Source organism: Gemmatimonadales bacterium (assembly GCA_019637315.1).
Taxonomy (GTDB): Bacteria; Gemmatimonadota; Gemmatimonadetes; order Gemmatimonadales; family GWC2-71-9; genus SHZU01.
On the sequence record JAHBVU010000003.1, the window covers coordinates 115,343 to 304,352 of the forward strand.

The following is a 189,010-nucleotide window of genomic DNA, read 5'->3' on the forward strand; positions in this document are numbered from 1 at the left end:
CCGCCAGCGTTGGCCGCAGCCGACGTCAGGTGCGTGATGCTGCGGTTGAAGATCTCGGTCGTTGTCAGCGGGTTGCTCAGTTCGAGCGGGTCCCGGGTCGAGATCGGCGTACCTGAGCACCACAACTCACCGAGCATGATGTAGCTCAGGCCAGCCAGCGCGTACAGTTCCCCGGTGCGCGGGTCGTTCGCGGGCAGCGCGGCGGCCCCCTTCTCGAGCGCACTTCGCGCCCGTTGCAATCCCAGAAACGGGCCGCCCTGCGGCGCTGCGGCCGTGCCGACCTGTACCACCACGCTGTTGGTGTTGAGCACGCCACGAAGATCCCACTCCCGAACCGCCGGGGGTGTGCTCGCGTGCATCAACTCGTCAGTGAAGAGGCCGGAGAAAATCACAACACCGCTCGCCCCAGTCGTTGCTACGACCAGATCCGAGACTGCACCAGCGTAGACCGCGGCCAGGCCTTCTGGCGTCGTGAGCCGGTCCGGCGTGATCACGTCCGGAGTGTCCGGCTGCAAGATATCGTCCTTCGAGCAGCCGGTTGCCCCAACGGCGAGCACCATGGCGCAAGCCGTTGCGTGGTACCACCCGGCTGACTTTCTGATTCTCAACATATGTATGGTTTCCTTATGAGCCGGTGTCGGTCAGAACGTCAGGTTGACGCGCAGGATGCCGATGAGCGGCTGCGCCTGGGCGGAGAAGTTGTAATTGGCCGCATCGTTCGACTGCGTCACGTTCTCCGGATCCCAGCTGGTGAATCCGTACTTCTTGAGCCAGAGGTTGCGGCCCGTCAGCGTCACGTTGGCCGTCTTGGCGCCGATGGTGCGAGCCAGCGTGTTGGAAACGGTGTAGGTGACCGACGCCTCGCGGAGCCGGATGTGCTCGGCGTTCTGGGCGTAGGCGCCGAAGGCACGGGCGCCAGCCACAGCTGCAGCCTGCTCGGCCAGCGTGGCGTTCGGATCGTGCAGCTCGCGGCAGTTCACCTGGAAGGCGCACTGGAACAGACCGTTGACGTTGTGGCTGACAAAGCCGCCGCGGTAGTCGAGCTGCGCACCAATGCGCAGCCGGTTATTGAACAGCGCCACGCTGGTGTTGGCGGAAAGCGTCCGGGTCGGAACGGTCGAACCGTGGAACGTATCCGGACCGATGACGACCTCGGTCGGGTCAATGGCGCCGTCGTTGTTAGCGTCGCTCCAGCTCTCGAGTGAAGGCCACCAGAGACCAAACATCGGATACCCCGGCGTGTTCTTGAAGCCGAAGCCCGCGATCGGCGGAACGCCGTCGGCAAGTTCCACCAGCCGATTCTTGTTGCCGGCCGCCTCGAGCTGGAGATCCCAGGCAACGCTGCGCGAGTCGATCAAACGGGTGTTGACGGATACCTCGAGGCCCTTGTTGCTCACGATACCGACGTTCTCGAGCCGGACACCCACGTCGCCGAAGGAGAACGGCTGCGTGCGCAACACCATCGCGTCCGTGGTCTTCTTGTCGTAGAACGTGATCTCGAGGTTGAGGCGGCTGTCGAGCAAGCCGATATCGACACCCGTTTCGATTTCCCGTGAGCGCTCCGGCTTGAGAGCCGGATCGCCCAGGCCGCCCAGCGTGACGCCAGGCAGCGATGCCGCGCCAAAGATGCTGGCGGCAATCGGGCTCTGGTAGGTCAGGGCGTCGAGCGGACGCGGTGACTGGCCCGTCGCGCCGTAGGCGCCGCGGAAACGGACGCTGTTCAGGAATCCGCTGAGGCCCTCAAGAGCAACGAACGACGCGGAGACCTTGGGATAGGCCGCCGAACGGAACTCCGCGCCGAAGGCGCTGTTCTCGTCGACTCGCAGCGCACCGGTCAGAAAGAGACGGTCGTTCAGACCGAACTGCTGCTCGACGTAGGTTCCCAGCGTGATGACATCGTTGGTAGCCTCGGTCAGAGTCTTCTGCGCGCCGGCAGACAGCGAGATGATGCCGGGCGGCAGGATGTCGGCCTGCGCCAGCACGCCAAAGAGCTTATCGCGGTTGAACTGCGCGCCAACCGACGTCTTCGAGGCGATGCTGTTGGTCAGACGGAACTGGGCCGTCGCGTTCAGGTCGAGTGTGTAGCGGGTATCGATGTAGCGGTTGAACATCCGCTTGCCCTGGTTCTCAGTACCGCAAGTGAGACAGCCCTGTCCATTCAGGACGTTCTGCTCATCGACGTAGTTGAGGTAGTCGATGCCGAAGGTGCCCCGGGTCGAGAGCCAGGAGAGCGGCCGCCAGTTGACGGTCGCGGAGTTGATGAAGTGGTCGTTCTTCCGATACGACACTTCGCCGATCGAGTAGGCCGGGCGCGAGAACCCGTACCCGCCGGTGTTGGCAACGATGGCCGGGTTCGCGGAACCGAACAGCGCCGAGCCGATCATCGACTGGAAGTTGTCGCCGGTCTGGGGCAACCGGATGTTGTTGATGATCACACCGGACGAGAGCGAGACATCGAGATTGCTGCGAGGGCTCGCGTTCAAGTTGATCCGGAAGCTGTGCTTGTCGAAGGCGTTGGGGCGAAGCTGTTCGTTCGGAATATCGCTCCGGCTCGACAACTTACGAAGATTGACCACAAAGTCCTGCTCCACACCACCGAGCTTGAGTACGCCGGTTTCGCTTTCCCGCTCGGCCGAGACAAAGTAGCGCACTGCCTCGGACCCGCCGGATACGCTGGCACCCATCTGGTAGCGAGAGCCGGTTCCGAACGGCGTCGTCGCCGGGTCGTTGAGCAGGTCGAGCTCATGACGCTGCGCGACTGTGCAGAGGCCCTGCCGCTCCTGCCAGGTCAGGCAGTTGGCATTCGGGTTCGAGGCCGAGGCGTTGAAATAGACCTTGGGATAGGTATAGGTATCCTTCATGGCCCCGCCCTCGATCCAGGCGTTCCACTGCGGCGCCCCCGCGCGACCACGCTTGGTCGTGACACGAATCACGCCATTGGCGGCCTGAGTGCCGTACAACGTGGCCGCCGACGGGCCCTTCACGATCTCGATGCTCTCGATTTCTTCGGGATTGAGATCGTTGAGCTTGGACACCGTGGTGCCGCCGACGAAGGAACCGGCCGGCGCGTCGGCCGCGACCCGGATTCCGTCGATGTACAGCAGCGGATCGTTGGACAACGACACCGAGCTCAAACCGCGCACCCGGATACGGGCACCTGCGCCGCTGGTGCCGCTGCTCTGCAGCACGTTGACACCCGCGACGCGACCGCTCAGCACCTGAGACAGGTTCGTCGTCGGCGCCGTCTCGACCAGCTGGGCTGTTTGAATCTTGGAAACCGAGTTCCCGAGTTCGCGCGACTGCTGATCACCCGTGGCCGTGGTGACGATGTCTTCGAGCTGGAACGGAACGGCACGAAGGCCCCAGTCGAGGGTCTGCGCGTCGCCGCTGATCGTGACCGACCGAGTCTGTGAGGCATAGCCGACCAGGAAGACGCGCAAGGTGTGCGCACCAGCCGTCAGGCCGCGCAAGGTGTACTGACCCTGCTGGTTCGTGATAGCGAAGACCTGCTGGGTCGTCGCCTGGATCCGGGCACCAGACAGGGGCTGTCCGGTTGCCTCATCCGTTACCGTACCCGTAACGGATGACTGCTGCGCGAGGGCCGCGGATGGACCGGCGGCTCCTGCAAGCAGCAGCAAGAAGGTGCGGACCCATGAACGGACGGGAGCGCGCATAGACTTGCCTCGATGTTATGGGACTCTGTTGTCGTGGAACACTGGCCTGGCCTGCTGCGTACCGCCGACAGGGACATCGCTGATCCGAATCGTCCCTGCCGTTACATACCAAGACCCCCGGGGCGCGAACGCAACCGCGCCAGCAACACTGGAAGCCAACCCGTTGGGACGCCCAGCACCCCGAAAGAGCATGTTTTCTGAGTTCGGTTGTTGACCGCTGAAGTCAGCGCACGCCACAGCAACGAACGTACCGCGTTCGTCGCTCCCCCTATACTCAGGTACAATCAGTGCAATCCGAAAACAAATCGACGCCGTTCGTGTCAATAACACACAGTCCGAACGACACACGACGGGCGGCACAGCGAGGCCACCACGGCCAGAGTAGTTGACTGTTTTTGGATACAGTAATGGGATACAATTTTATAGATTATGGGATCCGTGCCTGATTCGCAAGGTCAAGTCGAAACGAGCTCGACCGAGCGACCGCAGGGAACCACGACCGTACCTCAACCCCGTTGCGCAATGGAACTTCTCGGAAAACGCGCGCTGGTCGCAGGCGCCAGTCAGGGCATCGGCCTCGCCTCCGCCGAGGCCCTTGCCGCCCACGGAGCCAGCGTCCTGCTCGTCGCCCGCGACCCGGCTCGGCTGAGCCAGGCTGCCGCCAGCCTGGCCCGCCCCAGCGCGGAACAGGGGCATGGCACGCTCGCCGCGGACTTTTTTGATCCCGAGGCCACACATGGGTCGGTCGTGGCGTGGATCGAGCAGCACGGGCCGATCGACATTCTGGTCAACAATGGAGGCGGCCCGCCCGGGGGGCCAATCGTGGATGCCACGCCCCAGGCCTTCCTGGCAGCGTTTCACAGCCACCTGCTGGTGAGCCATCGCCTGGTGCAGGCGGTGCTGCCCGGCATGAAGCGATCGGGATGGGGACGGATCGTCAACATCGTGTCCACCTCGGTGCGCCAGCCGATCAAAGGACTGGGCGTTTCGAACACGACGCGGGGCGCAGTCGCCAGCTGGGCAAAAACACTCGCTGGCGAAGTCGGACCGTTCGGGATCACCGTCAACAACGTGCTGCCGGGGGCCACCCGCACCGGACGGCTCGAGGCCATCGTGAAGGCCAAGGCCAGCGCCACCGGGCTGAGTGCCGAGGCCATCGAGGCCGAGATGGTGCAGGAGATTCCGCTCGGACGGGTCGGCACGCCAGCCGAGATCGCGGCCGCGGTCGCATTCCTGGCAAGTCCAGCCGCCAGCTACATTACCGGCGTGAGCCTGGCCGTCGACGGCGGGCGCACCACAGCGCTCTAGCCGGTCACGAAAGGCTGCCGAACGTGCGGACCCTGCAGAACTACATCGGCGGCGAGCTGGTCGCGCCGAACGCCGAACTATATGTCCCTAACGTCGATCCTGCGGCCGGCCACGCCATCGGGCGCGTACCGGACAGCGATGCCAGCGACATTGCCCATGCCGCGGCCGCTGCGAAGGCCGCGTTTCCCGGCTGGTCTCGCACCCCGGCGGCGGAGCGGGCCCGGTTGCTGCTCGCCATCGCGAATGGCATCGACGCTCGGCTCGAGGAGTTGGCGCAGGCCGAATCGATCGACACCGGCAAGCCGATCACGCTGGCGCGCGGGCTCGATATCCCGCGTGCGGCAGCCAACTTCCGCTTCTTTGCCACGGCCATTCTGCACCAGGCGTCCGAGAGCCATACGACCGACTACAGTGCCCTCAACTACACCTTGCGGCGCCCGCGCGGAGTGGCCGGGCTGATCTCGCCGTGGAACCTGCCGCTCTACCTGCTGTCATGGAAGATCGCTCCGGCCATCGCCACCGGTAACACGGCAGTGGCCAAACCTTCGGAGCTGACGCCGACGACGGCCACGATCCTGGCTGAGATCTGCTGTGAGGTCGGCCTGCCACCCGGTGTACTCAACATCGTACACGGGCTGGGCGCCAGCGCCGGCGCTGCGCTGGTGAGTCACCCCGACATCCGAACCATCTCGTTTACGGGCGGCACCACCACCGGAGCGGCAATTGCCCGAACGGCTGCCCCGATGTTCAAGAAATTGACCCTCGAGCTCGGTGGCAAAAACCCGACGCTCATCTTCGCCGACACCGACCTCGATCGTCACCTGCCTGCGATCGTCCGATCCGCGTTCGCGAATCAGGGAGAGATCTGCCTCTGCGGCTCGCGACTCCTGGTCGAGGCATCGATCTACCCGCAGTTCGTCGAGCGGTTCGCCGCTGCAGCCGCGGCGCTCCGGATCGGAGACCCGCTCGATCCGGCCACCGAGTTCGGGGCGCTGGTGAGCGCTGGTCATCGCGACAAAGTGGCGGGGTATATCGCGCTGGCCCGGGACGAGGGGGGCACGGTTGTCACGGGCGGCGCGGCGCCGACCGGCCTGCCCAGCCGCTGCCGCGACGGCTACTTCATCGCACCAACCGTCATTACGGGCCTCGGCATGGGCTGCCGCACCAATCAGGAAGAGATCTTCGGCCCGGTGGTGAGCATCACACCGTTCGGCAGCGACGACGAAGCGATCACGCTGGCCAATCAGTCGAGCTACGGCCTCGCGGCATCGGTCTGGACCGACAATCTCACCCGTGCGCACCGACTGGCCGAGGAGGTGCAATGCGGCACGATCTGGGTCAACACCTGGTTGCTGCGCGACCTGCGCGTCCCCTTCGGGGGCATGCGCCAGAGCGGCGTCGGGCGCGAGGGGGGCGACGAAGCGATCCGGTTCTTTACCGAACCCAAGAACGTCTGCATCAAACTGTAACACCTAACGCTGATCACAGGCCGACTCGCGATGACCTCGTCTCAATCCGTTTCCAGCTCACGGGCCCCCGTTCCGGTCGGTCCGTACCCTCATGCCCGACGAGTCGGGTCCCTGCTCTTCGTTTCCGGCACCGGCCCCCGGGTTCCCGGATCGAATGAAGTGCCCGGCAACGTCGTGGATTCGAACGGGCGCGTCGTCGAACACGACATCGAGCGTCAGGCCAGGCAGTGCTTCGCCAATATCCGCGCGATTCTCGAAGACGCCGGATCGAGCTGGGACAAGATCGTCGACGTTACCGTGTTCCTGACCGATATGGCTGGAGACTTTGCCCGGTTCAACCGAGTCTACGGCGAGCACTTTACCGCCAACCAGCCCACGCGCACGACGGTCGAGGTCGGTGCCTTGCCGACCCCGATCCACGTCGAGCTCAAGGTGATTGCAACGATCGATTGAGGGCGGTCAGTCGAGGGTGCGCAGAACGGCGCGCACCGGGCTGGCATCGAAGCCTTCGAGTTTGAGCGGCAGCGCTATCAGCTCATACCGTCCCGACGGCACCCCGTCGAGCACGATGCCTTCCAGAATGGCCATGTCGTAGCTCAGAAACCGATTGTGCGCCGGCAGCGTCTTGGAATCGAAGCTATCGACGCTCGGCGTATCGACGCCGACCAGCCGTACCCCCTCCGACGCGAAGCGGTCGATCAGCTCCGGTTCCAGCCCGGAGAAATCAGCCCGCCAGCTGTCGGGGTCGGGATAGGTACCCGTCGCGATCAGCACCCGCGCTTCGGTCACCGGTTCTTCCAGCTGCGCAAATGAGACGCGTACCCCCGGCTCCGCCCGAGCCCGGACGACCTGGCAGCGGCCCAGATAGTAGTCGAGCGGCTGCGACGCGATGTCCCGCCCCGTCCGGCCATAATGGCTGGGCGCATCGGCATGCGCTCCGACATGGACGGTGGTGCGCAAGGTCGACAGTGTCACCGAGTCGCCGGCGGCAAGATCGGCGAGCACCGTACGCTCGGGGCTGGTGTCGCCCGGCCAGATTGCCAGCCGGGGCGAGACGACTGGCGTGATGTCATAGAGCATGGTTCACATCCGGTGGCGAACGGCCCAAAGGTCCGGAAAGAGCGGCTTGAAGAGCGACTGCTTCAGGAAGTCCATACCCGCGGATCCTCCCGTTCCCGATTTCGCTCCGATGGTCCGCTCGACCAGCTTGACGTGGCGATAGCGCCACTCCTGCACGCCCTCATCGAAGTCGGTCATCAACTCGAACAGAATCACCAGTTCCGGCTGCTCGTTATACATCCTGAGCACCGCGTCCTGCACCGCCTCGTCCGGCTGCGTTGCGGCTCGCACGTCCCGAGCCAGCGAAGCCTCGGGGAGCCGGGCTCCACGCGCTACGAGGAACCGAACGAATGCGTCGACCACGCTGGGCTGATCGAGTCGGGCCTCGGCCTTGGCACGCCCGGCCTCCGTACTGGGGATCGGATGGGTCACCCCTGGCCGCTTATAACCGAACAAAAACTCGAATTCCCGAAACTGGTAGGACTGAAACCCGGACGCGGTGTCGAGACGATTCCGAAACGACGAGAATGACAGGGGCGTCATCGTCTCGAGAATATCGATTTGCCCAACCAGGGTTTTGACGATCGTCCGCATCCGTTTGAAGGTGGCAATCGCACCGAACAGATCGTTCGTGCCGAAGTCGCGAACGATCTTGTCGGTTTCATGCAGCAACTGCTTGAACCACAGCTCGTAGGTCTGATGGATGATGATAAAGAGCAACTCGTCATGCTCGGCCGGGTGCGATTGCGGCTCCTGGAGAGCCAGCAGACTGTCGAGCTTGAGATACGAGGCATAGGTCAGCGGCATGCGCACCACCTGCAAAGGACAGGGACAGAACAGGAACCTACGAGATCACCAGCCAGAGCACCGCCAGCAATGCGCCTCCGGCAAGCCCGATGCCCAGACGGCGAATCGACCGAGCCTGGCGCTCGGCACGGGCGCGCGCTTCCGCGTACGGCACCAGCGAAAAGGCAATCATCGGATACAGCGGCACGAACCACCTCGGAAACCAGGCGTACAGCAGCGTTTCGAATCGCTTCTTGAGCCGGAACAGCGGCGACGCCACGTGGTCCCGCATCTCGACGAAGTTAGCCAGCGCAAGGTCCGCAATTGCCTCCGTGTTCGGCTTGCGCCGCTCGGCGTACCTGGCAAAAGCCCCCTCCAGATCGTCCGGGCTGCGCTTGACCTGCTCCACGAACTCGAGGCAGTCCTCGAACCCCGCGTTGGCGCCCTGGCCGTAGAACGGCACGATGGCATGGGCGGCATCCCCAATCAGGACGGCCGTGCTGCCAACATGCCACGGGTAGGTCCGAACCGTCACCATCGCGCCGGTGCGATTGGCAAAGAAGTCATCCACCAGCGTGGGCATGATGGGCAGCGCGTCGGGAAACTCCCGCCGAAAGAAGGCCTCGACATCGGCCGGGGTCTTGAGGCGATCGAAACCGTTCGGCCCGGTCATCGGCAGGTAGAGCGTTACTGTGAAGGAGGCATCCAGATTGGCCATGGCCATCATCATGAACGGACCGCGGGGCCAAATGTGCATCGCGTTACGCTCGAGCGCCGCCGTGCCGTCGGGGCGCGCCGGGATGTGCAGCTCCTTGTAGCCCTGCTCCAGAAAACTCTGCGAATAATCCTGGTACTCGCGCTTCTGAAGTACGCCGCGAACAACCGAGAACGCTCCATCCGCTCCGACGACGACCCCACGCTCAGTGCGTACGTCGCCGCCGCTCGCGCCGTCGACGTGACTGACGCTCCCGGCGGTCAGGTCGACGTCGACCACCCGCCGCTCGAAGTACAGCTCGACGTTCGGTGTCGCGCCCGCCGCCTGGACCAGGCCGCGATTGAGATCACCCCGGGAAAACGAGTTGATTGCCTGGGTACCCACACCATAGGGCTGATAGCTGACGTCGCCAGCCGGTGAGTGAATGGCACGGCGATAGAGCGGCACCCCGAGCGACAAGATGTCGTCGTCGAGTTCCAGGCGGCCGAGCGCGTCGAGACCGCGGGCCGAGATCGCGAGGTTGATGCTGCGGCCGCTCTCCATCCGATCGGCTCGAGGATCGCCTCGGCGCTCGACGACGACGACCCGAAAACCAGCCCGGCCCAGCAGGGCAGCCAGCATCGAGCCGACCAATCCGGCCCCGACGATGATGAAGGGCGGGCGCCCGGTCTCAGGCACGAAGCACCTCGGCCAGGGCGGCGGCCGTTCGCCAGACGTCGTGGAAGCTGTTGTAGAGCGGAACCGGCGCCATTCGAATCACATCCGGCTGTCGGAAGTCGGGCACCACTCCGCGGGCCCTAATGGCATCGAACGCTTGCCGCGCGCCTTCCCGCACGAGGAGCGACAGCTGAGCGCCCCGGGCGGCCGGGTCGCGTGGGGTGATCCGCTCGATCCGGCCGCCCGGGATCCGGTCGATGAGATACTCGAGGTACGCCGTCAGCTCCAGCGACTTGGTCCGCAGCGCCTGAGTGCCGACCCGATCGAACAGCTCAAGCGAGGCCACGAGGGGCGTCATCGAGAAAATCTGAGGATTGCTGATCTGCCATCCCTCGGCTCCGGCCTGTGGAACGAAGTCGCTGTTCAAATGCATTCGGAAGCGGGTTGCCGGGTCATTACCCCACCACCCGGCGTAGCGTTGAATCGTGAGATTCTGTCCGTGTCGATCGTGAACGTAGCAGGCACCAACCGCCCCCGGACCGGCGTTCAGATACTTGTACGAGCACCAAGCGGCAAAGTCGACGTTCCAGTCATGCAAGGCCAGCGGGACATTACCGGCCGTATGGGCAAGATCAAAGCCCGCAACTGCACCCGCGCGATGGGCCGCCGCCGTAATGCGTTCGATGTCGAAGAGCTGTCCGGTGTAGTACTGCACCCCGGGCCAGAGGACCAGGGCAATCTCATCGCCTTGTTCCCGGAGCATGCGCTCGATGGCTTCGGTAGCGATGAGTTGCTCGCCCGGCTCCGGGCCCAGCACGACCATACCTTCCCTGGGATCGATGCCACGCGTCGCCAGGTGCGTCGCGACCGCATAGGTGTCGGAGGGAAAGGCCGACTCCTCGATCAGGATCTTGCGACGACGTCCCTCCGGGCGATAGAAGCTGACCATCATGAGATGGAGGTTGACGGTCAGCGAGTTCATGAACACGACCTCACCGGGGCGCGCCCCGACGAGACGTGCGCCTGTCTCCCTGAAATTCTCGTGGTAGCTGAGCCAGGGCCGCACCGCATCGTGATGGCCTTCGACGCCGAGCCTGGCCCAGGCGTCAAACTCCTCGGCCATCAGGGCTGGGACCTGCTTGGGCATCAGGCCGAGCGAATTGCCGCAGAGGTACACGAGGGGACGGCCGTCCGGACCGACCGGCATGGCAAACTCGTCGCGGTACCCGGCAAGCGGATCTGCGGCGTCTCGAGCCAGTGCCCAGGCCTCGGTCGGCTCAAAGGAATAGGTCATAGAAAGGCGCCCAACGGCCGATCGAGAAACTCGAGCGCCGTCTTGTAGAGAAGCCAATCCCGCGTTTCCGCGGAGAGGTCGTTCATCGACTCGATCATCTGGCCGGGGACCGTCTCACCGAGCGGGAACGGATAGTCGGTTCCCAAGGCAACCCGATTCGCTCCCATCAGCCGAATCAGCCAGCGAAGCAGTTCCGGGTCGTGCGTCAGCGAGTCGACATAAAAGCGGTCGAGATACCGGGTGGGCGGGTAGGGGTTGTCGATCGCCACGAGATCGGGGCGCGCCTCGAAACCATGGGTCAGGCGGCCCAGAATTCCGACGAAGCTGCCGCCACCGTGCGCAAAGCAGATGCGCAGCTTCGGCAGCCGCTCGAGCACACCGCCAAAGATGATCGACGCGATGGCCAGCGCCGACTCCGTTGGCATCCCGACGAGCCACGGCAACCAGTACCTGCGCATCCGCTCGGGGGCGAGCATTTCCCACGGGTGCACGAAGACCGCGGCACCGAGGTCTGCCGCTGCTTCGAAGAACGGAAACAGCTCCGGGGCGTCGAAGTTCCACGCATTGACGTGGGTGCCGATCTGCACCCCGGCCAGACGCAGATCCTTGACGCAGCGCTCGAGCTCCCGGATGGCCAGGTCGGGGTCCTGCATCGGCACGGTACCCAGGCCCACGAACCGCCTCGGATTGGTGGCCACGACCCAGGCGAGATGATCGTTGAGCAGCTTGGACAGATCGTCGGCATGCGCCGGCGCCGCCCAGTAGCTGAACATGACCGGGACGGTGGACAGAACTTGCACGTGCACGCCGTCGCGATCGCAGTCCTCGAGTCGCCGACGAGGGTCCCAGCAGCTGTCGTCGATTTCCCGAAACATCTTGCCATCGACGAACAGTTGCGCCCGACACGGCGCAACGTGCTGCATCTCGAGAAAGCCGCCGTACCCGTACCGATCGCGCAGGTTCGGCCAGGACTCGGGAAGGATGTGGGTGTGAAGGTCGATCTTGAGCAAGCGGCGCCGCGACCCTACTTCTTGGCGATCGGCGGCGGCATTACCGTGCCGCACTTCTTGCACGTCCGCTTCGCCTCGTCGGCCGAAAAGGCCTCGATCAGCGGCTTGAGTTGCTTGCCCAGGTCGACCAGTTCGAAGCTGGCATCGTAGAGCATCTCTCCGCAGTTGTCACAGAACCAACGGAGGTGGTCGACTTCACCGTCCGCGCGCTTTCGCTCGATGACCAAACCGACGGTGTTGGCAGGTCGCTGCGGAGAATGCGGGATCCCGGCCGGAAGGAGAAACATCTCGCCCTCGCGGATCGGAATGTCCCTCACCTCGCCATCCTGAATCGTGCGGACGACGATGTCGCCTTCGATCTGGTAGAAGAACTCCTCGCCGTCCTCGACGTGGAAGTCCTTGCGCTGGTTCGGACCGCCCACCACCATGACAAGGAACTCCGCATCCTGCCATACCATCTTGTTGCCGACCGGCGGCTTGAGCAGTTCGCGGTGCTCGTCAATCCAGCGCTTGAGGTTGATCGGGGGCAAGACCGGCATGATCGACTCCGTCGGTTTCCAGGGCGTAATACTATGGTCGATTTTTATTATATCGCATCACCGTTCCGCGAGGTAGCGGCCCGCCGCCGAGAAGAACGCTACCTGCCCTGGCTCACGAAGACACCCCGAATGTAACGGCTCATCCGGAGCCGACGACCCTCCGGAAGTGCGCCTGGTCGATGGCGCCCTGGGTGCAAACGACCAGTACCGTCCGATCCGGCCCGAGCCCAAGGCGCTCCCGAAGGGCGGGGTCGACTCCTCCGGCAGCGAGTCCGGCCAACGCCCCTGTCGTCGACGCGCCTGAGCTGCCGGCTTCGAGCGAGATCTCGCCGCGGGCAGCGGCGAACAGCAACCGCATTCCCTGCTCAGCAACCGCATCGTCGACTCCGACCATGGCATCGATCCCGTCACGAATCGCCGGCCACGACGAAAGAGATACCTCGGCGCAATTGAGATACGACATCGTCGTCTTGCCGTTGCCTGCCGACACAGCCGGGGCGCCATCGTCCGATTGCAGCGACGCCGAAAGGCAGTCGCCGGCCACCGGCTCGACGCCGATGATGCGCGGCGGACGGGCCCGTCGGCGGTAGTGCTCGACGCCGGCATGGAGAATGCCACCGACACCCGCCGGAATCAGAACCGCATCGGGCTCGCGCCACCCGGCCTGCGCGAGTTGCTCGTCGATCTCGGCGAAGACGGTGCTGTAACCCTCGACAACCAACGGGGGAATCTCGAGGTAGCCGGGATATCCGACGTCGCTGATGACCTGCCATCCCTGCGCCTGACTGACCCGGGCACAATGCTGAACGGCGTCCTCGTAGCTCCCTTCGACCAGCTCCACCCGGGCGCCCTCACCCCGAATGGCGTCGACCTGAGCCGGCGTCGCTCCACTGGGCAGAAAGATCACACAGGGCAGACCCGCGAGCCGGGCCGCCCATGCGACTGCGCGACCGTGATTGCCGGCGCTGGCAGCCGAAACGGTACCGAGTGGCGCACTCCGCTCCGTCTGCAGCCGGTGGAGCGCCCAAGACGCGCCGAGCCCCTTGAAGGCGCCAAGCCCGAACCGAGGCGCCTCGTACTTGACATAGAGACCACCGAGCCCGAGCGCCACTGCAAGCGCAGGTCGCGACACCAGCGGGGTTGCTGCGTAGCCCGGCAGGGTCCGGTGAAAAGCCCGAACCGGCGCCCGGGATGGTGCCTCGATGACGCCCGGCCGACGGAACCGATTGAAGACCACCCTGACTTGTGCGTCAGTCATGCCGGAGGCCACCGATCTCGAGCACCACCCCGACACCCCGCTCTGCCGCCCGCCGGTTGACGAAATGCGCCGCCGCAAGGTCTTCGATCGCGAGGCCAAGCGACTTGAAGAGCGTGATGTCGCCGGGGGCGGTGCGCCCCGGCACGAGCCCCTCGAGCACCTCGCCAACTTCGCCGATCAGATGCTCGTCGCCATAGCGACCCTCGCCGCGAGGAATCAGGAAATCGCCGCTCTCCGCAAAGAGCGACTCGCGTCGATCGGCGTAGACCCGCGCCGCCGCTACCGTGTCGCTGTCGATTTCGCGCGCCGCCGCGACGGATGCGCCAACGGCATTGAGATGGGCGCCATCGGCAACCCAGGAACGTTGGATGACCGGTTCACGCGCCGACGTGACCGTACAGATGATGTCGGCGCCCCGGAGCGCCCCCTCCGCACTGTTGGCGACTTCGATCGGAAAGGGATAGCGACCCTGAACCGCCGCGACACACTTGGCCGCGTTGGCGGGGTTGCGGCTCCAGATCCGCACCCTCCGTAGCTTGCGTACTGCCGCAACGGCATCGAGATGGGTTCGCGCCTGTACCCCGCTGCCAAGAATGGCCAGATCGCCGGCGTCCGGGTTGGCCAACGCCCCGGTTGCCACCCCGGACACGGCAGCCGTGCGGATGGCCGTGACCGAGGCCGCGTCGAGGATAGCCTCGAGCGAACCATGCTGCGCCTCGAACAGCAACACGACGCCCTGATGGGAGTCGAAACGGGTTCCCTCGTTACCAGGGAATACCGTGATGGCCTTGAGACCGATGGCCTTGGGCGGATCGAGGTATGACGGCATCGAACCGAAGATCCCCTTCCCCTCCGGCAGGCGCAGGATCGTGCGCAGTGGCAGCAGGGCCCCACCTCGCGTCATGGTGCGGAGCGTTCCCTCCATCAAGGGGACGCAGTCGACCATCGGGAGCAACTCAGTCACCTGCTGTTGAGTAAGGATCCGTACTGACATGGGGAGCCCGGGAAGCGTGGAACACGAGCGGCATCACGCCGCAGAACGATCCCCAACTTGAGGCCCCTCAACACGTGACGCAACTGCCCTCCTCGATGCAGGCGGGCAATGGTGGCAATCGCTGTCGGTACGCTACTGCGAAATGGCGGGGGCGTTCCCACTTCGGTGCCAGCGAACCCCGGGCTGATTGACCAGGCGGATCTGTGGCGTGGGCTGAGCAAGGTAGGCAACCGACATGGCGACCGACTGCCCTTCCTGCTTGTAGTCGATGGTCAGGAATAGGGTGTCGGCAACCTCGCTCCGTTGAATCCGGGTAATCGGGTGCACCGAGAACTGCGTGTTGGCGGTACCGTTCTGAAAGGCAACCGACGTTTGATTGAGCCAGAAACTTCGACCGGCGTACCGGCCGTCAGAGGTGGACCACGTGCCAGCGATTTCGGCCGGCAACGGAATGCTCCGGACGAACTGCCGGTAACCCGTCAACGCGACCGCGCCGATGGCGACGGCAGCAAGAACCCGAACAATGAGACCGACCGGCAGCACAAAACGCCGTGCTTCGCGCTCCGCCTCGGCCTTCGCTGCTGCCTTCTCTTTCTTTCGGTTGCGCTTGGGAAGCCGGAAGACGACGCCGACACCCGTGAGATAGTCGCGAAGGCGAACGGGCGTTGCCAGGTTGCCGTCGGCAATACCTGTGACGTACCCCTGGTCCTCGGTTTCAGACGATGATTTCCCGGCAGTCGGATTGGTCATCGCTCAATACCTCGAGGCGCGGCCGATGAAGCCGCCGTCGTTGCCGAGCACGATATCGTCCAGACCAGGTCCCGAAGTAATCGACGTCGCGGTGGACCCGTCCTTCCCAACGCTGTAGATGTCGTACAGCGTGTTCAGTTCGACACCGAACACATCAGTCCGCGGCGTACCACCCAATGTCAGATTCACATAGACGTAGGGGCGACCCCAGGGGTCGAGCATTCCGGCCCGGTCGATCGCGGCGAGTGAGGGGGGCGGGCTGTTGTTGCTCGATGCGGCCACGTAGCCCTGGGCGTCGATTGCCAGCGCCCGGATATCACCGATGGCGCGCGCGATCTTGGCCTGGTCGACGGTGTACTGCGTCCGAACCACCGCAAAGGAGGCCAGCGCACCGAGAACGACGGTAACGGTAAGAAGTTCGATCAGCGTGAAGCCTCGGTTTCCTTCCGTACAGGCAAGCAAACCGGGCAGCCGATCGGTGCCCAGACTCGACTCGTCCCTTCGCATGCCCGCGACCCTACGCAAGCTATGAGCCCATTGCCTCAACAGCAGCAATTTCAACAACTTAGCTCTCAAGCCGGAGACCGCCTACCGTCGCGTTCTGCGACGGTAGACTGAAATCGGGCCCACCCGGCCGTGACCCGCCAGTCTTAGTTCATCGACAAGAGACGCCGGGCGTCCGCCACTTTGGTTTTGAGCTGAGCGGCGGCAGACATAGCCTGGGCAAGGTTGCCCGCGTCGAAGTCCTGTTTGGCCGCGGCCCAGGCCCCGGGCCAGGTTGGGGCCTCGGCTTTCAGCGCGTCGAATCGGGCCTGATCGATTCCTGGGGGGAGTCGGCGCATCGCACCGAGCTGGGTGACTCGGGCCACCACGGCTTCCAGCTGTGGTGGCAACTCATTCGCGGTGGCGGTGAACCCGGTGGTCAGTTGCTGGCGGCGGTTTCCGAGATTGGCACGGAGGTCCCGAACGGAGAGCCCCAGGTTGCGGGCGCCTCTCGACGCAGCGGAGTACTCGCCCGCGGCAACGTGGGCCTTCATGGCCGCCACACTGTCGACCAGCACCGCCAGCTCCACCGGGGCGACCTTCTCTGCCTCCGGACGCACAGCCGCAATGTCCTGTTCAGCCCTGGCGATGGCCTTTTCGGCGGATTGCTTGGCGCAGCCGACGAGACCGCTGCTCAGCAGCAGCACCAGCCCAATGGTCCGTGTTCGCATGATTCCTCCGGCGTGTGATACGGATCGCTCGTGAACACCCTCCTGCCGCCTGGCCAAAGGCCGGGCGCGCAACATAGACCTCATGCGGCGGCGCGCCGTCACGAGGAAACCGAGGCAATATCGAAACCTGCCAGGCGCATGCGAGCCACCACGCCCGAATGGCCCGAACCGGGATGTCGCAATCTACACCCGCACCGGCGAATCGCCGAGATTTGTCGAGCCGCAGTGTACGCGCGGGAGCGGACCCGCGCGGGGAGCGCGATTGACAAGAGAAAGCCCGGGACAGTAACCTTCCCCGATCCAGCGCACGGGTCGCGCTGCGCGGGGCCTTAGCTCAGTTGGGAGAGCGATTGCTTTGCAAGCAATAGGTCGCCGGTTCGATCCCGGCAGGCTCCATTCACCGCATCAGGCCGTCCTCAACGTCTGCGCCCCAGCCCTCAGGCTGGGGCGTCGTGCGTTCCGGGACTTGCGCCGGACTCCCCGTCAAACAGGTCGGGGGTTTCGCTCGACGAAGCCGCGCTGATGGAAGTACGGATAAGCCATCGGCGTGGCGCTGGCCGCATCGAGGCGGGCGATCTGTTCGGACGTCAGGTTCCACCCGATGGCACCGAGATTGTGCTCCAACTGTGCCTCGGTACGAGCACCGACAATCACTGTTGCCACAGTCGGGCGCTGGAGCAGCCAGTTGATGGCGATCTGGGGAACGGTCTTGCCGGTCTCCGCCGCCACCTGGTCGATGGCATCGACGACGCGATAGAGGTACTCGTCATCGACCGGAGGCGCGGCCGCCATGGTCGCCCGCGACCGCATTCTGGTGGTCTCGGGCTGAGGCTGGCCCCTGCGCAGCTTCCCGGTCAATCGGGCCCAGCCGAGCGGACTCCAGACCATCCCCCCGACCTTTTGATCCAGGGCCAGGGGCATCAGTTCCCACTCGTAGCTCCGCCCGACCAGCGAGTAGTATACCTGGTGCGCGACGTATCGCGCCCAACCGTACCGTTCGGACACCGCCAGCGACTTCATCAGGTGCCAGCCCGAGAAGTTCGAACAGGCGATATAGCGCACCTTGCCGCTGCGCACCAAATCGTCCAGGGCGCGCAGCGTTTCCTCCACGGGCGTCAGGGCGTCGAATCCGTGAAGATGGTAGATATCGATGTAGTCCGTGCCGAGCCGTCGCAAGCTCGCCTCGCAAGAGGCAATCAGGTGCATCCGAGACGATCCGACGTCGTTCGGCCCGTCTCCCATGCGAAAGGAGCATTTGGTGGAGATCAGCGCGCGATTCCGACGGCCGGCGAGGGCTCGCCCGAGCATCTCTTCGGATCGGCCGGCAGAATAGGTGTTGGCCGTGTCGAATAGAGTGATGCCGGCGCCGAGGCAGACATCGACCATCCGGATCGCCTCATCGACCTCGGTTTCCCCAAACCCGCGGAAGTAGTCTCCCTGTCCACCAAACGTGGCCGTTCCGAGACTGAGGGCTGGTACCTTGAGTCCCGAGCTTCCCAGCAGTCTGTATTCCATATCTGGCGCATCCTCGGATTGGCGCAGGGTGGACTCGATTGTATGGGAGGCGGCAGACCCTGGCAATCCCCCGTGCGGACGCCGGCGAGGGCTCGAGCACCCGTAGTCCCGTGATGCCGCTCCGGTGTACATTCCGACCCGTCTTGTCCGGATACTCACCCTCCCCGGGAGCCATCGTGTGGGAGGGGGCACGCGCCCCACCGGCCCTGCGTTTCGAAAGGTTTGACCTGACATGAGCTGGGATCAACTCGCCGACCGTGTTCTCGACGGCTCCGAAGCTAGCGCTGATGACGCGCGAGCCATTCTGACCTCGTCCGATGAGCAACTCGACGATCTGCTGCAAGCCGCCTTTCGCATCCGCGAGCGGTACCACGGGCGCACGGTTCGGATTCATGTGCTGCGCAACGCCAAGAGCGGTCTCTGCCCGGAGGACTGTGCCTTCTGCAGCCAGTCCGTCACCAATGCGTCGCCCGTCGAACGGTATAAGCTGCAGACCGTCGACGACCTGGTAGCGGGCGCGCGCGAGGCCCACCGGCGCGGTGCCGTCAAGTACTGCATGGTGACCAGTACCCGGGGGCCAGCCGAGCGCGAGCTGGACGTGATTTGCGAAGCAACGCGCCAGATCAAGGCGGAGCTCAACATCAAGGTGTGCGCCTCGCTCGGTTTGCTCGAGCAGCACCAGGCCGATCGCCTGGCGGCCGCCGGGGTCGACCGTTTCAATCACAACCTCGAATCGTCGCGGCGCTTTTACCCCGAGATCTGCTCGACCCATGACTTCGAGGACCGCGTCACGACCGTCAAGCGCGCCAGGCAAGCCGGTATGGAAGCCTGTTGTGGCGGCATCATGGGCATGGGAGAAACCATCGATGACCGCGTCGCTCTCGCGCTCGAACTGCGGGCCCTTCAGGTCGAGTCCATTCCGGTCAACTTCCTCAACCCGCGACCCGGCACACCGCTCGCCGACGTCGAACGCCTGGCCCCGGAGGATTGCCTCCGCGCACTGGCCATGATGCGCTTCGTCAACCCGACGCGGGATATTCGCGTCGCCGGCGGACGCGAGGTCAACCTGCGGGAGCAGCAGCACCGCGCGCTGCTGCCAGCCAACTCGATGTTCATCGACGGCTACCTGACGACGCCTGGCGCCGGATGGGAAGCCGACCTCAAGATGATCCAGGACGCCGGCTTCACGGTTGCCGCGCTGTCGGTGACCTGACGGCCGCGATGCCGCAATTTGTCGTCATCACGGGGTCCGACACGGGTGTCGGCAAGACCGTGGTGACGACCGCCTTGGGTCGAAGCCTCGCCGCCGCCGGCCGGCGCGTGGTCGCGATCAAGCCGATCGAAAGCGGCTGCCCTGCCGAGGTGCCCGTCGCCACCGAGGATGGCGTCCGGATTGCACGCGCCACTGGGCAGCAGCGTCCAACCGCCGCGCTCCGGCGCTATCGCGCCGCGGTAACACCAGCGGTCGCAGCCGACCTCGAGGGGCGCCCGGTCCCCCTGGCGGACCTGCTCGACGAAATCCATCATCAGAGTCGCGACGCCGACATCGTGCTCCTCGAGGGGGCGGGCGGTTTGCTGTCGCCGCCAGCCTGGGACTGGAGCTATCTCGACCTGGCCCGAGAGCTTGGCGCCGCTGTCCTGGTCGTCGTCGCCAACCGGCTGGGCTGCCTGAGCCACACCCTGCTCACGGTGTCTGCGCTGACGGCGGCCGGCGTGCCCGTAATCGGTCTCGTGATGTCCGAGGTGTCCGAAGTGTCCGCAGCCGACGAATCGACCAGCTCGAATCAGGCCGCCTTGGCGCGCCTGCTGCCGGCTGCCCGGATCGCAGCACTCGATTACCTCACACCCGACCGGATTGATACCGCGAGACTCGACGCCCTGCTGCCTTGGTTCGACAGATGACGAGCAGGCGCTTCGCACAATCCCTCCGCAGCGAATTGGACGCCTTGGCACAACACGCCATGCTGCGACAGCTCCGGACCGTCGAACACCGTAAGGGTGCCTCAATCGAGCTGGAGGGGCGAGCCGTACTGGACTTCTCGTCGAACGATTACCTCGGGCTGGCCACCGATCCTCGACTCGCCGCTCGGGCGCGGGCCGCCTTCGCGACGCCCCATGTTGGCGCCACGGCATCTCGCAGTCTCGGCGGCAACCACGCCCCGCACGACCAGCTCGAGGCCGCGCTCGCTGCGCTCAAGGGCACCGAGGCCGCCCTCCTCTTTTCCACGGGCTTCGCTGCCAACACCGGCATCCTGCCGGCACTGGCGGGGCGCGATGACGTGATCTACTCGGATGCGCTCAATCATGCCTCCATCGTCGACGGCTGCCGGCTCGCCAGGGCAACGACGCGGATCGTGGCCCACTGCGACCTGAGCGCGCTCGAGCAGCAGCTCTCGGCCGATGAGGGCAAGTACCGGCGCAGTCTGATCGTAGTCGAGGGCGTCTTCTCGATGGACGGCGATCTCTATCCCCTGGCCGAGCTGGTACCACTCGCCGAGCGGTTCGACGCCGCGATCCTCCTCGACGACGCCCACGCGACCGGAGTGCTCGGCCCGAATGGACGCGGCTCCGCCGAGCACTGGGGTGTCGAAGGGGCGATCGACGTGACGGTCGGCACGCTCGGCAAGGCATTCGGCACCTCCGGCGCATTCGTCGCCGGCTCCGAGACCCTTCGGACCCATCTGCTCAACCGGGCGCGGTCGTTCATCTTCTCGACCGGCACACCCCCCAGTCTCTGCTCGGTGACCCTCGAAGCGCTCGCCATCGCCGCCAGCGAACCGGATCGGCGGACTCGACTGTTCGAGGCTGCTCGTCACCTGCGCAACGGCCTGGCGCGCCTCGGGTTGATGCCCGCAACGGATGGACCGGGCCATATCGTCCCGATCGTCCTCGGCGATCCGGCCCGAACCATGGCGATCGGCCGCGCCCTGTTCGAGCGGGGGTATCTGGTCGGCGCGATTCGCCCGCCCAGCGTACCGACCGGAGGTTCACGCCTCCGTATCACCGTCTCGGCTGCACACACGGAGGGCGACATCGACGGCCTGCTCGCCGCGCTGGCCGAGACCCTTCGGAGTTCCGGATGACGCCTTCACCAGCCTGGCTCACGCTCGACGACCTTCACGTCTGGCATCCGTACACTCAGCACGGGCTGGGCGCCCCGGTCCGACCGATCGTACGCGCGTCGGGAGCCTATCTCCACGACGCCAATGGCCAGCGTTACCTCGACGCCATCTCGTCATGGTGGGTCACCTTGCACGGTCATGCCCACCCTGCAATTGCCGATGCCGTTGCTGAGCAGGCCCACACCCTCGAGCAGGTCATCTTTGCCGGATTTGCGCATGAACCTGCCAGCCGCCTTGCGGCAGAGCTCGTTGCGCACCTTCCCGAGGGCCTTTCGCGCGTCTTCTACTCCGATAATGGATCGACCGCCGTCGAGGTCGCCCTCAAGATGGTGCTGCAACTCTGGTGGAACCGGGGCGAGCCGAGGCGGCTGATCGTTGCGCTGGACAACGCCTACCATGGAGACACCTTCGGCGCCATGAGTACGAGTGGCACCGGTCTGTTCACGTCGCCCTTTGCCGACCACCTGTTCGAGACCGTCCGCCTCCCCGATCCGACCGAGGGCGACACCGCCGGCGCGCTCGAACGATTGCTGGAGGAACGGGGACGTGAGGTTGCGGGAGTCATCGTCGAACCGCTGCTGATGGGAGCAAGCGGGATGCGGATCTGGTCGATCGATACCCTGCGCGCGATCCGTGTCGCAACCCGAGCCCACGGCATTCCACTGATTGCGGACGAGGTTCTGACGGGATTCGGCCGAACCGGGCCCCTCTTTGCCTCGTCGGACGTCGGTCCGGACCTGATCTGTCTCTCCAAGGGGCTGACCGGCGGCTTTCTTCCGCTCGGCGTAACCGCGGTGCGCGAAGAGATCTTCGAGGTGTTCCGGAGCACCGACCGGCACAAGACCTTCTTTCACGGACACTCCTTCACCGCGAATCCGATATCCTGCGCAGCAGCTCGGGCCAGCCTTGCCCTGCTGGACGACGCCTGCGCCGAACGTCGCAGGGTCATCGAGGCAGCCCATCGAGCCGGGCTCGAACGGATCGCCTCCGCTCCAGGGGTCAGCCACCCGCGGGTCCTCGGCACGGCAGCCGCCTTCGACCTTGCCGGGGGTGGGAACTATCTCGACCCGATCGGGGCGCGGCTCACCGCCTTCGCCTTCGAGGCAGGCGTATTTCTGCGCCCACTCGGCAATGTGGTCTACCTGCTGCCTCCGTACTGCGTAACCCGGGCTGAGCTGGAGCACGCCTACGATACGATCGCGCAGTTCCTCGCCACGACGGGCTGATGCCGCGGTTATCTTCATCCTCCCATGCGCGCGCCTGACCCCAACCGACCGTCCGCCGACACCTCGCCTTCTCCCCGCCGCGAGCAGCAGCGCGCATTCGCGCGGTACGTGGCAATCGGCGACAGTTCGACCGAGGGTCTCGACGACCCCGATACCAATGGCGGCTACCGCGGCTGGGCCAATCGGCTGGCGGAGCGGCTCGCCGCCGCTCAGGGCGGCATCCTCTACGCCAACCTGGCCGTTCGCGGTCGGCGAACCCGGCAGATTCGCGAGCAGCAGCTCGACGCCGCGCTGGCTATGCAGCCGGACCTTGCCACCCTGTTCACGGGCACCAATGACGTCGTGGCGCGCGGGTTCGACGCCGACCGGGTTGGTGAGGACGTCGAGTTCATGCAGCGCGCACTGATCAGGCAGGGCGCCAAGGTGCTGACGTTTACCCTTCCCGACCTTGGCCCCGTGATGCCGATTGCGCGCTTCATTACCGCTCGGGTCGAGGTGCTCAATCAGACCCTTCGGACGGCATCGGCTAACAGCGGAGCCCGCCTGGTCGATCTGGCGGTTCATCCCGTCGCCTCCGATCCGCGACTTTGGAGTGAGGACCGGCTCCATGCCAACGCACTGGGCCACGAACGGATCGCAGCGGCGTTGGCGCAGGCAATCGACCTCCCCGGTAGCTGCGGCAGCTGGGCTCTGCCGTTGCCGCAGCTGAGTCCACCCGGATTCCGAGCACGTCTCGCCGGCGAGGTGACTTGGATCCGCCGCTACCTGCTGCCCTGGATCTGGCGGCATGCACGAGGCAGGTCATCGGGTGACGGTATTCGCGCCAAGCGGCCGGAACTCAGCCCGCTTCCCGCCGAGCTTGTGCACACCCCCCGCGCTCCCGCGTCACCACCTACATAGCAGGCGCTCTTCGAGCCGCCGGACCAGAAGTACTCCACGCCTGATCGAGGGGCTGCAGGCGAGCCCCCAGGTAGAAGGCGCGAATCCGTCCGCATCGGACGCGTTCGCGCCTTTGTCGTCTTCACCCTTCCTACGGAGGATCAGATGAACAAGGATCGCATCGAAGGCCGTTGGACCCAGGTCAAGGGCCGCATCAAAGAGAAGTGGGGCAAGCTGACCGATGATCAGCTCGACCAGGCCGAAGGCAAGTGGGATCAGATTGCTGGCTTGGTGCAGGAACAGTACGGCATCGCCCGTGACGAGGCGCGGCGTCAGCTCAAAGAGTTCGAGGACATGGACGACTCGGTGACCCGGCGTACCTGAGCGGATCGGGCAGACCGCTACCTTTCCACTGCTGTAAGGAGGAAGTATGTCATTGACCAAAGCTGCTGCGCTACTTGCAGTCGGCGTCATGGGCACTGGCTGCATGCGAAGCGACGATCGCGCCGTCATCAGCCACATGGACAACGATTCGATCATCACGCCATCGAGCGACGCGGCACGCCAGAACGACCGTACCCTGGTTCGGGTGATTCATGCCGTACCGGGGGCGCCGACGGTCGATGTCCAAGCCGGCGATGGGGCCGTGTTCAACGCGGTCGCCTTCAAGGCGGTAACACCGTATCAGGCGATTGCCGACAACCGCCCGCATATCAAGCTGCGTTCGTCAGCGGAGCCGGCAGGAGAACCGCTCGCCGAAAGCCGGGAACTCGTGATGGACGGGGCTCACTACACCGTCGTCGCCATTCCGAACGAGAACGGTGGCTCGGTCGAACTCGAGGCCGTCCGGGATGACCTGACCCCATCGGACCCCAACAAAGCCCGCATTCGGGTCATCAATGCGGCTCCTCGGGCCAGCGAGGTCAAAGTGACAGCGCAGGCCAATCCGCTGTTCGACGATATCGCGTTCAAGGAAGCGGCCGGGTTCAAAGAAGTCGAGGCAGGTACCGTCACCCTGGTCGTAACGCGCGAAGATGGCGGACAGGTACTGCTCCGTCTGCCCAACATCGAGCTGCATCCGGGACAGAGTCTGACGGTCGTGCTCACCCACCCTTCGGCGACCAGCAACCGGGTCGAGGCGATTCAGGTGATCGACGAGTTGAGCACGGTAGCGGCTGCGCTCCCGGTCGACCCACCACCGCCGTAAGGCTGGGTAGTCCAGCCCAAATGAACGAAGGCCCGCAGGGATGTCCCTGCGGGCCTTCGTCATTCGGCGCTGTCTCCAGCGCTAGAGCCAGAGCTACAGCCCAACGCCCAACAGGATCATGAAGGTCCGGTTCTTGAAGCTCTGATTGTCCGTCAGCGTCGTCAGGTTGAGGTCCTTGAGACCATAGACGTACCGCCCTTCAACCGAGAGACCCAGGGAGCCACCCAGGCGGACGCCGCCGCCGATGACGCCGGCATAGTCGGTCTTGCTGTCGCCGTCACGATTGCCACACCCGGTGCCATTGCCGCGCTGGCACTTGACCTCGAAGGAGAACTGCGGCCCCGCGAACAGGTACGGACGTACGCCGGGGGTCGGAAGGTTGACCTTCAGGAACACCGGGATGTCGAGGTAGTCGAGCCTGGTCTTCGCGGTAGCCAGCGTCTGAGATGATTTCGCGCCACGCTGCGCATAGAGCGCCTCCGCACCGAAACCGACCACGCCCGAGTTGACGCCCAGGTAAAGACCGACTGCCCCGCCATTTCGCGTATCGAGCGATCCGGGCAAGACGCCCTTGTTCGAGATATCGCCGAACGTGATACCGGCCTTGAGGCCGACTTCCGGTCGTGATTGGGCTTGTGCGTGGGCCGCGAGACCGATACCCGCCACTGCAGCGAAAAGAAGAGCCGAGCGCGAAATCATAGTGCCTCCATGTGGGATGTTCCGAACAGCTGTGGAGTCGGACGGCCGACCTGCGCAGCTCTTGCACACCCCACAATCGTCCATCCCACCAGCCGTCGGCAATGCGGCACGTCGATTCAGACCGTGCTGAGCAGCACCTCCAGCTGCCGTCGCAACGTCGCGAGTGTCTTGGAGCGGAATGCGCCCTTGGTTTCCTCCAGCACCTGCACAGTTTCGCGCACTGCCTCCTGGAGTTGCAACCCCCTCGGACAGTTGACCAGCTGACAGGCGTGCGGCCCTTGCTGGGTCTGCGCCAGCGCGCGACTCAGTTCACCGAGATCCGTCAGCGAGCCCATCACGTTGCGAAGCGTCAGGGTCAGGAACGCATCGATCGACTCCGGACCGCCGGATGCGCTCGGAGCAGCGACCGCTGCCACCTCACGGTTCCAGTCCCGCAGACGCTCTTCCGTCCGCCGCATGGCGAGGTACGATCGAAAGCGGGCCACGGCCGCGTCCACCTTGCCCAGCAACTGATCGAAACCGACCGGCTTGACGAGGTATGCCACGACGGGCAGCTCGATACAGGCAATGGCCGACCGGGTCGAGGGAAAACCGGTCAGGATGATGATCGGCAAGCCACCGACCCGCTGAGACACCTGCCGGACCAGGGCCAGGTCCTCGTTACCCGGCATCTCGAGGTCGCTGATCAGGAGATCGTAGCTGCCCTGCCCCACCCTGGCCAGCGCCGTCTCGCCGTCCGGCACGACGTCACAGCTGTACCCCTGCCGGCGCAGCAGATCCGCTGTCGACGCTCCGAAGACCTCTTCGTCGTCCGCGAGAAGAATCTGACCTCGCTCGCTCATACCGACTCCTCTTCGTTGATCGGGAGGCGCACCACAAACTCCGCGCCGCCTCCTTTGGGTTCAGTCACTTCGATCTCTCCGCCTAACGCGCGTACCGAGCTCCGAACGATCGAGAGCCCGAGCCCCATCCCCCCGGTCCGGAGCCCGCTCTTGGTGCTGTAGAAGTCCTGGAATACCTGCTCCTTGAGCGCGTCCGGAACTCCGCTGCCCTGGTCTCGAACAGCGAGCCGAAAGGCGCGCTGCGCGCCATGATCCGCGACGTCAGCGGTCACAAACACCACACCGCGTGGTGGCGAAGCCTCAACGGCGTTCTGGACCAGGTTGAAGACGACCTGACGGATCAGCGCATCCGGAAACGGCAGGATGGTCGGCGCCCCGGCGAGGTCGGCCCTGATTTCGACATCGGCGGCCCGGTTGACCTGCTTGAGCAGTTCGACCGCATCCGTGATGGCAGTCGCTACCGACGTCTGCTCCTTGTGGGCATGCTCAGCCCGGTAGAGCCCGTACAGCTCACGCGTGACGCTCGCGATCCGGTCGATCTCACGACCGATGGCGCCGACGTACCGATGGTAGGGGTGGTCGGGCGATACGGCGTCCTTGATCAGCATGAATGAGTTCTGGATTCCAGCCAGCGGATTGTTGATCTCGTGGGCAACCCGAGCCGCAAGCCGACCCATCGTGCTCAGCGTGTCGAGTTCCTTCAGCGCGTCCTCGGCGCGCTTTCGCTCGGTCACGTCGCGCCCCTCTGCCAACAACTGCCCCACCGGGCCGTCGGAGGTCCGGATCGGCTTGACCGAGAACTCGATCGTCGCGCGACGCCCTCCGACGCCCGTGACCTCGTCCTGATACTGGATCGTCTTACCGTTTGCTGCGCTCTGACAGGCATCGGCCAGCCGGGCCCTGCCCTCTTCGTTTGCCTCAGCCCACCACGCTGTCTCCCAGAGCCTGCTGCCGCGAACGGCGTCCAGGGGCACACCGGCAAACTCGAGGGCGGTGCGGTTGGCCAGCAGCAGGCGCCCATCGAGGTCGAGCAAGGCCTGAAACTGAAAGGCACTGTCGAAGATGGTACGAAAGCGCTCTTCGCTGGTGCGCACCTGATCGACCGCGCGGCGGCGTTCGGTCACGTCGCCATGGATACCGAGCATCCGTTGGGGCGACCCCCAGCCGCTTCGCTCGGTGATCCGCGCGCGATCGATGATCCAGTGCCACTGGCCCCAGGCATCGCGAATCCGGTACTCGAGACTCAACCCCTCCGCTCCACCGCGGAGGTAGTCGTCGACGGCGCGGCGGACCCCGTCGACGTCCTCGGGATGGATCAGGGCTTCCCACCCGGAACGGTCGGTTTCCGAGAACGGGTAGCCGAGCCCGCGCCACATCGCCCGACGAGCCATCGGTCCATCGGGCAGCTCCCATTCCCAAAGACCATCGGTTGCCGTTTCGAGCGCGCGGGTAACCTGCCGCCGCTCGACTTCACGGGCCAACCCCCATGATCGCTGCGCCAGCCGCAAGCTGACCGTCAACAACGCACTCACCACGACCCCCAGGCTCAACACGACCGCCGAAAGCGCCGATCCGGCAGAGGCCAGCATCGCACTGGTTGGAGCCGCGGTAATCGTCCACGACATCGACCCGACCGCCAGGTACGCTGCCACGCCGCGTGCCGTGACACACTCCGGTCTGGGGTCCGTCAACAGGTCGACCCCGCCGGTCGAGATCGAGAGACAGATCTCCCGGCGCGGCGCCGACAACCCGGATCGAAGCGTGGCCGCAAGATCAAAGAACCCCACCATGTCGCCCGCGCACCGGGCGTCGTCGCACGACGCGACTCTGAGCGCGAGGAACCGTCCACCCTGGAGCAACCCGGCGGACGCTGTCTGGGCTGGATACCGGAGCAAGCGTACGGTATCGGCGACCGGCGTGATCCCCTCTTCGATGATCTGTGCGATCACCGGCGCGGCGGTCGTCGGCGCCGCCCGCCGCACCGACCCGTCCTCGCCGACCCACCCGACCGCAGCGTACACACTGCCCTCGCGAAGCGCCGCCTGTGCGTCCGCATCCCAGAGCGCCGGCACTCGGACGGCACGCCGAGCCAGGCGGTCGAGATCCTTGACCAGGCCGTCGATCTCCACCGCGATTCGCTGGCGTACCACGGTTGCCTCGACGCCGAGACGGTCCTCCAGCCGATCGGCCTCGAGACTCGTCAACGCCTTCCAGACCAACAGCGCAGTCGTCAGCCCGCCGACGCCCACTGCCGGCGCCAGCCAGGACGGTAGCGAGCGAACCGGACGATCGTGCTCCCACGCGTACCCGACCATGCCCCAGCCGAGCAGCAGGAACGCAATCGCCTCATACGCCGACATGCCGGCAACGACGCCGTGCCGCAGATCCGTCAGGGCGCCCGTCGCGTACCCGACCACGACCGTGCCGCCTAACGTTCCGATCGTAGCCCCGGCAACGCCCGCAAGAATCGCCAGGGTGCTGCTACGCACCTCGGCCAGCAGTGCCAGCAGCCCGACCCCCGCCAGCGTCAGCGACAGCGCAGAGACCGCAGCCATCCGGCCCGGGATGCGCCCCGCCACCAGAGTCGGCGCTTCGCGCGGGAGGAAGATGCCATCGATCCCGAGCCCGAGACCCACGAGATGATCGGCGAACGTCAGGAGCCCGATCAGCAGCGCAAGGCTCGCCCCGACCCTGGCGACCTCGCCGCGATCTCGCTCGAGGCCGGTCAGACCCAAACCCGCGCCAACCAGCGCTATTGCTGCATTGGGCACCAGTGGCGGATACCCGTCCAGCATGCGTACCAGACCGGGTGAGTCGATGGCCCAACCCGTCAGGACAAGAGCTCCGAGCGCGCTCACGACCCGACCCACGATGCCCGCGACGCGGCGAGGATCGTAGCGAGAGGGCAGCGTCACGCGAAAGGATCCCAGCGACAACCTCCCAGTTTGCGCGGTCGAGTCTGACCGATTCCGGACACCACGCCGCACCTTGCGCTCGCTCAGCATCAGGGCGCGTCACGGCAACCCCATGTGATCGAAGTGGCGACGGTTTGCGGCCGGAAATCTTGCACCGATTGGCGCTCGCTCCGCGCGACCGAAATCCGGCTATTGACGTACGCTGCGCGGCTGCCTACTGTGTGAGTGGCAGGACAATTCGGCGGCTCGACATCAGGTCGAGCCGGCCTCATGGGCGGATCATCAGGATTCGTCTTTGGCAGGCGCGAAGTCGAGCTCTTCGGGGCTCGAATCGCGCCTTTTCCGTTTTCTGGATGTAATCGGGTTGCAGCAGGTTTTGGAGTGAAGTTTCGCCAGATTCCTCAGGAGGAGCACATGCGTATTCGAAACGTAACTGCCGTCTTCAGCGCCGCCGGCTTGCTCATCGCGGCCTCATTCGGGGCCGCCTCATGGAGCGCCACCCTCGCCGCCGTCGACGGCTCGTCGATCGCCGGCCGAGCCACGGTTCAGAGCGCGGCCGGACCGAGCATGCCGACCGACACGACGGCCACGCCGTCGGCTGCGCAGAGTTACACCGCGACGATTTCGGTCACGGGTGGACCGGCCAACACCTCGCTCGCGTGGCAGATCCACCAGGGCCGCTGTGGCTCCGGCGGGCAGACGGTCGGTTCGGCATCGGCCTACTCGGCCTTGCGCACCGATGCGCAGGGCGCGGCCACCTCGACGGCCACCATTGCCGGTCCGCTCAGCGAAGGCAGCGAGTACGCGGTGAGCGTCCACAGCGGCAGCGCGGGCTCCCCGGCGATCGCGTGTGGCGATCTGCGAGCCAGCGCGGGCGGAACGGGCCAGTAATCGTCCGGCCCCTCGCACTGCGATGAACACCGCCCCTCGGCTTCAGTCGAGGGGCGGTGTCGTTTCAGCCAGCCTGGTGTCGGGTCGGTGCGAAGGTGTGGCGCAGACGGTTGACGAGGGTCACCGCTCCGGTTCGACGGCGGTCGGGTCCGACAGTCCGGCCAGGGCGGCGCGAACATGCTCCAGGAGCACGAAGGGCGTAAAGGGCTTCCGCAGGAACCGCTGATTGTCGCGCAGCTCACCCGACAGATCGTCACCGGGGTAACCGGACATCAGTAGAACACGAAGGTTGGGGCGCTTCGTGCGAAGGCTGCGGGCCAGCTCGACACCGCTCATCCCCGGCATGACGACGTCAGTCAGCAGCAGGTCGATCGGAAACGGCGCAGTACCCGCGAGGGTGACTCCTTCCTCGGCGTCGGCGGCCACCAGCACGCGATAGCCCTCCCGCGCCAGCACCTTGTGGGCAATCTCCCTGAGCGCGGCCTCATCTTCGACGAGCAGGATCGTCGCCGCAAAGCGAGGCGGACCTGCCGCATCGTGGCCTGCGGCAGCCCCGGCGGGCACGGGCGCTTCAGGCTCCGGCGCGACCCAGGCAAAGAAGACGGAAAACGTGCTACCCTTCCCTGGGGCACTTCGAACCACAAGGCCGGCGCCGCTCTGTTTGACGATTCCGTACACGCTGGCGAGCCCGAGCCCGGTGCCCCGACCGATCGGCTTGGTGGTAAAGAACGGCTCGAAAATGCGCGCCTGTGTCGCGGGGTCCATGCCCATTCCGGTATCGATGACCTCGACGACGATACACCGGCCCTGCGGCGGCGGAATCACCGCGTCGGCGAGAGGACCCGGCACGATCGTGGTACGTGCCTGGATGGTCAGCTTGCCGCCATCGGGCATGGCGTCGCGCGCGTTGACGGCAAGATTGAGCACGACCTGCTCCAGCTGGGAGGGATCGACCCGCACCTGGCCCAAGTCGCGAGGCACCTCGAGCGCGATCTCGACATGCTCTTTGATCAGTCGGCGCAGCAAGCGGGCTACCTGGTCGAGCGACACGCTGACATCGACGAGGCGCGGCTCGACCACCTGCTTCCGGCTGAAGGCAAGGAGCTGACGGGTCAACGAGGCCGCGAGCTCGCTGGCCCGGCGGATCTGGGTCAGATCCTCGCGAACCGGATGACCCTCTTCGAGCTCTTCCAGGCCCACCTCGGTATGACCCAGGATAGTCGTAAGCAGGTTATTGAAATCGTGGGCGACTCCGCCCGCCAACTGACCCACCGCCTCCATCTTCTGCGCCTGCGCCAGCTGTTCCTCGAGCTGAATCCGCTCGGTCTGGTCGCGCATGGTGATCACGATGCCGTGAACCGATGGCTCGTGCAACAGGCTGACGGCTACGGCCTCGATCCGGCGTGAGCTGCCATCCGGACCCGGGACGCGAACCCGGGCCAGATCGGTTTGACCAGGGCGAGCCAGCCGCTCGGACAGGAGGCGGGTGACCTCGCGCCGGCTGGTGGCCTCGACCAGGGTGGTCAGGTCCTGCCCGACCAGGGCGCTGGCCGCTCGGCCCCAGAGCGCCTCCGAGGAGGGAGATGCGTACCTGACGATGAGCTGCTCGTCGACCACCATGATGACGTCCGACGTGTGGCGCACCAAGGCGGCGATCTTGGCATCGGCCAGCAGGTTGGCCCGTTCGGCCTGGAGTTCGACGTTGTGGCGCATCGTCATCGCCTGGCGAACCACGAGCAGCAGCATCGTCAGAACCGCTCCGATGACGATGACGCCAACCCCGGTCGAGAGCTGCTCGATTCCGATCTTGAGGACGAATAACCCAATGGCCAGAACCGCAATCCACGGGATCGGGTTGCCCCCTTCCGTCGGCCGCGCAGCCGTCAAACCGTTAAATCGAAGGCGCAGGGACTCTGCGGCAAGTACCGGAAGGACGAAGCTGGCCAGCCCGAGCAAGACCGCCCATCTTTGCAGCGATTGATTGGATAGTGGGAACAATGCCAAGCCAAAGTTCACAACGAACCCAACTGCTGTCCAAACAACCACAAGCATGAAAGACAAAGCGTACTCTGGCGCAGGACGCCGGAGTGAATCGCCCCGGGTTTGCAGGAGACTCCAAAATGTGAGAGGTTGGAGTCATGAGCAAACGACCGCGGTTTTCGCCCGAAGTCCGAGATCGGGCCGTCCGGATGGTGTACGAGCATACCAAGGATCATACCTCGCAGTGGGCGGCCATCACCTCGATCGCGTCCAAGATCGGCTGTGCGGCGCAGACCCTGAGCCTCTGGATCAAGCGGCGTGAGACGGACGCGGGCCAGCGGCCCGGGCTGACGACGGCCGAGCACGCCCGGATCACGACCCTGGAGCGGGAGGTGAAGGAGCTGCGCCGCGCGAATGAGATTCTCCGCAAGGCTTCGGCCTATTTCGCCCAGGCGGAGCTCGACCGCCGGGGGCCGTGAGGGTGGCGTTCATCGACGCGCACCGGGCGACGTACGGAGTCGAGCCGATCTGTCGCGAACTGCAGATCGCTCCGTCGTGGTACTACGAGCAGAAGGCCCGGGCGGCTCAGCCCAGCCGGGTGCCGGCGCGGGTCCAGCGCGATGCAGGACTGCAACCGGCGATTGACCGCGTTTGGCGCGCGAATCGCCGCGTGTACGGCGCGAAGAAGGTCTGGAAGGCGCTGCAGCGGGAAGGGCGCGTGGTGGCCCGGTGCACCGTGGCGCGCCTCATGCGGGCGATGGGCCTGCGCGGCGTCGTGCGCGGGCGGCGGGTCCGCACGACGCTCCCCGACGTGCCGGCCGTGCCGCCCCCGGATCTGGTGCAGCGCGACTTCACGGCCACGCGTCCGAATCAGTTGTGGGTGGCGGACCTCACCTACGTCAGCACGTGGCGGGGCTATGTGTACGTCGCGTTCGTGATCGATGTCTTTGCGCGGCACATCGTCGGCTGGCGGGCGAGCACCTCGCTGCGCACGGACCTCGCCTTGGACGCCTTGGAGCAAGCGCTGTACGATCGGGACACGGATGCCGGTGTGATTCATCACAGCGACCGCGGCGCGCAATATCTCTCGATTCGCTACACCGAACGGCTGGCCGAGGCAGGCCTCGAGCCCTCGGTTGGGCGCCGCGGGGATTCGTACGATAACGCGCTGGCGGAGACCATCATCGGTCTCTATAAAACGGAAGTGATTTATCATGAAGGCCCGTGGCGTGGGCTGGAGCACGTCGAGCTGGCGACGCTGGCCTGGGTCAGCTGGTACAATACCGTGCGCCTGATGGAACCGCTCGGCTACGTATCACCGGTCGAGTTTGAAGCGACATATTCGGGCACCAGTGCGGACTTCGCCGGGCTGGTACTTAAATAACCCAGTCTCCTGCAAACCCGGGGCGATTCAGAGTACAGCAAGGCTCAATCCAGCGAGAAGTACGGCCGACGTTGTCAAGACACCGAGTTCGTCCGTCGACGCAGCCCCATGGGCGGAAGGGCCGAAACGGACATACCAGACGAAGAGGACAACTGCGATTGAGATAATTCCGACATCAATTGCCAGATACTGACGACGCAAATGACTGCCAAGTGCACGTGGCCATAGAAGCAGGGCGGTCACGAGCAGCGGGCAGGCCGCCCACGCGAGCACTCCGATAACCTGGACCAAACTTCCACGAACGCCCCCCACCACGACCAAGGCGCTACTGACCAGCCACACTAACCCTGCTGCAAAAACCACAAAGGCGGGGCGCCGGATGGGAGAACCGGGCCTCAGCGTGCGAATAGCTCGCCACCAAAAGGCGGCAATCAGTAAGTTGAACGAAACCGTTAAGGGACCGTAAGCAGTGGGCGGCAACAGGTGTGGCTGGAGGGATGCGACTGAATGGAACGCTATACCCGCGACGACCGCGAGAAAAGGAACGAGACCTCCGTTGGCTATCCAAGCCACGAAGGACTTCCACACGGTCGCGGGCGTCATCGGGCCAGAAGGCATTGCGCGGGTGCAGTTGGGGTCACCCTAGCAATCTACAATCAGCACCCGTCATTTGAATAGGATGCGCCTAGAGCCCCGCTCCGAACCCATTCTAGTCCGGGAGCGGGGCTTCAGGAGCACGCGTTCTCAGTTCGCGGCGCGCAGCGAAAACATTTCCATGATCTCAGCCTTGAAGCCACCCTCGGTCTTCTCGGTCACGGAACCCATCTTGGTCACCGACGGCTTGACATACGTAAGCTTGGACATTGCTACAACTCCTCAGAAAAGTTAGGTACAGGTTGATTTGGAACCACTTTGGGCAGTTGGGCTACCTGACGCGCCCACCGCCCTGAACGCACTGCAAACCACATTTCCAGCGAGAGCGTGAAGAAGAGCGTCGTGACAAATTCCGTCGCACCGCGACGGGCCTGATCCAGCGCCTGTTTGAGCTTCTCGCGACAGACATATCCCAGCTCAGCCAGGTGCGATCCCTCCACCAGGCGCTCGAGCATCCCGTGGTGCTGCTGCAAGGACCAGATGAGCCGCCCGTCGATCGCTCCCTTGCCCGGCCGGTTCCGCACCACATCGGGCAAGGCGTCTCCCATTGCTTCGCGCAGAATCCACTTGGCGCGGCCAGGCCGGAAACGGAGCTCGAGCGGCAGCCGGAGGCAGAACTCGACCAGCGGTCGATGCAGGAACGGATAGCGGACCTCGACCCCCTCCTCGAACACGCCTCGCTCGAGAGCCATGTCGATGCTGCCGATCTCCTCGGCTTGAAGCCGAGCATAGATCTCCCCGGGGGCGCCGTCGGCGTTGCCGGTCAGGATCCGCTCATCGAGGCGCTGCTCCCGGACCAGATCCGGAGCAAACCAGCTCGGCAGCTCGCGACCCCGAATGGCGCGGCGGCGCTTGAGCCACATCGGGCCGAGCGGCACCAGGATATGGTCGATCCCGAGTCCCCAGAACGACCGTCGTGAGGCCACCGCGAGATTGACCAGATCGCCCAACGCATCCTTGATCCTGCCGCGGACGATCCAGTCTGCGAGGTAGTCGTAGGTTCCCGCCAGATAGTTGTCGGCTCCGTAGCCGCTGAGCAGCACCTGCCCCCCGGCGTTGCGCACGACATCGCGCAGGGCCCGGTCGCGGGCATAGAAGGGCAGGAAGAGGCGGGGATCGGAAAAGTCGGGCGGCGGCTGGCCATCGTCCTGCCAGGCGGCGTAGTCGGCGATCCGTTCGTTCCGAAGGCCGTACTGCCGAACCACCGCATCGGAATAACGGGTCTCGTCGCCTTCGGCGAGCGAATCGACGACCGTCTGAGTGCCTGCGAGTGGCGCGACGAGCCCTTCACGCGCCAGGCCCTGGGCCATGGCCACAACCGACGAGGAATCGAGGCCGCCCGACAACTGCGCCCAAGTCGAGACCCCATCATCCAGCTGAGCCAGCACGGCCTCACGAAAGAGCCGCCGGAACTCGGCAATCGCTTCACGCTCGCTGGGCACTGCGTCGGCCGCAACGAACTCCGCCGGATCCCAGTACCGTCGAGTCCGAACCCCCAACGCGTCCGCCGTAAGCGAGGTCCCCGGAAGCAACCGGGTGACGTCGGCAAAGACGGTCCGTTCGGTCCCCCGACGCAGCCCGAGGAGCATGTCGCCCAGGAACGACCGGTCGTAGCGTGCCGACTCGAAGCATTCGAGATGCGAACCAACCACGAGGCGATTGCCGGTGCGCTGATAGAAGAGCGTCTTGACGCCCAGCGCATCGCGAACCGCAACCAGACGATGCGCCCGGGTGTCCCACAGCACGACCGCAAAGTCGCCCACCACGTCGCGGAAGCCGGCCGTATCATGTTCGAGATAGCGCTCGATGATCAGCTCGAGATCGCCACCCCCGGTCCGAGAGCCGCCCGGACGCAACGCCGCCCGATTGGTGATGCGCGCGCTGCCCAGCGCCAGGATACCGTCCCGATGCGCGATGGCTGGACGACCAAAGCTCTCGGCGGGAACCCAGGCGGCGCCCCAGGCGCCGTGCAGCATCACCTCGGTCTGCTCCCCGGCACGCCCCACCGCGGGAAGCGCCGCAACCAGGGCATCGATGCCGACCGTGTCGCCGCTCAAGTCGACCACGCACATGAACGGATTCATGCGAACGCCTCGGGAAACGCCACGAACTTCACCAGCTCGTCGTCGTTCTCGAGCAGGGGCCGACCGTCGAGTTCAACCCAGGCGTGGGCTCGAAACGGGTAGGGCTGCACCCCGACCCGCAGGGCCACATCATGACCCCAGCGGCGGAGCAACAGATAGCCTGCGACCGACTGTTCCAGACAGATGGCTCGCCCGGGAAAGAACGCCGCCGCAACGGCCACGCTGCGGACGATGTCCTCAGCAGTACCTCGGGGCGAACGACGGGCCAGCCGGGGTGCCACGCGAGTAACCCAAGCCAGCGTGCGACTGAACCCGGCGAGGCGGAGCGACAGGCGCGCCACCGACACGGTGAAGAAAGCGCTCACGAAACCCGGACGTGCGCTCATCGGCCAGCCAGCACCAGGCCGCCACGGGTCAAGTCGTCGAGACAGGCGGTTACATCCCGGCGCGCCACCTCGACGGGCACCTCGAACTCGGCCACTACGAGACCTGACAGGCGCTCGGCGGTGGTCGGTTGAGCCAGGTGATCCCAGATCCGAACGGCAACACCATCCAGCGAATAGAACTGCTCGCCCCGGAGGTCCATCAGCACGAGCTTGTCGCCGTGCGCCACCGATTTCACATGCGGCGACCGACGGAAGCGGTCAGACGGCGTGCGGCGGAAAATGGACAGCAGTCCCATTGCGATCGAACCCACCCGGTGGAAGACTGGCGCGGCTCGTGCACTCTGGAGGCGGCCGCAATCGACAGGGCACAATCTTCCCGATCGGGGGCGCACCAACAAGGCGACCCCGGGCAAGTAGTTGCCAGGATCCTGTATTACGGACCTAGCGATATGCTCGAGCGGCGAGACGGCAGCGCAATCTGCCGTGGCGGATATCCATCAACCTGTTGGACCGGCTCCAGAGAACCACCCGGCCACAATTGCCGATGGTGAAGAAAGTGTGAATCGAGAATGAGGGCTTCGTTCAACCGGCAGCGCAAGACACCCTGCACCACCGGTTGAACGATGGGGAACGACTAGCGACGCGCCGGTCGCGCCAGCGCACGCCCGGCCAGCGTACCGTTGGGCTTGCCGCCGTCGACGGCAACGCGACCATTCACGAGCACGAAAACAACTCCTTCCGCAAGCTCCTCTGGCGCCTCGTAGGTCGATCGATCCGTCAGACGCGTCGAGTCGAGCACCACGACGTCGGCGTACTTGCCGGCCGCAAGAACGCCCCGATCAGCGATACCGACGATCTCCGCCGTTTGACGGCTGCTCGCCTCGACGGCCCGGGCAAAGGAGATAACGCCTCGATCGAGCACGTAACGCCGGAGTTTGCGCGGAAAGGTCCCGAACTTCCGAGGATGGCCACCGGACCCGTCCGATCCCGTGACCACGAAGTCCTGACGCATGAAATTGTCGATGTCGGCCTCCTGCATATTGAAGGACGCCACACCCGCGTCACCGGCCGCGACAATCGTGATCGCGGCGTCGATCGGATCGACCCCCGTCTCTCGGGCTACCTCAGACAGGCGGCGACCCTTCCACTGCCCGGCGGTGATCAACAAAGCATCTGCCCCGCCGCGGCGGCGCAGGTTGTTGCGCATCTCGGCCACCAGGGTATCGCGAATGGTGCGGTCCGCGAGGCGCCGACGGAGTGAATCACGCCCACCGGCTTCGGCCCAGCGGGGCAGCAACGATGCGCCGATGCTGCTGCCCGATGCCGTATAGGGGTACTGATCCGCCGTAACTCGCTGCCCCGCCTTGCGAGCGGCCTGGATCGCCGCAATCACGTCTCCGCTCTTGCCCCAGACATCGACACCCAATGCCTTGATGTGGGCAATATGGGTGGGAAGCCCGGCCTCCCGGCCGATCCGAAGCACCTCCTCGACAGCGGCAAGCAACCCGATCGAATAGCTCGACTCATCCCGAATGTGCGAGTCGTAGTATCCACCTGCCTCGGCGGCCACCTTCGACAGGGCGATCACTTCCTCGGTCGATGCATAGCTTGCCGGCGCATAGTACAAGCCGGTCGAGATGCCGAAGGCGCCTTCGCGCATCCCTTTGGCAATCAGGGCCCGCATGCTGTCGAGCTGCGCCGCAGTGGGGGCCGCCGCCGACCCGCCGAGTACCCGCTGACGCGCCGTGGTGTGCCCGACCAGAAACGCGACGTTCGTACCCGCACCGTCCCGATCAACCGCGGCCCGTGCGTCGGTAACCTCGATGGGACCGCGCCCGTCACTTCCGACGATGACCGTGGTAACACCCTGCAGCAGAAACCCCGGCAGGCCGCGTCGCTCGCTGGAGCGGAGGTCTCCATCCACATGAGTGTGCGGATCGATGAACCCCGGCGCCACGACCAGCCCCTTGGCGTCGATGGTTCGCCCCGCCGTCAGACCGGCAGGCGCCCGGCCCACGAACACGATCCGGTCGCCGCGCACTCCAAGGTCGGCCAGGCGCGGAGCGGCTCCTGTACCGTCATAGACGCTGCCGTTGCGAATCCAGACATCGACGCGATCCTGTGCCGCGGCCGTATCCGCACCGGCCGCGACAGAGAAGGCGAGGAACCACGCAAGCCTCATCCGCATAGGTTGTCCTCTCCGAACTCGAGACGCATCGCGCTAGGGAACCAGCGCAGCAGGCGCCGGCTCGACTCCGAGAACATGCTTCGCAAAGAAGTTGTACTCCCGTCGGATCTTGTCGAGCGCGTGACGGGGCTCGTTGAGACCGTGCCCTTCTCTCGGATAGAACACCAGCTCGACCGGAATGCCGTTCTTGCGGAGCCCCATGTACAGCTCCTGCGCCTGTCCGACCGGCACCCGCAGGTCCTGCTGCCCATGCAGAATCAGGGTCGGGGTCTTGGCCTGCTTGATGTGCACCATGGCCGACGCCCGGCGATAGGCTTCCTCATCATTCCAGGGCTCGTCACCGAAATAGTCCTCGAGCACCATCTGCAGATCGTTGGTCGAATACATGGAGTACATGTTGGTCAGGCCGGCGCCGACCATGATGGCCTTGAACCGATCGGTCTGGGTCAGGGTCCAGGCACTCATATAGCCGCCGTAGCTCCAGCCACCCTGCGCCATCCGAGCGGGGTCCGCAATACCGCGTCGGACCAGCTCGTCGAGTCCGGTCTGAATATCCTGATAGTCGCCGCCGCCCCAATCGCGGAGGTTTGCGGCCAGGAATATCTCGCCGTAGCCGCTCGATCCGCGGGGATTGGGCAGGAATGCCACCCAGCCCTGCGAAGCATAGACCTGGGCCGGATTGTACCAGCTCGACCCGAAGCCCTGATCCCAGACCCCGGAGGGCCCGCCATGGATCAGCGCCACCGTTGGATAGCGGCGACCCGCCTGATACCCGGCCGGATAGATCAGGACCCCCTCGATCTCCATGCCGTCCTTGCTCTTCCAACGAACCACCTCGCCCTTCCCCAGCGTGGCGTCGGCGAGCTCCGGGTTGACCGTCGTAAGCTTGGTCATGGCCCATGGCGCATCGGTGCGCGCAACGTAGACATCCTCCGGGGTGTCCATCGCCGAGCGGCCAAAGGCAACCATGCGGCGATCACTCGAGAGCGACGGCGTCGAACCACCGAACCAGCCACGCGCGCCCCGGAAGTCGGAGAGCTGCCTGGCAGGGCCGCCATCGATCGGTGCGTGAAAGAGCTCGGTGCTGGTTCGCACCGAGGCCCAGAAGTAGACGCTTTTCCCGTCCGCTGCCCAGGTAACGGTCCCCGGCTGATAGAGAAAGTCCCGCGCCAGCGGGCGGGGCGTACCACCTGCTGCCGGAATAACCATCAGGCGCGACTGCGAAATGGCGACGGCTTTGCTGGAGGTCGAGGAGAACGCAATCGAAGCACCGTCCGGCGACCAGCGCGGGCCAACATCAGGCCCCGGATTCTCGTACAGCTTCCTCGTCGCGCCGGTTGCGACATCGGCGATCAGGATATCGGCAAACCGGTTGTCATCCGCCCGAGGCGTCGGGACCGACACGAACGCAATCTCCCGACCACTGGGCGACCAGTCGAGCGAGGAGATCTGGTAGTCACCCTTGACCACCTCGCTGCTCTTGCGTGTGGCAACGTCGATCAAGTGGAGGCGGGCCGGAATGAAGTTCTGATCCACGACAATCGCGTCGTCTTTTTCCTTCTGACGCTTCTCTTCCTCCGGAGTCGGCTCTCGCTGCGCAACGTAGGCAATGCGATTGCCGTCCGGTGCCCACGCGAAAGATTGAATTCCGGTCTTCGAGTCCGTCAGCTTCTCCGCTTCGCCGCCGAAGGGGGAGATCAGAAAAATCTGCGGCTTGCCCTCCCGCGCCGAGACAAATGCGATCCGTCTGCCATCCGGCGACCACGCCGGTTGATCATCCATTGCCTTGGAACTGGTGAGGCGGATCGACTCCCCGCCCGCCGATGGCACCAGCCAGATATCGGAGTTGGTCGTGCTCTCCGTCAGGTTGGGCACCGTAACGCTGTAAACGACATGCCGACCATCCGGCGAGATCGCAACGGGACCGAGGGTCCGCATGGCGGCCGCCCGCTCCGGTGTCAGCGCCTTCTGCGCATCGACCGAGCCCACCACGAGGCCAAGGAGGACGACACCAGCCAGCCACCCAACAGACTTTGCGCGCATAGATGGATTCCGTTCAGGATGCATAGGGATAGCTAGCGTCATGGGATCAGCGCGGGCTTGTCGGACACATCGACCCCAAGCACGCGCTTCGAGAAGAAGGCATACTCGCGCCGCATCCGGTCGAGCTGATGCCGCGGCTCGGACAACCCGTGCCCCGCTCGGGGGTAGAAGACGAGCTCGACCGGCACGCCGTTCTTCTTGAGCCCCATGTAGAGCTCCTGCGCCTGCCCGATCGGCACCCGGAGGTCCTGCTGCCCGTGCAGAATCAGGGTCGGCGTCTTGGCCTGCTTGATGTAGACCATCGCCGAGGCCCGCCGATAGGCTTCCTCGTCGTCCCACGGCTCGGCACCGAAATAGTTCTCGAGGGTCGTCTGGAGATCGTTGGTCGAGTACATCGAATACATGTTGGTAAGCCCGGCGCCGACCATCAGCGCCTTGAAGCGATCGGTCTGCGTCAGGGTCCACGCCGTCATGTATCCGCCGTAGCTCCAGCCACTCTGGCCCAGCCGATCAGGGTCGGCCACGCCACGACGCACCAGTTCGTCCAAACCCGTCTGAATGTCCTGGTAGTCGCCGCCGCCCCAATCCCGCACGTTGGCCTTCATGAAGGCGTCGCCGTAGCCGCTCGACCCCCGCACATTCGGATAGAAGCTGACCCAACCGCGTCCGGCCCAGATATGGCCATAGTTACCGGACGAGCCCGGGAAACCCTGGGTCCACACCCCGGACGGCCCGCCGTGAATGAACGCCATGGTCGGATACCGCTTGGACGGATCATAGTCCGGCGGGTAGATCAGGACGCCTTCGATTTCCATCCCGTCCTTGCTCTTCCAGCGGTACAGCTCTCCCCGACCGAGCGCAATCTCGGCCAGCTGCGGATTGTGGTCGGTGAGCTTGACCGGAGCGAACCGTGCCGGATCGCGGACCACATAGACGTCGTTCGGCCGGGTGACGTCCGAGACGGTAAAGGCGATGGTCCGGCCGTCGTCGGACATCGTGGCGCCGCTCATCGTCCCGTTGTGCGAGGTCAGCTGCTTCGGTTCGCCGCCGGCCACCGGCACCGAGAAGAGCTGGTTGGTGGTGCGCACCGACGCCGTGAAGAACAGGGTCCGACCATCCGCCGACCAGGTTGCCGCTCCGGGCTGATAGAGGAAACGTGTGGCAACGGTCCGCGGCGTGCCGCCGGCGGCGGGAATCACCTTGAGTTCGGTCTGACCGAAGCCGTCGGGCCGGCTCGAGAAGGCGATCCACCGGCCATCGGGTGACCAGCGCGGATTGTTGTCGATACCGGGGTTCTCGAAGAGCTTCCGCTTCTCTTTACTCGCCAGCGTGATGATGTACACGTCCGACCGGGCGCCGTCGTCAGCCGCAGGCGTGGGGCGGACCTCGTAGGCCAGCTGCGTGCCGTCCGGCGACCATTGCGGGTTCGAGGGATGGAAATCGCCCGCGACGACCTCGGCGGCCTTCTTGGTCGCGACATCGATGGTCCAGATCCGGCCGAATCGGTGATCCTGATCGACCACGATCGCGTCATCGCGGTCCTTCTGCTTCTTCTCTTCCTCCGCCGTCCACTCGCGAAGAGCCGTGTAAGCAATCGTCTTGCCATCCGGCGACCAGACGAGACTCTGGACCCCGCTCTTCGACGAGGTCAGCTTCTCCGCTTCACCTCCGTTAGGCCGGATCAACCAGATCTGCGGCCGTTCTTCACGCGCCGAGATGAAGGCAATCCACTTGCTGTCCGGTGACCAGCGCGGGGACCCATCGGCCCGGGGACTGGTGGTCAAGCGAACCGGCTCCCCCCCGGCAGTGGCCACGAGCCAGACGTCGGTGTTAATGGTGTTCTGCTCGAGTTCGGTCTGACTGACGACATACGCGACCCAGCGCCCGTCAGGCGAGACCTGCGGATCGGACACCTGCTTGAGAGCCAGAATGTCCTCGGGCGTCATCGGACGTTGTGCCACGGCCGACCCGACCCCAAGCACGACCAGGAACGTGAGGACGGCGATCAACTGCTTCAGTCGGTTCATCATGTACCCGCTTCCCCGCGACTTCGAAAAGGTGAAACCGATAACGCATCCGGCCGAGAGTGACCGAATGCCCTGCTAATCTCGCGGCGTGGCGGCCGGGAGGCCGAGCACGAGCCGAGCCAGCGCAGCGCCCAAACCAGAGGCCTGACCGTTGGCGGTGTTGGTCAGCACGACCACCGTGAGCCGGTCGTCCGGATAATTGGCGAGCCACGCACTAAAACCGTTGATTCCGCCACTGTGGGCCACCTGCCGATGCCCCTGGAGTGCGCCGATGCTGACACCGTAGCCATACTCACCGCTTGCTCCGGACTTGAGGTGCCCCGTGCGCATGGCGGTCAGCCATTGCGGCCCCAGAACTCGACCCCCATCGAGCGCCCGTTGCCAGGCGAGCAGATCGAGGACGTTCGAGCAGAGCGATCCGGCGCCGGCAGGAATGTTCATACTGATCGGGCGGTCGTTGACAACCGCGCCCTGGTCGATTGCGTAGCCGTGCGCTCGCTTGGGGATCAGTCTGGAGTTATGGCAATAGGATGACGACCCGAGACCCTGCGGAGCAATCAAGGCCTGCTCGACTAGGGTCGGGTACGGCGTGCCCGTCACCTTGCCGGCAATCACACCAAGCAGGAAGTACCCCGAGTTGTTGTAGCGATACTGCGCGCCTGGCTCGAAGTCGAACGGCTGATTGGCAAACTCGGCAATCAGCTGATCTTCGGTCAGGTCGAGTCGCGAAAGGGTGGCATAGCGCGGCCCGAGTGCGGTGTAGCTCCGGATCCCCGAGCTATGGGTCAGCAAGTGGCGGATGGTCATCCGCCGGCCCTGGGTCGGATAGTCGGGAAGAAAGCGGGTGATCTCATCATCGAGACGGATCTTACCCTGCTCCACCAGTTGCAGAATCAGCGCCGCGGTAAACTGCTTGGTAACCGATCCGATGCGATACACCGTCTCAGCCGTTGCCGGGGCCGAGCTTTCCAGGTCGGCCGCGCCGTACCCCCTGGCGACCAGCAATTCGCCCCGATACTCGATCCCGATCGAGACGCCGACGTTCTGATGCCGTGCCATGTGGGCCGAGACGACCGAGTCGACCCGACCGAGCAAGGCGCTACGAGACTGAGCCTCGACGCCGCCAGCCAAGACAATCAGGCATCCCAGGAAAAGTTGCGTCTTCATGGGCTCACTCCACCCGCTGGCCGCGCATAGGACCGTCGACCGGATGCTCGAGTTCAATGACCGATGGGCGGCCGGCCCCGCCTGTGAACCGAAGCAGCGGGCTGAGACCGTAGAACCCGAACGCCTGCCCACCGAGCGCCAGATAACGATCATCGCCCTGCCAGGCCAGACGGCTCCAACCGGCTCCGCCGCGCCCGATGACCAGACGCCCCTCCTCCTCCTTCACCTCGAATACGGTCCCGGCCAGACGGTAACGGCCCACCAGCGAGGATCGACGATCGGCCGGGAGCACTTGCTCCCCGGCCGGAGGCAGATCCACACCAAGTATCCCTGCGACGATTCCGTCGGAGAGTCCGACCGGATCTGAACCCATCGTGTTTGCCAGCACGCTGACGACAAGATCGCGCTCAGGAACGTACAGCAGATTGGCCTGGAATCCCGTGATCGTACCCCCATGCCGGATGACCCGGTACGGCCCGATGTGATAGAGCGCGACCCCGTAGCCGTAATTCGTCTTCCAGCCATCGGCCAGCCGAGCCGGTGTGATCATCCGCTGGTATGTCGCGGTAGAAAGGAGCCGGCCCTTGGCCAAGGCATCCCGGAATCGAACCAGGTCGATTGGGGTTGAGCACAATGCCCCGGCTCCACGGGGAATCGACATGCTCTCCCCGACCGCCCGCTCGAAACCCGCCGCCGCCCGGCGGTATCCCTTGGCACGATTCGGCACCACGGCGTGTTCGTCGCACCATGACGTCCTGGTCAGGCCGAGCGGCTCCGTGATCCCGCGGGCCAGCACCTCCGCAAGCGAGCTTCCGGTGATCCGCTCGACCAGCATGCCCGCGAGCAGATACCCGGTGTTGTTGTACTGCCAGGAGGTCCCCGGCTCGAAATCGGGAGGCACGTTGCGCAGCAGGCCGATCAGACGATCCGTCGTCAGATCGAGTCGGAAGCTGTCGCGGGAAACGGCCTGCCCCAGGTTGGTAAAGCTCCGGATGCCCGAGGTGTGGTCGAGCAGTTGGGCCACCGTGACGCTGCGACCGCTGGTCGGCGCATCGGGCAGATAGGTCCGGATATCGGCGTCGAGATCGACTTTACCCTGATCGACCAGCTGGCCGAGCAGCACAGTCGTGACCTGCTTGGTGACGGAGCCGACTTTGAAAATCGTCTCGACGTTGATCGCCGCCGGATTCTCGAGGTCCGCCTGCCCGTACCCGCGCGCAAAGAGCACCACGCCGCCCTGCATGACGGCGACAGAGACACCCGCCGTCGGACCCGCGCGGAGTTCTCGCGCGGCCAGACTGTCGACCAGCACCGGCAGTCGAGCGGGATCGACGGCGGATGCCGCAACGGGCGCTGCCGCCTGGATCAGGGCGGTAAACAAGACCAGAAGCATGAATGATAGTTCCAATAGTGCGGTCGGAAGCGAATCCAGGCAACCTTCGCCGCGGTCGATCCCACTGCATCCCATTACGCACGACGCCCGACGTTCGCTGAAGCCGAGAAGTTTCGCGACATTGGGGGGCCCTAAGCCCTGGAGCGGGCGGGCGTTACGTTTCCGAAATGACAAAACTTGCCTCGGCCCGATCACAGTTCGACCTGCCAGACGACGTGACCTACCTCAACTGCGCCTACATGTCACCGCTATCCCGGCGGGTCGCCCAGGCTGGCCGGGCGGGGATCGACGCCAAACAACGGCCGTGGGAGGTCACACCGGCCGACTTCTTTGTGACGGCCGATCGCGGCCGGGCCGCTTTTGCCCGGCTGCTCGGTACCCCCGCGACAGCGGACGACCTCGCCATCGTTCCGGCCGCAAGCTACGGCATGGCGACAGCCGCGGCCAACCTGCCGCTCCGCCCGACGCAACGAGTCCTGGTGCTGGCCGAGGAGTTTCCCTCGACGATTCTCACCTGGCGAACCCGGGCAGAGCAGGTCGGCGCAGACCTGGTCACCATTCCGCGGCCGTCTGACGACGACTGGACCGCCGCCGTGCTCTCCGCAATCGACTCCCGTACCGCGGTTGCTGCGTTGCCGGCGTGCCACTGGATCGATGGGGTCCGACTCGACCTCGCGGTGATCCGGTCCCGCCTGCGTGAGGTCGGCGCCGCCCTGGTGCTCGACCTGACACAGTCGCTCGGCGTGATGCCCTTCGACCTTGCCGCGGTCGATCCCGACTACCTCGTGGCGGCCTGCTACAAATGGCTGCTTGGGCCCTACAGCATCGGCCTGCTCTACGTCGCGCCCCGGCATCAGAACGGCACGCCGCTGGAGCACCACTGGTTCGGTCGCGCCGGCTCAGAGAACTTCAGCGCCCTGCTCGGCTACCCGGAGCAGTTCCAGCCCGGCGCGCGCCGCTTCGACATGGGAGAACCGGCCAACTTTGCCCTGATTCCCCCTGCGGTGGCGGCGATCGAGGGGATCCTGGAGTGGGGCGTCGAGAACCTCTCGGAGACGATCGGCGCCTTCAACGCTGCAATTCTCGCACGCGCGGAGTCGATCGGCGCGACGGCCGTTGCAGCGCGCCTGCGGGCGCCGCACTACCTCTCACTGCGAGTGCCCGGCAGCACACCCTCGCTTGCCGAGCAGCTGGCGGCCGAGCGCGTATACGTCAGCGTGCGGGGAGGCGGAACTCTGCGAATCACCCCGCACCTCTACAACGAACCGCGTGACATCGAGCGGCTCTTTGCCGTCCTGGAACCAGCGATGCGCCGTTCCGGCCGCCCTTGACCGGGCACGGACTCGGGGTCTATACTCCCGCCATGCAACATCTCGTGACGCTCAACCTCTGGTGGTGGCCCTGGCGCAATTCCGCGGTAGGGCGAGCATCCGTTTGAGCTGATCGAGACCTGAACGATCGCAACCGACGAGCCCACCGCGATTCGCGGTGGGCTTTCGTGCGTTTGCAGCCTGCCGCAGGTATCGGGGTCAACCTGAAAGGCAGGCTATGATCATCGTACTCAAGCCAGGCGCCTCGGCCGACCATGCCGACGAGCTGATCCGACAGATCGCGTCGCTTGGCCTCCGCCCCCTCCACATGCCTGGCAGCGAACGGGTCGTGCTGGGCGCTCTCGGCGACGAGCGGGAGCTCGAACGGCTGCAGCTCGACAGCCACCCCATGGTGGAGAGCATCAAACCGATCCTCGCCCCCTACAAACTCGTCGGACGCGACATGCACCCCGCCGATACCGTTGTCGACCTCGGTGGGGTGGCAATCGGCGGCGACCGGATCGTGGTCATTGCCGGCCCGTGTTCGATCGAGGGTCGGGAGCTGTTTCGCCAGAGCGCCGCAGCTGCCACTTCGGCTGGTGCGCACGCCCTCCGCGGCGGCGCCTTCAAGCCGAGGACCAGCCCCTACTCGTTTCAGGGCATGGGACGCCAGGGCCTCGAGATCCTGCAAGCCGTGTCGCGCGAACTCGGGGCGCCCACCCTGACCGAGGTCGTCGACCTGGCCGACCTCGATCTGGTCGATCAGTACGCAGACGGCTTCCAGGTCGGCGCCCGGAACATGCAGAACTTCCGGCTGCTCCAGGCACTCGGCCAGCGTCGCAAGCCCGTTGTTCTCAAGCGCGGAATGGCCGCGCGAATCGACGATCTGCTGCTCGCCGCGGAGTACATCCTGGCCGAGGGGAATCCCAATGTGATTCTCTGCGAACGGGGTATCCAGGGATTCGACAGCACCACCCGCAACACGCTGGACCTTGCCGCCATCCCCGCGATCAAAGCACGCAGCCACCTCCCTGTACTGGTCGACCCGTCGCATGGCACCGGAGTGCGAGACCTGGTCGCTCCGATGGCCAAGGCCGCCATTGCCTGCGGTGCGGACGGCCTGCTGATCGAGGTGCATCACGATCCGCAGGTCGCGCTTTCCGACGGCAAGCAATCGCTCTACCCCGACCAGTTCGCCGCCCTGATGCGCGAGCTCGGCCCGTTTGCCCGCGCAGCCGGACGGTCATTGTGACTCCGCAAGCTCCGGCCGCCGGGACGGTACTCCCTCTGGTACGAAGGCTCGCCGCCACGGTCGATCCGCTGGCTCTTTATCGCACGCTCGCGGACGGCGGCGAGCGACCCCATACCTTCCTGCTCGAGTCGGCCGATGGCAGCGAGCGTCAAGGGCAGCGCAGTCTCATCGGCGTCCGCGCGGCCGCTCGGATCGCGGCCGACCTCGAATCGGTTCGGATCGAGCCACTCTCGCCCAACGGCGCGGCGATTGCCGCACTGGTTGCCGCGCATCACCCCACCGCCTCCACCGATGGCAACGTCCTCGTTGTTCCGATCGCGCCAGTGCCCGCCCGAATCGACGAGCGCGAGCGCTTTCGGCACGGCACCGCATTCGACGTTCTCCGCACCCTGACATTCGGAATCGCGCTGGCGGCAACCCCCAATCCCTGGGGTCACTTGCTCGTCGGGGCTTTCGGGTATGACGCGATCGACTACTTCGAACGGTTACCGCTCGGCTATGCCGACCCGCTGGCCCAGCCGGTGCTCGAGTTCTGGATCCCCGATCGACTGATCGTGGTCGACCATCCGACGGCCTCCGTAACGGTGGTCGCAACCGCGTGGGGCGGAACCGGCTTCGATGCCAGATACCACGACGCCAGCCGGGCCGTCGAACAACTGGTAGCTGCCCTGACCAGCGTCGGCACAGCCCAGCACCGCGACGAGAGGGGTTCCCCGGACGCCGCCTTGGCAGACGTTTCCGTCGACCAGAGCGATGACGAGTTTGCGCGTACAGTTGCAGGTCTGCAGCAGCATATTCTGGCCGGCGACGTCTATCAGATCGTGCCGTCCCGGACCTTCTCGCTACCCTGCCCCGACCCGCTGGCCGCGTACGGCGAGCTGCGCGCTCGCAACCCGAGTCCGTACCTCTTCTACCTCCGGGGTCCGGAACGAGCCCTGTTCGGCGCCTCGCCCGAGACCTGCCTTCGCATTGATGCGGCGACCCGCACCGCAACCATCACGCCGATTGCAGGCACCGTCGGCCGCGGACGGGACGCGCGCGGCGCCCTCGACCTCGAGGCCGACGCCCGCGCCGAGGTGATGCTTCGCCTCGACGGGAAAGAGCTGGCCGAGCACCTCATGCTGGTCGATCTGGCCCGCAACGACATCGCCCGAATCAGTACCCCCGGAACTCGCGCCGTTACCCGGCTGCTCGAGGTCGAACGATACACCCATGTGATGCATCTCGTGTCCGAAGTGTCAGGTAGGCTCGCTCCGCATACGGACGCACTGGAAGCGTACGCCGCCACCATGAACATGGGCACGCTGGTTGGCGCCCCCAAGGTTCGTGCCGCCGAACTCCTGCGACACTCCGAGGTCTCCCGTCGGGGCAGTTACGGCGGGAGCGTCGGGTACCTGCGCAGCGATGGCACCCTGGAAACGGCGATTGTGATTCGCTCTGCCGTCGTGGTCGACGGCATTGCCCACGTCCGCGCGGGCGCTGGTGTCGTGATGGACTCGGATCCGGCCGCGGAGGCCCTCGAAACCCGGCGCAAGGCGCGCGCCGTCGTCGAGGCGATCCGCCATGCGGAGGCCCCCGCCCATGTCTGAAGGTCTCCAGGTAGTTCTGCTCGACAACTTCGACTCGTTCTCCTACAACCTGGTCGACGAGTTTGCCCGGCGCGGCCCGAAGGTGACCGTCTTTCGCAACGACGTGCCCGCCGATCGGATCCTCGAGCGGGCCGCCGGTACCCGGGCACTGGTCGTCATCTCTCCCGGCCCCGGCCATCCGCGAGACGCCGGCTCCTCGCTCGAGGTGATTCGCCGGGCACTCGGCCGCATTCCGCTCCTCGGCGTCTGTCTCGGTCACCAGGCGCTGATCGAGGCCACCGGCGGAACCGTCGTTGCGGCCGCGCTGCCTGTGCACGGCAAGGCGAGTCGCCTCACCCACGATGGTTCGGGCCTGTTCGAGGGTCTTCCCTCGCCGACCGCTGTGGGCCGCTACCACTCGCTGGCGGCCGGGACCCTTCCAGCCGAGCTGGTGCCGACAGCTTCGGCGGACGGCGTGGTGATGGCCGTCCGCCATCGCACCGCTCCGGCGTTAGGCGTTCAGTTTCATCCCGAGTCGGTTCTGACACCCGCGGGCGGACAAATGATCGACAACGTGATTCGGTGGGCTGCCGATGCTCGCCGCTAGCGTGCTCGATACGTTGAGTCGGCGGAGCCTCGACCAGACCGAGAGCTTTGCCGCCTTTACCGGACTGATTGCCGGCGACCTGACCGACATCGAGATCGCCGCCCTGCTCGGTGCGCTCAAGGCGCGCGGCGAAACGCCCGCCGAGATTGCGGGGGCGGCGCTGGCGCTTCGTCGGGCGGCTCTGCCATTTCCGAAGCCAGACTATCCGGTCGCGGACACCTGCGGCACCGGCGGCGACGGAGCCGGCACTGTCAACATCTCAACCGCATCGGCGTTTGTTGCGGCGGCCGCCGGCGTTCGGGTCGCCAAGCATGGCAACCGGGCCAGCTCCTCCCGCTGCGGCTCGGCCGATCTGCTGGAAGCCCTCGGCGTCAGGCTGGAAACGGCGCCAGACACCGCCCGACGCTGCCTCGATCAGGCGGGCATTTGTTTCCTGTTTGCGCCGGCCTATCACCCGGGCGTACGCCGCGCCACCGGCGTTCGTCAGACGCTTCGAACCCGCACCGTGTTCAACCTGCTGGGTCCCCTGGCCAACCCGGCGCAGCCCGAGTGCCAGGTGATGGGAGTGTATGCGGAGCGGCTGGTGGTTCCGCTGGCCGAGACGCTGGGGATGCTCGGCTGCCGCGACGCCCTCGTCGTGCACGGGTCGGGCATGGATGAAATCGCCCTGCATGGCCCGACGGCAGCCGCCCGGCTGCATCGCGGCTCGGTGCAGCGTCTCACACTGACACCTGCCATGGCCGGGTGTGCGGTTGCTCCGGTTGAAGCACTGGCCGGTACCGGTCCCGAGGAGGGAGCCCGCTGGCTACGACGCCTGCTTGCCGGGCACGCACCGGCGGCTCACTTGGACGCCGTCGCGCTCAACAGCGGGGCGATGCTCTGGATTGCCGGGCTGGCCACCGATCTCCGCCAGGGCGCCGACGCGGCCCGGGACATCCTGGCCGATGGGCGGGCACTGCGCCACCTCGACGCACTGATCGAGTACTCCCATGGCGCTTGACGCGATTCTGGCCGCGAAGCGGCGGGACCTCGCGCGTCGCCAGGCGGCGCGCCCACTCAGTGATCTTCTCGAAGGTCTCCTGCCGTCCGATCGCGGCTTCGAAGCAGCACTCCGGTCCCGAACCCCGGCGTTCATCTTCGAGATCAAACCCGCCTCGCCATCGGAGGGCAAGCTGCGCGCGGTCGACGAGATGGCTCCGGCCATCGACGCCTACGCTCGCCATGCCGATGCCGTCAGCGTGCTGACCGACGGTCCTTTTTTCGGCGGCTCGCACGCCCTGCTGGCTCGAGTACGCGCCGCGGTGTCGCAACCGGTACTCTGCAAAGACTTCGTGCTCGACCCGTATCAGGTCTATGAAGCGCGTCGCGCGGGGGCCGATGCAGTTCTGCTGATGTTGTCGATCCTGGACGATCGCACCTATCGAGCCTGTGCCGACGCGGCCGGTTCGGTCGGTATGGGCGTGCTGACCGAGGCGCACACGGCCGGGGAGGTCATCCGGGCCAGGAACCTGGGGGCCAGAGTCATCGGCATCAACAACCGCGACCTCAGCACCCTCGAAGTCAAGCTCGAAACGACGGCGGCGTTGGCTGGTCTTGCCGGCCCCGATGCTCTGCTGATCGCAGAGTCCGGCATTCGTACCCGCCGCGACGTTCGCTCGCTGGCCGATACCGTCGACGGGTACCTGATCGGCACCGCGACCATGCGCTCGACGAACATCGACGCGACCGTCAAGGAGCTGGTCTACGGATCGACCAAAGTCTGCGGACTGACCCGAGCCCGCGACATCCTCGCAGCATCCGCCGCTGGCGCGACCCATGGAGGCTTCATCTTGGCGCCGGAATCGCCGCGGTGCCTCAGTCTTCGCCTCGCACGCGAGTTGCGCCATGCCGCTCCGCTCGCATGGGTCGGCGTGTTCGTCAACGACGCGCCTCAGCGAATCGCAGAGGCAGCCGACCTGCTCGGCCTGGCGGCCGTGCAGCTCCATGGCGAAGAGACCGACGCGGAGCTCGAGACCCTCAGACCGCTGCTGCCATCCCAATGCGAAATCTGGAAGGCCATCCGGATTCGTGACCGGCTGCCCCCGTTCCCCGCACGAGCAGATCGCCTGCTGCTGGACAGCTACCACCCCGCTCGTCGCGGCGGAACGGGACAGGCGTTCGACTGGACCCTGCTCGGGCCGGAGGCCGGGTCGGGCCGGCTGGTGCTGTCCGGCGGAATCGCCGCCGACAATCTCGACCGGGCCCACGCAACCGGGATCGACTTTCTCGACATCAACTCGGGCGTCGAACTCTCACCCGGCATCAAGTCCCTCGCCGCACTCGACCACTTCTTTTCCATCCGGCGCAGCTGCCCGGATCGCCGGAGAACTGCTCAATGAAACTTGCCACGCGTTTCGGCAGCTACGGAGGAACCTTCGTGCCCGAAATTCTGATGCCGGCGCTCGAGGATCTCGAGCAAGCCTATCTCGATCTTCGGAGCGACCCTGCCTTTCAGACGGAGCTGGCCGATCTGCTGGCCACCTATGCGGGACGACCAACCCCTCTCTACCGCTGCCGCCGTTTCGGCGCCGATGCTGGAGCAGCCATCTGGCTCAAGCGTGAGGATCTGCTGCACGGCGGCGCCCACAAGACCAACCAGGCCCTTGGCCAGGGCTTGCTGGCCCGGAGGCTCGGCAAGCGACGGCTGATTGCCGAGACCGGGGCCGGGCAGCATGGGGTGGCCACTGCATTTACCGGCGCACGCCTGGGCCTCGAAACCGTGATCTACATGGGTGCCAAGGACGTGGAGCGGCAGCAATCCAACGTCGAACGGATGCGCCTCTTCGGGGCGAGCGTCATACCCGTCAGCGCAGGAAGCGGCACCCTCAAGGATGCCATCAATGAAGCCTTACGGGACTGGTCGGCCTCGTATGATACGACGCACTATCTGCTCGGAACCGTGGCTGGCCCCCATCCGTTCCCGACCATGGTGCGCGACTTTCAGCGTGTCATCGGTGACGAGGCGCGACAGCAGTTCCTGGCCGCCGAGGGAGAGCTGCCCGACATCGTGATTGCTGCGGTCGGTGGTGGCTCCAATGCGATCGGCATCTTCACCGCGTTCCTGGACGACCCGATCGAACTGCTCGGGGTCGAACCCGCCGGACGCGGCCTGCACACCGGCGCTCACGGGGCCACCTTGCAGCGGGGCACGGTGGGCGTTCTCCACGGCGCCCTGACACTCGCGCTCCAGGATGACGATGGACAGATCCAGGAATCGCATTCGATCTCCGCAGGCCTCGACTATCCCGCGGTCGGTCCCGAGCATGCGTACCTGCAGGAGCGGGGCCGGGTCCGCTACACCGGCTGCGACGACGCTCAGGCAGTTGCCGCCTACCAGGATCTCGCTCGGGAGGAAGGCATCCTGCCCGCACTCGAAAGCGCTCACGCTCTCGCCGCCGCCCGTCTGCTCGGCCCCGACGGGCGCCGCCGACGCATCCTGGTCAACCTGTCGGGGCGAGGCGACAAGGACCTCGCCACGGTCCAACGCTGGCTCTCGGAGCAATCCGCATGAATACCCGGTACGATCGCATGTTTGCGCGGCTTTCGGCTCGCGGCGAAGGCGCGTTCATTCCCTTTCTCACCCTCGGCGACCCCGATCTGGCAACCTCGGCGCGGCTGCTCGCCGCATTGCTTGCTGCGCGGGCAGATGCGCTCGAGCTTGGCCTCCCGTTTTCCGATCCGGTGGCCGACGGCCCGGTCATCCAGGCCTCAGCCCGCCGTGCGCTCGCCTCGGGCACCCGGGTGGCAGATTGCCTGGCGCTGATCGCGACGGTTCGGCGCGCGGCGCCCGAACTGCCGATCGGCCTCCTCGTTTATGCCAACCTGGTGGTCCGCCGCGGTGTCGGGACCTTCTATCGAGAAGCCGCGCAGGCGGGCGTCGACTCAGTACTGATTGCCGACGTCCCGCTCGCCGAGGCCGATCGGTTCGGAGAAGCGGCCGCAGCAGCGGGCGTTGCCGCCGTCCTGATTGCCCCGCCCAACGCCTCCCCATCGCAGCTGGCAAGGATTGGACGGCAAAGCCGAGGCTACACCTATGTCACCGCTCGGGACGGGGTGACCGGAGACGATCGAGCACCGGCCGCCGACCTCCGCGCGCGGCTGGCCACGCTGCGGCAGGCGCGTGCCGCACCGTCCGTCGTCGGGTTTGGTATTTCGACTGCTGACCAGGTTCGCTCCGCGCTCGCAGCAGGCGCTCGGGGCGTCATCGCGGGCTCGGCGCTGATCCGGCGGATCGAGGCCCAGCTCGACCAGCCTGACAGGCTGGTCGCTGACGTCGAGGCCTTCGCAACGGAACTCAAGGCGGCGACCCGCGGGGGGCACTCGACCAGCGAACGCGACGCGTATCTCGAGCACGTCGGGATTGTCTCGGGGAGCCGATCGGCCGACTATTAAATGGAGCGGGGCGCAACCGGCGCCCCGCCCGACAATCCACTCCAGACTGTCCCATGGCCTCGATTTCTCCGATCCAGGTGCCCGGTACGGCCCGTCCCGGCGGTCACTACTCTCAGGCAATCGTTCACAACGGGCTCGTCTATGTCGCCGGACAGCTGCCGGTCGACTTGGCCACCGGCAAGCCCTTGCTCGGCACGGTCGAGGAGCAAACCCGCCGGGTGCTGGACAACATGGATCAGATTCTCCGCACCGCCGGCAGCGGCCTCCAGCATATCGTGCAGGTCACAGCCTATATCACGAAACTCGACGACTGGGATGCGATCAACGCCACCTACGCCTCGATCATGGGAGCACACCGGCCGGCGCGCGCGATCGTACCGGTGCCGGAGCTTCACTACGGCGTGGCGCTCGAGGTAACCTGCATCGCATCGGTGGCACCCGCGCGCCGCCGCCGCACCCGAGGCAAGACTAGGGCCCCAGCCCGTCGGTCCGCGCCCCCGACCAAGGCGGCTCGGAAGTCGGGCAAGTCGGGTAGGGGTGCCAAATCCACTTCCAGCCGGCGACCGAGGGCCCGGTGAAGCGGCTGGCGCTGGGCATCGGCCTGGTCGCGGCAGCGCCACTCGGCGTGGCTGCCCAGCTACCGGACAATCCGGCTCTTCGCAACGCGCTCTCGATCCTCCAGCGCGACAATGCCTGGACCCTCGAGCAACAGGTGTCGATCTGCGAGATTCCGGCCCCGCCCTTCAAGGAAGAGCGTCGTGCGGCCGAATATGCGCGACGTTTCCGGACCCTGGGGTACCAGCCAACGGTCGACTCCATCGGCAACGTGATTGCAATTCGGAAGGGCAGCGGACGGGGTCGGCGGATCATGATCTCAGCGCACCTCGATACGGTCTTCCCGGAAGAAACGGACGTGACGGTCAAACGGCAGGGCAACCGGTACCTGGGACCCGGAATCGGCGACGACTGCCGCGGGCTTGCCGTCGTGCTCGCCGTGGCGCGCGCCGTCGCCCTCGCCGATGTCACCACCGAGGGAGACATCCTCTTCGTCGGTACGGTTGGCGAGGAGGGGCCCGGCAACCTGCGCGGGGTGCGCCACCTCTTCGAACGCAAGCCCGTCGGAACGGTCGATGCGTTCATTTCGGTCGACGGCATCGGCCTGGGACTGGTGTCCGGTGGAGTTGGCAGCAACCGGTATCGGGTCGACTTCACGGGACCTGGTGGGCACAGCTACGGCCACTTCGGCATGCCGAATCCAATCCACGCGATGGGTCGAGCGATTGCCGCAATTGCCGACCTCGAGGTACCGGGCGCCCCCCGCACCACGTTCAACGTGGGCATCGTCGAGGGCGGCACCTCGATCAACTCGATTGCCTTCCGCGGATCGATGCAGGTGGATCTCCGGTCGGTGTCGGCGCCAGTGCTCGCCCGACTGGACAGCGCGTTTCGGCGGGCGGTTCATCAGGCGGTCGACGCCGAGCGGCGGCGGTGGCCGCAATCGAGCGCGGGCCTGGTCGTCGAGATCGTCGACATGGGCCGGCGTCCGGCCGGTACCCAACCTGATTCCCTCTGGCTGGTACGGGGTGCCCGGCAAGCGGCGTCCGCGCTCGGATTCGCGGCCCCGGCCCCGGGGGTGGGCAGCACGGATGCCAACCTACCGATCAGTCTGGGCATCCCCGCCATCACGATCGACGGGGGCGGGACCGGCGGCGGGACGCATTCGCTGGCAGAATGGTACGAAGACGGCCCGAGGGGCTACCTCGGGCCGCAGTGGGCACTCCTGACGGTGTGGAACGCCGCTCGGGCTCGTTGAGCGGCAGCAGTCCGTCCGACTAGAGGGGCCAACCGTCCGGCACTCCGGCGTCGGTCAGCAGGACGATCGGCGCCCGCAGGTCTCCGGCAAAAACGGTCGACTCGAGCGCCATGGTGCGGTCGAGGTCTTCGACCGTTGTTCCGATTCTGCACGTCAGCATCAAGTGTAAAACAGGCTGATCCAGCAACGCCGGCGGAGGAACCGATCGGCGAGGTCCAAAGGCCATTCCGTCGCGAATAATGGCCGGAACCCGGCCGCTGACCGCCACCGGAATCTCCATCAGCGCCTGAAGCATTCGGTAGGTCAGCGTTGTGGACTCCCCGCCACAGGTGACGACTCCAAACACCGGCGCGTCGAACCGACCCGTCCGCGGGAAGATGGCCACCCCCCAGTTGTAGCGGGGCTCCCGCTCGTTGGCGTACGCCATGGTCTCAGCGAGCAGGTCGTGGACCGCGACGATGTTCTGCGGGATCGGATCGACGTTCACAGGGTAAACTCCGGCCTGGGTTGGGGTTCGGTACCCTGACGAGGCACAACCTGGGCCGAGCCGTCTGGGGTTCCCCAATCGCGCCACCGACGCTATCGCCCGAAACGCCAACCCGCTACCCCCCGCAAGACTTTGCAGTTCGGATCCGCGGGCGTCACATAATCGGACAATCCGGACCCTCCACCCCGCCCCCTGTCCTCAAGTCGGACACTCCGAGGCCGATACTCCTGGTTCCAAGGGAGCCGATCACGCAAATGCAAGTCAGCATCGAACAGCTTCGTCCCGACCTCGTGCTGGGTGCCGATCTTTCCGACGCCTCCGGGCGCCTGCTGCTGCCGAGTGGGACCGTGCTGACGGACAAGCACATCCGGTACTGTCAGATGTGGGGCATTGCGGCGGTCGAGATTCAAGTCGATGACCCCACCGCCGTGACCGACGAACAGCCGATCGATCCGGCAGCATGGGCTGCTGCCGAGGAGGCTCTGGCTCCGCGCTTTGCCCATGTGGATCGCGAGCACCCGGCGATCGCCGCGCTCTTTGCCCACTGTGTGGCCGCGAGGCTCGGGTACGGCCAGGTATGACGCCACGCCACCCCGAGGATCTGATCCGCGGTGCCGTCGAAGTCGGCACGATCCAAAGCATGTATGAGCGGCTGGTCCAGGTGATCGACCACCCGCTCAGCTCGGCCTCCGATGTCGGGCGGGTGATTGCCGAGGACCCCGGACTGACGGCCCGCTTGCTGCGACTGGTCAACAGCCCGATCTACGGGTTCCCGACTCGGATTGCCACTGTCACCCAGGCAATCAGCATCGTCGGGATGGCGCAGCTGCGGGACCTGGCAATCGGCACCTCCTTCATGCGGCTCTTTTCCAAGGTTCCGGCCGATCTGGCCGACATGAACTCGTTCTGGCGGCACAGTATTACCTGTGGACTGGTGGCGCGCCAGCTGGCCGCGGGGCGCCGCGAGGCCAATCTCGAACGCTTCTTCATTGCCGGCCTGCTGCACGATATCGGTCGCCTGATTCTCTATACGCGAGCGCCGATGGAGGCGGCGACGGCCCTGCTCGATGCCGGACGGACCAACGAGCCCCTCTTTCAGGTCGAGCGCCGGGTGTTCGGGTTCCATCACGGCGCCGTTGGCGCCGCCCTGCTCGAGCAGTGGCGGCTGCCCAGCGTCCTCGTCGAAACTGCCGCCTGGCACCACGCCCCCGCGATGGCCAGCCACTTCCCCGTCGAAGCAGCCATCATTCACGTCGCGGATGTCTTTGCCAATGCCCTGGCTTTCGGTTCGAGCGGAGAACACCTGGTGCCGACCTTCGAGGTTGCGGCCTGGGAGCTGATCCAGTTCTCGCCTGACGCCATTGCACCGATGCTTCGCCAGGTCGAGGTCCAGTTCGAGCACGCGGTCAAGGCCATCATGGACACCGACGCATGAGTCCGGCGATGCCCGCGGTGCCCGGAGTCGACCGTGTCACCGCAGCCGCCGCTGCCGAGGCGGCTCGGAGCATGAATCGATGGCTGCTCGACGCCCTCGATCATGTGGCATCAGTTGGGGTGACCCAGCCCGGTGAGGATGAGAAGTCGGGCCGCACAGCGGTTCTCCGCCAGGCGGGGTCGGTCATCCGGCGGATCTGCCCGGTCGACGGAGGGGCGTTCTTCCTGCTGGATCCTTCGGCGGTCGACTTCCCCATCGCCTGGTGCGATCCCCCCGAACTCGCTGACGCCCTTCAAGCGGAGTTGAACGGACAGATTGCCGACGGCGTCTTTGCCTGGGCCCTGCAGACCAGTCATCCGATCCTGGTGCCCAGAAAGGACGGCAGCGGCACCGCGATGCTACACGCACTAGCCACGCGGAACGGACCGCTGGGCATGTACCTCGGCACCATTCCGGAGCGCGCGCCGTTCATTCCGCATGGCTGCCAGAAGCTCGTCACTATCGTCCTGACCACGTGCGCAACTCACCTCCGCTCCGAGGACTTGCGCGCCGAGCTTCTCGAAACCAACCGCGGACTGGAAGCCGCCATCGAAGAGCGGACGACGGAACTTCGCCTGGCCCGCGATGCCGCCTTCAAGGCCGCGCAAGTCAAATCCGAGTTTCTGGCCAACATGAGCCACGAGATTCGCACCCCGATGAACGCGGTGCTCGGAACGGCAGCCATGCTGATGGACACGGAGCTCGAGCCCGAGCAACGCAGCCTGGCAGAGACGATCGAGCGATCGGGCCGCGATCTGCTCACCATCATCAACGACATCCTCGACTTCTCGAAACTCGAGGCCGGCAAGCTGCGGGTCGAATCGATTCCCTTCGACCTGCACGACACCGTCGAGAACGTGATCTCCCTCCTCAACGCCAAGGCGGAAGCCAAGCACGTTCGCTTGCGGATGAAGATTGCGGACGGCACGCCCCGCGAGGTGATCGGCGATGCCGGGCGTTTGCGACAGGTCCTGACCAACCTGATCGACAACGCGATCAAGTTTACGCTCGAAGGGTTTGTGATGGTGCAGGTCTCGCCGAAACCGGGGCCTCCAGGGATCCACCCTGTCGCGATCACCGTCAGAGACTCCGGTATCGGGATGACGCCGGCGCAGCTCGACAATGTGTTCGAGAAATTCACCCAAGCCGACGCCTCGACCACCCGACGCTTCGGCGGCACCGGGCTCGGTCTGACGATCTGCCGTCAGCTGACGGAGTTGATGGGAGGAAACATTTCGGCAAGCAGCGAGCCGGGCGTCGGCAGCACCTTCACCCTGACCTTCCCCTTCAAGACGCCGGACCCGGTCGCAGCCGCCGCAGCGACCACCGCAACTCTGCCGACCAAGCTGAACGGCCGGGTCCTCCTCGCGGAAGACTACCCGGCCAACCAGAAGATTGCCCGCTGGATGCTGGAGCGACTCGGTCTTCAAGTCAGCATCGCCCAGGATGGGAAAGAGGTGCTTGCCAAGCTCGTGTCGGAGGGTCCCTTCGACGCCGTCCTGATGGATTGCCAGATGCCGGAGATGGACGGCTACGAAGCGACCAAGGCGATCCGCACGGGCGACGACTCGACAGCCAAGCTGCCGATCATTGCGATGACCGCCGCGGCTCTCGCGTCGGACCGCGATCGCTGCCTGGCAAGCGGCATGAACGACTATATCAGCAAGCCCGTCCAGCAAGGCGAACTGGCCCGGGTCCTGGCGCGCTGGCTGCCCTCACCCGTCGCGGGGTAATGGCGTTGCCTCGCGGAAGCGGATCGTGATGGTGGTGCCGCGATCCAATTCACTCTCCACCCCGATCACAGCACCCCACCCTTCGACCAACCGCTTGACGATGGCCAGCCCGAGCCCGGAACCGCTGGTCGTGGTCGAGAACCGCGGCTCGAAGATCCGTTCGAGTTCTTCCGGAGCGATCCCACACCCGTCGTCGACGACTCTGAGCACCGGCCCGTCGAGCAGGACGGTCACGGTTCGGGCATCCGCGTTGCGCGAGTTCTCGAGCAGGTTGACCAGAGTCTCTTTGACCTCGTCGCGATGGGCCAGCACGAGCGCATCGCGCTCGATGGACAGGCTGACGCCGCCCGCATCCGGCGCCAGACCGTAGAGGGCCACGACCTCGCGGCAGACCTCACCGAGCGGCGTGGGCTCGGGAGCCGGACGCCCCTCGGCCGGCGCGGCGAAGCGGCTGAAGGCACGGGCAATCGTATCGAGCCGATCGATCTCACCGAGAATCCGGCGAGAGGTGTCTTCGAGACTCGGACCAAGCGGCCGCCCGTCCCGATACACCCGCTGCAAATGCTGGATGCCGAGCCGCATCGGCGTCAGCGGGTTCTTGATTTCGTGGGCGATCTGATTGGCCATCTCACCCCAGGCCAGCACGCGGGCCGCCCGCTCCTGCGCTTCCTGGGTAGCGCGGACATCGTCCGCCATCTTTTCCAGGGCTGCGAAGACCGGTGTGAACTCGGCGGGCGGATCGCTGGCCGGCGGCGGCATGGCCTGCCCCTGCCCGAAGGCCAGCGCGGCGTCACGCAGCTCCCGTACCGGGCGGGACAGGGCACGGGCAGATAGCTGCGCACCGACGATCGCGGCAAAGAGACCGAGGACGATCGCGAGCACCAGCACGTAGGCCAGATCGAGCTGACGTCGAATGATGTCGGGATCACCGGTACTCTGTGGCGAAGCCAGCATGGCCGCATCGCCGGTGGGTAAACGGATGGCCCGAACCCCGAGACGGGTCCGGGCCGTCGCGGACGGGCCGTCGGTCACCGCGGTCTGCTCGCCCTCGATCTGGACTCGACGGAATACGTCCGGGTGGACCAGCGTATTGACGACGCCAAAATCCTCGAGGACGCCGCCCCCATTGGCCGCGATCAGCCGCCCGTCACGGTACAGCACGAGATTGGCGTCGACGCGCTCGCTCAGCACCTCCAGGGTGCTGTCGACTGTCATCGGGCCGGCCAGTGGCAGCATGCTTCCCGGCGCGGCGTCGCGAAGCGTCTGCGCAATCATCAGATCACGACGGTTTCGGCCGCCGTCGGCCAGCTCGAAGATGTTGATCAGCGCAAACCCGGCGGCCGGGACCAGGAAGAACGCACCGAGTGCCATGGCAATCCGAGTGCGGAAGGCCCGCCATTCGGGCCACCAGCCTGGGCGCTCGACTCGACCGTTTGCCAGCCAGCTCGCCAGCCCGGCCAGACAGAAGACGATCAGCAGATTGAGCACCACGAGCAGAGTGCCGCGCACCAGCAGCGCACCGGGGCGCCCCAACTCGGCCACCCCAGACACGTCGCGAGCGCCGTCGCCCATCGCGACGGTCCGGGAGCCACGGGCCGTCCAACCCTCGCGCCGCCACAGGGCTACGCCATCGCGCGGCTGCTCGAGCGAACCGGTCGGGGAGAGGATCAGACGATAGAGCGGTTGATGCGGCGGTGTCGGCACCAGCAGGCGTCCCAGCCGTGCTCGTGGTATCAGGTTGGAGCGCGGGCCGAGCCCGACCGTCAGCACCGTTCCCGCATCGACCCGAACCACGCCGAGATAATGCACTGAGGGAATTCGCTGGAGCGGAACGATGGTTCGCGACACGCCCTCCGGCAGCTCGCCGATGACCCGACGCACCAGCGTATCAGGCAGGTCGAGTTCGTCGAGACGAAGCTGCGCTCTCGGCTGACCGTCGACCGTCCAGAGCCCGAGTACCGCGGGAAACGACTGCCGAGCCAGCGGCGACGACTGCCAGATCTGGAACAATTCGGAGGTGGTGCGCGGCGCCGCCCCCTCGTCCACCTGGTCGATGAAGATCTCCAGGAGCGGCACCACGATCGGATCGGCCCGGCTGCCAAGCGCTCCCAAGTCGGCCCGGGCCGCCGCCACCCGCCCTTCGACCTCGGCACCCCAGACCATCAATGACGCGGCGCTCCCGACCGCCACACCGATCCCGGCCAGGCCGACGATCCGTCGCGCCGGCCAGACGACCAGCGTGATCGCCACCGCCCAAAGCACAGGATACCAGTCCGGCCATCCGTACCTGGCGTTCCAGATCCCGAGCCCGATCACGGTGGCGGCGATCGCGATGGCGGCCCCGAGCGCGACCGGCGTACGGCGACCCGAAGCCCGCCGCGGCAACAGGGCCGCCGCAACCATCACGATGGCAAACGCCACGAGAAACACGACCAGTTGCCAGACGACCCAGAGCTCGGCGGACACACCGTCGAGCGGCACCTGGATGCCGCGACCCAGGCGACTGACGAGATACGGAGCCGCCAGGAGCAACACACCCGCCACCGGCATGCCGAGCCATCGTGGCACATCGAGACGAGGCCGGATCGCCAGCGCCAGGAGCGCCACCACCACACTCACCGCAGCAAGCGGAGCTGCCGACTCCGACAACGGGCCGAGCAACGGGTGATGAAACGCATAGGAGGAGAAGAGCGCGGGCACGTCCAGCGCCCCGTCAAGCGGAGCGCGGGTCAGGATGGCAACCGGAAGGCCCAGCAGCGCAAAACGGGCCCAGCCCGGCGCCGCAACCACCAGCGCAACCAACAGGGCCAGTACCGCCGCCAGCAGGAGGCGCGGCACCGCCGAACGATAGGTCCGCTCATGCGCCTCGGTCTGACTGGGCGGCGCCAGCTGCACACTGAAGAGAAGCCGGCTGCCGCCATCGGCCGTCGGCTCCAGGTAATCGAAAACGTCCGAGGTGTCTGGCGCGATGCCGGTCAGCAGGACTTCGACGCCGACGCCAGCCCGCCGCTCGAACCGGCGCGCCAGACTCCGCCCTTGATCCGGCACGGTCGAGTCCGCCGCCAGCAGCAGGGAGACGATGGCGGTCCGCTGATTGGGAAGTTCGCGGCGGCCCTCGAGGACCGCGTAGTATGGAGCCCGGCGAAAATCGATCGAGCCGCCCTGCGATTCGGGAGGAAGACGGTGCCGTCCCGCCCAGGCAAACGGGGTCCCATCGGCTTCGACAATGACGACGCCCGTTTCGACAGGAGCATCCGCGACGGCCCGCGCCAGCCGGCCCAGCGCCCGGTCGCGCGGCAGCATTTCCGCCTGAGCCGCCTCCTCCAGCACCCGGCCGATCGAAGCTCGAGAGGCCTTGATCTCCCGTAGCCACTCCGCCGCCGCCCGCGTAATTTGGCTCTCGCGGACCGCAGGCCAAGACCGCCTGATACGTTCGATGCTGACGTGGCTGAAGCCGAGCAGAAGGGTCTGACCGACCAGTACGGCTGCGAGCAGCAGACTGGCCCCGCGACGTCGCGGCAGCGCCAGCGCGGCACCTAGCCAGGCAACGACCGCGGCCAGCGCCAGGCCAAAGCCAGGCGCGCGGATCCATTCGGCCAGCAACAGATACCCGGCAAGCAGGAGCAACAGCCAGCGATGACGCCAGACCAGGTCGATCACCCGAAGCCGGTGCTTCTCGCCTGCATGACCGCCCTCGCGGTCCGCCGCATTCTCAGCTCGAATCCCCGCCTCCTGATCCCCGCAGGAACCCTGATTGCCAGGGGTCCGGAATTACCGCTTGGTGCGGATACGCTGATCGTCGAACGGCTGGCGCACGACCTCTCCGCCCGCCTTCAGATTGCCTGCAGTCCGGTCATTCCGTTCGGAGTCCATGCCGACCGCGACCCGGAGGCCCCCGGCAGCGCATCCCTGACCCGCAAGACCCTGCACCGCATGCTCAACGAACTTATTGCCGCCTGGGAGACGGAAGCAAAGGTCGACGACGTCGTCATCCTGACGGCCCATGCAGCCGACGCCCACCTCGAAGCCCTGAGCACCATCCGCGCCCTCGGACGGGTTACCCTGATCGACATCTTTGCCGCCCCGCTCCCCGAGGTGAGCCCCGCCCTGATCACGACCAGCATCCTGCTCGCCATTGCCCCGGATACCGTCGACACCACCCTACTGCCGCCCGGCCTGGCCGAGACCCGCGCCACCGGCGACCACTACTACGAGATCATCATGCAGTACCTGCTCGAACGGGTCGAACGATCCGCCGAAGCGTCCTGATGCCGGGACACCCGTCCCAAGAGCGGTCACCCCAGCGCACCAGGTCCGCCAGGCGAAGATAACCTAAGCAACCTGATGACAACGGTTTAGATTCCAAGACATCAAGGCACGAACCCTTCATCGGTGGTCCAGGTTACCGGCCCGATCCGGGCTTCGTCCAACCTGCGTTTGATGAATGGACAAACCGATGCGATTGAACGACTTGCTCCGCATTCGTCCCAAGTTGAAACCGCGAACCAGTGGTGTCCGTACGAGTGCCCGTCGACTGTTCGGTTCAACGAAAGGAATGAACGCGATGACGCCCAGGGCCCTCGCCCTTGCGCTGCTACTGCTGGCACCCGCTTCCGGTCTCGGACAGGCCCCACCGTCCTCGCTGACGCTCGAGCAGGCGCTGAGTCAGGCCTCCCGTCACAGCCCGACCTACCGTCAGACGCTGAATGACGCCACCGCGGCGCGCTGGAGTGTGCGCAATGCCTACGCCACGACGATGCTGCCGTCGCTGTCCGTCTCCGGCAGCATGTCGTACACGGGGCCTGGCTCGGCCACCTTCGCGGGCTCCGTCTTCAACCAGTCGTCGCCCACCCTCTCGTCGGGATACGGCATCGACCTGAACTGGCAGTTGTCCGGCAGCACGCTCTCGGCGCCGGGTCAGCAGCGAGCCAACCAGACCGCCATTTCGGAGGACATCGTCGGGGCAGAAGTGTCCCTCCGCTTCGACGTCACCTTCCAGTATCTCACCGCGCTGCAAGCCTCGGCGCAGACCGAGGTGGCGCGCCAGCAAGTGGCCCGGAACGCCGAGTTCCTGACCCTGGCCGAGGCCCGGTTCCAGGTCGGCCAGGCCACCATACTCGACGTCAAGCAGGCGCAGGTTCAGAAGGGCCAGGCCGACATTGCGCTCTTGCGCGCCGAGCAGACCGAGGCCGAGGCCAAGCTCGAACTCTTCCGCCGGATCGGGCTCAACGCGCCGGTGGCGGTCCGCGAGGTGTCGCTCCCCGACTCGTTCCCGGTGACCGCCCCCGCCTGGCAGCTCGACGGCCTGCTGGGCGTGGCAGGTGAGCAGAACCCCCAGATCCGGGCGGCGCGCGCGCGTGAAGGGGCGGCGGCACACGCGGTCCGTGCGCAGCGATCGCGCTATCTGCCCACCTTGAGCTTCCAGGCGGGCTGGCAAGGGTACACCCAGCAGTTCACCAACGACAACGTGCTGCTGACGCAGGCGCTCAGTGGTGCCACCAGTCAGTTCAACAACTGCCAGTTCCAGAACAGCCTGATCACCAGCCTGCCGGGCGGCGGCATCGGCGGTCAGCCGGGCAACGGCACCATCGCCGACTGCCGCGGCTTTGCCGGGCTCGACGCAACCGGCGAGGCCCTGCTCCCCGAAGTCCGCAACGCCATCATCTCGCGCAACAGCGCCTTCCCGTTCAGCTTCACGAGCCAGCCGTTCAGCGCCGGCGTCCGGATTTCGCTGCCGATTTTCGACGGGTTCCAGCGCGACCTCAACATTGCCCAGGCGCGTGCGCAGCGGGACGACCTGCGGGAAGCCGCACGGGCCCGTGAGCTGCAGGTGCGCACCGAGGTGCAGGGGCGCCACCTGGCGGTGGAGACGGCCTTTCGCGCCATCGCCGTCCAGGAAGCCAACCGGGAAGCTGCCCGCGATCAGCGCCAGCTGGCGCAGGATCGCTACCGGCTGGGCGCCGGCAGCGCACTTGACGTCACCGACGCCGAGAACAACGTCCAGCGGGCCGAGGGCGACTACGTCAACGCAGTGTACGACTATCACAAGGCCGTGGCGGCGCTCGAGCTTGCCGTCGGCCGACCACTCCGCTGAGCGCGGGAATCGGAAGCCATGTCGAAGCGCACGAAATGGGGTTTGGCCGCGGTGGTTGTCGTTGCCGCAGCAGCGGTGTTCGCCTTCCAGGCGTCCAAGCGGGATGGGAAAGCCACCGAAGTCCGGCTGGAATCGGTCGAACCTCGCCGTCTGGTGTCGATCGTAACGGCCAGTGGCAAGATCGAGGCGGAAGCCCAGGTGGACATTTCCGCCGACATTACCGGCCGCATCGTGCAGCTCGGCGTCAAGGAAGGCGACCTCGTCAAGAAGGGCCAGTTTCTGGTTCTGATCGATCCGGCCCAGTATGAATCCGCCGTGCGACGGCTCGAGGGCCTGCTGGCCTCGAACCAGGCGGGACTGGTGCAGGCGCAGACCAATCGCGATCAGGCCAAGCGGCAGCTCGACCGCTGGATCGAGATGCGAAAGCTCAACGCCGCCCTGGTTTCGACCGAGCAGGTCGAGCAGGCGCAGCAGCAGTACGACGTGGCCGTCGCGTCGTACAATGCCTCGTCGGCCAACGTCGACCAGGCCCGCGGCTCACTCTCGGAAGCTCGCGATCAGCTGAGCAAGACCCGGATCGTTTCGCCGATCAACGGCCGAGTCGTCCGCCTGCCGGTCGAGGTCGGCGAAGTGGCGGTCCCGGGCACGTTCTCTCGTGAAACCGGCCGACTGATGACGATCGCCGACTTGGGCACCATCCTCGCCAAGGTCCGGGTCGACGAAACCGACATGGTCCGGGTCAGCCTCGGCGACTCGGTCGAGGTGTCGATCGACGCCTTTCCCGACAGCGCGTTCGTCGGGCGCGTCACCAAGATCTCCCACAGCGCCACGGTTGCTGCACAGTCGACGAGCTCTGCTGCGCAGTCGGTCGACTTCGATGTCGAAGTCACCCTCGAAAGCCCCCCGGCCGCCGTCCGACCGGACCTGTCGGCCACCGCGCGGATCGTCACGGATACCCGGGAGGAGGCGCTGTCGATTCCGATCATTGCGTTGACCGTCAGGCAGCACGAAGAGGTGCCCAGCGAGCTCAAGCCGGCGGGGTCCGGCGCCGGCCGATTGCGCGGCCGCGACCGGGAGGGCGTCTTCGTCGTCCGCAACGGGATCGCGATGTTCAAGCCGGTCCGGATCGGCATTACCGGCGAAGAACACTTCGAAGTGCTCGACGGACTGGCTCGGGGCGACTCGATCGTTGCCGGCCCGTTCCAGGCGGTCCGCGACCTCAAGGACTCGACCAGAGTTCGGCCACCGAAGTCAGGGACTCCAGCGGCACCTGTCCCGGCCCGATCGTGAGCGAGAACGTGATTCGGATCGACTCGCTGGTCCGGGAGTACCGGATGGGCGAGGAGCTGGTCCAGGCGCTGCGCGGCGTGACCCTCGAGATTCGTCGCAACGAATACGTGGCCATCATGGGGCCGTCCGGCTCAGGCAAGTCGACCATGATGAACATGCTCGGCTGCCTCGATACGCCCACCTCGGGCGAGTACTGGCTCAACGGCCAGGAAGTGTCGCGAATGACGGACGATGAGCTGGCGCGGGTCCGCAACCGCGAGATCGGCTTCGTCTTTCAGACTTTCAACCTGCTGCCCCGCGCCACCGCACTCGAGAACGTCGAGCTGCCGCTCGTCTATGCCGGGTTGTCGGGCAAGGTCCGTCGCGATCGCGCCCGGGCGGCGCTCGAACGCGTCGGGCTGGGTAACCGGATGGATCATCGCCCCAATGAGATGTCGGGCGGACAGCGGCAGCGGGTCGCGATTGCCCGCGCCCTGGTCAATGAGCCGTCGATCCTGCTGGCCGACGAGCCGACCGGCAACCTCGACAGCGCCACCAGCACAGACGTCATGCGAGTCTTCGGCCTGCTGCACGGGCAGGGCCAGACCATCATCGTGGTGACCCACGAGGCCGACATCGCGGCCCACGCCGAGCGCATCGTCACCCTGCGCGACGGTCGGGTTGCCAGCGATGTCCGCCCCGAGCGAACCGAGGCCGCCTGAGCCATGCCGTTCCTTGAAGCGGTTCGGATGGCGCTGACCACCCTGTGGACTCAGAAGCTGAAGAGCTTCTTCAGTCTGATCGGGGTGCTGATCGGCGTCACCTTCCTGATCGCGGTGGTGTCGATCGTCCAGGGGATGAACGTGTACATGGAGGACGAGTTCGCCAACCGACTGGTCGGACTCAACACCTTCAAGCTGCGCCGGACACCCGACATCAACATGGGCAACATCTCGGACGAGACCTGGCGCGAGTGGTCCCGCCGGCCGCGCATCGACTACGGTGATGCCGACTGGGTCATGGCCAAGCTCAAGACGCCCGCAATCTTTGCCCGCGCCTGCGATGGCGGCACCAACGTGATCGCGGGCGGACGAACCGCCTCCGGCGTGCGCGTGGTTGCTGCGGATCCGCCGATATTCACGATTCGCAACTACGACCTGGCGTCCGGGCGTCCCTTCTCGACCCACGAGGCGAAGCAAGGCTCCCTGGTTGCGGTGATTGGCTTCGAACTCGCCGAGCGCCTCTTTCCCGGCGTCGACCCGCTCGGTCGCTCCGTCACCGTGGGCGGGCTGCCCTATCGCATCATTGGGGTGGTCGAGAAGCAGGGAACGCTGTTCGGCTTCTCGATGGACAACTTCGTGATCACGCCCTTCGAGTCGCCCGCCAACCGGCTGACCTGCCGACTGGGATACATGGACGAGCTGAACGTCCAGACCCCCTCGATCGACCACCTGGTATCAGCCGTGGCCGAAGCCGAAGAGCTGATGCGCATCCGCCGGCGGCTCCGGCCCAACCAGGAGAACAACTTTGCCCTGGAAACCGCCGAGGGCGCCCTCGAAGGATGGCGTCGGATCTCGGCGGTGCTGTTCACCGCTCTTCCGGGCCTGGTGGCGATCTCGCTGGTCGTCGGCGGGATTGTGATCATGAACATCATGCTGATGGCAGTGAGCGAACGCACTCGGGAAATCGGCATCCGCAAGGCGCTGGGGGCCAAGCGGCGCGACATCCTGGCGCAGTTCATCATCGAATCGGCCACGATTTCCACCGTCGGAGCTTCGATCGGCATCGGGCTCGGCATTCTGTTGGCCTATGTGGTCAAGGCAACGACCCCGCTTCCAGCCAGCGTGGCACCGTGGTCGATCGGGGTGGGCGTCTTCGTCGGCGTGTTCGTTGGCATGGTGGCCGGCGTGTACCCCGCCAGCCGCGCGTCGAAGCTGGACCCGATTCAGGCACTGAGGTCTGAATGAGTAACGCCGCCTTGCCCCCCCGCTGGCCGCCGATCCCGGGCGCGTTGCCGCCGGCCGCGCGCCGCAAGCTCGCCAAGGTCAGCCTGCTCGACCCGGCGCGCCTCTTCGAAGGCGTGCTGATTGCGCTCGAGTCGATCCGGGTCAACAAGGCCAGGGCCGCCTTGACCATCCTCGGCGTGGCCATCGGCGTGATGGTCGTGATCGCGATGGCGTCGATGATCACCGGCATCAACCGGTCCGTCAGCGGGATGCTCGAGCAGGCCGGGCCGACCACCTTCATGGTGATGCGACATTTCCAGGGTGGCGTCAACGTCTCGGACGGCACCGAGCGTCCCTGGGAACGAAATCCGTTCGTCACCGCCGACGAAGGGCGAATGATTCGCCGCTTGCCGGGCATTGCGCAGGTGGCCTGGCGTGAGGAAACCAGCGGTCCGGTCAGTGTCGGCCCGGTCAGCCTCAGTTCCGTCTTCGTGATCGGCGCCACCCCCAACATGCTGGACGCTGCGGGCGGCACCCTGGTCCAGGGCCGCAACTTCACCGAGGTGGAAGCGGCCGCCGGCAGTCACGTGGCCATCATCAACGATCGACTGGCCGAACGGGTCTTTCCCGGACTGGACCCGCTGCAGCGACGGGTCAAGATCTTCGGGGTTCCCTTCACCGTCGTCGGGATCTATGCCGAGGCCGCCAGCTTGTTCGGCGGCGCCGCTCAAAACCCGATCGCGGTCATGCCTCACGGCACCTTCACCAAGGTGGCCCAGTATCGCCGGGGCGGGATGTGGATCATGATCAAGCCGGCCGATACGGTCACCGTGGCTGAGGCTCAGGATCGGGTCATCTCGGCGCTGCGGATGTCTCGCGGCCTGCGCCCCAAAGAGGAGAACAACTTCGCCATCGTGACGCAGGACAAGATGCTCGAGGTCTACAACAAGGTCACGGGCGGCTTCTTCCTGGTCATGCTGGCGCTGTCGAGCGTCGGCCTTCTGGTCGGCGGTGTTGGTGTTGTCGCCATCATGATGATCTCGGTCACCGAGCGGACCAAGGAAATCGGGGTTCGCAAAGCGCTCGGTGCCACCCGACGGGAAATCATGTTCCAGTTCCTGGTCGAGGCCGCGACGCTGACGGTGCTGGGTGGCATCATTGGTATGGCCATGGGCGGATCGATCGCCTGGCTGGTCAGCAACTACACGCCGATTCCAGCCGCGGTGCCCCTCTGGTCGGTCGTCGCCGCTCTGGGCGCCAGTATCGTGACCGGCATCTTTTTCGGCCTCTACCCGGCCAGCAAGGCCGCCAAGCTCGACCCGGTCGACGCCCTCCGCTACGAGTAGCAGGTCCAGGCTGCGCCCGTGCCGGACGCAGCCTCCCCGCAGTACCTTTCCATCGTACCACAGCTGACTCGCCGGTTCTACGACTTGCCAAGTGGAGCGTCCCATGCTGCGTACCTCTCGCCCTCGCGCCGGATCGCCCTTCCTGCTGGCCATGGCCGCAGTGTTCTTTCTCAAGTCCTGCGGCACCACCTCGATCCAGAGCCTGCTCGACGAGCCCGGTAAGTACGAAGGGCAGACGGTGCGAGTGGCCGGCTCGGTGACCGGCTCGGTGGGGATTCTGGGCGTCGGTGCTTACCAGATCGACGACGGGACGGGCAAAGTCACCATCGTGACTCAGAGCGGCGTTCCGCGGGAAGGATCCAAAGCAGGCGTCGAGGGCAAGTTCCATTCCGCGTTCACACTCGGTACGCAGACGGCGGCCGTGATCGTGGAAGAGCGCCGGAAGACCCAGTGACCCAGTCGGTTCATGTTCTGGCGGTTGCCGCTCATCGGGATGACGTCGAGCTGACCTGTGCCGGCACCCTGATCAAAGCGGCTGATCAGGGATACCGAACCGGAATTCTCGATCTCACGGCCGGCGAAACCGGCACCCGCGGATCCGCCGCACTCCGCGCCAGTGAAGCAGAGGCCGCCGCCCGGATCATGGGGGTGGCTGAACGGCGCAATGCAGGGTTGCCCGACGCCGGACTGCACAACTCCGACGAGGCGCGCCGGATCGTGGTCGAAGCGATCCGCCATTTCGCGCCCAGGGTCGTGATCCTGCCCTTTCCCGTCGGACGACACCCCGACCACCGAATCGCCTCGGAACTGGCCCGGGATGCCTGTTTCCTGGCCGGTCTGGCCAAGTATCCGGCCGGTGGAATGCCCCATCGCCCGTTCAAGATCCTCTACGCCCTGGCGTATCGGGAAGACCCGGTCAAGCCGACGTTCGTGGTGGATATTACACCACAGTTCGACCGAAAAATGGCCGCGATCCGCTGCTACGCGAGCCAGTTTGATGGGGCAACCAACGCTGGAGAGATCTTTCCCACCGGCCAGGACCTCTACAGCCTGGTGGGAACCCAGAACGCCCACTACGGCTCGCTGATCCGGGCCCGGTTCGGGGAACCGTATTTCACCCACGAGACGGTCGAGATCGACGACATCGTCCAGCTGGGGGTTCAGAGCATGTAGGGGGCTCATCGGCCTCCCGATCCGGGGTTATAATCCCTGTCTATGCCGGTACGACCCGTCTACCTCGACCATGCGGCCACCACCCCGGTGCGCCCTGAGGTGCTCGAAGCAATGCTCCCCTATCTGGGCAGCGGCGCCTTCGGCAATCCGTCCAGCGCCCACCATTTCGGGCGGACCGCCCGCGCCGGGATCGAGCAGGCCCGGCGCCAGGTCGCCACCGCGGTCGGTGCCGAGCCGAACCAGGTTGTTTTCACGTCGGGGGGCACCGAGGCCGACAATCTGGCCATCATCGGCAGCGCGCTCGCTGCGCGCAACCGGGGCCGCCCGATGCGGGTGGTCACCTCGGCCATCGAGCACAAGGCCGTGCTGGCAGCTGCGCACCATGTGGTCACGCTTGGCGGCGAAGAAGACATTCTCCCGGTCGACGGCAGCGGACTGATCGACCAGGCGGCGTTTGCGACCTCCCTGACGCGCGCGCCGGCTATTGCCTCGTTCATGTGGGTCAACAACGAAACGGGGGTCCGCCAGCCGATCGAGGCAATGAGTCGAGCCGCCCGCGAGGCGGGCGTGCCGTTCCACTCCGACGCGGTCCAGGCCTTCGGCAAGCTGCCGATCAATCTCGCCGACGCCTGCTGCACCCTGCTCACGTTGTCCGGGCACAAGATCGGCGCGCCCAAGGGCATCGGCGCGCTGATCGTGTGCGACCGCGGGGTAGTCGACGCCCTGATCCATGGCGGAGGCCAGCAGTTCGGCATCCGTCCGGGCACCGAGAATGTGGCTGGCGCGGTGGCGCTCGGCAAAGCAGCGATCCTGGCAGCGGCGGAGGTTGCGGAGGAAGCAGACCGTCTCGGTCGGCTGCGCGACAAGCTCCTGGCGGAGTTGCGCGCCGTCGTGCCGGACCTGGTCGTCAACGGCGAAGGAGCGCCCCGGGCGCCGCACGTGCTCAGCCTCGCCGTCCCTGGCGCGGAGGCCGAGGCCCTGCTCATGCATCTGGATCTCGCCGGGATTGCGGTCTCGGGCGGGTCGGCCTGCTCGACCGGATCGGTCGAGCCATCGCACGTTCTGGTGGCCATGGGCGTGCCGCGTCCCCTCGCGCTCAGTGCGATCCGCCTGAGCCTGGGCCACGAGACCCGGGACGCCGACATTGCGCAGGTCGTCTCGGTGTTCCCCGGCATCGTCGACAAGGTCCGCAAACTCGCGACGGTACTCGGACGTGCCTGAGAAGATTCTGGTCGCCATGTCCGGCGGGGTCGACAGCTCACTCGCCGCCGCCGTGCTGGTCCAGCAGGGCTATGATGTCGTCGGCGCCACGATGAAGCTTTTCTGCTACGGCGACGAGGTGCCTGATCGTCCCTGCTGTTCGCTCGACTCGATCAACGATGCTCGCGACGTGGCCCACGCCCTCGGGATTCCACACTACGTCCTGAATCTGGAAGATCGCTTCGGCGAGCAGGTCATCACCAACTTCGTTGATGAGTACAGCCGAGGTCGGACCCCGATTCCCTGCGTCCGCTGCAACTCGTTCACCAAGTTCCGAGACCTCCTGGCTCACGCCGACGCGCTTGGCTGCGATGCCATTGCCACCGGGCACTATGCGATTGCCAAAGAGGGCAAGCTGTTCCGCGGCGCCGACCGAAACAAGGACCAGAGTTATTTCCTCTGGGGCATTCCACCTGAGGTGGTGGCCCGGATGCGAACCCCGGTCGGTGCGCTGACCAAGGCCGAGACGCGCGCTGCGGCCCGGACCCTCGGGTTGACCACGGCGGACAAGCCGGAGTCGGTCGAGATCTGCTTCGTGCCGAACGACGACTACGTCAGCGTACTCGAAGCGCGCCTGCCTGCCGATGCACCGGCGCTGGCGCCGGGCCCCGTCGTCACGACTGCGGGAACGCAGATCGGGGAGCATCGCGGCTTCGCCCGATACACCATCGGACAGCGACGCGGCCTGCCCGGCGGCGCGCCGCTGCCCCTCTACGTTGTCGGGATTCGGCCCGCCGACCGCGCCGTCGTGGTCGGCACCGAGGCGGAACTCGCCGGTACCGTCGTGGAGCTCGAAGAGCTCAACTGGCTTGCCGCTCCGCTTGACGCCGGCGATCACTGCGAGGTGCAGATCCGCTATCGCAGTCGGAGCGTGCCCGCCACGGTGCGCACCGTCGGCCCGACCGGTCTGGTCCTCGACCTCCACGAGCCCGCTCGCGCCATCACGCCGGGCCAGTCTGGTGTGCTCTACACGGCCGAGGGCCAGGTCCTGGGCGGAGGAGTGATCAAGTGACCGACCTGCGGCGACTCGCCGCCTGCATCCTCGGGACGTTCGCGCTGTTCGCTGCGCTCGCGGCAAGCCGGCTAGCTGCGCAGAACGGCGGCCGCGCCATGACTGTCGAAGACTTCCTGGCGCTCCAGATCGTCGGCGACCCGCAGCTCTCGCCCGATGGTTCGCTAATCGCGTTCACGGTCACCACGCCTTCGCTCAGCGACGATCGCAACGTGTCCCGGCTCTGGCTCCACAATCTGACCAACGGGTCTACCCGGGAACTGACCCGCGGCGCCGGGTCCGACCTGGCGCCGCGCTGGGCGCGCGACGGTCGGACTCTGGCGTTCCTCTCGACCCGGAGCGGCAGCCCGCAAGTCTGGCGGATCCGGACCGATGGCGGCGAGCCGGTGCAGCTCACCTCACTGCCGAGCGGTGTCAACGAGTACTGGTGGTCTCCCGATACGACCGCATTGTTCGTTGCGGCTGATATCAGCTGGCCTGATACGACCGAGCTGCAGCGCCGGCACGGGGAGTTTCCGACCAATGCCCGGATGTGGACCGGGCTGATGTACCGGCACTGGAACAGTTGGCGGGCCGGCCTCCGCCAGCACCTCTTCCGGATCGACCTGCCGACCGGGCTCGCGACCGACATCACACCGTTCGACCACGATGTCCCGACGCTGGCGCTGGGTGGCCGTGACGTAGCGATCTCGCCGCTCGGTACGGAGCTGGCAATCGTCTTCAACGCCGACTCCGTCGTGGCCACCAGCACCAACAACGACATCTACCTGATCGGGCCGGATGGCACCGGTCTGGTTCCGATGACGCGGAACCCCGGCAACGACCATAGCCCATCCTATGCGCCCAACGCGCGCTGGATCGCCTACCTGTCGATGCGCACACCCGGCTTCGAGGCCGACCGACAGGAGCTGATGCTGTACGACCGGGCCAGCGGCGATCATCGGTCGCTCACCGGCGACTGGGACGCGAGCATCCTGGCCTTCAACTGGGCGCCCGACTCGCGCTCGATCGTTGCCGAGGTCGAGATGCGCGGCGAACGGCAGCTGCATCGCATCGACCTCGCCAGCAGCCGCCGCACCCTGATGGTCTCGGGCGGATCGAGTTCGGCTCCGCAGCTGGCTCCGTCCGGCAACGCCATGATCTACCTGCACCAGACCGCGGCCGCGCCTCCCGAGATCTATCTGCTGCCGTTGGTGGGCCGCGGACCGCTGACGGCACGCAAGCTGACCTCGCTCAACGCCACACTGCTGGCCGATATCGAGTTGACGCCGGTGGAAACCTTCGGTTTTGTCGGCGCCAATCGCGACAGCGTCTTCGGCCTGCTGGTCAAGCCGCCCGGCTTCGATCCGGCCCGCAAGTATCCGGTCGCCTACCTGATCCATGGCGGGCCTCAGAGCGCCTGGACCGACACCTGGCACCTGCGCTGGAACTACGCGCTCTTTGCCTCGCGTGGTTACGTCGTCGCCGGCGTGAATTTTCATGGTTCCACCGGGTACGGCCAGGCCTTCACCAACAGCATTTCCCGCCGCTGGGGCGACCTGCCCTACCAGGATCTGATGCGCGGGGTCGAGTATCTCGAACGGCTGCCCTACGTCGACGGCACCCGGATCGGCGCGGCCGGCGCCTCGTACGGCGGCTACATGATTTACTGGATGGCCGGTCGGACCACCCGCTTCAAGACGCTGGTGGCCCACAGCGGCATCTTCAACACCGAGAGCATGGCAAGCACGACCGAGGAGCTCTGGTTTCCGATCTGGGAGTTTGGCGGATCGCCGATTTCGCCGGAAGCGCGAACCCTGCTGGCGCAGTGGTCGCCGGCCAACTTCGTGACGCAGTGGCAAACCCCGATGCTGATCAGTCACGGTCAGCAGGATTTCCGGGTCGACGTGTCGGAAGGGTTTCAGGCCTTCACCGCGCTGCAGCTCCGCGGCATCGCGTCCAAGTTTCTCTATTTCCCAGACGAGGGGCACTTCGTTCAGAAGCCGCGGAACCGGCGGCTCTGGTGGAACGTGGTGCTCGACTGGCTCGACCAGTATCTGACCCCGGCATCCGGCGACCCGTGACCGAGTCGTTACGCGCAGAGGGCCACACCGGCCCTATGTTCGCCCCTATGCCGATTCCCGCCGACACCCCCTCGGTCGACCTGCGCCACCCGGCGCTCTACATCAATCGCGAACTCTCCTGGCTCGAGTTCAACCGGCGGGTACTCCACGAAGCCGAGGATCCGCGAACGCCGTTGCTCGAACGGCTCAAGTTTCTGGCGATCTTCGCGTCGAATCTGGACGAGTTCTTTCAGGTCCGCGTCGCCGGTCTTCGCAAGCAGGTCGCGGCGCGATACCAGGACCCCGCTGCCGACGGTTTGACAGCGGAGGAGCAGCTGACCGCGATCTCGACCGTGGTTCGTGAGCTGCAGCGCCACCACGACCGCTGCCTGATGCAGGACGTGCTGCCGGCCCTCGCCGCCGCCGGGATCGAGCTGATCGTCGACTGGAATGCGCTGACGGAGGCGGATCGTGCGCACCTGGCTCGCTATTTCACCGACCAGGTGTTTCCGGTGCTGACGCCGCTCGCCGTCGATCCGGGCCATCCCTTTCCGACCATCTCGAACCTGAGCATCTCGCTGGCCGTCACGCTCCGAGGCCCCGAGGGCGACGAGCACTTTGCCCGCGTCAAGGTGCCCAAGATTCTGCCGCGCTGGGTCCCGCTCCCGGGCGGCACCAGGTTCGTGCCGCTCGAGACCCTGATTTCGGCGCATCTCGAGGCCCTCTTCCCCGGCATCGAGATCCTCGGCGCCTACGCCTTCAGGATTACCCGCAATACCGATCTGGAAATCGATCCTGAAGAGGCCGAGGATCTGCTGTCGCTGATTCAGGAGGAGGTGCGGAACCGGCGCTTTGCCGAGGTGGTTCGGCTCGAAGTGCAGCCGGCCACGCCGCCGTCGCTGCGCAACCTGCTCACTGCCGAGCTGACAGCCGACCAGGACCCCGCCGAACTACCGCTTGGTGAGCATGAGACGTACGAAGTGGCCGGACTGCTCGACGCCGGCGACCTGATGTCGCTGGCCTCGATCGAACGGCCCGAGCTGCGCGACCCGCCCTTCGTACCGGTGACTCAGGCCCGACTCTCAGGCACGCCAAACTTGTTCGACGTGATCCGAGAGGGGGAGGTCTTCGTCCACCATCCCTACGACAGCTTTACCACCTCGGTCGAGCGCTTCCTGCAGCTCGCCACCGAGGACCCCGACGTTCTCGCCATCAAGATGACGCTCTATCGCACCGGGGGCGACTCGCACATCGCGCGAATGCTCGCCAACGCGGCCGAGCGCGGCAAGCAGGTGGCGGTCCTGATCGAGCTGCAGGCACGCTTCGACGAAGAGAACAACATTCAGTGGGCCCAGCGGTTCGAGGACGTCGGCGTTCACGTCAGCTATGGGATTCCGGGCCTCAAAACCCACGCCAAGGTGATCCTGGTGGTCCGGCGCGAGGGCGAGACGATCCGGCGTTACGTTCACATCGGCACCGGCAACTACCAGCCGAAGACGGCGCGCCTGTACACGGATTTCGGCCTGTTCACCGCCGACGCGGCGCTTGGCGCCGATCTGTCGGATCTCTTCAACGTGCTCACCGGATTTGCCGCGCCCGCGGGCTATCGAAAGCTGCTCGTGGCCCCGGGCGGAATGCGCCCGCGACTGATTCAGCTGATCGAACGGGAGGCGCAGCACGCCCGCGCGGGCCGGCCGGCGCGGCTCCTTGCCAAGATGAATGCCCTCAATCACGTCGACGTGATGCGGGCCTTGTACGAGGCGTCACGCGCCGGAGTCCAGATCGACCTGATCATTCGCGGTATCTGTGCGCTCAGGCCCGGCGTACCCGGCGTGAGTGACAACATCCGGGTCATCAGTGTCATCGGTCGATTCCTGGAGCACTCACGGGCCTGGTACTTCGAGAACGGCGGCGAGCCGGACGTCTATATCTCGTCCGCCGACTGGATGCCGAGGAATCTCGATCGCCGGATCGAATCGGCCGCGCCGCTGGGCACAGCGGCGCATCGCGAGACCGTGCGCGAACTGCTCGAATTGATGTGGCGGGACAACCGCCAGGCCTGGGAACTCGCGGCCGATGGCAGCTGGACTCAGCGTCGACCCGATGCCGAGGGGTTAGTTGCTACGCAACAGACGTTGATCGACCGCCATCGCTGATCCCAGGCCAGCGGGCCCTTGTGTCGATCGATCGACCGTGCGGATCCGGCGGACCCACGCACCCAGCACGCCATGCCCTCCGTGGACATTTTGTTTCGGCTGGACGGTAAACGGCCCGCCGACCCCCGTCGTGAAGTATTCGAACAGCTCCCGATTGACCGCAATGACGGCCACCTCGACCGCGCGGGTCCGGTCCGCCGGAATCGCTGCCGCTGGCACGATGGTGTCGATCCTCGCCTCACCAGTAACACCGGCCCACGGCGAGCCAAAGCCCTCGCAGATCGGCGGGTTGGTCAGGCAGTCCGGGCTGGCCCGCACGTTGACGATGTAGCGGAACGCCCCCGCGCTGGGCGACCAGACTGCAGTCAAACCCGTCGAGCCAGGCGGATCTCCGCGAGCATCGAGCGCCGTGATCTCAAAATCGGAAGGTACCGTGGTCGACGCAGTCGCCGTGGGGCGCCCTGGAGCCGTCACCGTGACCCGATACCGCCGACCCGGTTCAACCCTGGCCTCGAACACCATTGCATACGAGGTACCCTGACCCTCGACCGGCGCCGCCGTCGCCACCGTCGTGAGTCCACCATCGGGGCCAACCTCGCTGAGCACAGCGTCGAGCCGCGTAATCGGCAGGCCGTCGGTCTGGTCGACATACACGACCTGATACGACGAGTCGGCCACCAGGACCCCGAAGAGGTGCAGCGAACCGTCGGTCAGGTCCGGAATGTCCGGCGCCGCTGGGTCACCGCAGCCAAGCAGGCATGCGCCCGCCGCCAGCGACGCGGTCAGGCGCGAGAGGAAGCTCATGGCGATGCACCCTTCGAACTCGCAACGGTAATATCGATGCCGAGGACCGGAATCCTGGGCAGCTGACGCCGCGGGAGGTACTCGAGCGTGTTGGCCAGCCCGCCCGGCTGGACCCGATATCCGGTTACGTTGCGGCGACCGGTCAGGTTGATCAGCCCGGCAAACGGCGACACCTGCACGCTGCCGATCCGCCACGATCCCGACACCGTCAGGTCCGCACGGACGTACACCGGGAGCTGCCCCTGGGTGGTCGACCAGATCGGGAAATCCGCATCGGTCCGTCGCCGCACCGTGCCCGTCACCGGATCGAACTCGCTGCCGGTGAACATCCCCTGCTCGGCCCAGAACGGCTGTCCGGTCGCCGCCGCAATCCGGTGCGAGACGGTTCCCCAGCTGCCCAGCCGGAGCTGGAACACCCCGTCGAGGGTGTGGCGCCGGTCCCAGAGCGGTCGGTACTCATCACCCCGATCATCGATGACCGACGAGACGAGCGGTGCATAGGTAACCCACCCGGTGAGCCGACCCGATGGTTTGGCCAGCGACAGCTCGAGACCGGTGACCGTCCCGGCATCGAACCCGAGTCCCTCGAGATCCCGCGTGCCCGAAGGACGCCAGCGAGGCAGCCCGGTCAGCCGGCGATGCACGACCGCGGCTTCGATCTTCCATCCCCGTCCCAGGTTCCTTGCTGCCGCGAGCTCGAAGGCCGTCGCGCGCGCGCGAGGCTCCGCCGAATCAGGCAGCAGCCAGAACGGAACGCCGAGAATCGGTAGCCGGTCGTCGCGAAGCGCAAAAAGCGCCTGCTCGGTACGCGTGACCGACGCGGTCACCTGGCCACCGTCAGGCAATCCCAATCGCATCGCGAGGCGCGGCTCGACACTCCACCGCCTCCCGGTGCTCCACCGGGTCAGTCGCACGCCAGGCGCCACGACCATCGGGCCGATCCGCTGCTCCAGTTCGAGCGAAGAGGACAACTCCACCAGGCGACGGTCGGCCCGGTCATCCAGATACCCGGGCGACGCAGAATCGCCCGCAAGCTTGGCAGACGTCGCGGTCGCCGAGGCATCGAACCGGACCTTGCCGCGTCCGATCGGTCCTCCGACGGCGACGGACGCGCCCCGCATCCGGGTCCGTCCCGCCGTGACCGCGCCGTCGACCCGCAAGGCAGTATCGCCCAAGGCAAGGAGGCTGCGATAGCTGCTGCGCCAGAGGCTCGCCGACGCCTCGACGCCTCGCGGCGGCGTCAGACGCCAGGTCAGCGACGCGACCCGATTGCCCCAGCTCGAGAAGAGCGGCGCTGATCCCTGATCGATGAAGAAAAGATCCTCGACGAACTTGTCGCCCGACCCGTACCCAGTGACGGTGATCTCCTGATGGCGACCGGGCTTGACGCGCACCGTCCCCTGGATGTCCCAGAACCAGTAGGGCATGTCGATGTCGAACGGACCGCTCTCGCCAAACCCGAGATTGGTGCGGCGCCCTGCCAGGAGCCACGACCCGCCCTGACCGATCGGTCCCGAGCCAGCCAGCCGGGACGTCAGCACCGTTGCCCCGCCGGTCAGGCGAGTCCGGTCCGGCCGCGCCGAGCGAACGCTGATCACCGAGCCGAGCGCACCACCGATGCGGGCCGGCAGGGAGCCGCGCAGCACCTGGACTTCATCGACCGCATCCGGGCTGAACGCGCCGAAGAGTCCGAACATATGGTACGGAGCAAGCACCGGCGCGCCGTCGAGCAGAAACAGGGTGTGTTCGGGGGCGCCACCGCGTATCGCCGGGTGGGCGTTGATGTCATTGGCCGCGCCGACACCGGCGGTGGCCTGGAGGGCACGAAGCACGTCCGGCTCGAAGGCCGGCGGCACCGAGCGGAGTTCTTCGCGCGACATCCGGGTAAACCCGGTGGCCAGCGCCCCGGCGAGGTCGCCGGGAGGAGCGAGCGTCGAAACCCGCGGTGACCGTGGTGCAACGACCACGTCCAGGGTCGGTAGATCCCGCGGGCGTGGCACCAACCGGACGGAGATCCTCTGGACCCCGCTGCCGCGCGAGATCACAGTATCGAGTGAGACATAGCCGAGTCGCTGGACCTGAAGCCGATAGGGGCCAGGATCGAGCCCGCGAAAGGTGACCCGCCCGCCGGCCGAGGTGCGGACCTGCCCGCCAAGCGTCAGCGTCGCCAGATCGAGCGGACCGCCGTCGTCACCCAGGACCGTGACCTCGAGGCGGGCGCGGTCAGCCTCCCCGCGCGGCGTCAGGCCGATCTCGATTCGCGTCGTAGCGCCGGCTGCCACGTCCACCCGCAGGGTCACTACCGAGTAGCCGTCCGCAGCAATCGACACCTGCCAGCGGCCGGCCGGGATCTCCCGGAAAGAGAACCGCCCGGCCGGGTCCGTCTCGACCCGGCGTTGGAGGGAGTCGACCGTGACGACCGCGCCGGCAATCGGGAGTCCGGCGTCGCTGCGCACCGTGCCGTCGATACCCCCGGTGGCAAGCTGGACCAGCCCGAGGAGCGCGAGCATGAGCACCGCCTAACGGCCCAGCTCGAGCACGAGGCGACTCCCGGTCGTCCCGGTTGCCTCGGCGCGAAGCCGCGCGCCATCGGATACGATGACGGTGACCCCGCCCAGCGAGATCCGCCCCACCATCCCTTTGGGAACCCCAACTTCGACGACACCGCCGGCCAGGTCCGTCACACTGACGCCGTCACCCGCCACCCGAAAGCGGGCCTGAGCTGCCGCGCCGCGTCCTCGCACCGCCAGCTCGACCCCGTCAGTGATCGAGACGTCGAGCCGGAAGGGGCCCCCTGCCGTCAGGCGGACCTCGGCCAGCCCGGACGCCGGTACCACAGCCACCCCGACCGGCGGAGGCTCGCGCTGAACCGCGGACGGCGACGGCTCGCCTCCATCAGCCGATCGGCCCTCGCGGAGCACAACCTGCGCAGCAAGAGCAGCGACGAGTAGCACCGACCCGGCCAGCAGGATGGGCCGCAGCCGCCACGAACGCGCAGGCCGGGGAAAGGGCTCGACCGGAAGAATGACTCGTTCGCCCGCGTCGCGACGGGCGCGGATCGCTGCGAAGCCAGCCATCGGAAGCTCGCATGCCGTGACCTCGGTCACGACCATGCGGAGCTTCCGGACGTGCAGCAGCTCATCACGGCACTGCTGGCATCCCTCGAGATGGCGGCGCACCCGCCGCCGACGCCCGGGATCCAGGGCGTCGAGACCCGCCAGCTCGCCCGCTGATCGATGCAGCCTCATGCGCCCTCCTCCGGACCGAGCAGGGCCCGAACCGCGCGCCAGGCACGATGCAGCCGGACCCCCGACGCCCCGGGACTGATTCCGAGCATCTCGGCGATCTCGTCATGCGTGAAGCCGTCGACTTCCTTGAGGAGCAGGACCTGGCGGAGGGTGTCGGGAAGCCGGTCCAGGGCGTCCGCGACGGCCAGGCGATCGAGTACGCCGGAGTCGCCCCCGCCGGACGCCGGTCGATCAAACGCGGCCGCAAAGGCCGTCTCACGCCGACCCCGCCGCAGCCGCATCAGGGCCGCCCGCGCCGTCAGCCGGCGGAGCCAGGCGCCGAGTTTGCCTTCCTCGCGGTAGCGGCCAAGCGCTTCGGGCAAGCCGACGAACACGTCCTGCAGCGTGTCCTCGGCGTCGGCCCGATTCCCGAGAATTCGGTAGGCGGTGCCGAGGACCTCGGCCCCATGCGCCGCGTACAGCACCGCAAGCGCCTCCATCGAGCCCTTTCGGGCCTGGGCCACGGCATCCGCCATTGGTGGTGTATGATCTGGAGGGGATCGTTCCGGCACCCGGGCTCAACTCGTCGATGGTCGGAGAACCAATGCACGGCGAACCCGGAATCTTACTTCAGGCGGGACACCTCAGTGCGGGAGACCGGCCGAGTCGGCAAACTGCTTGAAGAGTTCCTCCTGCTCCGGCGTCAGCGCCTCCGGCATGTTGACGGCAATCTCGACCAGCTGGTCGCCCCGGCGGTCCGCCTTGGCGATGCCCATTCCCTTGATCCGGAAGCGCTTGCCCGGAGGCGTGCCGGGCGGCACCTTGAGCACAACCTTCTTGCCATCGATCGTCTTGACCCGAATCCTGGTTCCGAGAACGGCCTGTGCCAGGTTGATAGGAACTTCGCAGATCACATCGAGCCCGTCCCGCGAGAAGAACCGATCGCTCTGCACCTCGAACGTGACCAGCAGGTCGCCTGCCTGCGCACCGTCGGCGCCCGGCTCGCCCTGACCCTTGAGGCGAACCTTGGTTCCCGACTCGGTACCGGGCGGCACCGTGATCATCACAGTCTTGTCGGATCGCAGCTCGCCTGCGCCCTGGCAGGTCGGGCATTTCTGCGACGGCACCTTGCCCCGGCCCCGACAGAGGGGACACGGCCGATTGACCGCAAAGCCACCTTGCCCAAAGGAAATGCTGCCTCGGCCCTTGCACTCGGGACACTGGGAGATCGTGGCGCCCGGCGCACCACCGCTACCTCCGCACGAGGTGCAGGGACCGGTCACGGGCAGCGTCACCGGCACCTTGCCGCCCAGCGCCGCGGTCCGGAAAGGAATCTCGAGCACCGTCTCGAGCGTTTCGCCACGAGTCGGGCCCTTCTTGCCGCCGCGTCCGAAGATCGATGAGAAGATGTCGCCCAACCCCATCGACCCGAACTCACCGAAATCGAAGGTCTCGGTTGGCCCCGAGGCCGGACGCCCGGCGCCGCCGGGACGAGCCGCCCGCCCGGTATCGAAGGCCCCCAGCCGGCGCATCTGATCGTACTGCTTCCGCTTGTCCGCATCCGACAGCACGCTGTGCGCCTCGGCGACCTGCTTGAAGGTCTCCGCAGCTGCCGGGTTGTTCGGATTGGCGTCCGGGTGATACTGCTTGGCAAGCCGGCGGTAGGCTTTCTTGATCTCGTCGGCCGAGGCGGCTTCGGAGACGCCGAGAATCTGATAGAAATCCTTCGAGGCCACGGTCAGGCGGTTCCTTCGCCCAGGTACACCTGGACCCGGGCCGGGCGGATCAGAATGCCCTTGTACCGGTAGCCGACCTGAAAGGTCGCACTGACGGTGTTGTCCTGGTCGGCCGCCGGCGAGGGCACCGTCGACACCGCCTCCGCCACCGTGGGATCGAATGCCGCCCCGGTGGGATCGATGGTCTCGAGGCCCGCCGCTTCCAGCCGCTTATGGAACTTCTGACCGATCAGATCGACGCCTTCACGATACGGAGCGGCCGGTCCGTTCCAGTCGCTGTCGGTCAGCCGATCGAGGTCGTCCATGACCTCGAGAACCTTGCCGATCATTTTTCCTTCGGCCCGATCGGACAGCTCGATCCGCTCGCGCGCCACCCGCTTCCGGAAGTTGTCGAACTCCGCAGCAAGACGCAGGTAACGATCGTTGGCGTCCTCGAGCTGCTCGGCCAACCGCCTGACAGCACTGTCCGTCGGTTCCTGAGGCAGCCCTCCGTGACCGGAACCCGGCTCGGGGGCCGCCGTCTCGGGCACGGCAGGATCAGGGAGCTCGTTTTCTTCAAAAGGCCGTTCGGTCATTACTACGCATCCCGTTCGTTTCGTTCGGTCGTTTTGGCTAGATCAAAGCGGCAGTAGCGCCACTGATCGCGAAGACCCGTGCCGCAGCGCATGATGCACCTCACTTACGGCAACTGGCGTTCCGAGTTTCTCTGTCAATTTGGCACAAAGGTGGGCCCTGGCATAGGGCAAGCGCTGGTACCAAAGCCCGTCCGTCAGACCTCCTCCACCAGCCGCCACAGGCCGTACAAGGCGTACTGAGCGGCCCGCGCGCGCACCTCGGTTCTCGAGCCCGGAAAGACGATTCGCGCGGTCTCAACCCGATTCCCGACCAGGAAACCGAACCAGACCGTTCCGACCGGTTTCTCGTCCGTCCCGCCCTCGGGGCCGGCGATTCCGGACACGGAAACGGCCGCCTCGGCGCCAGCGACTCGGGCAGCGCCGACAGCCATGGCTCGAACCACCGGTTCACTCACCGCACCATGGGCCTCGAGGATCGGCTCCGGTACCCCCAGCAGGCTCGCCTTGAGGGCGTTGTGATAGGCGATCACGCCGCCACGAAAGACGGACGAGCTGCCCGGCACGTCCGTCAGCCGCTGGCCGATCAGGCCACCGGTGCAGCTTTCGGCGACGGCGACGGACACCCGCCGCCGCCGGCAACTGTCCAGCAGGACGGCTGCGAGGTCCGCCTCACCCGTGCCGTAGCAGTGCGCACCTGCCGCAGCCCGGATCTGGGCTTCGGCTCGATCGAGCGACGCCGCAGCGGCCTCCGGTTCGCCGCCCCACGAGGTGAGCCGCAGGTCGACACCTTCGACGCCCGGTGCGTACCCCAGCGTGAGCTCGCGGAGTCCGTTTTCCACGCCGTCGAGCCGCTCCGCCAGGGTGGACTCGGGAATGGCCGTGGTCCGCACGATCCGCGTCGTTACCGCCCCACGGCCGCCGGTTCGTTCCCGCAGCCGCGGCAAAACCCCGGTCGCCATCAAGCCGCGCATTTCGGATGGCACACCGGGCAGCATGATGACCTCACCCGGCCCGCCCGAGAGCCAGAGTCCTGGTGCCGTACCGCGAGCGTTCGGCAGCACCTGAGCGCCCTCCGGCACTTCGGCCTGCGACCGGTTCGAGGCCGCCGGAACTCGGCCGAGCCTGGCAAAGCGCGCCACCAGCCCGTCCCAGATGCCCTGGTCGAATCGGAGCGGGGCCCCGAAGAGGTCAGCCACGACCCGCTTGGTCAGATCGTCGCGAGTCGGTCCGAGTCCACCCACCGTCATCACCAGCGGCGCGCGCGACAACGCCTCGGCCACCGCAGCGCCGATGGCGCCTCCGTCATCCGGCACCGAGGTCCGGCGAGTGACCCGGACCCCAACCGAGGCCAGAGCCTGCCCGATAAAGGCGGCGTTGGTGTCGACCGTGAAGCCGAGCAGCAACTCGGTGCCGATGGTGACGAGTTCGAGGTCGAGCGAGGCCGGCGGGAGCGGCATGAGTCCTACTTGAGCAGCTGGCGGTAGCGATAGAGGTAGACGACGAACGAATAGACGGTCAGCACCGTGGCAATGGCCAGCGAGATGGAGACGAAATGGCCATGAAAGCTCTTCCATCCCTGCCAGAAGGCGCTTTCATGCAGGGCCAGCGGATTCCAGGCGTCACGAAAGGCAAACCAGAGTATGGTGCCGCCGACGAAGATGTTCTGAAACACCGCCTTGAGCTTGCCCGGCCCCTGCGCGGCAACCACGACGCCGCGGCGTTTGGCCCACCACCGGAAGGCGGTCATGGCAAACTCGCGGCCGATCAGGATGACGCAGACCCAGAGCGGAATGCTGCGCCAGAGCGGAATGTCATAGAGATCGCGGCGATCCTGCGCCACGAAGTAGATCGGCACGATGGTGGCAATCAGCAGCAGTTTGTCGGCAATCGGATCGAGCAGCTTTCCCAGATCGGACACCATGTTGCGCGATCGGGCCAGCCGCCCGTCGATCACATCGCTCACGGCGGCGGCGAGAAAGACCACGAAGGTAAGCAGTTTGGTCCAGTACCCGCCCATGAACGGCAGGTACGCAATCACCGGTGTGATTGCGATCCTGCCAACCGTGAGCATGTTGGGCAGCGTCCAGATCTGCTTGGCGGTACTCACCCCAGCGTCTTCAGGACGAGTTTGCTGATCGAGCGGAGGGTATCGAACACCCCGTCGCCGCGAACTGCGACCGCCTCGAAGTACGGCGCCCGTTCGACCCAGGTGCCGTCGAGCTGCTCGACCAGGAACTCGCCACCGCGATCGGGATTGGCGACGGTCCGTTGTTTCGCAGCGTCCTCGACCGGCCAGCCCGGATTGAGGTTTTCCTGCAGCTCGTCGAGGGGTGCGGCGTTCGGCAGGTCGCGCTTGTTGTACTGGATCACGAACGGGATCTTGGTCAGGTCGTAGCCGTGCTGCATCAGGTTGTCATACAGATTCTGCATCGACTCGACGTTGGCCTCCATCCGCTCGATCTGGCTGTCGGCCACGAACACCACCCCGTCGACCCCCTTGAGGATCAGCTTGCGCGACGCGTTGTAGTAGACCTGTCCCGGCACGGTGTAGAGATGGAACCGGGTCTTGAAGCCACGAATGGTGCCGAGATCGACCGGGAGAAAATCGAAGAAGAGGGTCCGCTCCGTCTCCGTCGCCAGGGAAATCATCTTCCCTTTCGAGGACGGTGACACCTTTTCGTAGATGTACTCGAGGTTGGTGGTCTTGCCCCCAAGCCCCGGCCCGTAGTAGACCAGCTTGCAGTTGATTTCCCGCGATGCGTAGTTGATGAGCGACATCCGCCCTGCCTCACGACCCGAAAAGTTTGTCGATCTCGTCTTCCGCTTCGCCGAGGAATGCCGCTTCCACCCGAGGCGACTCGGCGTCCTGCCGTTCGAACATCTCGGTAAACAGCGCCGACAGCCTGGTCACCACGCTGCGCACCCGCAGCTTGACCAGGCCCAGCGTGGTCCGGTTGTCGAACCGGATCACCAGAATCACCCGGCGCGCAATATCCGCGAGATACAGGGATTCTTTTTCGCCCTGGTGAAACAGCGCCCCGAACTCGGGCTCGCCAAGCATGCGAGCCAGCTGATCGTTGGCGCTGAAGTCGGCCGCGGTGAGCGACGCGAACGCGACCGGATCGAACGTCGGCTGCTCACCTGCCGTGGCAAGCATCTGCCCGGTGCGATCGACCAGGAGCGCGGTCCGCGCGTTGGCCTCCGACAGGAGCCCCTCCAAGATGGCGCGGATCCTGGCCGCGTCGTCTTCGCGCAGGGACCAACTGGCGCTCGTCACCAAGCCATTCTCCCGTCAGACCAGTTCGCGTTCGAGGCGGCGGCGGACCCGGGCAGCCCGTTTCCTGAGGGCAGGAACCGGTTCCCACGCCATGTAGTCGGCCAGCAGGCGCAGCGTTTCCACGCTCGGCTGCCCCGCCAGGTAGCTCAACGCCGCCATTCGCTGCATCCGATTGCGACTGAAGAGCGCCGCCTTGTGATGCTGCAGATGGCGCCCCGCGAGGTACCATCCCCCCGCGAAACCCGCCACCAGTGCGGCGCCAAACGTCAATGCTGGTGCTGGCCTCACGACACCTCCTGCCGGGCCTCCAACGCATGACTCAGCGTGATGCCGTCGATATACTCGAGATCTCCGCCAACCGGCAAACCCCGGGCCAGCCGACTGACCCGAACCCCCGCCCCGGAAAGCACTTGCTGGATGAATGTAGCGGTGGCCTCTCCTTCGAGCGACGGGTTGGTCGCCAGAATCACCTCGCGCACCTCGCCATCGGCCACCCGCCGCTTGAGCAACGTGATGCGAAGCTGGTCCGGCCCGACCCCTTCGAGCGGCGACAGCCGCCCACCGAGCACGAGGTACCGCCCCCGATAGCCGGTGGCCCGCTCGACCTGACTCACCGCCGCCGGTTCTTCCACCACGCAGAGGATGGCGGCATCCCGGCGGGGATCAGCGCAGATCGCACACTGAGGCCCCTCGCAGTAGTTGCCACAATCCTGGCAACTGCCGATCCGGTCGACCACCGCGTGAAGCGCGCCGGCCAGCCGAGTCAGGCGATCCTTGGGCTGCTGCAGGAGATGAAATACGAGGCGTTGCGCCGTCTTGCGGCCGATGCCAGGCAGCTTGGCCAGTTCGACGACCAGGTCTTCGATTGCGGCCACCGGATCACAGCCCGGGAATCGACGGGAACCCCTGCGCCTTCCGCATTTCGGCCTGGGCCGTCTCGGCTGCCCGGCGCTGCGCCTCCGCCACGGCGGAAAGCACGAGATCGGACAGCAGCTCTGCGTCCCGTCCCTCGAACGCCGCCGGCTCGATCGACAGCTGCCGAATCATGCCGCGCCCGTCTGCAGTGACGCGAACCATGCCGCCCCCGGCTGACGCCTCGACGACGCGATCCGCCAGGTCCGCCTGGAGCTGCTGAAGACGGCCCTGCATCTGCTGACTCAATTGCAATAACTGCTGAAAATCGGCCATAGTACCTAGTCCACGATCTCCAAATCTAACGCGTCAGCCGCCGCATCCAACGCCGAATCCTTGGCCCGGAGCTCACGCAACCTCGCGCCGCGCAAATCCTTTTCTGACAATCGCTTACGAGGCTGGGCCGGAGCGGGGTCAGGGGCAGGAGCCGCGGCCGGCACTCCGGCGGCAACAATCGCTTTGAGCTGAACCGGCCGACCCAACACCTCGGTCAACGCCGCCTCGAGCTGAGGCCGCTGCCGCTCGGCACCTTCGAGCAGGTGCACCTGATCCTCCGCCAGGATCAGGGTAAGCGAGTCACCGGCGATCTCCCCGGGCGTCAGGTGCTCCGCCACCATTGCGGCAAGTGAGCCCCGCTGGCGCGCTGCGACGACGACCTCGGGCCAGACCCCGATCAGCCCAGCGGGGGTCAGCGGCCCGGAGAGCACCGGCCCGGGTGCCGGTCGAGCGACCGGCGCCGACGCCGCTGATGCTTCACGAGTCGCGGCCGGGCGAGCCGCTGCACTCCGCGCCGCCGACGGGGCCGCAGGGCGCGCAGCAGGCCCCGACTCGGGCGGTCCGCCGGACCCCGACTGGCCCTGCAGCACTGCCTCCAGGTCGACGGTTCGGTCCATCAGGGCCCAGCGCAGCAAGAGCGTTTCGACCACGAGCCGGGGATTGGCGCTCCGGCGGATCGAGATCTCGGCCTGGGTCAGCAAGCCCAGCATGCGCAGCACATCCCCGGCGGCGAGCCGCTCCCTGGCAGCGGCAATGACCTCCCGCTGCGCGGCGGTGAGCCCCTCCGGCTCCGCCCCGGTGGCCATCATCAGCACCGCCCGCAGCAGCTCGGCCATCCCGTTGACGAACTCGACGAGATCGGCGCCCGCGGCCAGCAGCGCATCGACGACCGGAAAGATGGCCGCCGCGTCTTTGCGGGCCACCGCGTCGAGCACCTCGGCGTACAACTCATCGCTGATCAGCCCCAGTGCCTGACGAACCCGCGCTGCGGTGAGGGGGCCTTCGGCGAGCGACAGTGCCTGATCCAGCACCGACAGCGCGTCCCGCATGCCGCCATCGGCGTAGCGGGCAATGACCGTCACGGCGTCATCATCGGTCGCCACGCCTTCCGCAGCAAGCACCTGACCGACCCGCTCACGAATGGCCGCGACGCCGATCCGCTTGAAGTCGAAGCGCTGCAATCGGGAGAGGACCGGTGCTGCGGTATTGGCAATCTTCTGCGGCTCGGTGGTGGCAAAGACGAAGACAACCCGCGGCGGCGGCTCCTCCAGAATCTTGAGGAGGGCGTTCCACGCCTCGCGAGTCAGCATGTGCGCTTCGTCGACGATGTACACCTTGTAGCGGTTCTCCTGCGACGCGGCATACATGGCGCGCTCGCGGAGGTCTCGGGCGTCGTCGACGCTGCGATTGCTGGCCGCGTCGATCTCGACCACGTCCAGATTGGCGGCGCCACCCCAGATCCGCTCGCAGGTCGGACACTCGCCACAGGGCTCGCCGGTGAGCGCGCCAGGATCCTGTCGCTCACAGTTGAGGGCCATGGCGAGAATCCGGGCAGCCGTCGTCTTCCCGACCCCACGCGGGCCGGTCAGGAGGTAGCCGTGGCCAACCCGATTGCGGGCGACTGCGCCGCTCAGGGCGGCGGCGACATGATCCTGGACGAGCAGATCGGCGAATCGGCGCGGGCGATACTTGCGGGCAAGAGCGATCACGGGGTCAATCTAGACGATTTCGGCTCCCCCCGCATCCCGGACGTGCGAGGGCTGCGCCCTTCCCCTGGCCGGGCCGCGCCCCTACTTTACCTGCGCCCCAGGTCCGAAGGGTGCAGGTGCGCGAACCGCGTCAGGACCTTGCCGGTAGCAGCGCTAAGCGATTTCCGGCATCGCTTCGGGGTGCCTGGGGCACTTCCTCCCTTCTTCCAGCCGTTCTCTCTCGCTCGACTCGATCCGCCCCGGCAGACTCGCGTTTCGTCCGTTCTTGCGGACCTCTCCCGGTCAGTGGCGACTTCCGCTTCTCACACACGCAGCTTCCATATGGCCAAGCTGCGCAGTGACGATGACGGTCAGGCTCGTTGCTTCCGCTGCAGGTGCCGAAGTTCCCAGGTTTCCGCAACCACCCCACCCAGCAGGAAGACCAGGGCGGAGTAGTACATCCAGAGCACGAACAGAATGGCGGCCCCGACGTTGACGTCCACCGACATCTGGGCATACATGGTGTTGCGCAGGTACAGCCCGAAGCCGCGCTTGGCCGCTTCGAACAGCACGGCCGAGAAGAGCGATGCGATCAGGGTCGCCCGGAGGGGTGGCCGCCGCATCGAGGCGAAGTGGTAGACCAGAAAGAAAAGCGTGACCAGGAAGAGAAAGGCGAGCAGTTCGCTGGAAATCCGTCCCACGGTCGTGAAGAAGAACGCGAACCCTGGCGCCCACTCCTGGCCGCGTGCCTGCAGCAGCGTGAATCCGGCCGTCAGAAACGTATTGACGAGCACCAGCAGCACCGTGATCACCACCATCCGCAAGTCTCGCAGCTTGCCGAGCAGGAACTGAAGCAGAAAGTGGCGGCGCACGGGTCGAACCGAAAGATCGTAGATCTCGTTGAGCGCGGTGCGCACCGAGGCAAAGAGGCGGGTACTGAACCACAGAAAGGCCGGCACCGCCACGATCGACAGCTGGCGGGCCGCGACCACCAGTTTGGCCAGGAGTGCCTCGACCGCCGCGAAGGGGTCGTAGCCTGGCTCCGTGTCGTGGGGCGGCAGAAACCGCTCGATGAAATGGCTGATCTGCTCGGGGTCGCCCCCGGTCTTGCCGACCGCCCAGGACAGGCCGGCAAGCACGAGCACGAACAGCGGGATGGCGGCGAGAATGGCGTCGAAGGTCAGCGCACTCGCCAGAAAGGGGATTCGATTTTCGTCGGCGGCCTGGACCACTCGGCGGGCAAAGCCGCCGAGCGACCGATACCACCCGGGAACACGCCCGTTGCTCAGGCGACGGGCTCCTCGTCCTCCGAGTCATCCGGCACCGCGCGGCGGCGCCGGGCCCGGGCCGCCTCGAGCCGGCGCTCGAGCTCGTCGCGCGCCGACGATGCCCCGACTGCCGGCTCGTCCTCCTCCACCGCCTCATCTCCCTCGATCTCGTCCTCGACGTCGAGTTCGTCGAGATCGGGATCGTCCTCGTAGTACCCCTCGTCCTCATCGTAGACGCCGGCCCCGTCGACCATCGAACGAAGATCACTCTCCTCGTCACGCGCACCGCTGCGCAACTCGTCGAGCGTCTCATCGGCCAGGTCCCGCAAGCCGCGCAAACCACGGCGCAGCTCCTTGCGCGTCTCGCGGCCCGTGCGCGGCGCAAACAGCAGCGCCAGTCCGGCACCGAGTGCCGCGCCAAAGAGCGCCCATCCCAGCGCCCCGCCCCGCTCCTGCTCGACGATCAGCACCTCACGCTCATCCCGTCCCATCCTGGACCTCCTTCCAGAGCCTATTCGCCCGCGTCAGCGTCGTCGACCGCCCGAACCGTCGGACGAGTCAGATCCGAGTGACGGAGCGGCGCAGCCTCAACATGCCGCCGGACCAGCTCAGCCGTCCCGTTGACCTTGAGCTGTTCGAAAAGGAAGGTAAACGTCTTCTCCAGATCCGCTGCAATCGCCAACCGGGTTGCCTCGGGCAGCGACCAGAAATCCTTCTTGAAGGGCCCGATGGCCCGCTTCCGAGCCCGATAGTAGAACTGTTCGGGCGTGTCGCCATCCTTCCGTTCACTCGTCGCGTTCTCGTCGAGCCAGGCATAGGCCCGGTTCCGCAGCTCGGCGGGCAGGGCGGGATGCTCGAACACGATGGTCTGGAAATTGGTGGCGAGGTGGATCTCAGCCGTCTCGACCCGCGGGAAATTGCCGAAGGCATCGGCCGGCAGCGTACTGGCCCCGTGCTGCACCGCACCCGCCATCCCATAGGAATCCCGTGCCACGCGGGACAAGGCTTCCAGCGCGGCGAGATCGAGTTTGACATCGGCAATCCGGCCATCAGGCAGCACGACACCGCCATGCGAGGTGCCGGTCTGCACCGAAATCTTGCTGATGCCGGCGAGCGAGGCGCCCCGGGCCGCCAGCGCCCGGTTGAAACCGGCCATGAAGGCGTCGAGCTCTTCGACCGTGCTGTTCTTGTGACCGACCTCGCCGATTTCCGCACCAACCGAGACCGTCACGCCGCGCGGCTCGAGCCCGCGAATGAAAGCCGTGATTTCCGCCGCCCGCTCATAGTTGTCGCGCTGCTGCGCATCGAGGGTCGGGTGCGAGAGGTCGACCAGGGTCGAGGTGTCGACGTCGATGTTGAAGAACCCGGCCCCGATCTCCTCCGCGATCAGCTTCTTGACCTCGGATACTTCGGCCTCGGCGTCGGCCTGGTATTTCTTGGCGTTGACCTGGCAGTGGTCGCCCTGGATGAAGATCGGAAGCCGATAGCCCTCGCGGAGGGCGGCGGCAATCATCACGGCGACATACTCCGCGGGCCGCTGATCAGTGTAGGCAATTTCCGACCGGGCAATCTCCAGCAGAATGGCGCCCGCCTGACCGCGCTGAGCCGCTCTGAACACCGCCCGCGCGGTGTCGTACGCGAGCATCCGGACATTGATGGCCGGCACGGTGAACCCACCGCATTCCCCCCGGCCACGCGCCAGGTACAAGTCGTGGATCGACGCCGGACGGACCCCAACCGCCTGCCCGATTTCCCAAAGCAACCAGCGGGCAGCCTCCTGCTCGGCGGCGCTTCCGAAAACCGCCTGCCAGACCACCCGATCAGTGGCGGGCGACGCCAGGACGGCCTCATCGGTGATCCGGACCCCGTCGTCGTGCACGGTCACGGCGCTTCCGTACGGAGCGGCAGCCTGCTGTCGGTCGGCCAACGTCATCGCCTATGCCTCCATCCTGGTGTATCTGAGGGGATTATCTGCGCGGCAATTTAGGCCGCGGCCACAAGACCGTCAAAGGCCTATTCGGGCCGTTCGAGCCCCGGAAAAGTCAAGTCCCCAGGTTCTTTTCCACATAACGTCGTTATGTGTACGCATTGTGGAGTGCCTGCACAAATTCTGCCGAGCTTGTTGAAACCGGCGTCGATGCAGAGACCCTTGCCACCAGAGGCTTTAGGCCGGGTGGAGGGGCAAGGTCGGGAAAGGTCGTTGTGGAAAGACCTGAGATTCCACATAGCTGGAAAGTCCCTTTTTCCCAGTGACCCGAGCCGGTTCAGCCGCCCCCCCGGATGTGGACAGAGCCGTGACAGTGTCGTGCTATGTCATTCCGATACAATGGATTACCTTCAACACTGCTGTCGATTCCGCTTCTCCACAAGGCGTCGATTACGGACACGGCCGAGACAATCCGAACCCGAAGCCCAGGCCGTTTTCCGAACCATCTTTAGCGAGGCTATCCGTGGCAAGAGAAAGTCGCCGGACGAAAATCGTGGCTACCTTGGGCCCCGCCTGGGACCAACCCGAGCGAATGCGCGCGATGCTCGACGCCGGCGTCGACGTGGTACGGGTCAATGCATCACACGGCACGCTGGAAACGCGCCACCGCTGGATCACCGAGCTCAAGGACATTCTCGGATCGCGGGAAAAGGCCGCGGCGATTCTCGTCGACCTGCAAGGCCCCAGAATACGGGTCGGCGACCTGCCTGAGCCGGTCCTGCTCACGCAAGGTGAGCAGGTGGTGCTTGCTCCGGAGGATCAGGCCCAGGCCGGCGACATCCCGACCTCCTATCGCGAGCTGGCGGAAGACGTTCGCCCCGGCACTCGGATCCTGCTCGACGACGGCCTGATTGCGTTGGACGTCGTAAGCGTTTCGGGCACCAAGGTCCACGCCTCGGTACGCTACGGCGGCCTGCTCAAGTCCAACAAGGGCATCAATCTGCCCGGCGTCGAGGTCTCGACTCCCGCGCTGACCGCCAAGGATCGCGAAGACGCCATGATGGCCGTCGAGCTCGGCGTCAACTACCTGGGCATGAGTTTCGTCCGCCGGCCGCAGGATGTCGAAGGACTGCGGCGCCTGGTGCCCAAGCATGTCCGTCTGATTGCCAAGATCGAGAAGGACACCGCCCTGGGCCACCTGCCGGCCATCCTCGACGCCGCCGATGGCATCATGGTGGCCCGCGGCGATCTGGGCGTCGAGCTGCCCTTCGAGCGGGTTCCGCTGGTACAGAAGCGGCTGATCCGCGAAGCCAACCGTCACGGCAAGCCGGTCATCACCGCGACGCAGATGCTCGAGTCGATGATCAAGGCGCCCCGACCCACTCGGGCCGAAGCGTCGGACGTGGCCAACGCAATTCTCGACGGCACCGACGCGGTGATGCTCTCGGCCGAAACCGCGATCGGATCCTACTCGCTCGAAGCGGTCCTCGCGATGGATCAGATTGCCCGTGAGGTCGAGGGACACCGCCACAGCAACACCGATCACTCGCATGAGTGGCAACTGTCGGCGTCACAGCTCAAGCAACCGCACGTGACCGCCAGCACCGAAGACGCCATTTCTGTTGCCGTGTGCGCCGCCGCCGACCTGCTCAACGTACCGCTGATCGTCTGTTTGACGAGCAGTGGGTTTACGGCGCGGACCGTCTCGTCCTACCGGCCATCCGTTCCGATTCTGGCCGTGACACCCGAAGCGACCACGTTCCAGCACCTCGCCCTGGTCTGGGGTGTCATTCCCGTCCTGGTCGAGCGCCGCCCTGACTACGACTCGATGCTCGCCCTGACCCGCGAGGTCATCGTCAGGAAAGGACTGGCCTGGCCGGGCGACCGATTCGTGGTAACGGCCGGGGTTCCCTTCGACCTGGCGGGAACCACGAACCTGCTCAGGATCGAGAGCGTGTGACCGGATCGACCCCGGACGCCAGATGCGTCTGACGCTGCTGGGCACCGGAACGTCGTTCGGCGTGCCGCAGATCGGCTGCGGCTGCGGCGTCTGTCTCTCCACCGACCCGCGTGACCGACGGTATCGCGCGGCCGCCGCAATCGACACGGGCGCCGGCACGATCCTGATCGATACACCCCCCGAGCTCCGGCTGCAGCTGCTCGCCGCGGGCGTTGCCGCAGCCGACGCCGTCCTGTTCACGCACAAACATGCGGATCATGTGGCCGGGATCGACGACCTGCGGGCATTCTCGGTGCGCAAGCGGGAAGCACTGCCGCTCTACGCCAACGAGATGACACGGGATTTCCTGCTTCAATCCTATCAGTACATCTTCGACCCAGGCGTCACGGCCGTGCCCGGAACCTCGAAGCCGCGACTCGAGATGCATGTGGTGGAGCCCTGGCGCCCGTTCACGGTGGCCGGGGTCGAGGTGCTGCCGCTCCCGTTCCTGCACGGCCCGGTCGACGTGCTCGGTTTCCGGATCGGGCGCCTGGCCTACATCACCGACGTGAAGGCCGTTCCTCAGGATGCCCGGGAAGCCTTGACGGGGCTCGACGTCCTGGTCATCAACGCCCTCTGGTGGCGGCAGCACCCGACCCATCAGAGCATTCCCGAAGCCATCGAGGCCGCCCAGGCCATCGGGGCCCGGCGCACCTACCTGACGCATCTCTCCCACGAAACCGGGCATGCGAAGCTGGCCGAGTCGCTCCCGGACGGCATCGAACCGGGGTACGACGGACTCACGCTGGAGATTGCCCCATGAAGCTGCATTACGGACGGATGGTGACCGACAAGCTCGACGGCCAGCACGGCTTGGGCCGGGCCCGGCTCCAGGAGCTGAGCCAGCGCTTTGCGTCGGTCCGGGCCGAGGTCGAGAGCCGGCGGGAGCAGGGCGAGTATGGCTTTATGGCGCTTGGCGCGCAAACGGACGTGATCCGCGGCATTCGCCGCTTTGCCGACGGGGTCGGTCAAGCCTACGACCACGTCCTGGTACTCGGCATCGGCGGCTCGGCGCTCGGCACCAAGGCGCTGCTCAACGCGCTCAGGCCGCCGGCGTGGAACGAACTGAGTGATGAAGAACGGGAGTACTACCCGCGACTCACAGTGCTCGAGAATGTCGACCCGACCTCGATCGCGGCGGCGCTCCGGCGGATCGACCCGCGCCGAGTCCTCGTCAATGTGATTTCCAAGTCGGGCGGCACGGCGGAGACCCTGGCCCAGTACCTCGTGGTGCGCGCCTGGCTCGACCAGGCGCTTGGTCCGGATGCCGCGGCGCGACACCTGGCCTTCACGACCGACCCGACCAAAGGCCCGCTGCGTGAGCTCGCCACCCGCGAGGGGATCGCCGCTCTGGAAATTCCGCCCGACGTCGGTGGCCGCTTCAGCGTCCTGACCCCGGTCGGCCTCCTGCCCGCTGCCCTGATCGGAATCGACATCGAAGCGCTGCTGGGCGGGGCGGAGCGCGCCGTGCGCGAGGCGGAGCGCCCCGACCTGCTCAAGAACCCGGCCGCCCTTTACGCGGCCCTGCTCTGGGCCGCGGACGCCTGGCTGGGCGCGCGAATTCATGTGCTGATGCCCTACAGCGATCGGCTCCGCGAGTTTGCCGCCTGGTTCGTACAGCTCTGGGCCGAGAGCCTCGGCAAGCAGGTCGATCGTCGCGGCCAGCCGATCTTCACCGGCCCGACCCCGGTCGGTGCGGTCGGCGCGACCGACCAGCACAGTCAGGTGCAACTCTTCATGGAAGGGCCGTTCGACAAGGTCGTCACCTTCGTTCGGGTCGAAGACCCGGGCGAGGACGTGGAAATTCCCCATCGCCCGAACCTGCCGGAAGAACTGGCCTACCTCCAGGGCCACACGCTTGGTTCGCTGCTGCGCGCCGAGCAGGATGCCACCTCGGCGGCGCTGGCCCGAATGGGGCGAATGAATGCCAGCCTGGTGCTGCCACGACTGGATGCGGATGTGCTCGGTGAGCTGATCATGTTCATGCAGCTCGCCACCGGTTTCGCAGGGGCATGGTACGGGGTCAATCCCTTCGATCAGCCGGGTGTGGAACTGGGTAAGCGCCTGACCTTTGCCGCCATGGGGCGGCCCGGCTTCCAGAAGGAAGGCTCAGTCACCCTGGACCCAGGCCTGCCGGCCGACGTCGTCGGATAGGCGCGCCCGACGTTCGACTACTGCCAGAGCTGCCGCCGGTTCGACTCCCATCCCTCCGGGCGGAGATGCTCGAGAAAGTACCCGACAGTCGTCTTGAGGCCGTGGACCGCGTCCCGGCCCTGCAAGACATGCACGCCATCCGGGTAGATCATCATGTCGACCGGTCGCCCGGCATCAATGGCCCTGCGCACGAACTGCATCGTGTTGCCGAGCACCACGTTGCGATCATTGGTGCCGTGGTGGATCAACAGCCTGCCCCGAAGCGCCCCCGCCCGCGGCAGCAGATCCGCCTGGGCGTATCCTTCCGGGTTCGCCTCAGGCGTTCGCATGATCCGTCCGATGTACTGGCGCGGGCCCGTGCGCACATCGGTCAATGGCGCGCCGGCGACCCCGACCCCATACAGCTCAGGATATCGCACCATCAGCATGATCGTCATGAAGCCGCCGTGCGAAATCCCAGTCACACCAACCCGAGTCGAGTCGACGTACTGCAAGGTCCGGAGCTGACGAACCCCGGCGGCCTGATCATCGACATCCTCCTGCCCGAGCCTCAGGTACGCACCCGCCTGCCACGCCTTGCCCCGGTCGAGGGTGCCCCGGCCGTCGAACTCGACCACCAGAAATCCGAGCTGCGCCAGCGCCGCGTTGAAATCGAAGGTCCGGTAGCTGTTGCGCACCGCCTTGGTATGAGGCCCCCCATAGACTGATACAATCAACGGATATCGCCTGGCCGGGTCGAAATCGGCAGGCTTGTACAGCAAGCCGTGCATCGGCCTGACGCCATCCGCGGCCACGAGGGTGAGCAACTCGGGCGCGGCAAGGCCCAGCGGAGGAGCCATCGAGGTCGCGAGCGTATCAACAAGTTGACCATCTGCCCGTCGCAGGATCGTCGTCGGCGCACGACCGAGCGACGACGACCGGTCGGTGAAGAACGCAGCACTCGGATCCATCGATACCTGATGAACGCCAGACTCCTCTGTCAGGCGGACCAGCCCCGTGCCATCAAGTCTGACGCGGAACAGGTGGCGTTCGAGCCCCAGATCCGTTGCGCCCTCGAAGTAGATCCACCCGCGAGCGTGATCGATAGCCACGATCGATCCGGTGACCCACTCCCCCGACGTCAGCTGGACGAGCTGGCGCCCGTCGCGATCGTACAGGTAGAGGTGGCGCCACCCGCTTCGCTCGGAGCTCCAGATGAATCGCCTGCCCCCGTCGAGCTGACGGAAGTTGTCGATCGGATCCAGAAAGGTCGAGTCCTGGTCGACCAGAAGTGTGCGCACCTTTCCGGTGGTTGGATCGGCGGCCCGCAGCTCGCGTCGGCTCTCCCAGCGATCGACCACCCGAAAGGCCACCTCCCTGCCATCGTCGAACCACTCCACGCCGCGCAGATACGGCTGGTCAGCCGTTCCCTCTGCCACCGTCGTACGAACACCCGTTGCCAGATGGATCACGTGCAGAGAAAGCGGCGGATCCGGATCAGTCGTGAAGGGGTAGCGAAAGTAGTCTACCGTCGCATGATGTTTGAGGTCCCGCAGGATCGGATAGCGATAGTGCACCCTTGGATCGGCGCTGAGGTATGCCAGCCACTGCCCGTCCGGCGACCAGACAAATCGTGCACCCGCCCCTAGAAAACCCGTGAGGTTGTTTTCCGACGACCCCGCCGCCAGCTGCCGTTCGACTCCAGTTCTGGTATCGACAACGAACAGGTTGTCATAGTCTCGTACGAAGGCATACGCATCATAGTTCGGCGAGAATACGCCCGGCTCATCCATCGACTCGTCGAGCGGCCCGACCCGAACGGGCATGCGGAGTTCCCGCAGCGTGCCGGCTCGGATGTCGAAGAGAAACCGCCGCGTCCCGACCGGAAACATGAGCAGCCGCCCGGTCGGATCGAGGGTGAAGGTTTCGAACGGCAGCTTCGCTGAGGGCTGCTGACCTGACAGGCGCGCATACTCGCTGATCAGGCTAGCCTCCGTGCGGGGCGCCAACAGAGGCACCCGCCTCCCGCTAGCTGGGTCGACTCGATAGAACCGTCGACCGAGCGAGGAATCGACCTCCTGCGCCAGGTACCCCAGCCCGGCCGGGAGCCAGCGCACCTGCGCCACACCGGTGGTCCGAACCACTCCCCTGCCGATCATGGCCTGAAACCGATGGAACCCCTCCGACTGAGCCAGCCCGCTGGCAGGGTATCCGAGCATGGCAACCAGCACCGGAAGACCATATCGAACAGGGAGCCTCATCGCGGCCTCGGCAGAATGGGCAGCAGGATATGGGACGGCCTGGCCGCATCGTGGTGAATGGTCTGAACGGCAACCCGCATCGTCGTGTCCGTGGCAACCGGATTGCCCGTGTTCGTATTGGCATCGATGTAGGGAAACGCACTGCTCGACACCTCGACCTGGATCCGATGCCCGGGCAGAAAGGTATGACCGACGTCGAAGAGCTCGATCGTGTACAACTCCGTCCGCCCCGGCTCCAGGGGCTCCTCCCGGTCATACCCGTTCCGATATCGCGCCCGCTGCACCCCAACGTCCGTCGGGCCCAGCTTGATCGAGCGACCATCAGGATAGACATCCAGCAGCTTGGCGGTAAAGTCGGTATCAAGCGCATCGCTTGCCGCATACAGCTTGACGAACACCCGACCGACCACGTCGACCGGGTCTTTGAGGACTTCGCTGGTATAGACGAGCACGTCCTGACGATTCTGCCCGGAACGATGGTCGGTCGTGATTCCGCGCGAGGGAACCGGGTTGCGCGGATCGTACCGGTACTGATCCGGCGACTGCGCACCTGGAGCATTCCACGACAGTCGGCCATCGCCGGCCGCGGTGTTGGCCCTGCCACCGCTGTGGAGATACAGCGGCGTCGCCGCCACCCCGGGCAGCGGATAGCGATCCGCCTCGAGCCATCGATTGGACCCCGTCAGGAAGAGGCGAACCCGCGGCGCGACGTACCGCTCGGTCCCCTTGAGACAGCTGTCGAAGAAATCGAGCCGAACCTGCTGGATCGGGAGCGTCGACGTCTCGGGAAAGGTGAACGCGCCGACCCGCTCAGCCCCGCCGAGGTAGGTCTGACCGTGGGTCCACGGACCGATGATCAGATGACGATTGTCCCTGACCGGCCCGTGCGCCTCCATCCCATCCCAGTAGTAGAGCGCACCAAGCTGATCGCCGTCGTACCAGCCGGTAACATGGAGCACCGGAATCGAGATCCGGGCAAAGTCCTGAGCGGTGAAGTGCAGCGGGCGCCAGTAGCTGTCCAGCGTCGAATGATTCAGGAACTCCCGATAGAGCGGCATCGAGCGCCCGAAGGCTTCGTCCATCGTGAGCAGCGGTCGGTGCGTTGCCAGACGCCCGGGATTGCCCAGCTGCCAGGTTTCGTTCTGATCGCTCCGGCCCGAGACGCCGTTGAGCCACGAGAGCGCCCATTCGAGGCGAAAGGCGCCCCCCTGATAGGGAAGCTCATCGAAGAGCCGGCCGGACGGCGCAGTCGGGATGATGCAGGCAAGCGCAGCCGGTTGCTCGCGCGCAGCAAGCCACTGCACCGTGGCCAGGTACGAGCCGCCGTCCATGCCAACCTTGCCATTGGACCACGGCTGCTGCGCGATCCACTCGATCGTGTCGTAGCCATCGTCCGCCTCGGGAAAGTAGAAGCGGAACCGCCCGTCAGAGTCGCCTCGACCACGGACGTCCTGAAGCACCACGGCGTAGCCCCGCTCGAGGTAGGCTTTGAGTCCGTAGCGGCGGAATTGGGCCGTCCGCACGTAGGGCGTGCGAATCAGGATCGTGGGGTGACGACCCGCCGTATCAGGAGTCCAGACATCCGCTACCAGCGTCACGCCATCCCGCATCGGTACCGGTACCCCGAATCGGGGGCGGATGGTCCCCTGGGCAGCGAGCGCCCCGTATCCCGCTACGAGCAGAAGAGCTACCAGCAGCAACGCACGGCGCATCGAAACGCTCCCATTCAGTGAAGTACAGGGGCCGAGAAGGCCCGGCACAGCAGCTTCCACCCCGGACGCAGCCGGAGTTCCGCCCCGACCGATGAATTCGGCCCCACGCTTGCACCCAAGGGTGCCGGGATTCCAACCAGCGCCCGGGGACCTGCCTCGGCGCCGAACCGCCAAGTTGTTGGGAGACAACGACATGGATGTGATGAGAAAGCTGCACTCGCTGCTGACCCCGGTCAATGAGCCGGCAAATCGTTCCTATTCGGGAACTGCTCGACCGGCAAGTCAGAACCAGGGCACCTTTGCAGAGACGCTGCGCGAGGCGGCTGGATGGACCGGGCACTCACCTGAGGTTCAGCTGCCAACGATCGTTTCCAGGCTGGCGCCTGGGGTCCCTGCTGCCACTGAGCAGGCCGAACTGCCCGGAGACGACCTCCCGGTAGCCGAGATTCATATCGACGCCAGAGATACCCTGGAAGAGGTCATTGCCGCCGAGCAGGAGAAGCTCGCCCCGGAGTCGGTAATCGACCCCCTCGACATCCCGGTGGCCCCCGTGCCGGACGAGGCAGGTCATGTGGTCGATGGTCCGAAGGCGGGCAAGAGCGGCGCGGACGAGGTCGCCGCCGAGCGCGAGACGACCGGCACGACCGCCCCGGCGGCGGCTCCAGAGCCTCCGCCCGCCCGCCAGGCCCTGCCGCCGATTGGCGTCAACTGGATGTCCCTGACCATCCAGGGCACCGGTGTCGCAAGCAATCACGGCGTCAACGGCTCGGACAGCGCCTGGCTCAAGCAGCTCGAGTTCAAGCATGATCAGTACACCAACCCCGGCAAATACAACGCAACCCTGAACACCGAGGCCAAGCTGTTCCTGGACGCCGTCGATCGGGGCTACGTCCCTAATACCCCGGCAGGTCTGGGCACCCTGCTCGGTTACCTGAGCAAGGGGTCGATGGGCCCGGACGCCAAGCCTCCGGCCATTGCCGCCTACTTCAATCAGTTCTTCGCGAATCTGAACAGTATGAACGCCTGAGCCGGTCCTCCTCCGAGATCGGCTCGTCCAAAGCCCGGCGCGGCGTCCCGCGTCGGGCTTTTTTCCTTCCGGACCCACGGGGTCGGTGCAGCATGCAACGACAATGCATTGACATCACAATAGAATACATGTACGATATACATGTAACACACAGGAGATGTCATGTCAGACACGCGCGACACCAAGAGGGTCCGGGAGCCGGTCCAGGTCTACCTCGATCCGCCCGACGTTTCGTTGCTCGAGGCCCTGGTCACGACCACTGGGCTGTCGAAGGCGGAACTCCTGCGCCGCGGCTTGCGTCGGCTGTCGGCCGAATCGCTGGGCGACCAGGCACCCGGGTGGTCCCTGGAACGTCTGATCGGATCGGTCGATGACCCCAAGGGTCCGAAGGACATGGCCGCCCGACACGACGAGTACCTCTACGGAAGCTCCGGACGTGCCCGCCGACCGCGTCTTCGCTGACACGAGCGGCCTCCTGGCCCTGGCACATCGCCAGGATCAGTATCACGGGCGCGCCGTACCGTTCGTCCGGACCTTCGTGCAGAGCGGCGGCCGCTTCGTGGTCACCCCGCTCGTGCTCGCGGAGCTGCAGGGGCTCCTGCTCTATCGGCGTGGGCCCGACACGGCGCGTGCCGTGCTCGAGGCCCTCCTGGGCGACCCGCTCTACAGCTGCCTCCCGGTCGATGCGGAGCTGATGGCAGCAGCTGCGGGCGGCTGGCTCGGCAAGCTCCGCGACAAGCCACTGACGCTCTGTGACGGCGTCAGCTTCGAAGTGATGCAACGCGAGGGGATCAAGGCAGCCTTCGGTTACGACCGCCACTTCATCGACGCCGGCTTCCGTTTGGCCGGCTGAGCCGCCGCTCCGGAAACCATAGCCGCCACGGCGCTCGAACTCGCGAAAAACAAAAGGCCCCGTCTTTCGACGGGGCCCCTGTTTTCACGATGGAACCGTGAAGATTAGAAGCTCGGCGTGAACAGACCAGCGCCGCTCTTCGTACCCATCACGCGCCACACGCCACCGCCCGCCTCGGCGCAAGCGCCGGTGGTCGGAACCGGGGTGGTGTAGGTCCAGAACCGGTGCGCACCGTTGTCGGTAAGCGCCGGAGCCGGGAACTGACCGCAACGGACCCACTCGGTTCCGTAGAGGCGCCAGAGCGAAGCGTGGTCGAAGAACGGAACCACGATCGAGGTCGAGGCAACGTGCACCGCAACCACGTTCGTGGTGACCACACTGGCACTCCAGGCGAGCAGGTCGGCAGTTGCCCACGTGGTGGTCGTGAGACCAGCCTGCGGGTTGAACTGCGTGGCCAGCATCGGAGCCGAGATCGGCGCGGCGGCCGACTGACCGGCCACGTCGTTCACGTTGGCCGAGACAGCGGTCGGGAGCTTGGTAGCACCCAGACCATACTGCGTCGTATCGGCCAGAACGCTGGTCCCGTTCGCCACGTCACCCAAGATCGACGTGGTGATGTACGGCACCGGCGGCGTGACACCGATAGTAGCCGGGTCCACGCAGGCAGCGTACGGCGTCGCCGCCGCGGAGCATGCCTCGTCAACCCGGAACAGGAAGTACGGGATCGACGAGTTGACGCCGTTGATCACGTTAGTGATTTGATCGTCCCACCGCACGCCGAGCGGCGTGAGCGAGCCGTACGGATACCGCAGAGCCGTACCAGCGCCCGACGGAATCGCCATGGTCACAGCCAGCGTCGCATCGATGATCTCGAGGTCGTCGTTGGCCGAGAACCCGAACGGCGCCATGGTGCCCGGAGTGTAGAAGGCACTGGCGAAGCCCAAGCCGGTGATGTTCGGCGGGAGCAGATCGTCAGACGCAAAGTTCGCGCTGAGGGTGGTGCTCTCGTTACCGGCGCGGTCAGTGACCTTGCCGCTCCAGAAGTAGTAGCCCACGCCACCCAGGCCGGAGGCCGGAGCAGCAGTGCCCTGGATCGGAAGCTCGAGACCACGGACGTACGTGTCGCTGAGGAGCGTCGGCAAGCCGAACGCACCAGCCGCGAACGTCGCGTTGACCGTCTGCGGCGTGCCGCCACGGAACCGGTTCAGGACGTACGACGCCGGGTAGTTCGACAGCGGCGCACCCTGATGGAAGCCAGACCGGCCATCCAGCGCTTCGACACCGAAGAACTCGGCCGGGGTCGGGTTGGCGATGGAGTAGATCGTGGTGTTAGCAGCCGAATCACCAACCGCGGCCGGGGTACCAGCCGTGGGCGGGGTCGCCGCAGTCGAGCCGAGGAACCGGATCGACGGAGCAACCTTGTCGACGCCGAAGTAGTTCGACGCGCCGGACGTGCCAGCATTGCCGAGGAGGTCCTCAGCGTAGGTGCAGATACGGCGACCACCGTTCGGGGTCGGAATCGACCCGTCGCTGACCGTCGTCTCCGGGAAGACATCACCCGTCTGCGGGTCGAGGTTGGTCGCACCGCAGGTGCCGTTGAACTCACGGGCACGCGGCCAGACCGAGTAATCGATACCAACGCCGACCGAGTCGCCACCGATCAAGGTGCCGTCATCGGCCAGGAGGTCCTGCGCGAAGGCGTAGGCCGCGTTGATCCAGGGCTGGTCGAAGCTGTCGTTGAACGCGACCTGATCGATGGCAACCGTCGGACCCTTGTTATCAACCCAGACCGGACCCGGGTTCGGGCCAACGGTCGGCGGAACCACGTTCCAGCGCTGCTCACCCGCAAGGGTGAACGCCGTGGCCGTGGTCGAGATGCCAGCCGCAGCAACCAGCGCCGTACCGTCCGGGCCAACCGCGCCCGCCGGGTACGCCACGCCGGACACGCCGTTGATGGTGTTGCCACCCTCAACGCCGGCGCAGGCGAAGGTGCCGGTCAGCGCAATGCCGCCCGCCGCCGTCGCACCCGCATCAACCAGGTTGCTCGAGCCACCGCAGAGGTTGCCGCTCAGCGACACCGACGCCGGAGCCACCGTGCCGAAGGCAAGGTAGTCGAAGCCGTCGACGTCCTGGGTGCCCTTGTAGTACGTGTTGCCGTCGATGAGCGACACCGCGCTGGGGTTGCCAGCGGTCGGGGCCAAGCTCGCCGGACGCTCGGTCTCAGCATACGACCGGCGGACCAGGAGGTCCGGGTTGTTCATCACGACCGGCACCGCGTTGGACGCGATCGGCGTGCTGGAACCGGAGACGTACAGGTTGGCCGTGATCTCCGAGTTGCCGTTGAAGATCACCGGGACCAGCGCGCCCGTGCTGCCACCAGCTTTACGCGCCTGCTGCGTGTTGGTGCTCAGGACGACGACCGTCGGAGCGGCCTCGGCCAGCACCAGCGGCGCTGCGGACGTGAAGTTCTGGGTCGCCACCACGCGGCCGCCGATGAGGGCGTCGACGCGGGTGATCTGCCGGGCACCGGGCTCGACGTTGAGCGCGATTTCGATCTGACCGAAGACGTTGGTCAGGACGACCGGCACGTTCGGAATGCCACCGACCGTCGCCGTGACCGACTGGATCTGCACCGAGGCCGGATCCGGAACGACGACGACGAGCGCCAGCGTGCCGCACTTCGACGTATCAACCGTCGAGCAGGCGCGGATGACGACGTTGCCCGGCTTGGCCGTGTTGTTCGCCGTGATCACGCCGTCGGCGTTGACCGTGGCGATGGTCGGGTCAAGCGAGGTCCAGGTCACGGTCTGGGCCGGGTTGTTGGTCCCGGTGACAGACGCAACCGCCTGGGTGCTCTGCGGCGGCGAAACCGTGGTGCCAGCGTTGAGCGTAGCGGTCGGCGGGGTCACCGTAACTGCCGTGACCGAGGTGCCGACAACCGTGAGGGTTGCCTGCCCCTGCACCGAGGCGCCACCACCCGTCGCCGTCGCACGGACGACAACCGGGCCGCTGGTCGCATTCGCGAGCACCGTAAGCAAACCGGCCGCGCTGATCGTGGCCCGGCCAGCTTCGCTCACCTGCCAGGTGACGGTCGCCGTGACACCGGCGTCGGCCGAAACGGCCGCCGTCATCTGCACGGTCTGGCCCGGGTTGACCGAGATACCATCCGGTGCAACCGTGACCGACCGAACCACTGCCGGCGGCGGCGGCGGCGGCGGCGGCGGATCGATGACAGTGACGTCATCACCGCATGCAGCCAGTCCCGCGGCCAATGCGCCGGAGAACAGCATGGAACGGTAGAACTTGTTCATTAACTCCCCCTATGAACGTTTGGACCTGCGCTATCAACTGATCTTGAACTCGACTTCAACATCACTACCTGTCCGGCAGCTTCTTGTCCTGCGTGTTCCCTGCTGTGACCTCGGCTTACGCCAGCCTCGATCGTACCCCGCACCCGGACTGATCCAACTCCGGAGTGCGAGTCTCGGAACGCGGCTGGGCCGCGAGCCGAACATCCCGCCTGCTTGTCCTACAGCCGAACACAGCTTCAGTCTGATTATCCTGTATCAGACTCATGATAGCGATACCGCAGATCGCGCGCTGTGAGCCAGCGCACAAAACGCTGACCGAAAGTCGCCCGATCTCCCGCTATCGCCCTCCTACTCCCACCCCACAGCCCGAACGCATGAACACACGGCGGTACCAACCCACCACGGCTCACGCAAAGACCTCAGACTGACGAGCAGGGACTGCCGGACCGAATACAACACGCTAAGATAACCCTCGGCTCGGAGGGGGTCAATATCCTAACCCCAACCAGCGTCGCATCTTGGCGATCGATTGCCCGTCCGTTCGGCCCCAAGGCGCAATTTCTTACACCTTCCGCCCCCGAGCGCTCACTTCTTGGTCACTCAGGTCCCTAACGGCAGCAACGCCCGTGCCGGAACTCGAACGGGCGTCGCAAGTTACTGAATCTTGCACGGTTGCGAGAACCAACCCCGAAACGGAGCGGTTCTCGACCGGTCCTCAAGGCGTCGAACTGCACGAGTCCATGGCTGCCTCGACCCGAACAAATACCGACAAGGATCGATCAGGGCGCCGTACGACCCTTGCGGACCCCCGCCTCGACCCCCGCCCGCCAGGCCGCCCGTGTCGGCTCTCCTCGCACGATGGCGGCGATCCGTCCGTCGTCCGCAATCACAAAGGTGGTCCATCCCCGATCCCTGGTCCCCATTCCATAGGCTCGGTGGATCCCTCCGTCGGCGTCGGCCAGGAGTTTGGTTGGCAGCGGCCCGCCCGGCTCCAGCTCGACCGCTCGAAGGCCCCGAGCCAGCTCGGCCACATCGGTTGAGCTGCCCCGAACCGCACCGACCAGGATGACCCGGGGGGACATGAGGTCGGTCAGCCCGTCTTCGACCTGACGCCATGCCGGCCCCGACGCGGAATCCACCCCACCGGCGATAACGAGTATGACCACCCGACCGAGCTCGGCTGCCAGCCGAAACGGCTGGTCGGCAGGACCCGGGCCCGACGGCGTCAGATACGGAGCGACCACAGCAGGCGCGGGACGCCCCTCCCGCGGACTGCCCATCACCCCAAGCCGGGGACGCTGCTCCTGACCCTCGAGACTGACAACCCACGCCAACGCCAGCGCACCCGCAACCACCCAGTTCCGGATCATCGGACCGCCTTTCGGACCGCGGCAACCAGATCCTGGTCCCCACCGGTTCCCGTGTACACGACCGTGCCGCTCGCATCGACGACGACGACGTGCGAGGTTCCCGGCACGTCATAGGCCCGGGTGCTCGCCCCTGTTTCGTCATACAGGACGAGAAACCCCGGGTCGACGGCCTGGAGGTAGCGGCGGACCCGCTCTCGCGACTCATTGACCGTCACATTGATACCGATCAGCGTGACCTTGTCGCCGAAGGTCTTGCGGACCCGAGCCAGCTCCGGCAAGAGCGCCTTGCAGGACGAGCACCAGGTGGCCCAGAACTCGATCAGCACCGGCGTCTTCCCCAGCCAGGCGCCGAGGTCGACCGGCTTGCCGTCGAGGTCATTGATGACGAGCACCGGCGCCTTGCTGCCGACCGGAAGCCCCGAATCGAATTGCGCAGCAAGCGGAGAGATCCCCGCGCCCGCGCCGACCAGCACCGCGAATGCCGCGGACCGAACCCATCGCATCAGAACCATACTGTCCCCATCTTCACGAAATAGTACTGCGCCATGGCCAGCATCAGGATGCCGGCGCCCCGCTTGACCCACACGGTCCAACGCCCCGGCTTCGGCAGCGCGGCAAGCGTCCCGGAAAAGATCCCGATCGCCACCAGCAGCGCCGTCATGCCGAGGCTGAAGACAAAGAGGTAGACGAAGCCGAGCCCGGCGCTCTGGGTCGCCCCGACGAAGGTCAGCACGGCCGCAAAGGCCGGCGCTCCGCAGGGCGCGGCCACCAGCCCCGAGGTCGCCCCCATCAGAAAGACCGAGCCCAGCGAGCGCGAGCCGAACCGGCCGGCCCACGACAGCACCCGCTCGGGCACCAGGATCGGAATGGCATCCAGCATGGCAAGCCCCGCCAGCAGCAGCAGGTTGCCCATCACGAAGTAGGCCCAGGGATTCGAACTGATGCTCCCGAACAGGCTGCCCGTGACCGCCGCGACCACGCCGAGCGTGGCGTAGACCGAGGCCAGCCCGATGGCGTAGACGAGGCTGAGCAGCACCGTCCGCCCGCGTGAACGACCGACCGCCCCCGCCCCACCCAGCACCCCCGCCGTAATGGGAATCATGGGATAGACGCAGGGGGTCAGGCTGGTCACGAGCCCCGCCCCGAACAAGAGCGGCAGCGCTGCCAGCGGGCGTTCGAAAATCGAGCCGTCGATAGGTCAGGACTCCACCGGGGCAACCGCCGGATAGCGGGTTGCGACATACTGATCGAGAATCTCGAGAAACTCCGCCACGATCCGGTCGCCTTTGAGCGTGGTCAGCAAGCGCCCATCGACATAGACCGGAGCCTTGGGCTCTTCGAAGGTACCGGGAAGCGAGATGCCCAGGTTGGCATGCTTCGATTCACCCGGCCCGTTCACGACGCAGCCCATCACCGCGACCTTCATGGTCTCCACACCGGGATGCACCCCGCGCCAGTCGGGCATCCGGTCGCGCAGGTAGCCCTGGATCTCTTCTGCCATGGCCTGGAAGAAGGTGCTGGTCGTCCGCCCGCACCCCGGGCAGCTGGTGACCTGAGGCTGAAAGCTGCGCAACTCGAGCGACTGCAGGATCTGCTGCGCCACCCGCACTTCCTCCGCACGATCGCCACCCGGCGATGGGGTCAGCGAAACGCGGATGGTGTCGCCGATGCCTTCCTGCAACAGCACGGCAAGCCCCGCCGTGCTCGACACGATGCCCTTCATGCCCAGCCCGGCTTCGGTCAGGCCAAGGTGAAGCGGATAGTCACCCCGCGCCGCCAGTTTGCGATAGACGGCCACCAGGTCCTGGACGCCCGAGACCTTGGCCGACAGCACGATCCGATCGTGCGACATTCCGATCGCCTCGGCCTGCCGCGCCGAGCCGACGGCACTCTCGACCATTGCCTCGAGCATGACCTCACGCGCATCGAGCGGCTCCGCACGCGAGGCGTTCTCGTCCATCATGCGCGTCAGCAGCGCCTGATCGAGCGAACCCCAGTTGACCCCGATCCGCACCGGCTTGTCATTCGCGAGCGCGACTTCGATGATGGCCCGGAAGTGCTCGTCGTGCCGCTTGCCGCCGACGTTACCCGGATTGATGCGGTACTTCGCCAGCGCACGCGCACACTCGGGATGCCGAGTCAACAGCAGGTGGCCGTTGTAGTGAAAGTCGCCCACGATCGGAACGGCCAGTCCGCGACGATCCAGCGCCTCGACGATGGCCGGCACCCCCGCAGCGGCTTCATCGGTGTTGACGGTGACCCGGACGATTTCACTGCCAGCCCGGGCCAGCGCCGCAACCTGTCGAGCCGTGCCTTCGACATCCGCCGTATCGGTATTGGTCATCGACTGCACGACGACCGGATGGCACGACCCGACCAGGACGGAGCCGATCGCAACAGTCGGAGTCTGACGACGGGGGTTCATGGCCATCCCTGAAGAATAACCGGGTCCCCAAACGCCAAGAGGCAGGCCTCATTGGGCCCGCCTCTTGAAAACGCCGATGATCGACGGGGTCAGCCGAGACCGAGCTGCTTGATCAGGCGGTCCCAATCCTGCGCCGACACGGTTCCATCGACCTGGAGCGGCGTCAGCGCCGCCATAATCTCGGCCCGGGTCCCGGAAATCCGGCGATCGCGCAACTCACCGATCATGCGTGAGAACCGGTGTTCGTACTCGTCCTTATCGTACTTACCCGACTGGCGGCCGTCCGACAACGCTTTGAGTTCCTGCGCCACGCGTCCAGGGGCGATCGGGGTCAACTGCTCATCAGCCATCGTTGGTCCACTCCATCAGGTCGAAGGGGTAAGGCAGCACCTCCTGCAGCGGATACTACGCTCGCCCCGTCGGGCCCATTACACAAGGGGCACGGAACGCGAATCCGGCACGACCGGGGGTTGCCCCGCATCGACCACGACGCGCTGCACCAGGGCCTCGAGGATCATGTCGCTGAAGGCCGTCACCATATCCGGATCGAGCTCGCGCCCGGACTGCTCCTGCAGGTACGCAAGGGCCTCGGCGGGTTCCCATGCCTGCCGGTAGGGGCGCTCGGTACAGAGCGCATCATAAATGTCGCAGACGTGGACGATGCGGCTGGCATAATGGGCCGCTCGAGGAAACCGCAGCTCCGGGTATCCCTCGCCGTTGAGATAGATGTGGTGCTCATAGGCCACCACGGCGGCGAGCCCGATGCCGCGCTCCTTCTTGAGGATCAGCTTGGCGCCTTCGACCGGGTGGCTCTGGATGATGGCCCGCTCCGCCTCGGTGTAGCGACCGGGCTTGACCAGCAGATCATGAGGAATCGCCACTTTGCCGATGTCATGCAGCAGCCCGGCAATGCCGACGGCCCGGACCTCGGACGGACCCAGCCCGAGCCGTTCGGCCAGTCCCATCGACAGCACCGACACATTGCAGGCATGGGTCGTGGTGTACTGATCGTACTCCTTGAGGGTGAGGAGCGGCATCAGCATCCGGTCTTCCTGGTGCATGGTGGCCGCCAGCGAGCAGACCACACTTTCGACTTCCGCCATCGGAACGACGCCGGTGCGTCCAACGGCCTCGTGGATCCAGCTCGTTGCGGCAACTTCTTCGGCCAGGTTGACCACGACGGCATCGGCCGCCTGAGCAGCTTTCGCCTGTGCTGCAGAGCTATCGCCACTGTCGCGTACCTTGAGCCGACCGAAACGAATCGGTGAGCGAACCACCTGGCGCATCAGGGCAGTGTCGACGCAGCGCCCGGACATCTGGTCGAACAGCTCTTCGACGAAGCCGACGAAGGCTTCTCGGGTCACGTCCGAGTCGATTTCGATCCGCTCGATCCGCGCCTCCGCGAGCTTGGCAGCCCAGTCCCATCGAGACAATTCATCCAGGACCCGGTTCCCGACCAGCGTCTCGCTGCCCAGAAACGAGTACTCCACGCAGGAGTGGTGGCGGGCAACCTCGAGCAAACGGTCGAACGATTTGTCGAGGGCCCGAACCCGAGCGGGATGGCCGTCCTGATAGAGGGCCATGGACGCCAGCGCCTGCCCGAGCGAAACGAGGAAGCCCGACTCCGCACTCATGGCGACGTGCCGCTTTCCGCTGCGGCAATCAGCTCGGGGTCGCCCGAACGACGCGCCAGACGGAGCACGCGGGCCACCGCGGGGTCGGCGCCTCCGAGGCGGGCCAGGACCTGTACCTGCGCCACGACCACCGGGGTTTTGGGTGCCAGGCGGAGCAGCCGAAACCAGCCGCGCCGGGACGCCACGCTACTCAGCAACCATTCGCGCACCGGCGCAACATCGAACTGCGCCAGAATGGCTACCGCCGAGGCGCGCAGTTCCTCGCTGCGCGTAGTACTGTTGAGCAAGACGAAGAGGCGCGTCAGCGAGGCGCGCGGAAAGCGCTCCTGGCCGGCCTCAACGGCAGCGGCCACGATCCGTTCGTCCAGGTCGGCCAGGGCCGCATGGATTCCGTCGTCTCGCTCGCTCGGCAGCCGGAAGATCAGGCGGTACGCATCGAGGCGAAGCGCCGGATCGGCCGCTTCGGTCAAGCTGCGCACCGAGAGACCCTGCGGCAGTTCCGGTAGTTCCAGCAATGCCGCCAGGAGTTGCCGCCGCTCGGCGTCCGTGGACGACGCGAGCCGGCGGACAATGTCGCGTCCCAGGTCACCGCCGACGGCCAGCATCCGGTCGCTGACCAGGCGGCGGACCGCCGGCGAGAAGGTCGCGATCCGGTCGACGATCCCGGCCAGCGCGGCAGACGAGGCGTGGCTCAGGACCCGGCGGATACCGTCGCTCTCGTGATCCGGCAGGGCCAGCAGGCGAGGCAAGGCTTCGGCACTCGCCAGGGTCTCCCACAGCCGCGCCGCGAGGGCGCCAGGCGCCGCATCCGCCAGGCCGATGACCGGGTCGAGCGAACCGGTCGTCGCTGCCTGGATGACGCCGTCGGCAGCCGCATCGCCGAAGGTCTCGGTCTCCACCGCCATCTGGACGATCCGAAGCGCGTCGTCGGACGACGCGCCGTCCTCGGCGGCCCCGATCAGATCGTAGCGCGACAGCGCCTCGAGCACCCGACTGTGACTCGCCGAGCTGGGGTCCTCGAGCGTCCACCCCTCCAACAAGCTGCGCACGATCTCGCGCGCATCCTGCTCGCCGCGCCGCCGGGCCGTGGGCCCGGCGGACGGGTGATGCGCCATCTTCCGCAGCATCCGGAGCAAGAGCGACGAGATCGGCTGATCGCGCGCGGCGGCCGCCTGCTCGATCAACTCGACCAGCGCCAGCGCCGGGAGCCAATCGATGACCTGCGCAATCGCTTCACCTGCCTGCGCGCGACTCGGGTCGATGCCCAGCACACGAGCCAGCTCCTGTGAGGGCACTGCCGCCAGCAGTTCCTGCAGTTGCAGTTCCGCGGCCTCGCGCCCGGGCGCGCCCGGGTCGGCGGCCAGGCGACCCAGCCGTTCCATCGCCTCGCGGACGGCGGCCGCCACCTCGGGCGCGTGGAGGCGCCGCGCCAGCACCGTGTCGAGCGACCGGGTCGCATCGTTCCCGGACACCACCGTCACCAGGTCGCGCCAGAGGGCGTCGATCTCGCGGTCGCCGGTACCCTGCTCGTCGAGCACCAGGGCATCGAACGCCAGCGGTGCCAGCTCCGCATGATCCGAGCGCCAGGCGGCAATCGGCTCGGTGTCGTCGCCGTCGATCCGTTCGAGCAGGGTTTCGAATTCTGCGGCCGTAGCACCCGGTCGGAGCACCAGATTGCCCACGCGGCGACGGTGGAGGCGGGCCGCGAGGTCCCGCAGGGCAAAGTGGGCGGGGTCGGTCGCGATCTCGTCGAAGAGAAGCTGGGTTCGGGTGACCCCGACCTGCAGTGAATGGCGCCCCTGCCAGACCGGCTGCAGGGCATCGAGGGCGGCTGCTTGAGCCGTCTGCCGCATCGGGTGACCAGCGGGATAGACTCGTCGCTTCTGCAGGGCCCGACCGAACGAGGTCAGGAAACGAACGACGGCCGAGCTCCGCTCGTCCTGGACGGGCGGCAAGTCTCGCCGAGGCGGCGCACGGCTCGGGTCGGTTTCGACTGCGGCAATAGTCGCCATCGGTCGACCCAACGGCAGAAACCAAGCCAACCCGGGAGGTTCAATTCTAAGTTATTTAAAAACAATGACATAGCAAAGACGTGCCCAAGGAATCGGTCCCAGCGACCAGCAATTCTTACCGGTCGCGCGGGTTACTTCCGGGTGCGACGGCGTACTCCCAGACCCGCCAGACCCCGTCCCCCAAGGCCAGGGTAACTGTCTCGCCCCCAAACGTGCCGCCTCGGAACTCGACTCGAGTGTCGAAAACGACCAGCTCCGGCCGATCAGGCGGGGCTGCAACGACGTAACGGATGGCCGTGACGCGCCGCGCCACGACCGGCTGCAGCCGACCAGTATGGAGGGACCAGGTCCGTTCGAAGGTTTCGCGGTTGATTCGCTGCCTGAAGTGGGGCGCCGTGCGGTTCCAGGCATCGCGGGCTCGGTCGTCTCGAAGCAGGCCAAACCACACGGTCGCTTCGCGGTCCGCCGCCTGGATGGCGCCCTGCATCGCGCCTGATGTTGCCGGACTGACAAGCTGCGCTGCCGCGCCGCGCCCACCCCACACACAGAGTAGCACACCAAGTGTCGTCAACGCCCTCATCGCTACCTCCAGCATCGGAACTTGCCTGCGAACGAAAGCCGCCTCAGATGTTAGGTCTGAGGCGGCTCGATGTAGGGACAGCTTCCAACCGAATTGGACGGCAGCGGCGCCGCCCCCGCATCTAATCTCCCGTTAGCCGCACTCGCTGAAGCCGCAAACGTGGCACTTGGCGCACCCCTCGGCGTACTCGAGCTGCGAGCTGCAGTCCGGGCACGAGCCCGCCAGCGTTTCCGACATGCCGCCCAGTGTCATCTGCTCGTTGCCGAGGACCACCATAACGGGCGTCGACTCCACCGGAGCCGCAGCCGACGTGCCGGCGAGCAGATCCTGCTGAATCCCCTGCTTCTCGGCCATCCAGCGTTCGAGCGCAATCCCGACCGCATCCGGCACCGACATGACCTTGTTGGCCCCAAGGCCCATGGTGCGGTCGGAGCTGATACCGCGCAGCTGGCGGTGCAGTTCCTTGATCGGAATTCCAGACCGGAGTCCGAGCGAGATGAGGCGACCAAGGGCTTCGACATCCGCCATCAACGCACCGCCGGCCTTGCCCAGGCTCATGAAGACTTCGAAGGGCTGGCCCTTGTCGTCTTCAGTGATGGTCACGTAAAGCGTACCAAGTGGTGTTTCGATTCGGCGCACCGAGCCCTTGAGCAACTCGGGTCGAGAGCGCTTCTGGCGCCGCTGCAGGTTTTCCGACTCGAGTTCGTGCACCAAACGGCGCAGCCGCTCGTTTTCGGAACGAACCTCGGCAATCTCGCCCAGCAGGTCGGCGCCCTCTTCGCGCACCTTGGCGCCGAGATTGACCACCGCCGTCGCCGCCGGCTGCTCCGCCGTGACCAGCACGTCGGCCAAGTCCTGGCGCGCCGCCGCTTTGCCGCTCTTGGTCGCCTCTTCCTGCACCTTCTTGGCGGTCGACCCGGCCGAGAGCACCTGCATGTCGCGGCTGCCGTCGCGGTACACCGTGACACCCTTGCAGCCGAGCTCGAAGGCCATCCGATAGATCTGCGCCACGTCCTCCTCGGTAGCCGTGTTGGCAAAATTCACGGTCTTCGAGATGGCGCTGTCATTGGCCTCCTGGAAGGCCGCCTGCATCCGCACATGCCACTCGGCGGAAATATCGTTGGCGGTGATGAAGACCCGCTGCCACTTTTCCGGCACTTCCGGATGCCGTGCATGGCCCGTTTCCGCGACGCGCTTGATCAGGTCCTCGGAGTACCATCCCTCGCGCCGGGCAATGGCCACGAAGTCTTCATTGACGTCGGGCATCAGCACGCCGGCCTGATTGCGCATGAAGGCCACCGCAAAGAGCGGCTCGATCCCGGAGCTGCAGCCGGCAATGATCGAGATCGTACCCGTGGGCGCCACCGTGGTGACGTTGCAGTTGCGCAGCCGGCGCATCGGCCGAATCCGCTTGCCGCTGGCATCGCGCGCCGCCGTGGCATCGGGGCCCCAGATGCTGCGCTCCCACTCGGCAAACGCGCCCCGCTGACCGGCCAATCGCTCGGACTCGATCTTGGCCTCATTGTCGATGAAACGCTGCACCTTACGACCAAGCTCCACCGCGTCGGCCGAGTCGTAGGGAATCCCGAGCCGTACGAAGACATCGGCCAGACCCATCACGCCGAGACCGATCCGTCGGATCTTCTGCGCCAGCTCGGTAATCTCGGGCAGCGGGTAGTGATTCGCGTCGATCACGTTCTCGAGGAAGTGGGTGCAGAGATGCACCACCCGACGGAGCTGAGCCCAGTCGAGATCGTTGTCGACCACGAACTCGCCGAGGTTGATCGAGCCGAGATTGCAGACGTCATACGGCAGCAGCGGCTGCTCACCGCACGGATTGGTCGCCTCGTAGGCGCCCAGGTGCGGAACCGGGTTGTAATGGTTGGCCCGATCGATGAAGAACACGCCGGGCTCGCCCGTCTTCCAGGCGCCGTGAATGATCCGATCCCAGACGGTCCGCGCATCGAGCCGACCGACCACCGCGCGAGTCTTGGGATGGAGCAGATCGTACGACTCGCCCTTTTCCAGCGCCGCCATGAAGGCGTCGGTGACCGCGACCGAGATATTGAAGTTGGTAATCTTGGTCGTGTCGTCCTTGCAGGTGACGAAGTCCATCACGTCTGGATGATCGACCCGGAGGATGCCCATGTTGGCGCCGCGCCGAGTGCCGCCCTGCTTCACGACGTCGGTCGAGGCATCGAACAACGTCATGAAGGAGACGGGTCCGGAGGCCACACCCATGGTCGAGCGCACGATGTCGTTCTTGGGACGCAGCTTGGAGAAGCTGAAGCCGGTGCCACCGCCCGACTGATGCACCAGCGCCATGGCGGTCAGCGTGTCGTAGATGCCACTCTTGCCGTTGGAGAGCGCATCTTCGACCGGCAGTACGAAGCAAGCGGACAGCTGACCGAGCGGCCGGCCGGCATTCATGAGCGTGGGCGAATTCGGCATGAACAGCCGTTTGGCCATCAGCTCATAAAACGCCTCTGCCAGCGCCTCGACGGCACCATCGGACGCACCATAACCGCGATCGGCGCCCGCAATGGTTGTGGCGACTCGCCAGAACAGGTCTTCAGCCTGCTCACAAGGTACCCCAGACTCGTCTCGAACCAGGTAGCGTTTCTCGAGAACAGTGATCGCATTAGGCGACAGTTGCAGCGGGACCCGTGGCGAGGCAGAACCCATGGGCGTTTCCTCAGAGTTACGAATTGTTGATCGGTGATGGGAGGGACAAGCTAGGCGGATAGTCCGTTCAACACAACCGGGGCGCAACCGTAAGCGAGATGGGAACTAAGGGTATCAACATCACAAATCTGGCAGGGCTACCGGGCCGCCTCGACGACCGCAAATGCGGCCCGGCGCCGAGCGCTCGTCTCTCCCTGCTCCACCAGCAACTCGACTTCATAGCGACCGGCGCGCAGCCCGCGCAGGGGCAGCATCAGTCGGGCACGCGACCCGACTGATTCCCGCCCGGCAACCGGCTGCCAATCCCCGGCATGGGGCCAATTTCGCCAGCGCTCGGTCTTGCCATCCTGCCGGATCGGGCGAACCATCGCGCGCGCCCGCGCGCCCTCCGAGGCAAAGCCGATCAGATCGGCCGACAGCTCGAGCACGGCGCCGCGATCGAAGACCGGATCCGGCTCCGCGACCACCGGGCCGGCGGCGCCCGCAAGCGACCAGACGGCACTCGCGCCAGCCCGGCCCAGCGCCAGTTCCGAGAGCGTTGCCGCCCCCAGACTGCCGACCGCCAACCCCTCGCGACTGACGATGGCACCGCGGTTGCCCGACTCGATTGCCATCCGCGCATTGTAGAACCCCGCGGGCAGCGACAACCCGGCCTGACCTCGCAGCACCTGCCCGCTCGGCCCCGGCTCGCGCACCAGCGACAGCGTCGTATCGAGCGCCCGGACAGCCAGGTTGCGATCGTCCCATGCCACCATGCGAACCCGGACCGGTACCGGCTGATCCCCGGCGGCGACGGAGTCGAGCACAAACGCCTGGATCAGGAAGAGCGCGTCGATCTCCCCGGCATCGGCCCGCCCGGTCAGCGCCGCAATCTGGACGCGCGCAGGCAGGTCACCCTCGAAGCGGAGGGGGTAACGATCCGTCGTCAGGGCGAGGTTCCGGCCCGCCGTGCCAAGATCCCGTTCCTGGCGCTTGAAGACCTCGAGCTGATCCCGCCGCCCGTCCACCGCCGCCTGATAGAACGGAGCGAGCTGCGCCCGCGAGCGAAGCAGCTGATCGGCCAGCGCCGAGTCACGGTCGCCGGCCTCGTCACCAGCCGGCGATCCGGCCGGCAGCCCGCCCGCGACATCGAAGACGCTCTCGACGATCCGATAATTGGTGGTGTCGGCGCCCGCGGTGAAGTGCACGAAGAGGTCGCCCTCCGGACGCCGATAGCGCCAAGACTCGTTGGGCGTCACTCCAGCCACCCGGAGCGTCGCCCGACTGTCGGGGGCCCCATGCCGCACGAAGACACTGACCCGCTGATCGAAGGGATTCCGATAATCACGCAGCGCCTGCGCCAGCCGCCGATAGTGTTCCGGCAAACGCTGTCCGGTGGGGCGCAGATCTTCGCGATCCCGATGAGTCCAAAAGCCTTCGAGAAAAGCCGCGCGCTCGGCGCCAGACACGGCGTCATACCGCGCCAGCTCGTCCGCCGTCGCAATCCAGGCGATGTCCTGACGCAGTTGCGCCACCAGGGCAGCGTCGTCGACCGCCGCGACTTCATAGTAGGTCCGCAGCGCCTCCGGCTCCGCCCGCGTCAGACGAAGGCGAACACCCTCCAGCAGACCTCGAGCCCGGCCACCCGGTACCTCCGCAGCCTCGGCAAACACGGTCAGCGCCGCGGTCGTGTCGCCCAGCAGCGCTTCGACCCGTCCCAGCCCGAGCATGCTCTCCGCGTTGCGAGTCCGCTGCTGCACGGCACGCCGAAACCCGTCGCGCACCACCAGCGCCGAGGGGCGCTGATCGCGCTGGAGCCGATCCCGGGCAATGCCTTCCATCGCGCCGGCCACGCTGGTATCCGCCAGCAACGCCCGACTGAACGCCACGATGGCGCGGTCCCAGGAATCGCGCGACAAGAAGGCCCGCCGACCGACCCGGGTGGTGTCGGCGCCTTCACCCAGCGCCAGTTCAGCCTGCCCCAATCCGAACCAGGCCGCACCCCACTGCGGCGCCAACTGCGTCGCCCACTTGAACTCGGACACGGCCCCGGAGGATTCACCGAGCCGGAGCGCAATCATGCCGAGCCGGACATGCACTGCAGGATTCGAGCGATTCCGCCGAGCGGCGGCGATCAGGGGCTTCTCGAGCGCGCGCAACGCCTCGTTGCCAGAGGCGGCCGCCAGCGAGTCCTGGAAAGCCAGCAGGTCGCGATCACGGGCCGACTGCGAAACGGCCGGAACCGTCGCCACCGCCAGCCACAGACACGAAAGCGGCACGATGGACCGCCATCGGAATCCGACGCCGATCAGACGAGTAAACGGGGAGTTGCCCATAACAAAAGGGAGACGACCGACCGACCGAAACCAGCACATCCGAATCAATCGGCGGAGCGATGACGGAAGTAGTCCTCGAGCCCGGCCTTGAGCGCCCGGGCGTAGCGGCGTCGGCCCTCCTCCGAACGGAGCCAGGCCTCGTGCTCCGGCCACATCATGAACAACCCTTCCGCCAGCACGGCGGGCATCCAGGTCGGGCGCACCACGGCCAGGTCGCCGCGGGCAATGCCGAGATCACGAGTTCCCAACTCCTCGACCAGGCGAGCCTGAATCCGTCGGGCCAGGTCGGCGCTCCGCGGGTGGAAGTAGAACACGCTCGAGCCGTGATTGGGCTCGGGAGGCACACCGTCGGGCAGGGCGTTGCCATGGATCGAGAGCATCAGGTCGGCATCGACGCTGTCGGCGAGACGGACCCGGTCGATCAGCCCGACCGCGCCGGCGCCTCGACGAGTCATGATCACGCGAGCCCCGGCGTCGGTCAGCATCGGCTCCAACAGCAGCGCCACGGCAAGGGTCGCCTCCGCCTCACGAAGGCCGCTCGGGCCAGTGCTGCCACCCGGCGGGTGGCCCGGGTCGACCACGATCAGCCGCCCGGCCAGCGGTCGCGCCCGGTTGACCGCCCGCGGGCGCCGAATCTCCAGCAGCAAATCGTTGCGATCCCAGCGCGCCCGGTACCCGATCAGCGGCGCGTCGAGCTGGAAGCTCAGCTCCACCTCGCTGCCCACCTGGCGCCAGTCGGTCGCCGTGACGAGCGTGTCACCCGGTCCGTGGCGGATCCAAGCCGGATTGCCGCTTGCTCCGTAGAGCCGAAGCGTGAGTCGTCGCGACTCCTCCTCGATCCGGTAGGGCACCCGATAGTCGATCGGGATCCGGATCGAGACCCGGTCCGGCAACGAGGTGACCGTCACGGCATCGACCCGCGCTCGGGCCGCCACCACGGCCGCCGGCTGGGCCAGAGCTTCGGCCAGCGGCACCCACGCCTCGGTCGCGGAACCCAGCCGGATCCGCAGGTCGTCGTTGATCCGCCCCGACAGCTGCGCCAGCGTGCCGGCCGGAAAAAACCAGTGGTAGGTTGCCCCGGGGTGCGCCCGACCGGTGGTGATGCCGTCGCGCGAGGCTGCGCTGGCCCCGCTGTCGTCGAGCCGCACCGCCGCCGGCATCGAGTCGAGCAGCGCGACCGCCAGGGGCCAGTCGACCCGAACCGTATCCCGACCGCGCACCGCCTCGAGCCGGAGCGGACGCACCGGGGTCGGGGTCGCTCGCTCCGCACCGAGGACCGGGCCTAACGAACCGATGGCCAGGCCGCGGACCGCGCCGGCATACCGATCACCCCGGCCCGGGCGACGGAGCCGGGCCGTGTCCCGATCGAAGGCCCGCAGGCCGGCGGGCACCGGGGCCGGCGAGCCCGTTGGGCTCAACAGGATCCGCCGACCGCCCGGCAACACTAGGCTGACGGTGGCGCCTTCGCTGGCCCGAACCGAGAGCGGCAGGGCTTCCTCAGCCGGCCACCAGACCCGCCCCCTCGGCGAGAGCGATTGAGGGTCGATCCAGGGCCCGGTGGCCGGCGGATCGAATCGCTCGGTCCGCTGGACGGTGACGACAGTGGTGGCCCGCTCGCTGCCCCGGCGGGCTTCGATCACCAGCCGCGCGGGGGATTCGGCCGGGTACCGGATCCAGGCAATGAAGGCGCCATTGCGGGTGACCCGGGCAGGCTGGCCATTGACGGTGACCGCGGCGCGTCCGTCCCCCACCGAGCCGAACACGAAGCTCGAGTCCTCGACATCGACGCGATCAGCCTGACTCGGATAGACGAGACGAATGGCCAGCGGCCCGTCGGCAGCAGGCATGGCGGCCCGCTGCCACGCCGCTTCCTGCGCCTGCACCCCGGAGACCAGCATGGCAAGCAGCAGGAAGACCCCCAGGGCGGGGGCTCGGTAACAAGCCGCTGTCATCGCTGCAAGGTACACAGTGACTATGACTTACACCATTGCGCGGTTGACGCTCGGCGCCGTCGCGGCCTAGATTGCCCGGAGGTGACGTTCGATGGCAGCTTCGGGCAACGACGCCAAGGATGATCGTGAAGGTCTGCCCCGTTTGCGGTACCAACTATCCTGACGAGGCGGCATTCTGCGCCCGCGACCGCACCCCCCTCGGTGCGAGCGCTACCGGATTGGTGGGACGGCTGCTCGCCGAGCGCTATCAGATCGAGCGCAAACTGGGCGAGGGCGGGATGGGCGAGGTCTACCTGGCCCGTCACATCCTGATGGGCCGCGCCTCCGCCATCAAAGTGATGAGCGCCACCCTGGGCCGCGACCCCGACGCCATCAATCGCTTCAACCGCGAAGCCACCAACGCCAGCCGGATCGATCACCCCAACGTGTGCGCCGTCTACGACTTCGGCGTCACGCCCGAGGGACAGCTCTTCCTGGCCATGGAGTATCTCGAGGGGCCCACCCTGACGGCGGCCCTGGCCCGCGGTCCGCTCACCCTGGAGCGGGCTGGTGCGCTCCTGACCCAGTGCGCGGCCGGACTGACCGCGGCCCACGAGCTCGGTATCGTCCACCGCGACCTCAAGCCCGACAACATCATGCTGGTCGAGCGCCGAGGACGAGAAACGGCCAAACTGGTCGATTTCGGGATTGCCAAGGCCGGCAGCGCGGATGGATCGCAGCGGGTCACCCGAACCGGCTTCGTGGTCGGGACCCCCGAGTACATGAGCCCTGAGCAGCTGTCGAGCGACGAGATCGACGGTCGCAGCGACCAGTACTCGCTGGCGCTGGTCTTTTGCCGGATGCTGACCGGGGCGCTTCCCTTCACCGCCAGCTCCGCACAGGAAACCCTGGCCAAGCGACTCACCGAGCCTCCCCAGCCGCTGACCACCCTGGCCCCGGATCGGCAGTTTCCGAGCGGGCTCCAGGCGGTGATCAACCGGGCGCTGGCTCGGCAGCCGGGCGAGCGCTATCCGACGGTCGAGGCCTTTGCCGAGGCCGTCAACGCCGCGCTGACGGCCGAGGACCCGGTGGTGCTCCCCCGAACCCGCGTCGTCGCAGGGGTCCGGCACCGGGGCCGGCTGGCGCTCGCGGGAGCTGGCGTGGTGGTAGTCGCTGCCGTGGCCTGGGCGACCCTGCGACCGCCTGGCCAGCCGACCACGCTGGTCGCTGCGGACACCGCCACCGTCGCGCTGACCGCGGTGCCACCTGACAGCGGAGATCTCGGGTCGAACGCTCCGGTGAACAGCGAGGTGGCAACCCCGCCGCCGACGGCGCCACCGCCCCAGGCGACCACCGGGGCAGCCGCCCCCCCGCCGGTTGCAGCGGTCGTGCCTCGTGACGAAGATTTCGACGATGCCCACAGCGACCAGGCTGCCCGGATGGCGCCGCTGGCCAAAGCCATTGCCGACGACGTGAGCCGGCCCAGCGACCTCCGGGCCAACATGGCTTTCAACTACGCGTCCTACCTGGCGACTAGATTCGGGAACAGGCGCGAGGCATACCGGTACTACAAGCTGTCGTGCGACCTGGTGCCGAAACCCAGTTGCCAGGCAGTACTCGCCGATTTCAAGGACACCCCATGAGCGGTCGCAACGCCATCGTGCTCGAGATCGCTGCCCTCACCGATCTGGGTCGGACCCGCGATCACAACGAGGACACCTACCTCGTTGCGGACCTGACCAGGGGCACGACCGACGTGCTCACCAGCAGCCGGGCGGAATTGGGTCCCAAAGGGTCCCTGTTTCTCGTGGCCGACGGGATGGGCGGTGCGGCGGCGGGCGAACTCGCAAGCGCGCTCGCTGCGGATACGATCTTCGAAACGCTGCGCGCCTCCTGGACCTCTGAGGGGGCAGCAGAACCCGACGCCTTTGCCAGGCAAATCAAGGCCGCGGTCGAGGCGGCCAACGATCGGATCCACCGCTACGCCGCCGAGCACCAGGAATCGCGCGGGATGGGCACCACGGCAACGGTCGTCGGAGTGCTCGGAAACCGGCTGCACCTGGCGCAGGTGGGCGACAGCCGCGCCTATCTCGTTCGCGACGGTCGGGCGGTCCAGCTCACCAAGGACCAATCCTTGATCCAGCGCCTGATCGACGCCGGCGAGCTGACCGAAGACCAGGCCGCCCAGAGCGAACGGCGCAACATTATTCTGCAGGCCCTGGGGCCCGACGCGCGAATTCGCGTCGACGTGACCTATCAGGACATTGCCAGCGGCGACATCCTGATCCTCTGTTCCGATGGTCTGTCCGGTCAGGTCACCCGTGATGAGATCGGTCGACTGGCGGCGGAAACACCAGTCCTGGCCGACCTGCCCGGCCAGCTCGTGGCCCTTGCCAACGAGCGCGGCGGACCCGACAACATCACGGTCGTGGCGGTCCGCTTCGAAGGCGCCGGGCTGCCGGCGCCAGCGGCGGCGGACGACCTGGGCTACCATGCGCACCCGTCGATCGACAGCTCCGACGAGCAGCCGGTCCAGATCCTCGCGACTCCGGTGAACACCGACGCGGTCATCGCGACCGACGAGGAGGAGACGCCTCCGATCCGTCGGACGCGGCGGACCGGCTCGCCCGCGATGATGGCAGCCATCGGTGTCGCCATCCTGCTGGGCCTGCTCGCCATCTTCCTGCTCGTCGCCTGACGCGCTGAACCTCCATGTACGCTCAATTCCGATACCGCGGCGGCCCCCGGGCCGGCGAGGTCACCGTCGTTGGCAACGATTTCGTGACCATCGGGCGCCATCCGGCGTCCGACCTGGCCTTCGACCCGGAACGCGACCTCGAAGTGTCAGTCCGCCACGCTGCCGTCTTCAAGCAAGGCGGATCCTTTCTGATCCGCGACCTGGCATCGAGCAACGGCACCTTCCGCAACGGTAAACGAATCCGCGGCGACCAGCCGATCGAGCCCGGGGACGTGCTGCGCTTCGGTCCTTCGGGCCCGGAGGTCGAGTTCTCGATCGCCACCTCGTACGCACCAACCAGGTCAGACGTCCCGGCCATCGACCAGACCCCGACCGAGATTTTCGGCCCCCGAACCGGCACGGCCCAACGGGTTCAACGCGAAGTGGTGAGGCAGACCCGACCGTGGAAGGCGCTTGCGCTGGCTGCGGTGGCGCTGGCAGTGATTGCGGCCGGCATCGGCGGCTGGCAGCTCTATCGGACCCGCACCGAGTTGACTGCGCAGCGCACCGAGCTGATGGGCCGAATCGACCAGTTGCTGGCCCGCCTCGACCAGGGCCGCCCCGCCGATGCCGGAGTCCGCGCCGCACTGGCGGAGGCCCGACACGAGGTCGATCAGCTCAAGACGGCGGTGACAGCGCAGGCGTCGAGTGCGGCGGCGCTCGATACGCTGTCCCGTGCCGTGGTGAGGGTGGCCGAGCGACCCGAGCGGGTCCTGGCTGCCGCGACTCTGGATCCGGCCAGCGCGAGTGGTCGGCATCGCGCTGCCGTTGCCGTGATTGCCGCCGAGTCGCCCGCCGGTCGGGCGGTATCGGGAACCGGGTTTGCAGTTCGGAGCACGGCCGACACCGTCTGGCTGGCGACCGCCCGTCATCTCGTTCGCGACGCCGCGGGTGTTGTCGCGGCGCGCATCGCGGTGATCTTCGACGGGTCAGCCCAGGCATTTCGTGGTGCGATTGCCGGGGTGCATGACAGCGCCGACGTCGCCATCGTCCGCGCCGTGATCCGCGGCGGCGCCGGAGCGGCGGTAACCCTGGCCGATCGCGTCGCCGTGGGCGATGCGGTGGCGCTCTATGGCTATCCGTTCGGGCTCGATTCCCTGGGAGACTGGCGCCAGTCGGGCGTCCGGGGACGCAGCTCGGTGGGCACGGTCGCGGAAACGCGGGCAGGCGGGTTCGACATCGACGGCTACGGTACCTACGGATCGAGCGGCAGCCCGGTCTTCACGCCGGACGGCCAGGTCGTCGGTCTCGTCTCCGGCCGTGCGGAGGAGGCGGGCCGCCTGGTCGTGGTGCCGGCCGCGGCCATTCGCCGGGCGCTCGACCGACCCCGCCCTTGAGGCCGTTTCAGCCGCCAAGCTGATCGATCAACCAGGCAGCGACCGCCTCCTGCATCAACCGCTGCCGGTGCCACGCCTGAACCACGGGCGCGCCTTCCGGAATCGCATCTCGGAGCCTTGGGTGACCGAACAGCACCACGAGATCGGCTCCGGGCACCTCCGCAGCCAGCAGAGTCCGACTCCGGTCTCCAAAACCGCCGCGGCCCTTCGACGCCCGGGGCTCGGCAAACGCGAGCACGACCCGGCTGCCCCCGATGCCAAGCGGAACGTGCTGCCGAGCCAGCGCCCGAGACACGTAGTTACTCGGTGAGGCGGGAAACGCGCCGTCGACGTCATCGTCCACCACGACGAGTTCGATCGGCGTGCGCAGGGGCACAGGCGGCGCCTCAGTGAGCAGGCGGCGGGCCAGGTCCGCGGCGAAACCCGCATCCGCCGCATCAGGTCCCTTCGAGTAGGGCACCGCCGGCAACTCGAATCGGCTGCTGGCCCGATCCAGCGCATAGGCGTACCGCGCCAGCGCCGCTTCGACCGCGCGGGCAAACTCCGGGTCAAGTGCCGCCGCACCCTCGAGCGCGGCAATCGTCGCCGAGACATCGGCCGGGTACAGCAGCACGTCGACACCTGCCGAGACGGCCTCGACGGCGGCACGCGCGGCGCCGATCCCGCCCGCAAAGCCTTCCATGACCAGGGCGTCCGTCACCACCAGCCCATCGAACCCCATCGGACCGCGGAGCCGTTCCAGAATCGGGCGCGAGCGGGTGGCTGGCGTTCCGGACGGATCGAGGGCCGGAAACGCCACATGTGCCGTCATCACGGCATCCGCACCGGCCGCGATGGCGGCACGAAACGGAACCAGGTCGGTCGCTGCCAGCTCCGCATCTGACGCGGCCACGACCGGCATCCGCTGATGCGAATCGTGGACGGTCCGACCGTGCCCCGGGAAATGCTTGACGGCCGTGAGCGCTCCGCCGGCGCGGGCCCCGTCGATCCAGGCGGCCACCAGCTGCGCGACCCGGTCGGGGGCCGCTCCGAACGAACGAGTCTGCACGATCGGGTTGGCCGGTTCGAGATCGAGATCGGCCACCGGCGCCAGCACCCAGTTGATCCCGACCGAGCGGGCGGACCGAGCGGTGATCAGTCCGGCCTGGCGGACGGCCCCGAGGTCGTCCAAGGTCGCGAGCGCGGCGGGCGGCGGCAACTCGGCCAGGCCCTCGACCTGCTGACCCGCACCCCGCTCGAGATCCGCCGCAATCAACAGCGGACGACCGGCCAGCCGGGTCACCCGGTCGACCAGCGCAAGCACCTGCGGCGCTGTACCTCCGAAAACGATGAAACCACCGACGCCCGCCGCAATCGCGCCATCGATGGCTGCGTACTCGTGCTCGAAGCCGGTATCCTCGTGCCAGCGAACGGCTGGTATCACCAGTCGCGCGGCTTTCATGCGGGGGTCACCATACCCAGGACACGAGACCCGCGGGCTCCGGTGGCTCGGGGCAGATTGCCCGGCTGACCATGAATCGTAAGGTAGCCGAGCAGCGCAAAAGCCACGGCTTCCTTGGCATCGCCCGAGAAGAACAGCGCATCGAACCGCTGCAGCTGCCGCCCATGCGCAGCCAGCCCCTGCTCCAGCGCCGAGAACAGGCCGGGATGGTGGCAGCCGCCCCCGGAAACGACCACCTCCCGCGCGGCTGGAACCCAGCGGGCGATGGCGTCCGCAATGCTTCGGGCCGTAAGCGCCACCGCAGTGGCCACACCATCCGGACCCGGACGCGCCTGATGGATGCGGCGCGCGTACTCGCTGCCGAACAGCTCTCGCCCGGTGCTCTTGGGCGGCGGGGCGCTGAAGAACGGATCGGCGAGCAATGAGGCGAGGAGCGTTTCATCGACCGCACCGCGTGCCGCCAACCCACCATCGACATCGTACGGCAGGCTCGGATCGACCAGGCGCGCGACCGCATCGATCAGCGCGACGCCAGGCCCGGTGTCGAAGGCGAAGGCACCCTCGTCCTCGGCCCGGTGGGGTACATATGTCAGGTTGGCCATGCCACCCAGGTTGAGGAGTACCCTGGGCTGCTCCCCGCCAAAGAGCAGCACGTCAGCCATGGGCACCAGCGGCGCACCTTGCCCGCCTGCCGCGACATCGCGCGTCCGGAAGTTGCTGACCACCCGGACGCCGAAGGTCTCGGCGAGCAGGGCCGGTTCGCCCAGCTGCCAGGTAACCGCCGGAGGTTCATGCCAGATCGTCTGGCCGTGGAAGGCAATCAAGTCGAGCTCGCTTGCCTTGCAGTGGGCCAGCGCCAGAACCTGCTGTACCGCCTCGACCGCCCAGGCCCCGATGGCCGCGTGCAGCAGCGCCAGCTCCCGGGTGGTTCCGGCCGCCATGCCGTGCTCCAGCTGGCGCCGGTAGTCCGCGGTGTAAGGCAGGTGCGCAAAAGCCACCAGCTCGGCACGGGTGGGGCCGCTGAACCGGACCAGCGCGGCGTCCATGCCGTCGAGAGAGGTCCCCGACATCAGCCCGACGGCAAGGGTCGGTCGTTCGGTCATGCGTCCCTCACAGGTGGGGGCGGTCCGATCAGCGCTCGGACCCGGTTATCGACCTCAGCCAGCCGAGCCATCGCCTCGGCGTGGGTCGCTCCAGTGCGGACCATCACGATTGCCGCGCGGACGCTGCCGCCGGCGGCGTCGATGGCACGACGCGCCTCGCTTCGTGCCACGCCGGTCACTTCCATCACGATCCGCTCGCTCCGGTCCACCAGCTTGCTGTTCCAGGCCTGCAGATCGACCATCAGGTTGCCGTATGTCTTCCCGAGCCGGACCATCGCAGCCGTCGTCAGGGTGTTGAGGATCAGCTTGGTTGCCGTCCCTGCCTTCATGCGGGTCGACCCCGTGACCACCTCCGGACCGGTCCGCACCACGATGGGAACGTCACAGACAGCCAGAACGTCAGCAGGCAGCTCCGCACACGCCACCATTGCCGTGCGCGCACCGAGCGAGCGAGCCCGCGTCAGGGCACCGCGAACGTAGGGCGTGCCCCCGCTTGCCGCGATCCCGACCACGGTGTCCGCGGGACCGACGCGGTGCTCGTCGATGATCCGCGCCCCGGCCTCCGCATCGTCCTCCGCTCCTTCGGCGGCGCGCGTCAGGGCCGGCAGTCCACCCGCGATGATACCGATCACCATGCCCGGAGCGACCCCGAACGTCGGCGGGCACTCCGAGGCGTCGAGCACGCCGAGCCGGCCGCTGGTTCCGGCCCCGACGTACAGCAGCCGCCCGCCGGCCCGAAACGAGGCCTCGATCAGCTCGACCGTCCGGGCAATCTCCTTACGGGCGCCGGCCACGAGCCCCGGAATCGTTGCGTCCTCGGCGTTGATCAGGTCGACCAGGGCCAGCGGATCGGCTGTATCGATATCGATGGTGCGCGGGTTCCGCCGCTCGGTCAACCGCAACTGCTGGCCATCGGCCATGAGGAATCCCCGTGAGGTCAGGTTAATTTTGTCGGGTTGAGCCAGACTTAGGCAACTCTCGAAAGGGCCCCCGTGACGCGTCTCGTGACGACTCTCATTGCCGCTGCGCTGATCCAGGCGTGCCAGCTCCCCGGACAATCCACCACCGCCGCGGCGCCCGCCATCGATTCGACCTGGGCGCTTCGCGACAGCGCCCGAGTCACCGAGGGCAGCCGCGCAATCGTCGTGTCCGGCAATCCGATTGCCAGCGATGTCGGCAAAGCCATCCTGCAGCGCGGCGGCAACGCAATCGATGCGGCGGTTGCGGTCGGATTTGCGCTCCAGGTGGTGCACCCCGAGGCCGGCAATATCGGTGGGGGCGGATTCATGGTGATCCGGCTCGCGGATGGCAGCGTGCATTCGATCGACTACCGCGAGAAGGCGCCCGCCAAGGCCACCCGCAACATGTATGTCGGCCCCGATGGCAATCCGACGCGGGCCAGCTGGACCGGTCACCTTGCGGCCGGCGTCCCCGGCGCCGTGGCCGGCATGGCGGAGGCGCACAAGCGGTTCGGAAAACTGCCCTGGGCCGATGTCATCGCTCCCGCGATTCAGTTGGCCAGCGATGGCTTCCTCGTCGACGAGTACCGGTCGCGCACCATCGGAAGCGACTCGAGCCGCCTGGTCCGCTTCAGGGCATCCGCGGCGCAGTACCTCCCGGGTGGTCGGCCGCCGCAGCCCGGCACCGTCTGGAAGCAGCCCGATCTCGCCAAAACGCTGAGCGCCATCCAGGCCAACGGTCCCGCAGGATTCTACAGCGGCCCGGTCGCCGACCTGATCGTTGCAGAAATGCGTCGGGGCGGCGGCCTGATCACCAAGGAAGACCTCGCAGGGTACGAGGCCAAGTGGCGCGACCCGCTCTCCTTCAAGTACCGGGGCCACACAGTCTACTCGATGCCGCCAGCCTCGTCCGGCGGTGTCACCCTGGCGCTGATCCTCAACATCCTGGAAGGCTTCGATCCGCTGCCGCCCTTCGGCTCTGCCGCCCTGCTCCATCGCCAGGCCGAAGCCATGCGGCGCGCCTTCGCCGAGCGCAACGCATCGCTCGGCGACCCCGATTTCGTCCAGAATCCGATTGCCCGGATGACCAGCAAGGATCACGCGGCGAGCCGTCGCGCGGAAATCAATCCGGAACGCGCCACCCCGACCACCGATCTGACGCCGATTGCCGACGAGTCGACCGAAACGACGCACTACTCGGTTGTCGACCAGGATGGCAACGCCGTCAGCACCACGACGACGCTCAACGGCAGCTTCGGCAGCGCCGTCACGGTTACCGGGGCCGGCTTCCTGCTCAACAATGAGATGGACGACTTTACCACGGCGCCCGGCAAACCCAACAGCTACGGGCTGGTCCAGGGCGAAGCCAACGCCATCGTGCCCGGCAAGCGAATGCTCTCGGCCATGACGCCCAGCATCGTGCTCGACCCCGATGGCAAGCTGCTGATGGTCGTCGGCACTCCGGGCGGGCCGACCATCATCACCCAGGTCTTCCACATTATTTCCAACGTGATTGACCACAAGATGGACCTGCCGACCGCGCTCGCCATGCCGCGGTTGCATCACCAATCCCTGCCGGATCAGATCGCGCTCGAACGCGGCGGCTTTCAGGCCGAGACGATTGCCGAGCTCGAGCGAATGGGGCACAAGGTCACCTTCCGGAACTATATGGGAGACGTCGAAGCGATCATTCGGACGCCAACTGGCTGGCTCGGAGCGAGTGATCCGCGACGGGGCGGCGGCGGGGCCGGCTACTGAGCGGCCGGGGTAAACGAAACGGGGCAGGCGCTGATCGGCGCCTGCCCCGTTCGCTTGACGAGCAGAGAATCCGTCAGCCGGCCTTCGCTTCGAAGGTGCTGCGCAGCCGGAGCGAGATCCGCGCTCCGCTGGCAACCACCACGTCGCGATCCGCCGAGTTGACCGCGACCGCGGTGCCGGCAGCGGCGCCGATGACGCCACCCACAACCGTGCCCTTCTTGTTGCCGCCGACAACTCGACCAACGATCGCACCGGCCGCCGCACCGGCCCCGACCTTGGCCGCATCGCCCGCTTGGACGCCGCGACCCTTGAGCTCATAGCTCACGCTGGTCGTCACACCATCGATGTCGTATGTCTCGCCCCCGAACGCCACCTGGGTCGCGCGGAGCGACACCTTACCCGAATCCGACTTGTTCTCGGAAACGGCCAGCTCGGAGATGACCAGTGTCACGGTCGCGCCGGCCGGGATGACCACGCGTCCGGCGTCGTCCGTCACGTCATTCGGAACATTGGCGGTGACGGTCTGCCCGACCTTGTGGGTTTTGGTCGAGAACTCGACAGCCGAGGTGAGCGCCACGTTGGTGCCCGACGCCACACTCCGAGTCGCCGGCGCGGCTGGCGGTGCCGGCGTCGGGGCCGGGGCCGGGGCCGGGGCCGGCTGGGCCGCCGGGGGATTCGGCCGCGGAGCCGCCGGACGCGACGGCGCAGGCGCGGGTGCCGGCGTCACGGTCTCGGCCGGCGTTTCAGGCCGGGGCGCATCGTCGAGCACTGCGGTTGAGTCGACCGGGGCCAGGGAGAGGTCTCGACCCGGCTCCTGCTGGTTGGCCCGATCGCCCCTGCCGCAGGCAGCGATCAGGACGAGCAGCGCTGTTCCGACAATCTCTTTGGATCTCATTCGTCCCTCCGTAATGAATCGACCTGTCAACCTGTCTGCTGAGCGTCCGGCGGCCGCAGCCGCCCTCAGCCTGGAGGTCGGCCCGTCGGACCGGTGCTCCCCCGGCTCTGCGCTCATGATACCTATGGAGACGCCCGAGCCGGGGCTGATCGCACTCCAGCGTTGCAATATAGGGCCGTCGGGGCCTTGCCCCGTCCCTCTTACATGAAACGGAGCAGGAAGTCCGGAGTGAGCCGCTGCAGGTAGCCCGCGAGACGAGTGAACTGGCCTGAGGCGATCAAGAGACCGACGATGACGAGGAGCGCGCCACTGAGTCGCTGCACCACGTGCAGATGACGCCGAAATCGCTGGAACCAGTCGAGGAACGACTCGACCGCGAAGGCCGCCACGAGAAACGGCACGGCGAGGCCCGCCGAGTAGGCGACCAGCAACCAGACTCCCCGGCTGAGATCGGCCTCGGTGGCGGCCAGGCTCAGGATGCCGCCGAGAATCGGCCCGATACAAGGACTCCAGCCGGCGCCGAACGCCATGCCGACCAGCACGGAACCCAGGAATCCGACCGGCTTGCGATCGAGCTGGACCCGGTGCTCCTGCGAGAGGAACCCCAATTTGATCACGCCGAGACAGTAGAGCCCGAAGAGGATGATCAGGACCCCGCCGGCGCGCATGATGACGTCTTTGTAGATCCGGAGCGACGCACCAAGCGCGGTGGCGCTGGCGCCCAGCAGCACAAAGATGATGGAAAAGCCGAGCACGAACAGGGTGGCGTGAATCATCGCCAGACGGCGACGCTTCCCGATTTCCTCGAGCGTGAACCCGGTAATGAAGCCGAGGTATGACGGCACCAGCGGAAGCACGCAAGGCGAGAGGAAACTGAGGATCCCCCCGAAAAACGCGACCAGGGGTCCCAGGCTGCCCGACGACTCGGTCATCGTGCCGGCAGCGCCCCGAGTCCGCTCAGATCACCGCTTCGGCACTGCTCGCAGACTCCGTGGATCTCGACCCGATGCCGCTCGTACTGAAACCGGTGCTCGTCCGCGGTGATGCGCAGCATGCGCTCGAGTCGTTCGTTGCTGAACTCGACTACGGCTCCGCAACGCCGGCACACCAGGTGCGCATGTTCGTTGGCTTCGCGGGCGGGCTCGTAACGCTTGTAGCCTTCGCCGAAATCGCGCTCCCGGACCAGCCCGCTCTTGACCAGCGCGTCGACGGTTCGATAGAGGGTTGCCATGCCGACGTGCTCACCGCGTTCGACCAGGCGGCGGCGCAGCAACTCGACAGAAGGATGGTCATCGCTCGACAGGAGCACTTCAGCCACCGTGACCCGCTGACGGGTCACCGGCAACCGACGATCTCGCAGGTAGCGGCGGAATCGCTCGACCAACGCGCTGCTTTCAGCTCGCGTCAGCAACGGCCTCGACCTCCTCCGGAGCCGGCGGGAACCACTGCTCGAGCGGGATCGCAGTCGGCGGCTCCTCGTCGTCCGAGCGCTTCGGTACCAGCGCCAGAAGCTCGGCCAGTGCCTCGATCGGCCCGCTCCCGACCTCCTCGATGGCGGACTCGAACTGTCCGCGGGTCTTACCCTTGACCGTCAGGGCGTACCGCGCCGTGTAGATCCGGCGCCGGTCGCCGTCGATTCGCGACAGGATGGCCGTACCAAAATCCCGCTGCTGATGGCGGATGGTCCGAAACACCCAGAGGCCGTCGAGTTCAGAGACCGGAAGGCCGAGCCGAATTGCCTCCACCAGCCGGGTCCAGCCTTCGCCGACGCCAGGGCCGGTTGCAGTCACACCAGGAGCCATGTTCCCACTGATCATTCAAGGACGAGCGCGCGGGTTGCAACCTGCTCCACCACGCGTGAGGCGGGCGAGTACCCGAGGTATTCCATCGGGAGAAAATAGGCCCTCCCCCGACCCCGTATCAAGCACGCTATCTTGCCCGCATGGTCGGATTGACAGCTTTCTTTGCCGGGCTCGTGCTGGCGGGTCCGGTTCGGATTCAGCCTCCCCCGGTCGAGGCCCCTGATACGCTGCGCCCAGCCCGGCTCGCCCCGGTCGAGGTGCAGGTGACCCGAACCTCTGAACGGTCGCTGCACGTGCCCGCCACCGTCTTCGTGGTCGACAGCGCCACGCTTCGGAGTGCCCAACTGCAGCACGGGCTCGACGAGGTGCTCGGCCGCGTTCCCGGAGTCTATGTCGCCAACCGGTTCAACCCGTCACTGGATCAGCGACTGGCCATTCGGGGCGCCGGGGCCCGGGCCAACTTCGGCGTCCGCGGCGTCAAAGTCCTCCTGGATGGCATGCCACTCACCCTCCCTGACGGCCAGACTCAGTTGTCCAATCTCGACCTCGGGCTGGTCGATCGGATCGAAGTCCTCCTCGGGGCCGCGTCGGCCATGTACGGCAATGCCGGCGGCGGTGTGGTCGCGTTCGAGTCGGCCCTGCCCACCGAGCGATGGTCGGGACGGGTCCGAGCCGGCGGAGGCAGTTTCGGCACCAGTCGGATTGCCGGTCAGCTCGCCGGAAGCGCCGACGCCTGGAGCGGATCGGCGGCCCTGTCACGCTACGCCTCGAGCGGGGTGCGACAGCAGAGTACTAGCAGCGCCACCCAACTCACCCTGACCGGCAACCGCGTCCTCGATGCTCGCTGGCTGCTCAAGGCGCGCTACTACTACGCCGACAGCCCCGAAGCTCAGAACCCCGGGGCGCTGACGCTCGCCGAGCTGCGCGCCAACCGTGACAGTGCCGCCGGCAACAACATTCTGCGCGGCGCCGATAAAGCGGTCCGGCAGCACCAGGCCGGCATCATCCTGACCCACGACAACGGTCGGGGCCGGCGGGCCGATCTGACGGTCTTCGGGCTGACCCGGGACCTGGACAACCCGCTCGCCACGGCGCCCCCGGGCCCGGCGGGGCCGACGGTCGGCACCTTCAGCGCCATTGACCGGGTGGCCGGCGGCATCCGATTGTCCGGCCAGCAGGCCATCGATCAACGTGGCACTCGACTCGGCTTCGGCATCGACCTGCAATCGATGCGTGACGACCGGACCAACCGCCGGTCTCGCGGAGGAGCTCCCACCGACACGATCGTAGCCGATCAGCGTGAGACGGCCACCGAATTCGGTCCATATCTCCTGCTCCATCTCGAGCCGGCGGCCGGGCTGACGGTCTCGACCGCAACCCGCTACGACCGGGTCGCCTTCCGCGTGGCCGATCGGCACCTCGCCGACGGAGTCGATCAGTCGGGCCGGAACGTGATGGGCGCCTTCAGCGGCAGTGTCGGAGCCAGCTACGCCCTCTCGGCCGGGCTGGTAGGCTATGCCACGGTTGCCAGCGCCTTCGAAACCCCGACCACCACGGAACTGGTCAATCAGGCCAACGGCACCATCGGCTTCAATCGCGACCTGGGACCCCAGCGCACGCTGAGCACGGAGGCGGGGCTCCGCACCAGTGGCACGATCGCGGCGCACCTTGCGGTCTATCGCTCCGCAGTTCGCGACGCATTGGTTCAGGCCCGTGAACAGGACGGGCGCGCCTATTTCGAGAACGCCGCCCGGCTGACGATCCGCGGTCTGGAAATCGGGGCGGCCTGGCAGCCGGCGCCATGGCTTGCCGCGCAGCTCAGCTACAGCCACACCGACGCCCGCTTCAGTCGCTACCTGCTGCGCGACGGCGCGACGCAGGTCTCACTCGACGGCAATCTGGTCCCGGGCATTCCGCGCCACCTTTTCCGTGGTGTCCTGACTGCCAACGCGGGGCCCCTCCTGGTCGAATGGGATCAGCAGCTCACCTCGCAGATCTACGCCGACGACCGCAACACGCTCGCTGCGGATGGCTGGGGTCTGGGCATTACATCGATCCGGCTGCGGGCGGCAGCCGGCGCCGGGGGCGGGCTCGGCATGGCGCCGTTCGTGGGCGTTTCCAACCTCTGGAACCGCCGCTATGTGGCTTCGGTGACCGTCAACGGTTTCGGCGGCCGCGTCTACGAGCCGGCGCCGGGGCGCTGGTTCTATGCAGGCCTGGAGGCGTCGCTGAGACCACGCTGACGTCGAGTTGGTGGCTCAGAGCATCGAGACCGGATCGCGATCGATGGTAACCCGAACCCGTGCCGTTCCGGCCAGTCGCGGTGCTGCGTACCTGACGATTCGTCCCAGCGCGCCTTCGGGCCCCTTGAGGACAGCATGCCACCGGTAGCGATCCTTGACCTTCTCGACCGGGCACGGCGCGGGGCCGAGCACCTGGACCGGCAACTGATGGCGGTCGACCAACGCTGCCACCCAGTCGGCAATGCGGGATGCGGTCCGGGACACCAACCCTTCCGACGTTCCCGACACCACGATATTGACCAGCGAGAGGCTCGGCGGGTAGGGCGGATCCTCGCGCGCGGCCCGCTCCATGGCCCAGAACGCCTCGGTATCGTGATGCGCCGCCAGTCGCAGCGCGGGATGATCCGGGTTCCGCGTCTGCACCAGCACGCGCCCGCCCTTGGGTCCCCGCCCTGCCCGCCCGGCCACCTGCGTAATCAGCTGAAAGGTTCGCTCGGCGGCGCGGAAATCGGGCAGATGCAAGCCGACATCCGCGTCGACCACACCCACCAGCGTCACATTGGGGAAGTCGATGCCCTTGGCCACCATCTGCGTACCAACCAGGATGTCGACCTGCCCCTTTTCGACCCGCTCGAGGATCCGGTGGTGCGACCACTTGGACCCCGTGGTATCGAGATCCATTCGCGCCACCCGGGCCTCGGGAACCCGCTCGGCCACGACCTGTTCGACCTGCTGCGTTCCGACCCCGCGACTGCGAACCGTCGGATGTCCGCACGCCTTGCACGCCTCCTCGAGCGGCGCATGATGACCGCAGTAGTGACAGCGCAGTCGGGCCGGGTGACGGTGTATCGTGAGCGAGATACTGCAGTGGGGACAGGTGACCACGTCACCGCACGACGGGCATTGCAGGAACGAGGCAAAGCCGCGGCGATTGAGCAGCAGGAGCGCTTGCTCGCCCCGCGCCACCGTTCGTCGCAGCGCGTCATCGAGTGCGACGCTCCAGGGCAAACCACCGACGCCCTGAACCTGCGGGGCGGTCTTCAGGTCGACCAGCTCGACGGGGGGGAGCGGGCGGGATCCGACTCGGTCCGGCAGCCGAATGAGCCGATCGGTCCGCGCCAGCGCCGCTGCGGTTTCGAGGCTTGGTGTCGCGCTGCCCAGCACGAGCCGGGCCCCGTCGAGCCTGCAACGCACCCGCGCCACGTCGCGCGCATGGTACCGGGGCGCCTCGCCGTTCTTATAGGTAGCCTCGTGCTCCTCATCGATCACGATGTACCCAAGCGACGGAATCGGCGCGAAGACCGCCGACCTCGGCCCGACCGCGACCATGCGTTCGCCCCGCCTGAGCGCGCGCCAGGCATCGGTCCGTTCCCCTTCGGACAGCGCGCTGTGCAGCACCGCCACGCGATCGCCAAACACGCCGCGGACCCGACTGACCGTCTGCGGCGTCAGGCCGATCTCCGGAACCAGCACGATCGCCCCACGACCGGCGGCCACCGCCTGACTGATGGCCTCCAGATACACCAGCGTCTTACCGCTGCCGGTCACGCCAAACAGCAGCGCATCCTGTCCCGGCTCGAGCGCCGCAATCCGCTCGACGGCCAGGCGCTGCGGCTCGCTGGGCAGCGGGGGCGCCGTGACACTCATGGCCGCAAAGGGATCGCGATACTGCTCCAGCTCGACAATGCGAACCAGGCCATCCTCGATCAATGCATCGATCACGGCGGCACTGACGTCCAGTCGGGCTTTGACGTCAGGAACCGGCAGCGGGGCGCCGGCCTGCTCGACCAGTTCGTAGACCTCGCGTCGCCTCGGTCGGCGCGCAAAGTGGAGGTCCCTCTCGAGCAGGCCAAGACGGGGCTCGGCCAGTTCCAAGGCACGAACCGTGGCACGGCTGATATCCGCGGGCGGGCTCTCGGTATCGAGCCGGATGGCTCCGATGCGCACCAGACGATCGGCCACCGACCAGAGCGGCTTCTGGAGCGCCCGCGCGGCACTGCTCATCGAGGCCCGCCCGCCCTTCCGGTCGAGCCAGCGGATCAGGTCGCCAGCCGTGCCGCCACCCACACCCGCATCCGAGAGCCGGATCAGGTGCAGCTCCGACTCGCCCCAGAGCGGACCCGGCAGCATGGCCTTGAGAGTGAGGCCTAACGGCGTCCCGTAGTACCCGGCCATCCACTCAGCCGTGCGCAGCAAGGACGGAGGCAGGGACGGCTCATCATCCGGCGCCGCCAGAATCTCGCGTGGCTGGACGGCCGGCGGGGCCTCGTCGGTACCCACCACGACCCCCACCATCTCGCGTCGACGAACCGGCACCACCACCCGGGCACCCGGGACGACCCGATCGGCAAGCGGTGTCGGGACGGCGTAGGTGTACGGCGTGGCAACGGGAAGCGGTAGCGCGACCTGCACCAAGGGGGAAACAACGGCCATGCCGGGAATGTAAGGCCACGACCCGGGCAACGGATACGCGAACGGGGGAGCGGCAAGCTTGCCGCTCCCCCGTCGACACCACGACCCGCTGCGTCCTAGCCGCGAACGCCGACCCCGAGCCCCGGGCCGGTCGGCAGCACGATCTGACCGTTGTCGATCGTGGCACCGGTGTACGGGTCATTGGACAGGAGCGCGGCGCCGTCCAGATCGGCGATGTCGACCAGGGGCGTGAAGTGCGCAGCAGCCGTGATCGCAATCGAGGACTCCAGCATGCAGCCCACCATCACCATCATGTGATGCGCCCGCGCAATCGCGATCATTCGGATCGCCTCGCGGAGGCTGCCCGTCTTGGCCAGCTTGATGTTGATGCCGTCGACCATGCCCACCAGCCGCGGAATATCGGCCGAGGTGATGCAGCTCTCGTCGACGATGAGGGGAATCCGGGATGCTTTCGCGATCAGGCCCAGCCCCTCGATGTCGTTGGGGACCAGCGGCTGCTCCAGGACCGTCACGCCGTACTCCTCGAGGATCGGCAGCATCCGGATCGTCTGCTTGCGGGTCCAGCCGCAGTTGGCGTCGACCCGCAACTCGCGATCGGTGACATCCCGAATGGCCTGAAGGATCTCGAGGTCGTTTTCGAGCCCCAGCTTGATCTTGAGAATCGGATACTGCTCGGCCTCCCGGACCTTCTTCTTGATCATCTCGGCCGTGTCGATGCCGATCGTGAAGGTCGACTTCGGCGCCTTGGCCGCATCGAGCCCCCAGAGCTGATAGAGCGGCACGCCGAGCCGCTTGCCGACCAGGTCGTGCAGCGCGGTGGAGATTGCCGCGCGGACCGAGTTGTTGTCGGTGACGAACGCCTCGAGCGTGCGCTCGGCGTCTTCCAGGTGGAAGGCGTTTTCGGGCATCACGCTCGCGTAGGCGTCGATGGCCGCCAGCGCCGTCTCGACCGTCTCGCCGTAGAAGGCCACCGGCGTCACTTCACCCCATCCCTCGAGCCCGTCGCTGTCGATGACTTTGACGAGAATGGTCCGATTGGTGTCCCGGCTGCTCCGGGCAATCTTGAAGGGGTACTTGGTCTTGAGGGTCAGGATTTCGGTCTGAATGCGCAGGCGGGCCACGGGAAAGCCTCTCGGTTACGGCGCCAATGAAGGGTGGTCAGGGGTTCCACGAACGGCGTGAATTGTATCCGTTCGTGGACACAATGCCAATGCGGCGAGGCGTCGGATCAGGCCATGGCGCGGACGACGGCTTCAGCGCCGTCCGCGAGACGGTGCGGCACGTAGCCGCCTTCGAGCACGGCCATCAGGGGCACCTCGGGAAAGGCGGTACGAATCCGGCCGACCCAGGTAGCGTAGTGCTCGGGCTCCAGGGTAAACCCGCCGAGCAGGTCACCCCGCATCGAGTCGAAGCCGGCCGAAAGCAGGATGGCGCCCGGGGTCCAGCCGTCGGTTGCCTGCTGAATCGCGCTCCAGAGCGTTTCGAGATACGCCTCGGCCGGGAGGCCGGCCCGCATCGGCAGGTTGGTGACGTTGCCGACGCCCCGCTCGTCGCGCGACCCGCTGAAGGGCCAATGCGGCCACTGATGCATCGAGATGAAGCGGATGGCAGGATCCTGCTCGACGAGCGCCTGGGTACCGTTGCCGTGGTGTACGTCCCAATCGACGATCAGCACGCGTTCGATTCCGTAGGTCTGCGCTTCGCGGGCCGCAATCACGACGTTGCCGAGCAGGCAGAATCCCATGGCGGTATCGGCGAGCGCGTGGTGCCCCGGGGGGCGTACCGCGGCAAAGGCGGGTTGCCCCCCCAGGGCCGACTCGAGCGCAGCAAGCGTTGCTCCGGCGCCCCCCATGGCGGCTTCGAAGCTGGCTTCGTTCATCGCGGTATCGGCGTCGAGCGTTCCGCCGCCGGCCCTGGCCATGGCCTCGAGACGGTCGAGATATGCCGCCGGATGCACCCGTTCGACGACTGATCGGGCCGCCGGCTCCGCCTCGCGAACCGCGGCAGCATCGATGCCGCGGAGTCGATCGAGCAGGACTTCGATGCGACGGGGAGACTCGGGATGCCCGATGCGAACGACGTGATCCGGGCAGCGCGAGTGGGTAAAGACCGGTGCGATCATTGGCACCGGGCAGTGCGGACCGTGAGACTCACCGGGTCGGCCGTCGATGGCGCCGCAGCACGATCAGGGCGCCGTTCGGAACCACGCCCGCATCGGCCATGGTGGCCGAACCCTCCGGTACCTCCGCACCGCGAAACTTGACGAGATACTGATCCGGCGAGGTTCGCACCTTCGCCTGCGCCAGGGCGCGCGCTTTCACGTCGCTCACCCGGACGTCCGCCGGGACATTGAGTGCGATTTCATCCCAGGTATCGAGCACCGTCACGCGCACGGGAATGGTGGTCATGCGGCCCGTCCGGGCAACGTGCTGAGGAAGCGTCCGACCGCCTGATCGAAGAGCAGGGTGGACGCCCGCACCCGCTGACCGCTCGGGTCGGAGGACACGATGGCCAGGGCGATTTCCTCCCCGCCCTGGCCGCGAAGCGTCAGGTAATCGGCCCCTTCCTTCTCGGGATAGGCGGCCTGATTGGGCACCCGCTCGGCAAAGAACTCTTTGGCTCGCGCAATCACTTCGGCGGCCGTCAGGCTGGTCGTCGTCTCGTGAATCATGGGGTGTCGTTACCGTTACATCAGTCTGATGGTGAGGCCGGTTGGCTGCGCAGGAACCGGCACAGTGCTGACGACTTTGCGGGTGGCGAGGTCGACGACATCGATGGCGCCCGGGTCGGACCCGATCGACTCCTGCGACACGTAGGCGTACTTCCCGTCCGGTGAAAACACGACGCCGTGGACGATCTTCTTGGTCGTCTTGACCCGGGCGGTTTCGGTCCAAGTCTTGGTGTCGACGATACTGAAGCTCTGATCCTTCTTGTTCGTCACGACCAGGACCGAGCCGTCCGGCGACGGCTCCAGGTTGTACGCTCCCGCCCCGACCGCGACCTCTCGCCGCAGCTGCAGCGTTTCCGCGTCCCAGACCTGGACGGTGTTGCCGTTGTTGCAGGCGACATAGAGCGTCTTGTCGTCTGCCGAGACGGAAATATAGGTCCCGGCGCATTCCCGGGTCATCAGCGCAGCAGGCGGCTCGACCACGACACCGGCGCCGGGCGGCGTGGCATGAGACGCATCGTGTCCGGCGTGACCGGCGGGGTGCCCCGCCGCCGGCGCACCAGCCATGGTATGGCCCTTGCCCGTCCGAACCCGGCGGGCAATCGCAAACGTATTGACATCGATTTCCAGGATCTCATCGCTGTGCATGCAGGTCGCATAGGCCCGCGTGCCGGCATGATTGACGCGCATTCCATGCGGCATGTCGCAGGCAGGCAGATCGAAGATCTTGGTCATGCTCGGCACGTGTACCACGGATATGACATTGACCCGCGGTCGGTCGCCGTGGAAATCGGAATTGGCCACGAAGGCGAATTCGTTGTCGGGCGTCACCGAAATGGTAGTCGGGAAATGCTCGGCAAGCGCCTTGCCCATGAACTGATCGGTTGCCGCGTCGAACTGCCAGAGGGTTCCGAAAGGTACCCCGTGGGCCACGCTCACGAAGTACGACTTCATGTCGGGCGCCATCGCAATGCCGTGCGGCCCGTCGATATCGGCGGGCTTGATCCCGACCGGCACGACCCGATCGACGATCAGCTTGGGGCCGTCCGGGCGGAACCAGGTCACGATGTCGCCCGACTCGCTGACGATGCCAACCTGATACTTCTGCTGCTGCGCCGTCACGCCGCTGGTCGCAAGCGCCGCGAGCATCACACCTGCCGTCCAGAAGTTCCGCGTCATGCCTGCCGCCTCCTTCAATCCAGCTCTGCCCAAATGTCCCGCTGATCGGCCACCGGCGTCCGGATGACATCCATCAGCCGGGCGGGACGCACCACGACGAGGACGAACTCCCCTGGGGGTGGCGCCTCGAGTCCCTGCACCGACAGAAACGCCGGGGGGCGCAGATCGGACGGCAGGTCGACCCGGTACCGTCGGTCGGCCCAGACGAAGCGGAACAGCCCCCCGGCTTCCTCCCGCTCGACCTCCATAAAGTAATCATCCTCGAGCCGGAACAGCCCGCCGCCCTCGGCCTCGCCGTCACGATAGAAGGTCGGGTCGAACGGCTCGCCGGCCATGCGGGCGTAGTTCTGTTCCACCGCCTCGTCGAGCCACTCGAGACTGGGCTCCCGGGCCCGCCACTCGACATGGTGGCGGATTTCGTGGGTCAGGGTTTCCCAGGCCTCCTCCTGCCAGTTGAAATCCTCCCGATCCCGGGCCAGGGCGGCAAAGGAACCGTAGTACAGTACCACACGGCTGTGGGTGGCCTCGGGGGCATCGGTCGTGGTCGGCAGGGCAATGCACTCGCCCAGGGTGTAGATCTCCTGGCGATCGGGGTGCGTCACCGTGCGAGGCGACACCACGATCTCGGCGATCCCGGACAGAAACTCTTCCGGAATCTGCTCAGCAAGCGAGGCCACCAGCCCCTCGAACTCGGCCAGCGTCATGCGGGCTTAGAGCCGTTCGTGCAGGTACTCGCGCACCTGCGCCAGCGCGATCCGCTCCTGCTGCATGGTGTCACGGTGTCGCACGGTCACCTGCCCGTCTTCGGCGGTCTGGCCATCGACCGTGATGCTGAACGGGGTTCCGATCTCGTCCATCCGCCGGTAGCGACGACCGATCGCTCCGCTGTCGTCATAGAACACCGGCAAGTTGCGGCGAAGATCGTTGTACAGCTCGGTGGCCGTCTCCGGCATCCGGTCCTTGTTGACGAGCGGCAGTACCGCCGCCTTGATCGGCGCCATCACGGGATGGAATCGCATCACCACCCGGGTGTCGCCGTCGACTTCCTCCTCGTGATAGGCATCAGCCAGGAGAGCCAGGGTGACCCGATCGGCGCCCGCCGACGTTTCGACGATATACGGGAGGAAGCGATCGCCGCTCTTCTGCTCGAAGTATTCCAGCTTCTTGCCGGAGTGCTCCTGGTGGCGCCGCAAGTCGAAGTCGGTCCGGTTGTGGATTCCCTCGATTTCGTGCCAGCCGAAGGGAAACTCATACTCGATGTCGTAGGCGGCGCGAGCATAGTGGGCCAGCTCCGTGGGGCCGTGCTCGTGCCAGCGCAGCTTGTCCGACCGCAGCCCGATTTCGCAGTGCCACGCCATCCGAAGCACTCGCCAGCGCTCGAACCACTCGTCGTCCGTTCCCGGCTTCACGAAGAACTGCATTTCCATCTGCTCGAACTCGCGAGTCCGGAAGATGAAGTTGCCCGGGGTAATCTCGTTGCGGAACGCCTTGCCGATCTGGGCGATTCCGAACGGAATCCGCTGCCGAGAGCTGTTGAGGACGTTCAGGTAATTGACGTAGATCCCCTGCGCCGTTTCTGGTCGGAGGTAGACCACGGCCGCCTGTTCCTCGACCGGCCCCATGAAGGTCTTGAACATCAGGTTGAAGAGCCGCGGCTCGGTCAGGTTGCCCTTGGTGCCGCAGGCGGGGCACTGCCCGTCCGGCTGTCCTGGGGTCCCCTTGATCCGCGGATCATCGGCCCGGAACCGGTTGCGGCACTGCTTGCAATCGACCAGAGGGTCCGTGAAGCCAGACACATGCCCCGACGCTTCCCACACCTTTGGGTGCATCAGGATGGCGGCATCGAGACCCTCGATGTCGTCGCGCGACCGGACCAAGGCTCGCCACCAGCTGTCCTTGACGTTCCGCTTGAGCTCGACGCCGAGCGGGCCGTAGTCCCAGACCGAGCCCAGTCCACCGTAGACCTCGGACGACTGAAAAACGAATCCGCGGCGCTTGCAGAGGGAAACCAGCTTGTCCATCAACGGGGGGGCGGCCATGAGTCGGGTCTGCGGTAACTGGAGAATCAGGTCCGGCGGCTCCCGGGAGCGACCGGCGGGTGGCGAATATTAGAGGTGAGCTAACCCACAGGCAAGCAATAATTTGCGCGCAGCAGGATGCCAGAAACGGGGCCGGGTGAGGGAGGGTCGTTCCGGGGTCCAGGAGGGAGAATGCGTCAGGGCAACGACTTAGCCGACCCGACCGGCTGGCTTGGACTTTGCCGTGGGACAGGTATCCTACGGGCCAGCCCGTGATTCACGGGTTTCCCGGACTGCTGGAGAGGGTCGGATGCAATTTCGTTCGCTGTTGGCGGATCGGCGCGGCTACTCGCTCGGCGAGTTGCTTACGGTGGTCGTCATTCTTGGTATCATCGCGGCCCTGGCCGTGCCCCGCCTCGACTGGATGGCATATCGGGTCAACGGCGAGGTGCGTCAGGTCGCGATGCAGTTGTCGTACGCCCAGCGGCTGGCAGTCAGCCTCCAGCACAACGTCCAGGTCACCATCGATCGCGCCAACCGGCGGATCATCGTGGACGAGGATGCCAACAACGACGGCATCTTCTCTTCCAATGAGCGCCGCCGAGTCCTCCAGCTCGAAGCGGGTCTCAATTTCGAGCGGAACAGCGCCCCGGCCCTTCCGGCGCCCGCCCCGGACAACGAGCTCACCCAGATCATCTTCCGCCGCGACGGCAGTGCGAGCCAGTCGGGGGCGGTGTTTCTCAATTCGATTCGCGGGGTTGCGGGCGGCAACAACAAGGACGCCCGTGCGCTGGTCATCACGCGTGCGACGGGGCGCGCCTCGTCGTTCTCGTATCTGAATGGCAGCTGGGTCGCGAGGATGTGACGATGAAACGTGACGGCTTCACGCTGATCGAGGTACTCATTGCCGTCGTCGTGCTGACGATCGCGGTCACCGGCCTCGGGCAGTTTATGGCGAAGTATCAGCATTCCACCTCGACGGCCACGCTGCTTTCGAGCATGACAAGCATTGCCAAAGAGCGACTCGAGCTGGTCCGCGCCGACCCCCGGTACACCACGCTCACGACCCTTTACGGCACCGGTGCCAGCGCCGACACCACGGGATTCCCACGGTACCCCAGCGTGCGCCGCACCACCACGGTTGTCCGTGATCAGAGCGGCAACCCCGCCCGCGACCGAACCACCGTGACGGTTCGGGTCTTTGCGACCAACGGTATCAGCAGGGACACGGTGCGTCTCACCGCCGTGATCGCACGCCCATGACGAGCACTCGCGGTTCGGTTCGTTTGCGCAGCACGGCCGGCTTCTCGCTGGTCGAACTGCTGATCACGCTGGTCGTCCTGACGCTGGTCATGGGAACGACCGTAATGTTCTTTCAGACGCAGAGTCGCAGCTTTGCCCGGGGCAACGAGAGCATCGACGTGCTCCAGAACGCGCGCTTTTCCGTGACCCATGTGGAGCGGATTCTGCGCACCTTGGGCGCTGGCGTCACCGGCGAACAGCCGATGCTGGTCTACGGAGGCAACGACGTCGTTGCGTTCAATACCGACTTTACCGAGACCGACACCACCGATTTTCGCTGGGCCGTCAACTGGAACCCATCGATCCCGGCCGAAGACGCGATGGTATGGCGGGTCGAGAACGCTTCGACCATTCCCAACACGGTCATTACGTACCCACCGAAAACGTTCGTCCTGGGCAACGGCCTGCCAAGCCCTGCTGAAACCAAGATCTTCTGGCTGGCTCCGGACACGACGACGGCGCGCGGGGACGACTATGTGCTCTGGGAGCGCACCAACAACGGCCAGCCGGAATACATTGCCCGCAACATTCTGGCGTATCCCGGGCGCCCGTTCTTCCAGTACTTTCTCGACCGCCGAACCGTGGGCGTTCCGAATCTCGTGATCGCAGCCGGAGCCGACCTTCCCCTGCGGCGTCGGGTTCTGGAATCGACCTTCAGCTCGGCGGACAGTTCCAACGCCGTGCGACCGGACAGTGTTCGGGCCGTTCGGATCAACCTCCGCATCTCCAATGGCAAGACCGGTGCGGAGGAACGGACTCGGGACTTCTCGCAGCTGATCCAGGTGCCCAACAACGGGTTGCCGAGCCCGGTCGTCTGTGGCCGGTCACCGCTTCCACCGGCAAGCGTTACGACGATTGCCGACACGACGGGCGCAGCCATCGTTCACCTTCGCTGGACCCGGTCACCCGACCACGGCGGAGGCGAGTTCGACGTGCGTCAGTACGTCGTCTACGTCCGACCGGACACAGCAACCGTCTGGCGGGACCCGCTGATCCTCGTACCGGCAGACAGTCTGTTGACGTACCAGACCCCGATCGGCGGGCTCGCCTCGGGGGAAACCTACCGATTCGGCGTCATCGCGCAGGACTGCACGCCCAGTTCGTCCACCGTGATCTCGACGACGGCGGTTGCGCCATGAGAAGGAGACCAGGCATGCCCACGACCCAGCTGATCCGCAACGAACGCGGTGTCGCGCTGATCCTGACCCTGCTGATCACGATGGCCGTGGCCGCGATGGCCATCGGCGGCGTGATGATTGCCGGCGCCAGCGGGCTGACCTCGCGCTTTGCCGCCCGGGAGGCCGCCCTCCACTCGCTGGCCGATGCCGGCCTCGAAATCGCGCGGGATTCGATCAATCGCGTGCTGACACTCCTCCCCGATACGGGGTACATCACGATCACACCGGCCAGCGTGATCCATGATGCCAGCGGCAACGTGATTACCGGATACACTCGCACGGTGTACGCCGGGAAGACGGGCGGGCGGACCGGCGGACCGGCCACCTCAGGGCAGTATGGCAGCAACTATATGAGCGTGCTGTCCGTTATCAACGACCCGCGTGGCGCCGTGGCGGCGCGCCGCGGATTGTTTGCCCAGGAATCGTGGTCGCGGTTTGCCGTCGCCATCAACGACTACACCAGCACGATTCCGTACGGCTGCGGTTCGTCTATTACCGGGCCCCTCCACTCGAACGACGACCTGCGAATCCAGGCCGGGTGCACTTCCCCGAAGACATTGTTCGCCGGTGAAGTCTCGGTCGTCGGCTCGATCATCAATCCGTCATCCGGCAACTTTACTCGCGGCTATACGACCGGCGCACCGGCACTGCCCTGGCCAACAGCTGCGCAGCTCGGGCTGATGCAACAGTATGCCCGTGAAGCCGATGCCACCGGCGGTGACTATGATATCGCCGGCGGCAACATCGGCACCAACAAGCCGTGCACCAGGCTCGACTTCCAGGTCCTCGATTCGAACGGGGACGGGATCATCCAGTGGGATGAGGGATACGTTCGGGTCTTTCGCTGCAACAATCTCACCGATGCTTCACTGGCGTATGTGAACGGACGCAGATGGATCTCGGTTCCCGGGAGCGTGACCGGCGTCAGCCTCGACACCGATCCCAACATCAACTCACCCAACTGCGGCGCCTACGCGGGGACATCGAGCGGGGCGTTCCGCAGCGCCCGCTGGATCTGGGACAATACCGCCGGCACCAACAACCAAAAGCGCGACGCCGTGCGAGGCGCATTGAACGGCTCCAGCGGAAGCTACGTCAATCGTCGCTGCTTCCTCGGCGGCGATCCTCGCCTCTTCCGGGCCGCCACCGGCGACACCCTGCTGCCGGACTCGACCACAGCCAATACCGGGCTCGGCACCAACGGCGGCCGGTGGATCCGGAGGCGGCTCGGTGCGCATCCTTCCGTCACCGCCGTGCGCAACACGATTGCCAGCGGTGGCGACGCTGAGTACTGGATCCCGCTGGGCAAGAACCCGGACTTCAAGGGCGTGATCTACGTGACCGGCGACGTGGCCATCAGCGGTCGACTCCGGGGCAGAGTCTCTGTAGTGTCGACGGGGCTCATCAATCTCCAGGACGACTTCACCTACTGGACCCCGCCTGGCACGAACTGCAGCGAGACAGGGGACATCTTCGGCGCCCTCGCCGTACAGGGCATCATCACGCAGGACAACAATCTCCAGACCCCCTTCCGGGTTGGAGGGACCTGGATTGGCGGGTTCGACGACACGCCGGCGGACGAGAGCTACCACATGTTCCTGCTGACGCTGACCAACTTCGGCAGTGACATGGCACCAAGTGGCACTCATAACACGCCCGGCTACGACGGCCCGACCGGCAGCCCCGCCATTCCGGCCAGCGCCAACGAAACCTGCGGCGGTGCCCGCGCAGGGTGCATCCGGATCTCGGGCGGCATTGCCTACGCCAGAATGGACTGGGGCGGCTTCCGCACCTACGGCGACGGCACCGGCTACGGCTGGGCCTCCGGCCACACCTATGACCCCTGCGGCGCCACCAACCCGCCGCCGTACTTCCCAACGACCGGCCGCTATCTCAAGAGCCGGTACTACGAAGTGGACCCCGTCTGGCTCAATCAGACGGGCATCGCAACCTACTTCAAGGAACTGCAGTCGCGCTGAGCAAGACCAACCGGCGCAGCAACTGAGGAAACGATGAGGGGGACGGCGCGCAGGCACCGTCCCCCTCATCGCGTCGACCGCAGCGCGCCGGATCAGACGTCGATGATTTGATCCCGCCGCGTCCCGACACTGGCGTACTTGATCGGCACCCCTGCAAGTTCTTCCAGCCGGGAGAGATACGCCCGCGCAGCCTTCGGCAGGTCGGCCATCGCACGGGCGCCGCCGGTGGACGCCCGCCAGCCGGGCATGGTCTCGTAGACCGGCTTGATCCGACCCAGCACGGTCACGTCGGACGGCATCTCGTCCATCCGCTCGCCATCCAGCTCGTAGCCCACGCCGATCGGAATCTGATCGAAGCCGTCCAGCACGTCGAGCTTGGTGACGGCCAGGTCCGTGAGCCCGTTGACCCGCGCCGAGTAGCGAACCACGACCGCATCGAACCAGCCGCACCGGCGAGGACGGCCGGTCACCGCCCCGAACTCATGCCCGACCTGACGCAGCTCTTCCTCCAGCGCCTCGTCGGCCAAGGTCGGCAGCGGACCGTTACCAACCCGGGTCGTATACGCCTTCACGACGCCCAGCACGCGATCGACCAGCGTCGGGCCAATGCCCGCCCCGACTGCAGCTCCGCCGGCCGTCGTGTTCGAGGACGTCACAAACGGGTAGGTCCCGTGATCGACATCGAGGAGGGCGCCCTGCGCCCCTTCGAGCAGGACGCTGCTGCCACTCTTGAGGGCCCGATAGAGATGCGCACCAGTATCGGCGGTCATCGGCACCAGGCGCGGCGCCACCCGGCGGAGCAGCTCGGCATGCTCGGCAAACGAGGCGCGCTCCTCCATCCCGGCCAGGGCCAGCAACTCGTTGGCACGGTTGATCCGCGCCGCCAGCAGGGCCTCGGCCTCGGTCACGTTGCGCAGGTTGCCGATCCGGATACCCCGACGACCGTACTTGTCCTCGTAGGCAGGCCCGATGCCGCGCTTGGTGGTTCCGATATTCTGCCGCCGCTCTTCGGCCAGATCGAGCAGCTTGTGATACGGCAGCACCAGATGGGCCCGATCGGACACCAGCACCCGACCGCTCACATCGATGCCGCGTTCGGCCAGACCGTCGAGCTCACCGAGGAAACTCTCTGGATCGATCACCACGCCGTTGCCCAGCACGCAGACTGTCGTCGTGTGCAGGATTCCGCTCGGAATCAGCCGCAGGATAAACTGCGAATCTCCGATCACGACGGTGTGACCCGCATTGGCTCCGCCCTGATAGCGCGCGACGATATCCGCTCGCTCCGCAATCACGTCGACGAGCTTGCCCTTGCCCTCATCACCCCATTGCGATCCGACGACTACGAGACACCGACAATCCGGTCCGAACATCAACGCTTCCCTTTCGCGCCCGCGGGCGCCGTCCCTTCGCTCACCCCGAGCGCCTTGGCCGTCTCGGCCGAGATCACGTTTGCCTTGACCAGCTCGGTCAGGTGTTGCTCATAGGTCTGCATGCCGCTCTTGCCGTAGCCACGCGTCATCTGCGTCTTGACCTCGACGACCTTGGCCGGGTCCTTCAGCGCATCTCGAATGGCCCGCGTCGCAATCATGATCTCCGCCGCCACCACGCGTCCGGAATCGTCCTTTTTGGGCAGCAACTGTTGCGACACGATGGCCGAGATGACCGACGAGAACCGGATCCGGCCGATGTCGCGCTCCTCGCGCGGCAGCATGGCGAAGCACTGCCCGATCGTGGTCATCACGTCAGGTGTTGGCATGGCGCCAATGACCAGCCGGCCGGTCTCGGCCGCCTTGATGGCGGTCTCGAGCGTCTCGCTGTCGTGGACGTCGCCCACCATGATCACGTCCGGATCCTGACGCAGCGCGGCGCGGACGCCGACGCTGAGCGACACCGTGTCGATGCCCACCTCACGCTGCGTCACCGACGACTTGAAGTCGCGGTGAAGAAACTCGATCGGATCCTCGATCGTCACGATGTGACGCTGCTGGGTCTGATTGAGGTGGTGCACCATGGCGGCAATGGTGCTGCTCTTACCGCTGCCGCTCACGCCAGTGACCAGCACCAGACCGTGCGGAGCTTCCGCCAGTCCCCGGAGCGAGTCGGGCAGGCCGAGTTGCTCCAACGTCGGAATTCCGAAGGGAATGACCCGCATCACGATCATGAATGACGAGCGCTGCCGCAGCAGATTGACCCGGAAGCGTCCTACGCCGGGCAAGCCCCACGAGCAGTCGTAGTCGGTCAGCTCGTCGAGCCGGGCCCGATCGTCGTCGCTCGCAACCAGCTTGAGTGCGGCGGCGCGGGTCTGTTCCGGCGTCAGCCGCTGCTTGGTGAGCGGGACCAGGGTGCCGTCGATCCTGGCGCGGAAAACGTCGCCCGCCTTGATGTGCAGGTCGGAGGCGCCGCGATCCACCGCCGCCTTGATGATCCGCTCGATCGGGACGCCGGCCATCTCAGGGTGCTCCGAGCGGCAGGAAGCCCATCCGACGCTCGACCCCGGCCAGTGTTTCGGCCGCAATCGCCCTGGCACGCTCGGCTCCCTGCGCAATGGCGCGGTCGAGCCGAGCCGGGTCGGCCCGGAGCGCCTCGGCCCGCGCGCGGATCGGCCCGAGCGCGGTCTCGAGGTTGTCTGCCAGCACGCGCTTGCAGTCGATGCACCCCCAACCGGCGCTCCGGCACTGGTTACCGACCTCGACGACCGTGTCGGGTGGCGAGAAGTGGGTATGCAACGAGTACACGTTGCAGTTCTCAGGCGTGCCCGGATCCTTCCTGGTCTTTCGGGCCGGATCGGTCTTGGCCGGACGCAGCTTGTCCCAAATGGCCTCGGGCGACTCGAAGAGGCCAATGGTGTTGCCCAGGCTCTTCGACATCTTGGCCTCGCCATCGAGGCCCAGAATCCGCTTGGCGGGCGTCAAGAGTGCCTGCGGCTCGGGCAGGAACGGCTCATCGGTGGCAAAGGCGTTGTTCCAGGTCCGGGCCAGTTCGCGCGAGAGCTCGAGGTGCTGGACCTGGTCCTCACCCACCGGAACCTTGTCGGCACGATAGAGCAGAATATCCGCAGCCTGCAGGACCGGGTACATCAGCAATCCGGCCAGGATGCGCTCGCTGCGCTGTGACTTGTCCTTGAACTGCGTCATCCGCTCGAGCTCTCCGATGCCGGTGACGTTGGTCAGGATCCACATCAGCTGGGCATGCTGGGGCACGTGCGACTGCACGAAGATGATCGACCGGTCGGGGTCGAGCCCGGCCGCCATAAGGCCGAGGAACATCTCGCGAGAGCGCTCCGCAAAGCCGGCCGGATCGAACTTGTGGGTAATGGCGTGAAGGTCGACCACGCAGTAGAGGCAGTCGTACCGGTCCTGCAGTTCGACCCAGTTCTTCACGGCACCGAGCCAGTTCCCGATGTGCAGTTCGCCGGTCGGTTGGATGCCGGAGAAGACGCGAGCCATGAAGTCCCCTGGACGAAATGGGAAACGGGTGAGCCGCCCAGAATTGCGGCCCACCCGTTGAGCGAAGGTAGTCGGCTCGGAGCATGCGGGCAAGCCAAAACCAGGCTTGCACTTACCCTTCGTCGAGCCAGCCCGGAAACGGGTGCGCCAGGGTCGCCGCAGCCGGGCGACGGGTTACTTTTGGCTGACCGCGCGGCCGCCCAGGATTCAACCAGCGCGCACCCTGCAACCGACGGCCATCCCGATGCCAGCCCGACACCTGCGTACCATCGCCACGGAGGCCGCTCGCCGGGCTGCGGATTACCTCAGAACCGTCGAGCGGCCGCGCGACCCGGCCGCCTGGGGAGCCAAGACCGCCAACGATTTCGTGACCGAATGCGACCGAACCGCCGAGTCGATCATTGCGGAGGTGCTCCTCGCCGGGGAGCCCGGATCAACGGTCATGGGCGAGGAACTCTCACCCGAGGCCAGCAACGCCGGACTCGTGTGGATCGTCGACCCGATTGATGGCACCACCAACTTTGTCCACGGCTTCCCGGCCTATGCGGTCTCGATAGCCGCTGCGGTCGACGGCGTGCTGACCGCCGGCGTGGTGCTTCAGGTCGAGCGCAACGTGCTCTACCACGCCGCGCTGGGTCGAGGCGCCTGGCGCGACAGTACCCGGCTGGCCGTGTCGACCATCGCTGAGCCACGACATGCGTTGATCGGCACAGGCTACCCGTTCAAGCACCCGGAGCACCTCGAGCGCTACCTGCCACAGTTCGCCCGGATTGCGATGGCGTCGGCCGGGGTGCGGCGTGCGGGCTCGGCCGCACTCGATCTGGCCTGGGTAGCCAGCGGCATCTTCGACGGCTTCTGGGAGCTGATGCTGGCGCCCTGGGATATGGCGGCGGGTCTGCTGCTGATCCGGGAGTCGGGTGGGGTCGCCACCGACCTGGCAGGGCGGGATGTCGGCGCCAGCCACACCGGCATCGTCGCCGGTAACCCGGCCATTCACAGCTGGCTTCGTCAGTCGCTCGACGGGTCTGGCTAATCGCAGAAAGCAAAGCGGCGCCGCCCCGAGGGGCCGGCGCCGGATACCGCGAACCTGCCGAGCTTACGCAGCGAGGGTGAGGATCCGAGGACCGTCCTTGGTCACCGCGACGGTGTGTTCAAAGTGCGCAGCCAGCGAACCATCCGCGGTCACGATGGTCCACTTGTCCGCCAAGGTCTTCGTCTTGTAGTGCCCCATGGTGATCATCGGTTCGATCGCGATGGTCATGCCTTCGAGCAGTCGCTCGCCCCGCTTCGGCTTGCCATGATTGGGAACCTGCGGATCCTCGTGCATCCGGGTGCCCACACCGTGCCCGACCAATTCCCGAATGACGCCGTAGCCCTGCGCCTCAGAGACGGTCTGAACGGCGTGCCCGATATCACCAATGTGATTACCAAGTCGGGCCTGTTCGATGCCAGCTTCGAGCGCGCGGCGGGTCGTCTCGAGGAACTCGACCGTAGCTGGCGCGACCTCACCCACCGGAACCGTGATTGCGCTATCCGCATGGAAACCGTCGATGCAGACACCGCAGTCGATGCTCACGATGTTACCATCGCGCAGGACCCGCTTGGGGGAGGGGATCCCGTGCACCACTTCCTCGTCGATCGAAATGCAGAGGCTCTTGGGAAAGCCGTAGAGGCCTTTGAACGACGGGGTTGCCCCCGGGTGGCTCCGAATGAACCGCTCGGCCTCGCGGTCGAGATCCTCGGTCGAGAGGCCGGGTTTGACGATACGGCGGCACAGTTCCAACGTCGCATGGACGATGGCGCCGGCCTTGGCCATCGTCTCGATTTCCCGGGGCGATTTGAGCATTACCATAGTGATCCAAATTAACGATCCGCCGGCCGCAACGGCAGCGCGGACCTACCCCGGATTGCCCGACCCATGCCCGAACAAAAGGCGAATCATCCCATCCGTCAGATAGAGGGAGAAATCCTCGTCGGCCAGCAGGTCGGGTAGAACCGCCGGCGCGATGGCCGTGAGCAGAAAGCTGCTCCACACCTGATACACGAGAGCGCGGCGGCGCTTGGGGTCAGGCTCCGGCATGGCCGGCTCGATGACACCCAGGAAATCCGACACGAACCGCCGGAACGCTGTAACTGCGGGCCCGTCATAGTCTTGGTCGGCCAGCATCAGATGCAGGTGGGCATAGGCCGTCCTGGGCCATTTGAACGCCACCTGAAAGAACTCGCGTAAGAACCGCGCTGTCCCCCGGCGCACGTCTCCGGACTCCGCCTCGATTGCGGCGGCCAGCTCGCGGCCGGCATCCGGGAACACCTGGTTGAGGCTGGCAGCGAGGGCCTCGTCGACCAGACGGTCCTTGGAGCCGAAGTAGTAGTTCACGGCCGCCACGTTGACCCCGGCGAGATCGGCAATCCGCCGCACCGTGGTCCCCTCCATCCCGAACCGTTCGAAGCACTCGAGGGTCGCCCCAATGAGCCGGTCGCGCGGGGCGTCAGACTGACTCATCCCACCCCATTACGCAGTTGACAGCGGTTCCTTCCTGGGTCATCTTGGCTCAATCTTAAACATGGGTTTGAAACGTGCGCTTAACAAGAGCCATCCTTGCTCCCGGGCGCGCCGTCCGGATCCTGGCATGCTCCCTCCTCGTCGCGCTTGGACCAGCCCCTCTCCTCAGTCAGACCGGCGTAACCGGCCGAGTCACCGACCAGGGAACCAACCGACCGATCGCGGCAGCTCGGGTCTCTCTACGGGGCACAGAGCACGTCGCGATAACCGACTCCTCCGGTCGCTACCGGATCGTGGGTGTCGAGACCGGAACCTGGATCATCGAAGTTCGGAGGATCGGCTATCGGCCGCTTGCCTTTCCGGACGTAGTGGTTCGTCAAAACCGTTTCTCCGTGATCGACCTGTCCCTGGAACCCGCGCCATTCGAGCTGGCGACCGTAGAGGCCGCGCCTGCTCTCTTTCCGGAGCCATCGCTGGTGGCCGGAAGCCTGGTGGGGTTCTCGGCGGAGGAGATCAAACGCGCCCCCGGTGCCGCAGGCGACGTGAGTCGGATTCTCCAAGGTTTGCCATCTGTGGCCAAGGTCAACGACCAGAGCAACGCGCTCGCCGTTCGGGGCGGCAGCCCCCTCGAAAATCTCTTCCTCGTCGACGGCATCGAGATTCCCAACATCAACCACTTTCCGACTCAGGGGTCGTCAGGCGGGCCGATTGGCCTGCTACACGTCGATCTGATTCGCGAAGTCGACTTCTCGGCCGGTGGTTTCGGCGCCGAGGCTGGCGATCGACTCTCGTCCGTACTCAATATTCGCTTCCGTGAAGGGAATCGGGAGGCCTTCGACGCCCAACTCGACCTCAACTTCATCGGCTTCGGCGGCATCGCCGAAGGGCCACTCGGTCGCTCCGGGTCATGGATCGTTGCCGGCCGCCGAAGCTACCTCGATCTCGCAATCAAGGCGTTCGACCTGGGCACGACTGCGATACCTCAGTACGGCGACTACCAGGGGAAGGTGGTCGTCGACCTCAATCGCAACCACCGCCTCGGACTGCTCGCGGTTCTAGCCGACGACCGGTTCGAAACCGATCTGGCAAACGCGATCGAGAACGAGGCTTTTACTTTCGGGCGACAGGACCTGCTCCAAGGCACGACCGGCCTGACCTGGACCGCCGCCTTCGGACCGCGAGTCAATGCTGTCACCTCGGCGGCGTGGTCGACGTCCCGGTTCGACGAGGAGTACTACGAAGCCGGCGGCGCCAACGGGTTGATCTTCCGGAACCGGTCTCGCGAGCGCGCACTCAGGCTTCGCCACGCCACGAACGTGGACCTGGGAAGCGGAATCCTTTCGATCGGCGGCGATGCCAGCCGCGCATCGTCACGATACGACAACCGTTACGATGTTCCCAACCCACTGGGAACCAGCCCGACGACACTCGACGTCCGGACAACCTTGCGGAGCACCCGTGCCGGCGCCTTTGCCACCCTGGCCCCCAGGACGTCGCAGACGGTTTCGCTCTTGCTTGGTACCCGCGTCGACTACCACTCGGCCACGGGAAATACCACCCTGTCGCCACGCGGCAGCCTGTCGATCCGTCTCAGCCCGCGAACCGTAGCCACGGCGTCGGGCGGAGTTTACTACCAGACCCTGCCGACCGTCCTGCTCGCCCAGGCCGAGTCGCATCTCGCACTGCCGGATCCGCGAGCCGTGCATGCGGTGCTTGGCCTCAGCCATCAGCTGGCGGAGGACCTTCGGTTCACGCTCGAGGGCTACCACAAGCGGTATGACCGTCTCCCGGTCGATCCCGACCAGCCGGGGCTCCTGCCCGTGGATGCGCTCTATCACGGCTTCGGCTTTCTGGCCGCCCACAAGGAGTTGATCCCTTCCGGTCGAGGCACCACGACGGGGCTCGAAGCGCTGCTCCAGAAGCGGATGAGCCACCGGTTCTATGGTCAGATCGGCGGAAGCTACGCACGGACGTTCTACCGAGCGGGAGACGGAATCCGGCGTCCTCGGGTCTTCGATAATCGGGCGGTGCTGACCGCCGAAGGGGGCTGGAAGGTCGGCCGATCCTGGGATCTGTCGGCACGCTGGCTCTACGCCGGCGGCGCGCCTTACACGCCGGTCGACGCAGCGGCATCCGCCGCGGCTGGCAGAACGGTCCTTGACGGGTCCCGTATCAACGTGGCCCGTCTGCCAGCCTATCATGCACTGAGTGTCCGGGCCGATCGCCGCTTCGCCATCGGCGGCACGACACTCAACACCTTTCTGAGTGTCTGGAACGCCTACAATCGTGAGAATATTGCGCAGGTCTACTGGAACCCGGCGACCGGCCGCGTCGACTCCGTCAAACAGTGGACGCTGTTGCCGGTCTTCGGAATCGAATGGGAGCTCTGAGGACTGCTACCGGCCGAGCGCCTCGCGGGCTCGGTCGGCCACAGCCTCGACCGTTCCAATCGCGTGGATCCGGGTAACGCCACCTCGGGCTTCATACCAATCGAGCACCGGCGCGGTCTGCTCACGATAGGCCCGCAGACGGCGCTGGACAGCCGCCGGATCGTCGTCGGCTCGGCCCTCGACGGTCCGTCGCTTCTCGATCCGCTCGAGAATCTCCTCGTCCGTCACATCGAAGAACAGCACCCGGTCGATCTTCCGACCGAGCGTAGCGAGCAGCGCGGCCACGCCCTCGGCCTGGGGAATGGTCCGAATCACACCGTCGAAAACGACACCGTTGGCAGCCGCCGGCTTGCTCAGCTCTTCACCGACGATCCGCATGATCAGATCGTCGCTGACGAGGGCCCCAGACTCCATCACGGCTTTGGCTTCGAGGCCGAGCGGTGTCCCGTTCTTGACAGCTTCGCGCAGCAAGTCGCCCGTGGCGACTTTGGGGATGCCGAGTCGCTCGGCAATGAGAACGCCCTGAGTGCCTTTACCAGCGCCGGGAGGGCCCAATAGTAAAATGTCCATGCTTACGAACCAGCGTAGAGGATTCGTCTCGGGCCGGGCGACGCATCAGAGCCCGGACCCGGATCGCTGCTGCCGATCCGGAGTGCCGGGCTCCTGGTACCTCACCGACGGCACAACTAGATAAAGCGCTGCTGGCGACCGCGGAACTTGACGCGACCCGTCTTCATGAAGCTGTCGTACTTTCGCAGCGTGCGGTGCTGTTCGATCTGCGAAATCGTGTCGAGCAAGACACCGACGACGATCAGAACCGAGGTGCCGCCGAAAACGGTCTGGTAGTTGAACTGCCGCGCAATGAACGTCGGCACGATGGCTACCGCTGCCAGAAAGAGCGAGCCGGGCAAGGTGATCCGGCCGAGCACACCGTCGATATAGTCGGCCGTGGCCGAGCCAGGCTTCACGCCGGGAATGAACCCGCCCTGCTTTTTCAGATTCTCCGACAAGTCGACCGCATTGAAGATGATCGAGGTGTAGAAGTAGCTGAACAGCACGACCATGACACCGAAGACCAGGTCGTACGGAATATCGCCGGGCGTGAAGAAATTGGCCCATTCGGTGAGCGTCGGGTTGCCGGTGAAGCTGGCAATCGTGCTCGGCATGATGATGATCGTCTGGGCAAAGATGATCGGCATCACGCCGGCCGTGATCAGCCGGATCGGGATGAACGTCTTTTGCCCTTCACGTACCCGACCGCGTCCCATGACTTTTCGCGGGATCTGGATCGGAATTCGTCGCGCGGCAATCGTCATGGCCACCACGGCGGCGATGGAACCGACCGCCAGCACCACGATCAGGAGGGCGACACCGAAGCTGACGCTGCCGACCTGGACCTGCTCGAGCAGCGAGAAGGTCGAGGGCCAGAGCCGCTCGATGATCGACACGGCAATCAGCAAGCTCATGCCGTTGCCCATACCGCGCTCGGTGATCTGCTCACCGAGCCACATGATGAAGATCGCGCCGACCGTCAGCGTGAACCACATCGTGGCACGCGCCGCGAATCCGGGGTTGGTCAGCGCGCCCGGAATCGACTCGGTGAAGGCAGTGAAGGTCACGGCCTGCGACACGGCGATCATGATCGCGGTGTAGCGGGTGTACTGCGTGAGCTTCTTCTTCCCTTCCTCGTCCTTTTGCATCTTGCTCACGGTCGGCACGATGCCGCCCAGGAGCTGGAAGATGATGGACGCGGAAATGTACGGCATGATGCCCAGGGCAAAGATGGTGGCCCGATAGAGGCCACCGCCCAGGGTGTCATACAGCTGGAAGAAGGTGCTCGTCCCGCTGTTGCTGCTGATGAACGCCTGCAGCGCCTGGACGTTGACGCCCGGGGCTACGATGTGTGAACCGATCCGGTAGATCAGGATCACGAACAGCGTGAACAGCAGCTTGCGCTTGAGCTCTCCGTCGATCCCGAACGACGGGACCTGTGGGGCAGGACTGGTCACTTACGCCTCGACTTTTCCGCCTGCTGCCTCGATCTTGGCTTTGGCCTGACCCGAGACCGCAACACCGCGGACCGTAATCGCCCGATTGATCTCGCCCGCGGCGAGCAATTTGATGGGATCGTCCGCTTTCTTGACGAGCCCGGCTGCTGCCAGCGTCTCCGGCGTCAGCTCCGTCCCCTCGAGCTTCTCGAGCTGACGCAGGTTGACGATCTGGGCCACTTCCTTGAACGGGTTGGTAAACCCGCGCTTCGGCAAGCGCCGATAGAGCGGCACCTGACCGCCTTCGTAGCCCGGGTTGGTCTGACCACCCGTGCGCGCCTTATGACCTTTATGACCTTTGCCGGACGTCTTGCCCAGCCCGCTGCCGATACCACGACCGAGCCGCTTGCGAGGCGTGTTGCTGCCCTTGGCCGGCCGCAGGTTGGAAAGCGTGATCTTGTCCGCCATACTCCTGATCCTTTCCCGTCTTACGCCTTGGCCACCTGGACCATATGGCGGACCTTGAACAACATGCCTCGCACCGACGCATTGTTGACGATCTCGACCTCGGCCTGGTGCTTGTGCAGACCGAGCGCCGCGAGCGTCCGGCGCATCGTATCATCGTGCCCGATCGTCGAGCGGATCTGCTTGACCCGAAGCCGGGCCGCCTCCGCTTCGCTCGGAATAGTAGCCGCATAGTAGGCCGGCCCTTGCCGACCAACCGCAGGATTCCGTCCCATTGCTTAACCCTCCTGCCGCGGGCGGTAGGCGATCTGGTCGACTTCGATGCCGCGCTCGCGCGCCACCTGCCGGACCGAGACCAGGCTCCGCAGCCCGTCGAGCGTCGCTCGCACCATGTTGTGCGGATTGTTCGAGCCCAAGCTCTTGGTCAGGATGTCGGTGATCCCGGCGCATTCGAGCACCGCGCGCACCGGCCCCCCGGCAATCACGCCAGTACCGGTCGCCGCCGGCTTGAGCAACACCTTCCCGGCGCCATGCCGACCGATCACGTCGTGGGGAATGGTCGTCCCGGTCCGCGGGATTTCCGTCATGGCGCGCTTGGCGGCATCGACCGCCTTGCGCACGGCTTCGGAGACCTCGTTGGCTTTGCCCGTCGCAAAGCCGACCCGACCCTTGCCATCGCCCACGGCCACGAGGGCGTTGAACGAGAAGCGACGCCCGCCCTTGACGACTTTGGCGACCCGATTGATGTCGACAACCTTCTCGACAAACTCGCTCGCCTGGTCCCGGTCGCCCCGGCGATCATTGCGACCATCGCCCCGGCCGCGACCACCGCGCTCACCGCCGCGGCCGCCACCACCCTGTCCGCCACGACGCCCCCGGGTCCGTTCGCCAGTCGGCGCTTCCGTGGTCGTCTCGGTGCCCTGCACGTGAGGTTCCGTCATTAGAACTCCAATCCACCTTCGCGGGCGCCATCAGCGACCGCCTTGACCCGCCCATGATACCGATAGCCCGCCCGGTCGAAGACCACTTTGGCAATGCCCGCAGCCTTGGCCTTGGCGGCGAGCAGCTTGCCGGTCGCCTTGGCCTTGGCCACCTTGCCGGTGCCCTCGAGCTCGATCCCTTCGCTGCCGTCGCTGGTACCGAGCAGCACCACGCCGCGGGCATCGTCGACCAGCTGCGCATAGATATGCTTGAGCGACCGGAAGACGACCAGGCGCGGACGCTCCGCATCGCCGGCGACCTTCTTGCGCACCCGCAGGTGGCGGCGGTAGCGCCGCTCTTCGCGGGTCTTCGGTGCGTGAATCGGACGCATCGGTTACTTCGCTCCTGTCTTGCCGGCCTTACGCCGGACCCGCTCACCCTGATACCGCACACCCTTGCCCTTGTAGGGCTCGGGCGGGCGAATCGCCCGGATCTCCGAAGCCACCTGGCCCACCAGCTCTTTGCTGGGGCCGGTGATCCGGACTACGGTGTTGTTTTCGACCGCGACCTTGATCGACGACGGCGCGGCATAGACGACCTGGTGCGAGAAACCGAGGCTCAGCTTGAGCCCGGTTGCCACGACCTCTGCCTTGTAGCCGACGCCCTGGATCTCGAGCACCCGCTCGAAGCCTTTCGAGACGCCCTCGACCATGTTGGCCACCAGGGTGCGCGAGAGACCGTGGAGCGCTTTGTGATGCTCCTGATCGCTCGGCCGCACCACCGTCAGCACGCCGTTGTCGAGCGACGCCGTGATGTCCCGCGGCAGCTCGCGGCTCAACTCGCCCTTCGGGCCCTTGACCGCCACCGTCCCGCCCTTGATCGTCACCGTGACGTCTTTGGGAACGCTGATGGGTCTCCGTCCAATTCGTGACACGTCGCCTCCTACCAGACAACCGCGAGGAGTTCGCCGCCCAAGTTGGCCGCTCGTGCCTGACTATCGCTCATCAACCCCTTGGGGGTCGAGACGATGGCCATACCGAGACCATTCTTGATGCGGGGAATCTCGCGGCTCTTGACGTAGCGGCGCAGGCCCGGTGACGACATCCGCTTCATCTCACGAATCACCGGGCGCTCGTTATGGTAGCGCAAGGTGATGCGGAGCAGCCCGCGGGGGCCGTCCTCGAGGACCTTGAAGTCCGCGATGTAGTGATTGTCATGGAGAATCCGCGCCAACTCGACCTTGAGTCGCGACGCCGGAATGTCCACGCGACGCTGGCCCGCCGATGCTGCGTTGCGGATGCGGGCCAGCATATCCGCGACAGGATCTGTCATGCTCATGCGTGATCCCTTCCCTTACCAACTCGCCTTGCGCACGCCGGGGAGATGTCCCCGGAGCGCGAGTTCCCGGAAGCACAACCGGCAGAGCCCGAACTTCCGCAGTACAGCCCGCGCCCGACCGCAGCGCTGGCAACGACGGACGGCCCGCGCCTTGAACTTCGGCACCCGCTTGGCACGCTCAATCCAACTGGTCTTCGCCATTTCTCGCCTCTCGCCTTACAGGGCCGGTCGAATCGGGGTTTCGCCCCGGAACGGCCACCCGAACTCCTTGAGTAGCGCGAGCGCGAGATCATCCCGCCCCGCCGTCGTCACGATCGTGATATCCATCCCGTGGACCTTGTCGACCTTGTCATAGTCGATCTCGGGGAAGATCAACTGCTCCTTGATCCCGAAGGAGTAGTTCCCCCGTCCATCGAAGCTCCGGCTCGGCATGCCGCGGAAGTCACGCGTCCGGGGCAGCGAGAACGAAATGAAGCGGTCGAGGAACTCGTACATCCGCGGACCGCGCAGCGTCACCATCACGCCGACCGGCACACCCTCGCGAAGGCCGAAGTTCGAGATCGCCTTCTTGGCCCGGGTAATCACAGGGCGCTGCCCGGTGATCGCCAGCATCTCGTCGACCAGCGCATCGAGCGCCTTCGGATTCTTGCTCGCCTCGCCAAGACCGACATTGAGCACGATCTTGCTGATCCGGGGAATCTGCATCGGATTCTCGAGCCCGAACTGCTGCTTGATCCGATCGCGGATGGTCCGGGTGTAGTAGTCGAGCAGCCGTGGCGTGCCCTCCGACACCTTCGGCGTCGGATCGGTCGCAACCTGCGACTTGCCGGAGCCCTTGGTGCTCCCGCCACCCTTGCCCGGCTTCCCACCTGCCGGCGCGCCCTTGGGCGCCGCCTTCTTCGCCTTTGCCTCAGCCATCGTTACCGATTCCTCGCGATCGACTGTCCGGACTTGACGGCGATCCGCTCAACCGTGCCGTCCTTGTCCTTCTGCCGCCGAATCCTGGTCGGCTCACCCGTCTTCGGGTCGAGTAACATCACGTTCGAGTGGTGGATCGGCGCCGGGCGCTCCACGATGCCCGACTGCTGATTCGGACCGCTCGCCTTGAGATGGCGCTTGACCAGGTTCACTCCTTCGAGCGTGACCCGTCCCGTCTTGGGATGGACCCGCAGCACCCGAGCGCGCTGCCCGGCATGCTCACCCGAAATGACCTGAACCGTATCACCCTTGGTGATCGACATCTTGACGCGCACCACGGCCTTGGGGCCGAGCTTACGGCGCGCCTTGCGATGAACGAGAATCCGCATATCAGATCACCTCCGGCGCCAGCGACACGATCTTCATGTAGCGCTTCTCACGCAGCTCACGGGCAACCGGCCCGAAGATACGGGTCGCGCGCGGCTCGCCCTGATCGTTGATGAGCACCGCCGCGTTCTCGTCGAAGCGGATGTAGGAGCCGTCCTTCCGACGGGTCTCCTTCGCGACCCGGACGATCACCGCGCGGGCCACGTCACCCTTCTTGACCTGCCCCGTCGGGATCGCATCCTTGATCGCGACGATTACGACGTCACCCAAACCGGCATAACGCCGCTTCGAGCCGCCCAATACGCGGATCACGAGGGCTTTGCGCGCCCCACTGTTGTCCGCGACTCGTAAAATCGATTCCTGTTGGACCATATCCGGTGCCCTTGTCTGGTTGAGCGCCGCAGAGCGGCACCCGACGACTTCCTACTTTGCGCGCTCGACGATCTCGGTCACGCGCCACCGGACGGTCTTCGCCAGCGGCCGCGTTTCCATGACCCGCACCACGTCTCCGGCTTTCGCATCCTTCTCGTTGCGCGCCTTGATCGTCTTGGTCCGGGTGATCTGCTTCCCGTACATCGGGTGGGAGAACCGCCGCTCCAGCACCACCGTGACCGTGTTGGTCATCTTGTCGCTCTTGACGACACCGGTGCGCACCTTGCGCCGATTCCGGGCCGACTCATTCTGCTCGGTCATGGTCTACGCCTCATGTCCCTTCTGCCGCAGCACCGTCTTGATCCGCGCGATGTCCCGTCGCCGGGTCCGGAACTGAATCGGGTTCTCAACCGCCTCGGTTGCCGTCCGGAAGCGAATCCGGAACTGCTCTTCCTTGAACTCGGCCAACTTGGCCTCGAGTTCCTCTACCGAAAGCTGCGCCAGGTCCGACGCTCGTTGCGCCTTCATGCTAGTGCTCCTCCCGCTTCACGAACCGGGTCTTGAGCGGCAGCTTGGCCGAGGCGAGCTCGAACGCTTTGCGTGCCACATCCTCCGGCACCCCTTCGACCTCGAAGAGGATCCGCGCCGGCTTGACCACCGCGACCCATCCTTCCGGATTGCCCTTACCCGAGCCCATGCGGGTTTCCGCCGGCTTCTTGGTGATGGGCTTATCCGGGAACACCCGAATCCACATCTTGCCGCCGCGCTTCATCGCACGCGAAATCGCGATACGCGACGCTTCGATCTGGCGGTTGGTGAGCCATCCCGGCTCCGTCGTCGCCAGAGCATACTCGCCGTACGCGATGGTGCTGCCACGCAGGGCCGTGCCCCGGGTCCGACCTTTGAACTGCTTGCGGAACTTGATCCGCTTCGGCGCAAGCATTGTTATGCCCCCGTGCTGTACGTCTTGCCGGTGACGTCTTCCACGACCTCACCGCGGAAGATCCAGACCTTGATACCGATGGTACCGTAGGTGGTCTTCGCCGTGCTCGTCGCGTAGTCGATGTCCGCTCGCAGCGTATGCAGCGGCACCCGGCCTTCGTGATACTTTTCCGTCCGCGCGATCTCGGCCCCGCCGAGTCGACCGGACACTCGAACGCGGATACCTTGCGCACCCATCCGCATCGCCGCCTGGACCGCCCGCTTCATCGCCCGGCGGAACGAAATCCGCTGGATGATCTGATGCGCGATGTTGTCGCCCACCAGCTGCGCGGACGTCTCGGGCCGCTTGATTTCCTCGACGTTGATCGCCGCTTCCTTCGACGTCAGCTGTGCCAGCTCGTCCCGGAGCTTGTCGACCTCGGCGCCCTTCTTACCGATCACCACACCCGGCCGGCCCGTATGGACCGTCACGGTGACCTTGCCAGGCCGCCGCTCGATGTGGATCTCCGCAATGGCCGCGTGGCCGAGACGGGTCATCAAGTACTTCCGGATCAGCTCGTCTTCCTTGAGCAGCGCGGGCATGTCCTTCCCCGCATACCAGCGGGACACCCACGGCTTGACGATCCCGAGCCGAAACCCGACCGGATTGGTTTTCTGACCCATCGACTACTCCTTGCTCCGCACGTGGATCTCCACGTGGCTCGTCCGCTTCTTGATCGGTGTGGCCCGGCCCTGCGCCGCAGCGTGGATCCGCTTGAGCGGCTTACCCCCGTTGACCAGCGCGCGGGCGACCACCAGCTCGTCGGCGTCGAACCGCTCATTGGCCGCGAGGGCCTTCTGCTCGGCGTTCGACACCGCGCTCTTGAGCGTCTTGGCGATCTGCTTCGCCGCATTCCGCTTGTTGAACTTGAGGATCGCCAACGCCTCGTTGACGTCCTTCCCGCGGATCAAGTCGATCACCAGGCGCATCTTGCGCGGACTCTGGCGGACGTGCCGCTGGATTGCGTGTCCTTGCGACATAATCACTCCGGCTTCGCCTTCTTGTCAGCCACCAGCTTGCCGCTGTGGCCCTTGAAGGTACGGGTCGGTGCAAACTCGCCGAGTTTGTGACCCACCATGTTTTCGGTGACATACACCGGCACATGCTTGTTGCCGTTATGCACCCCGAACGTGTGGCCAACGAACTCCGGCAGCACCGTGCTCGCACGGCTCCAGGTCTTGATGACCTGCTTGCTGTTCTTCGTGTTCAAGACCTGCACCTTGCGGAGCAAGGATTCATGAACATACGGTCCCTTCTTGATGCTCCGGCTCATTACGACGCTCCACCGCCAGTGGCCTTACCGCGCTTCCGTCCGCGAACGATCAACCGATTCGTGGCATTCTTCCGCCGCCGCGTCTTGACACCTTCGCGCTTACCCCACGGGGAAACCGGCGGACGGCCACCCGAGCTCTTACCCTCACCACCGCCGAGCGGATGGTCAACCGGGTTCTTCGCGACACCACGCACTTTGCCGCGGCGACCGAGCCAGCGGGTCTTCCCCGCCTTGCCCAGCGAGATCAGCTCGTGCTCGGCGTTACCGACTTCGCCGATCGTGGCGGTGCAGCGTGACAGCACCATCCGCATCTCGCCCGACTTGAGCCGAAGCGTGACGTACTTGCCTTCCCGCGCCATCACCTGAGCATACTGACCGGCACTCCGGGCAATCGAACCGCCCTTGCCGACCTTGAGCTCGATGTTGTGTACGTTGGTACCAAGCGGAATCTCTCCGAGCGGCAAGGCATTGCCTGTCCGCGCGTCGGTGCCCGGGCCGCTCTGAATCCGATCACCCTGCTTGAGACCGGCCGGATGCAGGATGTAACGCTTCTCACCGTCCGCGTAGACGATCAGCGCAATCCGAGCGCTCCGATTCGGATCGTACTCGATGTGCGCCACCGTGCCCGGAATCCCGTGCTTGTCGCGCTTGAAATCGATGATCCGATAGTGCTGCCGGTGACCGCCACCGATGGCACGCATCGTGACGTGTCCCTTGTTGTTCCGACCGCCCTTTTTCTTGAGCGGCTCGAGCAAGGACTTTTCCGGCGTCGAACGCGTGATCTCATCGAAACTCGCGACCGACCGGAACCGGGTGCCCGCTGACGTCGGGCGATATTGCCGAATAGCCATCGTTTAGCCCTCGAACACGGCAATCGAGTCGCCGTCTTTCAGGGTGACCAGCGCCTTCTTCCACGCGCCCGTCTTGCCGCGGGTGCGACCACGCACCACCTCGGCTCGCCGCACCTGCATGGTGCGCACGCTCGTGACGGTCACGCCGAAGAGCTTCTCCAATGCGTTCTTGATGTCCCGCTTGCTCGAAGCCGGGTTCACCTGAAACGCATATTCCTTCCGGTTCTGGTACGCCGCGGAACTCTTTTCCGTCACCAGCGGCTTGACCACGATATCATGAAGGGCGGGCATTACTCACTCCCCTTCTTCTTGGGCGCGGCCTTCTTGGCCGGCGCCTTCTTGGTTGCCTTGGGCTTCACAGCCTTGGCCTCGGTCGCCTCCGGAGCCTCAGCCGCCGCCTTCTTGGGCGCTGCCTTGGCACGCTTGGCCGGAGCCTTCTTGGCCTTGGCCGGTTCCGCAGCGACCTTCGCCGCCTTCGGCGCCAAAGGAGCTACGGTGTCCTCGATCGGCGCCTCGCCGGTCAAGGCGCCACGCTCGATGACCACCGCGCCCGACCACAGAATGTGGTAGGCCGAGGCATCCGCGTACGGCAGCACTTCGATCGACGGCAGGTTGCGACCGCTCAGATAGACGCTCCGTCGCACCCCGTTGGTGAGCAAGAGTACCTTCTGTCCGGCAAAGCCGAGCGCCTCGACCAGGCCGGCCAGCTGCGCCGTCTTGGGTCCGGCAAAATCGAGCGCCTCGATCACAGCCAGCGCGCCCTCACGCGCCCGCGCATTGAGCGCCGAGCGACGAGCCAGCTGCTTGACCTTCTTCGGAATGCCCTGGGTGTAGTCGCGGGGGTGCGGTCCATGCGCCACGCCACCGCCAGGCCAATGCGGCGCCCGGGTGGTACCCTGGCGCGCCCGACCGGTTCCCTTCTGCTTCCACGGCTTCTGGTTGCCACCCGTGACCCAACGGCGGGTTTTGGTCGAATGGGTACCCTGACGCTGATTGGCCAGGTACACCTTCACCGCCTGATGGAGCACCGGCTCATTCACCGTGCCATCGAAGACATCGTCCGGCAGAGCGTGACTGCCGCTCTTCTTGCCGTTAGCCGCAAACAGCGGAGCTTCAATCATGGCGACTCTTACCTCCCTGCTTCGCCACCGTCACGATGCCGTTCTTGGCACCCGGGATTGCGCCGCGGACGAACAACAGATTCCGCTCCGCATCGACCCGCACCACCTTGAGCCCGAGCTCGGTGTGCCGACGATCGCCCATGTGGCCAGGCATCCGCTTGCCCTTGATGACCCGCGACGGATCCGTACCGGCGCCGATCGAGCCCGGCTTCCGATGCCGCGTGTTACCGTGTGAGGCAGGCCCACCACCGGCACCGTAGCGGTGCACCAGACCCTGGAAGCCACGGCCCTTCGAACGGCCCGTGATCTTGACCAGTTCACCGGCCGCAAAGATGTCGACCGTCACCGTGTCGCCGAGTTTCGGGGCATCGCCGTTGACCGCGAAGGTGCGCACCACACTCGGTGCTCCCTCGACGCCGGCCGCCTTGGCATGCCCGACTTCGGCTTTGCTGGCACGCTGTGCACGCTTCTGACCGTAGCCGAGCTGCACGCCGTCCTCACGCACCTGGAGCACCCGGCAGGGACCGACTTCGATCACCGTGACCGGTACCGATGAGCCGTCGTCCACGAACACGCGGGTCATCCCGATTTTCCGTCCAATCAATCCAGCCGTCATCGCTACTCAACCTTGATTTCAACGTCGACGCCCGCCGGAAGGTCGAGCTTCGTCAACGCATCCATCGTCTGAGGACGAGAGTCGTTGATGTCCAAGAGCCGCTTGTGGGTCCGGAGCTCGAACTGCTCCCGACTCTTCTTGTCCACGTGCGGGCTCCGCAGCACCGTCCACCGCTCGATCTTGCTCGGCAGCGGAATCGGCCCCGAAACCTGCGCACCAGTCTTTTCGACAGACCGCACGATATCCGCCGCGGCCTGGTCGAGCACCGCGTGATCGAACGCCTTGAGGCGAATGCGGATCTTGCTAGCCATACCTTCTCCTGACTACTTGAGGATCTTGGTGACGACGCCCGCGCCGACCGTCCGACCACCCTCGCGAATCGCGAACCGCAACCCCTCGTCCATCGCGATCGGCGTGATCAGCTCCACCTTCATCTGCACGTTGTCGCCCGGCATCACCATCTCCACCCCCGCCGGCAACTCGATGTTCCCCGTCACGTCCGTCGTCCGGAAGTAGAACTGCGGCCGGTACCCCTTGAAGAACGGCGTATGCCGCCCCCCTTCATCCTTCGTCAACACGTAGATCTCCGACTCGAACGACGTGTGCGGCGTGATGCTCCCCGCCTTCGCCAACACCATCCCCCGCTCGATTTCCGTCTTCTCCACGCCCCGCAGCAACAGCCCCGCGTTGTCCCCGGCCACCCCTTCATCCAGCAGCTTCCGGAACATCTCCACGCCCGTCACCACGCTCTTCTTCTCGCTCCCGAACCCGATCAAGGACACTTCCTCCCCCACCTTGATCTTGCCCCGCTCGATTCGCCCCGTCGCCACCGTCCCCCGCCCCGTGATCGAGAACACATCCTCGACCGGCATCAGGAACGGCTTGTCGATCTCGCGCACCGGCTCCGGAATGAACGTATCCAACGCGTCGTACAACTCCTGAATCTTCGCCACCCACTTCTCGTCGCCCTCGATCGCCTTGATCGCCGAGCCCCGAATCACCGGCGTGTCATCCCCCGGATAGTTGTACTTCGTCAACAGCTCCCGCACCTCGAGCTCCACCAGATCGAGCAACTCCTCGTCCTCGACCAGATCGCACTTGTTCAGGAACACCACGATCGACGGCACGTTCACCTGCCGCGCCAGCAGAATGTGCTCCCGCGTCTGCGGCATCGGCCCGTCCACCGCGCTCACCACCAGGATCGCCCCGTCCATCTGCGCGGCCCCCGTGATCATGTTCTTCACGTAGTCCGCGTGCCCCGGGCAGTCCACGTGCGCATAGTGCCGGTTCGCCGTCGAGTACTCCACGTGGCTCGTCGCGATCGTCAGGATCTTCGTCGCATCCCGACGCCCCTGACTCTCCGACGCCTTCGCCACCTGATCGTACGGGACGTACGCCCCCAGCCCCTTGTCGGCCGCGATCTTCGTCAACGCCGCCGTCGTCGTCGTCTTCCCGTGGTCAACGTGCCCGATCGTTCCAACGTTGACGTGCGGCTTGTTCCGCTCGAATTTCGCCTTGCCCATTGTGCTGTCGTCCTAATAACAAGTGGTTCGAGATACTTATTTCTTGGTCTTGGCTACGATTTGCTCTTCGACCGCCTTCGGCACCTGCTCGTAGTGGTCGAACTGCATCGAGTACACCGCCCGGCCCTGACTCATGCTGCGCAGGTTGGTCGAGTACCCGAACATCTCTGAAAGCGGTACCTCCGAGGCGACCACCTGGTTCTCGCCTCGCTGCGTCATGCCACCGACTTTACCGCGCCGGCTCGACAGGTCGCCGATGACGTCACCCAGGTAATCGCCCGGCGTGACGACTTCGACTTCCATGATCGGCTCGAGGATGATCGGACCAGCCTGCTTACAGGCCTCCTTGAACGCCATCGAGCCCGCGATCTTGAACGCCATTTCCGAGCTGTCGACGTCGTGGTAGCTGCCGAAAACCAGCGCCACCTTGACGTCCACCACCGGATACCCGGCCAGCACGCCGTTCTCGAGCGCCTCGCGGATACCCGCCTCGACCGGCTTGATGAACTCACGCGGGATCACACCACCCACGATCTTGTCCTCGAAATGGAAGCCGGTGCCCGCCTCGGCCGGCTCGAGGTCGATGACCACGTGGCCATACTGACCCTTACCGCCCGACTGCCGCACGAACTTGCCTTCGACCTGCGTGACCTTTTTGCGAATGGTCTCGCGAAAGGCTACCTGCGGACGGCCGACATTCGCTTCAACCTTGAACTCCCGCTTCATCCGGTCGACCAGGATTTCCAGATGGAGCTCGCCCATTCCGGCGATGATCGTCTGACCCGTCTCGGCGTCGCTGCGCACCTTGAAGGTCGGGTCTTCCTCGGCCAGCTTGTTGAGCGCAATGCCCATCTTGTCCTGGTCGGCCTTGGTCTTGGGCTCGATCGCGACGTCGATGACGGGATTCGGGAACTTCATCGCCTCGAGAATGACCGGCTTGTCCTCGTCGGACAGCGTGTCGCCCGTGCGCGTATCCTTGAGACCGATGGCCGCCGCGATATCGCCGGCCAGCACCTCTTCGATCTCTTCCCGCTTGTTGGCATGCATCTGCAGCAAGCGACCGATCCGCTCGCGCTTGTCCTTGGTGCTGTTATAGACGTAGCTGCCCGACTTGATCGATCCCGAGTAGACCCGGAAATAGGTCAGGCGACCGACGTACGGATCGGTCATGATCTTGAACGCCAGCGCCGAGAAGGACTCGTCGTCCGACGCGATCCGCTCGACCTGGGTGTCGTCATGCAACGGCAGGTGACCCTTGATCGGCGGAATGTCCGACGGCGCCGGCAGGAAGTCGATCACCGAATCGAGCAGCGCCTGGACACCCTTGTTCTTGAAGGACGCGCCACACAGCACCGGGACGATCCAACCGTTGATCGTGGCGCGGCGAATCGCACCCATGATCTCTTCCAGTGTGGGCTCGACACCATCGAGGTACTTCTCGAGCAACTCCTCCTCATGCTCGACCGCCGCCTCGATCAGCTCATGGCGATACTTGGCAACCTGCTCCTGAAATGCCTCGGGAATCGGCATCTCGGTGAAGGTCTTGCCCATGGTCTCGTCATTGAAGACGATCTCGACCTGGCGCAGCAGATCGATGTGCCCGGTGAAGGTCTCACCAGAACCGACCGGCAGCTGCAGGGGAAATGCCTTCCGCGTCAGCCGATCGCGAATCATCTGCAGACAGCGATCGAAGTTGGCACCGACCCGGTCCATCTTGTTCGAAAAGATGATCCGCGGAACGCCATAGCGATCCGCCTGACGCCAGACCGTCTCGGTCTGCGGCTCAACACCCGCCACCGAATCCAGCAACGTCACCGCACCGTCGAGCACGCGCAGCGAGCGCTCGACCTCGGCCGTGAAGTCCACGTGGCCGGGGGTGTCGATGATGTTGATCCGGTACTCTTCACCGTTGCGAGTCCAGAAGCAGGTCGTCGCAGCAGAGGTAATCGTGATACCCCGCTCCTGCTCCTGCTCCATCCAGTCCATGGTGGCCGCGCCGTCATGGACCTCACCGATCTTGTGACTCTTGCCGGTGTAGTAGAGGATGCGCTCGGTCGTCGTCGTCTTGCCGGCATCGATGTGCGCCATGATGCCGATGTTGCGATAGCGACTGAGCGGTGTGGTACGAGCCATGTGAATCGATCCTTAGCCTTCCAAACGTATCCGTCAATACAAAAGCGGGGCGACCAGCCGGGACCCTGTCCCGCGGTATCGCTCCGCACGACCTCCTCGGCACTGACGCGGACCGTCGCCCTACGCGACTGCAGTCCGACTCCGACAGGAGGGGGCGCCTGTGAGGCAACCCTCGGCTTTTTCTCCGGCCCGGAGGTGGCGGGGGAAACCTCCCCTACCGTCACGCGGGCCTGATACTACCTACCAGCGATAGTGTGCAAACGCACGATTGGCCTCGGCCATCTTGTGCGTGTCTTCCTTCTTCTTGATCGTGTTGCCCTCGCCCTTCGATGCGAGAATCAACTCAGCCGCCAGCCGCTCCGACATCGTCTTCTCGGTGCGCGCCCGCGAGTACTGAATGATCCAACGCATTGCCAGCGCGGTCCGCCGCTCAGGACGAACCTCGACCGGAACCTGCAGCGATGCACCGCCAACTCGGCGGCTCTTGACCTCGACGGCCGGCTTCGCGTTGGCCACGGCCTGCTTGAAGACGGTCACACCGGGCTGCCCGGTCCGCTCTTCAATCAGGTCCATCGCGCCATAAAACACCCGCTCGGCCAAGCTCTTTTTGCCCTCATACATGATGGCATTGAGGAACTTGGAAACCGTCTGGCTGTCATACCGCGGATCGGGCGGCAACGGCCGCCGGATTGCCTTGTTACGCCGACTCACTTCTTACCTCCGGCCGGTGCGCCAGCCTTGGGCGCCTTCGCTCCATACTTCGACCGGCTCTGCTTCCGGCCGTTGACCCCAGCGGCGTCGAGTGTACCCCGAACGATGTGGTACCGAACGCCCGGCAAGTCTTTGACGCGACCACCGCGAATCAGAACGATCGAATGCTCCTGCAGGTTGTGCCCTTCGCCGGGGATGTAGGCAATCACCTCAAACCCGTTGGACAACCGAACTTTGGCCACCTTCCGAAGCGCCGAGTTCGGCTTCTTCGGGGTAACCGTGTATACGCGCGTGCAGACGCCCCGCCGGAACGGGTTCTGCTTGAGCGCAGGAGACTTGTCTTTGTATACGGGCGCCTTCCGAGGGCGCCGCACCAACTGATTGATCGTCGGCATCAACAAACTTCCTATAAGGCCCGAGATTCGGAGCCCCAGAAGCTACCCCGGCGGCACCCCTTGGTCAAGCCTACCCGGTTCGCCGGGCCGGACCGGACCAGCCACCTGAACGACGGTCGGCGGCCGACCACCCCCACCCCCGGTCCGGGCGCCTCACCTTTCTGTATATTGTCGCCAGCCCCCGACCATCTCACGGAGCACCTGGTATGCGTCCTTGCCTGCCTGTTCTCGGCCTGTTCCTCCTGCTGATCGGAACCGCAGAGTCTGCGGCTTCCCAAGAGCCCCGGACCTTCGATGTCTACACCAAGGGGATTCACGCGGCCGAGCTGGTCATCGGCAGGGCAGAGTACCGAATCCGGAAGCGAAACCCGGAAACCGGGGCCTGGTCCTCACCCACGGTGCGGCCCGCATTTCCGGTGGCAACCGACACGGCGTTCATGCTGCCGGGCCGGATCCGGCTCCTCGCGCTGCAGCTCCCCCAGCTGGAGCGGATCCCCTGGGAGCTCTTGCCCGCGGCCGCCTGGCCCGACGCCGTCACGCTGTACGACCGGCAGGAACGGCGGGAGGTCGTGGTCGGCGGGCGCACCGTCCAGACCACCCGCTGGACCCATCGCGACGGCAGCCTGCCGGTCGATCTGATCATCGACCAGGCCGGCACGCTGGTCGCAGGAATCGACCTCAGAGCCGACGTGGTCCTGGTCCGGAGGGGCTACGAGGCACTCACCACCGTGCCGCGATGGCAAGAGGCAAACATCTCCCCGGCACGCTACGGCTATCACCTTGCCGAGCGCGTCATGGTACCGATGAGCGACGGCACCCGACTGGCGACTCTCGTCTACCTGCCTCGGGAGGGCAAGGGCCCCTACCCTACCATTTTCGTTCGGACCCCCTACGGCATCAGCAATCTGATCCTCGAGTACTGGCACTACGTCGCGCGCGGCTACGCCGTGGTGCTTCAAGCCGTCCGCGGCACGATCTACTGGGATGCCGCGAATCGCTCCGAAGGGGTCTGGGATCCGATGATCAACGAACCGGCCGACGGCAAGACAAGCCTCGAGTGGCTGGTCCGTCAGCCCTGGTCCGATGGTCAGGTCTGCATGCAGGGCGGCTCGTACGTCGGGTACACCCAGTGGGCCGTCTCGATGGCCAACAACCCGGCCCTCAAGTGTCTGATTCCAGAGAGCTCGATGGGCACCGCCTTCAGCGACCAACCCTATTGGGGCGGAACCATCGTCGAAGGCATTGCCTACTACGTCCTCTTCATGCTCGACAAGCCCATTCTCCCCGGTCGGAGCTGGAACGAGATTCTCCACCATCGGCCGCTGATCGACCTGGACCGCTACGCGACCGGCAGCGACATACCGCAATGGAAGCGGCTGCTCACGCACCAGTCCAACGATGCCTACTGGGCCCGACAGAACTGGTACCGGTCGACCGAGCCGCGCCGCTTCTCCGCGCTCCAGATCAGCGGGTGGTTCGATGACGACTTCCCGGGCACCGAAGCGAACTGGGCCATGATGACACGGTACGGCCAGGGACCGCAGCGCCTCGTCATCGGCCCCTGGAAGCACAGCTACAACGCCGACCGGAGGCTCAACAGCTACAGCTTCGGCCCGACCGCCGTTCGCGAGGACATCTGGCTGCTCAAGCAGCAATGGTACGATCGTTTCCTGCGCAACAAGGCGCCCTCAGCACCGGCGCCCACCGTCGACTACTTCGTGCTGGGCAGCAACCAGTGGCGCCAGGCCAGCGCCTGGCCGCCCGCCGAAGCCGCAGCGACGCCATGGTATCTCGAAAGCGACGGCCAGGCGGCCCGACTGCGCAGCCGGGGCCACCTCGTGCCGGAGGCCCCGGTGACAGCCGGCACGCCCGACCGCTATCGCTACGACCCGGCCAACCCGCCGGCGAACTGGTATGACTTCGATCAGATGCAGCGGTGGGAGGACGTCCAGAGTTTCCCGTATGACGTCAAGGACATCGAGTCGCGCCCCGATGTCGTGACCTACACCTCAGCGCCGCTGGAGGAGGACCTGACGATTGCCGGAAACGTGATGATGGTGCTGCACGCCTCGACCGACGTACGCGACACCGACTGGTGGATTCACCTCGCTGATGTCGACACCAGCGGCCGATCCAACCGCATCTCGCTCGGTGTGCTGAGGGCACGGTTCCGTGACCTCGAGGACCCGGTCAATCGGGCGCTGGGCAAGAACTATGAGTCTGAGCGGCCGCTGTCGGGCGACCCCGGCGAGGTTGTCGAATACCGGATCGCGTTGCGGTCGATTGCCAACACCTTCAAGAAGGGCCACCGGATCCGGATTGCCGTGATGAACGCCATGAACAACTACTCGTTCCCGAACTCCAACACCGGCGCCGACGAAGCCCGCGTGACGGAAACGATCCCGGGACAGATGGCCATCCATCACGGCGGCCCGCATCCGAGCCGGATCATCCTGCCGGTGCTACCCCGCCAGGCCGGCCTCAGGCCGGCACCAACCCCGTAGCAGTGAGCGCGCCATCCTCGAGCATGGCAGTCAGAGCCGCGCGAAACGCCGCGACCGTCTGCGCCACGTCCTCAGCCTGGTGCGCAGCAGAGAACATCAGCGCCTCGCCCCGGAGACTGGCCACTCCGCGAGTCAGCAGTTCCAGATCCAAGCGGCGATAGACCGGAGCGCGAAGCGGATCCACCAGTCGGGTCCAGTCTCGTGTCGGCGCTTCGGCATCGTCTGCGTCGGCGTCGGCATCCACCGGCCCGAGATAGATGTGACAGATGCTGCGCCCATAGACCCTGCCGCTGACCCCGAGGTCACGAAGGGCCGCGTTGGCGCCGCGCCTCAACTCGGCCGCGGTCTCCGCCGCATGACGTTGCGGCGCACCGTCCCGGTAAAGCCTGCAGGCCGCGATGCCAGCTGCGCAGCTCAATGGAAAAGCGTTCCAGGTGCCGCCCCGGGCAATCAGTCGCTCGGCGCCGATCGACGGGTCGAGCGGTGCAAACAGATCGGCCCGACCGACGAGCACACCACAGGGCATCCCCGCGCCAACGGCTTTGCCGAGGGTCGTGAGGTCAGGTCGAACCCCGACCACTGCCTGCCACCCCCCCGGCGCGTCTCGAAACCCGGTCACGACCTCGTCGAGGATGAAGACCGTCCCGTGACGCCGCGCCAGCTCGGCCAGCGCACGATAAAACGCCGGCGCAACCGGAATCCGGCCCGACAGATGCGCCCCGCCGCCTTCGATCATGACCGCCGCGTACTCTCCCGATACCAGTTCACGCTCGACCGCGTCGAGGTCACCCGGTGGCAGGACGGTGATGGCCTCGTTGACGGCGCCCGGAGCACCCGGGGCAGTCAGCTCGTCGGCCCAACCATGAAAGTGGCGGGTGAAGCGGAGAATGCGCCGCCGGCCGGTTGCTGCGCGGGCCAGCCGGAACGCGAGCAGGTTCGCTTCCTGCCCCGACGCGAAGTACTCGACCCGCTCCGCACTCGGCATCAGTTCGCGAATCAGCTCGGCCCATTCGATCTCGAGCGCGTGATTGTCGCCGAAATGAATCCCGAGGAGCGCCTGTTCGCAGACAGCCTTGACCACGGCGGGATGGCCATGCCCCAGCATCAGCGCGCCATGGCCCATCACGTAGTCGATGTATTCGTGGCCGTCCACATCCCATTTGCGGGCGCCTTCGGCCCGGACCATGTACGGGCCAAACGGGGCGCGTGCGCGGGTGAAGTGCGTGGCGCCACGGGCGGCGAAATACTCGAGGCCGCGAGCGTGCAGCGCCTCCGACGTTGCGTGGCTGGCGCGATACTCGCGTTCCAGCGCCTCCGATTCGCTCATCGATAACCTCGTGGTTGGACTCGGGGATGATAGCGTGTCAAAGCACCGGCGGCCACCATGTCGCCGACGTGACGACCTCGCTCCCGGGGCAAGCTTACTGCCGGGGACCGGCCCCGTGAAGGACAAAGTAGTCGTACCCGGTCCGGGCAAGGTCCGCGATCACCCGACTCATCTCAGCCAGGGGTCTGGTCGCCTCGGTCGTGTAGACCGCAATGACCAGGTGCGTCCCGTCCGGCAGGAAGATGACCCCGACGTCGTTCTGAATCGTGACGTCCAGCGTCCCTGTCTTGTTCGCAGCTCGCACCCCGGCCGGCAGACGCCCGCGAATCCGGGCGGCGCCGGTCTCCTCCCGCGCCATGATGCTCCACAGCAACTCGGTCGACGCCGGGGTGAGCACCCGGCCCCGAACCAGCTGCGCCAGCAGACTGGTCATCGCCTCTGGCGTCGTGTGGTCGCGCCGGCTGGCGAGAAAGGCCCGGCTGCCCGCCCGGGTCGCCTCCGGTGTTGCGGCAGCCATGAGCTGACGAATGCCCTCGACCGTCCGATCGCGCCAGGGTGGCAGCGTCACACCAATCCAGTCCGCGCCAAGCTCCATCACGGTGCGGCTCACCTGCATCCCGGTGATGCCAAGCCCCTCGACCCGCCCCTGCACCGCAGCGGTCCCTCCCGTCAGGCGAAGCAGAATGTCGGTCGCCGTATTGTCGCTCAGCCGCAGCATCAGCTCGAGGTAGCGCCGCACCGACAGGACCGCGCCCGGCTCACCTTCACCGAATCGCTCGGTGAGCAGACTCCCGAACGGCACCACGTCGGCCCGTTCGATCGGGACCAGACTGTCGAGCCGCAAGGTGCCGCGATCGACCCGAGTCAGCACCTCCACCGCCATGGGCACCTTGTAGGTACTCGCCATGGGAAACCACTCGTCCCGATTGACGAACACCGAACGTCCGGACTCGACATGGACGATGCCGACCCCAACCTTGGCCGGCGCCGCGGCGGCAATCCGCGCCACCTCCCGCTCGAGTGTCTCGACCTGCGCCCGAGCGGGTCCAGCCATCCCAACCACCAGCCCGACGGTCGCCACGATGCCGAGCCTCCGCGCGGGTCGGACAGGCATCCCTGCTGGTCGACGCCGGGTACGGACTCCGGCGCCGCTCATCCGATGATCTCGCGATAAACACGCAGGAAGTTGCCACCCAGGATTCCCTCGATGTCCGCGGCCGAGAACTTGCCCTGCAGCCGGCGCCGAATGACATGGAACTTCTCCGGCACGTCGATTTCCTCGATGAACGGCGGCCACCGCACATCGGCGCCAGGCTTGAACTTGAACTGGCTGTGGAAATCCCAGAACGCCTTCTCATCCGGGAATGACTGGCGCCAGCCGCCGATGCTCGAATCGCTGCCGATCCCGACGTGTTCGACGCCGACGAGCTTGGCCACATGCTCGATGTGCGCAATGAAGTCATCGAGAGTCGACCGGGGTTTGTTACTCACGAAGAAATTGACAGTCGTGATGCCCATCACGCCACCTTTGGCCGCCAATGCCTTGATCTGGGCGTCGGACTTGCAGCGCATGTTGTCATTGAGCGCCCGACAGTTGGAGTGGGAGAAGATCGGGGTCTTCTTCGACACCTCGATGGCATCGAAGGTCGTCTTCACACCGCAGTGCGACAGATCGACCAGCATGCCGAGCTCATTCATGCGATGAACCACCTCGACACCAAAGTCACTCAGCCCGACATCGTTCCGTTCGGTACTGCCGGCTCCCAGGGCGTTCAGTTCGTTATAGGTCAATTGCAACTGACGAATGCCGAGGTCGTAGAAAAAATCGAGGTTGCGAATGTCGCGATTGAGATGCGTCCCGTTTTGAAAGCCGAGCATCACCGCCAGCTTCCCTTCCCGCTTGGCCGCCAGGATATCGTCGGTCCGCCGCACATGAATCAACTCGTCACGATGGCGGGCGAAGTAGCCGTGCCAGCGCGCCAGGTCGCGCACGGCGGCTTCGTACCCGAATGTCGGATTGCCGGCGGGCCCCAGCGTCGTTTCGATCATGGTGAGCCCGGAACGTTTTGCCTCGGCGAATCCCACCTTGTCCACTCGAGTGGCACTCAGCGCATCGATCCAGATCCCGCTGGCGTCCTGGACCGGCTCCGACCGGGTGTCCGCACCAGCCACGCGCGGCACCAGGCCCGCCGCCACCGCTGCCGCACCCGCTTGCTGCATGAAACTCCGACGTGATGTCGCCATGGAATCCTCTTTTTCTCGTCCGGGTTGGAAACTGGGTCAGCGGCGTGGTCGCCGAGTCCGGCGGGGTCCGGTCGCATCGCCCTCGATAGCAGGTTCGACCGATGTCTCGGTCCCCTCGCCTGGGAACAGTGCCAGCGCCAGCCGGAAGCCACCGGACCCCGCCGCCCGGTGACGGCGGGCAAAGTCATCCAGCCAGGCGGGGAGCTCGCGGGTCAGTGCCTCGAACCCGGCCGGCGTGATGCGCAGCATGCGGTTCTGCAGCAGCACGCCACGACTGGCCACTCCCGGATCGACGCGTCCGGTGCGCAGCCCCTCGACCAGCGACTCGAACCCGCCGACCAGGACGGTCCGGGCCAGCTCCTCGAAGCTCGCACTCGTCGCTCCCGCCGCAGCGTCGTTGCCAAAAAGGTCATCGGCCAGCACATAGCGCCGGGCACTGGCGCGAAAGATCCGCTCTTCCATGCCGCGCCGCGGAACCCGGCGGACCACGTCGATCAGGCCAGCCTCGAGCAGCAGGTCGAGATGGTGATAGACCCGCGTCACCGGTACGCCAACCAGCCGGGCCAGGTCGAGCGCGGCTCGCTCCTGGGGCACCAGGGCCTCGACGATCCGGAGCCGGAGCGGATCGGCCAGGGCCCGGACCTGCTCGACACTGCGCAACGCCAGTCGGGGCTTCACAGCAACGCCTCAAGTTATTTTCAGGTAAATGTCAATATTCAAGATAATATGAAATGATCACCATACACCAGCCCCCCTGCCGGGCGCAGGCGCACCTGCCTGTCGTTTCACGACACCTTGCGCGAGGGTGAGAAGGGGCGTCGGGCGCGCCCTCTCTCAGGAGGAACGGATGGTCCTCTTCGCCTGCATCCAGGCGCCGCCGACGATCAGCAGCGCCACCAGGCCAACCAGCAGGACCCGGATCCAGCGCGCCACGAAGCCCTGGAGTTCACCGGGGCTCGCGATCTGTTTGACAGCGGGGCCGTCAACCCAGAGCGAGACCAGGGCGAGGATCAGGAGACCGGCCACGACCGCAAATCCGGTTCGAGCCAAACGGGCCGGCCGCGCCTGCCCCGCCAGCTGCGCGACGCCGAGAATCAGCAGCAGCCCCAGGCTCATGGCCGAGACGCGCCCGACCAGCAGCGCCGCCGTCTGAAACCGCCAGATGGCCTGCCCGGGATCAAAGCCGGCGATCCCGACCAGCACCTGGGTCAGCTGATCAATCAGGATCAGCACTCCACCGAAGTAAGCCACCGGAACGATCGGCTCGAGGATACCCCGAAACTCGGCCTGGTGCGCATTGGTGCTCATTGATCCGTCCCGGTAATCAGGACCGGCCCGCTGCGCCGTTCAGCTTGCTTGGCCCGGCTCGACGACCGCCATCCGGCAATACCGGCCCAGAAGCAAAAAACCACCGAGATGAGTACCATCACGGCGGCACGCGATGCCGCCAGCAGGAAGGACTCCATGCCCTCGGGTCGAACGGTCCGGCGAATCTCGAGCACGTCGAGGGAGAAGATGGCCACGCCGCCGAGAAAGAGCAGCCCGAACACCAGGTGAATGACTGACCAGACCCGGACGAAGCCTCGATGGCCGAGGCCAAGGGCGGCCACGAGGAGCAGGGCGTCTACCAGGATCAGCACGGTGGCGCGTCCGGTGGCCAGACCAAAGGCCCCGAAACGCCAATGCACCTCGCCCGCCCGGAAGGGATAGAGCCCGATCGTCAGCTCGGCCAGCTGGTCGACGATGACGAGCCCGGCCGCGGCATAGAGCGTCCAGAACACAAACCGCGCAGGCACCGATGTCGCTTCGCTCATCTCACTCGGACCTCAATAAAGACCATGGTTGTCCGGATCGAACGATGCGGACATTCGGACTTGGCCCTGCATCCCTCGTGCCGATCCGCTCGAGCCGCTGCCGTAATGTGGCCCACGGCACCCGCGCGGTTCAAGGACATGCTTCTCCCGGAGGCCCGGTTCATGGGCGTACGGCTGTACATTCCCACTATCTCCGACCGATACTCCGGGGAATGCGCACCTCACACCGTCTCGCCATTATGGCTCTGATTGCGACCGGCGCAGCCTGCGGGGGCGAGCCCTCGGCCGGGCCGCGCACGCCGTCCCGGATCACCCCGGTGTCCGGAGCGGTCCTGACCGGCACGGTTGGCGCTTCCCTGCCCGGGGTCCGATTCGTCGTGGCTGACGCACAGGGCCCGCTGCCGGGGGTTCGGGTTACCTTCGGTGTCAGCGACAGCCGTGGGTTTGCGTCGCCCGGGGAGGCCACCTCGGATTCGTCCGGCGTGGTTGCCACCACCTGGACTCTGGGTGGAGACATCGGGCAGCAGACGCTCACGGCCACGGTCGCGAATGTCACGCCGGCAACGGTCAATGCGCAGGTCACGATCGGCCCGCTCACCACGCTCAATGCCACCACCACGGCAAACCAGTTCGTGGTCATCGGGGGCACCGTCGCCAGCCCGCCGGCGATCCGGGCAACCGATGCGTTCGGCAACCCGATTGCCGGGCAGGCAATCGTCTTTGCCGATCCGACCGGCCGGTCGACCCTCGTCGGGGCGACGGCAACGACCGACGCGGATGGGCGCGCCGGGGTGGCCGCCTGGACCGTGGGTACCGCACCCGGAGCGTACTCCGTCGTGGCCTCGGCCGGTCCGTCGGTCGCTGCCGGGTTCTCGGCGTTTGCGCACCCTGCCGTGATCCAGATCGCGGGCGGCAACAACCAAACCGCCAACGCCGGCACCCAGCTCGACCTCCCCCCCGCGGTGCAAGCGCTTGGTCCGCAGAATGAGCCGGTGGCCGGAGTCGTCGTGACCTTTGCGGTCACCGGCGGCGGCGGCCGCCTGCTTGGCACGACGACGGCGCTGACCGGAGTCGACGGGGTGGCCCGCGGCGCCAACTGGATCCTCGGCGACGTGCCCGGCACCAACACGGCGACCGCACTGGTCAACGGCCTGCCGTTGCTCGAATTTACCGCCACGGGGGTCTCGGCCATCCCGACCGAGCTCGTTGCCGCCGCCCCGACCGCGTTCTCGGGCCTCGAAGGCAACTACGGGTCGATCCGTCCGGCCGTCCGACTCCTCGACGCGGCCGGCAAGCCGGTTGCCGGCCGGACCGTTGTCTTCTCGGCCACAGGGGGAGGCACGCTCGTTGGCACCAACGCCACCACCGACTTCAACGGCGAGGCTCGACTGCGAAGCTGGCGGTACGGGTCAGGTCCGCAGACGGTGGCGGCCACCGCTCCCGGCCTTCCGCCGGTCGTCTTCGCTGCGGCGACCGCTCCGGTACCAGCCTCCGGATACTCGATCACGGTCCGGTTCCTCGGCGCCACTCCGACGGCTGGACAGCAGGCCGCCTTCGAGCGCGCGGCAGCGAGGTGGAGCTCAATTCTCCTGGGCGACCTCGAGCCGGTGCCGTTCACGCCCGACGACAACATGAACAGCTGCGGCGGACAACCCCTCGACGAGACGATCGACGACCTGCTCATCTTTGCGCGAATTCAACGGATCGACGGTCCCGGCGGCATTCTGGGTCAGGCCCGACCCTGCTACGTACGCACCGGCAGCTTCCACACCATCGTTGGCTATATGGAGTTCGACGCCGACGATGCGGTAGCGCTCGAGACGTCAGGCAACTTCGACAACGTGGTGCTGCACGAGATGGGGCATGTGATTGGGATTGGCAGCCTGTGGAGCTTTCAGGGCCTGGCTGCCGACCTGACCACCGGCGACCCCTACTTTGTCGGTCCGTCCGCGCAGATGGCCTTTGCGGCTGCGCTGACAACCTATCTCGGACAGGCCGTGCCGATCGAGAACACCGGCGGGGCGGGAACCCGGGGCGGGCACTGGCGTGAAAGCGTCCTGGCCAACGAGTTGATGACAGGATTTCTCAACACCGGGGTCAATCCCCTGTCGGCCATTACGACGGCATCGCTCCGGGATCAGGGCTACCTGGTATCCGACGCTGCGGCCGACCCGTTTTCGCTGAATGCGGCCATTCGCGCCCTCAATACCCCGGCCTTCGAGCTGCACACCGCGATCGAGCCCGTCATCCTGCGCAGTAAGGACCGGAATGGGGTGGTCCGGGTAGTGCCGACCGGGCGCGGACCGGTTCGGAGCGGATCGAGCCGCTGACCCCAGGCCCTGGGTACCGCAGGGGTTGCGCGCTGGGAAGGCATTGGGTAGTTTCTGAAGGCTAAAAACCTTCGGTCAAGTAAGACAGAAGGACGGTTCCGTGGCGATGATTAAGGGGCTGGCTCCATAGTCAGCCCCTCAGTTTTTCGTGATAGCCTCCGACCCCTGGTGGTCGGCAGAGGAACCAGACCCTTACGTGAGGGGAAGTCATCACGAGCACGTAGTCGGCGGGCACGGTTGATCCGGACTCCGATTACAATCTTACAGGGAGTTTGGAGCAACATGCGTACTACCGGCACTGTGAAGTGGTTCAACGAGACGAAGGGCTTCGGGTTCATCACCCCCGAGAACGGTCAGAAGGACTGCTTCGTGCACCACTCGGCCATCAAGGCCGATGGGTTCCGGACCCTCACCGAGGGTGAGCGGGTCGAGTTCGACATCGTGCAGGGCCAGAAGGGCCCGGCGGCGGAGAACGTCGTCCGGATCGGCAGCTGACCAGGTCGTTCTGATCAGCTAAGGAGTGACGGTCGGTTCGTCACCTGACGAACCGACCGTTCGTTTCATTGCGAGGTCGAGGAGCAATACATGATCGAAGTCACGTTGGCCGAGACCGACGGCATCGAGTGGGCCATCAAGGTCTTCAAGCGGAAGGTCCAGAAGTCCGGGATCCTCAAAGAGCTCCGGCAGAAGCGGCATTACCTCAAGCCGAGCGTTGCCCGCCAGCTCAAGTCGCAGGCGGCCCGTCGGCGCGCCCGCACTCGGCGCACCAAGTAGTACCTGCGTTACCCGTCGGCGGCTAATCGCAGCCGCAGGCGTCACTGCGTCACCCTCCCTACCGGGTGACGCTGAGCTGGCGGGGATTGGATCCCGGAAAGCTGCCGGCCCTTCCTCACCGCACTGCCGCGACCTCGCCGCGCGCCGGCAAGCCGTTCTGCTCCGATCGCGCCGAACCTCGCTGCCCCCAGCCGGAGCCCACCAATGCCGACCCTCGCTCTGGACCTGATCCAAACCGTCGCTCTCGCCGTTGCAGTGCTGTTCGCCGGCTACGGGTTGCGACGCCGGATAGCGGTCCTCGATCGGTTCAACATTCCAGCGCCAGTCATTGGCGGGTTCCTCTTTGCCGCGCTGGCCCTGACGCTCCGGCAAACTGGCCTCCTGGCCTTCGAGTTCGATACGACGCTGCAGTCGCCCTTCATGATCGCGTTCTTTACCACCATCGGCCTGGGAGCCAGCTTTGGCCTGCTCCGGGTGGGTGGGCCGCAGGTGCTGCTCTTCTGGGGCCTGGCCACCCTCCTGGTGGTGCTGCAGAACGGGGTCGGCTTGCTGCTGGCAGGCGCCCTGGGGCTCGATCCGCTGGTCGGCATGATCTCCGGATCGGTGACCATGACTGGAGGCCACGGCACCGGAGCTGCGTTCGGGCAGATGTTCGAGGAGCAGTATCAGGTTCCCGGAGGACTGACCCTGGCCTTAGCGGCTGCGACGTTCGGTCTCGTCAGCGGCGGGCTCCTGGGCGGACCGATTGCCACGCGGCTGATTCAGCGCGGTCGCCTGACGAGCCGGGGCTCGGGTTTGGCGGCCAGCGTCGTGCCGAGACTGGATCACGCCGCTCAGCCCTCAGCGCAGGCAGACCAGGAGGCGGCGCCGGCCGACGGTGCCGATTCCGCGTCGGCCTACGGCATTCTCCATGGGCTCGCGATCATCCTGGTTGCCATGGCGCTGGGGGGATTATTGAGCGGATGGCTGGGCCGCTTCATCACGCTGCCGGCCTATATCGGGGCCATGATCGTGGCCGCCACCGTGCGGAACCTGGACGACCGCTTCCGGTTCCTCCGCATCGAGCAGCGGACGGTTGATGGCCTGGGCACCGTGGCCCTGTCGCTCTTCCTGACGATGGCGCTGATGTCGCTGCGGCTCTGGGAGCTGCTCGACCTGGCGATTCCGATGCTCATCATCCTCGCGGTTCAGGTGGCCCTGGTTGCGATCTTTGCGTATGCCGTAATCTTTCGGTTGATGGGCCGGGACTTCGACGCCGCCGTGATGGCCGGCGGCATTTGCGGCTTCGGACTGGGCGCCACGCCGAACGCGGTCGCCAACATGCGGGCCATCGTGGAGCGTTACGGCCCGGCCCCCCGCGCCTTTCTGGTGGTCCCAATGGTCGGCGCCTTTTTCATCGACTTCACGAATGCGCTCGTCATCACCACATTTATAAACTTCGTGCGGTAGTCCCTCGCCCACCCAAGGGAAGGCCGAATGCCAACAGTACGTCTGGACCTGATCGAGACCGTTGCGGTTGCAGCGGTCCTTCTCTTTGTCGGGTACGCCCTCGTCCGCCGGGTCTGGTTCCTCAACCGCTTCAACATCCCCGCCCCGGTCGTCGGGGGGTTCGTCTTCGCCGCAGCGGCGCTCGTGCTGCGACAGACCGGGGTACTGGCGTTCGAGTTCAACACCACACTGCAGTCGCCGTTCATGATCGCGTTCTTTACGACGATCGGCCTGGGCGCCAGCTTCGGCCTCCTCAGGATCGGCGGGCCGCAGGTGCTCATCTTCTGGGGCCTGGCGACCCTGCTTGCCGCGCTGCAGAACGGCGTGGGACTCGGCCTGGCTGCGGTGCTCGGCGTCGATCCGCTGATCGGCCTGATCTCGGGTTCTGTCACCATGACCGGCGGACACGGCACCGGGGCAGCGTTCGGCAAGCTGTTCGAGGAGCAGTATCAGGTTCCCGGGGCGGTGACGCTGGCTCTGGCTGCCGCCACCTTCGGGCTCGTCAGCGGGGGTCTGCTCGGTGGCCCGATTGCGACCCGCCTGGTTCGCCGCGACGCCCTCTCGAGTTCGGGGTCGACGGCGCGCCGCTCGGTGACGGTCGAGGTCGAGGTGACCGAGTCCGCCGACGCAGAGCCGCTGCCGGACGCCGCGTCGGACGAGTCTGCCTCGGCCTACCGCATTCTCCATGGGCTCGCCATCATCCTGGTTGCGATGGCGCTGGGCGGGCTGCTGAGCGCCTGGCTGGGCCGCTTCATTACCCTGCCAGCCTACATCGGCGCCATGATCGTGGCCGCCGTGATCCGAAATCTCGACGATCGTCTGGGCTTTCTCCGGATGGACCAGCGCACGGTCGAGGATCTGGGCACCGTGGCCCTGTCGCTTTTCCTGACCATGGCGCTGATGTCGCTGCGGCTGTGGGAGCTGCTCGAGCTCGCAGTTCCGATGCTCGTCATCCTGGCTGCGCAGGTGATGCTGGTGGCCGGCTTCGCATACTACGTGACGTATCGGGTCATGGGGCGTGACTTCGAGGCGGCCGTCATGTCGGGCGGGCATTGCGGCTTCGGCTTGGGCGCCACCCCGAACGCCGTCGCCAACATGCGCGCCATCGTCGAGCGGTATGGCCCGGCACCCCGGGCCTTCCTCGTGGTGCCGATGGTCGGCGCCTTCTTTATCGACTTCACGAACGCACTGATCATTACGGCCTTCGTCAACCTGGTCCGCTGAACCCACCTCGCTGGCGGTCTTCGCGAGAGTCCGGACGCGAGACGGCGAGAACGAGAACAAAGAAAGGGCCGGGAATGGTCCCGGCCCTTTCCGTTGTCCCACTGGCCATCGAACGGCTACACCGCTTCGACTTCCTCAACAACCGGAGGAGTCGGCACCGGCTCGCTTTCGGGAGCCGGCGGCGGCGGTTCGAAGCCCGGGGGCGACTGCACGTCGAGGTCGACGTACCGGTAGTGACCGGTGCCCGCGGGGATCAGGTGTCCGATGATGATGTTCTCCTTCAAGCCGCGCAGATCGTCTTTGGCGCCGCGAATGGCGGCGTCGGTCAGCACTCGAGTCGTCTCCTGGAAGGAGGCGGCCGAGACGAACGACTGCGTGGTCAAGCTGGCCTTGGTAATGCCGAGCAGGAGCGGCTCGGCCGTTGCCGGGGTCAGCTTGCGGCGGATGACTCGCTCGTTTTCCTCACGGAAGCTGAGTTTGTCGACCGCTTCGGCCTCGAGGAACGAGGTGTCGCCCGGATCGGTGATGCGCACCTTCTGAAGCATCTGCTTGACGATGACACCGCAGTGCTTGTCGGCGATACGCACGCCCTGGAGCCGGTAGACTTCCTGAATCTCGTTGAGCAGGTACTCCTGCACCGCGCGCGGACCCTTGATGAGCAGGATCTCGTGCGGATTGACCGGCCCTTCCGTGAGGCGGTCGCCCGCGCGGACGCGGTCGCCTTCATGGACGCGAAGGTGCTTGCCGGCAGGCACTTCGTAGACCTGCGGCGGCTCCTTCTCATCGATGACCTTGTCCGCCGTCATCGGATAGACGAAGATCTCACGCTTGCCGCGCTTGATCTCGCCGAACTTGACGATGCCGTCGATTTCCGACATCGTGGCCGGATCCTTCGGACGGCGCGCTTCGAACAGCTCCGCCACCCGCGGCAGACCGCCGGTGATGTCGCGCGTCTTGGCGCCTTCGGTCGAGATACGCGCCAGCACGTCGCCGGCCTTCACATGGGCGCCCGGCTCGACCGAGAGAATCGAGTCGACCGAGAGCTGGTAACGGGCGTCCCCACCACGCGCCAGCTTGATCACCTTGCCGTCCTTGCCCTTGATCACGACCGAGGGACGCAGGTCGACCTGGTTCTTGCCCGAGCCCGTGCGCCACTCGGTGACGACGCGCTTGGCGATGCCGGTGGCCTCGTCGACCGTTTCCGACAACGACTGGCCGTCGACCATGTCCTCGAAGCCGATCTCGCCCTCGACCTCGGTGAGGACCGGACGGCTGTAAGGATCCCACTCGGCGATCCGCTGGCCGCGCTTGATCTTGTCGCCATCGGCGACCTTCAGGCGCGCGCCATACGGGATGCGGTGATGGGCGCGCTCGGTGCCGTCGGCATCGAGCACGGAGACCACCATGTTGCGCACCATCGCGACGGTCTCGTTCTCCGAATTCTTCGCGGAATTGCCCTTGAAGCGGACAGTGCCGTCGAAGTTCGATTCGATGAACGATTGCTCGTTGATCTGCGCCGCGCCGCCGATGTGGAACGTACGCATGGTGAGCTGCGTGCCCGGCTCGCCGATCGACTGCGCGGCGATGACGCCCACCGCTTCGCCCATATTGACCGGAGTGCCGCGGGCGAGATCGCGCCCGTAGCAAGAACCGCACACGCCGTTGGTCGATTCGCAGGTGAGCACCGAACGGATGCG

General features: G+C 66.1%; 173 protein-coding genes, 1 tRNA gene, 1 other RNA gene and 1 other annotated feature (1 of these 176 only partly in view). Of the genes, 62 read left to right on the forward strand and 113 right to left on the reverse strand.

All coding sequences use genetic code 11. The features are described 5' to 3' along the window. Both KF785_04080 and KF785_04085 read right to left on the reverse strand, forming a co-directional pair. A protein-coding gene (locus KF785_04080) for a hypothetical protein (protein ID MBX3145923.1) crosses the window boundary here: on the reverse strand, positions 1-611 show its 5' end (the start). It extends 724 nt beyond the left edge of the window; the window shows 611 of its 1,335 coding nt (coding positions 1-611); the start codon lies at positions 609-611; its stop codon lies beyond the left edge, outside the window. A gap of 30 nt (positions 612-641) precedes the next feature. Beyond that, complete coding sequence (locus KF785_04085) at positions 642-3,674, reverse strand: SusC/RagA family TonB-linked outer membrane protein (protein MBX3145924.1); 3,033 nt, start codon at positions 3,672-3,674, stop codon at positions 642-644. Between the two features lie 522 nt (positions 3,675-4,196). Here KF785_04085 and KF785_04090 point away from each other — a divergent pair. From KF785_04090 to KF785_04100, 3 genes are read left to right on the forward strand one after another with little or no spacing between them, the layout of a single operon-like run. Further along, complete coding sequence (locus KF785_04090; protein ID MBX3145925.1) at positions 4,197-4,982, forward strand: SDR family oxidoreductase; 786 nt, start codon at positions 4,197-4,199, stop codon at positions 4,980-4,982. 23 nt (positions 4,983-5,005) lie between these two features. Continuing rightward, positions 5,006-6,451: an aldehyde dehydrogenase gene (locus KF785_04095; protein MBX3145926.1), complete on the forward strand. Its 1,446-nt coding sequence runs from the start codon at positions 5,006-5,008 to the stop codon at positions 6,449-6,451. Positions 6,452-6,481: 30 nt separating this feature from the next. Next, positions 6,482-6,904: a Rid family detoxifying hydrolase gene (locus KF785_04100; GenBank protein ID MBX3145927.1), complete on the forward strand. Its 423-nt coding sequence runs from the start codon at positions 6,482-6,484 to the stop codon at positions 6,902-6,904. A gap of 6 nt (positions 6,905-6,910) precedes the next feature. Here KF785_04100 and KF785_04105 read toward each other — a convergent pair whose 3' ends face one another. The 11 genes from KF785_04105 to KF785_04155 all read right to left on the reverse strand — a co-directional run bounded on the left by KF785_04105 (position 6,911) and on the right by KF785_04155 (position 16,727). Continuing rightward, positions 6,911-7,531, reverse strand: coding sequence for a cyclase family protein (locus KF785_04105; GenBank protein ID MBX3145928.1), 621 nt, complete (start codon positions 7,529-7,531; stop codon positions 6,911-6,913). Positions 7,532-7,534: 3 nt separating this feature from the next. Continuing rightward, positions 7,535-8,317, reverse strand: coding sequence for a hypothetical protein (locus KF785_04110; protein MBX3145929.1), 783 nt, complete (start codon positions 8,315-8,317; stop codon positions 7,535-7,537). A 37-nt stretch (positions 8,318-8,354) separates the two neighbouring features. Further along, positions 8,355-9,689, reverse strand: coding sequence for an FAD-dependent monooxygenase (locus KF785_04115; protein ID MBX3145930.1), 1,335 nt, complete (start codon positions 9,687-9,689; stop codon positions 8,355-8,357). Next, on the reverse strand, positions 9,682-10,962 hold the full coding sequence (gene kynU / locus KF785_04120; GenBank protein ID MBX3145931.1) for a kynureninase: 1,281 nt from the start codon (positions 10,960-10,962) through the stop codon (positions 9,682-9,684). Before kynU ends, KF785_04115 begins: the two co-directional genes overlap by 8 nt. Then, on the reverse strand, positions 10,959-12,035 hold the full coding sequence (locus tag KF785_04125; GenBank protein ID MBX3145932.1) for an amidohydrolase: 1,077 nt from the start codon (positions 12,033-12,035) through the stop codon (positions 10,959-10,961). The genes kynU and KF785_04125 overlap by 4 nt, the downstream gene beginning before the upstream one ends. Next, positions 11,987-12,511 carry a 3-hydroxyanthranilate 3,4-dioxygenase gene (locus KF785_04130; GenBank protein MBX3145933.1) on the reverse strand — a complete coding sequence of 175 codons (525 nt, stop codon included), beginning with the start codon at positions 12,509-12,511 and terminating at the stop codon, positions 11,987-11,989. The genes KF785_04125 and KF785_04130 overlap by 49 nt, the downstream gene beginning before the upstream one ends. 139 nt (positions 12,512-12,650) lie before the next feature. Further along, positions 12,651-13,769: a diaminopropionate ammonia-lyase gene (locus tag KF785_04135; protein ID MBX3145934.1), complete on the reverse strand. Its 1,119-nt coding sequence runs from the start codon at positions 13,767-13,769 to the stop codon at positions 12,651-12,653. Beyond that, complete coding sequence (locus tag KF785_04140) at positions 13,762-14,715, reverse strand: ornithine cyclodeaminase family protein (GenBank protein ID MBX3145935.1); 954 nt, start codon at positions 14,713-14,715, stop codon at positions 13,762-13,764. Before KF785_04140 ends, KF785_04135 begins: the two co-directional genes overlap by 8 nt. 180 nt (positions 14,716-14,895) lie before the next feature. Then, positions 14,896-15,513: a hypothetical protein gene (locus tag KF785_04145; GenBank protein ID MBX3145936.1), complete on the reverse strand. Its 618-nt coding sequence runs from the start codon at positions 15,511-15,513 to the stop codon at positions 14,896-14,898. A 3-nt stretch (positions 15,514-15,516) separates the two neighbouring features. Next, positions 15,517-16,020, reverse strand: a complete 504-nt coding sequence (locus KF785_04150) for a prepilin-type N-terminal cleavage/methylation domain-containing protein (protein ID MBX3145937.1) — start codon at positions 16,018-16,020, stop codon at positions 15,517-15,519. Between the two features lie 143 nt (positions 16,021-16,163). Then, complete coding sequence (locus KF785_04155; GenBank protein ID MBX3145938.1) at positions 16,164-16,727, reverse strand: hypothetical protein; 564 nt, start codon at positions 16,725-16,727, stop codon at positions 16,164-16,166. A 323-nt stretch (positions 16,728-17,050) separates the two neighbouring features. Here KF785_04155 and KF785_04160 point away from each other — a divergent pair. After that, positions 17,051-17,123 (forward strand) — tRNA-Ala (locus KF785_04160). An 87-nt stretch (positions 17,124-17,210) separates the two neighbouring features. Here the strand turns inward: KF785_04160 and KF785_04165 are convergent. After that, a complete protein-coding gene (locus KF785_04165; GenBank protein ID MBX3145939.1) occupies positions 17,211-18,242 on the reverse strand; it encodes an aldo/keto reductase in 1,032 nt (343 codons plus the stop codon). Between the two features lie 232 nt (positions 18,243-18,474). Between KF785_04165 and bioB the strand changes: the two genes are divergently transcribed. From bioB to KF785_04200, 7 genes are all read left to right on the forward strand, one after another. Continuing rightward, positions 18,475-19,455: a biotin synthase BioB gene (gene bioB / locus KF785_04170; protein MBX3145940.1), complete on the forward strand. Its 981-nt coding sequence runs from the start codon at positions 18,475-18,477 to the stop codon at positions 19,453-19,455. Between the two features lie 8 nt (positions 19,456-19,463). Continuing rightward, positions 19,464-20,144, forward strand: coding sequence for a dethiobiotin synthase (gene bioD / locus KF785_04175; GenBank protein MBX3145941.1), 681 nt, complete (start codon positions 19,464-19,466; stop codon positions 20,142-20,144). A gap of 59 nt (positions 20,145-20,203) precedes the next feature. Beyond that, a complete protein-coding gene (gene bioF, locus KF785_04180) occupies positions 20,204-21,325 on the forward strand; it encodes an 8-amino-7-oxononanoate synthase (GenBank protein MBX3145942.1) in 1,122 nt (373 codons plus the stop codon). Beyond that, positions 21,322-22,590 carry an adenosylmethionine--8-amino-7-oxononanoate transaminase gene (locus tag KF785_04185; GenBank protein MBX3145943.1) on the forward strand — a complete coding sequence of 423 codons (1,269 nt, stop codon included), beginning with the start codon at positions 21,322-21,324 and terminating at the stop codon, positions 22,588-22,590. The genes bioF and KF785_04185 overlap by 4 nt, the downstream gene beginning before the upstream one ends. Before the next feature lie 24 nt (positions 22,591-22,614). Next, positions 22,615-23,490 (forward strand): SGNH/GDSL hydrolase family protein, encoded by an 876-nt coding sequence (locus tag KF785_04190; protein ID MBX3145944.1) that lies wholly within the window; start codon positions 22,615-22,617, stop codon positions 23,488-23,490. Between the two features lie 144 nt (positions 23,491-23,634). Next, positions 23,635-23,853 (forward strand): CsbD family protein, encoded by a 219-nt coding sequence (locus KF785_04195; protein ID MBX3145945.1) that lies wholly within the window; start codon positions 23,635-23,637, stop codon positions 23,851-23,853. Between the two features lie 46 nt (positions 23,854-23,899). Further along, positions 23,900-24,676: a DUF4397 domain-containing protein gene (locus tag KF785_04200; protein ID MBX3145946.1), complete on the forward strand. Its 777-nt coding sequence runs from the start codon at positions 23,900-23,902 to the stop codon at positions 24,674-24,676. Between the two features lie 93 nt (positions 24,677-24,769). Here KF785_04200 and KF785_04205 read toward each other — a convergent pair whose 3' ends face one another. The 3 genes from KF785_04205 to KF785_04215 form a co-directional block, all read right to left on the reverse strand. Beyond that, positions 24,770-25,375, reverse strand: coding sequence for a PorT family protein (locus KF785_04205; protein ID MBX3145947.1), 606 nt, complete (start codon positions 25,373-25,375; stop codon positions 24,770-24,772). A 116-nt stretch (positions 25,376-25,491) separates the two neighbouring features. Beyond that, on the reverse strand, positions 25,492-26,217 hold the full coding sequence (locus KF785_04210; GenBank protein ID MBX3145948.1) for a response regulator: 726 nt from the start codon (positions 26,215-26,217) through the stop codon (positions 25,492-25,494). After that, entirely contained in the window at positions 26,214-29,132 is a 2,919-nt protein-coding gene (locus KF785_04215) for a PAS domain S-box protein (GenBank protein MBX3145949.1), read from the reverse strand. Before KF785_04215 ends, KF785_04210 begins: the two co-directional genes overlap by 4 nt. Positions 29,133-29,546: 414 nt before the next feature. Here KF785_04215 and KF785_04220 point away from each other — a divergent pair, with 414 nt between their 5' ends. Continuing rightward, a complete protein-coding gene (locus KF785_04220) occupies positions 29,547-30,023 on the forward strand; it encodes a hypothetical protein (GenBank protein ID MBX3145950.1) in 477 nt (158 codons plus the stop codon). A 120-nt stretch (positions 30,024-30,143) separates the two neighbouring features. Here the strand turns inward: KF785_04220 and KF785_04225 are convergent, their stop codons facing one another. Beyond that, the gene (locus KF785_04225) at positions 30,144-31,910 is read right to left on the reverse strand and encodes a response regulator (protein ID MBX3145951.1); all 1,767 of its coding nucleotides are present in this window, start codon (positions 31,908-31,910) and stop codon (positions 30,144-30,146) included. Positions 31,911-32,161: 251 nt separating this feature from the next. Here KF785_04225 and KF785_04230 point away from each other — a divergent pair. Further along, a protein-coding gene (locus KF785_04230; protein ID MBX3145952.1) for an IS3 family transposase occupies positions 32,162-33,387 on the forward strand; the annotation gives its coding sequence in 2 pieces (ribosomal slippage) (positions 32,162-32,444 and positions 32,444-33,387; 1,227 coding nt in all). Next, positions 32,440-32,556, forward strand: a sequence feature (AL1L pseudoknot). Its footprint overlaps the gene before it by 117 nt. Before the next feature lie 866 nt (positions 33,388-34,253). Here KF785_04230 and KF785_04235 read toward each other — a convergent pair. From KF785_04235 to KF785_04270, 8 genes are all read right to left on the reverse strand, one after another. Then, positions 34,254-36,125, reverse strand: coding sequence for a hypothetical protein (locus KF785_04235; GenBank protein MBX3145953.1), 1,872 nt, complete (start codon positions 36,123-36,125; stop codon positions 34,254-34,256). Beyond that, positions 36,122-36,511, reverse strand: coding sequence for a lasso peptide biosynthesis B2 protein (locus KF785_04240; protein ID MBX3145954.1), 390 nt, complete (start codon positions 36,509-36,511; stop codon positions 36,122-36,124). Before KF785_04240 ends, KF785_04235 begins: the two co-directional genes overlap by 4 nt. Then, positions 36,508-36,807, reverse strand: a complete 300-nt coding sequence (locus KF785_04245; GenBank protein MBX3145955.1) for a PqqD family protein — start codon at positions 36,805-36,807, stop codon at positions 36,508-36,510. The genes KF785_04240 and KF785_04245 overlap by 4 nt, the downstream gene beginning before the upstream one ends. Positions 36,808-37,145: 338 nt before the next feature. After that, positions 37,146-38,699: an amidohydrolase family protein gene (locus tag KF785_04250; protein MBX3145956.1), complete on the reverse strand. Its 1,554-nt coding sequence runs from the start codon at positions 38,697-38,699 to the stop codon at positions 37,146-37,148. Between the two features lie 33 nt (positions 38,700-38,732). Next, positions 38,733-40,742, reverse strand: coding sequence for a S9 family peptidase (locus tag KF785_04255; GenBank protein MBX3145957.1), 2,010 nt, complete (start codon positions 40,740-40,742; stop codon positions 38,733-38,735). A 38-nt stretch (positions 40,743-40,780) separates the two neighbouring features. Beyond that, positions 40,781-42,772 carry a S9 family peptidase gene (locus tag KF785_04260; GenBank protein ID MBX3145958.1) on the reverse strand — a complete coding sequence of 664 codons (1,992 nt, stop codon included), beginning with the start codon at positions 42,770-42,772 and terminating at the stop codon, positions 40,781-40,783. Positions 42,773-42,844: 72 nt separating this feature from the next. Next, complete coding sequence (locus KF785_04265; GenBank protein MBX3145959.1) at positions 42,845-43,936, reverse strand: beta-lactamase family protein; 1,092 nt, start codon at positions 43,934-43,936, stop codon at positions 42,845-42,847. Between the two features lie 4 nt (positions 43,937-43,940). Beyond that, a complete protein-coding gene (locus KF785_04270) occupies positions 43,941-45,329 on the reverse strand; it encodes a beta-lactamase family protein (GenBank protein ID MBX3145960.1) in 1,389 nt (462 codons plus the stop codon). A 167-nt stretch (positions 45,330-45,496) separates the two neighbouring features. On the opposite strand from KF785_04270, the gene KF785_04275 reads away from it, so the two are divergent. The 10 genes from KF785_04275 to KF785_04320 all read left to right on the forward strand — a co-directional run bounded on the left by KF785_04275 (position 45,497) and on the right by KF785_04320 (position 56,310). Beyond that, positions 45,497-46,660, forward strand: coding sequence for an aminotransferase class V-fold PLP-dependent enzyme (locus KF785_04275; GenBank protein ID MBX3145961.1), 1,164 nt, complete (start codon positions 45,497-45,499; stop codon positions 46,658-46,660). 217 nt (positions 46,661-46,877) lie between these two features. Next, the gene (gene aroF, locus KF785_04280) at positions 46,878-47,891 is read left to right on the forward strand and encodes a 3-deoxy-7-phosphoheptulonate synthase (GenBank protein MBX3145962.1); all 1,014 of its coding nucleotides are present in this window, start codon (positions 46,878-46,880) and stop codon (positions 47,889-47,891) included. Then, the gene (locus KF785_04285; protein ID MBX3145963.1) at positions 47,888-49,480 is read left to right on the forward strand and encodes an anthranilate synthase component 1; all 1,593 of its coding nucleotides are present in this window, start codon (positions 47,888-47,890) and stop codon (positions 49,478-49,480) included. The genes aroF and KF785_04285 overlap by 4 nt, the downstream gene beginning before the upstream one ends. After that, entirely contained in the window at positions 49,473-50,066 is a 594-nt protein-coding gene (locus tag KF785_04290) for an aminodeoxychorismate/anthranilate synthase component II (GenBank protein MBX3145964.1), read from the forward strand. Before KF785_04285 ends, KF785_04290 begins: the two co-directional genes overlap by 8 nt. Continuing rightward, positions 50,053-51,066: an anthranilate phosphoribosyltransferase gene (gene trpD / locus KF785_04295; protein ID MBX3145965.1), complete on the forward strand. Its 1,014-nt coding sequence runs from the start codon at positions 50,053-50,055 to the stop codon at positions 51,064-51,066. Before KF785_04290 ends, trpD begins: the two co-directional genes overlap by 14 nt. After that, positions 51,056-52,444, forward strand: coding sequence for a bifunctional indole-3-glycerol-phosphate synthase TrpC/phosphoribosylanthranilate isomerase TrpF (trpCF, locus tag KF785_04300; protein MBX3145966.1), 1,389 nt, complete (start codon positions 51,056-51,058; stop codon positions 52,442-52,444). Before trpD ends, trpCF begins: the two co-directional genes overlap by 11 nt. Continuing rightward, a complete protein-coding gene (gene trpB / locus KF785_04305) occupies positions 52,441-53,616 on the forward strand; it encodes a tryptophan synthase subunit beta (GenBank protein MBX3145967.1) in 1,176 nt (391 codons plus the stop codon). The genes trpCF and trpB overlap by 4 nt, the downstream gene beginning before the upstream one ends. After that, complete coding sequence (gene trpA, locus KF785_04310) at positions 53,613-54,497, forward strand: tryptophan synthase subunit alpha (GenBank protein ID MBX3145968.1); 885 nt, start codon at positions 53,613-53,615, stop codon at positions 54,495-54,497. Before trpB ends, trpA begins: the two co-directional genes overlap by 4 nt. Before the next feature lie 53 nt (positions 54,498-54,550). Then, positions 54,551-55,075, forward strand: coding sequence for a RidA family protein (locus KF785_04315; protein ID MBX3145969.1), 525 nt, complete (start codon positions 54,551-54,553; stop codon positions 55,073-55,075). Continuing rightward, entirely contained in the window at positions 55,072-56,310 is a 1,239-nt protein-coding gene (locus KF785_04320) for a M20/M25/M40 family metallo-hydrolase (protein MBX3145970.1), read from the forward strand. Before KF785_04315 ends, KF785_04320 begins: the two co-directional genes overlap by 4 nt. A 19-nt stretch (positions 56,311-56,329) precedes the next feature. Here the strand turns inward: KF785_04320 and KF785_04325 are convergent, their stop codons facing one another. Beyond that, the gene (locus KF785_04325) at positions 56,330-56,797 is read right to left on the reverse strand and encodes a hypothetical protein (protein ID MBX3145971.1); all 468 of its coding nucleotides are present in this window, start codon (positions 56,795-56,797) and stop codon (positions 56,330-56,332) included. A gap of 254 nt (positions 56,798-57,051) precedes the next feature. On the opposite strand from KF785_04325, the gene KF785_04330 reads away from it, so the two are divergent. From KF785_04330 to KF785_04340, 3 genes are read left to right on the forward strand one after another with little or no spacing between them, the layout of a single operon-like run. Continuing rightward, on the forward strand, positions 57,052-57,378 hold the full coding sequence (locus KF785_04330; protein ID MBX3145972.1) for a hypothetical protein: 327 nt from the start codon (positions 57,052-57,054) through the stop codon (positions 57,376-57,378). Beyond that, the gene (locus tag KF785_04335; GenBank protein ID MBX3145973.1) at positions 57,375-58,232 is read left to right on the forward strand and encodes an HDOD domain-containing protein; all 858 of its coding nucleotides are present in this window, start codon (positions 57,375-57,377) and stop codon (positions 58,230-58,232) included. The genes KF785_04330 and KF785_04335 overlap by 4 nt, the downstream gene beginning before the upstream one ends. After that, positions 58,229-60,004: a response regulator gene (locus tag KF785_04340; protein ID MBX3145974.1), complete on the forward strand. Its 1,776-nt coding sequence runs from the start codon at positions 58,229-58,231 to the stop codon at positions 60,002-60,004. Before KF785_04335 ends, KF785_04340 begins: the two co-directional genes overlap by 4 nt. Here the strand turns inward: KF785_04340 and KF785_04345 are convergent. Next, complete coding sequence (locus tag KF785_04345; protein ID MBX3145975.1) at positions 59,987-63,664, reverse strand: HAMP domain-containing histidine kinase; 3,678 nt, start codon at positions 63,662-63,664, stop codon at positions 59,987-59,989. The genes KF785_04340 and KF785_04345 overlap by 18 nt on opposite strands. Here KF785_04345 and KF785_04350 point away from each other — a divergent pair. The 12 genes from KF785_04350 to ppk1 all read left to right on the forward strand — a co-directional run bounded on the left by KF785_04350 (position 63,641) and on the right by ppk1 (position 78,302). After that, positions 63,641-64,273 (forward strand): creatininase family protein, encoded by a 633-nt coding sequence (locus KF785_04350; GenBank protein ID MBX3145976.1) that lies wholly within the window; start codon positions 63,641-63,643, stop codon positions 64,271-64,273. The two genes, KF785_04345 and KF785_04350, sit on opposite strands and share 24 nt — an antisense overlap. A gap of 295 nt (positions 64,274-64,568) precedes the next feature. Then, positions 64,569-66,098 carry a TolC family protein gene (locus KF785_04355; GenBank protein MBX3145977.1) on the forward strand — a complete coding sequence of 510 codons (1,530 nt, stop codon included), beginning with the start codon at positions 64,569-64,571 and terminating at the stop codon, positions 66,096-66,098. An 18-nt stretch (positions 66,099-66,116) separates the two neighbouring features. Further along, positions 66,117-67,388 carry an efflux RND transporter periplasmic adaptor subunit gene (locus KF785_04360; GenBank protein MBX3145978.1) on the forward strand — a complete coding sequence of 424 codons (1,272 nt, stop codon included), beginning with the start codon at positions 66,117-66,119 and terminating at the stop codon, positions 67,386-67,388. 8 nt (positions 67,389-67,396) lie between these two features. After that, positions 67,397-68,089: an ABC transporter ATP-binding protein gene (locus KF785_04365; protein ID MBX3145979.1), complete on the forward strand. Its 693-nt coding sequence runs from the start codon at positions 67,397-67,399 to the stop codon at positions 68,087-68,089. A 3-nt stretch (positions 68,090-68,092) separates the two neighbouring features. Next, positions 68,093-69,334: an ABC transporter permease gene (locus KF785_04370; protein ID MBX3145980.1), complete on the forward strand. Its 1,242-nt coding sequence runs from the start codon at positions 68,093-68,095 to the stop codon at positions 69,332-69,334. After that, positions 69,331-70,659, forward strand: a complete 1,329-nt coding sequence (locus KF785_04375; protein ID MBX3145981.1) for an ABC transporter permease — start codon at positions 69,331-69,333, stop codon at positions 70,657-70,659. The genes KF785_04370 and KF785_04375 overlap by 4 nt, the downstream gene beginning before the upstream one ends. 103 nt (positions 70,660-70,762) lie before the next feature. After that, the gene (locus KF785_04380; protein ID MBX3145982.1) at positions 70,763-71,113 is read left to right on the forward strand and encodes a hypothetical protein; all 351 of its coding nucleotides are present in this window, start codon (positions 70,763-70,765) and stop codon (positions 71,111-71,113) included. Continuing rightward, complete coding sequence (gene bshB1, locus KF785_04385) at positions 71,110-71,832, forward strand: bacillithiol biosynthesis deacetylase BshB1 (protein ID MBX3145983.1); 723 nt, start codon at positions 71,110-71,112, stop codon at positions 71,830-71,832. The genes KF785_04380 and bshB1 overlap by 4 nt, the downstream gene beginning before the upstream one ends. A gap of 42 nt (positions 71,833-71,874) precedes the next feature. Beyond that, entirely contained in the window at positions 71,875-73,053 is a 1,179-nt protein-coding gene (locus KF785_04390; protein ID MBX3145984.1) for a cysteine desulfurase, read from the forward strand. After that, positions 73,046-74,104, forward strand: a complete 1,059-nt coding sequence (gene mnmA / locus KF785_04395) for a tRNA 2-thiouridine(34) synthase MnmA (protein ID MBX3145985.1) — start codon at positions 73,046-73,048, stop codon at positions 74,102-74,104. Before KF785_04390 ends, mnmA begins: the two co-directional genes overlap by 8 nt. Next, positions 74,101-76,167, forward strand: coding sequence for a S9 family peptidase (locus KF785_04400; GenBank protein ID MBX3145986.1), 2,067 nt, complete (start codon positions 74,101-74,103; stop codon positions 76,165-76,167). Before mnmA ends, KF785_04400 begins: the two co-directional genes overlap by 4 nt. A 47-nt stretch (positions 76,168-76,214) precedes the next feature. Beyond that, complete coding sequence (ppk1, locus tag KF785_04405) at positions 76,215-78,302, forward strand: polyphosphate kinase 1 (protein MBX3145987.1); 2,088 nt, start codon at positions 76,215-76,217, stop codon at positions 78,300-78,302. Here ppk1 and KF785_04410 read toward each other — a convergent pair. From KF785_04410 to dnaX, 14 genes are all read right to left on the reverse strand, one after another. Continuing rightward, positions 78,261-79,106, reverse strand: a complete 846-nt coding sequence (locus tag KF785_04410; protein MBX3145988.1) for a DUF4249 family protein — start codon at positions 79,104-79,106, stop codon at positions 78,261-78,263. The two genes, ppk1 and KF785_04410, sit on opposite strands and share 42 nt — an antisense overlap. Beyond that, complete coding sequence (locus tag KF785_04415; protein MBX3145989.1) at positions 79,103-81,616, reverse strand: TonB-dependent receptor; 2,514 nt, start codon at positions 81,614-81,616, stop codon at positions 79,103-79,105. The genes KF785_04410 and KF785_04415 overlap by 4 nt, the downstream gene beginning before the upstream one ends. Before the next feature lie 9 nt (positions 81,617-81,625). Continuing rightward, the gene (locus KF785_04420) at positions 81,626-82,354 is read right to left on the reverse strand and encodes a hypothetical protein (protein ID MBX3145990.1); all 729 of its coding nucleotides are present in this window, start codon (positions 82,352-82,354) and stop codon (positions 81,626-81,628) included. Continuing rightward, positions 82,351-82,869 carry a sigma-70 family RNA polymerase sigma factor gene (locus tag KF785_04425; GenBank protein MBX3145991.1) on the reverse strand — a complete coding sequence of 173 codons (519 nt, stop codon included), beginning with the start codon at positions 82,867-82,869 and terminating at the stop codon, positions 82,351-82,353. The genes KF785_04420 and KF785_04425 overlap by 4 nt, the downstream gene beginning before the upstream one ends. A 108-nt stretch (positions 82,870-82,977) precedes the next feature. After that, entirely contained in the window at positions 82,978-84,069 is a 1,092-nt protein-coding gene (locus KF785_04430) for a J domain-containing protein (GenBank protein ID MBX3145992.1), read from the reverse strand. Between the two features lie 2 nt (positions 84,070-84,071). Then, complete coding sequence (locus tag KF785_04435) at positions 84,072-84,644, reverse strand: nucleotide exchange factor GrpE (GenBank protein MBX3145993.1); 573 nt, start codon at positions 84,642-84,644, stop codon at positions 84,072-84,074. 194 nt (positions 84,645-84,838) lie between these two features. Continuing rightward, on the reverse strand, positions 84,839-86,101 hold the full coding sequence (locus KF785_04440) for a competence/damage-inducible protein A (protein MBX3145994.1): 1,263 nt from the start codon (positions 86,099-86,101) through the stop codon (positions 84,839-84,841). A 5-nt stretch (positions 86,102-86,106) separates the two neighbouring features. After that, the gene (gene pgsA / locus KF785_04445; GenBank protein ID MBX3145995.1) at positions 86,107-86,751 is read right to left on the reverse strand and encodes a CDP-diacylglycerol--glycerol-3-phosphate 3-phosphatidyltransferase; all 645 of its coding nucleotides are present in this window, start codon (positions 86,749-86,751) and stop codon (positions 86,107-86,109) included. Continuing rightward, complete coding sequence (locus tag KF785_04450; GenBank protein MBX3145996.1) at positions 86,748-87,422, reverse strand: gliding-motility protein MglA; 675 nt, start codon at positions 87,420-87,422, stop codon at positions 86,748-86,750. The genes pgsA and KF785_04450 overlap by 4 nt, the downstream gene beginning before the upstream one ends. 10 nt (positions 87,423-87,432) lie before the next feature. Continuing rightward, positions 87,433-87,921, reverse strand: coding sequence for a roadblock/LC7 domain-containing protein (locus tag KF785_04455; GenBank protein ID MBX3145997.1), 489 nt, complete (start codon positions 87,919-87,921; stop codon positions 87,433-87,435). A 15-nt stretch (positions 87,922-87,936) separates the two neighbouring features. Next, positions 87,937-88,209 carry a hypothetical protein gene (locus tag KF785_04460; GenBank protein MBX3145998.1) on the reverse strand — a complete coding sequence of 91 codons (273 nt, stop codon included), beginning with the start codon at positions 88,207-88,209 and terminating at the stop codon, positions 87,937-87,939. Further along, on the reverse strand, positions 88,206-88,796 hold the full coding sequence (gene recR / locus KF785_04465) for a recombination mediator RecR (protein ID MBX3145999.1): 591 nt from the start codon (positions 88,794-88,796) through the stop codon (positions 88,206-88,208). Before recR ends, KF785_04460 begins: the two co-directional genes overlap by 4 nt. Before the next feature lie 4 nt (positions 88,797-88,800). Then, entirely contained in the window at positions 88,801-89,070 is a 270-nt protein-coding gene (locus KF785_04470; protein MBX3146000.1) for a YbaB/EbfC family nucleoid-associated protein, read from the reverse strand. A 44-nt stretch (positions 89,071-89,114) separates the two neighbouring features. Continuing rightward, positions 89,115-90,818: a DNA polymerase III subunit gamma/tau gene (gene dnaX, locus KF785_04475; GenBank protein MBX3146001.1), complete on the reverse strand. Its 1,704-nt coding sequence runs from the start codon at positions 90,816-90,818 to the stop codon at positions 89,115-89,117. A 94-nt stretch (positions 90,819-90,912) separates the two neighbouring features. On the opposite strand from dnaX, the gene ffs reads away from it, so the two are divergent. Next, positions 90,913-91,012: signal recognition particle sRNA small type (gene ffs, locus KF785_04480), an RNA gene on the forward strand. Between the two features lie 156 nt (positions 91,013-91,168). Here the strand turns inward: ffs and KF785_04485 are convergent. Genes KF785_04485 through KF785_04495 form a run of 3 tightly spaced genes read right to left on the reverse strand, consistent with a single transcriptional unit; the run spans position 91,169 to position 93,998 of the window. Continuing rightward, positions 91,169-92,029 (reverse strand): YihY/virulence factor BrkB family protein, encoded by an 861-nt coding sequence (locus tag KF785_04485; protein ID MBX3146002.1) that lies wholly within the window; start codon positions 92,027-92,029, stop codon positions 91,169-91,171. 53 nt (positions 92,030-92,082) lie between these two features. Next, complete coding sequence (locus KF785_04490; protein ID MBX3146003.1) at positions 92,083-92,556, reverse strand: YtxH domain-containing protein; 474 nt, start codon at positions 92,554-92,556, stop codon at positions 92,083-92,085. Positions 92,557-92,576: 20 nt separating this feature from the next. Then, positions 92,577-93,998: a class II fructose-bisphosphate aldolase gene (locus tag KF785_04495; protein ID MBX3146004.1), complete on the reverse strand. Its 1,422-nt coding sequence runs from the start codon at positions 93,996-93,998 to the stop codon at positions 92,577-92,579. 517 nt (positions 93,999-94,515) lie between these two features. Between KF785_04495 and pyk the strand changes: the two genes are divergently transcribed. The 3 genes from pyk to KF785_04510 are packed head-to-tail and all read left to right on the forward strand — an operon-like array spanning position 94,516 to position 98,145. Beyond that, positions 94,516-95,952: a pyruvate kinase gene (gene pyk, locus KF785_04500; GenBank protein MBX3146005.1), complete on the forward strand. Its 1,437-nt coding sequence runs from the start codon at positions 94,516-94,518 to the stop codon at positions 95,950-95,952. 22 nt (positions 95,953-95,974) lie between these two features. Beyond that, positions 95,975-96,754 carry an MBL fold metallo-hydrolase gene (locus tag KF785_04505; GenBank protein MBX3146006.1) on the forward strand — a complete coding sequence of 260 codons (780 nt, stop codon included), beginning with the start codon at positions 95,975-95,977 and terminating at the stop codon, positions 96,752-96,754. Continuing rightward, the gene (locus tag KF785_04510; GenBank protein MBX3146007.1) at positions 96,751-98,145 is read left to right on the forward strand and encodes a glucose-6-phosphate isomerase; all 1,395 of its coding nucleotides are present in this window, start codon (positions 96,751-96,753) and stop codon (positions 98,143-98,145) included. Before KF785_04505 ends, KF785_04510 begins: the two co-directional genes overlap by 4 nt. A gap of 17 nt (positions 98,146-98,162) precedes the next feature. On the opposite strand, the gene KF785_04515 is transcribed toward KF785_04510, so the two are convergent. Together KF785_04515 and KF785_04520 are read right to left on the reverse strand one after the other, a co-directional pair. After that, positions 98,163-100,385, reverse strand: a complete 2,223-nt coding sequence (locus tag KF785_04515; GenBank protein MBX3146008.1) for a DPP IV N-terminal domain-containing protein — start codon at positions 100,383-100,385, stop codon at positions 98,163-98,165. Further along, positions 100,382-102,097, reverse strand: coding sequence for a CocE/NonD family hydrolase (locus KF785_04520; protein ID MBX3146009.1), 1,716 nt, complete (start codon positions 102,095-102,097; stop codon positions 100,382-100,384). Before KF785_04520 ends, KF785_04515 begins: the two co-directional genes overlap by 4 nt. Before the next feature lie 202 nt (positions 102,098-102,299). Here KF785_04520 and KF785_04525 point away from each other — a divergent pair, with 202 nt between their 5' ends. From KF785_04525 to KF785_04535, 3 genes are all read left to right on the forward strand, one after another. Next, positions 102,300-103,124 carry a hypothetical protein gene (locus KF785_04525; protein ID MBX3146010.1) on the forward strand — a complete coding sequence of 275 codons (825 nt, stop codon included), beginning with the start codon at positions 102,300-102,302 and terminating at the stop codon, positions 103,122-103,124. A 162-nt stretch (positions 103,125-103,286) separates the two neighbouring features. Next, positions 103,287-103,586, forward strand: coding sequence for a hypothetical protein (locus KF785_04530; GenBank protein MBX3146011.1), 300 nt, complete (start codon positions 103,287-103,289; stop codon positions 103,584-103,586). Continuing rightward, complete coding sequence (locus KF785_04535; protein MBX3146012.1) at positions 103,561-103,977, forward strand: PIN domain-containing protein; 417 nt, start codon at positions 103,561-103,563, stop codon at positions 103,975-103,977. The genes KF785_04530 and KF785_04535 overlap by 26 nt, the downstream gene beginning before the upstream one ends. A 104-nt stretch (positions 103,978-104,081) precedes the next feature. On the opposite strand, the gene KF785_04540 is transcribed toward KF785_04535, so the two are convergent. From KF785_04540 to KF785_04595, 12 genes are all read right to left on the reverse strand, one after another. Beyond that, positions 104,082-107,288 carry an Ig-like domain-containing protein gene (locus KF785_04540; GenBank protein ID MBX3146013.1) on the reverse strand — a complete coding sequence of 1,069 codons (3,207 nt, stop codon included), beginning with the start codon at positions 107,286-107,288 and terminating at the stop codon, positions 104,082-104,084. Between the two features lie 779 nt (positions 107,289-108,067). Further along, on the reverse strand, positions 108,068-108,658 hold the full coding sequence (locus KF785_04545) for a hypothetical protein (GenBank protein MBX3146014.1): 591 nt from the start codon (positions 108,656-108,658) through the stop codon (positions 108,068-108,070). Beyond that, complete coding sequence (locus KF785_04550) at positions 108,655-109,161, reverse strand: TlpA family protein disulfide reductase (protein ID MBX3146015.1); 507 nt, start codon at positions 109,159-109,161, stop codon at positions 108,655-108,657. The genes KF785_04545 and KF785_04550 overlap by 4 nt, the downstream gene beginning before the upstream one ends. Continuing rightward, entirely contained in the window at positions 109,161-109,790 is a 630-nt protein-coding gene (locus KF785_04555; GenBank protein MBX3146016.1) for a sulfite exporter TauE/SafE family protein, read from the reverse strand. Before KF785_04555 ends, KF785_04550 begins: the two co-directional genes overlap by 1 nt. A gap of 66 nt (positions 109,791-109,856) precedes the next feature. Further along, positions 109,857-111,089: a flavodoxin-dependent (E)-4-hydroxy-3-methylbut-2-enyl-diphosphate synthase gene (gene ispG, locus KF785_04560; protein MBX3146017.1), complete on the reverse strand. Its 1,233-nt coding sequence runs from the start codon at positions 111,087-111,089 to the stop codon at positions 109,857-109,859. 83 nt (positions 111,090-111,172) lie between these two features. Continuing rightward, complete coding sequence (locus KF785_04565) at positions 111,173-111,433, reverse strand: hypothetical protein (GenBank protein ID MBX3146018.1); 261 nt, start codon at positions 111,431-111,433, stop codon at positions 111,173-111,175. Between the two features lie 78 nt (positions 111,434-111,511). After that, positions 111,512-112,717, reverse strand: coding sequence for an HD domain-containing protein (locus KF785_04570; GenBank protein MBX3146019.1), 1,206 nt, complete (start codon positions 112,715-112,717; stop codon positions 111,512-111,514). Next, positions 112,714-114,729 carry a hypothetical protein gene (locus KF785_04575; protein ID MBX3146020.1) on the reverse strand — a complete coding sequence of 672 codons (2,016 nt, stop codon included), beginning with the start codon at positions 114,727-114,729 and terminating at the stop codon, positions 112,714-112,716. Before KF785_04575 ends, KF785_04570 begins: the two co-directional genes overlap by 4 nt. A 115-nt stretch (positions 114,730-114,844) precedes the next feature. Continuing rightward, positions 114,845-115,309, reverse strand: a complete 465-nt coding sequence (locus KF785_04580; GenBank protein MBX3146021.1) for a DUF4019 domain-containing protein — start codon at positions 115,307-115,309, stop codon at positions 114,845-114,847. A gap of 132 nt (positions 115,310-115,441) precedes the next feature. Further along, positions 115,442-117,994: a vitamin B12-dependent ribonucleotide reductase gene (locus tag KF785_04585; GenBank protein MBX3146022.1), complete on the reverse strand. Its 2,553-nt coding sequence runs from the start codon at positions 117,992-117,994 to the stop codon at positions 115,442-115,444. A gap of 137 nt (positions 117,995-118,131) precedes the next feature. Further along, the gene (locus KF785_04590) at positions 118,132-120,252 is read right to left on the reverse strand and encodes a GWxTD domain-containing protein (GenBank protein MBX3146023.1); all 2,121 of its coding nucleotides are present in this window, start codon (positions 120,250-120,252) and stop codon (positions 118,132-118,134) included. A 101-nt stretch (positions 120,253-120,353) separates the two neighbouring features. After that, positions 120,354-122,261: an N-acetylmuramoyl-L-alanine amidase gene (locus KF785_04595; GenBank protein MBX3146024.1), complete on the reverse strand. Its 1,908-nt coding sequence runs from the start codon at positions 122,259-122,261 to the stop codon at positions 120,354-120,356. 119 nt (positions 122,262-122,380) lie between these two features. Here KF785_04595 and KF785_04600 point away from each other — a divergent pair, with 119 nt between their 5' ends. Genes KF785_04600 through KF785_04610 form a run of 3 tightly spaced genes read left to right on the forward strand, consistent with a single transcriptional unit; the run spans position 122,381 to position 126,314 of the window. Then, positions 122,381-123,883, forward strand: coding sequence for a serine/threonine protein kinase (locus KF785_04600; GenBank protein ID MBX3146025.1), 1,503 nt, complete (start codon positions 122,381-122,383; stop codon positions 123,881-123,883). Further along, positions 123,880-124,938 carry a serine/threonine-protein phosphatase gene (locus KF785_04605; protein ID MBX3146026.1) on the forward strand — a complete coding sequence of 353 codons (1,059 nt, stop codon included), beginning with the start codon at positions 123,880-123,882 and terminating at the stop codon, positions 124,936-124,938. Before KF785_04600 ends, KF785_04605 begins: the two co-directional genes overlap by 4 nt. Positions 124,939-124,952: 14 nt before the next feature. Beyond that, positions 124,953-126,314 carry an FHA domain-containing protein gene (locus KF785_04610; protein ID MBX3146027.1) on the forward strand — a complete coding sequence of 454 codons (1,362 nt, stop codon included), beginning with the start codon at positions 124,953-124,955 and terminating at the stop codon, positions 126,312-126,314. A gap of 7 nt (positions 126,315-126,321) precedes the next feature. Here the strand turns inward: KF785_04610 and KF785_04615 are convergent, their stop codons facing one another. From KF785_04615 to murQ, 3 genes are read right to left on the reverse strand one after another with little or no spacing between them, the layout of a single operon-like run. Then, on the reverse strand, positions 126,322-127,755 hold the full coding sequence (locus KF785_04615; GenBank protein MBX3146028.1) for a hypothetical protein: 1,434 nt from the start codon (positions 127,753-127,755) through the stop codon (positions 126,322-126,324). Then, positions 127,752-128,858, reverse strand: coding sequence for an anhydro-N-acetylmuramic acid kinase (locus tag KF785_04620; protein MBX3146029.1), 1,107 nt, complete (start codon positions 128,856-128,858; stop codon positions 127,752-127,754). Before KF785_04620 ends, KF785_04615 begins: the two co-directional genes overlap by 4 nt. Then, entirely contained in the window at positions 128,855-129,778 is a 924-nt protein-coding gene (gene murQ / locus KF785_04625; protein MBX3146030.1) for an N-acetylmuramic acid 6-phosphate etherase, read from the reverse strand. The genes KF785_04620 and murQ overlap by 4 nt, the downstream gene beginning before the upstream one ends. A gap of 84 nt (positions 129,779-129,862) precedes the next feature. On the opposite strand from murQ, the gene ggt reads away from it, so the two are divergent. After that, on the forward strand, positions 129,863-131,575 hold the full coding sequence (ggt, locus tag KF785_04630) for a gamma-glutamyltransferase (protein ID MBX3146031.1): 1,713 nt from the start codon (positions 129,863-129,865) through the stop codon (positions 131,573-131,575). A gap of 73 nt (positions 131,576-131,648) precedes the next feature. Here the strand turns inward: ggt and KF785_04635 are convergent, their stop codons facing one another. The 4 genes from KF785_04635 to KF785_04650 all read right to left on the reverse strand — a co-directional run bounded on the left by KF785_04635 (position 131,649) and on the right by KF785_04650 (position 134,272). Then, complete coding sequence (locus KF785_04635) at positions 131,649-132,470, reverse strand: hypothetical protein (GenBank protein MBX3146032.1); 822 nt, start codon at positions 132,468-132,470, stop codon at positions 131,649-131,651. A gap of 200 nt (positions 132,471-132,670) precedes the next feature. Beyond that, on the reverse strand, positions 132,671-133,402 hold the full coding sequence (locus tag KF785_04640) for a sulfite exporter TauE/SafE family protein (GenBank protein MBX3146033.1): 732 nt from the start codon (positions 133,400-133,402) through the stop codon (positions 132,671-132,673). Continuing rightward, positions 133,399-133,881 carry a transcriptional repressor gene (locus KF785_04645; protein MBX3146034.1) on the reverse strand — a complete coding sequence of 161 codons (483 nt, stop codon included), beginning with the start codon at positions 133,879-133,881 and terminating at the stop codon, positions 133,399-133,401. The genes KF785_04640 and KF785_04645 overlap by 4 nt, the downstream gene beginning before the upstream one ends. Then, entirely contained in the window at positions 133,865-134,272 is a 408-nt protein-coding gene (locus KF785_04650) for a hypothetical protein (GenBank protein ID MBX3146035.1), read from the reverse strand. Before KF785_04650 ends, KF785_04645 begins: the two co-directional genes overlap by 17 nt. 140 nt (positions 134,273-134,412) lie before the next feature. Between KF785_04650 and KF785_04655 the strand changes: the two genes are divergently transcribed. Then, the gene (locus tag KF785_04655) at positions 134,413-136,515 is read left to right on the forward strand and encodes a TonB-dependent receptor (GenBank protein ID MBX3146036.1); all 2,103 of its coding nucleotides are present in this window, start codon (positions 134,413-134,415) and stop codon (positions 136,513-136,515) included. A 15-nt stretch (positions 136,516-136,530) separates the two neighbouring features. Here the strand turns inward: KF785_04655 and priA are convergent, their stop codons facing one another. From priA to KF785_04695, 8 genes are all read right to left on the reverse strand, one after another. Beyond that, on the reverse strand, positions 136,531-138,948 hold the full coding sequence (gene priA, locus KF785_04660; GenBank protein ID MBX3146037.1) for a primosomal protein N': 2,418 nt from the start codon (positions 138,946-138,948) through the stop codon (positions 136,531-136,533). Positions 138,949-139,043: 95 nt separating this feature from the next. Next, the gene (locus KF785_04665) at positions 139,044-140,069 is read right to left on the reverse strand and encodes a dipeptide epimerase (protein ID MBX3146038.1); all 1,026 of its coding nucleotides are present in this window, start codon (positions 140,067-140,069) and stop codon (positions 139,044-139,046) included. Positions 140,070-140,176: 107 nt separating this feature from the next. Beyond that, positions 140,177-141,070 carry a histone deacetylase gene (locus KF785_04670; GenBank protein MBX3146039.1) on the reverse strand — a complete coding sequence of 298 codons (894 nt, stop codon included), beginning with the start codon at positions 141,068-141,070 and terminating at the stop codon, positions 140,177-140,179. A gap of 28 nt (positions 141,071-141,098) precedes the next feature. After that, positions 141,099-141,356: a hypothetical protein gene (locus KF785_04675; GenBank protein MBX3146040.1), complete on the reverse strand. Its 258-nt coding sequence runs from the start codon at positions 141,354-141,356 to the stop codon at positions 141,099-141,101. After that, a complete protein-coding gene (locus tag KF785_04680) occupies positions 141,353-141,619 on the reverse strand; it encodes a hypothetical protein (protein MBX3146041.1) in 267 nt (88 codons plus the stop codon). The genes KF785_04675 and KF785_04680 overlap by 4 nt, the downstream gene beginning before the upstream one ends. 15 nt (positions 141,620-141,634) lie before the next feature. After that, complete coding sequence (locus KF785_04685; protein ID MBX3146042.1) at positions 141,635-142,795, reverse strand: YncE family protein; 1,161 nt, start codon at positions 142,793-142,795, stop codon at positions 141,635-141,637. A gap of 14 nt (positions 142,796-142,809) precedes the next feature. Next, a complete protein-coding gene (locus tag KF785_04690) occupies positions 142,810-143,499 on the reverse strand; it encodes a metallopeptidase family protein (protein MBX3146043.1) in 690 nt (229 codons plus the stop codon). 6 nt (positions 143,500-143,505) lie between these two features. After that, positions 143,506-144,816 carry a glycine--tRNA ligase gene (locus tag KF785_04695; GenBank protein MBX3146044.1) on the reverse strand — a complete coding sequence of 437 codons (1,311 nt, stop codon included), beginning with the start codon at positions 144,814-144,816 and terminating at the stop codon, positions 143,506-143,508. 307 nt (positions 144,817-145,123) lie between these two features. Here KF785_04695 and KF785_04700 point away from each other — a divergent pair, with 307 nt between their 5' ends. Genes KF785_04700 through KF785_04715 form a run of 4 tightly spaced genes read left to right on the forward strand, consistent with a single transcriptional unit; the run spans position 145,124 to position 149,272 of the window. Next, positions 145,124-145,678 carry a GspH/FimT family pseudopilin gene (locus KF785_04700; protein ID MBX3146045.1) on the forward strand — a complete coding sequence of 185 codons (555 nt, stop codon included), beginning with the start codon at positions 145,124-145,126 and terminating at the stop codon, positions 145,676-145,678. A gap of 2 nt (positions 145,679-145,680) precedes the next feature. Beyond that, entirely contained in the window at positions 145,681-146,076 is a 396-nt protein-coding gene (locus KF785_04705; GenBank protein ID MBX3146046.1) for a prepilin-type N-terminal cleavage/methylation domain-containing protein, read from the forward strand. Next, on the forward strand, positions 146,073-147,254 hold the full coding sequence (locus tag KF785_04710) for a fibronectin type III domain-containing protein (GenBank protein MBX3146047.1): 1,182 nt from the start codon (positions 146,073-146,075) through the stop codon (positions 147,252-147,254). The genes KF785_04705 and KF785_04710 overlap by 4 nt, the downstream gene beginning before the upstream one ends. A 14-nt stretch (positions 147,255-147,268) precedes the next feature. Further along, positions 147,269-149,272: a hypothetical protein gene (locus KF785_04715; GenBank protein MBX3146048.1), complete on the forward strand. Its 2,004-nt coding sequence runs from the start codon at positions 147,269-147,271 to the stop codon at positions 149,270-149,272. Between the two features lie 92 nt (positions 149,273-149,364). Here KF785_04715 and KF785_04720 read toward each other — a convergent pair whose 3' ends face one another. The 3 genes from KF785_04720 to trpS are packed head-to-tail and all read right to left on the reverse strand — an operon-like array spanning position 149,365 to position 152,721. Further along, complete coding sequence (locus KF785_04720) at positions 149,365-150,645, reverse strand: adenylosuccinate synthase (GenBank protein MBX3146049.1); 1,281 nt, start codon at positions 150,643-150,645, stop codon at positions 149,365-149,367. After that, on the reverse strand, positions 150,645-151,724 hold the full coding sequence (locus KF785_04725) for a PilT/PilU family type 4a pilus ATPase (GenBank protein ID MBX3146050.1): 1,080 nt from the start codon (positions 151,722-151,724) through the stop codon (positions 150,645-150,647). The genes KF785_04720 and KF785_04725 overlap by 1 nt, the downstream gene beginning before the upstream one ends. A gap of 1 nt (position 151,725) precedes the next feature. Further along, positions 151,726-152,721 (reverse strand): tryptophan--tRNA ligase, encoded by a 996-nt coding sequence (trpS, locus tag KF785_04730; protein ID MBX3146051.1) that lies wholly within the window; start codon positions 152,719-152,721, stop codon positions 151,726-151,728. Positions 152,722-152,965: 244 nt separating this feature from the next. On the opposite strand from trpS, the gene KF785_04735 reads away from it, so the two are divergent. Continuing rightward, on the forward strand, positions 152,966-153,754 hold the full coding sequence (locus tag KF785_04735) for an inositol monophosphatase (GenBank protein MBX3146052.1): 789 nt from the start codon (positions 152,966-152,968) through the stop codon (positions 153,752-153,754). Between the two features lie 63 nt (positions 153,755-153,817). On the opposite strand, the gene map is transcribed toward KF785_04735, so the two are convergent. Continuing rightward, the gene (map, locus tag KF785_04740; GenBank protein ID MBX3146053.1) at positions 153,818-154,573 is read right to left on the reverse strand and encodes a type I methionyl aminopeptidase; all 756 of its coding nucleotides are present in this window, start codon (positions 154,571-154,573) and stop codon (positions 153,818-153,820) included. Between the two features lie 45 nt (positions 154,574-154,618). Further along, a complete protein-coding gene (locus KF785_04745; protein MBX3146054.1) occupies positions 154,619-155,224 on the reverse strand; it encodes a TetR/AcrR family transcriptional regulator in 606 nt (201 codons plus the stop codon). A 74-nt stretch (positions 155,225-155,298) separates the two neighbouring features. Between KF785_04745 and KF785_04750 the strand changes: the two genes are divergently transcribed. Continuing rightward, the gene (locus tag KF785_04750; protein MBX3146055.1) at positions 155,299-157,614 is read left to right on the forward strand and encodes a TonB-dependent receptor; all 2,316 of its coding nucleotides are present in this window, start codon (positions 155,299-155,301) and stop codon (positions 157,612-157,614) included. Positions 157,615-157,620: 6 nt separating this feature from the next. Here KF785_04750 and KF785_04755 read toward each other — a convergent pair whose 3' ends face one another. From KF785_04755 to rpsL, 27 genes are all read right to left on the reverse strand, one after another. Next, positions 157,621-158,184, reverse strand: a complete 564-nt coding sequence (locus tag KF785_04755) for an adenylate kinase (GenBank protein MBX3146056.1) — start codon at positions 158,182-158,184, stop codon at positions 157,621-157,623. A 116-nt stretch (positions 158,185-158,300) separates the two neighbouring features. Beyond that, positions 158,301-159,623: a preprotein translocase subunit SecY gene (secY, locus tag KF785_04760; protein ID MBX3146057.1), complete on the reverse strand. Its 1,323-nt coding sequence runs from the start codon at positions 159,621-159,623 to the stop codon at positions 158,301-158,303. Continuing rightward, positions 159,624-160,058, reverse strand: coding sequence for a 50S ribosomal protein L15 (gene rplO / locus KF785_04765; GenBank protein ID MBX3146058.1), 435 nt, complete (start codon positions 160,056-160,058; stop codon positions 159,624-159,626). It abuts the gene before it with no gap. A gap of 32 nt (positions 160,059-160,090) precedes the next feature. Continuing rightward, positions 160,091-160,342: a 50S ribosomal protein L30 gene (gene rpmD, locus KF785_04770; protein ID MBX3146059.1), complete on the reverse strand. Its 252-nt coding sequence runs from the start codon at positions 160,340-160,342 to the stop codon at positions 160,091-160,093. Positions 160,343-160,345: 3 nt separating this feature from the next. Further along, entirely contained in the window at positions 160,346-161,008 is a 663-nt protein-coding gene (gene rpsE / locus KF785_04775) for a 30S ribosomal protein S5 (GenBank protein MBX3146060.1), read from the reverse strand. Then, positions 161,008-161,379, reverse strand: coding sequence for a 50S ribosomal protein L18 (rplR, locus tag KF785_04780; protein ID MBX3146061.1), 372 nt, complete (start codon positions 161,377-161,379; stop codon positions 161,008-161,010). Before rplR ends, rpsE begins: the two co-directional genes overlap by 1 nt. Before the next feature lie 3 nt (positions 161,380-161,382). After that, positions 161,383-161,922, reverse strand: coding sequence for a 50S ribosomal protein L6 (rplF, locus tag KF785_04785; GenBank protein ID MBX3146062.1), 540 nt, complete (start codon positions 161,920-161,922; stop codon positions 161,383-161,385). Positions 161,923-161,930: 8 nt separating this feature from the next. Further along, complete coding sequence (gene rpsH / locus KF785_04790; GenBank protein ID MBX3146063.1) at positions 161,931-162,326, reverse strand: 30S ribosomal protein S8; 396 nt, start codon at positions 162,324-162,326, stop codon at positions 161,931-161,933. Positions 162,327-162,341: 15 nt separating this feature from the next. Further along, positions 162,342-162,527 (reverse strand): type Z 30S ribosomal protein S14, encoded by a 186-nt coding sequence (locus KF785_04795; protein MBX3146064.1) that lies wholly within the window; start codon positions 162,525-162,527, stop codon positions 162,342-162,344. 15 nt (positions 162,528-162,542) lie between these two features. Further along, on the reverse strand, positions 162,543-163,244 hold the full coding sequence (rplE, locus tag KF785_04800) for a 50S ribosomal protein L5 (protein ID MBX3146065.1): 702 nt from the start codon (positions 163,242-163,244) through the stop codon (positions 162,543-162,545). Positions 163,245-163,246: 2 nt separating this feature from the next. Then, the gene (gene rplX / locus KF785_04805) at positions 163,247-163,567 is read right to left on the reverse strand and encodes a 50S ribosomal protein L24 (protein ID MBX3146066.1); all 321 of its coding nucleotides are present in this window, start codon (positions 163,565-163,567) and stop codon (positions 163,247-163,249) included. 67 nt (positions 163,568-163,634) lie between these two features. Beyond that, positions 163,635-164,003 carry a 50S ribosomal protein L14 gene (gene rplN, locus KF785_04810; protein MBX3146067.1) on the reverse strand — a complete coding sequence of 123 codons (369 nt, stop codon included), beginning with the start codon at positions 164,001-164,003 and terminating at the stop codon, positions 163,635-163,637. 51 nt (positions 164,004-164,054) lie between these two features. After that, the gene (gene rpsQ, locus KF785_04815) at positions 164,055-164,324 is read right to left on the reverse strand and encodes a 30S ribosomal protein S17 (GenBank protein ID MBX3146068.1); all 270 of its coding nucleotides are present in this window, start codon (positions 164,322-164,324) and stop codon (positions 164,055-164,057) included. A gap of 3 nt (positions 164,325-164,327) precedes the next feature. Continuing rightward, complete coding sequence (rpmC, locus tag KF785_04820; protein ID MBX3146069.1) at positions 164,328-164,531, reverse strand: 50S ribosomal protein L29; 204 nt, start codon at positions 164,529-164,531, stop codon at positions 164,328-164,330. Between the two features lies 1 nt (position 164,532). Continuing rightward, on the reverse strand, positions 164,533-164,946 hold the full coding sequence (gene rplP, locus KF785_04825; protein ID MBX3146070.1) for a 50S ribosomal protein L16: 414 nt from the start codon (positions 164,944-164,946) through the stop codon (positions 164,533-164,535). Between the two features lie 2 nt (positions 164,947-164,948). Continuing rightward, entirely contained in the window at positions 164,949-165,608 is a 660-nt protein-coding gene (rpsC, locus tag KF785_04830; protein ID MBX3146071.1) for a 30S ribosomal protein S3, read from the reverse strand. 3 nt (positions 165,609-165,611) lie between these two features. Further along, complete coding sequence (rplV, locus tag KF785_04835) at positions 165,612-165,965, reverse strand: 50S ribosomal protein L22 (protein ID MBX3146072.1); 354 nt, start codon at positions 165,963-165,965, stop codon at positions 165,612-165,614. A 2-nt stretch (positions 165,966-165,967) separates the two neighbouring features. Then, positions 165,968-166,258 (reverse strand): 30S ribosomal protein S19, encoded by a 291-nt coding sequence (rpsS, locus tag KF785_04840; GenBank protein MBX3146073.1) that lies wholly within the window; start codon positions 166,256-166,258, stop codon positions 165,968-165,970. Further along, positions 166,258-167,109: a 50S ribosomal protein L2 gene (gene rplB, locus KF785_04845; protein MBX3146074.1), complete on the reverse strand. Its 852-nt coding sequence runs from the start codon at positions 167,107-167,109 to the stop codon at positions 166,258-166,260. Before rplB ends, rpsS begins: the two co-directional genes overlap by 1 nt. Positions 167,110-167,112: 3 nt before the next feature. Next, the gene (rplW, locus tag KF785_04850; GenBank protein MBX3146075.1) at positions 167,113-167,400 is read right to left on the reverse strand and encodes a 50S ribosomal protein L23; all 288 of its coding nucleotides are present in this window, start codon (positions 167,398-167,400) and stop codon (positions 167,113-167,115) included. Next, a complete protein-coding gene (rplD, locus tag KF785_04855) occupies positions 167,400-168,230 on the reverse strand; it encodes a 50S ribosomal protein L4 (GenBank protein MBX3146076.1) in 831 nt (276 codons plus the stop codon). The genes rplW and rplD overlap by 1 nt, the downstream gene beginning before the upstream one ends. Beyond that, positions 168,223-168,846 (reverse strand): 50S ribosomal protein L3, encoded by a 624-nt coding sequence (gene rplC, locus KF785_04860; protein MBX3146077.1) that lies wholly within the window; start codon positions 168,844-168,846, stop codon positions 168,223-168,225. The genes rplD and rplC overlap by 8 nt, the downstream gene beginning before the upstream one ends. 2 nt (positions 168,847-168,848) lie before the next feature. After that, positions 168,849-169,157 (reverse strand): 30S ribosomal protein S10, encoded by a 309-nt coding sequence (rpsJ, locus tag KF785_04865; protein ID MBX3146078.1) that lies wholly within the window; start codon positions 169,155-169,157, stop codon positions 168,849-168,851. Between the two features lie 12 nt (positions 169,158-169,169). Beyond that, a complete protein-coding gene (tuf, locus tag KF785_04870) occupies positions 169,170-170,369 on the reverse strand; it encodes an elongation factor Tu (protein MBX3146079.1) in 1,200 nt (399 codons plus the stop codon). Positions 170,370-170,405: 36 nt separating this feature from the next. Further along, entirely contained in the window at positions 170,406-172,502 is a 2,097-nt protein-coding gene (fusA, locus tag KF785_04875; GenBank protein MBX3146080.1) for an elongation factor G, read from the reverse strand. A 240-nt stretch (positions 172,503-172,742) separates the two neighbouring features. After that, on the reverse strand, positions 172,743-173,213 hold the full coding sequence (gene rpsG, locus KF785_04880; protein ID MBX3146081.1) for a 30S ribosomal protein S7: 471 nt from the start codon (positions 173,211-173,213) through the stop codon (positions 172,743-172,745). Beyond that, complete coding sequence (rpsL, locus tag KF785_04885; GenBank protein MBX3146082.1) at positions 173,210-173,608, reverse strand: 30S ribosomal protein S12; 399 nt, start codon at positions 173,606-173,608, stop codon at positions 173,210-173,212. The genes rpsG and rpsL overlap by 4 nt, the downstream gene beginning before the upstream one ends. A 206-nt stretch (positions 173,609-173,814) precedes the next feature. Here rpsL and KF785_04890 point away from each other — a divergent pair, with 206 nt between their 5' ends. Continuing rightward, the gene (locus KF785_04890; protein MBX3146083.1) at positions 173,815-176,112 is read left to right on the forward strand and encodes a CocE/NonD family hydrolase; all 2,298 of its coding nucleotides are present in this window, start codon (positions 173,815-173,817) and stop codon (positions 176,110-176,112) included. On the opposite strand, the gene KF785_04895 is transcribed toward KF785_04890, so the two are convergent. From KF785_04895 to KF785_04920, 6 genes are all read right to left on the reverse strand, one after another. Continuing rightward, positions 176,090-177,439, reverse strand: coding sequence for an aminotransferase class III-fold pyridoxal phosphate-dependent enzyme (locus KF785_04895; protein ID MBX3146084.1), 1,350 nt, complete (start codon positions 177,437-177,439; stop codon positions 176,090-176,092). The genes KF785_04890 and KF785_04895 overlap by 23 nt on opposite strands. A 94-nt stretch (positions 177,440-177,533) precedes the next feature. Then, the gene (gene bla / locus KF785_04900; GenBank protein MBX3146085.1) at positions 177,534-178,553 is read right to left on the reverse strand and encodes a class A beta-lactamase; all 1,020 of its coding nucleotides are present in this window, start codon (positions 178,551-178,553) and stop codon (positions 177,534-177,536) included. A gap of 38 nt (positions 178,554-178,591) precedes the next feature. Then, complete coding sequence (locus KF785_04905; GenBank protein ID MBX3146086.1) at positions 178,592-179,683, reverse strand: membrane dipeptidase; 1,092 nt, start codon at positions 179,681-179,683, stop codon at positions 178,592-178,594. A gap of 36 nt (positions 179,684-179,719) precedes the next feature. Then, positions 179,720-180,361, reverse strand: a complete 642-nt coding sequence (locus tag KF785_04910; GenBank protein MBX3146087.1) for a winged helix-turn-helix transcriptional regulator — start codon at positions 180,359-180,361, stop codon at positions 179,720-179,722. A gap of 156 nt (positions 180,362-180,517) precedes the next feature. Then, on the reverse strand, positions 180,518-180,991 hold the full coding sequence (locus tag KF785_04915; GenBank protein ID MBX3146088.1) for a hypothetical protein: 474 nt from the start codon (positions 180,989-180,991) through the stop codon (positions 180,518-180,520). Then, positions 180,988-181,497, reverse strand: a complete 510-nt coding sequence (locus tag KF785_04920; GenBank protein MBX3146089.1) for a hypothetical protein — start codon at positions 181,495-181,497, stop codon at positions 180,988-180,990. The genes KF785_04915 and KF785_04920 overlap by 4 nt, the downstream gene beginning before the upstream one ends. A 212-nt stretch (positions 181,498-181,709) precedes the next feature. Between KF785_04920 and KF785_04925 the strand changes: the two genes are divergently transcribed. From KF785_04925 to gltS (KF785_04945), 5 genes are all read left to right on the forward strand, one after another. Further along, positions 181,710-183,827 (forward strand): Ig-like domain-containing protein, encoded by a 2,118-nt coding sequence (locus KF785_04925; protein ID MBX3146090.1) that lies wholly within the window; start codon positions 181,710-181,712, stop codon positions 183,825-183,827. A 282-nt stretch (positions 183,828-184,109) separates the two neighbouring features. Further along, on the forward strand, positions 184,110-184,322 hold the full coding sequence (locus tag KF785_04930) for a cold-shock protein (GenBank protein MBX3146091.1): 213 nt from the start codon (positions 184,110-184,112) through the stop codon (positions 184,320-184,322). Positions 184,323-184,412: 90 nt separating this feature from the next. Next, positions 184,413-184,601: a 30S ribosomal protein S21 gene (rpsU, locus tag KF785_04935; protein ID MBX3146092.1), complete on the forward strand. Its 189-nt coding sequence runs from the start codon at positions 184,413-184,415 to the stop codon at positions 184,599-184,601. Positions 184,602-184,805: 204 nt separating this feature from the next. Then, positions 184,806-186,050 (forward strand): sodium/glutamate symporter, encoded by a 1,245-nt coding sequence (gene gltS / locus KF785_04940; protein MBX3146093.1) that lies wholly within the window; start codon positions 184,806-184,808, stop codon positions 186,048-186,050. A gap of 27 nt (positions 186,051-186,077) precedes the next feature. Beyond that, the gene (gltS, locus tag KF785_04945) at positions 186,078-187,313 is read left to right on the forward strand and encodes a sodium/glutamate symporter (protein MBX3146094.1); all 1,236 of its coding nucleotides are present in this window, start codon (positions 186,078-186,080) and stop codon (positions 187,311-187,313) included. A 116-nt stretch (positions 187,314-187,429) separates the two neighbouring features. Here the strand turns inward: gltS (KF785_04945) and KF785_04950 are convergent. After that, on the reverse strand, positions 187,430-189,010 hold a 1,581-nt coding region (locus KF785_04950), incomplete at its 5' end, for a DNA-directed RNA polymerase subunit beta' (GenBank protein MBX3146095.1).

Bases quoted from the DNA above. Each gene is read 5' to 3' on its own strand.
- KF785_04490 (MBX3146003.1), bottom strand. From the start codon at position 92,556: ATGGGACGGGATGAGCGTGAGGTGCTGATCGTCGAGCAGGAGCGGGGC.
- KF785_04360 (MBX3145978.1), top strand. From the start codon at position 66,117: ATGTCGAAGCGCACGAAATGGGGTTTGGCCGCGGTGGTTGTCGTTGCC.
- trpCF (MBX3145966.1), top strand. From the start codon at position 51,056: ATGGCGCTTGACGCGATTCTGGCCGCGAAGCGGCGGGACCTCGCGCGT.
- KF785_04245 (MBX3145955.1), bottom strand. From the start codon at position 36,807: ATGGGACTGCTGTCCATTTTCCGCCGCACGCCGTCTGACCGCTTCCGT.
- KF785_04650 (MBX3146035.1), bottom strand. From the start codon at position 134,272: ATGGCTCCTGGTGTGACTGCAACCGGCCCTGGCGTCGGCGAAGGCTGG.
- ispG (MBX3146017.1), bottom strand. From the start codon at position 111,089: ATGGCCATGAACCCCCGTCGTCAGACTCCGACTGTTGCGATCGGCTCC.
- KF785_04675 (MBX3146040.1), bottom strand. From the start codon at position 141,356: ATGACCACCATTCCCGTGCGCGTGACGGTGCTCGATACCTGGGATGAA.
- KF785_04240 (MBX3145954.1), bottom strand. From the start codon at position 36,511: ATGAGCGCACGTCCGGGTTTCGTGAGCGCTTTCTTCACCGTGTCGGTG.
- KF785_04755 (MBX3146056.1), bottom strand. From the start codon at position 158,184: ATGGACATTTTACTATTGGGCCCTCCCGGCGCTGGTAAAGGCACTCAG.
- KF785_04680 (MBX3146041.1), bottom strand. From the start codon at position 141,619: ATGATTCACGAGACGACGACCAGCCTGACGGCCGCCGAAGTGATTGCG.
- rpsE (MBX3146060.1), bottom strand. From the start codon at position 161,008: ATGACGGAACCTCACGTGCAGGGCACCGAGACGACCACGGAAGCGCCG.
- KF785_04580 (MBX3146021.1), bottom strand. From the start codon at position 115,309: ATGAGGGCGTTGACGACACTTGGTGTGCTACTCTGTGTGTGGGGTGGG.
- rplR (MBX3146061.1), bottom strand. From the start codon at position 161,379: ATGCGTCCGATTCACGCACCGAAGACCCGCGAAGAGCGGCGCTACCGC.
- KF785_04705 (MBX3146046.1), top strand. From the start codon at position 145,681: ATGAAACGTGACGGCTTCACGCTGATCGAGGTACTCATTGCCGTCGTC.
- KF785_04200 (MBX3145946.1), top strand. From the start codon at position 23,900: ATGTCATTGACCAAAGCTGCTGCGCTACTTGCAGTCGGCGTCATGGGC.
- KF785_04600 (MBX3146025.1), top strand. From the start codon at position 122,381: ATGATCGTGAAGGTCTGCCCCGTTTGCGGTACCAACTATCCTGACGAG.
- KF785_04685 (MBX3146042.1), bottom strand. From the start codon at position 142,795: ATGACGCGGAACTTCTGGACGGCAGGTGTGATGCTCGCGGCGCTTGCG.
- KF785_04410 (MBX3145988.1), bottom strand. From the start codon at position 79,106: ATGAGCTTCCTCTCGCGCCTGACCGCGTCGCTGGCGGCGGGCGCATGC.
- rplB (MBX3146074.1), bottom strand. From the start codon at position 167,109: ATGGCTATTCGGCAATATCGCCCGACGTCAGCGGGCACCCGGTTCCGG.
- kynU (MBX3145931.1), bottom strand. From the start codon at position 10,962: ATGACCTATTCCTTTGAGCCGACCGAGGCCTGGGCACTGGCTCGAGAC.
- KF785_04525 (MBX3146010.1), top strand. From the start codon at position 102,300: ATGAGAAAGCTGCACTCGCTGCTGACCCCGGTCAATGAGCCGGCAAAT.
- KF785_04335 (MBX3145973.1), top strand. From the start codon at position 57,375: ATGACGCCACGCCACCCCGAGGATCTGATCCGCGGTGCCGTCGAAGTC.
- KF785_04340 (MBX3145974.1), top strand. From the start codon at position 58,229: ATGAGTCCGGCGATGCCCGCGGTGCCCGGAGTCGACCGTGTCACCGCA.
- KF785_04205 (MBX3145947.1), bottom strand. From the start codon at position 25,375: ATGATTTCGCGCTCGGCTCTTCTTTTCGCTGCAGTGGCGGGTATCGGT.
- KF785_04695 (MBX3146044.1), bottom strand. From the start codon at position 144,816: ATGGACAAGCTGGTTTCCCTCTGCAAGCGCCGCGGATTCGTTTTTCAG.
- KF785_04085 (MBX3145924.1), bottom strand. From the start codon at position 3,674: ATGCGCGCTCCCGTCCGTTCATGGGTCCGCACCTTCTTGCTGCTGCTT.
- rplX (MBX3146066.1), bottom strand. From the start codon at position 163,567: ATGTCGATCACCAAGGGTGATACGGTTCAGGTCATTTCGGGTGAGCAT.
- KF785_04635 (MBX3146032.1), bottom strand. From the start codon at position 132,470: ATGAGATCCAAAGAGATTGTCGGAACAGCGCTGCTCGTCCTGATCGCT.
- gltS (MBX3146093.1), top strand. From the start codon at position 184,806: ATGCCGACCCTCGCTCTGGACCTGATCCAAACCGTCGCTCTCGCCGTT.
- KF785_04330 (MBX3145972.1), top strand. From the start codon at position 57,052: ATGCAAGTCAGCATCGAACAGCTTCGTCCCGACCTCGTGCTGGGTGCC.
- KF785_04210 (MBX3145948.1), bottom strand. From the start codon at position 26,217: ATGAGCGAGCGAGGTCAGATTCTTCTCGCGGACGACGAAGAGGTCTTC.
- bioD (MBX3145941.1), top strand. From the start codon at position 19,464: ATGCCGCAATTTGTCGTCATCACGGGGTCCGACACGGGTGTCGGCAAG.
- rpsQ (MBX3146068.1), bottom strand. From the start codon at position 164,324: ATGACCGAGCAGAATGAGTCGGCCCGGAATCGGCGCAAGGTGCGCACC.
- rplN (MBX3146067.1), bottom strand. From the start codon at position 164,003: ATGGTCCAACAGGAATCGATTTTACGAGTCGCGGACAACAGTGGGGCG.
- bioB (MBX3145940.1), top strand. From the start codon at position 18,475: ATGAGCTGGGATCAACTCGCCGACCGTGTTCTCGACGGCTCCGAAGCT.
- rpsU (MBX3146092.1), top strand. From the start codon at position 184,413: ATGATCGAAGTCACGTTGGCCGAGACCGACGGCATCGAGTGGGCCATC.
- map (MBX3146053.1), bottom strand. From the start codon at position 154,573: ATGGTAATGCTCAAATCGCCCCGGGAAATCGAGACGATGGCCAAGGCC.
- KF785_04585 (MBX3146022.1), bottom strand. From the start codon at position 117,994: ATGGGTTCTGCCTCGCCACGGGTCCCGCTGCAACTGTCGCCTAATGCG.
- ppk1 (MBX3145987.1), top strand. From the start codon at position 76,215: ATGCCGATTCCCGCCGACACCCCCTCGGTCGACCTGCGCCACCCGGCG.
- gltS (MBX3146094.1), top strand. From the start codon at position 186,078: ATGCCAACAGTACGTCTGGACCTGATCGAGACCGTTGCGGTTGCAGCG.
- KF785_04700 (MBX3146045.1), top strand. From the start codon at position 145,124: ATGCAATTTCGTTCGCTGTTGGCGGATCGGCGCGGCTACTCGCTCGGC.
- KF785_04565 (MBX3146018.1), bottom strand. From the start codon at position 111,433: ATGGCTGATGAGCAGTTGACCCCGATCGCCCCTGGACGCGTGGCGCAG.
- KF785_04135 (MBX3145934.1), bottom strand. From the start codon at position 13,769: ATGACTGACGCACAAGTCAGGGTGGTCTTCAATCGGTTCCGTCGGCCG.
- KF785_04925 (MBX3146090.1), top strand. From the start codon at position 181,710: ATGCGCACCTCACACCGTCTCGCCATTATGGCTCTGATTGCGACCGGC.
- KF785_04235 (MBX3145953.1), bottom strand. From the start codon at position 36,125: ATGAATCCGTTCATGTGCGTGGTCGACTTGAGCGGCGACACGGTCGGC.
- rpsH (MBX3146063.1), bottom strand. From the start codon at position 162,326: ATGAGCATGACAGATCCTGTCGCGGATATGCTGGCCCGCATCCGCAAC.
- KF785_04450 (MBX3145996.1), bottom strand. From the start codon at position 87,422: ATGTCGCTCATCAACTACGCATCGCGGGAAATCAACTGCAAGCTGGTC.
- KF785_04155 (MBX3145938.1), bottom strand. From the start codon at position 16,727: ATGCGAACACGGACCATTGGGCTGGTGCTGCTGCTGAGCAGCGGTCTC.
- KF785_04745 (MBX3146054.1), bottom strand. From the start codon at position 155,224: ATGAGTCAGTCTGACGCCCCGCGCGACCGGCTCATTGGGGCGACCCTC.
- KF785_04370 (MBX3145980.1), top strand. From the start codon at position 68,093: ATGCCGTTCCTTGAAGCGGTTCGGATGGCGCTGACCACCCTGTGGACT.
- KF785_04890 (MBX3146083.1), top strand. From the start codon at position 173,815: ATGCGTCCTTGCCTGCCTGTTCTCGGCCTGTTCCTCCTGCTGATCGGA.
- KF785_04530 (MBX3146011.1), top strand. From the start codon at position 103,287: ATGTCAGACACGCGCGACACCAAGAGGGTCCGGGAGCCGGTCCAGGTC.
- KF785_04185 (MBX3145943.1), top strand. From the start codon at position 21,322: ATGACGCCTTCACCAGCCTGGCTCACGCTCGACGACCTTCACGTCTGG.
- KF785_04905 (MBX3146086.1), bottom strand. From the start codon at position 179,683: ATGGCGACATCACGTCGGAGTTTCATGCAGCAAGCGGGTGCGGCAGCG.
- KF785_04270 (MBX3145960.1), bottom strand. From the start codon at position 45,329: ATGCTTCTGGTCTTGTTTACCGCCCTGATCCAGGCGGCAGCGCCCGTT.
- rpsJ (MBX3146078.1), bottom strand. From the start codon at position 169,157: ATGGCTAGCAAGATCCGCATTCGCCTCAAGGCGTTCGATCACGCGGTG.
- KF785_04440 (MBX3145994.1), bottom strand. From the start codon at position 86,101: ATGCCGCTCCCGCCGGCCTCGCTCGACCTCGAACTCGTCACCATCGGC.
- KF785_04690 (MBX3146043.1), bottom strand. From the start codon at position 143,499: ATGACGCTGGCCGAGTTCGAGGGGCTGGTGGCCTCGCTTGCTGAGCAG.
- KF785_04510 (MBX3146007.1), top strand. From the start codon at position 96,751: ATGAAGCTGCATTACGGACGGATGGTGACCGACAAGCTCGACGGCCAG.
- KF785_04390 (MBX3145984.1), top strand. From the start codon at position 71,875: ATGCCGGTACGACCCGTCTACCTCGACCATGCGGCCACCACCCCGGTG.
- bioF (MBX3145942.1), top strand. From the start codon at position 20,204: ATGCTGCGACAGCTCCGGACCGTCGAACACCGTAAGGGTGCCTCAATC.
- KF785_04725 (MBX3146050.1), bottom strand. From the start codon at position 151,724: ATGGCCGGCGTCCCGATCGAGCGGATCATCAAGGCGGCGGTGGATCGC.
- KF785_04130 (MBX3145933.1), bottom strand. From the start codon at position 12,511: ATGCCGGTCTTGCCCCCGATCAACCTCAAGCGCTGGATTGACGAGCAC.
- KF785_04610 (MBX3146027.1), top strand. From the start codon at position 124,953: ATGTACGCTCAATTCCGATACCGCGGCGGCCCCCGGGCCGGCGAGGTC.
- KF785_04100 (MBX3145927.1), top strand. From the start codon at position 6,482: ATGACCTCGTCTCAATCCGTTTCCAGCTCACGGGCCCCCGTTCCGGTC.
- KF785_04620 (MBX3146029.1), bottom strand. From the start codon at position 128,858: ATGACCGAACGACCGACCCTTGCCGTCGGGCTGATGTCGGGGACCTCT.
- KF785_04150 (MBX3145937.1), bottom strand. From the start codon at position 16,020: ATGCGAAGGGACGAGTCGAGTCTGGGCACCGATCGGCTGCCCGGTTTG.
- KF785_04165 (MBX3145939.1), bottom strand. From the start codon at position 18,242: ATGGAATACAGACTGCTGGGAAGCTCGGGACTCAAGGTACCAGCCCTC.
- rpmC (MBX3146069.1), bottom strand. From the start codon at position 164,531: ATGAAGGCGCAACGAGCGTCGGACCTGGCGCAGCTTTCGGTAGAGGAA.
- KF785_04655 (MBX3146036.1), top strand. From the start codon at position 134,413: ATGGTCGGATTGACAGCTTTCTTTGCCGGGCTCGTGCTGGCGGGTCCG.
- KF785_04375 (MBX3145981.1), top strand. From the start codon at position 69,331: ATGAGTAACGCCGCCTTGCCCCCCCGCTGGCCGCCGATCCCGGGCGCG.
- KF785_04425 (MBX3145991.1), bottom strand. From the start codon at position 82,869: ATGGCGGATGCCGTGGCCCAGGCCCGAAAGGGCTCGATGGAGGCGCTT.
- KF785_04145 (MBX3145936.1), bottom strand. From the start codon at position 15,513: ATGACCAATCCGACTGCCGGGAAATCATCGTCTGAAACCGAGGACCAG.
- KF785_04255 (MBX3145957.1), bottom strand. From the start codon at position 40,742: ATGCGCGCAAAGTCTGTTGGGTGGCTGGCTGGTGTCGTCCTCCTTGGC.
- trpA (MBX3145968.1), top strand. From the start codon at position 53,613: ATGAATACCCGGTACGATCGCATGTTTGCGCGGCTTTCGGCTCGCGGC.
- KF785_04350 (MBX3145976.1), top strand. From the start codon at position 63,641: ATGACGCCAGACCAGGTCGATCACCCGAAGCCGGTGCTTCTCGCCTGC.
- KF785_04575 (MBX3146020.1), bottom strand. From the start codon at position 114,729: ATGGCGACTATTGCCGCAGTCGAAACCGACCCGAGCCGTGCGCCGCCT.
- bla (MBX3146085.1), bottom strand. From the start codon at position 178,553: ATGCCTGTCCGACCCGCGCGGAGGCTCGGCATCGTGGCGACCGTCGGG.
- KF785_04520 (MBX3146009.1), bottom strand. From the start codon at position 102,097: ATGCGCCGTGCGTTGCTGCTGGTAGCTCTTCTGCTCGTAGCGGGATAC.
- KF785_04415 (MBX3145989.1), bottom strand. From the start codon at position 81,616: ATGCTCGCGCTCCTCGGGCTGGTCCAGCTTGCCACCGGGGGTATCGAC.
- rpsC (MBX3146071.1), bottom strand. From the start codon at position 165,608: ATGGGTCAGAAAACCAATCCGGTCGGGTTTCGGCTCGGGATCGTCAAG.
- KF785_04275 (MBX3145961.1), top strand. From the start codon at position 45,497: ATGACAAAACTTGCCTCGGCCCGATCACAGTTCGACCTGCCAGACGAC.
- KF785_04190 (MBX3145944.1), top strand. From the start codon at position 22,615: ATGCGCGCGCCTGACCCCAACCGACCGTCCGCCGACACCTCGCCTTCT.
- rplV (MBX3146072.1), bottom strand. From the start codon at position 165,965: ATGTCGCAAGGACACGCAATCCAGCGGCACGTCCGCCAGAGTCCGCGC.
- KF785_04290 (MBX3145964.1), top strand. From the start codon at position 49,473: ATGTCTGAAGGTCTCCAGGTAGTTCTGCTCGACAACTTCGACTCGTTC.
- KF785_04090 (MBX3145925.1), top strand. From the start codon at position 4,197: ATGGAACTTCTCGGAAAACGCGCGCTGGTCGCAGGCGCCAGTCAGGGC.
- KF785_04605 (MBX3146026.1), top strand. From the start codon at position 123,880: ATGAGCGGTCGCAACGCCATCGTGCTCGAGATCGCTGCCCTCACCGAT.
- rplE (MBX3146065.1), bottom strand. From the start codon at position 163,244: ATGGCTGAGGCAAAGGCGAAGAAGGCGGCGCCCAAGGGCGCGCCGGCA.
- rpsL (MBX3146082.1), bottom strand. From the start codon at position 173,608: ATGCCGACGATCAATCAGTTGGTGCGGCGCCCTCGGAAGGCGCCCGTA.
- tuf (MBX3146079.1), bottom strand. From the start codon at position 170,369: ATGGGCAAGGCGAAATTCGAGCGGAACAAGCCGCACGTCAACGTTGGA.
- KF785_04670 (MBX3146039.1), bottom strand. From the start codon at position 141,070: ATGATCGCACCGGTCTTTACCCACTCGCGCTGCCCGGATCACGTCGTT.
- KF785_04570 (MBX3146019.1), bottom strand. From the start codon at position 112,717: ATGAGTGCGGAGTCGGGCTTCCTCGTTTCGCTCGGGCAGGCGCTGGCG.
- KF785_04550 (MBX3146015.1), bottom strand. From the start codon at position 109,161: ATGCGATGGGTTCGGTCCGCGGCATTCGCGGTGCTGGTCGGCGCGGGC.
- KF785_04260 (MBX3145958.1), bottom strand. From the start codon at position 42,772: ATGATGAACCGACTGAAGCAGTTGATCGCCGTCCTCACGTTCCTGGTC.
- priA (MBX3146037.1), bottom strand. From the start codon at position 138,948: ATGGCCGTTGTTTCCCCCTTGGTGCAGGTCGCGCTACCGCTTCCCGTT.
- KF785_04195 (MBX3145945.1), top strand. From the start codon at position 23,635: ATGAACAAGGATCGCATCGAAGGCCGTTGGACCCAGGTCAAGGGCCGC.
- rplP (MBX3146070.1), bottom strand. From the start codon at position 164,946: ATGCTTGCGCCGAAGCGGATCAAGTTCCGCAAGCAGTTCAAAGGTCGG.
- KF785_04795 (MBX3146064.1), bottom strand. From the start codon at position 162,527: ATGGCGAAGACCAGTTGGATTGAGCGTGCCAAGCGGGTGCCGAAGTTC.
- KF785_04140 (MBX3145935.1), bottom strand. From the start codon at position 14,715: ATGGTCGACTGCGTCCCCTTGATGGAGGGAACGCTCCGCACCATGACG.
- KF785_04220 (MBX3145950.1), top strand. From the start codon at position 29,547: ATGCGTATTCGAAACGTAACTGCCGTCTTCAGCGCCGCCGGCTTGCTC.
- trpD (MBX3145965.1), top strand. From the start codon at position 50,053: ATGCTCGCCGCTAGCGTGCTCGATACGTTGAGTCGGCGGAGCCTCGAC.
- KF785_04315 (MBX3145969.1), top strand. From the start codon at position 54,551: ATGGCCTCGATTTCTCCGATCCAGGTGCCCGGTACGGCCCGTCCCGGC.
- trpS (MBX3146051.1), bottom strand. From the start codon at position 152,721: ATGGCTCGCGTCTTCTCCGGCATCCAACCGACCGGCGAACTGCACATC.
- KF785_04595 (MBX3146024.1), bottom strand. From the start codon at position 122,261: ATGACAGCGGCTTGTTACCGAGCCCCCGCCCTGGGGGTCTTCCTGCTG.
- rpsS (MBX3146073.1), bottom strand. From the start codon at position 166,258: ATGAGCCGGAGCATCAAGAAGGGACCGTATGTTCATGAATCCTTGCTC.
- KF785_04720 (MBX3146049.1), bottom strand. From the start codon at position 150,645: ATGTTCGGACCGGATTGTCGGTGTCTCGTAGTCGTCGGATCGCAATGG.
- KF785_04380 (MBX3145982.1), top strand. From the start codon at position 70,763: ATGCTGCGTACCTCTCGCCCTCGCGCCGGATCGCCCTTCCTGCTGGCC.
- KF785_04715 (MBX3146048.1), top strand. From the start codon at position 147,269: ATGCCCACGACCCAGCTGATCCGCAACGAACGCGGTGTCGCGCTGATC.
- KF785_04105 (MBX3145928.1), bottom strand. From the start codon at position 7,531: ATGCTCTATGACATCACGCCAGTCGTCTCGCCCCGGCTGGCAATCTGG.
- rplW (MBX3146075.1), bottom strand. From the start codon at position 167,400: ATGCCCGCCCTTCATGATATCGTGGTCAAGCCGCTGGTGACGGAAAAG.
- rplD (MBX3146076.1), bottom strand. From the start codon at position 168,230: ATGATTGAAGCTCCGCTGTTTGCGGCTAACGGCAAGAAGAGCGGCAGT.
- KF785_04540 (MBX3146013.1), bottom strand. From the start codon at position 107,288: ATGAACAAGTTCTACCGTTCCATGCTGTTCTCCGGCGCATTGGCCGCG.
- fusA (MBX3146080.1), bottom strand. From the start codon at position 172,502: ATGGCTCGTACCACACCGCTCAGTCGCTATCGCAACATCGGCATCATG.
- KF785_04930 (MBX3146091.1), top strand. From the start codon at position 184,110: ATGCGTACTACCGGCACTGTGAAGTGGTTCAACGAGACGAAGGGCTTC.
- rpmD (MBX3146059.1), bottom strand. From the start codon at position 160,342: ATGGGACGGAATCCTGCGGTTGGTCGGCAAGGGCCGGCCTACTATGCG.
- KF785_04265 (MBX3145959.1), bottom strand. From the start codon at position 43,936: ATGAAGACGCAACTTTTCCTGGGATGCCTGATTGTCTTGGCTGGCGGC.
- rplC (MBX3146077.1), bottom strand. From the start codon at position 168,846: ATGACGGCTGGATTGATTGGACGGAAAATCGGGATGACCCGCGTGTTC.
- aroF (MBX3145962.1), top strand. From the start codon at position 46,878: ATGATCATCGTACTCAAGCCAGGCGCCTCGGCCGACCATGCCGACGAG.
- KF785_04435 (MBX3145993.1), bottom strand. From the start codon at position 84,644: ATGACCGAACGGCCTTTTGAAGAAAACGAGCTCCCTGATCCTGCCGTG.
- KF785_04615 (MBX3146028.1), bottom strand. From the start codon at position 127,755: ATGAAAGCCGCGCGACTGGTGATACCAGCCGTTCGCTGGCACGAGGAT.
- KF785_04495 (MBX3146004.1), bottom strand. From the start codon at position 93,998: ATGACGTTGGCCGACCGACAGCAGGCTGCCGCTCCGTACGGAAGCGCC.
- trpB (MBX3145967.1), top strand. From the start codon at position 52,441: ATGAAACTTGCCACGCGTTTCGGCAGCTACGGAGGAACCTTCGTGCCC.
- KF785_04420 (MBX3145990.1), bottom strand. From the start codon at position 82,354: ATGAGGCTGCATCGATCAGCGGGCGAGCTGGCGGGTCTCGACGCCCTG.
- KF785_04545 (MBX3146014.1), bottom strand. From the start codon at position 108,658: ATGATCCGGAACTGGGTGGTTGCGGGTGCGCTGGCGTTGGCGTGGGTT.
- KF785_04470 (MBX3146000.1), bottom strand. From the start codon at position 89,070: ATGCAGGGCCGTCTTCAGCAGCTCCAGGCGGACCTGGCGGATCGCGTC.
- KF785_04505 (MBX3146006.1), top strand. From the start codon at position 95,975: ATGCGTCTGACGCTGCTGGGCACCGGAACGTCGTTCGGCGTGCCGCAG.
- KF785_04515 (MBX3146008.1), bottom strand. From the start codon at position 100,385: ATGAGGCTCCCTGTTCGATATGGTCTTCCGGTGCTGGTTGCCATGCTC.
- KF785_04250 (MBX3145956.1), bottom strand. From the start codon at position 38,699: ATGCGGATGAGGCTTGCGTGGTTCCTCGCCTTCTCTGTCGCGGCCGGT.
- KF785_04110 (MBX3145929.1), bottom strand. From the start codon at position 8,317: ATGCCGCTGACCTATGCCTCGTATCTCAAGCTCGACAGTCTGCTGGCT.
- murQ (MBX3146030.1), bottom strand. From the start codon at position 129,778: ATGGCCGATGGCCAGCAGTTGCGGTTGACCGAGCGGCGGAACCCGCGC.
- KF785_04640 (MBX3146033.1), bottom strand. From the start codon at position 133,402: ATGACCGAGTCGTCGGGCAGCCTGGGACCCCTGGTCGCGTTTTTCGGG.
- KF785_04920 (MBX3146089.1), bottom strand. From the start codon at position 181,497: ATGAGCGAAGCGACATCGGTGCCTGCGCGGTTTGTGTTCTGGACGCTC.
- KF785_04735 (MBX3146052.1), top strand. From the start codon at position 152,966: ATGCCAGCCCGACACCTGCGTACCATCGCCACGGAGGCCGCTCGCCGG.
- KF785_04915 (MBX3146088.1), bottom strand. From the start codon at position 180,991: ATGAGCACCAATGCGCACCAGGCCGAGTTTCGGGGTATCCTCGAGCCG.
- KF785_04895 (MBX3146084.1), bottom strand. From the start codon at position 177,439: ATGAGCGAATCGGAGGCGCTGGAACGCGAGTATCGCGCCAGCCACGCA.
- KF785_04710 (MBX3146047.1), top strand. From the start codon at position 146,073: ATGACGAGCACTCGCGGTTCGGTTCGTTTGCGCAGCACGGCCGGCTTC.
- KF785_04355 (MBX3145977.1), top strand. From the start codon at position 64,569: ATGACGCCCAGGGCCCTCGCCCTTGCGCTGCTACTGCTGGCACCCGCT.